Here is a 230,686-nt window from a genome sequence, read left to right as displayed (position 1 = left end):
TGAGCCTGGCGGCGGTAGTGGGGTTGGTGGGTTTTGTCGGCCGGCAATTGTGGGGCAGCAAGAGCTTTATCAACCTGCGGTTGTTGGCGCACTACAACTTTGGCGTCGCCAGCGTGGCGATGTTTATCTTCGGCGCCAGTACGTATGGCCTGGTATTCCTGGTGCCCAACTACCTGTCCCAGATGCAGGGCTACAACGCCAGCGAAATTGGCATCAGCCTGATTGCCTATGGTTTGGTGCAACTGGTGCTGGCGCCGTTCCTGCCGCGGCTGATGAAGTGGTTGAGCGCGAAAATCCTCGTGGCTTCGGGTTTTGCGATCATGGCGTTGGGCTGCTGGATGGGCGCGCATTTGTCGGCAGACAGCGCCAGTAACGTGATCATCCCCTCGATCGTGGTGCGCGGCATTGGCCAGCCGCTGATCATGGTGGCGCTGTCGGTGCTGGCCGTGCATGGGCTGGCCAAGGCGCAGTCCGGTTCGGCCTCGGCGGTGTTCTCGATGCTGCGCAACCTGGGCGGTGCGGTGGGCACGGCCTTGCTGGCGCAACTGGTGGTGGTGCGCGAGCAGGTGCATTCGGCGCGCATCGGTGAGTCGCTGAGCATTTTCGAACCTGCTTTGCAGCAACATTTGCCGGGCGGCGGCGTGTTGCAGGAGCAATGGCCGCAGCAGCAAGTGCTGGAGTTGCTCGACCAGAGCGTGCGGCACCAGGCATTTTTGATGGCTTACAGCGACGCGTTCTACCTGGCGTGTGTGGCGCTGACCTTGTGTGCGGTGGCGGCGTTGCTGCTTCGTCGCACTTGATGGCTGTCGCGGGTTGAGCAATTCAGCGATTGGGTTTCAGCCCCCGCAGCAGCAACTCCAAGCCTTGCAGCGCTTGCTCCAGGCGTTCATCCGGGCGTTCGGCATGGGCAATCCATTGCGCCGTATCCACCAGGCTGCCATTGATCAATCGGGCCAGCGCCAGGCTGGGAGCCTGTTCAACCAGCCCGGCGTGCATCAACCCCTCCAGCAGCCCGCGCAATGATTGGATGCATTGCTGCTGGGCTGCAGTGTTTTCGCCAAGTACTGCCGGTGCATCTTGCAGCACGATGCGCTGGATCTCGGGGTCCTGGGCCATGCGCAGATAGGCGCGACAGCGTTCGCAAAAACCAACCCAGGGGTTTGCGGCCTGGGCGCTGATCTGCTGTAGACGTTGATCCATTTCGCCGTCGAGTTGCGCGACTACCGCCGCCAATAAGCCTTTTTTGTCGCCAAAGTGATGGTACAACGCTCCACGGGTCAGGCCGGCGCGGGCGGTGAAATCATCCATCGAGGTATTGGCAAAGCCTTGGGCGGCAAAGGCCTGGCGGGCGCTGGCAAGCAGGCGGGCACGGGTTTGTTCGATCATCTCGGCGCGGGCTCGGCTCATGGGAAACGCTCGCTATTTGAGGGTGAGTGGTTGACATACGCTGCGTATGTTACTCATGATTTGCCACATACGCACCGTATATCTTTCATCGGATGGCCAGCTCCAGGGCTCCCAGCAAGAGGTCACGCACCATGGCAAACCCCTACGCCGAGCTGTTCAAGGCGCCAGGCTCCAGGGCTTTTGTATCGGCTGGCATGCTCGCCCGCATGCCGATTTCCATGACCGGTATCGGGTTGATCACCATGTTGTCGCAGCTTCGCGGCGGCTATGGGCTGGCGGGCGCGGTGGCGGCGACGTTTGCCCTGGCCACGGCCTTTTGCGCGCCGCAGGTTTCACGGCTGGTGGACCGTTACGGCCAGGGCCGTGTCTTGCCGGTGGCGGCGATGATTGGCGGGGGGGCGTTGCTGTTGCTATTGCTGTGCACCCGCTTGCAGGCGCCGGACTGGACCCTGTTTATCTTTGCCGCCCTGGCCGGGTGCATGCCCAACATGTCGGCCATGGTGCGGGCGCGCTGGACCGAGATCTATCGCGGCCAGCCGCGTTTGCAAACCGCCTTTGCCCTGGAATCGGTGCTCGACGAGGTGTGTTTTATCCTCGGCCCGCCGCTGTCGGTGGGGTTGTGTGTGCTGCTGTTTCCGGAAGCCGGGCCCCTGGTGGGGGCGGCCTTGCTGGCGGTCGGGGTGAGCACGTTCGTCCTGCAAAAACAGACGGAGCCTGCCGTCCATGCACAGCTTGAGCAGCATGGCCGCTGGCTGATTACCCAACCTTCGGTGCTGGTGTTGATGATCCTGCTGATGGCCATGGGCACCATTGTCGGGGTGGTGGATGTGGTCAGCGTGGCGTTTGCCGAGCATCAGGGCCAGCCGGCTGCCGCGAGCATCGTGCTGTCGGTGTATGCCATTGGCTCGTGCCTGGCGGGGTTGGCCTTTGGCGCGTTGAAACTGCACATGCCGTTGCCCCGGCAGTTCCTGCTGTGTGGCCTGGCCACGGCGTTGACCACCCTGCCGTTGTTGTGGGTGGGGGACATTCTCGGGCTGTCGCTGGCGGTGTTTGTCTCCGGGCTGTTTTTTGCGCCGACGCTGATTGTGTCCATGGCCCTGGTGGAACGGGTCGTGCCACCCAGCCGCCTGACCGAAGGCATGACCTGGCTGATCACGGGCTTGAGCATCGGCGTGGCCATCGGTGCTGCCAGTTCCGGCTGGATGATCGACCAATCTGGCGCCCCCAGCGGGTTCTGGGTGGCGCTGGTGGCCGGCGCGGTGGTGCTGGTGGCCGCGGTGTTGGGCTACCGCCGCCTCGGATGAGTCACCCCAGGGCGGGGTGACTGTCCGCACCGTGATGGCGCAGGAACTCGTGCAACGCCTGGCGCGTCAGGTCGTTGAGCGTGACCTTTTTCTGCGTCGCCGCCAGGGCCGCGGCCAGGTGCAGATCATGGCCGACCCGCACATTGAACGAGCCTTTGCAGGGCTTTTCCGGTGTCTGGCCCAGGGTCTGGCAAGTAGCCAGGTAATCCTCCACGGCCTCGCGAAAGGCCGCTTCCAACTGGGCCACGGTCTGGCCTTCGTAGCTGACCAGCGGGCGGATAAACAGCAGCTTGCCGAACAGGCAATTGTCCTCGACGCTGGCTTCTATGGAGCCGATGTAGCCTTTGTGTCTCAACTGGTTGCTCATTGAATCAAGCCTCCTGATTCCAACTGTTCAATGATCTGGCGCCGAATGTAGTACTTCAGCTCATTGCCAGGGTGGGGCTTGTGCAGGGTGATCATTGCACTCGGGTCGCCAATGTCGAACTTGACGCGGCTCCCAGCCCCTTCGATTTGTCGATAACCCAGCCAGCCCAGCAACGTGACGAGCTCAGGCCAGGTAAATGCCATCTGCAGGTTGAGCAGTTTGGCGAGCAGCTTTTCATTTTTGGACACGGCGTTCCCTGCGTGTAACTAAATGTAGTTGCAAGTGCGGTAATCCGTCAATGATAGGACGCCTTCGCGGGCCTCTGTCGGGTTTGATGTAACGCCCGATGACTGCACTCGCCTGCGCTAATTTTTCCTGTCTGGATTCGTTTTATAGGGACGACGTGCCTTTGTGCTTCCTGCCTATTGCTCCGGATCCCAAGAAATGAACGCTGAAGACTCCTTGAAACTTGCTCGCCGGTTTATCGGGTTGCCCCTGGAAAAACGCCAGATGTTCCTCCAGGCGCTGCAAAAGGAAGGGATCGATTTTTCGCGTTTTCCGATTCCGGCCCAGGTCGAGGCCGAGGACCGTCAGGCGTTGTCCTACGCCCAGCAGCGCATGTGGTTTCTCTGGCAACTGGATCCGGCCAGCGCCGCCTACAACCTGCCGGGAGCGGTGCGCCTCAAGGGCCGTTTGAGCCTGTCAGCCATCGAGCAGGCGTTTGCCAGCCTGGTCGCGCGCCATGAAACCCTGCGCACGGTGTTCCAGCGCCAGGCCGATGAGCGCCTGTTGCAAGTGCCCTGCAAACCGGCGCTGGCGATTGAGCCATTGGACCTTGGCAACTTGCCAGCGGCCGAGCGCGAACAGGCCGTGATGGCCGCCGCCACCGCACAATCGCTGCAGCCCTTTGACCTGGCCACGGGCCCACTGCTGCGTGTGCAATTGCTCAAGCTTGCCGAGCAGGAGCATGTGTTGCTGTTGACCCTGCATCACATCGTCTCGGACGGCTGGTCGATGAACGTGCTGATCGACGAGTTCATCCGCTGCTATGACGCCTTTGAGCGCAACCAGGCGCCGCAACTGCCGGCCCTGCCGATCCAGTACAGCGACTATGCCCTGTGGCAGCGCCGCTGGCTCGAAGCCGGGGAGCAGGCGCGGCAACTGGATTACTGGCGCGAGCAGTTGGGCGATGAGCACCCGGTACTGGAATTGCCCCTGGACTTTGCGCGCCCAGCCGTGGCCAGTCATCAGGGCCAACGCTATGAGTTCGCGGTGCCGGCGCCGCTGGCTGAGGGCGCGCGCTTGCTGGCGCGCCAGCAGAATGTGTCGTTGTTCACCGTGCTGCTGGCTGCATTCAAGATCCTGCTGTTTCGCTACACCGGCCAGACCGACCTGCGGGTGGGCGTGCCGATTGCCAACCGGCATCGCGGTGAAACCGAGGGTTTGATCGGCCTGTTCGTCAATACTCAAGTGATGGCTGCGCACGTCGATGGGCAGGCGCGGGCCAGTGACTTATTGCAAGTGCTCAAGGACGTGGTCAGCGGCGCCCAGGCCCATCAGGACCTGCCGTTCGAACGCCTGGTCGAAGCCCTCAAGCCGGAGCGCAGCCTGAGCCACACGCCGCTGTTCCAGGTGCTGTACAACCATCAGCCGCAGGTGGCTGATCTTGAGGCGCTGGTGCTGGAATCCGGCCTGTCCTTGAGCCTGGTGGAGTGGCAAAGCCGCACCACCCAATTCGACCTGAGCCTCGACACCTGGGAGCAGGGCGGCACCCTGCGGGCCGCACTGACCTTCGCCACCGACCTGTTCACGCCCGCCACCATCGAACGCATGGCCCGCCACTGGAGCAACTTGCTAGCTGGCATGGTCGACAACGTGCAGCAGCGCGTGGCCGAACTGCCGATGCTCGACGCTGCGCACTACCAGCAGCAGATCCATGACTGGAACGCCACAGCGTCTGAGTACCCGCAAGAGCGCAGCATCCATCGACTGATCGCCGAGCAGGTCGAGCGTCAACCGGATGCCCTGGCCCTGACCTACGGCGCCAAGACCCTGAGCTATCGCCAGCTGGACGGCCAGGCCAATCAACTGGCGCACCAGCTGATCGAGCTGGGCGTGGGCCCTGAAGTGCGGGTCGGCGTGGCCATGCAGCGTTCCGACGCGTTGATCGTCGCCTTGCTCGGGGTGCTCAAGGCCGGCGGCGCCTATGTGCCGCTGGACCCGGATTACCCCGCCGACCGCGTGGCCTACATGCTCGAAGACAGTCGCGCCCAGGTGCTGCTGACCGAGGCCGACTTGCTCGCCGACTTGCCCCAGACTCAGGCCCGGGTGCTACTGATGGATCAACTGGCCGGCTATCCGCTGACAGCACCGGTCACCGCCGTGGCGCCCAATAATCTGGCCTACGTGATCTACACCTCCGGCTCCACCGGCAAGCCCAAAGGCGTGGCGATTGCCCATGGCAACGTACTGGCGCTGATCCACTGGTCGCAGCAGGTCTACAGCCGCGAAGATATCCAGGGCGTGCTGGCCTCGACCTCAGTGTGTTTTGACCTGTCGGTGTGGGAAATCTTCGTCACCCTGGCCAACGGCGGCTCGCTGATCCTCGCGCGCAATGCCCTGGGACTGCCCGACCTGCCGGCCCGCGACCAGGTGCGCCTGATCAATACCGTGCCGTCGGCGATCAATGCCTTGCAGCGCGCCGGGCAGATCCCCGAGAGCGTGCGCATCATTAACTTGGCCGGCGAGCCGCTCAAGCAATCCCTGGTGGACCGCCTCTACCAGCAGCCGTCGATCAAGCAGGTCTATGACCTGTATGGCCCTTCCGAAGACACCACCTATTCCACCTGGACGCCACGCGAAGCCTTGGGCCAGCCGAGTATTGGCCGACCGTTGAGCAACACCCAGGCCTACCTCCTCGACGCCGACCTGCAGCCCGTACCTACCGGGGCCGCTGCCGAGCTGCACCTGGCCGGCGCCGGGATCACCCGTGGCTATCTGGGCAAGGCAGCCTTGACCGCCGAAAAGTACGTGCCCAATCCTTTTTCCACCACCGGCGAGCGCCTGTACCGTACCGGCGACCTGACCCGCTATCGCGCCGATGGGGTGATCGAGTACGTCGGGCGTATCGACCATCAGGTGAAGATCCGTGGCCTGCGCATTGAGCTGGGGGAAATCGAGGCCCGTCTGCTCAGCCACCCACAGGTCAAGGAAGCGCTGGTGATTGCCCAGGATGGCCGCTTGCTGGTGGCCTATGTGGTACCGGCGACGATGCCTAAAGACCAGGGTGCGTTTGAGCAGACCCTGCGCGCGCATCTGGCCGAAACCCTGCCGCAATACATGCTGCCCACGGTAACCATGGCCTTGGCGCAATTCCCCGTGACCCCCAACGGCAAGCTGGACCGCAAGGCCTTGCCACGGGCCGGCGAGGCCAAGGTACAGGGCTTCAGCGCACCACAGGAGCCTCGGCAATTGCTGCTGGCCGGGATCTGGCAGGACATTCTTGGCCAGCCGCAGATTGGCCTGGATGACAACTTTTTCGAGCTGGGCGGCGACTCCATCGTCTCGATCCAGGTGGTCAGCCGCGCCCGCCAGGCCGGCTTGCAACTGGCGCCCAGCGACCTGTTCCGCCACCAGACCCTGCGCAGCCTGGCCGCCGCCGCCCGTGAAGTGTCGACACTGGCCATCGAGCAAGGCCCGGCCCAAGGCCCGGTGCTGCTGACCCCGGTGCAGCGATGGTTCTTTGCCCAGGACATTCCCGCCCGCCAGCACTGGAACCAATCGCTGCTGCTCACCCCGCGCCAGCCGATACAGGTCGCCGCACTGACCGCTGCGTTGCAGGCGTTGGTGGTACAACACGATGCCTTGCGCCTGCGTTTCGTCGAGGGTGGGCAGGGCTGGGAGCAAGCGCATGCGCAATCCACGACGGTGGAGCTATGGCAGCGCCAGGCCGCCAGCGTCGAGGCATTGCGCGAGCAGTGTGATCTGGCCCAGGCCAGCCTGGACCTGCAACACGGCCCGTTGATGCGGGCCTTGCTGGTGGACATGGCCGATGGCAGTCAGCGCCTGTTGTTGGTGCTGCATCACTTGGTGGTGGATGGGGTGTCCTGGCGTGTGCTGCTGGAAGACTTGCAGCGCGACTACGCCCAGGGCCTGGCCGGCGCACCGCTGACCACGCCGCACAAGACCAGTGCCTACCAGCAGTGGGCCGCGCGCCTGGACGACTACAGCCGCAGCCCGGCGCTGCTGGCCGAGTTAGCGTACTGGCGCGGGCAGTTGCAGGGCGCTGCCAGCGACTTGCCACGGGATAATCCCCACGGCCGGCAGACCCAGGCGGTGGCTGAACACATCCGCCTGCGCCTGGACCGTAAACACACCCGGCAACTGCTGCAACAGGCGCCGGCGGCCTACCGCACCCAGGTCAACGACCTGCTGCTGGCCGCCCTGGCCCGCACGATCTGCCAATGGACCGGCCACCCCTCGGCGCTGATCCAGCTCGAAGGCCATGGTCGCGAAGAGCTGTTCGATGATATCGACCTGACCCGCACCCTCGGCTGGTTCACCAGCCTCTACCCGCTGCGCCTGACCCCTGGCAACGAGCCGGGCGCGACCCTCAAGGCGATCAAGGAGCAATTGCGCCAGGTGCCCCGCAAAGGCATTGGCTACGGCGTGCTGCGCTACGGTGCTGCGGCTCAAGAGCTGGCGGCGCTGGCCCAGCCACGGATCACCTTCAACTACCTGGGGCAGTTCGACCAGCAGTTTGGCGATGATGCGCTGTTCGTACCGGCCAGCGAAGGCGGCGGCCAGGCCCAGAGCCCGGAGGCGCCCCTGGCCAACTGGCTGAGCGTGGAAGGGCGGGTGTACGCCGGCGAGCTGGAACTGGACTGGAGTTTCAGTGGCGAAGTCTACCGTCGCGAGACCATCCAGGCCCTGGTGGATCATTGCGCCCGGACCTTGCACGAGCTGATCGCACACTGCCTCGACCCGCAGCAGGGTGGGGCCACGCCTTCGGACTTCCCGCTGGTCAGCCTCGACCAGGCACAACTGGAAGGCCTGGGCTTGCCCCTGACGCAGATCGAGGACCTCTATCCGCTGTCGCCCATGCAGCAGGGCATGCTGTTCCACAGTGCCTACGATGCCGGGGCTGGCGCCTATATCAACCAACTGCGCCTGACCATCGATGGCCTGGACGTGGAGCGGTTTGGCCAATGCTGGCAAGCGGTGCTGGAGCGCCACGAAGTACTGCGTGCGCGGTTTGTCTGGGAAGGCCAGGCGCAGGCGTTGCAAGCGATCCAGCGCTCGGTGCAACTGCCGCTGACGGTGCTCGACTGCGCCCCCGACGACCTTGACCAACTGGCCCTTGAACAGCGCGAACAAGGTTTCGATCTGCACCAGGCGCCGTTGTTGCGCCTGGTGTTGGTGCCACTGGCGGCTCAGCGCTATGAACTGATCTACACCAGCCATCACATCCTGATGGACGGCTGGAGCAACGCGCAGTTGCTGGGCGAAGTCCTACAACGTTACGCCGGGCAGGTGCCGGCGCCGGTCACCGGGCGCTATGCCGACTATGTGGGCTGGCTGCTGGCCCAGGACCCCCAGGCCAGCGAGCAATTCTGGAGCGCGCAACTGCAAGCACTGGCCGCGCCGACCCTGCTGGCCAACGCTCTGCCGACGCCGCGCGGGGGCAGCGGTCAGGCCAGTCACCAGTTGCTGCTGGACGCCAGCACCACCGCGCGGCTGGGGGAGTTCGCGCGGCACCACAAGGTCACTTTCAACACCCTGCTGCAAGCGGCATGGGCGATTTTGCTGCAACGGTATTGCGGCCAGCCGAGCGTGGCCTTTGGCGCCACGGTGGCCGGGCGTCCGGCCCATTTGCCGGGGATTGAGCAGCAGGTCGGGCTGTTTATCAATACGTTGCCGATTATTTGCAGCCCGGAGGCCACCCAGAGCGTCGCCAGTTGGTTGCAACAGGTGCAGGCGCACAGTGTGGTCCTGCGCGAGCACGAGCACACACCGCTGTACGACATCCAGCGCTGGGCCGGGCAGCCGGGCAGTGCACTGTTCGACACCTTGCTGGTGTTCGAAAACTACCCGGTGTCCCAGGCGCTGCAAGCCGGCGCACCGGCCGGCTTGAGCTTCAGCGGGCTGCACAACCACGAGCAGACCAGCTATCCGCTGACCCTGGGCATCGAGTTGGGTGAAACCCTGAGCCTGGACTTCAGCTATGCCCGGACCGCCTTCAGCCCGCAGCAAATACACACTATCGGCGCGAGCCTGTTGCAACTGCTTGAGCAGTTTGTCGAGGCGCACGGCCAGGTACTGGGCAACCTGAGCCTGCGCGCTCCGGCCCTGGAGCAGGCGGCGGTGCAGCCGGCCGTCGACCCGTTGCTGGCGCACCAGCGTATCGAGCGCCGCGCTACGGCGACCCCGGATGCCCTGGCCTTGATCAGCGGTGACGAGCGCTGGACCTATGCCGAGCTCAATCAGCGCGCCAACCGCCTGGCCCATCGCTTGCGCGAGCAGGGTGTAGTGCCCGGCCAGCGCGTCGGGCTGGCGGTGCGTCGCGGTGGGGCGATGATTGCCAGCCTGCTGGCGATCCTCAAGGCCGGCGCCGCCTATGTGCCGTTGGACCCTGATTACCCGGCCCAACGCCTGGCCTACATGATTGATGACAGCGCCATGGATCTGCTGCTGCGCCAGCCCGGCGTGCTCGACGACGCCCTGGCCGATGCACGCGTGCCGTGCCTGCTGCTCGACGGATCGGAGCGCGACTATCCGTGCACCAACCTCGCCAACCTGGCGCTGGCCGAGCACCTGGCCTACGTGATCTACACCTCCGGCTCCACCGGGCAGCCCAAGGGGGTGTCCATCGCCCATGGCGCGCTGCGCGAGTTCTGCACGATAGCCGCCGAGTACTCGCAACTCACCCCTCAGGAGCGGGTGCTGCAATTCGCCACATTCAGCTTCGACGGGTTTGTCGAGCAATGCTTCCCGCCGCTGTGCGAAGGCGCCTGCCTGGTGCTGCGCGGTGACGACACCTGGGACACCGTGACCCTGTACGAGCAGATCATCGAGCACGGCGTGACCCTGGCCGACTTGCCGGCGGCGTACTGGTTCCTGCTGGCCCAGGACTGGGCCGCCGACCCGCAGCGCAGTCGCGGGCAACTGCGCCAGGTGCATGTGGGGGGCGAGGCGATGTCGGTGGAAGGGCTCAAGCTCTGGCACGCCGCAGGCCTAGGCGGCGTGCGCTTGCTCAACACCTATGGCCCGACCGAAGCCACGGTGGTGTCCAGCACCCACCTGTGCCAACTGATGGATGCCGACGCGGCCAATGGTGTGCCGATTGGCCGTGCCTTGCCGGGTCGGGCGCTGTATGTGCTCGATCGCGACGCCAACCCACTGCCCGATGACGTGGTCGGTGAGTTGTGCATCGCCGCTTGCGAGGGCTTGGCCCAGGGTTATCACCAGCGTGCGGCACTGACTGCCGAGCGTTTCATTCCCGACCCATTCGCCGCCGTGGCCGGCAGCCGCGTGTACCGCAGTGGCGACCTGGCGCGACGCGACGCGGCGGGGGTGGTGCATTACTGTGGGCGGATCGACCACCAGGTGAAGATCCGTGGTTTCCGTATCGAACTCGGCGAAATCGAATCGCGCCTGTTGCAACAGCCCGGTGTACGTGACGCGGTAGTCCTGGCCCATCAGGGCGCGAGCGCGCAGCAACTGGTGGCCTATATCGTGCCGGCGCAGGCCGAGCCTGGGTTGCGCGAGCGCCTCAAGGCCAGTCTCAAGACGAACATGCCGGACTACATGGTGCCGACCTACTGGATGCTGCTCGACCACTTGCCGCTGACCCCCAACGGCAAGCTCGACCGCAAGGCCCTGCCCAAGCCGGACGCCAGCCTGTTGCAGCAGGACTATGTGGCGCCGGTCACCGCCGTGCAGCAGCAACTGGCGGCTATCTGGCAAGCAGTGTTGAACCTGCCGCGGGTGGGGCTTGGGGACAACTTCTTCGAGCTGGGCGGTGATTCGATCCTGTCCATGCAGGTGGTCAGTCGAGCCCGTCAGGCGGGGCTGCACTTCACTGCCAAGGCGTTGTTCGAGCAGCAGACCATTCAAGGCCTGGCCAGTGTCACCCGCAGTGGCGATGGCCTGCCGAGCATCGACCAGGGTCCGGTGGTCGGTGGCATGCCGTTGCTGGCGGTGCAGCAGGTGTTTTTTGACGAGGATATTCCCCAGCGCCAGCACTGGAACCAGTCGGTACTGTTGACGCCCCGCCAGCCCCTGGACGGGGCGCGACTTGCCCAGGCCTTGCAGGTGCTGGTCGCCCATCACGATGCGCTGCGCCTGAACTTCCAGCACGACGGTGCGCAGTGGCTCGCCAGCCACGGCGCGGCGTCAACCCAGGAGCTGCTCTGGCAGCTCCGGGTCAATCACGACGCCGAGCTTCAGGCGCTGGCCGACCAGGCCCAGGCCAGCCTGGACCTGCAACAAGGTCCGCTGCTGCGCGCGGTGTTGTTCGACAAGGCCGATGGCAGCCAGCGCCTGCTGGTGATCATTCATCACCTGGTGGTCGACGGCGTGTCCTGGCGCGTCCTCCTGCAAGACCTGCAGGACGCTTACCGCCAGCCCACCGTGAGCTTGCCGGCCAAGACCACTGCGTTCAAAACCTGGGCCGAGCAACTGCAAGGTCTTGCCCGCAGTCCCGCGCTACACACCGAGGTTGCGTTTTGGCAAGCACTGCACGGCACCGACAACCACCTGCCGGGCGCCAGGGTGGACGCCAGCCTGCGCGGCCGCGACGGCATTACGCTGGATACGCGCCTGGACGCCGACCTGACTCGGCGCCTGTTGCAGGAGGCACCAGCGGCCTATCGCACCCAGGTCAATGACCTGCTGCTGACGGCATTGGCGCGGGTCATCACGCGCTGGACCGGGCGCCGTGAAGTGTTGATCCAGCTCGAAGGCCATGGCCGTGAAGAGCTGTTCGACCACCTGGACCTGACCCGCACCGTGGGTTGGTTCACCAGCCTGTTCCCGGTACGCCTGGTACCCGCCGAGGCGCTGGACGATTCGATCAAGCAGGTCAAGGAGCAACTGCGCGCCATCCCCAATCGGGGCGTGGGTTTTGGCGCCTTGCGTTACCTGGGCGACGCATCGGTGCGGCACACCCTGGCGGCACTGCCGGTGCCGCGTATCACCTTCAACTACCTGGGCCAGTTCGACAGTAGCCTTGAAGGCGAGCACAGCGCACTGTTTGTACCCAGTGGCGAACGTGCCGGGCTTGAGCAGCACCCGGACGCGCCGCTGGGCAACTGGCTGGCCCTTAACGGGCAGGTGTTCGACGGCGAGTTGTGCCTGGGCTGGACCTTCAGCCAGCAGATGTTCGACGCCGCCACCATCCAGGCCCTGGCCGACGCCCTGGCCTTGGAGCTCAAGGCGCTGATTGAACACTGCACGAGCGCCGGCCATCACGGCGTGACCCCGTCGGACTTCCCGCTGGCGGCGTTGACCCAGGTGCAAGTGGATACCCTGGCCGGCGCCTGCGAAGCCATCGAGGATATTTATCCGCTGTCGGCCATGCAGCAGGGCATGTTGTTCCATAGTCTGCTGGAGCAAGGCGGCGGCGAGTATGTCAACCAGATGCAGGTCAGCATCGACGGCCTCGATCCCGAACGCTTCCGGGCGGCGTGGCAGGTGGTGGTCGATGCTCATCCTATCCTGCGCACCGCCTTTGCCTGGCAGGGTGGTTTGCCGCAACCGGTGCAGGTGGTGCACAAGCAGCTTGAAGTACCGTTCAGCGTGCTCGACTGGCGTGAACGCAGCGACCAGCCACAGGCGCTGCAAGCGCTGGCCGCTGCCGAGCTGGCCCAGGGTTTTGACCTGAACCAGCCCGGGTTGTTGCGCCTGGTGCTGGTGCGCCTGGACGCGCGTCGTTGCGAATTGTTGTACACCCACCACCACATCCTGATGGATGGCTGGAGCAACTCCCAGCTGTTGGGCGAGGTGCTGCAACGCTATGACGGCCAGGTGCCGACGCCGTCGGTGGGGCGCTATCGCGATTACATCGCCTGGCTGCAACGCCAGGATCAGCAGGCTGGCCAACAGTTCTGGCGCGCCAACCTGGCGGCACTGGAAGAGCCGACTCTGCTGGCCCAGGCGGTCAGCGACCCGGCGCAGGCGCTGGCCGGTGGTCATGGCGATCATTACCTGACGCTGGATGTGACGCAAACCCGCCGCCTGGGCGAGTTTGCCCGCCAGCAGAAAGTCACCCCCAACACCCTGGTGCAGGCCGCATGGCTGTTGCTGTTGCAGCGTTACACCGGGCAGGACAGCGTAGCCTTTGGCGCCACGGTCGCCGGTCGCCCGGCTGACCTGGCGGGTATCGAGCAGCAGGTTGGCCTGTTCATCAACACTTTGCCGGTGATTGCCAGCCCGCGTGCCGAGCACACGGTCAGCCAATGGCTGCACGCCGTACAGGAGCAAAACCTGGCCCTGCGCGAGCATGAGCACACGCCGTTGTTCGATATCCAACGCTGGGCCGGGCACAGTGGTGACGCGCTGTTCGACAGCCTGCTGGTATTTGAAAACTACCCGGTGGCCGCAACCCTCAAGCGTGGCGCACCCCAGGGGCTGGTGTTCGGTGAGGTGCGCAGTGTCGAGCAGACCAACTATCCGTTGAGCCTGCTGGTCAGCCTGGGGGAAACCCTGACCGTGCATGTGCGCTTCATCCACGCCCATTTCAGCGTGGGCACCATCGATGAACTCAGCGAGCATTTCAGCCGCCTGCTGTTGGGCATGCTCGATCAGCCCGAACTGGCGCTGGGTGACTTGTCGATGCAAGGTGCGGCCCGTCAACGACAGGTGGTTGCGCAATGGAATCCACCGGCGGTCGATTACCCGCGCGAGCAGTGCATTCATCAATTGTTCGAAGCCCAGGCCAAGCGGGCCCCCGAGGCCGTCGCGCTGGTGTTTGGCCAACAGTCGCTGACCTATGCCGAGCTTAATCAGCAGGCCAACCAACTGGCGCATCGGTTGCTGGCCGAAGGTGTCGGGCCGGATCGTCTGGTGGGGATTGCGGTGGAGCGCGGCTTGCCGATGATCATCAGCCTGCTGGCGATCCTCAAGGCCGGTGGCGCCTACGTGCCGCTGGACCCGGCTTACCCGGCCGATCGCCTGGCGTACATGATGCAAGACAGCGGCCTGAGGTTATTGATTACCCAGGCGCCGCTGCTTGGTTCGCTACCGATTCCGGGCGGCGTGCAGGCGCTGGTGCTGGAGGGCGAGGCGGGCTGGTTCGCCGGTTACCCGAGCCACAACCCACCGGCGTCGGCCGGGCCGGACAACCTGGCCTATGCGATCTACACCTCCGGTTCCACCGGCAAGCCCAAAGGCGTGATGGTGCCCCATGGCGCCCTCGGCAATTTCATTGCGAGCATGGCCCGCGAGCCGGGGCTTGCGGCGGGTGAACGGATCCTCTCGCTGACCACGTTCTCGTTCGATATCTTCGGCCTGGAGATCTACCTGCCGCTGACTGTCGGCGCCTGTGCGGTGCTGGTGGACAAAGACACCACCCTCGATCCGGACGCGATCCTCAGCACCGTCGCGAGCCAGCGCGTCAACACCCTGCAAGCCACGCCCTCGACCTGGCGCATGTTGCTCGACAGCCCGCAGGTGGCGGCGTTGCAGGGTTGTACCTTGCTCTGCGGTGGCGAAGCCCTGGCCGACGAACTGGCGGCACGCATGCTCGCCCTCGGCGGCGCGGTGTGGAACCTCTATGGCCCGACCGAGACCACCATCTGGTCGGCAGCCCACCGCCTCGACGGCCAGCCATGGCTGGGGCGGCCAATCGATAACACCGCGTTGTACATCCTCAGCCAGGACGGTGCGTTGGCCCCGGTCGGCGTGCCCGGCGAGTTGTTGATCGGCGGCGATGGCCTGGCGCGCGGCTACTTCCAGCGTCCAGGCCTGACTGCCGAGCGCTTCTTGCCCGACCCATTCGGTGCGCCCGGCCAGCGCCTGTATCGCACCGGCGACCTAGCGCGCTACCGCGCCGAAGGGGTGATCGAATACCTCGGGCGCCTGGACCACCAGGTGAAAATCCGTGGCTTTCGCATCGAACTGGGGGAAATCGAGGCGCGCATCCAGTCCCAGGACGCTGTGCGGGAAGCGGCGGTGCTGGCCCTGGACGGACCCAGCGGGCCACAACTGGTGGGCTATGTGGTACTCGCCGAACTTAGCGATAGCCCCGAACGGCACGCGGCGTTGCGCGAGTCGATCAAGGCCGGCCTCAAGCAGCACCTGGCCGACTACATGGTCCCGGCGCACCTGGTGTTTGTCACGCAGATGCCCCTGACCCCCAACGGCAAGCTGGACCGCAAGGCCCTGCCGGCGCCGGACGTCAGCCAAATGCAACGGGCCTATGTGGCACCGGCCTCGCCGCTCGAGCAGCAACTGGCCGAAATCTGGCAGCAAGTGCTCAAGGTCGAGCGTATCGGGCTTGGCGACAACTTCTTCGACCTGGGCGGGCACTCCCTGCAGGTGGTGGTGATGTTGTCCCGCGTGCGCGCGGTGCTTGGGGTGGACGTGGCGGTGAAGGACTTTTATGCCCAGGACAGCCTTGGGGCGTTGGCCAAAACCCTGGGCGACGCGGCCCAGGGCGATGGCCTGGCCGATGACTTTGACCTGATCTTCGATGCCCTCGATGAGCTGGAGCAGGAAAACCTGGAGGAAAGCAATGCTTAACAAAACTGCGGAACTGGTGGCGCGCATCAAGGACTTGAGCGCACCCAAGCGCGCGCAACTGTTCAGCAAGCTGGAACAACAGGGGGTCAATGTCGCGCGTTTCCCGATTGTGCCGGCCAGCGAGACCGGGCCCCAGGCCCTGTCGTATGCCCAGCAGCGGCAATGGTTCCTCTGGCAGTTCGACCCCCTGGGCAGTGCCTACAACATCTGCGCGGCCCTGCGTTTGAAGGGCGAGCTGGATGTCGAGGCGCTGCAATGCAGCTTGTCGCAGGTGCTGGCGCGTCATGAAGGGCTGCGCGCCGGGTTTGTGCAGGAGGATGAGCGGGTGCGGTGCATCATTCGGCCGATTGACGCGCTGGAACTTGCGGTACAGGACGCTGCGGCGGGCGACCCCGAGTCTGTCATCAAGGCGTTTGTCCAGGTGCAGAGCAGCCAGCCGTTCGATCTGGAACACGATCTGTTATTGCGTGCCGCAGTGTTGCGCCTGGCGGACGATGAGCATGTGCTGGTGCTGACGTTGCACCACATCGTCACCGATGGCTGGTCGATGCAGATCATGATCGATGAGCTACTGGCGCTGTACATCGCCCAGGTTACGGGCACGCCATGCGCGTTGCCGGCGCCGGTCATCCAGTACGCCGACTATGCCGCCTGGCAGTGGCAATGGCTGGAGGCCGGGGAAGGGCGCCGGCAGCTGGATTACTGGCGTGGCAGACTGGGCACAGAGCACGTCCTGCTTGAGCTGCCGGTGGATCGCCCGCGCCTGGGGCCGCCGGACCAGCAGGGTGCGACGCTGCCGCTGGCGTTGGACCGCGCCCTGAGCGATGGCCTCAAGGGCCTGGCGCAGCAGCAAGGGGTGAGCCCGTTCATGTTGCTGCTGGCGTCGTTCCAGGTGCTGTTGCACCGTTACAGCGGCCAGTCGGATATCCGCGTCGGCGTGCCCACCGCCAACCGCAACCGCGCCGAGACGGAGCGGGTCATCGGCTTTTTCGTCAACACCCAGGTGATGCAGGCCACGCTCGACAGCCAGCAGCCGTTTGCGGACTTTGTGCAGACCGTCAAGGCCGCCGCCCACGAGGCCCAGACCTGGCAGGACCTGCCGTTCGAGCAGTTGGTGGAGGCGCTGCAACCCGAGCGCAACAGCCTGCACACGCCGTTGTTCCAGGTCATGTTCAACCACCAGATGGAAGCTGGCCGGTTTGCCGATGGCCAGCCCCTGGGCGGGTTGCTGTGCACCCCGGTCGACTCGGAAAACCGCAGTGCGCCGTTTGACCTGACCCTCAATACCTTCGACGGGCCCGATGGCCTGTCGGCGGCGCTCACCTATGCCACCGACATCTTTGACGCCTCGACTGTCGAGCGCCTGGCGCGGCACTGGCAGGCCTTGTTGCAGGGCATGCTCGATGACCCCCGCCAGCGCATTGGCCAACTACCGATGCTTACCGCCGCCGAACAACGCCTGGCGCTGCAAAGCTGGAACAGCAGCACCGCCGACTACCCTCGCCACAGCGCCATCCACCAGTTGATCGAGGCCCAGGCCGCCCGTACTCCGGACGCTGTGGCGTTGGTGTTTGATACACAGTCGTTGACCTTTGCCCAGCTCAACCAGCAGGCCAACCGCCTGGCCCATCGTTTGATCGAAGCCGGCGTGGGCCCGGATGTGCTGGTGGGCATCGCGGTGCAGCGCAGCGTCGACCTGGTGGTCGGGCTATTGGCGATTCTCAAGGCTGGTGGCGCCTACATCCCGCTGGATCCGGCGTACCCCGAGGATCGCCTGGCCTACATGATGCAAGACAGCGGCCTGGCCCTGCTGCTGACCCAGGCACCGTTGCTCGCGCGTTTGCCGATCCCGGCCGGGGTCAGTGCGCTGGTCCTGGACCAGCCGGGTGCGTGGCTCGATGGCTACAGCTGCGAAAACCCACTGCCGCGCAGCAGCGCCGAACACCTGGCCTACGTGATCTACACCTCCGGCTCCACCGGCAAGCCCAAAGGCGTGATGGTGCGCCATGGTGCGCTGACCAACTTTGTGTGCAGCATGGCCCGCCAGCCGGGGTTGCACGCCCAGGACCGGTTGCTGTCGCTGACCACCTTCTCGTTCGATATTTTCGGCCTGGAAATCTACGGGCCACTGCTGGTCGGCGCGACCCTGGTGCTGACCGGGCAGGACATCAACCTCGACCCGCAAGCCTTGCTGGCCCTGGTCAAGCAGCAGCGCATCAGCGTGTTGCAGGCCACGCCTTCCACGTGGCGCATGCTGCTCGATCACCCCCAGGCCGACGCCCTCAAGGGCTGCAAACTATTGTGCGGCGGTGAGGCGCTGCCCCTGGAGCTGGCGACCCGACTTTTGGCGCTCTCGCCCCAGGTGTGGAACCTCTACGGGCCGACCGAAACCACCATCTGGTCGGCGCAGTACCCACTCACGCCGACCCAGCCACAGCCTTGGCTCGGCGGGCCGATTGCCAATACCAGCCTGTATATCCTCGACGATAACCTGGCGCCGGTGCCGGTCGGGGTCGCCGGCGAATTGTTGATTGGCGGCGACGGCCTGGCGCGAGGTTATTTCCAGCGGCCGGCACTTACCGCCGAGCGCTTCTTGCCTGACCCATTTGGTGCGCCCGGCGCGCGCCTGTATCGCACCGGCGACCTGGCGCGCTACCGCGCGGACGGGGTGATCGAGTACATCGGCCGCGTGGACCATCAGGTGAAAATCCGTGGGTTGCGGATCGAACTGGGGGAAATCGAAGCGCGGCTGTTGGAGCAACCGCCAGTGCGCGAAGCCGCCGTGGTGGTGCGGGACGTCGCTGGCCATCCGCAGTTGGTGGCGTACGTGGTTGCCGTGCAAGCGGTCAGCGATGAGCAGGCGCTGCGTGAGGCGTGCAAGCGTCAGCTCAAGGGCGACCTGCCGGAGTACATGGTGCCCAGCCATTGGGTCTTCCTCGACAGCCTGCCGCTGACTCCCAACGGCAAACTCGACCGCAAGGTGTTGCCCGCACCGGATGCCAGCGCCCTGCTGCAACACTACATCGCGCCGCGCAACGCCCTGGAGCAGCAGATCGCCGAGGTCTGGCAGCAGGTGCTGGGCCTGGCGCAAGTGGGGGTGAGCGACAACTTCTTCGAGCTCGGCGGGCACTCGCTGCTGGCCACCCAAGTGATCGCGCGACTCAAGCAAACCCTGGCCAGCAACCCAGGCTTGCGTGACCTGTTCAACGCTCCGGTGCTGGAAGATTTTGCCGCATTGCTGGCAAGCCGCTCGGTTGTGCAGCCGGCGCAAATCGCCTTGCACGCCCATGGCCCGCGCAGCACTGCGCCCCTGTCCCTGGCCCAGCGGCGCTTGTGGGTGGCCGAGCAGTTCTCGGCCGGCAACGGCGCGTATGGCATGCCCTTGGCGTTGCGCTTGCGTGGCGAAGTCTCGCTGGCGTTGTTGATCGCAAGCCTCAAGTGCGTGGTGCAACGCCATGAGGTGCTGCGTACCGCCTATGTCGCCGACGATGACGGCGATCCACTGGCGGTGATCGCGCCTGAAGTGAATGTGGACTTCGCCGTGGTCGACCTGTCGCACCTGGACCGTATCGAACAGGAAGCCCAGGTCGCCCAGGCCACACTGGACAATACCCGGCGCCCGATCAACCTGGCGCAGGCGCCGTTGTTCCGTGGGCAGATCCTGCGCCTGGGCGCCCATGAACATGTGCTGCTGTATTCGATGCACCACATCATCTCCGATGGCTGGTCGATGGCGGTGCTGGTGGGTGAACTGGTGCAGCACTACGCTGCGCTCAAGCAGGGGCGTGGCATCGATCTGCCGCCGCTGGCGGTGCAATACAGTGACTACGCCCAATGGCAGTTGGAGTTGGAACAGGCCGGGGTGTTGCAGCAACAGGCCGGCTACTGGAAGGACGCCCTGGCCGGTCACCCTGGGCACCTGCTGCTACCGACAGACTTTGCGCGGCCGCCGATGCCGTCCTTCGAGGGCTCCAGCGAGTCATTCAGCGTGCCGCCGGCGTTGGGCGAGGCACTGAAAAGCCTGTCCGCACGCCAGGGTGTCACGCCTTACACCACGTTGTTGGCCGCATTCCAGGTGTTGCTGCATCGCCTGGGCGCCAGCGACGACGTGCTGGTGGGCGCCGATGTGGCGGGGCGTCAGCATGCTGAGCTGGAAGGCCTGATTGGTTTCTTCGTCAACATCCTGCCCCTGCGCTCGCGCTTCGACGCCCGGGCGCGCTTCAGCGATTTCCTCGCCGCGGCCCGGGAAACCTCCCTGAGTGCCTTCGAACACCAGGACCTGCCCCTGGACATGATCGCCGAAGCCAGCAACGTGCCGCGCCACAAGGGTTTCAACCCCTTGGTGCAAGTGCTGTTCGTGATGAACAACCTGCCGGTGCACAGCGCGGGCCTGGCGGACATTGCGGTGGAAATGGTGCCCAGCCTGGGCGGTTATTCCAAGTTCGATATGGCGCTGTTTATCGACGAAGACCACGGCCAGTGGCAGGGCACCTGGCAGTACGCCAATGACTTATTCAAACAAGAGCGCATCACCGAACTTGTGAGCGCCTGGATGGGAATTCTTCAACAGATTGTCATGGATCCAGACATCCGATTAGGGGACATCATCATGCCGTCGAATACCGCTGTTGCTCCTGCCGCACCTGCCAGCCCGAAGGCCGACAAGCTGGGCAAGTTCCTCAAGAAACCATCTAGCCCGGTGGCCAGGGCCCCGCTGCCGGCGATGCGTGAATCGCTGTTGAACGCCGACCAGGTGTTCCCGTTGCTGATGGAACCCAACGACCCGGGGCTCGACCTGGTGACCTGGGTCCAGGCCAATCGCGCCCTGGTCGAAGAGAAACTCGCGCGGCATGCGGGGATCCTGTTCCGAGGCTTCGCCATGCGTGACATCCACGACTTCGAGGCCTTTGCCGAAGCCGTCCAGCCGGGCCTGTATGGCCAGTACGGCGACTTGCCGAAGAAAGAGGGCGGCAAGAACACCTATCGCTCCACGCCTTACCCGGAAAAGAAAATGATCCTGTTCCATAACGAGAGCTCGCACCAGGATCGTTGGCCGCGCAAGCAGCTGTTTTTCTGTGAGCAACCGTCGCCCGTGGGCGGGGCCACGCCGGTGGTCGATTGCCGGCAGATGTACCTGCGTTTGCCGCAAGCGTTGCGCGATACCTTCGAAAGCAAGGGCCTGCTGTATGTGCGCACCTTCGCCGACAAGCTCGACGTGTCCTGGCAGCATTTTTTCAAGACCGAAGACCGCGCCCAGGTCGAGCAGCGTTGCGCGCTGGCTGGCATCCAGTGGACCTGGCTGGACAACGACGAACTGCAGATCCGCACCCCGTGCCCGGCGATCATCACCCACCCGAGCACCGGCGAGAAAACCTTCTTCAACCAGGTGCAACTGCACCATATCTACTGCCTGGACCCCGATGTGCGCGACGACTTGCTGGGCCTGTTCGGCCCCGAGCGGATGCCGCGCCACGTGTACTACGGCGACGGCAGCCCGATTGAAGACGCGGTGATGCAGCAACTGGGCGAACTCTACGAGGCCTGTGCGGTGCGCTTTGACTGGCGCAAGGGCGATGTGATCCTGCTGGACAACATGCTCGCCGCCCACGCCCGCGACCCCTTTGAAGGCCCACGCAAAATCGTCGTGGCCATGGGCGAAATGATCGAACGGCGCGACCTGGAAACGGTAGTGCCCTCCACACGTATGCAAACTGAAGGGACTGACGCATGAGTACGCTTAACGATGCAGGCCTGGCGCTGCTCGCCGAACAGCAGCAGCGGGTGCTGGACGCCCAGGGCGGCGCGAGCTGGGGCGACATTGCGCACCTGCTGTCTATCCAGATCAGCGGCGCGCTCGATGTGCCACGGCTGCAAGCGGCGTTTAGTGGATTGCGCCAGCGTCACACAGCGCTCGCGGCGCGTTTGGCGACCGCGCCCGGTTACCGTGGCCTGCGGCAGTTCTTTGATGCCGGGGCGGCGAATGGGGCACTGGCGGTGGATGAGTCCAGTAACACCGCGCAGGTCCTGGCGCTGTGGTGTCAGCGCCCGGTGAGCTTGGCGTCCGGAGTGTTTTTTGAGGGCCTGTTGCAGCGTATCGACACGCAGCACTGGCAACTGACCCTGGGCCTGGCGGGTTTTATCGGCGACCAGGCCAGCCTGGAAATTCTCTATCAAGACCTGTGCACAGCCTATGAGCAGGGCAGTTGCAGCGTGGACGAGGAACTGGGGCAGTTTGCCCAGTACCTGGAATGGCACGCAGAAGTGGTGCTTGACGAAGACGCGGATACCGCCAAGGCCTATTGGCAAACCTACCTGGCGGGCGCTGGCGCGCTGGCGCCGGACTTGCCGGGCCGCTACGCCAATACCGTGCAGGGCAAGGCCGTTGGGCAGTCCCTGAGTACCGACCTTGACCCGCGCGTGTTGGCGCGCCTGGGCCAGTTGGCGACCCAGCACGGCACCCAGGTGACCACGCTCTTGCAAGCCGCCTGGTGGGTGCTGCTGGCGCGGATCAGCGGGCGCGAAGGGTTTGTCGCAGGCCTGCGGCATGACGCGCGCGCGGACTATGAGTTCTTCGCGCCGACCGTGGGCCTGTTGCAAAGAACCCTGGCGCTGCACCTCGACCTGGCGCCGACGGCCTCGTTCAGCAGCGTCCTGGCGCAGTTGGCGGGGGTGCTGGACAGCCATGGCACCTGGCAGGAATATGCGCCGCTCGACGCTGGCCTGCCGCTGACCCATGGCTTTGGCGTGCGCCGCCAGCCGGCAGCGCGCGCAGTGGGGGCATGCACTTGGAGTGGCGCCTACAGTGCTGATCTGCGGCCGCTGTTTGAACTGGCGCTGAATGTCGATGTGGAGGAGGGCGGCGCGGTTACCGGGCTGTCGCTGGACTATGCCGCCGCCGTGTACAGCCAGGCATCGATGCACACGTTGCTGGCGCAGTATCAAGTGCTGCTGGCCAGTGTGCTGGAGCAGCCGGACGCGGCCATCGTTACCCTGAGCCTGTTGGGGGAAGCGGAGCGCCAACGCCTGCTGGCATTCAATCCTGCGGCGCAAGTGCTGGAAGAGCGGGTGCTGTTGCCCGAGCATATTCTCAATTGGGCCGAAATCACCCCGGATGCGCTGGCGTTGGTGGCGGGTGGGCAATCGTTGAGCTATGCCGGGCTGGACGCTGGTGTGCGCCAACTGGCCGGCCGTCTGCGCCAGCACGGCGTTACTGCGGGCGGTATCGTCGCCCTGGCGTTGCCGCGCGGCGTGGCCCAGGTGCTGACCATTCTTGCCACCTGGCGCACAGGGGCCGCCTACCTGCCGCTGGACCCCAGCTGGCCCGCGGCCCGCCAGGCCCAACTGGTGGCGCAGGCCGGCGCGCAACTGCTGGTCACCCAGGGCGCGGCGCCGGATGGATTGGGCTGTGCGGTGCTGGATCTCGATCAACCGGTGCAGCAGCCGTTGCCGGAAGCGCCGAGCGCGAACCTGCAAGGCCAGGACGCGGCCTATGTGCTGTTTACCTCCGGCACCACCGGTGTACCCAAGGGCGTGGTGGTTGAGCATCGGCAATTGCTCAACTATGTCGCGGGTGTCAGCGGTGAGCTGGACCTGGCCGCCTGCCGGCACTTCGCTCAGGGCTCAACCGTCGCCGCAGACCTGGGCAATACCAGCCTGTTTGGCGCGTTGTACAACGGCGCCACCTTGCATATCGCTGATGAAGCCACGATGCAGGATCCGCAGGCGTTTGCAGCGTTTATCCAGACCCAGGGCATCGACTGTCTGAAAATCGTCCCGTCCCATCTTGCGGCCTTGCTCGAAGCACCGCAGCCGACAGTACCGGCGACCCTGATCCTCGGCGGCGAGGCCATCGGCCAGGGGTTGGTGGCGCGCATCTTCAACCTGCGCGCCGATTGCCGCCTGTTCAATCACTACGGCCCCACCGAAACCACCGTCGGCGTCGCCGTGCATGGGATCAGCCCGGACGACTTGCAGCAGATGGCGATTGCCCTGACTCGGGTGCTGCCAAACAACCAGTTGTACATCCTCAACGAGGACCAGCAACTGGTGGCCAGCGGTGAACTGGGTGAGCTGTATATCGGCGGTCAGCAATTGTGCCGAGGCTACCTGAATGACCCGGTGCAGACCGATGCCGCGTTTATCAGCAGTCCGTTCGCCCCTAGCGAGCGCCTGTACCGTAGCGGCGACCTGGCCCGTTACCTGCCCCAAGGCGGTATCGCCCTGTATGGCCGGCGCGACCACCAGGTGAAGGTGCGCGGGTTCCGTATCGAACTGGCAGAGATCGAACAACACCTGCTGCGTGCCCCAGGAGTGAGTGAAGCCGTGGTGCTGCTGGCGCAGGATGAGCCGGTAGCCTTTGTACTGCCGAGGCAGGACGCGCCAGCGCACTGGCTGCAAACCCTCAAGCAGCACATGGCCGAGCACTTGCCGGCGGTGATGGTGCCGCGTCAGTACCAAGTGGTGCAGCACATGCCCCGCCTGGGCAATGGCAAAGTCGATCGCCAGGCCTTGCAGCGCCTGGAGCCCATCGATGAAGACGACAACTTCGCCGAACCCCAGGACGCCCTCGAAGCCTTGCTGGCCAGCCGCATGGCCCAGTTGCTGGGTCGTGACCGCCTGGGCCGCGACCGCGACTTTTTTGCCGCCGGCGGCCATTCGCTGCTGGTGATCAAGCTGGTGGCGGGGATTCGCAAACTGTTGCACTGCGAAGTCCATCCCGGCATCGTGTTCGACCACCCAAGCCCCGGCGAGCTGGCCCAGGCCCTGCGCGCCCAGGAAGACAGCCCTGGCCAACTGGAAAAACTGGCCCAGGCACGTTTGCGCCTGGATGCATTGAGCCCAGAGGAGAAGGCCGCGTTGCTGGAGAAGGCGCGCCAACAGGCGGCAGTGCAGAGCTGAGACGGTTGCGGGCGCTGGCGGTCAGTCAGCGCCCGCACGTTTTATGCTGTTGCGAACGATTCTCATAAATTGTAGTCTAGCGCCCCCTATGTGTGCCCTGCACACGGATGCCCATGGAGTGTGCGTTGGATAATCTGGATCGGTTGTTTCGCCTCTATCATCGCGAACTGCAGCAGATTGCCTACCGTCGGCTGGGCGACCGGGAAATGGCGGCCGACCTCATGCAGGACGCGTTCGTGCGCTACGTCGGCCTGGACCGGCAGCAGCGCACCCATACCATCACCAATCCGCGGTTTTTCCTGATTCGCGTATTGCGCAACCTGATCATCGACCTGGGCCGCAGCCGCACACGGCGCGGGCCGATGGACTCGCTGGAGGATGTGCAACACGAGTTGCTCGACCCATGCCCGGGCCCTGCGGCACTGGTGGAAATGCGCCAGCAATTGCAGCTGTTGCAGCAGGCGTTGGGAGAATTGTCCGAGAACAGCCGCCAGGCCTTGCTGCTCAACCGCCTCGACGGCTTGGGCCATGCGGCGATTGCCAAGCAACTCGGGGTGTCTCCCAGTATGGTCAGCAAATACATCATGAGCGCGGTGCTGCATTGCGCCCGGCGTCTTGGGATGACCGAGTGACACTGGAAAAACCTTCACCATTGCTGACCGAGCAGGCGTTGCAGTGGCTGGTCGACCTGCATTCGGGCAGCCCCGAGGCACCGACCTGGGACGCCTACCTGCAGTGGTGCGAAACCTCGCCCGAACACCAGCGTGCCGCCCATGCGGCGGAACGACTGTGGGAGAGCCTGGGCAGCGCACTGGAGCGCCCACCTGGATCGTCACGCCGCTTGTTGCAACTGGGGCTGGTCGTCGCATTGAGCCTGGCGGGCGGCTTGTCCTGGCAGGCGGAGCAACACGGCTGGATGGCGGACCAGGTGACCGGCCTGGGCGAGCACCGCCGCGTCACACTGGACGACGGCTCACACCTGGAACTGGCGCCGCGCACCCGGGTGGATATCGACATGCAAGGTGGTCGCCGGGTGCTGCATCTGTATACCGGCGAACTGTTCGTCCAGGTCGCCCCCGATACCCAACGCCCCTTCGAAGTACGCGCCGGGCGCGGCAGCCTGCGCGCGCTGGGCACTGGCTTCGACGTGCGACGCGAGGGCGAGCAGGTGCGGATGGTCGTCACCGAACACACCGTGCGCGTGACATTGGACGGCGACCCGCAGACCACCGATGTCGAGGCCGGGCAGGCCGTGCAATACGGCCCGGACGGCCGCGCGCGCACCCAACCGGCCGACGTCGGCACCGCCACGGCCTGGCGCCGCGACAAACTGGTGTTCAACCGCCAACCCCTGGGCGAGGTGCTGGAGCAACTGGGTCGCTACCATCGCGGCGTGATCTGGGTCCGCGACAACAGCCTGCGCGACCTGCCCGTGACCGGCATCATCGCCACCGACGATACCGACGCCCAACTCAAACTGCTGCAACGCACCCTGCCACTGCGGGTGCGCCTGCTGCCGTGGCTGACCGTGATCGAGCGCGACGACTCGCCCCGACAGTAACCCCGTGCGCAAAAAATACGCTGGCCGCCGCTGTCGGGTTTCAGAAGGCTGACGTCTTTCCTGTTGAGATTGATTTTTATTTGGCTGATTTCAGCAGGGGGAGCGTTATGCAGCATCTGATCAGGCACACCGCCTTGAGCCTGGCACTAGCCACGGCCAGTGCCGTGGGAATAAGCCTGCCGGCACAGGCGGCGCAGCAGCAGAAGACCGACAACCGGGCCTACGATATCGAAGCCGGTCAACTTGACCAGGTACTGACGCGCTTTGCCGAGCAATCCGGGTTGCGGTTGATGGTCGTCAGCGAGTGGGTGGCGGGTCAGCAGTCGCAAGGGTTGAAGGGGAACTACCCGGTGCAGCAGGGGCTTGACCGGTTGTTGCTGAACAGCGGCCTGGTCGCCCGGCTCAGTGATGATGTGATCTTGATTGAAAAGGCCCCGGTGCAGGGCGGGGCGGTGGAGTTGGGGGCTACCACGATTCAGGGGCAGGGGATGGGGGAGATGACGGAGAATTCGGGGTCGTACACCACCGGCCTGACCAGTATCGGCTCGAAGACTCCGACCAGCCTGCGGCAGACGCCGCAGTCGGTGTCGGTGGTGACTGCGAAGGTTATTGAAGAAAAGCGCATGACCGACCTGGCCGAAGCGATGAAAACCACGCCAGGCATTACGGTCACCAACAATAACTTCCGGTTGTCAGACTTCTCCTCTCGAGGCTTCAACATCGAGAACATTCAAATCGACGGTGCCGCTCCCATGGCCCTGGGTACCACGTCGGGAAGTTTCTATTCCAACAAGAGCTACGACCTGGTGGAGTATGACCACGTTGAAGTCTTGCGGGGTGCGTCCGGGTTGTTCGGCGGTACAGGCGATCCAGGCGGCATGATCAACCTGGTACGCAAGCGCCCGTTGGATGCCTACCAGTTAAAGATCGATGTCTCGGCGGGGAGTTGGGACAACTACCGCACGCAGATGGATGTCACCGGACCTTTGGGGTTTGACGGCAAGCTTCGTGGGCGCATGGTGGCGGCCTACACGGATCGCCAATACATGGCTGATGATCGCGCCCTGGAAAAGCCGATTTTCTACGGGGTGTTGGAAGCGGATATCACGGATGACACACGACTGACCCTGGGTGGGCGTTCTGAACGCATCCACGAGACGGGTTCAGGTACGGGCTTGCCGCGTTACCTTGATGGCCGGGATCTAGGACTTTCGCGAAGCGCCAGCCTGACACAGAACTGGGCGTACCTGGATGGTCGATCCCAGGAAATCTTTGGCAAGATCGATCATGAGTTCAACGAGAACTGGAAGGGGAACGTTTCCTATACCCAGACCCTGGATTCAGGGTTTTCCAAAAGCGCGTTCTCATTTGGCGCGGTTGATCCTGCGACCATGACAGGGCCAAATACCGGGGGCTCTAATAACAAATATCGTAGCGATCAAAAGCTGTTTGATGTGAATCTCGCCGGCAAATTCGAGGCAATGGGGTTGCAGCACGAACTCCTTGTGGGGATGGATCACCAGAAGATCACCAGTTCATGGGCGGGGACTGCCCAGGCCACTGGGTCGGGTGTGCCAATCGATGTCTTTAACCCAGCACCATGGCCACAGCCCGACACCGACAAAGATTTTTTCCACCGTTTTAGCCCTAACACCCAAGTGCAGTACGGCCTGTATTCCACCCTGCGTTTGCAATTGGCCGCGCCGTTGCACCTGATTGTCGGTGCTCGTGCGCAACGTTATAAATTCGATCAACTCTATCGTTCCCGCGACAAGGGGGTCTGGGGTACTGATTCAGATGTTTCTGTTCGCGAACCCACGAAGGTGGTGCCTTACGGCGGCATCGTCTATGACCTCACGGATGAATGGTCGACATACGCCAGTTATTCCGAGATTTTCAAACCACAGCAAACCAAACTGATGGGGCCGTATCCAGGCAGCCCTATCGAGTCCATGACGGGCAAGACCTATGAAACGGGGGTCAAGGGAGAACTGTGGGGCGGGGCTGTCAATACGTCGTTTGCGCTTTACTACACCAGCCGTAAAAACGAGGCAGTACTTGATCCTCGCTACGAAGCGTCCAGTGTGCTGCACGGCGGTAACTGCTGCTACCTACCTCAAGGCGAGGTAACCAGCAAGGGTGTTGATATGGAGTTCACCGGCGAAGTATTGCCGGACTGGAACGTACTGGCCGGTTACACCTATAACCACAACCGCAATCGCACTCAAGCCAAAGTGTTCAGCAGTGTGACACCCAAGCATCAGGTCAAACTCTGGTCTACCTACCGTCTGCCAGGCGTATTCAATGACCTGAAGGTGGGTGGCGGCGTGAATCTACAGAGTGCTACGGATGTCAGCGGGACAACCTGGTTTGCCCCTCAAAAGCGGTATTACGATTTTAAATACAGCCAGTCCGGATACGCCGTCTGGGACGCCATGGCCGAGTATCAGTTGGATGAGAACTGGAGCGTGCTTTACAACATCAATAACCTGTTCGACAAGCATTACTACAGCAAACTGGGGACACCGTCCTCGGGCAACTGGTATGGCGATGAACGCAACCACATGCTGACCTTGCGCGGTACTTTCTGGTAAGCAAGGTTTGAAATGAAAAGGGACATCGTGAGATGTCCTTTTTTGTTTCTGTTACAAAGTGATTGAGAATCCTTCTAAATTATTTTTATCCCGAACGTTCATTAATGGCTCGATACCGATTCAAGTCAAAACCGTCCCTCTGCAACAGGGAGTGGGGTCTGGACGGTTTAACTAAATTCAGGTCATTCCGCCTCAAGAGTGGGAGGCCTTCGACATTAATGACATATCTGGGGCTAAACCAAACAATGAAACGCGAGAGTAAAAGGTTCAGGCAAAAACTCTTCAGTGCTCCCCTCTCTTCCTGCCGCAGTTGCGTGTCGGTGGCGGTCCTTGGGTTGGCTCTCAGTGTCTGCGGCGTGGCTTTCGCCCAGCCCATACAGGTGAATGTGCCAGCCCAGTCGCTGGACAAGGCGCTGACCGAACTGGGCAAGCAGACCGGCCTGCAAGTGCTTTTCGGGCCGGATATGGTCGCGGGCAAGAAGTCCACCGCCGTCAATGGCAGCCTGGAACCTGCAGCTGCGCTTGAAGCACTGCTCAAAGGTGCAGGCCTGACTTTCAGGATTGAAAACAACACGGTCATCCTCAGCCCTGAAAACGGCGCGAGTACAACACTGGAGTTGGGAACCACCACCATCCAGGGCCAGGGGATGGGAGAAATGACGGAAAACTCCGGTTCCTATACCAGCGGCCTTGTCAGTGCCGGTTCCAAAACGCCTACCAGCTTGAAGGATACGCCGCAGTCGGTGTCGATCATCACCCAGCAGCTTCTGGAAGACCGGCGCATTGTCGATCTGTCCGATGCGATGCGACGCACGCCGGGCATCACCGTTAAAAATGCCAACTACCGCCTGCCGCAGTTCATCTCTCGTGGTTTCCGCATCGATAACATTCAGATTGATGGTGCTTCGCCGATGGACATCGGCTCTGGTGTAGGGACGTTCTATGCCAACCAAACCTATGACATGGCCGAGTTTGACCATATCGAAGTGCTGAGGGGGTCGTCTGGTCTTTTTGGTGGTACTGGTGATCCGGGCGGTATTATCAACCTTGTGCGAAAACGTCCGCTGGACTACTTCCAACTCAAGTTCAATACCTCGGCGGGTTCCTGGGACAACTACCGTAGCGAAGTTGATGTAACGGGGCCGATGGCCTTTGACGGCAAGTTGCGAGGGCGTGTGGTGGTGGCCAATACCGACCGCCAATACTTCATGGATAAGCGTAGTACCGAGAAGCCTTTCATCTATGGGGTACTGGAGGCGGACGTGACTGACACCGCCAGAGTTACCGTCGGTGGCCGTTATGAGAAGACCCATGAAAATGGCACGGGGGATGGTTTGCCTCGATTCAGTACCGGCGAGGATTTGAAACTCAAGCGCAGTAGCTGGTACACGACCAATTGGGCATATGCGGATATCAGTACCCAGGAAATGTTCGCCAAATACGACCAGGATCTGGCGAACGACTGGAAACTCAACGTTTCTTTCACCAATACCCTCAACAAATCCGATACCAAAGGTGTGTTTCTATGGGGGGCTCCGGACCCGATCACCCTTGAAGGCGCTACTTGGGGAGGGAGTTTCGTCAGAAGTTGGAGCGAGCAGTCGTTGTTTGATACCAACGTGTCCGGGAAATTTACTGCGTTCAATCGTGAGCATGAGCTGTTGATTGGTGCGGATGCGCAGAAAGTGACCAGTCGCTGGCGCTCGACGTGGGGCATGGCTGGGTTCTATCCCATCGATGTCTACAACCCGGATGTACCGGCACTCCCGCCTTCCAGTATCGGTAGTGCCCTGGAGCGTGACTACAGCCCCAATACTCGTAAACAGTATGGTTTGTACTCGACCTTACGCTTGCAATTGACTGATCCGCTCAAACTGATTCTCGGTGCCAGAGTGCAACGCTACAAGTTCGAACAGACCTACAAGACCGTAAATGATAGTACGGGCGCCTGGGATGTTCAGTCCCAGAGTAATCATCGTGAACCCACCAAGTTGGTTCCCTTCGGTGGTTTGGTATATGCCCTTGATGACGAATGGTCGGCGTACGCCAGCTATTCGGAAATCTTCAAGCCCCAGGCCCAGCAACTGCAAGGCCCAAGTACTTCTGGAAAAGTCCTGGAACCCATGGTTGGCAAGACTTACGAAACCGGCATTAAGGGTGAACTCTACGGCGGAACGCTGAACGTTTCGGCTGCGCTGTTCTATACCAAGCGAGAGAAGGAGGCGATTCAAGATCCGCGGTACGCGGCGGAAGCAGTCTTGTATGGCGGCAGTTGCTGCTATCTCGCCCAAGGCGAGATCGTCAGCAAGGGGCTTGAGCTTGAAGCCAGTGGTGAGGTGTTACCTGGGTGGATGGTGATGGGCGGGTACACCTTGAACCTTACAGACAATGGTACCAAGGACACTTTCCTCACTACGGTTACACCCAAGCATTTGGCGAAGTTGTGGACCGCCTACACGTTGCCTGATCGCCTTTCTGACTGGAAAATCGGTGGTGGTGTCAACATCCAGAGCGCCAGCTATGCCAGCGGGACTGCCTACCGGGTCAGAAAAAATCCGACGGAGAATTACTACGATGTCTACGATGAGCGGCCTTTTGATATGGTTCAGGGCGGCTACGCCGTATGGGACGCCATGGTCGAGTACAAAGTCGATGAAAACTGGACTGTCGCCCTCAATGGCAACAACCTGTTTGACCGCAAGTACTTCGAGACCCTGAAGACTTCCGAGTACGGTAACTACTATGGCGAACCGCGCAACTACATGTTGACGGTACGCGGCACGTTCTAGGTTCCCATTAGGCGTCGCAAAAAAGCCACCTCGATCGAGGTGGTTTTTTTTGCCTGTTTTTACCTGGTTAAAGCTGGTCCAGCCAACTGTCTACCGCACTGTAAATCCCTGCAATGTCTCCAGTGATACCGGACATACGCAGAAAGTCATGGGTCAGGCCGTTTTGTGTCAGCAAGGTCACTTGGGTGCCCGTGTTCCTCAGAAGCTGCGCATACTCCAGACCTTCGTCATACAGAGGGTCATATTCGGCCAGGCTGATATAGGTCGGCGCCAAGGCAGTCAGTCCCTGGGTCAGCAATGGCGAGGTACGCCAGTCGCCACGTTGCTCGGCGTCAGGCGTGTAGTTTCGATAAAACCATTGCAGTGTCTCGCTCTCCAGCAGGAAGCCTTCGCCATAACGCTGGTGGGAGGGGCGGGTTCGCTGGGTATCAGCGACCGGGTAGAACAGCAACTGAGCCTGGGGCATAAGCATCATATTTTCAGGCTGTTGCACGGCGCTGATGGCCAGGACAGTTGCCAGGGTTGCACCGGCACTGTCGCCCGCGACGGTCACCTGAAGTGAGTCCAGATGCAGCTCGGCACCCTGACGTGCGAGCCAGTTTGCACTGTCTATAGCGTCATTCACTGCCGCAGGAAACGGATACTCAGGCGCCAGGCGATAGGCCGGCGCCAGTACTGCATGACGGCCGCTGGCAGCCAGGCGTCGGCAGATCGAGTCATGGGAGTCGAGACTGCCGACCACATAACCGCCTCCATGAAAATACAGGATCACCGGCAGCACGCTCTGCTCTGTACCGGTCTTGCGGTAGAGGCGGGCAGCCAGCTGTTGACCGTCGCGAGTGGGGATCTGTAACGAGTGGACACTGATCGCCCCGGGCGGGCTGGGGTCGAGAATCTTTGAGGTCAGGTCGAACTCGGTACGCGCAGCTTGTGGTGTGAGTTGGTGCATCGGTTGGCTTTTGCCGCTCAGGCGGCCCATCTCGGCCAGTTCCAGAAAACCTTCGAGGTCAGGGTCCAGAGGCATTGCGTGTTCCTTATCAGGTAGTGCCAAACAAAAAAACGCCCCGCACGACAGGTCCGGGGCAGTAGCAGGTTAACCGGTCACCGTTTCACGCTGCGTCAATTGCTGGAGCAGGCTGTGCAGCAGTTGGCTGTTGTTGAGCATCTGGTAATGCCCGGCGACGATCCGCTCGTCCAGCACACTGCCCGCTACCGGGTTGGCGAAGTCTGGGGTACTGGCGTCGCAGGCCCACCAGCAACTGGCTGCGGCACGTGTCTGGGGCAGCGCCGTCAGTCCCAGGGAAAGTGCCTTGAGCTTCATCGCGACCATAAATGTCTGGGCCAATTCCTCGACGCTGATATCACTGAACGCTGAAGGGCCGGTGACTTGTTGACGGATATCCGTGATCAAGCCCTCCAGCCTCGCATGAGGGCTGTCGGCGGGCAATTCCACTACAGGCAGGTGCTCGGTAGCTTGGCCGAAGATCACTGCGAGGAAACCACGCAAGTCTTCGCCCCAATCCAGATCGGCCGCAACCGGGGCGGCGCAAGGGATAAAACTGTCGACCAGTCCCAGGAACTCTACTTCCTGGCCCTGCTTTTCCAGTTCCTGAGCTACCAGTACGGCGAGGGTTCCCCCCAGTGACCAACCGACCAATTGATAAGGCCCCTGGGCCTGTTTCTGGCGGATGTACTGGGCGTAGTCGATAGCCATGGACGCCAGCGATTCGTCCTGCCAATCACGGTCGAGCAGCATCCGGCATTGCAGGCCATAGACGCTGCGCTTGCCCTCCAGGCGACGGGCGAGAGTGTCATAGTCGAACACTGTGCCAAAGCCAGCATGCAAGCAAAATAGCGGTTGGGCGTGGGAGACGCGGCTATTGAGCAGCAGCAAAGGATCCAGGTCGGTGGCCGGGGCAAAGCCCGACAATTCGGCAATGGTCGGTTTGCCGATCATGTCCCGCAATTTCAGTTCAAGCCCCAGCTCAGGCATGCTGCGCACTTTGGACAGCACCTTGAGGATCCGTAGTGAGTCGCCGCCTAGTTCGAAGAAGTTGTCGGTCACGCCTACAGTTTCCAGTTCCAGCACTTGCTGCCAGATGGTCGCCAGGGCGTGCTCAGTTGCATTGCGCGGAGCCACAAACTCACGGCCCTTGAAGTCCGGATCGGGTAGAGCCTTGCGGTCGATCTTACCGTTGGGGTTAAGCGGCAAAGCAACCAGGCGGATGATCTGCGCGGGCACCATATAGTCCGGTAAATCGGCCTGGAGCAAACCCCGCAACCGCTCTGCAGGTGCCTCATCTGCTGGCGTCACGACGTAGCCGATCAGTTGCTTGCTGGCCCCTGTCTCGCGAGCGACAACGACCGCATCCTGCACTCCAGGAATATCCCGTAGCCTGGATTCGATTTCGCCGAGTTCGATGCGAAATCCACGGATTTTCACCTGGTTGTCCAGGCGACCCAAATAGTCAACCACGCCGTCATGGCGTTGTCGTACCAGATCGCCGGTACGGTATAGACGTGAGCCGTCGGCAGCGAATGGGTCAATGACAAACCGTTCGGCCGTCAGCCCCGGACGCTGGTGGTAACCCCTGGCCACGCCCTCACCACCGATGTACAACTCACCGGCTGCTCCCTCGGGCAAAGGATTGAGGTGCTCGTCGAGGACATACAATGTGCGATTGCCAACACGTGTCCCAATCGGTGCGTACACCGCGCCGCAGGTCTCATTGGCGGCGGCTTTCCACAGCAGCGGCGTCACCACGGTTTCGGTAGGGCCATAGCCATTGGTCAAATACGCAGGTTTGAGGGACTGCTTGACCAGCTCAAAGTTGGCATCAGCCACCGCATCCCCGCCAAAGCAGTAAATGCGTACCGGCGGCGGCGCCTTGCCACAATCACGGGCGTACTCCGCCAGTTGTTGCAGATAGGCCGGTGGGAAGCAGGCAATGCTGATCTTATGGGCGTGCAAGGCGTGCCAGGTTTCCTCGGGAGTCCATAGGCGGTTTTCGCGAACCACCAACTGGCCGCCGTGGGTCAAAGTACTGAGCCAGCGCTCCTGGGCCCCGTCAAAGGCAAACGACATGAACAACAGCTCGCGGGTGGCACTATCCATTTCATAGCGTTGACCGATAGCTTGGCAGTGCATACGGATCTGCCCGTGACTGACCGCCACACCCTTGGGTTTGCCGGTAGAGCCGGAGGTGTAGATCAGGTAGGCGAGGTTGTCGGCATCGATCAGCGGTGCCGGGCAGCTATCGGGCTGTGTTGCCAGTGACAGGGTATCGAGCTCAATCAGTGTGGGCGCCCACGGCTGGTCGAAGCGTTCGCGCAGCGGGCTCTGGGTCAGCAGCACCCCCATGGTCGAGTCTTCGACAATCCACTTCACCCGATCTTCTGGGTAGTCGATATCCAGCGGGACGTAAGCGCCGCCAGTCTTCATCACGGCGTAGAAGGCGACAATTACGTCCACCGAGCGTTCCAGGGCAACGCCAACGAAGGTTTCCGGTCCCACCCCCTGGGCGATCAGGTGATGGGCCAGACGATTGGCGCGTTGCTCAAGTTGGCCGTAGGTCAGCCGGTTTTGTTCGCAGGCTACGGCCACGGCATCGGGATTGCTGTCGGCATGCCTGCAAATCTGTTGTGCCAGTAGTTGTTGGCCATGGGGCTCGGTCGTCAGTTGATTGCGTTGCCACAACGTCCGTTGCTCTTCGGCGCTCAACATGGACAGGCTGCCCAGGGTCGCCGCCGGGTTGCCCAGCATGGCCAGCAACAGGGTTTCAAAGCTACGGCGCAGTTGCTCCACGGCCTGGACGGTGAAGCGGTTGCGTAGGTACATGAACTCGACGGTCAGGCGACTGCCAAGGTTGACCGCCAGGTCCATGGCGAAGGTAGTGACGTCCTGGCTCTTGGTTTCACCGAACCTGAGATCATCTTGCTCGGCCTCTTGCAGGCGCTCGTCCACCGGGTAGTTCTCGAACACGATGATGCTGTCGAACAACGCCTGGCCACCTTGGCCGGACCAGCGTTGCACATCGGCCAGTGATGCGTGTTCGTGATCGCGTACTTCCAGATTGTAGCTTTGCAGCTCTAGTAACCAGTCGCCCACCGTCTGCTGCGGCTGCGGGGTCTGGATGATCGGCAAGGTGTTGATGAACAACCCCAGGATCTCGTCCGAGGCCGCAAGGCCTGGTGGCCGACCGGCGACGGTACTGCCAAAGCACACGCTGTCTTGCCCGGTGTAACGCTGTAGCAATAGTAGCCAAGTCGCCTGGATCAGGGTGTTGGGAGTTACGCGCAGACGCTGCGCCTGATCTTTCAAACGCAGGGTTTGTTGCGCATCCCAGTTGAGATAGAGCGCCTGATGACCGTCGTTTTCCTGGCCGGGACGCGGAGACAGGCTATTGGCAAGCACGGTAGGGCCATTCAGCCCTTGCAGCTTGTGCTTCCAGAACGTTTCCAGCGATGCCTGCGGTTGGGCTTGCAGCCAGGCAATGTAGTCGCGGTACTTGCCGCGTTTGTGGCTCTGGGACTTGCCGTTGTAGACCTCGAACACTTCTGCGAGCAGGCGTGAGCTGCTCCAGCCGTCTAGCAGAATGTGATGGTTAGTCCAAATCAGGTAGAGCTTTTCGGCCGCCAACTTGACCAGCGTCAGGCGCATCAGGGGCGCGCAGAGCAAGTCGAAGCCTTCACGACTGTCGGCTTCGACTTGTCCTTGCAGGTCTTGCGCCGAGACTTCCCGCTCCTGCCAGTCAAGAACCCGTAGGGGCAGGACGGCGGTTTTGAACACCAGTTGCAGCGGCTCATTCAGATGGCTGGCGGCCCAGAAGCCGGTACGCAGGATTTCATGGCGCTCGATGACGGTATTCCAGGCGCAGGTAAAACGCGCGATATCCAGGCCACTGACCGGTACTGCTGTCTGATTGATGTAAGCCGCAGCCTCCGACGCTTCGAGGGTGTGGAACATCATGCCTTGCTGCATCGGCGAGAGAGGGTATATGTCCTCGATCTGCCGGACCGGGATACTCAGCGTATCCAGTTGTGCCTGGCTCAACCCAGCTAGCGGGAAGTCAGACGGCGTAGCGCCTTGATGCCTGGTATCGCAGCAGTAGGCAATCAGTTGTTCCAGTGCTTGCAGGCAACTATTGGCGAGGGTCTGGATAACCTCGACAGGGAAAACGTCGAGACTGAAGATCCAGCCCATGCTCAGCTGATTGTTGTAGACCTGGCTGTTGACGGTCAGCCAGTTGTCTAGGGGGGCTTCATTGTCCTTTTCAGCCCCCTGTGCTTCGCCCGACGGGGAAAACAGCGCACCTTGGGTATTGTCGAAGCTGCCATCGAACTGGCCCAGGTAGTTGAAGGTAATGCGCGGCATCGGTAATGCACCCAGGCGTGCCTGAGCCTGAGTGTCGCCCAGGTAGCGTAAAACACCAAAACCAATGCCTTTTTCGGGAATGGCCCGTAGTTGTTCCTTGACCTGCTTGATGGCGTCGCCAAGGTCAGAGTGGGCGGTCAACTTGACTGGGTACAGGCTGGTGAACCAGCCCACGGTGCGGGTCAGGTCGATGTCATCGAACAATGCTTCGCGGCCATGGCTTTCCAGCTGTATCAGTACGTTTTCACGGGCGGTCCATTGGCTGACAGCACGGGTCAGGGCGGTCAGGAGCAGGTCGTTGATCTGCGTGCGGTAGGCGCCAGGAGCTACCTGCAGCAACTGTTGGGTCAAGGCTTTGCTCAGTTGGACATTGACGGTAGTCGCCTGGCTATGCCGCTGGCTGCCTTCAGGGTTGGCCTGAGGCAGGTCGTGACTGGTTGTGTCCAGTTGCTGTTCCCAGTAGGCCAGTTCCTGCTGCAGGACCTCATGCCGGCCGTAGGCCTGCAACTTCTCGCCCCAGGTTTTGTAGGCACTGGTCTTTTCTGGCAAAGCGATAGCCTGGCCCGTTTGCAATTGGCGGTAGGTGCTTTGCAGGTCATCGAAAAGGATGCGCCAGGACACGCCATCGATCACCAGGTGATGGATCGCCAGCAACAGGCGCTGGCTACCATCGCTCAGGCTAACCAGTACCGCTCGCAGCAGCGGCCCTTCTTGCAGGTTCAGGCTGCTTTGGGCTTCGTCACCCAAAGACTGCAATTGCGTGGTGTCGTCAATCCGGGTTTGCCATAGCACCGAGACCGTGCTCGGGCGGTATTCGGCGTGCCAGCCATGTTCAGCCTGTGTGAAACCCAGGCGTAGGGCATCGTGGTGCTGGATCAGGGCGTCTAGGGCCTGCTCCAGCAATTGTGGGTCCAGGGGTGTGGCAGGTTTGAGCAAGACCGACTGGTTCCAGTGGTGACGCTGGGGGATGTCGGTGTCGAAGAACAGGTGCTGGATGGGCAGCAACGGTGCCAAGCCTGTGACCGGGCCCTGATCGATCGCGAGGTCCTGTCCATGGGTTTTCGCCACGCTGGCCAGGCCCTGGATGGTCTGGTGCTGGAACAGTTCCTTGGGGGTGAAGTGGATGCCGGCCTGACGCGCGCGGCTGACCACTTGGATAGATATGATCGAGTCGCCGCCCAGTTCGAAGAAGTTGTCGTTCAGACCGATTTTTTCCAGCTTGAGCACTTCCTGCCAGATATCGGCGATGCGCTGTTGCAGATCGTTTTGCGGCGCCACATACGTGTGCAGGGCCTGGCTGACATCTGGCGTGGGCAGGGCCTTGCGGTCGAGTTTGCCGTTGGGCGTCAGAGGCAGGTTGGCCAGGAACACCCAGTGGCTGGGCACCATGTACTCAGGCAGGCTTTCCTTGAGTTGGCGTTTGAGGGTGTCACGCAGTTGCGCCTGTGCTGCCCCGTCGCCAAGGGGGCCTGCGGTGGTGGCATAAGCGACCAGTTGCAGGTTTTCGGTGACTGTCAGGGCTAGGACGACGGCTTCGCGGATGCTTTCTTGCGCCAATAAGCGAGCTTCGATTTCACCCAGCTCGATACGCAATCCACGGATCTTAACTTGGTGGTCGATGCGCCCGACGTATTCTATGACGCCATCGGCACCATAACGGGTCAGGTCGCCGGTGCGGTACAGCCGTTCACCCGTAGTGGAAAACGGGTTAGGTACATATTTCTCCGCCGTCATTGCCGCCCGGCCGAGATAGCCTCGGGTAATCCCTGCACCGGCCAAGTGCAGTTCAGCAGCCACCCCGGTGGGCACCGGTTGCAGGTCGGCGTCGAGCAGATAGCTTTGGGTGTTATGCAAAGGCCGGCCAATGTTGGCCTGGCCGCCGGCCTCGCGGCGAGTCCAGGTGGAGTAGGTGGTGTCTTCGGACGGGCCGTAAAGATCGAAGACGTGCTTGATCGTGGTTTGTTGGTAGAGGCTATCCACCAGCGACTGTTTCAGTGGTTCGCCGGCCAGATTGATGATGTGCACGCTGTCAGGAATTTGTCCGGCTCGCTGCAGGGCATTGATCGCCGATGGCACGGTGTTTATCAGGCGGACCTGGTCGCGGGCCGGCAAGTCCGGTAGTTCCAGGGCATTGCGGGCAAGGACGATCGAGCCGCCATTGGCCAGGGTGACAAAGATTTCCCAGACAGACAGGTCGAAGCACACCGAAGTGGAGGCCAGTACGCCCTGGATATCCTCGCGACTATAAACTTGCTGCGACCAATGGATCAGCGCCAGCACATTGCGATGAGCAATTGCCACGCCCTTTGGTTTGCCGGTGGAGCCTGAGGTGTAGATCACGTAGGCCAAATTGTCTGCGGTGACCTGGGTGATCGGTACGGTCTTCGGGTATTCAGCCAGTTGATCCATCAGTAACACTCGCGCGCCGGTGTCGGGCAGGTCGGCGAGTAGCTCGGCTTCGGTCAGTAGGACTTGGGCGCGACTGTCTTCCAGCATGTAGGCAACGCGATCGGCAGGGTACTCGGGATCCAGCGGTACGTAGGCACCGCCGGCCTTGAACACACCGAGCAAGGCGACGATCAGCGCATCGGAACGTTGCATGGCTACGCCAACCCGAACTTCGGGGCCAACGCCGAGTTCAATCAACTTGTGGGCCAGTTGGTTGGCCCGGGCGTCCAACTCGCGATAGCTCAGGGTTGTAAGGCCATGGGTCACGGCCACGGCTTCAGGGTTACGCTCCACTTGTTGCTCGATCCACTGGTGAGTACAACACTCACCCGAGTGGAAGGAGGTGGTGTTATTCCAATCGTGCAAGATCTGCTGCTGTTCAGCCCCGCTGAGCAACGACAGGCTGGCGATAGGTTGGTGTGGCGCGGCGATGCAGCGTTCGAGCAGGTTCAGCCAATGCTGCCCGAGGCGTTCAATGGTGTTCGCTTCAAACAGGTCGCTGGCATAGTTCAGGGTCGCCGAAAGCCCTTGCGTCGACTCGAAGGTATTGAGTGTCAGATCAAATTGCGCGGTGCGACTGCCCCAAGTCATCTCTTCGATGTGCAACGAGGACGGCGAAAAATCTCCAGTGGCTGCACTACCCTGATGCTCACTGAGGTGGTTGTACATCACCTGGAACAGCGGGTTAACGCTCAGGTTACGCTCCGGTTGCAGGGCCTCGACCAGTTGCTCGAAGGGCAAGTCCTGATGGGCCTGGGCATCCAGTGCGGTTTGCTTGACCTGGGCCAGTAGCTCGCTGAAGGACAGCGGTTCATCGAAGCGCGCCCTGAGCACTTGAGTGTTGACGAAAAAACCCAGTAAACGCTCGGTTTCCACTCGGTTGCGGTTGGCTACGGGTACACCCACACGAATGTCGGCCTGGCGACTGTAGCGATGTAGCAGCGCCTGGAACGAAGCGAGCAACAACATGAATAAGGTCACGCTGTGTTGCTGGGCAAGCTGCTTGAGCTGCTGCTCCAGTGCTGCCGGAAGCGTGACCTTGATGTTCGCTCCCCGGAAACTCTGCACAGCGGGTCTTGGATGATCGGTGGGCAACTCCAGGACGGGTTGCTCGCGGCCCAATTGGTCTTTCCAATAGTTCAGTTGGCGCTCACTTTCCCCGGCCTCCATCCAGTGACGCTGCCAGATGGCGTAGTCGGCGTACTGGATTGCCAGCTCAGGTAATGCACTTGCCAGGCCCTGCTGGAAGGCGGAATACAGAGTGATCAACTCGTTGACCATTACCTGCATCGACCAGTCATCGGAGACGATATGGTGCTGGGTCAGTACCAACACATGATCGTGGTCACCCAATTGCAGTAGAGCGACACGCAGCAGTGGGCCTTCCTGCAAATCAAACGGTTGGTAGGCCTGGGCCTGGATAAACGCTTTGATCGCTGTTTCATCGAATGTCTTGGCGGTGCTCTGTTGAATCTGCAGCGGCATTTCCAGATGAATGACTTGCAGTGGCCGTTCTTCGCCAGTGGCAAACGTAGTACGTAGCGTCTGGTGGCGGGCGATCAAGGCATTGAAGCTTTGTTCCAGTACAGCAACGTCCAGCGGGCCGTTGAGGCGCAGGGCCGTGGGAATGTTATAGGCACAGCTGTCAGGGTCCAGTTGCCAGAGCACCCACTGGCGCTCCTGGGCAAAAGACAGGGGGACTGACTCGAAGGCCGACTGCACTTCTGGGATTGGGAGATTGGCGGGTGAAACCCCTTCAGCCAACATTTTCTCCAGGTACAGCTTGCGCTTTTCCAGGGGCAGGGTGATGAAGCGCCGGGCAATGCGGGCGGCGACAGCCTTATCCATCAGAACTCCTCCATTTCATCGAGCAAGGCTTCAAGCTTGTCCAGCTTCTGCGCGCTGACAGGCCCGGCCTGCTGCTCAAGCTGTGCGGCAAACGCGCCCAGGGTCGGATGTTGGAACATCAACTGCGGCGTCAATTGCATGCCCAGTTCCAGTTGCAAGCGCGAAACCACACTTACGACCAGCAGCGAATGTCCGCCCAGTTCAAAGAAGTGATCTTCAAGACCGATAGGTTCGACTTTCAACACGTCCTGCCAGATCTGGGCTATTTGCTGTTGCAAAGGGCTATTGGGCGCGACGTAGGTTTTTTGTACCTGGCTGGCGTCAGGTTTTGGCAGTGCCTTGCGCTCCAGTTTGCCGTTCGGACTCAAAGGCAATTGATCGAGGAAAAGCCAGTGTGCCGGCACCATGTACTCCGGCAGATGCGCCTTGAGACGAGCCTTGAGTATGTCGCGCAGGGCTGTGGCGTCGCTGTCCGAAGCGGGAACGATGTACCCGACCAGTTGCAAGCCGATGGCGGTCTCAACGGCCAGCACGGCCGCTTCATGCACTTCGTTTTGCGCCAGCAACTGTGCCTCGATTTCACCCAGCTCGATGCGCAAGCCACGAATTTTCACTTGATGGTCGATACGCCCGACGTATTCGATAACCCCATCGGGACGCTGGCGCGCCAGGTCGCCGGTGCGGTAAAGGCGTTCGCCTTTGGCATAGGGGCTTGCGACAAAGCGCTCGGCAGTCAGCGCCGGTCGTTGGTGGTAACCCCGGGCAAGGCCTTCGCCACCGAGGTACAGCTCGCCGATTACGCCAGGAGGGACAAGCGCCAGCTCTGCATTGAGGACCCACGTACTGAGGTTAGCGATAGGCCGGCCTATCGGTACGCTGCTGCTAGCCTCTTGATGACAAGTCCAATGGGTCACGTCGATGGCGGCCTCGGTCGGGCCATAGAGGTTATACAGGCTCGCGTTCGGCAATTTGGTGAACACCTGTCGCTGGGCATCGACTGACAGTGCTTCGCCGCTGCACACGATACGTTGCAAACCGCTGCACCGGGACACCTGCGTATCGGCCAGGAACACTTGAAGCATCGACGGCACGAAATGCAGAGTGGTGACGTGATGCTGATTGATCAACTCGATCAGTCGGGCCGGATCACGATGGTCTCCAGGGTTAGCAATCGCCAGGCGAGCGCCAGTCATCAGCGGCCAGAAAAACTCCCACACTGACACGTCAAAGCTGAATGGGGTTTTCTGCAGCACCGTGTCGTCCGCAGTGAGGCCATACGCCTGTTGCATCCAGCACAAGCGGTTGACCAGTGCGCAATGCCGGTTAGCTGCACCTTTGGGCATGCCGGTCGAGCCGGAGGTGTAGATCACATACGCCAGGTTTTGCGGGTCAAGGCAGACCGTGGGATTGGTGCTGGCGTAAGTGTTCGCAGCCGGTTCGTCTAGGCACAGTGTGAGAACGTTTGCAGGGACTGGCAGGGTATCGAGCACGGACTGTTGGCTGAGCAATAAGGTAATGCCGCTGTCCTGCATCATGTAGGCCAGGCGGTCGCTCGGATACTCAGGATCCAGTGGCACATAGGCGCCGCCGGCCTTGAGGATGGCCAGCAGGCCAACGACCATTTCCAGGCTGCGGTCGAGCGCAATGCCCACCATCGCGTCGGGACCTACGCCATGCTCGATCAGGCGGTGGGCCAACGTGTTGGCCTGCTGATTGAGTTGGGCGTAAGTCAGTCGCTGCTTGTCAAAAATCAGCGCTGTCGCGTCGGGAGTACGCTCGACTTGCTGTTCGATCCAATGGTGAATACAACGCTCAAGGGGATAGGCCGTAGCGGTATGGTTCCAGCCAAATAGACTCTGCTGCTGCGCGTCGCTGAGTAACGAAAAGGTGTTGATAGGCTGCTGCGGCGCTGCAATGCAGCGTTCCAGCAAGTTCAGCCAATGTTTCCCAAAGCGCTCAATGGTGCTGGCGTCAAACAGGTCGGTGGCGTAGTTCAGCGTTGCAGACAGACCCTGTGCCGATTCAAAGGTGTTGAGGGTCAGGTCGAATTGCGCGGTCTGGTGCTCCCTGCTCAGGCTCTCGACGTGCAAGGTGGAAGGTGATGACGGCCCACCGGCGGCAGCGCCCTGATGTTCGCTGAGGTGGTTGAACATTACCTGGAACAAAGGGTTGAGGCTCAGGTTACGTTCCGGTTGCAGGGCTTCGACTAGTTGCTCGAAGGGCAGGTCTTGGTGGGCTTGGGCCTCAAGCGCAGTTTGCTTGACCTGGGCCAACAGCTCGCTGAAGGATAGCGGTTCATCGAAGCGCGCCCTGAGCACTTGGGTGTTAACAAAAAAGCCCAGCAAGCGCTCGGTTTCAACCCGGTTGCGATTGGCCACGGGCACGCCGACACGAATGTCGGCCTGGCGGCTGTAATGGTGCAAAAGTGCCTGGAAGGAGGCGAGCAGCAGCATGAACAGCGTCACATTGCTCTGCTGGGCAAGCTGCTTGAGTTGTTGTGCCAGCGCCGTGGGAACCGTGACTGTGATGTTCGCCCCGCGATAGCTCTGCACGGCGGGTCGCGAGCGATCAGTAGGCAACTCCAGGACCGGTTGTTCGCCGCCCAGTTGGCCCTTCCAGTAAGCCAGTTGGCGTTCACTTTCCCCAGCCTCCATCCAGCGGCGCTGCCAGATCGAGTAGTCGGTGTACTGAATCGGCAGTGCTTCCAGCTCGACGGACAGGCCCTGGGAATAGCCACCGTATAGCTGCACCAACTCCTGGACCATCAGGTGCATCGACCAGTCATCCGAGACGATATGGTGTTGGACCAATAGCAATACATGATCATCGTCGGCCAGGCGCAGCAACTTCACCCGCAGCAACTGATCGTTGCGCAAATCGAAGGGTTGACGACTCCGGTGCTCGACGAAGTCCTTGATCAAGCTATCCGTGGCGCTATGTTCGCTCGTGACTTCCAGGACCATTGCGCTGCGCGGCTCGATCACCTGCATCACGCCCTGCGGCTCTTCGATAAACCGGGTGCGCAGGCTCTGGTGCCGCTCGATCAGGGTATCGAAGCTGCGTTGTAGCGCATCGATGTCCAGCGGGCCACGTAGGCGTAATGCCGTCGGCAGGTTATAGGCAGCGCTGGCAGGGTCCAGCAGCCAGAGAAACCACTGGCGCTCCTGGGCAAACGACAAAGGTATTTGCGCGAAGGCATGCCGGGTTTGTGGGATCGGCAGGCGCGACAAACTCATACCCTTTGCGTTCATTTGTTCATAAAGGGTCTTGCGCTGGGTAACTGGCAACTTGATAAAACGGTCAATCAAGTCGTTCAGGGCATTGGCTTGCATTTATTGGGTCTCCAGCACATCGAGCAGATCGAACAGATCATTCAATGAGTCATCAGGGGTTTGTCCGCCAGCGGGTTCGATACGGGATGCATAGTCTTGCAGCGAGGCACTTTCGAAAATCGTCGCCAGTGGCGCCTCGATCCCCAGGTTCAGGTGCACTCGGGATGTCACCTGAGTGGCCAGCAACGAGTTGCCGCCCAGGGCAAAGAAGTTGTCATCCAGGCCAATACGCTGGGTTTTCAGCACGGCTCGCCAGATATCGGCAATGTCGCTCTGCAACCCGCTTTGCGGTTCACGGTGTTCCTGGGCTTCGCTTTGCACGTCTACGCAGGCCAGAGCCTTGCGGTCGAGCTTGCCGTTGGGGTTGCGTGGCATCTGCTCCAGCACATGCACCTGGGCAGGAATCATGTAGGCCGGCAGGCGGGCCTTGAGGAAGGCCCGCAGCGCATCGATGCCTGAGTGAGTGTCACCTTCTTCCAGGGTCAGATAGGCAATCAACTGCTTGCCCAGCGGGTTCTCGCCGACCAGTACGGCCGCTTCGCGAACCCCGGGGAACAGCGCGATTTGCGCCTCGATCTCTCCCAGTTCGATACGGAATCCGTGGATTTTTACCTGCTGGTCCACACGCCCCAGGTACTCCAGGGCGCCGTCTTCCTTGCGTCGGCGCGCCAGGTCACCGCTTTTGTACAGGCGCTCCCCCGGCACTAGGGCAAAGGGGTTGGGCACAAAGCTGGTGGCGGTGCGTACCGGGTCGCCACAGTAGCCGCGCCCTACGCCGACGCCGGCAATGCAGATTTCACCCGTTGCCCCGGTGGGGATCGGCGACAGGTCGTCGTCCAGCACATACAGGCGATTGTTGTCGGTTGGGTAACCGATCGGGATGTAGGTGCGTTGAGTCGAGGCCGGGTCAATGTCGTAGAACGCCACATCATCAGAGCATTCAGCCGGGCCGTAGGCGTTGATCAGCTTGATCGCTGGGTAACGTGCCAGCCAGTCGGCAGCGGTTTCTGCTGGCAGCGCTTCGCCCGTCGGCAGTAGCCAGCGCAGGTCGGGAAGGTCGCTGTGTTGTTCGGTCAGCAGCGCCTGGATCAGCGCCGGGACAATTTCCAGTACGGTGATGCGTTGCTCTTTAACCTGTGTGAGCAGTGCCTGTGGGTTCTTCGAAATATCGTCGGCAAAAATACACACCTGGGCGCCGCACAGCAGTGCGGTGAGGAACTGCCAGACAGAAATATCGAATGACTGGGAAGCAGTCTGGGCAACGATGTCCTGGTCGGTCAGTTGCAGGTACGGCACTTTGCTCAACTGGTTATTGAGCATGCCGGCCTGTTCCACCATGACCCCTTTTGGTTGCCCGGTGGAGCCCGAGGTAAAAATCACATAGGCCAGGTTGTTCGGGCCGCTGTAGCGCCCAGGACGTTGCTGGTTGGCGTGCTTGGGTGGCAGATCTTCCCAGACCAGCAGGCCCACGGTATGACCGGGAGCGCTGGCGGCCAGTTCGGCAAGCAGCGTCTGGGCGTGCTCACGGTACTTGGCCGTGCAGACCAGCAGCGGTGTCTTGCTCAGGCGCAGGATGTTCTTGATCCGCTCGGCAGGATGGCTCGGATCCAGCGGCAGGTAGCCGGCACCGGCCTTGAAGGTGCCGACAATCATCGCCAGTAGTTCCAGGTCACGATCTGCCAGCAATGCCACGGGTTGGTCCAGGCCCACGCCGCGCTCAATCAAACGGTGGCCGAGGCTGTTGGCGTGGTGGTCAAGTTGCTCGTAGGTCCAGCTGCGGTCCCGGCACATGGCCGCTACACGCTGTGGGCTGGCATCGACATGGTGCTCGAACTGTTCGACGAACGAGCGCTGCAGGTCGTGGGGTACCTGCGATTGGTTGTGTTCAAGGACCCAGTCGCCCAGGCGCGTGGGATCAAGCAGCGTGATCTGGGCTAACGGCTGATGCAAGTGATGACGCAGGGCGACCAGCCATTGCTTGAACTCCTCCAACAGGCTGTCCATGGTCGAGCGTTCAAAGAAACGGGTGTCGTAGGACAGGTGCAGGCCCACCTTGTCGCTCGGGTAGACCACCACGGTCACCGGGTAGTTGGTGTGAGTCCGTGAGGATTCGGAGATCACCCCCATGTCCTGGGCGTCCTGGCCGACGGAGTCTTCCATCGGCGCGTTCTCGTAGACGAACAGGCTGTTGAACAGCGGCTGGCCTTTGAGGATCTCGCTGCACTCCTGGATGTTGACCAGGGGCAGGTAGTCATATTCACGCAGCGACACGTTCTTGTGCAGGATGCTTTGCAGCCAGGCGAGGGTGCTGAGTTGACTGTCCGGGGTAGGGATAGCGACCCGCAACGGTACGCTGTTGATAAACAGCCCCACGGTATTTTGCATCTCGGGAATATGCGCTGGGCGGCCGGAGACCGTGACACCGAACACCACGTCCCGCGAGCGGCTGTGGTTATGCAGGGTCAAGGCCCAGGCCGCCTGGACGAAGGTGTTGAGGGTGAGGTGGTAGCGTGTCGCGGCCTCTTGCAGCGCAGTACTGTCTTGCTGGCTGAGCCAGGTGTAATTGTCGCCAATCACCGACACCGAGTGCGCAGCCACTTGCGGATGATCCACCGGGAGTGACGTGGTGTGTTCCAAGCCTGCCAGTTGGTCTTGCCAGAACGTCGTGGCGGCCGTGCGATCCTGGTGTTGCAACCATTGGATAAAGTCGCGGAAGCGGTAGGGCGTGGCCAGCTCACAGGGCTTGCCTGCCAACCTGGCATGGTAGATCTCGAAGAAGTCCGACATCAACAACGAGCGGCACCAGGCATCCAGCAGGATATGGTGGTTGCTCATGACAAACCGGTGGGACTGGTCGGCCAGCAGGATCAGCTTGAAGCGGATCGGAGGCTGCAAGGCGAGATCGAAGCCGGTTTCCCGCTCTACCTTGAGCAGGTGTTCGATTTGCGCCTGCACCCGATCCATTGGCACATGGCTCAAGTCCACGCGTTCGACCTGCACGCTGCTGTTTTTGTGGATGACTTGCAAAAGCGTACCGCCGGTATTCCACAGGAATGACGCCCGAATCGCTTCATAGCGTTGCACCACCTGCTGCCAGGCCGCCTCGAAGTGTGGATAGTCCAGCGTTTCCTTGATGGTGTAGCACTCTTGCATGAAGTAAATGCCGGAGTTTTTTTCCAGCAGCGTGTGCACCAGCAAGCCTTCCTGCATGGGCGACAACGGGTAGATGTCTTCGATCTGCTGGACTGGAATGCTCAGAGTGTCCAGTTGTGCCTGGCTCAACCCGGCCAATGGAAAGTCCGAGGGGGTTGCACCTTGATGATTGGTATCGCAGCAATACGTGATCAACTGCTCGAGCGCGAGCAGGCAGTTGTTGGCGAGGTTCTGGATAGCCTCGACAGGGAAGACTTCATGGCTGAAGGTCCAGCCCATGCTCAATTGGTTGTCATAGACCTGGCTATTGATGGTCAGCCAGTTACCCAAAGGCGTTTCGGCGCTTTTTTCGGCACCACGTTCCTCGCCAGTGGGAACAAACAGCGCGCCGTCGGCACTGTCGAAACTACCGTCGAACTGGCCCAGGTAATTAAAGGTAATGCGCGGCACGGGCAATGCGCCGAGGCGTTCCCGAGTCTGGGCGTCGCCCAGGTAGCGAAGAACGCCAAACCCAATGCCTTTGTCAGGAATGGCCCGCAGTTGCTCCTTGACCTGTTTGATTGCTTCGCCCAAGTCCTGATGGGCGGTCAACTTGACCGGGTACAGGCTGGTGAACCAGCCGACGGTGCGAGTCAGGTCGATATCATCGAACAGGGCTTCGCGGCCGTGGCTTTCCAGTTGGATCAGGACGTTGTCGCGCGCGGTCCATTGGCTGACCGCACGGGTCAGGGCAGTCAGCAGTAGATCATTGATTTGCGTGCGGTAGGCCGCGGGCGCGACTTGCAGCAGTTGTTGGGTCAGGGTTCTGCTCAGTTGAATATCGACAGTCGTCGCCTGGCTGTGCCGTTGCTTGCCTTCAGGATTGGCTTGCGGCAGGTCGTGGCTGGCAGTCTCCAGTTGCCGTTCCCAGTAGGCCAGTTCGGGTTGCAACTGCGCACTCAACCCATACCCCCGCAACTTCTCCCCCCACGCCTTATAAGCGCTGGTCTTCTCCGGCAATTCAATCGCCTTACCCGCCTCTACCTGCCGGTACACGGTCTGCAAATCATCAAACAAAATCCGCCACGACACGCCGTCCACCACCAGGTGATGAATAGCCAGCAGCAAACGCTGGCTACCGTCCCCCAGGCTGACCAGCACCGCTCTAAGCAACGGCCCGTCTTGCAGGTTGAGGCTGCGTTGGGCTTCGTCGCCCACCGAGTGCAACTGTGTGGTGTCGTCGATGCGGGTTTGCCATAGCACCGAGGTTGTGCTCGGGCGGTATTCGGCGTGCCAGCCGTGTTCAGCCTGGGTGAAATTCAGGCGCAGGGCGTCGTGGTGGTGGATCAGGGCGTTGAGGGTCTGTTCCAGCAGGTGCGGGTCCAGCGGGGTGGCGGGTTTGAGCAGGACCGATTGGTTCCAGTGGTGACGCTCGGGGATGTCGGTGTCGAAGAACAGGTGTTGGATCGGCAGCAGCGGGGCTGGGCCTGTGACCGGGCCCTGATCGATTGCGAGGCCCTGGCCGTGGTTTTTTGCCACGCTGGCTAGGCCCTGGATGGTCTGGTGCTGGAACAGGTCCTTGGGGGTGAAGTGGATACCGGCCTGGCGCGCGCGGCTGACGACCTGGATGGAGATGATCGAGTCGCCGCCCAGTTCGAAGAAGTTGTCGTTCAGGCCGATTTTTTCCAGCTTGAGTACGTCTTGCCAGATGCTGGCGATACGCTGTTGCACTTCGTTCTGCGGGGCTACGTAGGCGTGCAGGGCCTGGCTCGCGTTGGGGGCGGGCAGGGCCTTGCGGTCGAGTTTGCCGTTGGGGGTCAAGGGCAGTTGCGCGAGGATCAGCAGGTGGCCGGGGACCATGTAGTCCGGCAGGTGTTCGCCGAGGTGGGCCTTGAGGGCCTCGCGCAAGGCGTCCTGGCGGGCAGTGTCCGTTGCCAGCGCTGTCGGCACCACGTAGCCCACTAACTGCGCGCCGCCCAGGGTTGGGTGGGCGATGACCACGGCTTCGCGCACCGCCTCGTGTTGCAGCAGTTGCGCTTCAATTTCCCCCAGTTCGATACGCAGGCCGCGGATTTTGACCTGATGGTCGATGCGCCCGATGTAGTCGATGACCCCATCGGCGCGGTAGCGGGCCAGGTCGCCGCTGCGATACAGGCGCGCGCCGTTGCCTGCGAACGGATCGGGAATAAAGCGTTCGGCGGTCAGCCCCGGGCGCTGGTGGTAGCCCTGCGCCAGGGAGTCGCCGCCGATCAGCAGTTCGGCGCTGGTGCCCATGGGGCACAGTTGCAGGTCGTGGTCCAGCAGGTAGGTGCGCACGTTGGCGATGGGGCGGCCGATAGGGGCAATGGCGCCCTCGGGCAAACTCTCGACATCAAAGAAGGTGCTGTCGATGGTGGCTTCGGTTGGGCCGTAAAGGTTGCACAGGCGGCCGTTCCAGCGTTCGCGCAATTGTGCGACCAGCGGGGTGCCGAGGGCTTCGCCGCCGAGCAGCAGCAGGCGCAGGGATTGCATCTGTGCGCCCTGCTCATCGGCGAGCAAGGCTTGCAGCAGGGAAGGCGCCATTTGCAGCACGCTGATGCGCTGGGCGGCTACTTGCGACCACAGCACTGACAGGTCTTCGGCCAGCTCGCTGGAAGCCAGGACCAACTGCGCACCGTTGAGCAATGGCAGCCAGAACTCCCACACCGAGGCGTCGAAGCTAAAGGCGGTTTTTTGCAAGACCCGGTCCGCAGCGCTCAGGCCCAGTTCGCCCTGCATCCACAGCATATGGTTGGTCAGGGCGCCATGACGCACTTGCACGCCCTTGGGCTGCCCGGTGGAACCGGAGGTGTAGATCATGTAGGCCAGGTTGTCGGCGCTGACCGTTACCTGGGGGTTGGCGCTGTCATAGCCTTCCAGCCAGTCGCTGTCCTGGTCCAGGCTCAGGGACGGCAGGCTGTCAGGGGCGGGCAATGCCAGGCTGCTTTGGCTCAGCAGCAGGCCGATGCCGCTGTCGTTGATCATGTAGGCCAGGCGTTCGGCGGGGTAGGCCGGGTCCAGCGGCACATAGGCGCCGCCGGCCTTGAGCACGGCCAGCAGGGCGATGACCATCTCCAGGCTGCGTTCAAGGCCAAGGCCCACGCAGACGTTGGGGCCGACGCCCAGTTCCAGCAGTTTGTGGGCCAGTTGGTTGGCGCGGCGATTGAGCTGGTCCAGGGTCAGTTGCTGGTCGCCGAACACCACGGCGACAGCCTGTGGCTGGCGTTCGGCTTGCTTGGCGACCAACACGTGCACAGGCGCTGCGTCGGGGTAGTCGACGGCCGTGGCATTGCACTGCGCCAATTGCTGCCCGCGCTCTTGGTCGCTGAGCATCGGCAGTTCGCCGATCAGGGCTTGGGGCTGCTCGATCATGCCCTGCAACAGGTTCTGCCAGTGCCCGGCCAGGGTGGCGACGGTCGCCGGACGCAAGCAAGCGGCGTCGTATTCAAAATGCGCGGTGATCTGCTGCTGGCTGTATTCCACGTCCAGCGACAGGTCGAACTTGGCCTGCAGCGGGTGGCTGTCCATAAACCTCAGCTCCAGCGGGCCCAGGTGCAGGGCCTCCTCCTGCGCGGCGCCGACGCGCCAGTTGAACAGGGTCTGGAACAGCGGGTTGGCCTGGGGGCTGCGTTGCAGGTGCAGGTCTTCGAGGATCAGCTCGATGGGGTAGTCGGCATGTTCCAGGGCGGCCAGGGACTGCTGGCGCAGGCCCTGGAGGAACGCGCTGCAGGTTTGCTCGGGCGCCAGCCGCGCGCGATACACCTGGCTGCTGACAAAAAAGCCCACCAGGTCCTGGATCTGCGCCTGGTTACGGGTGGCGTTGGGCACGCCGACGGTGAAATCGACCTGGCCGCTGTAGCGCCCCAACAGCAACTGCCAGGCACCCAGGAGCACCACGAAAGGCGTCAGGCCCTGTTGCTGGCAAAAGGTCTGGAGGCGCTCGCTCAGGTGGGCGGGCAACGCGTGCCGATGATGGCCGGCACCGGCGGGCTTTTCCAGGCGCTCGCGAGGCAGCTCCAGGGTGGGGATTTCGTCGCCCAGGCAGGCTTTCCAATACTGCGCGGCTGCGCTGTGTTGCGGCGTCTGCGGGTAGTCCTGGCGCTGCCATTGGGCGTAGTCGGCGTACTGGATGGCCGGGCGCGGCAGGGCCTGGCCCGGTTGGCCGAGGGCGCTGGCCAGGTCGTGGATCAGGATCGGGTTGGACCAGGCGTCCGAGACAATGTGGTGCATGTTGAGCAGCAGCACGTAGTCCTGCTCGGCCCGTTTGAGCAGGCTGCTGCGAATCAGCGGCGCCTGGCGCAGGTCGAAGGGTTGGGTGGCGTGCTGGCGGATACGCTGTTGCAGCAGCAGGTCGCGCTGCTGGCTGTCCAGGGCGCTCAGGTCCTCTTCCAGCAGGGTCAGCCGCGCATCATGCTCGATGACTTGCAGCGGCGTGCCGTCGGTGTCGCGAAAGGCGGTGCGCAGGATATCGTGGCGGTCGATCACCCGGTTCAGCGCTGCTTCCAGGGCGCGCGCGTCTACCGGGCCCTTGAGGGCAATCGCCCGTGGCAGGTTGTAAGCATGGCTCTGGGGATCGAACTGTTGCAGGAACCACAGGCGCTGCTGGGCGAACGACAGCGGTACCGGGTCATGCCCGGCGAGGCTCTGGATGGACTGCCCGGCGCCGGCTTCATCGGCCAGCAACAGGGCCAGCAGGTCGTCGTCGGGAAGTTGGTTCAATTGGTTCATGATCGATCTCGTCGCCGTCGGCAGAGGAAATAAGCTGTGTCAGGAAGACGAAGTTCGATCGATCAGATTTAGGCGCAATAGCCGGCGGGAGGCGTTGTAGGAGCCGGCTTGCCGGCGATGAGGCTCGTGGCTTCATCGCATGCCTTGAGGCAGCCATCGCCGGCACGCCGGCTCCTGGGGGAGGGAGGTCAGGCGCAGGCTTTTTCGCTGATGACGCGACCGGCCTGCATGCGTACCAACTGGTCGGCGACGTCGAAGTAACGGTCGTCGTGGGAGATGACGATGATGGTCTTGCCCAGGCGCTTGAGGTCCGGCAGCAGCTCGGTGTAGAAAATCCGTCGGAAGGTCGGGTCCTGGTCGGCCGCCCACTCGTCAAATACCAGCACCGGACGCTCATCGAGCCAGGCGTTGACCAGGGCCAGGCGCTTGCGTTGCCCGGTGGACAGGTCGGTGGTGGTGAACGCGCCATCGCGCACGCTGACCTTGTGCGCGATCTCCAGGCGCTCCAGGTATTGGGTGGCGTCGTCGGGCAGGGCCTTGTCGTTCTGCACCAGGTCGTCGAACAGGAAGTAGTCGGCAAAGATCGTGGTGAACATCTGGCGGTAGTCGTCCAGGCCCAGGGCGTCCACGGGCAGGCCGTTGAGGCGGATTTCGCCTTGGTGCGGGGTGTACAGGCCCAGCAGCAGCTTGATCAGGGTGGTCTTGCCGCAGCCGTTTTCGCCGACGATAAACAGGATTTCCCCAGGCTCGATGCTCAGGTTGACCGGCCCCAGCTTGAATGGCTCGCTGCCTTCCACGGGCGGGAAGGCGTACTGCACGTTGCGCAGTTCCAGGTGCTTCATCACCGGCACGCTTTTGTCGGCGTCATCGAGCAGCAGGTGCGGTTCCGGCGAGGAGAAGCGCTCCGACAGGTCGGCAATGCGCCGGAAGGCGATTTGTGCGCGGCTGATGATCGGCAGGTTGCCGATCAGGTTTTCCAGCGGGCCTTTCATGTACAGCAGCACCAGGACAAAGCCGCTCATCACCGCCGGGTCCGAGCTGGGCCAGAACTGTTGCAGGGTCAGCGCCAGGCCGATGACCACGAAAAACAGCATCGAGCCCAGGCTCTTGGCGATCACAAAAATATTGATCGAGCGGATATGGGTGTCGCAGATATGGTCGGCGGTGCCCTGGATATTGCGGGTGTGCATGGCGTGCCGGCGTGGGCGATGGATGCGCAGTTCCTTGGCGCCCTCGGCAATTGCCGAGTAGTGTTTTTGCAGGTTGTCTTCGGCGTCACGGGCCGCGTAGAAGCCCTTGATGCCTTTGCTCTGGGCCACGAACTGCACCGCCGAACCAATGCCGATGGCCAGCAGGGTCATGAGGAAGATCGGCCAGGACAGCACCGCCAGGTAGCCCAGGCAGCCCAGGATCACCGTGGTCGAAATCGCCAGCGGGGCAAAGGCGAAGGCAAAGTCGCTGATGGTGTCCACGTCATGGGTCAGCACCGGGATCAGGCGGTGGGTGCGATAGCGCTCGATCTGCTCGATGGGCGCGGCGAGCACCTTGGCGCCGAGGTCCTTGCGCAGTTTGGCAATCACCTTCTGCCCAACGAAGTTGGTGCCGATATCGGCGCCGATGCTGCTGAGCAACGCCAGCAGGCACAGCCCGGCGAAGGCCAGGACCACGCCGGTGCCCATGCCGTCGGCGCTGTGCAGGCCGCGGTTGACCGTGGCCAGCAGCGCGGTGACGCTGAGGCCGCCGACGATGCCCAGGGTGATGGAAGAAATGACAATCCGTCGATAGGGCTTGAGCAGGCTCAAGAGTTCGCGAATGGCGCTGCGCGGTGCTGCGGTCATGAAACTACCTCGATCGCGACGTGGCTACGTGCTGTGGGCAAGTGAAGGCCTGCGCGCGAAGGTTTACCGCTGGCAGGCCGATAGTAGGAGGACGAGTCGGGCCGGGCGCGATTTAGCCGCGTCCCGAGTTGCACAGGCTCAGAGCTCCCGTGCCACGCGAAAGCCCAGCCAGTCGCCGCGCACGTTGGGGTAGAGGTTGTTGCGGTTGCCGGAGCGGGAAAACACCGGCGCCTCGCCCCAGTCGTTGCCGCGAATCTGCCGCACCTCGCATTGCCCGGTCAGCCAGGCACTGCCATCGCTGGGCGCTCCCACGTAGCTGTCGTTTTCACAGTCTTCGACCCATTCGTAGACGTTGCCATGCATGTCATACACGCCGAACGCATTGGGCGCATAGCTGCCGGCCGGCGCGGTGTAGCTGTAGCCATCGGCCGGCCCGTAGGTGTTGGCGTGCTTGGCGATGCTGTATTCCTTGCCCTCGTCGAACGGGAACGGGAAGGGCCCGGAGGTGCCGCCACGGGCGGCGTACTCGCGCAGGGATTCGCTGACCATGCGGTACTGCTTGCCGGTTTTCTTCGACAGCCAAGCGACATAGGCGCGGGCTTCGGCAAAGTCCATGCACACGGCCGGATGTTTGGCGCTTATCTTATAGGTGGGCTTGCCAGCCGTGCATTTGCGGCCGGGGCGGTCGTCGCCGTCGGGCATTTTGTAGCCGGTTTCTTGCAGGTAGCTGTCCCATTCGCCGGCCAACACCTGGAAGCGGCTGATGGCCACGGGTTTGGCGAAGGTCACGTCATGGATCGGGCCTTCATCGGGCTGGCGGCCGACTTCATCGTCCGGGGTGCCCATCTTGAAGGTTCCGGTGGGCAGCACCACCATTTCCGGGCAGTTCTTGCAGTCCTTGAACACGGTGCCGGGCTTGGGCGGCGTGGCGGCCTGGGCGGAGGGTGCCAGGCAGGCGATCAATGCCGTCAGCGCCAGGGACTTGAGCAGCGTTGGGGTGAGCGGTTCATCGTTCATGAGTCGTCTCGTGGGCAAGAAAAAAGGGGATCAGAGGGCTTTGTCGAGCAGGGCCAGGAAGCGGTCGACCTCATCTTCGGTATTGAGCAGGCCCGGCGCGGTACGCACCACCGGGCCGACGTCGCGGTTCACCGCGTCGCTGACCACGCGGTTACGCATCAGGTAGGCGGCCACCTTGTCGCTGTCCTGGCCCTTGACCCGGAAGAAGCTGAAACCGGCCGACAGCTGCGGGTTGGCCGGGGTGACCAGCTCGATGTTCGGTCGCGCCTGCAAGCGCTCCTTGAGGTAGGAGTTGAGGCTGTGGATGCGCTGCTGAACCTCGGCCTTGCCCAATTGCAGGTGCAGCTTGAAGGCCTCGTCCAGCGCCCAGCGATGCTCAAAGGCGTGATAGCCGCCGGGGGAGAAGGTGGTGGCGAAATCGGTGTCTTCGGAAAACGTCGGCATGCTCGGGGTGAGGGTGGTCACTTGCTCCGATGCGGCGCACACCAGGCCAGTGCCCCGTGGGCCGAACATCCATTTATGGGTGCCGGCGATAAAGAAGTCGCAGTGCATGTCCGGGAAGGCCAGGTCTTCGACGCCAAAGCCATGCACGCCATCGACCACGTAGAGAATCCGATCCTTTTCTTCGCGCCCCTGGTTGTGGCGCTTGACCAGTTGCCCGATTTCAGCGATCGGCAGCTTCACGCCGCTGCCCGACTGCACCCAGGTCATGCCCAGTACTCGGGTGTTGGGGCGAATGTTGCGCTCGATGGCCGTCAGCACTTCATCGACCGACACGTGGTGGGGGTTGGCGAACAGCTTGATCTTGCGCACCTGGGTGCCGTCACGCTGGGTGCGCAATGCGAGGATGCTGTCGGTGGAAAAGTGCTCGTGCTCGGTGGTGAGGATTTCCTGGTCGGGGCGCACGTGGATGCCGCCGTAGATCATCGCCAGGCCCTCGGTGGTGCTGCCGGTGAGGGCGATCTGGCTGGGTTTGGCTTGCAGGTAGCGGCCGGCCCATTCACGCACCTGGCCTTCGCGTTTCCAGGGTTCCTGCAGGTCCCAGTCCATGGTCAGGCCGGGGTTGCGGTCAAGGGCGGCGCGGTGGCGCTCGATGGCTTCGCGCACGGGCCTTGGGTGCGAGGTGATCAGGAAATTGGAGAAATGGATGTAGTTTGGATCCTGGTCGAACAGTTGGCGCAGGCCGGCCCATTTATCGGCGGGGGCCTTGGTGCTAGCCGCCTGCACGTGCAGGCTGGTCCCCAGCGGCAGGCTGGCGGCGAGGATGCCGGCCTGTTTGAGAAAGGTGCGACGGTCGGTCATGGCGTTTGCTCGCTTGGCAGCACACCAGGCTTGGCAGACTTTTGCACCTGCTCCCACACCCGCAGGAAATTGCCGCCCCACAACTTGGCGATATCGGCTTCGGAGTAGCCGCGGGTGATCAGCTCGGCGGTCACGTTGCGCACTTCACTGACATCGTTCCAGCCCTTGACGCCGCCGCCTTCGTTGAAGTCCGAGGCAATGCCGACGTGGTCGATACCGATCTTGCGCACGGTGTAGTCAATGGCGTCTCCCAGGTCCTTGAGGCTGGCCTTGGGTTCTTCTTCGAGAATGGCGTAGAGCTCGCTGGCGTACTCGCCGAACTTCTGCTCCGGCCAGGCAGCGATGATCGGGTCGCCGGGCATCAGGGCCATCGCCAGGTTGGGCAGGGGTGGCAGGTCGAAACGCGCGCGCAGGGTGTTGAGCTTGTCCTGGATCGGCTGGCTCAACGGGCGCAGATACCCGCCGAAGGCCACCACTTGCACCACGCCGCCACTGTTCTTGATCAGTTGCAGTTCTTTGTCGCTGAGGTTGCGCGGGATATCCACCGAGGCCCTAGGCGCGGAGTGGGAGGCGACCATGGGGGTGCGACTAAGCTGGGCGACTTGCTCAAGGGCGGTGGTCGACATTTGCGAGACGTCGATGATCACGCCCAGGTCGTTCAGGCGCTGCACTGCTTGCTTGCCGATGGCCGAGAGGCCGCCGAGGGCATCCGGCGAATCATTGAAAAACGGCAGCGGGCGCGAGGAGTCGGCCCAGCTGTTGTTGCCGATGTAGCTGAAGCCGAACATGCGCATGCCGCGCGCCGTCCACATGTCCAGCAGGTTCAGATCATTGCCCAGGGGGTAGGCGTTGAGCATGCTGATAAAAATCGCAAACTTGCCCTCGCCATGCAGGCGGCGCAAATCGGCCGGGGTGTAGGCGATGCCCACCTGGTTGGGGAAGTCGCGGACCATGCCGGCGATGATCTTGTAGCGCACCTCTTGCTGGTGCCGGGCTTCGTCGACAAAACCTGCGGTGGGTTTGTGTGGTGCATTGGGGCCATTCCACAGCTCGGGCCAGCCGAAAATCGTCAGCGCCGCCCCCGACAGGCGCCCGCGACTGGCCTTGGCCAGGTCGAACTGGCCGCTGCCGTCCTTGTCTGCTTCATGGCCGGCGGTGCCGAAGTCCAGGGGCACGGTGATATGGCTGTCGAACGACAGCAGGCGGTCCTGCAATTCATTGGCCTGCTTGATCACTTCCAGGGGGTAGCCGGCATTGCCGCCAAACCAGTGATCCCAGGCCAGGCCTGCGCCGGCAGCAATGGCCAGGGCCAAGGGCAGGCCGATGTATAGAGCCTTTTTCGAACGTGGTTTTGTCATTGCCATCTCAGTCGGTTCGCCTTTGAGGTGCAGGCGCAAGGGGCCTTTGCTATCTGGGGAGAACGAGCGCAGGGCCGGGAAATTTAAGCGCGGCCCCTACAGTAAATTTGCCGCCCGGCTAAACGTTCTAGCTTGGATAAAGCCTGCTCCAGGGCTGACACAGGTAGGAACATGACGATTTCTCGACGAGGGTTTATCGCAGGCCTGGCGCTGACCGGCGCCGCCGTACCTGCTGCCTTTTATGCCCATCGCGAGTTGACGCGTGAGGAATTTCCCATCACTCCCGAGGAAGCCACGGTGGACCTGGCGGACACCGCCGGCCAGCAGTTGGCGAACAGCCTGCGCGGGATCTGGAGCCTGCGCCTGGAAGGGCGTGACGCCGGGCTGCAAGGCTTGCCCCTCGACGGTCTGGAACTGTTTCTTGATATTGCACCGCGCGGCCGTGGCGTGCGTGGCTACCTGGACACCGCTGGCCAACTGCGTGGGCAGGGCGAGCCGCGCTATCAGGTGCTGGGTGACCTGGCGCCGGGCGACGCGGCGCTGTTGTACTGGCGCCTGATCGACCGCGACGCGCCGGACGGCATGCCGGCCTATGAATTGACGATGCGCCTGGATGAAGTCTGGGGCAGCTTCGGCAATGCCGGCAGCGGCACCCTCAGCGGGCAGATTCTCAATCTCGACCGGCCCCTGGCGCTGCTGGAGCTGGATAACCGATTTGTCGCCACCAAACAGCTGTTCCCCGAAGCCCGCGAACGCATCGGCCTCAACCCAGCACTGCTGGCATGGTTGATTGCCCCCGAACACCGCCTGTTCCACCAGCTCTGGCACGCCACGCGGGACCAGTGGCACAAGCTCCCCGAGGACAAGCGCAACGCCCTGCGCGGCATCGGTTGGCAGCCCGGGCCACGGGACCAAGAGCGCGACGCCCGTGGCCCGCGCAAGGACCGCAATGGCTCGGGTATCGACTTTTTCTTTATGCATCGGCATATGCTCGGTACGGCGCGCTCCCTGCAGGACTTGCCGTCCTGGCCGCGCTTCCCGCCGCCGCAGCCCGAGCTTGAGCGTGATCGCCAGGGCTTCGCGCGCTACTTTGACAATCACGATGGCTTCGCACTGCCGCCGACCTGGATGGCCAGTGGCGATGAGCAGTACAGCCAGTGGGTCAGTGATATCAAGGCTTGCGAGACCTATCACAGCAACTTCCAGGTGTGGGAGTCGCAGTACCGCGACCCGCGTTACCTGGCCAGGTTGACCCTGGGCCAGTTCGGCTCGGAGGTTGAGCTGGGGCTGCACGATTGGCTGCACATGCGCTGGGCGTCGGTGCCGCGCGACCCTTCCAACGGCGCACCGGTGCCCTTTGCGCGCGATCCAGCGGATTTTTCGGCGCGGTGGTATGAGCCTGAAAATGACTTTTTGGGCGACCCGTTTTCCTCCCATGTGAACCCGGTGTTCTGGCATTTCCACGGTTGGATCGATGACCGGCTGGAGGACTGGTTCCGCGCCCATCAGCGCTTTAATCCGGGTGAGCTGAGCCGCCTGGAGGTCAACGGTGTGCCATGGTTTGCGCCAGGGCGCTGGGTCGAGGTGGGTGATCCATGGCTGGGGCCGGATACCCACGGTTGCAGCACCACCCCGGGATTGCAGATGGGGCGCACGGTGGAGATGGATCCGGAAACCATGAAGCTGGCGTTGCGCATCACCTTCGGCGCTGATGATGACAAGTTGCAGGACTTGTTCCGCAAGGTGCCGAAGCGGCCGTGGTATGCGCGGCATTTGAAGGTCAGGGAGCGGACGGTTTGACCTGTCCGATCAACGTCAAACGGTAGGCGCTGGCTTGCCGGCGATGGCAATGGCGATGGGGCAGGCAACATCGCCGGCAAGCCAGTTCCCACATTAGATCCTCATCGTTAAAGACCAGACGCCTGCCACCCCCCTCCCAGTGCCTTGTACAGCGCAATACTCGCCCCCAGCCGTGCCTGGCGCAGTTGCACGTTCAAATCCTGGGCGGCATACAGCGTGCGCTGGGTTTCCAGTACGGTAAGCAAGTCCTCCGCGCCAGCCTCATAGCGGCTCTGGGCGATACGGAAGGCTGTCTGTGCCTGGTCCAGTTCTTCATGCTGCCACTGGCGCTGTTCGTCCAGTCGGCGAATGCTGCTCAGGGCCTTTTCTACATCGGCAAAGCCATTGATGATCGCGCCGCGATAGGTTTGCAGCAGCTCATCCTGGCGTGCCGTGGCCTTGTCGCGTTCGGCGCTGAGGCGGCCGTTGTTGAAAATCGGTGCGATCAGCCCGCCCGTGAGGTTGTAGAACGGGTTGCGCAGCATATCGCCAGCACGGTTGGCGCCCGAGCCCAGGTTGGCGCTGAGGGTCACGCTGGGCAGCATGGCGGCGCGGGCGACGATGATGTCGGCCTGGGCGGCCGCCAGTTGCGCTTCGGCGCTGGCAATGTCCGGGCGGCGGCTGAGCAGGTCGCTGGGTACGCCGGCGGCGATGCTTGGCCAGCGCAGTTGCTCAAAGGCTTGGGGCGTCAGTTGCAGCGTCTGCACCGGTTGGCCGAGCAGGGCGGCCAGGCTGATCCGTGCGGCTTCGGTCCGCTGGCGTACCTCGGGCAGTTGGCGTTGCTGCGCGGCGACCAGGCTCTTTTGCTGGGCCAGTTCCAGTTGGGTGGCAGAGCCCGCGTCATGCCGGGTCTGTACCAGCTTGAGCACGTTCTGCGCATTGGCCAGGTTGAGCTCGGCGATGCGTTGTTGTTCGTGCAGGGCCAGGAGCTGGGTGTAGGTGGTGGCCACGCCGCTGAGCAGGGTCAATTCCACCGTGGCGCGCTCGAATTCGCTGGCGCGCACCGCCAGTTCAGCACTGTCGCGAGCGGCGCGCTTGCCGCCCCAGAAGTCGATTTCGTAGGTGGCAGTCAGGCTGGCATTGAAATAATCCACCGCGTCATTGTTGTTGTCGGCATCCAGTTCGCTGTAGCCGTTGCCGCGCAGCAGTTTCCGGCGGTTGGCGTTGAGCCCGCCCTTGAGTTCGGGCAGCAGCGGCGCGCCGGCCACCACGGCGCCGGCCTGGGCCTGGCGCACCCGGGCCATGGCGCTGGCCAGGTCGTAGCTGCCGGTGCGGGCCTGTTCGATCAGTTGGTCGAGCTGCGGGCTGGCAAAGGCCTTCCACCATTGCTGGTTGACGTGCAGAGCGTTGGCCTGGCTTGCCGTGTCCCAGGCCGGCGGCGGCTGCAGGCCGCTGGCCGGGCGCTGCGCCGGGCTGCTGCACGCGGCCAGCAGCAGGCTGGCGGCAACGAGGGTCAAGTGCGCTTTCATAGGGCGATCATTCACTGGTAAGGGCCGTGACCGGGTCGAGCCGGGCTGCTTTGCGGGCCGGCATAAAGCCGAAGATGACGCCGGTGACCAGCGCGCAGGCGAAGGCGCCCAGGGCTGCGGGCAGCGAGAAGGCGACGGCCACGCTGCTGAGGATCAGCGCGCCACCGACCAGCAGGGCCAGGCCGATCCCGGCCACCCCGCCGACCACCGTGAGCATCACCGCTTCGGTGAGGAACTGGCGCAGGATGTCGCGCTGCCGGGCGCCAGTGGCCATGCGGATGCCGATTTCCCGGGTGCGTTCGCGCACGGTCATCAGCATGATGTTCATCACGCCGATGCCGCCCACCAGCAGCGAGATGGCGGCAATCGAGCCGAGCATCAGCGACAGAGTGTTTTGGGTCCGGGCCTCGGCCTGGATCATCGCGGCGTTGTTGGTCAGTTCAAAATCCCGCTTGCCGTTGTGCAGGCGCAGCAGCAACTGGTCGATGGCTTTTTCGGCCTCATGCACCTTGCGCGCGTCGGCGGCGGCAATCACCACGTATTCAGGGTTATAGGTGCCGAACAGGCGAATACTCGCGGCAGAGTAGGGGATGGCGATACGGTCGTCGCTGTCCTTGTCGCCGGAGCTGGCGCCTTTTTCGGCAAGCACGCCGATCACCTGGAACGGCACGTTTTCGATCAGGATGTATTGGCCGATAGGGCTGGGCAGGTCCTTGAACAGCTTGTCGCGCACCCGTTTGCCGATCACCGCGACGGTAGCGGCGGCGCGTTCGTCAGCCTCGGTGAAGTAGCTGCCCTCGACCACTGGCCAGTTGAAGATCGTCGGGAAGTTGGTGTCGTTGCCGCCGACATAGGCCATGTGGTCGACATTGCCGAAACGCACCCCGGCCTCCGCGCCATTGACCGGCATGATTCGTTTGACCTGGGGCAGGGCGGCCATGGCGGCGACGTCGTTCATGGTGATAATGCCGGGCGGCGTACGTGGGTTGGGCGCCGAGCCGCTGACATACAGGATGTTGGAGCCAAAGGCGCCCATCTGCGCCATGACCTGGCGTTTGCTGCCTTCGCCCACGGCCAGCATCACCACCACCGAGGCCACGCCGATAATGATCCCCAGCAGGGTCAGGGCCGTGCGGAAGCGGTTGATCCACATGACCCGCCAGGCCGCCTGCACCGCGTCCACCAGTTCAGCCTTCCAGGCGCCGTTGTGCTCGGCGCCGTCGGCCAGGCGTTGGCGCAGGTCCACCGCTTGCAGGGCCTTGGGGTTGGCTTCAGTGGCGGGCTGGTTGTGGGTGTTGGGGGTGTCGCTGATGATCAGGCCGTCGCGGATCTCAATGATGCGCTTGGCCCGCGCCGCCACTTCGCGGTCGTGGGTGATCAGGATCACCACGTGGCCCTGGCTCGCCAGTTCGTCGAGCAGGGTCATGACCTCGGCGCCGCTATGGCTGTCGAGGGCGCCGGTAGGTTCGTCGGCGAGGATGATATGCCCGCCGTTCATCAAGGCCCGGGCAATCGACACCCGTTGCTGCTGGCCGCCGGACAACTGGTGCGGGCGGTTGCCGGTGCGCCCGGCCAGCCCCAGGCGGGTCAGTAGGGCGGCGGCGCGGGTGTGGCGTTCGGCGGCCGGTGTGCCGGCATAGATCGCCGGCATCTCGACGTTTTCCTGGGCCGAGCCGGACGGGATCAGGTGGTAGCCCTGGAACACAAAGCCAAAGGCCTCGCGGCGCAGCCAGGCCAGTTCGTCGGTGTCCAGTTGGGCGACGTTTTCCCCGGCGAACAGGTATTGGCCGACGGTGGGGCGGTCGAGGCAGCCGAGGATATTCATCAGGGTCGACTTGCCTGAGCCGGAGGCCCCGACAATCGCCACGAATTCCCCGGCATGGATCGACAGGTCGATCCCGCGCAGCACATCGACCTGGGGCGCATCACCGCCCCCGTAGGATTTGCGGATGTCCCGAAGTTCGATCAGCGGCGTCAACATTCAGCCTCCGCTGCTGTCGGCGGGGCCGATCAGCAGATGATCGCCTTCGTTCAGGCCGTCGAGGATCTGGATGCGCAGGCGATCGCTGATACCCACCCGCACCTCACGGTCTTCGATGCTGCCGTCCTTGGCCACCACGCGGGCCAGTTGCATGTCGGGGCGGGTGCTGCCCTGCAGGGCAGCGACGGGCGCGGTCAGCGCATCGGTGACGCGGCTGGCGACGAAAAACACCTGGGCGGTCATTTCCGCCATCAGTGCGTTGTCGGCGTTGTCCACATCCAGCAGCACGGTGTACAGCACCACCCGGCCGCTGCCGCTCTTGCTCGAACTGCTGGGGCTGCCGCCGCCCTGGCTGGTTTCGTTGAGGGGCTTGGGCGGCACCGGCAGGATCTGGCGCACGGTGCTGGTCCAGCGCCGGTTGCCACCGCTCAGGGTGGTGAAATAGGCCTGCATGCCCGGTTTGACATGGCCGATATCGGCTTCCGAGACTTCCGCCCACACGGTCATCGGCGACAGGTTGGCAATGCGCAGGATCAGCGGCGTCTGCTGCTGGCTGTTGAGGGTCTGGCCTTCGCGGGCATCCACGGCCACCACGGTGCCGGAGATCGGCGCATAGATGCGCGTGTAGCCCAACTCAGCCTGATCAACCCGCAGCGTGGCCTGGGCCTGGCTGATCTGCGCCTTGAACATATTGATGCGCGCCTGGGTAGCATCCAGTTCAGCCTGGGCGGTTTGCACGTCTTCATCGCGGGTGGCGCCACCGGCGGCCAGGCGTTGCTGGCGCTGGTACTTCTGCTGCGCCAGGCGGTGTTGCGCGTGCTGTTCCTGCAGTTGGGCCTGCAAGTTGGCGATGGAGTAGCGGGTGGCGTCGAGCTTGGCTTGTTGGGTGGCGGGGTCGATCTCTACCAGCAGGTCGCCTTCCTTGACCTGGGCGCCGGCTTCGACGTGAATCTTGCGGATCTGCCCGGAGGCCTGGGCGCCGACATCCACGTAACGCCGCGGTTGCAGGGTGCCGAGGGCGGTCACACTGCTTTCGATATCGCCCCGGTGTACTTGCAGGGTGGCAAATTTATCCCGGCCGGGCGGGATCAGTTGCCAGGCGGCGAACGCGGCCACGGGGATCAGGCAAAGTGCTGCCAGCAGAGCGCGCCGGGTGTGTCGGGGACGGTTCATGCACGGGTTCCAGCCAGGAAAGTTCGGACCGCAGCTCAATCGCCCACAAGGGCAGAGACAGGCGCGGCAAGCTGTCAGGTAAACGAGGTATTTGCCCTGAAATTTAAGTGCTTACACACGCCGTTACAGCTGGGCGAAACGCCAGTATTGGACGTTGTGTGTAGGACTTTTCAAATCTATATGAGAATTACTATAAATTAGACGGCCTCAAACTGCCATCACCGCATTGCCCGCGCCGGCGGCTCCGCGCCTGCCAGGGTGAATCCGGTGCGGGGCTTAAATTTTTTTTCATGGTCCTCGTTTCCTATCAACACATGGCCTGTTGTTCAGCAGGTCGCCCAGGCTTTCCGCCCCATCGCCACGGGGCTTATCCAGAGGACACTGGAATGACACAGGCAATTGCATCGCCCGCGGTTCACGACCTGATCGGTATTGGTTTCGGTCCCTCGAACCTGGCGCTGGCCATCGCCCTGCAAGAGCGCGAGAAAGCCCAGGGTAAGCTCGATGTGCTGTTTCTCGACAAGCAGGCCGACTACCGCTGGCACGGCAATACCCTGGTGAGCCAGAGCGAGCTGCAGATTTCCTTCCTCAAGGACCTGGTGACCCTGCGCAACCCCACCAGCCCGTACTCTTTCGTCAATTACCTCAAGGCCCACGGGCGCCTGGTGGACTTTATCAACCTGGGCACCTTCTACCCGTGCCGCATGGAGTACAACGACTACCTGCGCTGGGTCGCCGGGCAATTTACCGAGCAAAGCCGCTATGGCGAGGAAGTGCTGGCCATCGAGCCGATCCTGCATCAGCAGCAGGTCGAGGCGCTGCGGGTGATCTCCCGCGATGCCCATGGCGAGCAACTGGTGCGCACCGCACGTTCTGTGGTGGTCAGCGCCGGTGGCACGCCACGGATTCCCGAGGCGTTCAAGGCGCTCAAGGATGACGGGCGGGTGTTCCACCATTCCCAGTACCTGGCGCGCATGGCCCAGCAGCCGTGTGTCGAGGGCAAGCCGATGCGCATTGCAATCATCGGCGGTGGGCAGAGCGCGGCCGAAGCGTTTATCGACCTGAACGACAGCTTCCCCTCGGTGCAGGTGGACATCATCCTGCGCGGCTCGGCCCTCAAGCCTGCCGATGACAGCCCGTTCGTCAACGAAGTGTTCTCCCCGGAGTTCACCGACCTGGTGTTCCAGCAGCCCAGCAGCGAGCGCGAACGCCTGGTCAACGAGTACCACAACACCAACTATTCGGTGGTGGACCTGGACCTGATCGAGCGCATCTACGGGATTTTCTACCGGCAGAAAGTCTCCGGCATCGCCCGCCACGCATTCCGCACCCTGACCACCGTGGAAAAAGCCAGCGCCGGGCCCTTGGGCATCGAGTTGCTGGTACGTCACAACGCCACCGGTGAGACCGTGATCAACCACTACGATGCGGTGGTCCTGGCCACAGGTTATGAACGGCAGATGCATCGCCAGTTGCTGGCGCCGCTGGAGGCCTATATGGGTGACTTTGAAGTCAGCCGCGATTACCGCGTGGTCACCGACGAGCGCTGCAAGGCGGGCATCTACATGCAGGGTTTTAGCCAGGCCAGCCATGGCTTGAGCGATACGTTGCTGTCGATCCTGCCGATTCGCGCCGATGAGATTGCTGCCTCGCTGCACGAGCATGACCGACGCCTGGGCCAGGCGCGCTCGGTGCGTGATGTGCTGCTGGCCACCGCGAGCTGACAGCGTTGCAGATCGCTCCCGCGCCCGCGGGAGCGATGCCTGGCTGAACCCTGGCTGAAGAACCCGGCGATTCGCCGCACTGTCACTTTCCTCCCGCAGACTGCGGGCGTAAGCTGCGCCGGTTTTCAACCATAGCGCAGACCTTCGTGAACAGACTTTCGAGTGACAGTTGTCGACCAGGCTTGGCCAGCTGACGCGCATCCCCGTGCCGTTGCCTCGCCGATCAAGCGAGAAGCGGTCTTTGGGTAGCGAACCGTCCTGGTTCCTGCCTGATCCCCCTTTTTTCGACGCTGATTCTGCGGGCAATCAAAGGGAGATTCATCATGCAAGCCCTCAACAATATCAATCTGGATTCCCTGATCGACACCGTGGTCAGCCTCAGCGCGGCTTTCATCCTGGGTGGGCTGATCGGCTTTGAGCGCCAGTTCCGCCAGCGCACGGCGGGGCTGCGCACCAACGTGCTGGTGGCGGTGGGGGCGGCGATCTTTGTCGACATGGCCAACCGCCTGGCCGGGGCCGAAGGGGCGGTGCGGGTGGTGGCGTATGTGGTGTCCGGGATTGGCTTTCTCGGCGCCGGGGTGATCATGCGCGAGGAGGGCAACGTACGCGGGCTCAATACGGCGGCCACGCTGTGGACTTCCGCCGCCGTGGGCGCCTGCGCCGGCGCCGACCTGATCCTCGAGGCGTTCCTGGGTACCTGTTTTGTGCTGGCGGCCAACACCTTGCTGCGGCCGATCGTCAATAACATCAACCGCCAGCCTTTGGATGTGGTGTCGGCGGAGGTCACCAATATCCTCTACGTGATCGCCCGGCGCGCCCAGCAGCAGGCGGTGATGGCCTTGCTCGAATCGGAACTGGCGCGCTGCAACTACCCGGCCAGTGATGTCGACGTACGGCCATTTGGCACTGAGGAGGTGGAAATCGAGGCGACGCTGGCGGCCAACTCGGTCGACGGTGACGAACTGGACGCCCTGGTGGCGCGGATCTCACAGTCGAACCTTGTGGTGCAGGCCTTCTGGAGCCCCAGCACCACCGACTGAAGCAAACCCTGCGTCCCCCAAAAAGCCGCCTCCTGTCATAGGGGGCGGCTTTTTTTATTGAATTTGACTACGCTTTTGGAAGGATTAATCCTACAAGTGCGCCGGATTTTCCCTTCGGGCGAAACATCATTCCGTTGTTAATGTTGCGCCGTTGCACCTAACCAAATTCCGTTGAAACGTTCTGTGTAGACAGTGCCGCTGGTCGGAACTGGTATTTCTCACAGGTACAGGGGTTTCGTGTGATGTGTAAGGGTGTTGGCGCCCCTGAAATGAGTGGTCGCCAATGAAGCAACTAAACAATCGTGGTGTCTTCCCAGGGAGCCGCATGAGCAAAGCGCTAATCGTGGATGATCATCCGTTCATTCGTTCTACCGTCAAATACCTGTTGCGCCAGGAGGGCTTCGAGAAGATTTTCGAAGCTGCCAACGGTGCCGACGCCTTACAGATTGCCAGGGAGGAGCGACCGGACCTGGTCATCCTCGACCTGGCCATGCCCAAGTTGGGCGGGCTGGAGGTCATCAGCCGGATCAAGGCATTGGGCCTGCCCTGTAAAATCCTGGTGCTGACCTCCTATCTGGCAGTGTTCTTTTCCACTCGTTGCATGCGCGCCGGGGCGATGGGCTTTGTCGCGAAAACCGGTGAACTCGATGAGCTGCAAAAAGCCATCAAGGCCGTCATGTCCAACTACAGCTGCTTCCCCAGCCTGCCCACCAGTTCGGTGCGCAAAGACGACTTGCAAACCACTGAACAGCAACTGGTAGAGGCACTTTCCGACCGCGAACTGATGGTGCTGCAAAAGCTCGCCCTGGGCCTGGGGAACAATGAAATCGCCAAGGACATGCTGTTGAGTCACAAGACCATCAGCACCTATAAAACCCGGTTGAAGGAGAAACTGCGCATGTCTTCGGTGGTGCATTTATCCAAGTTCGCCCAGCGCAATCATCTGATCTGAAATGTCGACCTCTCTGGGCAAGTGGCTCGCCGTACTCTGGCTGGCGGGCCTGTCACTCACCGTCAACGTGGCTCTGGGCGAGCCACAGGCTTTGCATCTGTTGGGGCATTCGAGCCTGGAAGCGCCACAGGTGAACCTCAATGAGGCGGACTGGCGCTGGTTGCGCCAGCGCCGCACGTTGGTGATGGGGGTTTCCGCTCCCGACTACGCGCCCTTTGATCTGACGAACAACAACGACGAACTGGAGGGGATTACCGCCGATTATGCGGCGTTGATCGCCCTGGCTCTCAACGTCAAGGTCCAGGTGCAGCGCTATGAGCACCGCGACGAAGCCATCGCCGCCCTCAAGCACGCGGAGGTGGACTTTGTAGGCACGGCCAACGGCTACGAGGCGGCGGACGGCCAGTTGAAGCTGTCGCGCTCCTACGCCAATGACCAGCCGATCCTGGTGACGCGGGTGGGCGATAGCCAGTCGCTGACGGCCGACCTGGACGGCAAGCGCCTGTCCATGCTTTATCACTACATGCAGCCCGGTGCAGTCGCGGCCTTCTACCCCAATGCTTCATTGCATATCTATCCATCGGCCTTCGAGGCGATTGGCGCAGTGGCCTTCGGCCAGGCGGACGTCTACCTGGGCGATGCAATCAGCACCAACTATCTGATCAATAAAAATCATCTCAATAACGTGCGCATGGCGGACTTTTCCAGCCTGGAGGTCAACCCCTTTGCGTTCGCGCTCGCCGGCGACAATGAGCGGCTGCTGCGTATTGTCAATGCGGTGCTGGAGGTGATCCCCGCCAATGAGCAGATGGAGATCCTGCGCCGCTGGAGCGCCGGTAACCTGGGGGTGGTCGGCCGCGAACGCCTGCGCCTGAGCGCCAGTGAGCAGCGCTGGCTGGACAAGCACCCACGGGTCAAGGTTACGGCGCTCGACAAATTCCTGCCGCTGTCATTTTTCAACGACCGTGGGCAGTTCCAGGGCTTGAGTGCCGAGGTACTGGCGCAGGTCAGCTTGCGCACCGGCTTGAAGTTCGACGTGATACGCGGCGGTTCGCTGCCGCGCCAAGTCGAGCAGGTCAGCGAGGGCGACGCGGACATGATCGCGCTGATTACCCCAAGCATGTCCCGGGAGGACAAGATCCGCTTTACCCGGCCTTACCTGAGCAACCCGTTCGTGCTGGTCACCCGCGATGATGAGCGCAGCCCGATCACCATGGAAGATATGACAGGTAAGCGCCTGGCGGTGATTCGCAGCAGCGTACAGCGGGAAATCATCAGCCGGGAATACCCCCAAATCATCCTGGTAGACGTCGACGGCCCCGCCGAGGCCATGGCCCTGGTGGCCAGTGCCGGGGTCGATGCGTCGGTCAATGCGCTGATGATTGCGCGCTACATGATTGCCCATAAATACCGTGATCGCCTGCGTATCACCAGTACCGTGGGCGCGCAGCCAGCGCGTATCGCCTTTGGCGTGGGGCGCGGCCAGTTGGAGCTGTATTCGATCCTGGAAAAGGCACTGCTGAGCATCTCTCCCCAGGAAATGGACGAGTTGACCAACCACTGGCGCAGCGAAGTGGTGATCGACGACAGTTACTGGCTGCGCCACCGCGACACGATTATCCAGGGGTTTGCGCTGGCCGCGCTGCTGTTGGCGCTCACCCTGGGTTGGGCCATTTACCTGCGTAGCCTGATACGCAAGCGCGGCCAGGCCGAGCGCGCGCTGAGCGACCAGATGCGCTTTATGAGCGTGCTGATCGACGGCACGCCGCACCCGATCTATGTGCGCGACCGCATGGGGCGGTTGATGGCGTGCAACAGCGCCTACCTGAATGTATTCGGCTTTTGCCTTGAAGATGTGATCGGCAAGACCGTGGTCGAGACCGACACCGGCAACCAGCCCCAGTCCCAGTCCTACCATGAAGACTACTTGCGCCTGATGGAGCGCGGCGAGCCGCAGATTCACGACCGTGTCCTCAAGGTGCCTGGGGGCGCGACCCTGACCATTTACCACTGGATGCTGCCGTACCGCGACGGTGACGAGAAGGTCGTGGGCATGATTGCCGGCTGGGTCGATGTCAGTGAACGCCAGCGCTTGCTGGGGCAATTGCAGGAGGCCAAGGAGGGTGCCGACGCTGCCAACCGGGCCAAGACCACGTTCCTGGCGACCATGAGCCATGAAATCCGCACGCCGATGAACGCGGTGATCGGCATGATCGAGCTGGCGTTGAAAAATGCCGAGCAGGGGCGGATCGACCATGATGCCCTGGCCGTGGCCTCCGACGCTTCGCGGGGCATGCTGGAATTGATCGGCGATATTCTCGACATTGCGCGCATCGAGTCCGGCCATCTGTCCCTGGCCCTGGAGCCATCGAACCTGCGTGAGTTGCTGGCCTCGGTGGCGCGCATCTTCGAAGGGCTGGCGCGGACCAAGGGCCTGGTGTTGCAGGTGGCACTGGACCCGCTGCTTGACCGGCATGTACTGATCGATCCGTTGCGCTTCAAGCAGGTGGTTTCCAACCTGTTGAGCAACGCCATCAAGTTCACCGCCCAGGGCCATGTGCGCTTGAGCTGCAGTGGCTCGCCTGCGGTTGCCAATGGTTATCTGAGCCTGCGGCTGGTGGTGGAAGACACGGGGGTAGGCATCAGCGTCGAGGACCAGATGCGCCTGTTCAACCCGTTTGTCCAGGGGCGCAATACCGACCAGTCGGCGCGCAGTGGCTCTGGCCTGGGGCTGGTGATCAGCCGCAGCCTGTGTGAAATGATGGGTGGCCAACTGAAGTTGAGCAGTGTGCTGGGGCAGGGCACTCGCGTGGAGGTCACGTTGGCCCTGGCCGTGGCGTCTGCTGCCGCGGCCCATCACGAGCCGGCCGCTCTGGATGCTCCGCCGGCCCATAGGTTGAATATCCTGGTGGTGGATGACTACCCGGCCAATCGCCAATTGCTGACCCGCCAACTGAGCTTCCTGGGGCACCGCATCACTACGGCCGAAGATGGCGTGCAGGGCCTGGAGTACTGGCGGGCCGAGCGCTTCGATGGAGTGATCACCGATTGTAATATGCCACTGAAAAACGGCTATGACCTGGCGCGGGAAATTCGTGCCGACGAGCGTGCCCGTGGCCTGGCGCCTTGCTTGTTGCTGGGGTTTACCGCCAATGCCCAGCCCGAGGAAACCGAGCGTTGCCTGGCGGCGGGGATGGACGGTTGCCTGTTCAAGCCGACTGGCCTCGACGACCTGCATGCGGCGCTGGCTTCGCGTACGGCCCTGCCTTCGGTCAACGAGCCGCAGGCGGCCGAGGCGATCCAGACGATCGATCTGGGCCGCTTGCTGAAGTTGACCGGTGGCGATATAGACGCGATCAGGGAACTGTTGGAGCCGCTGCTCGACAGCCTCGCCGAAGACCGCATGCAACTGCCGGCCTTGCTGCAACAAAACCACTACGCACAGTTGCATGACCTGGCCCACCGGACCAAGGGCGGGGCGCGCCTGGTTGAGGCGCAGGCGTTGGTGAGCGCCTGTGAGGCCCTGGAAGCCGCCTGTGAACAGCGTGATCGGGAGGCGTTGGCCTTGGCGGTGGCTGGCGTGCAAGCAGCCATTGATCAGTTGCATCAGGCCCTGGCGGACTATTGCAACCGGGCATAAGAGTAGGAAGTGCGAGAGTGTTTAGGAGAACTCCTACGTGCAGAGGGAACTACGCTGATTTTGCTATCGAAATATGTCTGAAAAAGTAGGCCGCTCCTTCAAACCACGAGCGCTGCCTGCTCAGGGACCTGCCATGCCCACCAAAGCACTGACCATCCTGATCGCTGATGAACAGCACCTGCAACGCTTGCACCTCGAGAAAATGCTCAACCAACTGGGTTACTACCGGATCGTCCCGGTGCAGACCTTCGATGAAGTGCTGATCCTGACCGATATTCCAGCCGAGCCATTCGATGTGCTGATTATCCATGCGGGCCTGGCCGCCAGCGCGGGTGACGCACTGGCGTTCCAGCAGGTGCGCCATGTGCTGGTCTATGACGACCAGCACAGCGGGGCGCCAGCCTCCCAGGCGATGATGCGTTTGCCGGGGTCGCCCGACAGCCTCACCCTGGAGCACTTCATGGGCATCATCGACCCGCCGTCACCGGCCAGCGGCTTGCGGGTCTTGCCGTGGCTGCGGGAGTTGGCGCGCAGCCCGGCGGTTTAGCTCAGTCCCACTGCGGCGCAATGCCCTTGGGGCTGGTCAGGCGCTGACCGCGCTCAAGGCCTGCGATCTGCGCCATATCGGCTTCGCTCAAGGTCAGTTGCACGGCCTTGAGGTTGCTCTGCAGGTTGGCGCGTTGGGTCGAGGACGGAATCACCGCGTACCCCAGTTGCATGGCCCAGGCCAGGGCCACCTGTGCCGGTGTGGCCTGGTTACGCTCGGCAATCGCCTGGATCACCGGGTCTTTGAGCACCTCGCCGTAGGCCAGGGTCATGTACGAGGTAATCTGGATGCCGTGGCGCGTGGCGAAATCCACCACCTTGCGGTTTTGCAGGTATGGGTGCAGCTCGATCTGGTTGGTGGCGATATTCTCGGCGCCGACGGCGGCGATGGCTTGTTCCATCAGTGCCACGGTGAAGTTGGAAATGCCGATCTGCCGGGTCAGGCCCTGGCGCTTGGCTTCGAGCAACTGCCCCATGAACTGGGCGACGGGCACCTGGTTTTCCGGCGACGGCCAATGGATCAGGGTCAGGTCCAGGTAGTCGGTCTTGAGCTTGCGCAGGCTTTCCTTGAGGCTGGGGATCAACTGGCCTTCGGCAAAATTGGCGATCCAGATCTTGCTGGTGATGAACAGCTCATCGCGGGGGATACCGCTGTCAGCGATAGCCTGGCCGACCTCGGCTTCGTTCTCGTAGATCTGCGCGGTATCGATGACCCGGTAGCCCAAGCCCAGGCCAGTGCTGACGGAATCGATGACCACCTGGCCTTGCAGGCGGAAAGTGCCAAGGCCGAATGCGGGAATAGACATGAGTGACTCCTGTGATGGCGTGAACAATGGCCTCGAGTATCTGCCCGGGGCCCCCGGGGAAACACCCACGATTGTTCAAATGACTCTTGACCACAAGTCACGAGTCGCCGGCAAGCCCGCTCCTACAGGGTGTTGAGCTGGCGCGCCAGGTCCAGCACCACTTTGCCGCTGCCGACAGTGGGCACCAGGTGGGTAAACGGGATATCGATCATGCGGTTTTCCCGCACCGCCCGCAGGCGCGACAGCACCGGGTCGCGGGTCAGCAACTGGCGTTTACGGCTGGCCGGGGACCATACGGCATCGGCCAGCAGGATCACATCCGGGTCGCTCATCAATAACGTCTCACTGCTGACCGTGACCCGGTATTGATTGATCCCGGCCAACAGGTTGCGCGCGCCGGCGGCGGCCAGCAGGGCAGTGACGAAACCTTGCTGTCCTTCGCTGTCCAGGCCGTTGACTTCACTGTCGAGGTAAAACACCGACAAGGGTGTTGCCGGCTTGGCCAGTGCCCGGGCGCTGGCCAGGTCGGCGTCCAGGGCGGCAATCAGCTCGCGGGCGCGCTGCGGCTTATGCAGCAGCTTGCCCAGGGTTTGCAGGTCTGTGCGGATATGCCCGAAATAATCCAGGGAGTGCCCGGCACAGGCCGATTCCAGCAGATACGAAGCCACGCCATTGCCCGCCAGCCCGGTGCGCGAGGTGATGCCGTCGCCAAAAGCCGTGGCAAACCCGCCCACCACCAGGTCCGGCCTCTGCCCATACAGCACCTCGCTGGCCGGGTAGCGCGGGGCAATCACCGGCACCCCCAAATACTTGCCCTGCTTATGCGCGACGCCGTTGTCATCCAGGTACGCCACACCCACCAGCGCCGGGCCGGCGTCCAGGGCCAGCAGCATATCGGCAGCGTGTTGGTTGAGGGCGACAATCCGCGCCGGCGGTGCATGGGGCAGTTGCCAATCCTGCTGGCAGTTGCGGTAGTCGTGCGCAATGGCCGAGGCACTGCACAACAGGGCGATGGCAACGCCTGCCAAACGTTTCATGGATGCTCCCGGATCAACAGTTCCTCGACCACCTCGCCGCCCACCAGGTGCACATCCACCAGGCGCACGGCATCGGCCTTGCTGTGCACCCCATACCAGCAGCGCTGCGGGTACACCGTGAGCACTGGCCCCAGGTTGCAGGGGAACTGGCAATGGGTGCGCGTCAGCAGCACACCGCCAGGCACTTCGATGTGCTGGTGCTCCAAAAGGCGCCGGCGCAGGGTTTTCCACAGTTGCAGGGCGCCACGCTGGGTGCAGCGCGGGCCGGTGCACAGCAGCACATGGTGGGCATGCTCGGGGATACGGGACCAGTCGGGGTGGGTGTCCACCCCGTCGATTTGCGTGATTTCAGTCATCAGAAGCGATACGTGTAACGCACCTCCGTGGTGAACGGCCGGCCCAGGTTGTCGACATTGCTGGAGCGGCTGGTGACGTAGTCGCGGTCGAACAGGTTTTCTACCAGCAGGCTCACGCGGTGTTGATGGGCAGGGTCGAGGTAGCGATAGGCGTCGGCGTCCACCACCGAATAGTGGCCGTATTCGACTCTTTTCGAGCTGATCACATCGTGGATATAGCGGATCGCCGCGCCGGCGCCCCACAGGCGGTTCTGCGACTCGAAACCCACCCGCGAGCGGGCAAAGAAGCTCGGCACGTCATTGAGGGTGACCCCGGCGCGCGATTCGGTCAGGTTGCGGGTCATGTCCGCCTGCAAGCTCCACTGGTCGTTGAGCGCCAGCTTGGCGTCGGCCTCGAAACCGCGCACCTGGATCTGCCCCTGGCCGTTGACCCAGTGGCTATCGTCGAGGGTGATCAGGTCGGTGATCTTGCGCTTGAACAGGGTCACGCTGGCACTGAATTCACGGTCGGCCAGCAGGCCCTTGTAGTCCAGGCCCAGCTCGGCGTTACGGCTTCTTTCCGGCTTGAGGTTGCGGTTGCCCAACTCGTCGCCGGGTTCATTGACGAACAATTGCTCGGCATTCGGCAGCTTGTAGGCCGTGCCGTACTGGCCGCGCAGGGCCCAGTTGGGGTTGAGGTCATAGAGCGAGGTGAGCATGCCGACGGTGGCACTGTCGCCGCCGCTCATGGTTTCGTGGCGCACGCCGATGCTCGGATGCCAGTCGGGCAGGGCGTCGATCTGCGGGCGCAGCTGGGTGTACAGGGCGTGGGCCTGGGCCTTGTTGTTGTCGATCACCAGCACGTCGTCCTGGCCCTTGAACCACTGGTTATCCGAGCCGAACACCAGCACATGGCCGCCCGTAAGCTCAGCCTTGCCTTCGGCCTGCACGCCCCAGTCGGTAAAGCCCCAGTAGTCATTGTGGTTGCGCACCACGGTGCCGCCGTCGGCGGTGTTGTTGACCCGTGAGTAGCGAGTGTCCCAGTCGTTGATATGGCCCTTGACGAAGTAACTCAGCCGCTCGTTGATGTTTTGCTCGAAGGTCGCCGTGGCAATCTGCTGCACACGGTCGTTGGTGGTCTTGCGGTTGTTGGTGGCGCCGGCAAAGTCCAGGTTGGCATCGGAGTACTGGTAGAACAGTTCCAGGCGCGAGTCATCGCTAAAAGACTGGATGGCCTTGGCGCCGAGGGTGGTGACTTCGTAGGAGCGTTTCTTGTCGGTGACGTTGCTCATGTCGCGGTTGCGAAAGGGCTGGTAGCCCTCGGACACGTTATGGCTGACATAGGCCAGCAGGCCCAGGTCGCCCAGGCCATTGGTGAAAATCCGCTCGGCCCGGGCATCACCCGTGGTGCCGCCAAAGGTATCGACGCCCAGGTTGGTTTCGCCGGACACCTCACGGGTCTGCGGGCTGCGCGTGACGATATTGATCACGCCCGCCACGGCCTGGGTGCCGAACAACAGGCTCTGGCCACCCTTGAGCACTTCGATGCGCTCCACGGCGTTGGCCGGCAGGGTGTCCAGGTACAGGCCCCCGTACAGGCGGTTGTTCAGGCGTACGCCGTCGAGCAGGATCAGCGTGTCGTCGTTGCGCCCGCCCAGCAGGGAATAGGTGCCGTAGTCGAACGGGCCGTTTTTCGGCGCGACGTAGAAACCGGGGATAAACATCTGCATCGCCCGCGTGATATCGGCGCTGGGGCCGGCGCGTTCGATCTGGGCGCGGGTGACGATCTCGACCTTGCTGCCGTATTGGGCCATGTCGGCCACGGTGGTGGACTCCACCGACGGTGCCAGAATGGTCTGCGGCTTGAGTTCCAGGGCGCTGTTGTCAGCCAGTAGCAGGGGGCTGAACAGGCAACCCAACAGCAGGGTTGGGCCAGAAGTGACGTAACGTTGAAAAATCATAGTCTTCTCGAAAGTATCTTCGCAGAAGCACGCAGGAGAAAGTATCGAGCACACGCCAATACCGGCCCATGCCCGCCCACCGCAGGATTTTGCCAAACACACATTCCAGGCCGGTCTCCGGGCTCTCGCGTATCGAACCCTTCACCTTCCCATGGCGCTCTGGCCACAGTGGTGTGTCGAAGGGGTCACGCGAATACCGTTGCGGGGGCAGCACCGGACTTGCTCGAACGAGCGTACCGGTTTCCCGTTTCACCTCATGCACGGCGGCATGCGGCACCTGAAACAGGGCCGCATCTGAACATTCGCCGGACCGTTCGTCAATGTGCCGAACCGATTGCGCAGCGCCGCGTGCTTGCCTGGGCTCAGCGATTGGCCGCTCGAGGCGGGTAGTGGACGGGGTAGTAGGAGAACAGCAGGTACTCCAGCGGGTTACGGATCATGGAGATGTCCGTACGATCCTTGACGGTTTCCACGCTGTCGTACTGCGCATAGGTGTCACTCACCAGTTTGGGCCCGTCGTGCGGCCCGTGCATCTGGATGCCGGTCTTGAACTCGGCAGTCACCAGTTCGGGGCTGGGAGTTACGGTCACCGTGCCGACAAAGGCCTTTACCGGCTTGTTGATCAAGCGCTGGAACTGGGCGGCAAAGGAGTTTTCGGCGCCATTGCCGGAGTAGCACACCAGCAGGCGCACGTTGTCGAACTGGCTGGGGTCGATGCCTTTGGCCAGCAGGTGGGCGTGCAGTTGTTCGGGGGTGTGTTCGGCGCCGTCATAGAGGATGGTTGAGCTGGCGCCGGTCAGGCGCTCGGTGACGCTCAGGTCGCGGCCATGGGCGTTGATATTGAGCCGGGGTTTGCCTTTGTATTGGTCTTCAAAGGTAAAGAGGTTGCCTTTGACCAGTTGCATCTTTTCCATCGTGCCCTTCATGACCTGCAGGCGCCGGACCTTCTGGCCATTGGGGGCCTCGACAATGCTGTTGCGGCTGGCGCTCACGGGGGCGCCGACTCGCCTGGCCGCAGGCCGCGCGGGCGTCTGGAGTAACAGCATTGCCAGGTTGACCAACAAGTCGGCCATGGCCGGGGCTTTGTTGCCGGTATCGTCATCGGCCAGGGTCTGTAGGTCACTGAGAATGCCCTGGAACTGCAACGCCACGCCGATGGCCGCGCCCGGCCCGCGCAGTGCGGGCAGCACGGCGTTGAGCAGCAGATAACCGCCCTCTTTGAGCGTGGCCCAGCGGCTTTCGTCATCGGAGACCGACTGTTGTTCGGCAATGCTGGTCAGGCCCAAGGCATTGGCGTCGTACAGGTGGTTCATCAGTTGCCCGGTTTGCAGCTTCTCTTTGAGTGTATTGGCCGCCTCGTAACCGCCGGCGGCCAGCTTGGGCTCGGCAGGCACGGTCTCACCGTCGCCCACGCCAAAAATGCTGGTGGTCTGGAGGCTGGGCTCCTTGAAACTCCAGGCCTTGTAGTACGCCCGGGTCGCGTCATCGGGCAACCAGGCCAGGATGTCTTTTTGCAGGCGGCCTGGTTGCTGGATGGCTTGGAGCAATGCCTGGCGCGTCGGAAATTGCATCAGCGGCGCATCGGCGATCAGCGGGCGGTAGAGGATATGCGGGCCCTTGGCACTGTCCTCGGGTTCGATCAGGTACATATTGTCGACCACATCGGGGCTCTTGCCGGGGCCCGGCACGAATGCCAGTGGGCGGATTACGATCTCCTGGCCGTCGACGCGCTTGGTGCCGGGGTCGAGGATGGCCTGGATGTAGCTCAAGCCAGTGGTATCGACACCGGATTGTTTGTTGACGGCCAACTCCAGGGCCTTTATTTGCAGCTCTACTGGCACTTGCTCGGCAAACAGGGCCAGGCGTTCGGCCTTTTTGGTGCGCTCGTCTTGCAGTTCACGTTTGAGCAACAGCGGGTACTTCTTGCCGACGTCGGCGTCCTCGATCAGCTTCTGCAGGACACCATCCTTTTCAAGTTCGGTGACGCGGGTGTTGCCCGGCTTGAGGTAGACCTCCACGTCTCGACTGGGCAGGCCCGAGAGGTTGCGCAGCAGGGCGTCGGTGAGGCTCATGGACTCGCGATGAATGCCGCCGCTGATCACACCACCGGGCGAGGTGCCGCCCACCGCAACCTTGAACACCACCTGCAGATCCTTGGCGGGATGGTTCACCGCCTTGAGGTTATCGAAAGTCTGTTCGGCAAAGGGGCGGATATCGGGAATGTCGCTGTTGTAGGTGCGGCCCTTGTTGCGCTGGTGGATGCTTGCCAACTGCAGGCTCAGGTCATGCAACACAAAACGTTCGGCCTCGCTGGCGTTGTTGACCCAGCCCGGCATTTTGCGTGTGGGCCGCTCGCCCGCCACCGCGCCGTAGGCCGGGCTGCTGCTGAGCACGTCACCCAGGCCCTGTTCGATGAGGGTCTGTGCCTGGGCGACGAACGGATCTGCGTCGATTTTCTTCAAGGTGTTCAGGCGCCCCGTGCCTGGGGCTTGTTGGCTGAGGTGTTGCGCCCGGGCGGCGTCGAACGCGGCGTAGGAGTCATAGGGGGTGACGGTGCCGTTTGGCGCGCACAGCAACAGGATCAAACGCTCGCCGATATGGCGTTGCACCAGTAGGTTGGGGGAGGCGGTTTCGCTGGCGTCCGGGTGTTGCCGTGTAACGCTGCCAAGGGCAAATACGGTGATGTCACTGTTGGCGGCGGGAGGTGGGCGTGTCACCAGTTGGTCCAGGGTTTCGCGTTGCGCGTCATCCAGCCCCGGCTGTTTGAGCCCGGCCAGGCGCAGATTGTTGCGCAACAACTCACTGACCAGCGCCTGCCGATCGCCGGCGAATGGCCCGGCCGCGGTGCTGAACGCCGGTTGTGCCCAGTAGCTGCGCAGGTCGCTGGCCATGGCCTCGCTCAACTGCGTGGGCAGCGCGTGCAGGGCGGCTTCAACGGCTTTCAGATTGATCGGCAGGGGCGTGTCGGGGGTGTTGCCCGTATGGGCGAGCAGGTCCGGGCGGGTGTCGACCAACTTGCTGTTGTCGGGAAAGCTCGGCGCGTCCTCGCCGCTCAGGTAGTTCAAGGCCACGGCCGTGAGGGAGCTGCGCCGGAAGTGCCCCGGGTTGGCCGGGTCGGGCTCGGCGTAAGCGATCTGGTTGATATCGAAGTCCAGGCCGGGAGAGACCTTCTTAATGGCCTCGGTGAGCAGTCGTTGCACAACCGAACGCACATCGGGTTGGCCGTCAAATTGGCGGCGAACGGTCTCGGTTGTCGGGTTGAGGGCCTTGGCAGGCCCGGCCGCAGTGGCACTGGTTGCCTGGTCGAGGCGTTCAATCGCAAGGCGCCGTTTTTGCTGGAGGGCGCGTGTGGGGGCAGTGTCCGTGGGGCTACTTGCGCTTAACGCCGGGAAACCACTGCGGTTGAGTACCGCGCAGCGCTTGAGGGTTTCCAGCAATGTGCCGTCTGCGGGTGTTTCACCATAGAAGTTCAAGATGTCCTGGAAACGGACCGCGTTGTAGTGCGGGTGACGGACCCTGTCTGTCGACCCTGCGGCCAGGTTCCGGGCCTGCGCGACGATGTCGGCCGCGACGGCTGACCAGCCGGAGTCGTCGCTCAGGGTGAAGCGTTTTTCGAGCATCACCCCATTGGGATCGGTGACCTGGCAGACCAGATCGCCGGTTTGCGGGGCAATGCTGACACTGGGCAGGTCAAGTTTGTGCTGTTGCGCAAAGCGCAAAAAAGCCTCGGCGTTCAACGCCTGTTCGAACGCCTGGCGGGTTTGGCCCATCGTCGAGAACGTTGGCAGCCGGCCTATGCTCCCCCCGGATGTTCCGTGCCCAGGCAGCCGGGTTTCGGGGTGCCCGGAGCTCAGGTCGCTGCTGCACAGCCTGGCCAGAAACAGATCGCCTGCGCTGATTTTTTCCAATGAGCTCTGCTGGGGCAACGACGGGCTCTGATCGCGGGCCGCAACGGAGTCGATCGCATCCCGCTGCAGTTGCTTGGCGTGTTGGTGCTCGGTGCGGTTGTAGCGCGGCTGCTCAGAGCCTGGGTAAACCAGGGCGGCAAAGCCATGTTCGGTCTGTAGGCGGCCAATATAGGTGAGGGTGTCGGCCTTGGTATTGGCGAAGGAGTCCCCGTAGAAGTCGCTTACCACGTTGGATGACGCGCTGTGTTCACCGGCGTATTCAAACGACTGTGCAAGTGTCGGGGCCAGCACCCGCGCAGCCGCTAAAACGTCGGCGGATGCCTGGTCCCAGCCGCTGTCGTACGAGGTAAACGTGGCCGGTTTGTCGTTGACGGTGCAGTCCAGCCACCCCGACCTGGGGTTGAACGTAAAGCGTGAGGTGTCGATATGGTGTTCTTTGGCAAATGTCGCAAATGGCTCGCTATTCACGGCTTGAGTGAGGCGCGACCAGGCCTGGCCGAAGGTCGAGTCGGCGGGAATAGCGTCCACCTGCCTGGCGCTGGGGCTGTCTTGCCCGCCAGGCTCAAGGGAAATGACCCGGCTCATCAAGGTGGCGGCCAACAGGCACGCCAGGTCGCTATCGGCTTGCCTGACCAATGACCGGGCTTGTTGCTGGGCGTCGAGGCTGATAAACGGCACCCTTCCTAGGGGTGTCGCATCGCTGGGTTGCGCGGGTGCCGGTTGCACGCTTGGGTAGGTGCCCGCAGGGGCGAGGGCGGGGCGGGAGTCGGTCAGTCTCATGGGCATTCCTTGGACAATAGGGGAGGCTTTTTGGGTGGCGGTCGGTTGCCCGCGGTTCCGCCCGGAGCGCCAACCCATGCGATAGATAATGTGTCGCACCAACCGCTGTACTATGGTGAGGCCGCTTCGGCGGTCGACCCTTCCACTACCTTCAACCTCGCGGGATTCTGAATGCAGGCCACTCGCTTGACCCTGATCGCCCACGCCCCTACGTGCGCCCGTAAACCGGCACGTTTTGCCCTGGACGAGTCATTGCAAATGGACTGGCAGCAGGCACGCCTGTCCCAGGCGCAGCGCTTCAAGCGGGCACCGCGCCTGCTGTGTGGACCGGAGGCGCGAACCCGGCAAACTGCGGGGTTGTTCGGCGAGTCCGCGCAGGTTGAACAGGCGTTACGTGACTGTGATCTGGGGCGGTGGCAAGGCATGGCCATCGATGCGATTCAACACGCTGAACCCGAGGCCTTGCAGGCCTGGCTCACGGACAGCACGGCAGCGCCCCATGGCGGCGAGTCCGTGGCCCAGTTGTGCGAGCGAGTGGCGCAGTGGCTAGGCACCCTGGAACAGGCGCCGGGCCATGTGCTGGCGGTGACTCACCCCTTTGTGATCCGTGCTGCGTTGCTGCATGCGCTGCAATGCCCCCCGGCTATGTTCAACCGGATCGATGTGGAACCGCTCTCTAGCACTGAGCTGCGTTTCAATGGCATCTGGCGCCTGCGCCTGCAAACGCGCGAGACCTGAGCGGCGCGAACATGGCAAAATCCCCGCCCCGCACTGAGAACCCCGTCATGAAAAAAATCCTGATCATCGGCATTGGCGCCGGCAACCCCGACTACATCACGATGCAGGCGGTGAAGGCGCTTAACCGCACCGACGTGTTTTTCCTGATGGACAAGGGCCAGAGCAAGGACAAGCTGATCGACCTGCGACGGGAAATCTGCCAGACCTACATCGACGCCGGGCACGTCTACCGCTTTGTCGAAGCCGACTGCCCCGAGCGCGTGCGTGGCGAGATTGACTACACCACGGCCGTGCAGGATCTGAACCGCGACAAGCAACAGACGTTCGAGCGCATGATCAACCAGGAAATGGCCGACGGCGAAGTGGGCGCTTTCCTGGCCTGGGGCGATCCGGCGTTGTACGACAGCACCATCCGCATCCTGCAGGCGATCCTGGCCAGTGGCAGCAGTGAGTTTGAATTCGAGGTCATTCCCGGGATTACCAGCGTCCAGGCCTTGGCGGCCCAGCATAAGGTGGCGTTGAACCGCATCGGCCGTTCCATCGAGATCACCACCGGGCGCCGGCTCGCGGCGGGGCAGGCCAGCGATGCCGATACGTTGGTGGTGATGCTTGACGCCGAGGACTCCTACCGTAGCGTCGCGGACCAGGAGATGGACATTTATTGGGGCGCGTACCTGGGCACCCCGGATGAAATCCTGATCAGCGGCAAGGTGGCCGAGGTGGCCGACGAAATCGAGCGCGTGCGCAAGGCGGCGCGCCAGGCCAATGGCTGGATCATGGATACCTACCTGCTGCGCAAGCCGTAGGGGGGAATGCAATAAACAAAGTGGGAGCGGGCTTGCCCGCGATGGCGGGGTGTCAGTCAGCCTATGTATTGGCTGATACACCGCGATCGCGGGCAAGCCCGCTCCCACATTGGATGTGTGGTGCTTAGGGGAATGTCACTTGCCGCTGGTAATCTGCCTGACCAGCAGGCCATGCCCCGCTACATCCTCGGCCCGGGAAATCGCCTGGATCACCAGCAATCGGTTGCCGGAGCCGGCAAGGAAGGTCGAGTTCAAGGTCTTGCCGCCGCCCATGCTGGCGGTGCCATCAATCTGGCGCAGGCCCACGCCCTTGATCAGCAGTTTCTTCTGCGCCAGTTTCTTGTAGTCCGGCAGGCTGGTGCCTACGTCCTTGAGGAAACCTTCAGCTGCGCTATCGAGAAACAGCGGTTCGTCGTCCTTCAGGTCGATACCGTCGTTGCGCAAGGTCTGGGCCACCACCACCACGCTTTTTGACGCCTGGTTGATGTACATCGTGCCATTGGCGCCCGCGGTGCCCTGGGCTTGTGCGCCGGCGGGCAGGGCGTCGGCCACGTAGCCCTTGGGCAGGGTGAAGGTGAACTTGCCGTCCAGGGTCGAGACGATCTGGAAGTCGTCCGGCGGCGCGGCGGCCGGCTTGGCAGCCGCGAACAGCGGGCTGGCGCCCAGGCTGACAGTCAGCGCCAGGGCCAGGCGGGCGGCGGTTTTGCTGAGGGTGAGCATGAGGTCTTCCAATGGATGAACGAAATTGCGCTGTATTCTGTCAGAAAATTCGCAATATCGTTCAGATCCATCCTCAGACCTTTCCGGACTCTTCTTCGAGGCGGTCCATTTCAAACAACCGCGCCAGTTCCGCACGGGCTTCCTGGGCCGACTGCATCACCTTGGCCGCATCGTCGTACACCGCGTGCTGCGCTGTCAGCAGTTGCAGGTCGTGATGCTTGAAACGGTTGATCCGCGCATCGGCCTGGGCCTCGCTCAGGCCCAGGCCGACCAGGGTGCGGCGGCTCATTTCCAGGCTGGAATAGAACGTTTCGCGCACCGGTGACGCGTCCAGGTCCACCAGGCGATGCACGTGCTGGCGGTTACGGGCGCGGGCGATGATTTTCATGTGCGGGTAGAGGTTGCGCACCAGTTCGGCGGTCTTGATGTTGATCTCTGGATCATCCATGGCGATCACGAAATATTCGGCCTGGTCGACCTTCGCCGCATGCAGGATTTCGGGTCGCTGGGGGTCGCCGTAGAACACCGGCATACCGCCGAAACTGCGGGTCAGCTCGATGGTTTCGACCGAGGTGTCGAGGGCGATAAACGAGATGTTCTGCGCCCGCAGGATCCGCGCCACGATCTGCCCCATGCGGCCCATGCCGGCGATCACCACCCGTGGCGCATCGCTCTCGATGGCGCGGTATTCTTCCGGCACTTCCACCGGCTTGGCCTTGGGCCGAAACAGCTTCGGGCACAGCAGTAACAGCAGCGGAGTGAGGGCCATCGACAGGGTGATAGTCAACACCAGCACGTCGTACAGCTGCGGGGCGAACAGGCCCTGGTCGCGGCCGATCTTGAACACCACAAAGGCAAATTCACCGCCGGCCGCCAGCACTACGCCCAGGCGTACTGCGCTCTCGCGGTTGAGTTCGCCGACCATCTGCCCGACCGCGTACAGCAGCGGCAACTTGATGGCGATCAGCAGCAGGGTCAGCCCCAGCACCACAAAGGGCGTGCTGAACAACAGGCCGATATTGGCGCCCATGCCCACGCTGATAAAGAACAGCCCCAGCAACAGGCCCTTGAACGGCTCGATCTGCGATTCCAGCTCGTGGCGGTATTCCGAGTCGGCCAACAGCAGGCCGGCGAGGAACGCGCCCAGGGCCATGGACACGCCCACCAGTTCCATCAGCCAGGCGGTGCCAATCACCACCAGCAGCGCGGTGGCGGTGGACACTTCGCGCAGGCCGGTCTTGGCGACGATCCGAAACACCGGCCGCAACAGGTAGCGACCGCCGATGATCACCACGGCGATGCTGCCCAATACCTGCAAACCGTGGTTCAGGTCCTGGGCGGCGGTGGTGGTGTGGTCGCTGCCGGCCAGCAGCGGCACCATGGCGATCAGCGGGATCGCCGCGATGTCCTGGAACAACAGGATGGCAAACGCCAGGCGCCCGTGGGGGCTGTTCAGTTCCTTGCGTTCGGCCAGGCTTTGCAGACCGAAGGCGGTGGAAGACAGCGCCAGGCCCAGGCCCAGCACAATCGCGCTGTTCCACGACTGGCCAAACGCCCAGAGCGCCACGGCGCCCATCACCATGGCAGTCAACAGCACTTGTGCCAGGCCCACGCCAAACACGGCCTTGCGCATCACCCACAGGCGTTTGGGCGACAGCTCCAGGCCGATGATGAACAGCAACAACACCACCCCAAGCTCAGAGAACTGCGCGACGCTTTGCGGGTTGCCCACCAACCCCAGCACCGAGGGGCCGATGATCACACCGGCGAACAGATAGCCCAGCACCGCGCCCAGTTTCAGGTGCTTGGCCAGGGGTACGGTGAGCACCGCCGCTAGCAGGAACACCACGGCCGCTTGTAACAGGTTGCCTTCATGGGGCATCGCTTACTCCAGGATCTTTGAGGCGAATCGACAGGGCGCTATTAGAGCGCGCTTTTATGCGGTTGAATCTGAATTTTTGCCGAGGTAGGGCGCTGCACGCCGGCGCCTGTTGGATGTCGTCCAAATCCTACAAGGCACTTACGAAAGTATTAATACCATTTATTTCAATGACTTTAACGCGCGTCAGCTACGGTTCTGACAACAGGATTGTTGTCATCACGGTCAGGTAATTCGCTTTCGATGCGTGTTGGATCTGTTGCATGGGGCTTCTACGCATTCACGGACGAAAGGCTTGGACCACGAAGGAGTTGTTGCCCGTGGAAAGAAGAATTGTTGCTGGCGCCAAAACCCATGTTTCTCCTCTCTCTCTTGCGATTCGTCTGGGTGTCCTCGGGCTGGTGGCAGGCCTGGCGAGCCCCGAGGCGTTGGCGGCGTGCTCGCCGGCGAACCCGGGCGTAAACGCGGTGGTTAGCTGTACCGGGGCGCCAAGCCTGCCCCTGACGCCGGTCAACAACTTTTCCAGTTCGACCAATGGCCTGCAGGTCACCGTCGATGCCGCAGCGCGGATGAACACTGTGCTGGGCACGGTATTGAGCTTGACGGGTAGCGGTATAACGCTGACTAACCTGGGGGTGATTGATCCGGCGTTCCTGTTGCCCCTCAGCGCCTTGACCAGTGGCGTGGTGATTGGCAACGCTTCAACCTCAGGCAACGTATCGGTGACCAACAGCGGCACGATCAGAGGCACCATCCCATTGCTGGATGTGGCCTCGCTGCTGGGCGGCGCGGCGCTCAATATCACCAATGGCGCAAACTTCACCACCAGCATCTACAACAGCGGCACTATCGGCGCTTCGAGCATTGGCGTATCGGTGCTGCAACCTGACGAAGCCCCTGTGGTGGTGGTGCAGGGCGGCTCCCGGGTCAATATGACCAACAGCGGCACGGTCACCGGCCGGATAGGCTTTGAAGCCTCGGGTGCCGCCGGCGGGGTTGGCAACTCGTTTATCAACGCAGGCACGCTCAATGGTGGGGTGTCCCTGGGCGCCGGGCGTGGGGGCAATACATTTACCGCGGTCACCGGGTCTGTGGTGAATGCCGGTACCGGGATCAGCCTGGGTGGACTGGTCAACGTCAATCTGTCGTTCGCGCCCTCCGGCAAGGTCGATGGCGGCGTGGGGGGGACCAACAATACCCTGGTCCTGGATAACCAACTGGCCGGGGTGAATGCTGTTATCCAGACCGGCACCGCATCCAGCAGTCAATACATCAACTTCAACAAACTGCTGATCAATGGCGGGACCTGGACCCTGCAAGGGGCGCTGGTCAACGGGTCGACGATACTCAATAGCGCCCTTGTGCAATTTGACAATAGCGCCGCGTTCGGCAGCGGCGTGCTGAACGTCAATGGCGGGACCCTGGCGGCCAGCACCGGTAACCTGAACGTGGCCAACAACGTGGTGATCGGTGCCGGTGGGCTCACGGTGCAGGGCACCAACGCTTTTGCCTTTGGCGGCAACCTTAGCGGCACGGGGGCCTTGCGCAAAAACGGTACGGCGGACCTGACCCTCAACACCACCAATACCTACAGCGGTGGCACCCAGTTGAACGCCGGCACTCTGGTGCTTGGGGCCACGGACGCGCTGGGCTCGGGCATCCTGACCGCCAGCGCCGGGACCAACCTGAGCACCGGCCCGCTGCTGGGCGCGGCGATTGCCCTGGCCAATGGCATCGACCTGCTGGGCAACCTGACCGTGATTGGCAGCAATGCGCTGACCCTGGGCGGGGTGATCGGTGGCAGCGGCGGCCTGGTCAAGGAAGGCAGCGGCGACCTGATTATCAGCGGCACCAACAGCTATCAGGGCAACACGGTGCTGAACCTCGGCAAATTGGTGGTGGGTGCCGACGGTGCACTGGGCGCCGGAGCGTTGAGCGCCGCCGCCGGCACCACTCTGGATGCCAATGCCACGGCGAGCCTGACCAACCAGGTCAGTCTCAACGGCGCGGTGACCGTGGGCGGGACCGCAGACTTGACGCTCACCGGGCCGATTATCGGGGGTGGCAGCCTGACCAAGAATGGCGGCGCCACCCTGAACCTCTCCGGCAATAACCTTTTCCTCGGTGGCCTGAACCTCAACGCTGGTACGTTGAAAGTGGGCAGCAATACAGCGCTGGGGTCGGGCAATTTGACCGTGAGTGGCGCCTCGAGCCTGGACAGCAGTGCCGCGGTGGCCCTGGTCAATAACATTGTGCTCAACGCCGGCTTGACCGTGGCGGGCAGCAACGCCCTGACCCTGGACGGTGCGCTCAGCGGCACCGGCACGCTGACCAAAGCGGGCACGGCCAACCTGACCCTCAATGGGATCAACACGTTCCAGGCGGGCACGCTGCTCAATGGCGGCCGCCTGACCCTGGGGAATGCCGCAGCCCTGGGCGGCGGTGCGTTGACCGTGGGTGGCGCGGCGAGCCTGGACAACAGCGCGGCGTTTACCTTGGGCAATAACATCACCCTCAATGCCGACCTGGCCCTGGCCGGCACCAATAACCTGACCCTGGGCGGGGTGATCAGTGGCGCCGGTGGCCTGACCAAAAATGGCACGGCCGACCTGACCTTAAGCGGCAACAACACCTTTACCGGCGCACTGAACATCCTTGGCGGTAGCGTGTTCGCCAGCAGCGCCGCGGCCCTCGGTGGCAACAGCGGGCTGAACATCGGCGCCGGCGCCAGCCTCAACCTGGCCGGCAATGGCGTGCTCGGCGGCTTGAGCGGCGCTGGCGTTATCGACGTGGGCTTGAACAACAGCCTCACCGTAGGCGGTGCCAATACCAGCAGCACATTTGGCGGCAGCCTCACAGGCAGCGGCAGTTTGATCAAAGTCGGCGGCGGCCAGCTCGAGCTGACCGGCATCAACAGCCTCAGCGGCAATACCCAGGTCAACGCCGGCATCTTGAAGGTGAGCAATACCCTGGGCAGCGCCATTGTCGACGTGAATGCCGGGGGCACCCTGACCGGCGGCGGATCGCTGCTGGGAGCGCTGAACATCAACAGCGGCGGCCACTTGGCCTTGAACAGCGCGGATACGCTGTCTACCGGCTCGCTAGTGGTGGGCAGCGGTGCCAACCTCGACGTCAGCCTTGGTGCGCCGTCCCCGACGCCGCTGCTCAGCGTCAATGGCAGTGTGAGCCTGGATGGCAACCTGAATGTCAGCAATGGCGGGGCCTTTGGTGCCGGTATCTACCGTTTGATCAACTACACCGGCAGCCTGGCCGGGCAGGGCCTGACAGTGACGGGCGTGCCCCAGGGCTTCAACCTGGGCGATGTGCTGGTAGATATCGCCACGGCCAATCAGGTGAACGTGGTGGTGTCGGTGGCCAACATGCTGTTCTGGGACGGCAGCCAGACCACCGGCAACGGCACGGTCGAAGGTGGCAATGGCACCTGGAGCGTTGGCGCCAGCAACTGGACCGCCATCGGCGGCACGCCCAACTCGGCCTGGGCCGGCGGCTTTGCAGTGTTCACAGGGACTGCGGGGACGGTCAGCGTGGACGGCACGCAGCAGTTCACCGGCCTGCAATTTGCCAGCGACGGCTACAACGTCGTGGGCGGTGCTGCGGGGCAACTGACGGCGGTCAACGGCAGCGCCGGCAATACAGCGATCCGTGTCGATCCAACCCTCACCGCGACCCTGGGCGTGAATATCGACGGCGCCGGCAAACTGGCCAAGCTCGACAGTGGCACCCTGGTGCTCAATGGCAACAACAGCTACACCGGCGGCACTGCCCTTGAGCGTGGGGCGCTGGTGGTGGGCAGTAACACCGCGCTGGGCGTCGGCCTGCTGAGCACGGCCGCGGGCACCACACTCTCCAGCAATAAAACCGTGGCCCTGGGCAATGACCTGGCCCTGGCTGGCAACCTCAACGTCACTGGCAGCAATGCCCTGGCCTTGAATGGCGTGATCAGTGGCGCCGGCGGCCTGGTCAAGAGCGGCACCTCGCAGCTCACGTTGGGCGCTGTGAACACCTACCTCGGGCCCACCGCGCTGAACGCCGGTGGCCTGATCCTGGCGAGCAGTGGCGCCTTGGGCAATGGTGCGTTGAATGCGGCGGGCGGCACGACCCTGGACAGCAGCACCGCGGTCAGTGTCGGCAATGCCCTTAACCTGGGAGGCAACCTGAGCATTGGCGGTAGCGCCGACTTGACCCTGGGCGGGGTGATCAGTGGCAGCGGCAGCCTGACCAAGGAGGGCGCGGCCAACCTGACCCTCAATGGCCTCAACAACTACCAGGGCGGCCTCACCCTCAATGCGGGCACCCTGACCCTGGGCACTGCGGCGGCACTGGGTACGGGTGGGCTGACCGTGACGGGCAATTCGACCCTGGCCAGCAGCACGCCACTGGTCTTGGCCAACGACTTGACCGTCAACGCCGGCCTGAGCGTGGGCGCCAGCAATAACCTGACGCTGGCCGGTGTGCTGGCGGGCAATGGCAGCCTGATCAAGACCGGTACTTCAGACCTGACGCTGGCGGGCAACAACACCTTCAGCGGCCTGCTGGATATCCAGGCGGGCAGCCTCACCACCGTCGGCAACGGTGCGCTGGGTAACAACAGCGCGATCAACCTGGCGACCGGCACTGCCTTGAACCTGGGCAGCTCCGCCAGCCTGGGCAACCTCACCGGCGCCGGTACTGCGCTGGTCGGCCTCGGCAATACCTTGAGCCTGGGCGCCAACAATGGGAACGGCACTTTTGGTGGGGTTCTTGCCGGCTTGGGCAACGTCGACAAACTTGGCAGCGGCACGCTCACCCTGGCCGGGGTCAGTACGCTGGCAGGCAATACCCAGGTCAGCGCGGGCACCTTGAACGTCAACGGCCAACTGGCCAGCGCCGGGGTCAATGTGAACAGCGGCGCGACCCTCGGCGGCAGCGGGACCTTGCTGGGCACGGTGAATGTTGCCGATGGCGGCCACCTGGCCGTGAAGTCCGGCAGCGTACTGACCACCGGCGCCCTGGTGCTGGGGGCCAACGCCAACCTGGATGCCGGCCTCGGCGCGCCGTCCACGGGCGGCACCGAGCTGCTGCGGGTGTTGGGCAACCTGACCCTGGATGGCACCCTCAACATCAGTGATACCGGTGGCTTTGGCGCCGGGATCTATCGCCTGATCAACTACACCGGCGTGTTGACCAACAATGGCCTGCTCCTGGGCAGCCTGCCCGGTGGCGTCCTGCCTGGCAGCCTCGACCTGCAAACGGCGATTGGCAACCAGATCAACCTGCTGGTCAATGGCAACACCAACGTGCAGTTCTGGGATGGCAGCCAACTGGTGGGCAACGGCACCATCGAAGGCGGCAACGGCACCTGGAACGCGGCGTCGAGCAATTGGACCGAGCTCAACGGTAGCTTCAACCTGGGCTGGGCACCCAACAGCCTGGCGGTGTTCCAGGGCACGGCGGGCACCGTCACCGTGGACGGCGCGCAGGCGGTCACGGGCCTGCAATTTGTCACCGATGGCTACAACCTGGTGGGCGGTACGGCAGGCGGCCTGACCCTGTTCAATGGCGCCGGCGGCAACACCGCAGTGCGGGTCGACCCCACTGTCACCGCGACCCTGGATGTGAACCTCAGCGGCGGCGGCACCCTGGCCAAGCTGGACAGCGGCACCCTGGTGCTCAATGGCAGCAACACCTTCACCGGCGGCACGGCGCTGAACGGCGGCAGCCTGGTGGTGGGCAACAACAATGCCTTGGGCAGCGGCGTATTGACTGCCGCCAACGGCACCACCCTGGACAGCAACACAGCGCTCGCGCTGACCAATGACGTGGTTCTCAATGGCAGCCTGGCCATTGGCGGCAGCAATGCCCTGATCCTGGCGGGCACTGTCAGCGGCGCCGGCAGCCTGATCAAAAACGGCATCGCCAGCCTGACCTTGAGTGGCAGTAATACCTACCAGGGGCCTACCACCCTGAATGCCGGCGGTTTGATCCTGGCCTCCAGCAGCGCCCTGGGCGCAGGCGCGTTGAACAGCAGCGCCGGGACCACCCTCGACACCACCGCTGCAGTGACCCTCGCCAATGCTCTGAACCTGAGCGGCAACCTGGGTATCCTCGGCACGTCGGACCTGACCCTCAATGGCCCGGTCAACGGTGCCGGCGGGCTGATCAAAAGCGGTAGCGGCAACCTGACCCTCGCCGGCGGCAACGGCTATGTCGGCGGTACCCAACTCAACGCCGGCAGCCTGACCGTCGCTACGGGCAGCGCCCTGGGCGCAGGCGCCTTGCTGGTCAACGGCCCGGCGACCCTGGACAGCAGCGCGAATGTGACCCTGGGCAATGCGCTGACCCTCAATGGCACGCTGACAGTGGCCGGCAGCAACGGCCTGACCCTCGGCGGGATCGTCGACGGCGCCGCGCAGTTGATCAAGAACGGCGGGGCCAACCTCAGCCTCAATGGGGCCAACAGCTACGGCGGCGGTACGATGCTCAACGCCGGTACGCTCACCCTCGGCAGCAACACTGCGCTGGGCAGCGGTACCCTGAGCGTGGGCGGTGCGGCCACCCTGGATAACAGCGCACCGCTGGTGCTGGCCAATGCCATTGACCTCAATGCCGACCTCACCGTCGCCGGTAGCCACGACCTGAACCTGGCCGGCGTAGTGGCCGGCAATGGCGCACTGATCAAAAACGGCACGGCGGGCCTGACCCTCAGCGGCAATAACCTGCTGAGCGGCCCGTTGGCGGTGCTGGGGGGCAGCCTGACCACCGTCGGCTCCGGCGCCTTGGGCAACACCTCCGGGGTCACCGTGGGCAGCGGCGCCACCCTCAACCTGGGCAGCAGCGCCACACTCAGCACCCTGGCCGGCAACGGTGCACTGCAAGTGGCGGCGGGCAATACGCTGACCCTCGGCGGCACTAACACCTTCGGCGGTAGCCTGGGCGGCAGCGGTGCCCTGGATAAAGTCGGCACCGGCACCCTCAACCTCACCGGCAACAGCGGCCTGACCGGCGCTACCAGCGTCACGGGCGGCACGCTCAACGTGGCGGGCAGCCTGGCCAGCAGCAGCGTGACGGTCAACAACGGCGCGACCTTGAGCGGCGGCGGCAGCTTGGCCGGTGCGGTGACGGTGGCCGATGGCGGCCACCTGGGCCTGAGCAGCGCCAGTGCGCTGACCGTGGGTTCGCTGGTGCTGGGGGGCAATGCCAACCTGGATGTCGGCCTTGGCGTACCGGTAGGCGGTGGCGGCAGCGGGCTGCTGAATGTCGGCGGCGACCTGGTCCTGGATGGCAACCTCAATGTCAGTGATCTCGGCGGTTTCGGCACTGGGGTCTACAACCTCATCAACTACGCCGGGGCCCTGACCAATAACGGCCTGACCCTCGGGACTCTGCCCTCAAGCGTGACTGCCGATGACCTGCAACTGCAAACCGCGATCAGCAACAAGGTCAACCTGGTGGTCATCGCGCCCAACACCACCGTGCAGTTCTGGGACGGCGGCCAATTGATCGGCAACGGCGCCATCGACGGCGGCAACGGCACCTGGGGCAACGGCACCAATTGGGCGAATGTCGACGGCAGCCTCAACCAGAGCTGGAACGACAAGTTTGCGGTGTTCCAGGGCGCGGCTGGCACGGTCACGGTGGACGGCAGCCAAAGCCTGACGGGCATGCAGTTCGTCAGCGACGGCTACAACCTGGTGGCCGGTACCGCTGGCCAGTTGAACCTGGTGAACGGCGGCACTGGCAACACCGCCGTGCGGGTCGACCCCAACGTCACTGCGACCCTCGGTGTAAGCCTCAATGGCAGTGGCACCCTGGCCAAGCTGGACAGCGGCACCCTGGTGCTCAACGCCGCCAATGGCTACACCGGGGGTACCGCTCTGAACGGCGGCACCCTGGTGGTGGGCAACAACAATGCCCTGGGCAGCGGCGTATTGACCGCCGCCAACGGCACCACCCTGGCCAGCAACAGTGCTGTGACCCTGGGCAATAACGCGCTGCTCAACGGTGCGATGACCGTGGGCGGGGCCAATGCCTTGACCCTGGATGGCGTGGTCAGCGGCAATGGCAGCCTGGTGAAAACCGGCGCATCCAGCCTGACCCTCAATGGCGTCAACACCTACAGCGGCGGCACCAGCCTCAATGCCGGGCAACTGACGCTGGGCAACAATGCGGCACTGGGCAGTGGCGCCCTGAGCGTGGGCGGCGCGGCGCAGTTGGATGGCAGCAACGCCCTGCAACTGGCCAATGCCATTGCCCTGGGTGGTCAGTTGACGCTGTTGGGCAGCCATGACCTGACCTTGAGTGGCGCGCTCAGCGGCACCGCCAGCCTGGTGAAAAACGGCAACGGTGCGCTGTTGCTCACCGGCAGCAACAGCTATGGCGGCGGGACAACTCTCAATGGCGGCAGCACCACCGGTAGCACCAGCAGCCTACAAGGGGCGATAGCCAATAACGCGGCGCTGACCTTCGAGCAAAATGCCGATGGCACCTACACCGGCAACCTCACTGGTAGCGGCTCGCTGACCAAGACCGGCAGCGGTGATCTGCTGCTGACCGGCAACAACAGCTTCACCGGTAGCACCAACGTCACGGCCGGTGGCCTGCTGGTCAACGGCACCTTGAACAGTGCCGCCGTCCAGGTCGCCAGCGGCGCCTCCCTGGGCGGTAGCGGGCAATTGGCGGGGGCGGTGAGCATGGCTGACGGCTCGACCCTCGCGGCCGCAACTGCGACGCCGCTGTCCGTGGGTGCCCTGGCCTTGTCAGCGGGGACCAGCCTGGACTTCGCCCTCGGCGCACCGGGCGCATCGACCACGGTGGTCAACGTGGCCGGCAACCTGACCCTGGATGGCACCCTTAACATCAGCGACGCAGGAGGGTTCGGCGTTGGCGTCTACCAACTGTTCCGCTACGGCGGCAGCCTGACCGATAACGGCCTGCTGCTGGGCAACTTGCCAGGCGCGATTGTGCCGGGCGCGCTGAGCCTGCAAACGGCGCTGGCCAACCAGCTCAACCTGCTGGTGCAAACCGCGCCTGGGCAAATCCAGTTCTGGAACGGCACCACCACCAGCCCTGACGGCACGGTACATGGCGGTAGCGGCACCTGGGGCCCCGGCACCAACTGGACCGACCCGACCGGCACCCAAGGCCAGGCCTCGAACAACCAGTTTGCCGTGTTCGGCGGGCAGGGCGGGACCGTCACCGTGGCGGGCAATCAGAGCTTCACCGGCCTGCAAGTGTTGGACAGTGGCTACACGCTGGTCGCCGGCACGGGCGGCAGCCTCAGCCCCACCAATGCCGCAGACGGCAGCCTGGCGACGGTGCGTATCAATGCCGGCGTGACCACCGAGGTCTCGGCGCCCCTGGTGGGTAGCGGTGGGATCAACAAAACCGACGCGGGCACCTTGTTGCTGACCGGCGCCAACACCTACAGCGGCGGGACCACCGTCAGCGGGGGGACGCTGGCCGGGAACACCGGCAGCCTGCAAGGGGCAATCACCAACAACGCCAACCTGCTGTTCCAGCAAGACAGCAATGGCCAGTTCAACGGCACGCTGACCGGTACCGGCACTGTGGTCAAACAGGGCAACGGCAGCCTGTTGCTGACCGGCAACCAGCCGTTGAGCGGTGCAGTGGCCGTCAACCAGGGCCTGCTGCAAGTGGGCAATGCCAGCAACCCGGGGACTGTGCTCGGCGGCCAGGTGACTGTGGCCAATGGCGCGGGCCTGAGTGGCAACGGCAGTGTCGGCTCGCTGGTCAACCATGGCGTGGTCACTCCCGACAGCGGCAAACTCAGCGTCGCCGGGAACTTCACCAACGCTGCCGACGGCACTCTCAACCTGGTGATCACCCCATCGGTGGCCAGTTCCCTGGCGGTCGGCGGCAGCGCGAACCTGGCGGGCAGCCTGAATGTGCTCAACCTGGTGCCCTACACCGGGCCCACCACCTACACCCTGTTGACGGCTGGCGGTGGCGTGACCGGCACCTTTACCAACACCAACCTGCAGAACCTGGCGTTCCTCGATACGGCCCTCAACTACAGCCCGAACCAGGTAGCGTTGGCCGTGGGCCGCAACACCACCAGCTTCGCCAGCGTGGCGGCCACCGGCAACCAGCGGGCCGTGGCCACGGCCTTGGGCAGCGGCGTGGCAGTGGGCGGCAGTGCCGTACAAAACGCCTTGCTCACCGGCGATGCAGCCAATGCCCGCGCAGCGTTCGACAGCCTGTCGGGGGAAATCCACGCCAGCACCGCCAGCGCCTTGCTCGAGGATTCGCGCTACGTGCGTGACGCGGTCAACGAGCGCATGCGCCAACCGGGCTGCTACCGCCAGGACGATCCACGCAACAGCCTGGCACCCAGCGAAAACCGCCTGAGCAGCGCCGGGTGCCACGGCGAAATGGTCGGCTGGATGCGCGTCCTCGGCACCTGGGGCCACCTGGGCGGCGACAGCAACACCGCGCGCCTGGATCGCAACCTCAGCGGCTTCCTGCTGGGCACCGACAAGCAACTGGACGACGCCTGGCGCGCCGGTATCGCTGCTGGCTATACCCGCAGTGACCTGGACGCCAAGCGCCGCAACGCCAGTGCCGACGTCGACAGCTACCACCTGATGGCCTACACCGCGTATCAGCAGGAGGCCTTCGCCGCACGCATGGGCGTGGGTTACACCTGGCACGACATCGAAAGCAAACGTGACGTGGCCGTGGGCACCGAGGGTCAGCGCCTGAAAGCCGACTACAAGGCGCGCAGTGCGCAAGTGTTCGGTGAAGTCGGGTACACCGTGGAGGCCGGCGGCCTGGCCGTGGAACCGTTCGCGGGCCTGGCCTACGTCAACTACGCAAGCGACACCCTCAAGGAAAAAGGCGGTTCGGCCGCCCTCAAAGGGGATGCCGACCAGGACATCACGTTCTCCACCCTTGGCGTGCGCCTGGGTAAAACCATCGCCCTGGGCAACGGTTCGAGCATCACCCCACGGGGCAGCATCGGTTGGCGCCATGCCTTTGGTGACACCCAGCCGGATGCCGACCTGAGCTTTATCAATGGCGGCGCGTCCTTCAGCACTCAAGGCGTGCCGATTGCCAAGGACAGCGCGGTGGTGGAGGCGGGCGTCGATTACCAGATCAGCCCTAACGGCAAACTGGGACTGGGCTACTCGGGCCAGTTGTCACGCAACGACAAGGACCATGGGATGACCATCAGTTTCTCCCTCGGCTTCTGATCAAGGCCGGGTTCTTCAAGCCGCCCGCGAGGGCGGTTTTTTTTGCATTAAAGCTGGGTGTGTGCCCATGACCCCCGCGGCCTCGCGCCGATTCTTGCTACTATCGCGCTGCGTTTTCACCAGGAGCCAGCGCCTCATGCAACACCAGTGGGACCAAATGCACCGTACCCGCAAGCCTTCGTTCGTACTGTGCGGCGCGCCCCAGGGGCCGGTGCTCAATCTCTATGTCCATGGTTATTCCGCGTTTTTCAACCCGCAACAACTGGCCAATTTCCAGGCGCAACTGGCGGGGATCGAAGGTTCGACCAACGTGATGCTGTTCTGGCCGGCCGGGCACTTCCTGGAAAACCTGTTCGCCCCCTTCAAGGACATCATCGCCTCGATGCTCGGCGGCGGGACCCTGGGCGCGGCGACCGTGGGCCTGGGCAAGGCGGTGGGCTATTTTCTCGATCACTACAAAAGTGTCGAGGCGCGGGTGGACGAAGTGGCCAGGACGCTGTTGGCGGAACTGGCCAACTACCTGCATGCCGAGTCGATCGAGGTGCGCCAGATCAACCTGATCGGCCATTCCCTGGGCGCTCGCCTGCTGGTCAAGAGCCTGCTGGCCAGCCCGGAGCTGGCCCGGGAGCTGCCGCTCAATCACCTGTTGTTGATGGGCGGCGCGATTTGCACGTCCAGCCCCTGGGAGCAGGTGTCGGCACCGCTCAAGGGGCGGGTGATCAACTGCCATTCCAGCAAGGACTGGGCCCTGGCGCTCAAGCCGGATACCGAACGCTGCATCGGCCGCTATGCCATTCCCCTGACCCCATCGCTCAAGGGCAAGGTGACCAACGTGCATCTGGTCACCTTCGACCACGCCGCCTACTGGCCGCAGTTGCAGACCGTGGTGCAGTACACCGACTTGCTGCACGAGCGCCGGGGCATGATCCGTGCGGACCAGCGCAGTGCCCAGGTGCGCTTTGCCGAGGAGGATGTGGACCTGTTCCCGGTGCTGCTCCAGGCACGGGCGCCGGAGTTGCAGTTCCTCGCCGAGTTGATGGCCGCCAAGCGCAGTGCGACCATCGCTGCGGATGTACGTGACCCATTGCAGTTGGCCATCGAGTTGCAGCGCATGGGTGGTGACAGCTTCATGAACCTGGCCCGTGGGCACGGTGTGAGTTATCGCCAATTGGCCCAGGACGTGGCCCTGCGCGTCGGCATCAAGTTTGACCAGCCCCTCGACAGCGTGGCCCTGGTGAGCCTGGAAGAACGGGTCGCCGAGACCCTGATCGAGCAGTACAAGGACAAACTCAGCCAGGCCGACCGCCAGGTGTTCGAGGCTGAGCTGCGGGCGGCGGCGCAAAAGGAGCAGGGGTTTTTCCACCGTTTCGATGTCGGCCGTTCGGCCACCACCGCCTTGAGCGGTACAGCGCTGGCCGGGTTGACCGGGTTTATCGTGCGGCGCGGCGCGGCCACGGCGATTCCGGTGGTGGGGCAGGCGTTGGCGGCGGCGATGCTGCTGGTGAGCGGGGTACGTGCGTTTTCCGGGCCGGCGTATTCCATCACGACCCTGGCGGTGCTGGTGCTGGGGGTGATTCGCCAGCGCATGGAACGCGAGGCGCTGAATCAGGAAATGGACCTGGTGGTGCAGGTGGTCGAGGCGTTCGATCTGCCCCGTGAAACGCTGATGCGCACGGTCTCGCCTGACTGCTAAGCTGCGGGCTTGTCCTGTGTGTCTGCCTGGTACCCCGCGTGAAATTCAGCCTGCCGAAAATTGCTACCGCGCCGTTCTGCCCACCGGAAGTGGCGGGCACCATCCCCGTCGATCCCCGCGCATCGTTCTTCAAACGGGTCGTGCAGTTTGCCGGCCCCGGCCTGCTGATTTCCATCGGCTACATGGACCCCGGCAACTGGGCCACGGCCATCGAGGCCGGGTCGCGCTATGGCTATAGCCTGTTGTTTGTGGTGTTGCTCGCCAGCCTGGCGGGGATGGCGGTGCAGTGCCTGTGTTCGCGCCTGGGCATCGCCACTGGCAAGGACCTGGCGCAGTTGTGCCGCGAACGCTACAGCCGGCGTTCAGCGCGCACGCAATGGGTGCTGGCGGAAATCTCGATCATTGCCACCGACCTCGCCGAAGTCCTCGGCTGCGCCCTGGCGTTCCATCTGCTGCTGGGGGTATCGCTGACCACCGGGATTGTCATCACCGCGTTTGACACGCTGCTGATCCTGGCCCTGCAAAACCGCGGCTTCCGGCGCCTGGAAGCGATCATGCTGGCGCTGGTGGCGACCATCGGGGTGTGTTTTTTTGTCGAGCTGGTGTTGATCAAACCGTATTGGCCAGACGTCTTGCGCGGTTTCACGCCGTCGCTCTCGGCGATCAGCGATGCCGCGCCGCTGTACCTGGCCATCGGCATCCTCGGGGCCACCGTGATGCCGCATAACCTGTACCTGCACACGTCCATCGTGCAGACCCGCTTGTTCGGCAAGGACCTGGCCAGCCGCCAGGACGCGGTCAAGCTGGCGCGTATCGACACCATCGGCTCCCTGGCCCTGGCCTTGCTGGTCAACGCCGCGATCCTGGTGCTGGCCGCCGCGGCCTTCCACCAGAGCGGTCATACCGAGGTCGTGGAAATCCAGGACGCCTACCACCTGCTGGACCCGCTGGTGGGCGGTGCCTTCGCCAGTATCCTGTTCGGCATTGCCTTGCTGGCGTCCGGGCAAAGCTCGACCTTCACCGGCACCATCGCCGGCCAGGTGATCATGGAGGGTTACCTCAACCTGCGCATTCCCTGCTGGCAACGCCGCCTGATCACCCGTGGCCTGGCGCTGATCCCGGCGTTCCTCGGGGTGTGGTTGATGGGCGACCAGGCCATTGGCAAGTTGCTGATCCTCAGCCAGGTGGTGCTCAGCCTGCAACTGCCGTTTGCCCTGTACCCGCTGATCCGCATGACCGGCGACCGGCAATTGATGGGGCCGTTCGTCAATCGCCTGTCCACCAGGATCCTGGCCTGGAGCCTGTTCACCGTGATCAGCGGCGCCAACGCCTGGCTGATCGGCCAGTGGCTGTTCTGAGTCAGCGGTCCCAGTAGGGCACGCTGCCAAAACGCTCGACAAAAAAGTCGATGACCGTGCGCACCTTCACCGACAACCGCCGGCTGCCGGGCCACAGCGCGGCAATCTGCTGCGGCTCCAGGGTGGTCGCCACTTCGTAATCGCTCAGTACCGCCTGTAAGCGCCCGGCGCGCAGGCTGTCGCCGATCAGCCAGGAGGGGAACACCACGAACCCCAGGCCTTGTTCGGCGGCGCGTGCCAGGGTGTCGGCGTGGTTGCCGGTGATCGGGCCCTTGACTGTATAGGGCGTCCAGTCGTCCTGGGCGCGGCGGAAGAACCAACGCTGCTGGCCGTTCACGCCCTTGTACGCCAGGCACTGATGATTGCGCAGCTCATCGGGATGGCGCGGCGTGCCATAGCGCGCCAGGTACTCGGGGCTGGCGGCGATGCGGTAGCGCTGGGGCGCGAAAATGCGCGCCTGCATTCCCGAATCGTTGAGCACACCGATCCGGAACAGCAGGTCGGCGCCTTCCTGCAAGGGGTCGACGTAGGTGTCGGTCTGCTGGATGTCCAGTTGCAGCTTGGGATATCGCTGGCACAACTCCGCCAGCCAGGGCGACAGGTGCCGTTGGCCGAACACCATGGGCGCATTGATGCGCACCAGGCCGCTGGGTTCGCTTTCCTGTTCTTGCAGGGCCTGCCCGGCCTCTTCCAGTTGTTGCAGCATCAGGCGCGCATGATGCCCGAGCAGGCGCCCGGCTTCCGTGGGGCTGACGGCGCGGGTGTGCCGATACAGCAATTGCTGGCTCAGGGCCTGTTCCATCAATTGGATCTGCCGGGAGATGGAAGAGGGCGCCAGGCCTTCGCGGCGTGCGACCTCGGAGAAACTGCCGTGGTCCAGCACCGCCACGAACAGGCGCAGCGCCTTGAAACTCAACTCATTGAAGCCCTGCATGGGCCCTCCGTGCTGTGCGATTTACGCAAAGGTGTTGTCTGCATGCTCCCATTTATCGCACAGATGGGCCAGCGGATAATGCGCGTCATTGTTTAATCTGACGTGTAGGTGGTGTATGCAAACTTCTTCTCTCGAGGCCGCGGCCCAGGCCCGGCCTAAAAACCGTCTGGGGCTGCTGCTGTTGCCGCTGGTGATCCTGGCAGGCATGGGCCTGTCGGTGGAGGCGGGCTTGTTGGGGCCGCTGGGCGCCCAGGTGGGGCACTTATGGGCGACCTTGAGCATCTTCGCGGTGGGCACGGCAATCTTGCTGCTGCTCCTGCTGTTCAGCGGCCCGCAAAAAGGTCCGGCCCTCAATGAACTGCCGCGCTGGCAGTTGATCGGGGGTTTCCTGGGGCCGATGTATGTGGTGGTGCTGACCCTGGCCACGCCCCATATCGGCATTGCCATGACCATGATCGCGATCCTCTGCGGCCAGGTCGGCAAGAGCGTGCTGATCGACCACTTCGGTTGGTTCGGCACCGCCCGCAAGCGGGTCAATGGCGAACGCTGGGTTGCCCTGCTGTTGATTGTGATAGCCCTTGTTTTGATTGCGCGAGGTTAAGGCGATGAATCTGATTGCATTGTTGGTGCTGGTGGTTGCCGCCGGCGCGGTGTTGAGTGTGCAGGCGGCGATCAATGGGCGCCTGGGGCAAACCGTCGGCGTGCTGCGCAGCAGCCTGGTGACGTTCTCGGTGGGCACGCTGGTGACCGGCCTGCTGATCCTGTTTTTTGAGCCGGCCCAGGCCGTCAGCCTGCTCGAGGTGCCCAAGTGGCAGCTGACCGGGGCGTTGTTCGGTGTGGTGTACATGATGGTGATGGTCGGCGCGGTGCCGATCGTGGGCACGGCGGTGGCGACGGTGGCGGTGATCGTCGGCCAATTGGCCATGGGCATGTTGATCGACAACTTCGGCTGGATGGGCAACACGGCCATCGAACTGTCCGGCAGCCGGGTGCTGGCGATGCTGTGCCTGGTGCTGGCCCTGGTGTTCATGTATCGCAGCAGCACGCGCCAGGCTGATTAACGGCGCTGAACCAAGGGCAGCGGCCCGCAGTCACTGCTAAAGGTGCCGGCATTCGCTGCACCGGGACGACCAAAAAAAAGGAGTCTGATCATGCCAGATCCAACCTGTGCCTGCCCGCATTGCAAATGTGTACTGGGGCAGAACGCTGTGACCAAAGACGGCAAGGGCTATTGCTGCCAGGGTTGTGCCGATCACCATGCCCATGGTGAACCGTGCGAGTCGGCCACCGGCTGCGAGTGTGCCAAGTCGGCACACGGCTGAGCGGCCAATAGCGCCAACACCGCCAGGCAGCGTAAGCTGCCTGACTTTTTCCCAGTCGTGGAGTTATATCGTGGCCAAAGCTGCTGCTGTCATTGAAATCCCGGTGTCGGCCGATCAAGTCTGGCAACTGGTCGGTGGGTTCAACTCGTTGCCCGATTGGCTGCCGCTGATTGCCAAGAGCGAACCGGGCGAAGGCGGGCGCGTGCGGCACCTGCAAACCGTGGATGGCGCGGTGGTGGTCGAGCACTTGCAGACCTTCGATAACGTTGCGCGCACCTACAGCTACACCCTCAGCGAATCGCCGTTTCCGGTCAGTGCCTATCTGGCGACATTGCAGGTTGAAGCGCTGGGTGAGCACTCGGCCAAGGTCACCTGGTCGGGTGTGTTCACTCCGGTTGCGGGCGTGACGGATGCTGAGGTTGAAGAGCTGTTCAGCGGCGTCTACACCGGCGGCGTCGAGGCGCTGCGCAAGAACTTCCCGGCCTGATCGGCCACTATCGCCGGCCAGCCGGCGCCTACAGTGGCGTGTGTGTGCGGCAGTCCAGGGTCAGTCGCGCGCCCCCACGCTCGCTGCTGCCAACTTCCAGACGGAAGCCATGCAGGTTGATGATCGCCGCCACAATCGACAGGCCCAGGCCAAAGCTGCCCTGTTGGTTAGCCTCATCGACCCGGTAGAAACGCTGGAACACCGCCGCCCGTTCCGCTTCGGGAATCCCGGGGCCGCTGTCCAGGACTTCGATGCGCGTGCTGCCAGCAACGTCGATCCCGCGCAGAATCACCTCGCCGCCCGGCGGGGTGAACTTGATCGAATTACTCAGCAGGTTGGCCAGGGCCTCGAACAGCAGTGCCCGGTCACCGGTAATCGGTGGCAATGCTTCGGGGACTTGCAGCAGCAGTTCCAACTGACCTTCTTCCGCCAGGGGCAGGTAGAAGTCATGGAGTTCCTGGAGCAACGGCAGGGGATCGAAGACCAGGAAGCCGGAGCGTCGTTGACGGTCCTCCAGCTCGGAAATACGCAGCAAACCGCGAAAACGCGCCATCAGCGTGTCGGTCTCGCTGATCACTGCATCGAGCTGCAGGGCCAGGGGGGACTCCTCGCTGGCCTGTTGCTTGATCCGGTACAACTGCGCGCGCAAGCGGGTCAGTGGGGTGCGCAGGTCGTGGGCAATGTTGTCGCACACGCCCTTGACCTCGTTCATCAGTTTTTCAATGCGCTCAAGCATGGCGTTGACGATGGCGGCGAGCATGTCCAGTTCGTCGCGGCGGTTGGACAGCGGCAGGCGGTGGGTCAGGTCGCCGGCGACGATGGCTTCGGCGCTGGCCTGGATCCCGCGAATCCGCCGCAACGGGCGCCGGCGTAGCAGATGCCAGCCGGCGACGCCGGGGATGATGGTCAGGGAGATTGCCCAGAGCAGGGCCTGCAGGATGATCCTTGTCACGCCCAGCAATGAACCGTTATCGCGCACCAGCACCAGCCAGCGGCCATCCTGGGTATGGGTCGCCACCGCGTCGCAACTGCCCCGGGGCAGTTTCGGGTCATCCGATTCGATGCAGTTGGCCAAGGCATGGATGCGCCCGTCCAGGGGCAGGCCTGGGGGGATTTGCTGGAGCGGGCCGCTGAGGGGGCGCTGTTGGCCATCGAACAAGCCATAGGCGTCAATGCCCTTCATATCGAAGGTCATGCTGGTGGCCAGGGCTTCATCCAGTTGCGCGCCTTCGAAGCGCTGGAACAGATGCTGGCGCTGCATCAGCGAATGGCGCGACAGGTCGCCCAGGTAACCCGAGACTTCGTAGTACAGCACCCCCATGAGGATGCAGCTCCAGGCCACGAACAGCGAACTGTACAGGGCCAGCAGGCGGCTGCTGGACGAGCGCCAGCCGTTAGACGGGTTCAGCAATGACATAGCCCGAACCTCGTACCGTGCGGATCAGTGGCGTCAGGCCCGGCGGGTCGATTTTCTTGCGCAGGCGGCCAATGTGCACGTCGATCAGGTTGGTGCCCGGGTCGAAGTGATAACCCCAGACTTCCTCGAAGATCATCATCCGCGAGAGGATTTGCCCGGTGTTGCGCATCAGGAATTCCAGCAGCTTGTACTCGGTGGGCAGCAGGCTCAGGGGTTGGTCGGCGCGACTGGCTTCGCGACTGATCAGGTTCAGTTCCAGGTCGGCCACGCGCAGCGCGGTTTGCGCGGCCTTGAGCGCATTGTTACGGCGCAGCAACACCTCGACCCGCGCGGCCATCTCGTCGGAGGCAAAGGGTTTGGTCAAGTAATCATCGCCACCGGCCCGCAGGCCGCGCACCCGTTCATCCACGTCGGAGAGGGCGCTGATCATTAGGATCGGCGTCGACACGCCGAGGGTGCGCAAGGTGGTGACGATGGCCAGGCCATCGAGCTCCGGGAGCATACGGTCGAGGGTGATCAGGTCGTAGTCGCCACTGACTGCCCGCGTCAGGCCTTCGCGGCCGTTGTCGACCCAGTCCACGTCCAGTCCATGACTGCTCAGCTCGGCGACGATCTCGCGAGCCGTCACGGCGTCGTCTTCGATGGTCAAAATGCGGGTCATAAGGGTTACCTGGTCACACGGGAGTGGGGGGCATTTTGCCAAGAAATGATAGCGAGGTTTCTAAAAGAAAATTCATGTAGGCCTCGGTCAATGTGGGAGCGGGCTTGCCCTAAGCCAGTCAGTTAAACGCAGATCCCCTGTGGGAGCGGGCTTGCTCGCGAAAGCGGCAGGTCATTCAACATCAATGTTTGCTGGGCCGACGTCTTCGCGGCGATGCGCCGATCCGACAAGCCCGCTCCCACAAGGTTGGCGGATGGCCCGGGAATGCATAACGCCCGCCACTTAACCTGCGTTCTTGCAAGTTGCATGATCCTAGGAAGTTCAACTTACTTATCTCATTGAAATTAATAGGTTTTTATTTTAACGGCGACTGGCACGCCGCCTGCACTGTCCTTTCCGACAGATGTAACACCATTTTTCAATGCCTGGAGCACCACAACAATGATGACATCCTCATCCACTTTGCAAGAGTCGAGCACGCTCTCCGGGGTTTCCTGGGGGGCGATCTTTGCCGGGGCCGCAGCTGCCGCTGCGTTATCCCTGGTCCTGGTGTTGCTGGGCTTCGGCCTGGGGTTTTCGGCGGTGTCGCCGTGGGCCGACAGCGGCATCAGCGCCAAGGGCCTGGGCATTTCCACGATTGTCTGGCTGGCCTTTACCCAGATTGTCGCGGCGGGGCTGGGCGGATATATCGCCGGCCGGCTGCGGGTCAAATGGGCCAATATGCATGGCGATGAGGTGTACTTTCGCGACACCGCCCACGGCTTTCTGTCCTGGGCCGTGGCCACGCTGGTGACCGCGACCCTGGTGGTCGGCTCGGTCAGCAGCATTGTCGGCGGCGGTGTGCAGGCCGGTGCGAGCGTGGTTTCGGGTGCCGCCAGCGGCTTGACCCAGGCTGCCAGCAACGCGGCCAATGGCGATGACTTCGGCTACTACGTCGACAGCCTGTTCCGCGATGATCGCCCGGCCGCTGCCAGTGACGATGCGGTGCATGGCGTGGTGGCGCGGATCTTCGCCCGCACCTTGGGCAACGACGGCCAACTGGCGCCGCAAGACCGTACTTACCTGGCGCAGTTGATCAGCCAGCGCACCAACCTCAGCCAGGCCGATGCCGAGCGGCGTGTCGACCAGGTCTACGGTGATGCCCGCAAAGCCCTGGAAGATGCCAAGTTGAAGGCCAAACAGGCCGCCGATACCGCCAGCAAGATCGCCGCGGTGACCTCGCTGTGGACCTTCGTCGCGCTGTTGCTCGGTGCCTTCTTCGCCAGTTTCGCCGCGACCTTCGGCGGTCGCCGCCGGGATGCCGTGGTGTATCTGGAAACCATTCGTTAATTCAAGGAGAACGTCATGCGCTCATTACTGCTGTGGTTCCTCGGTGTGCCGATCCCGGTCATTATCCTGATCGCGATCTTCATGCACTAACCCGCGTACCCGCTTGATCAAGGCCGCTCCTGCATGGCAGGGGCGGCCTTTTTATTAGTCGTCAAACCCCACCTGTTCGTGAATCTCATCGACCTTCAACTCCAGCCGGTACGCCACCGCAATAAACAGCGCCTGGCACAGGCACAGCGTGGCACTGAGCGAGCGGAACGCAAACGAGGAACCTTCATTGACCAGCAACACCGTGTTGGCGCGCTTGGCCAGCGGTGACAGGTTGCTGTCGGTGATGATCAGCGTCTTGGCCTGGTGATGCTGGGCGATACGCAGGCAGTGTTGGGTTTCCTTGCCGTAGGGCGTGAAGCTGATGGCGATCACCAGGTCATTGGCGCGCACGCTGCGCATCTGCTCGCGATAGCTGCCACCCAGGCCCGAGACCAGGTGGATGCGCTTGTTGGTGTGCTGCAGGTTGTAGACCAGGTAGTCGGCCACCGCAAAAGAGCGGCGCACCCCGACCACGTAGATATTGTCGGCGTTGACCACCAGGTCCACGGCTTTCTCGAAGGCTGCATCGTCCAGTTCCAGGCCCAGGCGCTCGATGCCGGACAGTGTGGCATTCACGCATTCACGGGCGAGGTCGCCAGCGCTGGCTTTCTGCGACTTGTTGGCGATCATGCTGCGGATGCGCTGCTGGTAGTTCTGCACCGGCGTGGTCTTGTGGGTATACGCCTCGCGAAACAGCGCCTGCATCTCACTGAACCCGCTGAAACCAAAGCGCTGGGAAAACCGTACGATGGCCGAAGGATGGACTTCGCATTCCCGGGCGATGTCGCTGATGCGGTCGACCATGATCCGATCGCTCTGCTGGCTCATGTAGCTGGCGATGCGCTTGAGCTGGCGGGGCAGGCTTTCGTATTCATCGGTGATCAGCTGCAACAGACGCTCGGCATTGATCGGAGGGCTGGCGAGCATCTCGGCGGGAGCCTGCTGATCGGAGCGGGACATAGGCAATCCTTCTGGCTTGTTCTTACAGGGCAGGTGAGGCGCACCTCGCCCATGACAATAGGTCGATGGGCGCAAGTCTACAGGGAAGGCGGCAAAAAATATCTTAATGGAAAATATATTCCACATAAAATATTTATAGAATAAATATTGATTGCTGGCGCCGGACGTCCTAGTCTGCATCCACCAAGAGCGTCGCCGTCACGACGGCAGGCGCGGGCTGATAAAAATAACAGGAGCCAGCATGGGCCAGACTCGTTTTGCCAGTGGGCGTCAATTGGATCTGATTTGTCTTGGGCGCCTGGGCGTCGATCTCTATGCGCAGCAAGTCGGGGCGCGCCTGGAAGATGTCGCCAGTTTTGCCAAGTACCTGGGCGGCTCCTCCGCCAACATCGCCTTCGGCACTGCGCGGTTGGGGCTCAAGTCGGCGATGTTGAGCCGGGTCGGCGACGATCACATGGGGCGCTTTCTGGTGGAGTCGCTGGTGCGCGAGGGCTGTGATGTCAGTGGCATCACCGTCGACCCACAGCGCCTGACCGCCATGGTGCTGCTGGGCCTCAAGGACCGCGAAACCTTCCCCCTGGTGTTCTACCGCGAAAACTGCGCCGATATGGCCCTGTGTGCCGCCGATATCAGCGAAGCCTTTATTGCCAGCAGCAAGGCGTTGCTGATCACCGGCACTCACTTTTCCACCGACGGCGTGTACCAGGCCAGCCTCCAGGCCCTGGATTACGCCGAGCAACACGGGGTCAAGCGCGTGCTCGATATTGACTACCGCCCGGTGCTCTGGGGCCTGGCGGGCAAGGCTGACGGCGAGACCCGTTTTGTCGCCGACCAGAGCGTCAGCCAGCATCTGCAAGGGATCCTGCCGCGCTTTGACCTGATTGTCGGCACCGAGGAAGAGTTCCTGATTGCCGGCGCCAGCCACGATCTGCAAAGCGCCTTACGCACGGTGCGCCAACTGACGGCGGCGACCCTGGTGGTCAAGCTCGGCCCGCAGGGTTGCACGGTGATTCACGGGGCGATCCCGGCGCGCCTGGAAGACGGCGCGATCTATCCCGGGGTGCGGGTCGAGGTGCTTAACGTGCTGGGGGCCGGCGATGCGTTTATGGCCGGCTTTCTCAGTGGTTGGCTGAACGAGGCCGATGACACGCGCTGCTGCCAGCTGGCCAATGCCTGCGGCGGGTTGGTGGTGTCGCGCCATGCCTGCGCCCCGGCAATGCCGACCCCGGCGGAGCTTGAGTATCTGTTCAACAGCCCGGTGCCTATCACCCGGCCGGATCAGGATTTGGTACTGCAGCGTTTGCATCAGGTCAGTGTGCCGCGCAAAACCTGGAAGCAGCTGTTTGTGTTTGCCTTCGACCATCGCTGGCAACTGCTGGAGCTGGCGCAAAAAGGCGGCCAGGACCCGGCGCGGATCAGTGCGATCAAGCAACTGTTTATCCAGGCGGTAGAACGCGTCGAAGGCAAACTGCACGAGCAGGGTGTGGAGGCCGATGTGGGTATTTTGGCCGACCAGCGCTTTGGCCAGGACGCGCTGAACGCCGCCACCGGCCGTGGCTGGTGGGTCGCGCGCCCGGTAGAGGTCCAGGGTTCGCGGCCGCTGGCGTTCGAACACGGGCGCTCGATCGGCAGTAACCTGATCGGCTGGCCCCAGGAGCAGATCATCAAGTGCCTGGTGCAGTTTCACCCCGACGACGAGCCGCTGCTGCGCCTGGAACAGGAAGCGCAGCTCAAGGGCCTGTATCAAGCCGCGCAAGCCAGCGGCCACGAACTGCTGCTGGAAGTGGTGCCGCCCAAGGATCACCCTTCGACCTACCCGGATGTGCTCTATCGCAGCCTCAAGCGCCTGTACAACCTGGGTATCTACCCGGCGTGGTGGAAGATTGAGGCGCAGTCGGCCGAGCAGTGGCACCAGCTCGATGAACTGATCGAGGAACGCGACCCCTACTGCCGGGGCGTGGTATTGCTGGGCCTGAATGCGCCGGCGCACTCTTTGGCCGAGGGCTTCCAGCAGGCCAGCCAGAGCCGGACCTGCCGCGGGTTTGCCGTGGGCCGCACGATCTTCCAGGACCCGAGCAGGGCGTGGATGGCAGGGGAAATCGACGACGAAACGCTGATCCAGCAGGTACAGCAGACCTTCGAACAACTGATCCAGGCCTGGCGCAGCTCGAGAGTTTAAACACGCTCAAATGTGGGCGCCGGCAAGCCAGCTCCCACACAAGCAGATTTCAGCAGCCTCAAGGTTAAAACAATAAAAGGTGCAGCCATGCCCGCAATCCGTATTGGCATCAACCCCATCTCCTGGAGTAACGACGACCTGCCGGCCCTGGGCGGCGAGACGCCGTTGAGCACCGCGCTCAGCGAAGGCAAGGCCATCGGCTACGAAGGTTTCGAACTCAACGGCAAATTCCCCAAGGACGCCAAGGGCGTGGGTGATGTGTTGCGCCCCTACGACCTGGCGCTGGTCTCCGGCTGGTACTCCAGCCGCCTGGCCCGGCGCTCGGTGGCCGAGGAAATCGACGCCATCGCCAGCCATGTGCAACTGCTGCGCGAGAACGGCGCCACGGTATTGGTCTACGGTGAAGTGGCCGACTCGATCCAGGGCTCGCCGATCCGTCTGATCGAGCGCCCGCGCTTTCACAGCGAACAGGCATGGCAGGCCTACGCCGACAAGCTCACTGAGCTTGCGCGTTTTACCCTGTCCCAGGGCGTGCGCCTGGCCTACCACCATCATATGGGCGCGTACGTCGAGTCCCCGGAGGACATCGACACCCTGATGCGCCTCACTGGCCCGGAGGTCGGCCTGTTGTTCGATTCGGGGCACTGTTACATGGGCGGTGGCGAGCCGGTCGAGGTGCTGCGCAAGCATCTGGACCGTATCTGCCATGTGCACTTCAAGGATGTGCGCAAACCGGTGGTGCAACTGGCGCGCAACCAGCTGTGGAGCTTTCCCGACTGTATCGTCAACGGCACCTTCACGGTGCCGGGCGATGGCGATATCGACTTCGCCCAGTTGCTGGACGTGTTGCTGGGCGCTGGCTACAGCGGCTGGTTGGTGGTGGAGGCTGAGCAGGACCCGGCCGTGGCCCCCAGCTATATCTATGCAAAAAAAGGCTTTGATACCTTGCGCGCGCTGCTGGATGCGAGGGCTGCACAATGAGCCTGCTGGTCAAAAGCACCCCGCGCGGGCCAACCATGGTCGCGCTGCCAGAGGGGCGCCTGGAATATGTAGGGTTTGCCGCTTACCGCCTGAGCCTGGGGCAAACACTGCCGGTCAGCGCCAACGACGACGAGCTGTGCCTGGTGCTGCTCAGCGGCCGGGTGAGCATCGAAGGCGAGGGCTTCAGCTGGCAAAACCTCGGTGATCGCCAGTCGGTGTTCGAGGATAAGTCGCCCTTCGCAGCTTATCTGCCGCCCAGCACGCGGGCCCAGGTGACAGCCCTGAGCGATGTGCAGATCGCCGTCTGCGCCGCGCCCGGCGCCCTTGCCGCCGGTCTCGCGCCCCGGCTGATCCGCCCCGAGCAGTGCCGGCGCAGTGTGCGCGGCAAGGGCGCCAACACCCGCTACGTCTGCGACATCCTGCCCGACAGCGAGCCGGCCCATTCGCTGCTGGTGGTGGAGGTGCGTACGCCGTCCGGGCACTCATCTAGCTACCCGCCGCACAAGCACGATACCGATGATCTGCCGCACCAGAGCTTTCTTGAAGAGACCTATTACCACCAGATCAACCCCTCCCAGGGCTTTGTGTTCCAGCGGGTGTACACCGACGACCGCAGCATCGACCAGGCCATGGCCGTGGAAAACCACGACCTGGTGGTGGTGCCCAAGGGTTATCACCCGGTCAGCGTGCCCTATGGCTACGAATCGTATTACCTGAACGTGATGGCCGGCCCCAAGCGCGCCTGGCACTTTCACAATGACCCGCAGCACAGTTGGTTGCTGGATCTTTAACCCGTAGGCGCCGAGGGGGCCAAACATGAGCACAACCCGATTGACCATGGCCCAGGCCCTGGTGAAGTTCCTGGATAACCAGTACATCGAAGTCGATGGCGTGCAGAGCAAGTTTGTCGCCGGCGTGTTCACCATCTTTGGCCACGGCAATGTGCTGGGCCTGGGCCAGGCCCTGGAGCAAGACGGTGGCGAGCTCGTGGTGCATCAGGGCCGCAACGAGCAGGGCATGGCCCATGCCGCGATTGGGTTTGCCAAGCAGCACCTGCGGCGCAAGGTCTACGCCTGCAGCGCTTCGGTCGGCCCCGGCGCGGCGAATATGCTGACCGCCGCGGCAACCGCCACCGCCAACCGCATCCCGCTGTTGCTGCTGCCCGGCGATGTGTATGCCTGTCGCCAGCCCGACCCGGTGTTGCAGCAGATCGAGCAATTCCATGACCTGAGCATCAGCACCAACGATGCGTTTCGCGCCGTGAGCAAATACTGGGATCGCATCAACCGCCCTGAACAGTTGATGAGTGCGGCGATCCACGCCATGCGCGTACTGACCGACCCGGCCGAAACCGGCGCCGTGACCCTGGCCTTGCCCCAGGACGTGCAGGCCGAGGCCTGGGATTACCCCGATTACTTCCTGCAAAAACGCGTGCACCGCCTGGACCGACGCCCGGCCACCGAAGCGATGCTGCGCGACGCTGCCGCGCTGCTCAAGTCCAAGCGCAAGCCGCTGATTATCTGCGGGGGCGGGGTCAAGTACTCCGGCGCGAATGCCGCGCTGCAGGCGTTTGCCGAGCGCTTTCAGATCCCCTTTGCCGAGACCCAGGCCGGCAAGAGCGCCATCGTCTCCAGCCACCCGCTGAATGTCGGCGGCATCGGTGAAACCGGCTGCCTGGCCGCCAACCTGCTGGCCCGGGATGCCGACCTGATCATCGGCATCGGCACGCGCTACAGCGACTTCACCACCTCGTCGAAATCCCTGTTCCAACATCCCGAGGTGCAGTTTCTCAACCTCAATATCAGCCCTGGCGATGTGCTGAAGCTCGACGGTGTCCAGGTGCTGGCAGATGCCAGGGTCGGGCTGCTGGCATTGGCCGACGCGCTGGGCGATTACGCCACGCAATGGGGCGAGCAGCCCCGCCAGGCCCGTGCGCAGGGGGATGCCGAAGTGGACCGGGTCTATCAGGCGCGCTACACCGACGCCGACTTCAGCCCCGAGATCCACGACCACATGGATGCGGCGGTGCTACGCGAATTCATCGAGCTGACCGGCTCCTGCCTGACCCAGAGCCAGGTACTGGGTGTGCTTAACGCGACCCTGGCCGACGACGCGGTGATTGTGGCCGCCGCCGGCAGCCTGCCGGGGGATTTGCAGCGCAGTTGGCGCAGCAAGGGGGTCAACACCTACCACGTCGAGTACGGTTATTCGTGCATGGGCTACGAGATCAACGCAGCCCTGGGGGTGAAGCTGGCCGAGCCGGCGCGCGAGGTCTACGCCCTGGTGGGCGATGGCTCCTACATGATGCTGCATTCGGAGCTGGCCACCTCGATCCAGGAGCGGCGCAAAATCAACGTGGTGCTGCTGGACAACATGGCCTTCGGTTGCATCAACAACCTGCAGATGGGCAATGGCATGGACAGCTTCGGCACCGAGTTCCGCTTCCGCAACCCCGACAGCGGCAAGCTCGATGGCGGCCTGGTGCCGGTGGATTTCGCCATGAGCGCGGCGGCCTATGGTTGCAAGACCTACAAGGTCACGACGGTTGCGCAGCTGCACGCCGCGCTGGCTGATGCACGCGCGCAGAGCGTGTCGACGCTGATCGATATCAAGGTGCTGCCCAAGACCATGATCCACGGCTACCTGTCGTGGTGGCGGGTTGGCGTGGCGCAGGTGTCCACCAGCGAACGCACCAATGCCTGCGCCAAACAACTCAATGAACGCCTGGCCAAGGCCCGGCAGTACTGACCATAAGAGGAGCGTTGCCATGTCTTTGAAGCTGGGTGTGATCGGTACGGGCGCCATCGGCCGGGACCATATCCGCCGGTGCAGCCAGACCTTGCTCAACAGCCAGGTGGTGGCGGTCACCGATATCAACCTTGAGCAGGCGGCCCAGGTGGTGGCTGACCTGCAACTGAACGCCGAGGTGTACGCCGACGGTCATGCGCTGATCCATTCGGCGCAGGTCGAGGCGGTGCTGGTCACCTCCTGGGGCCCCAGCCATGAGGAATTTGTGCTGGCGGCTATCGCAGCTGGCAAACCGGTGTTCTGTGAAAAACCCCTGGCTGTCACTGCCCAAGGCTGTCGCAAGATCGTCGAGGCGGAAGTGGCCCACGGCAAGCGCCTGGTCCAGGTCGGTTTCATGCGCCCGTATGACCAGGGCTACCAGGCGCTCAAGGCGGTGATCGACAGCGGCCAGATCGGCGAGCCGTTGATGCTGCACTGCGCCCACCGCAACCCGACGGTGGGGGAAAACTACAACACCGGCATGGCCATCACCGACACCTTGATCCACGAGCTGGACGTGCTGCGCTGGCTGCTGGCCGATGACTATGTGTCAGTGCAGGTGGTGTTCCCGCGTAAAACCAGCAAGGCCCTGAGCCATTTGCGCGACCCGCAGATCGTGCTGCTGGAAACCGCCAGGGGGACGCGGATCGATGTGGAAGTGTTTGTGAACTGCCAGTACGGCTACGACATCCAGTGTGAAGTGGTGGGGGAGACGGGCATTGCCAAATTGCCAGAGCCGTCCCAGGTGCAACTGCGCAGCGGCGCCAAGCTATCGAATGCAATTCTGATGGATTGGAAAGACCGTTTTATTGGCGCTTATGACGTCGAGTTGCAGGCCTTTATCGATGGCGTGCGCGCCGGCCAGGTGGGGGGACCTTCGGCCTGGGATGGTTTTGCGGCGGCGGTGGCGGCGGATGCGTGTATCGAGGCCCAGGGCAGTGGGCAGATCGTTGCGGTCAGCTTGCCGCAGCGCCCGGCATTCTACGGCTAGCGCGGTCAATGTAGGAGCTGGCTTGCCTGCGACGGCGGTGGATCAGGTTAGAAATACTTGACTGATCTACCGCCGTCGCAGGCAAGCCAGCTCCTACATTTTGATTGGGTTTGCAGATCACGAGAGGAGTTGGTTCATGCGAATCGGACTGGTTGGATACGGCCACGGTGGCCGTTTTTTTCATGCCCCGCTGATCGCCACATTGCCCGGGGCAATCTTCGTTGGCGTGGTGACCCGCGCCCCCGAGCGCCGCCAGCAACTGGCGACGGAGCATCCCGGGGTGCCGGCATTCGACAGCATCGCGCAGATCGTCGAAGCCGGGGTGGAGGTGCTGGTGATCTCCACCACCCTCAAGGGCCGCCCGGCCCTGGTGCTGGAGGCCATTGAATATGGTGTGGCGGTGGTCAGCGACAAACCCTTCGCCGCCAATGCCGAGCAGGCGCGGGCGCTGATTAGCGCCGCCGAACGTGAAGGGGTAAAACTCAGCGTCTACCAGAACCGGCGCTGGGATTCGGACTACCTGACCCTGCGCAAGCTGATCGAGGCTGGCGCCCTGGGCACTATCACCCGCTTTGAATCCAGGGTAGAGCGCTACAGCCCGCAAGCGGTGGGCAACGCCAGCGGCGGCGGGTTCCTGCGGGATCTGGGCAGCCATCTGGTGGACCAGGCCTTGCAGCTGTTCGGTCCGGTAGAGCTGGTGTATGCGCAATTGCAGTACAGCGCCGAGCATCCCACGGTCGATCATGGCTTCTTTGTCTGCCTGACCCACGCCAACGGGGTGATTTCCCACCTGTGGGGCAGCGCCCTGCAAAACAGCCAGGCCCCGCGTTTTCGAGTGAACGGCACGGCGGGCTGCTACACCGTCGAAGGCCTGGATGGCCAGGAGCAGGCGCTGCTGGCCGGCAAGAATCCGAAGACCGAAGGTGAACATTGGGGCGCCGAAGATCATCGCCGCTGGGGCTGGTTCGAACAAGGCGCGGAACGCGAGCGGATCCCTTCGCAAAAGGGCGCCTGGAACCAGTTCTATCGCCAATTGCAAAGCGCAGTCCAGGGCCAGGGCGAACTGCCGGTGCAGGCCAGGGATGCCTGGGAAGCCACCTGCGTGCTGGATGCCGCCAGGCTCAGCGCCGAGCGCCGGCAAGTGGTGGAGATGGCCACGCTGGAAGGGGTAGAGTGGAAATAGAATAAAATTCTAAAATGAGTTGATATGGAAATTATTTTCCAATAAAGTCATTTCCAGGTTGCTGAAAGTCTGTCCCGGCCTTCCTTTATAAAGGACGCGGTGGGCTCAACAAAAACAAGATAAAAAAACAACCAGGTACCGTCAGATGAAAATCTTCAACGCTGTACTGCGAGTGTTACGTACTGCCTTCCCGCCCCGCGCACGGCCCTTCTATTTCTCTTTTCTCAATGTCCTTTGCATCGAAAGCAAGGGCGCCCTGGTGTGCTGCATTCCGGGGGCGCCCGTGGTACGGCTGCCTGCTGCCAACTCATCGCTCTGATAAACGCTACGTCCAGAAAACCAACAAGAAAGTGGAGACAGACCGTTCATGAAGACCCAGATCCGTTTCGCCTCGCTGGCCTTGTCGATGCTGCTTGCCAGCGGCGTGGCCGCGGCCGCCGATATCAAGATTGGCGTCAGCATGTCGCAGTTCGACGACACCTTCCTCACCTACCTGCGTGAGGATATGGACAAGCAAGCCAAGTCCTACCCCAAGGGCGACGGCGTGCAACTGCAGTTCGAAGATGCTCGCGCCGACGTGGTCAAGCAACTGAGCCAGGTCGAGAACTTTATCAGCCAGAAAGTCGATGCCATGGTGGTCAACCCGGTGGACACCGCCTCCACCGCACGCATTACCAAGGCCGCGGTGGCAGCCGGTATCCCGCTGGTCTACGTCAACCGCCGCCCGGATCAGACCGACCTGCCCAAAGGGGTGGTGACGGTGACGTCCAATGACGTCGAGGCCGGCAAACTGCAAATGCAGTACCTGGCCGAGAAACTGGGCGGCAAAGGCAAAATCGTGATTCTGCTGGGCGACCTGGCCAACAACTCGACGACCAATCGCACCAAGGGCGTCAAGGAGGTCCTCGGCAAATACCCGGACATCAAGATTGAACAGGAGCAGACCGGGATCTGGCTGCGGGACAAGGGCATGACCCTGGTGAACGATTGGCTGACCCAGGGCCGCGAGTTCAATGCGGTCGTGGCCAACAATGACGAAATGGCGATTGGCGCGGCCATGGCCTTGAAAACCGCGGGCGTCAAACCGGGCAGCGTGTTGATTGGCGGCGTCGATGGCACGCCCGACGGCTTGAATGCGATTACCAAGGGCGAGATGGCGCTCTCGGTGTTCCAGGATGCCAAGGGGCAGGCGGTCGGTTCGGTGGAGGCGGCGGTGAAAATGGCCAGGGGCGAGGCGGTCGAGCAAAACGTCGTGGTGCCGTTCCAGTTGATCACCCCGGACAATGTCGCGTCGTTCAAGTAGCGTTCAATAACAACAATAAGCCCGCAGGGCGTTCGCAATCGCCCTGCCGATGGAGCCCCGATATGCTCGCTCAAGCGACTGCTTTGCAGCCCGCAGGTCTAGAAGAGCCTTACCTGCTGGAAATCGCCCATATCAGCAAAGGTTTTCCCGGCGTCGTGGCCCTGGACGATGTGCAACTGCGGGTGCGCCCCGGCTCGGTCCTGGCGCTGATGGGAGAAAACGGTGCCGGCAAGTCGACGCTGATGAAAATCATCGCCGGCATCTACCAGCCCGACGCCGGCCAAATCCGCCTACGGGGCAAGCCGGTGGTGTTTGATACACCCCTGGCCGCCTTGCAGTCGGGCATCGCGATGATCCACCAGGAACTCAACCTGATGCCCCATATGAGCATCGCCGAGAACATCTGGATCGGCCGCGAGCAGCTCAATGGCCTGCGCCTGGTCAATCACCGGGCCATGCACCGTTGCACTGCGCAGTTGCTGGCGCGGCTGCGGATCAACCTTGACCCCGAGGAGCAGGTTGGCAACTTGAGCATTGCCGAGCGGCAGATGGTGGAGATTGCCAAGGCGGTGTCCTACGACTCCGACATCCTGATCATGGATGAGCCGACGTCGGCGATTACCGACAAGGAAGTGGCCCACCTGTTTTCGATCATTGCCGACCTCAAGGCCCAGGGCAAAGGCATCATCTATATCACCCATAAAATGAATGAAGTGTTTGCCATTGCCGATGAGGTGGCGGTGTTTCGCGATGGCGCCTATATCGGCCTGCAGCGAGCCGACAGCATGGACAGCGACAGCCTGATCTCGATGATGGTCGGGCGCGAATTGAGCCAACTGTTCCCGGTGCGCGACAAACCCATCGGCGAGTTGCTGCTGTCGGTGCGCGACCTGCGCCTGGACGGCGTGTTCCAGGGCGTGTCCTTTGACCTGCATGCCGGCGAGATCCTCGGCATTGCCGGGCTGATGGGCTCGGGCCGCACCAATGTGGCGGAAACGATTTTCGGCATTACCCCAAGCGACGGCGGCGAGATCCGCCTCGACGGCCAGGTGCTGCGCATCAGCGACCCGCACATGGCGATCAAGCAGGGATTTGCGCTGTTGACCGAGGACCGCAAGCTCAGTGGCCTGTTCCCGTGCCTGTCAGTCCTGGAAAACATGGAAATGGCCGTGCTGCCCCATTACTCGGGCAAGGGCTTTATCCAGCAAAAAGCCCTGCGGGCCTTGTGCGAGGACATGTGCAAGAAGCTGCGGGTAAAAACCCCCTCCCTTGAGCAGTGCATCGACACCCTGTCGGGCGGCAATCAGCAAAAGGCCCTGTTGGCCCGTTGGTTGATGACCCAGCCACGGCTGTTGATCCTCGATGAGCCGACCCGTGGCATCGATGTCGGGGCCAAGGCCGAGATCTATCGCCTGATTGCCTTTCTGGCCAGCGAGGGCATGGCGGTGATCATGATCTCTTCGGAACTGCCGGAAGTGCTGGGCATGAGTGACCGGGTGATGGTGATGCACGAAGGCGAGTTGATGGGCACCCTGGACCGGGCCGAGGCCACCCAGGAAAAAGTCATGCAGTTGGCTTCCGGTATGACGGCAGTCCACTAACGAATAAAAAAGGTGACGGGTAATGAACGCAATACTGGAAAGCAAACCCGAGGAAAAAAAGCCCGCTGCGGCACCGGTCAAGAGCCGGCGGCGGTTTCCTACCGAGCTGAGCATTTTCCTGGTGCTGATCGGTATCGGCCTGGTGTTCGAAGTGTTTGGCTGGATCGTGCGTGACCAGAGCTTTTTGATGAACTCCCAGCGCCTGGTGCTGATGATCCTGCAGGTGTCGATCATCGGCTTGCTGGCGATTGGCGTGACCCAGGTGATCATTACCACGGGGATCGACCTGTCGTCGGGCTCGGTGCTGGCGTTGTCGGCAATGATTGCCGCGAGCCTGGCGCAAACCTCGGACTTTTCCCGCGCGGTGTTTCCATCGCTGACGGACTTGCCGGTGTGGATCCCGGTGGTGGCCGGCCTGGGCGTGGGCCTGCTGGCGGGGGCGATCAACGGCAGCATCATCGCCATTACCGGCATCCCGCCGTTTATTGCGACCCTCGGCATGATGGTCTCGGCCCGTGGCCTGGCGCGTTATTACACCGAAGGCCAGCCGGTGAGCATGCTCTCGGATTCCTACACGGCCATCGGCCATGGCGCGATGCCGGTGATCATCTTTCTGGTGGTGGCGGTGATCTTCCACATTGCCCTGCGCTACACCAAGTACGGCAAGTACACCTACGCCATCGGCGGCAATATGCAGGCGGCGCGCACTTCGGGGATCAACGTCAAGCGGCACCTGATCATCGTCTACAGCATTGCCGGGCTGCTGGCCGGGTTGGCGGGTGTGGTCGCCTCGGCTCGGGCGGCTACCGGGCAGGCGGGGATGGGCATGTCTTATGAGCTGGACGCGATTGCCGCTGCGGTGATCGGCGGCACCAGCCTGGCGGGCGGGGTAGGGCGCATCACCGGCACGGTGATTGGCGCGCTGATCCTCGGGGTGATGGCCAGCGGGTTTACCTTCGTGGGGGTGGATGCGTACATCCAGGACATCATCAAGGGCCTGATCATCGTGGTGGCGGTGGTGATCGACCAGTATCGCAATAAACGCAAGCTCAAGCGCTGAGCGAGAGTTGAATCAAAAAGTGGAGCTTGTTTGTGTGGGAGCGGGCTTGCCCGCGATAGCGATGGGTCAGTCAAATATCTATCAACTGACCCACCGCTATCGCGGGCAAGCCCGCTCCTACATTTGTGCACCGCCAACCGTTTGTCTTCTATATAGCTCCACAACACTGAATTTCTTGCTATAAACGCACTCCGATAACCACCTGCCGAGCCCGTCCTGGTGCCTTTTGGGGGAATGTCGGACAAATTGCCTGTCATTTCAGTTGCTGCGCCCTCAAGTCAGCCGTAGACTGCCGCCCCTCGTAAATTGAGTGCCGGGTGGCGCTTGGAATGGACGGCGTCTTTCCCCGACCTGCAGAGGTTGGCCGGAACGCTCCCTTATTCGCCTTAATGCACGTATTTTTTATAGAGAAATCAATGACAAAGGAAAAGTTGCTGGCCATGCCGGCGGATGACTACATGAATGCCGAGCAGCACGCTTTTTTCGAGCAGTTGTTGCAAGACATGAAAGTCGAGCACCACGAGCGCATTGAGCAGAACCGCATCGCCATTGAAAGCCTGGACACCCCGGCTGACCCTGCTGACGCTGCTTCGGTAGAAGAAGAGCGCACCTGGCTGGTCAACGCCATCGACCGCGACCAGCGCATGCTGCCGCAACTTGAACAGGCCCTGGGCCGTATCAAGGAAGATTCCTTTGGCTGGTGTGATGACAGCGGCGAGCCTATCGGCCTCAAGCGCCTGCTGATCAGCCCGACCACCAAGTACTGCATCGAAGCGCAAGAGCGCCACGAGCAAATCGACAAGCATCAGCGCCAAGCCTGATCTGTTTGATTGTGTAGGGAGCTGGCTTGGCGAAGGCGGTCGATCAACACCGCTATCGCCAGCAAGCTGGCTCCTGCAGTGATCCTGCGCGTGTCATCCCCCCGTCTATTGATCTGCTGCAAGCCCTAACACCAATGGCCCATAGATAATGGCCAATTAGTGGCGTTTAATGCAGAGACAATAATGACAAGCAGTGGGGTAACAAGCATGGCTGGGGATGGATCTCTGATGGGCGCCGCCGTGGTGCCGCACGCGGTGAGCCGCCAACTGCCTGGCTGGGTCACACCGTTCCTGCAAAGCATCGCCCTGGTGCTGGTATTGTCGGGCCTGGCGTTTGCCGACCTGTCGATGTACCTCTGCGTGCCCGTGGCCCTGTTGCTGGTCTGGCTACCGCTGCTGAAAAAGCCGGCCCGCAGCCTTGCGCCGGCTGTCGTCGAGGATGCCATTGGCGCGTTGACCCGCGACCTGTCCTACACCACCAGCCATAACGCGCTGTCAGCCGCCGGCGTGGCCTATTCGGTCAAGCAACTGGCGGCCCGCCTGCAATCGCAATTGGGCGCCGCCCAGCAAATCGTCAGCAGTGCCGAAGTGATGATTGGCACTGAGCAACTGACGTCCCAGCTCAGTCGTGAAGCCCTCGGCGCGGCGGGCCAGGCCCATCAGCGCAGCACCGAGGGGCGCGCGGTGCTCGGGGAGTCCATCAGCCGCATGCATCAACTCAGCCAGCGCGCCAGCGACAGCCGGCAATTGATCGAGGCCCTGAGCCAGCGCAGCGAAGAGATCCAGCGCGTGACCCTGGTGATTCAGTCGATTGCCAGCCAGACCAACCTGCTGGCCTTGAATGCCGCCATTGAAGCCGCCCGGGCCGGTGAGCATGGGCGCGGGTTCGCCGTGGTGGCCGATGAGGTGCGCGGCCTGGCGGGCCGTACGGCGACTGCCACCGACGAAGTCGGGGTGATGGTGGCGGACATCCAGCAGCGTACCGCCCAGGTGGTGGAGCAAATCCGCCAGTTGTCCGTGGATCTGCAGGCCGGCGTCGAGCAAGTGGAGCACGCCGGCGAGCAACTGGAGAGCATTGCCACGTTGGCGGCGGGGGTGGAAGGCCAGGTCAACGCGATTGCCCAGGGCACCGAGACCAATCGGGTGCAGCTCGACAGTCTGTTCCATGCGGTGGAGCAGATGCGCAGCGACCTGACCGTCAGCGACCAGCAGACCCAGCAGTTGGCCGAGGCCGCCATACAAATGGAAGGGCAGGCCGAAACGATCAGCGAGCGCCTGGCCGAAGTCGGCCTGGACGATTATCACCAGCGCATCTACGACCTCGCCCGCGAAGGCGCGAGCCGCATCGCCGCGCAGTTCGAGGCGGATGTCCAGCAGAACCGCATCAGCCTCGATGACTTGTTCAATCGCAGCTACACACCGATTGCCAACAGCCAGCCGACCAAGTACCACAGCCGTTTCGACGGCTACACCGACCAGGTATTGCCCGCTATCCAGGAAGCCTTGCTGCCCCGGCACGAAGGCCTGGTGTTCGCGATTGCCTGCACGCCACAGGGCTATGTGCCGACGCACAACAAGGTGTTTTCCCAGGCGCTTACCGGCGATGTTCAGGTGGACGCGGTGAACAATCGCACCAAGCGCAAGTTTGAAGACCGCACCGGCATCCGCTGCGGCAGCCACCAGCAGGCTGTGCTGTTGCAGACCTATACCCGTGATACCGGCGAGTTGATGCACGATCTGTCCGTGCCGATCATGGTCAGCGGCCGGCATTGGGGCGGCTTGCGCCTGGGCTATAAGCCTGAGGGGCAGGCTGGCGCGCACTAGGCCCAGGCACGGATTGTTGCGTGTTATGCAAGGAAGCTTTTACGCCGATAGCTTTTTCCGGCGTGAGGAACAGCTTAAGATGCTGCACATTGTTAGCTAGCTAACTAATCCTGCGGAGAACTTTCATGCAAAGCAAAGTCGATGTAGCGGTGATGATTGGCAGCGGTGTGCCACAGACCCTGCGTGCGCTGGGCCTGAGGGCCTGCTGGGTGGTGTTGCTCAACGGTGAACAGCGCGGCACGGCCTTCGCCAGTCGCGACGAAGCCCAGGAATGCCGCGCGGCCTGGCAGGCGCTGCTGGACCTGGAGCGCTCAGACCGCCTGCACTGACTGCAGGTTATACGCTCTGGTGCAGGCGCTGGTTCAGCTCATCCACGGCAATCGCCCAGTCCGCGTCTTCGCGCAGTTCTTCCTTGAGGAACTGCGCCTGTTGCGGGGTCCAGAAGGGCGCGTCGATCAGCTTCACAGTCTCTGCCAGGGGATGTTCACCGATAAACGTGTCGATGGCAGCAGGCGAGGCCTCCAACCCCAACTGTTCGAACAGGTCTTGCAAGGTATGCGTTGGCGCGTCCATGTCATTCTCCACGATAGTTAAGTCTCTACTCCCATGGGAGGCGTGCCAGCGCGCATAGTTCGATTTTGCTTGAGTCACGTGTCAACGGGCATTGATGCAGAGGAGGGCTTCCAACTCCTTGGCCAGGGCGCAGGCCTTGTTATGGTCACTGCGAAAGCCCTTGATCCGACCGCTGGGCACTTCCAGGATATGGAAAAAATTCTTGCCCGCCGGGACGACCCGATACAGGGCGAAATCCGGGCACGCGTTGTGGGCATACACGCTGTAGAATAGCGCGCTATCCTTGCGCGATAAGGTGTCGCGAGTCAGTGTCGGTTCGCGATGAAGTCTTTGCATGGCGAGCTCCTGTTGATCTGTTGACCTGCTTGCAGCATTTCGGGTGGTTTTAAGCCGCGTTGCTGTTCTAATATTGTTGTCGGCAGCCCGCGTTCGGTTCCATCCAACGTTTTTCCTTGGTTTTTGGCTGTCGGAAAACCACCCTTTCAAATGGGGTATTCTCTGAAGTGGGGCGTCCAGTATTCTCTGGCCGATAAACCTGTGATTTCCTGCACCGCCTGACGACCTTGTACAAGGGCTGTCAGGCACGGCTGTACGAGTCTGGCGGGAATCAACTTCAGTTTTTTAATGTACCGTGCCGTATCGGCCTTTTTTGTGCTGTCTGCCCTTGGCGGGCGGCGCTTTTTTAGATGTGGGGGCGTTTCCTTGGCAGTTAGTAATCTGGATATGCACGCATTGTTCGTGCTGGGTGATTTGCGCGCGAAGTTGGTTAAGCAGTTTCAGTCGCGGTTTGTTTACATCACGGAACAAACCCCCGAAGGCATTTACATTGCTGAAATCGATACCGAAACAGCGTTGGTGGTCGATGACAAACCTCGCCTGGAGCTCAAGGTCGGCGATCACTTTCGCGCCGCAGTCCTGCCCAGCCGTGAAGGTGGCAAGTTCGAGCTGAAGTTTCGCGATATCAAGTTGACGGTCTATGGCCTGGGTGACTACGCGTTTGTTTCCACGGCACAGGGCGAGGGCATTGTGTTCAAGGAAGGTCACAGCGTGATGCTGGTGTTCGCCGCCAATGAACAACTGCAAGAAGGCCTGAGCAAGACCCTCAAGGCCGTGACCGGCAAGGCCGCCAAGTGGCGCAAGGGTGAACTGGTGACTTTCAAGGCCAGCGAGTAATAAGCGAGCGCACCGGCAATCGGTTGAACCTCTACTACAGTTGGGTGGACTTAATTATTCAGGGCTTTCGCATGACAGCAAAGCCATCCGCCATGGCTGTGTAAACGCGAGGTTCAAAGGCATGAAAGCAATACGAGCGCTGTTGGCAGCATCCCTTACCACCTTGGGCCTGTCGATGGCGGCCGCACCGGTAGCGGCTGCCCAGGCGCCCATTCATTTTGCCGACCTGAATTGGGAAAGTGGCAGCCTGATCACCGAAGTACTGCGCTTTATTGTCGAGAAGGGCTACGACCTGCCCACCGATACCCTGCCCGGTACCACCATCACCCTGGAAACCGCCCTGGCCAAGAATGATATCCAGGTGATCGGCGAGGAATGGGCGGGCCGCAGCCCGGTGTGGGTCAAGGCTGAGGCTGAAGGCAAGGTGGTTGGCCTGGGCGATACCGTCAAGGGCGCGACCGAAGGCTGGTGGGTCCCGGAATACGTGATCAAGGGCGACCCGGACAAAGGGATCAAGCCACTGGCCCCTGAGCTGCGCAGCGTACAGGACCTGGCGCGCTATAAAGATGTGTTCAAGGACCCGGAGGCCCCCGGCAAGGGACGGTTCCTCAACAGCCCTATCGGCTGGACCTCAGAGGTGGTCAATAAGCAGAAGCTCAAGGCTTATGGCCTGGACGACAGCTACGTCAACTTTCGTAGCGGTTCGGGCGCGGCGCTGGATGCCGAGATAGCCTCGTCGATCCGCCGTGGCAGGCCAATCCTGTTTTACTACTGGTCGCCGACCCCCCTGATGGGGCGCTACAAGTTGATCCAGTTGGAGGAACCTGCCTTCGACGCCGAGGCGTGGAAGACCCTGACGGATGCCGACAACCCCAACCCCAAGCCGACGCGTTCGTTGGCGTCCAAACTGAGCATTGGCGTGTCTACGCCGTTCCAGAAGGAATATCCGCAGATTGCCGGGTTCTTCGAAAAGGTCGAGTTTCCAATTGGACCGTTGAACAAAGCCCTGGCAACCATGAGCGAAAAGCACACCCCGCCGCGCGAAGTGGCACAGGCGTTTCTCAAAGAGCATCCGCAAGTGTGGAAGGCCTGGTTGACGGAGGATGTGGCTACAAAGGTCCAAGCCAGCCTGAAATAGCCACGCCGTCACTGCAAACGACGATCCAAACGTGGGAGCGCTCCCCTTAAAACTTGGTTTGCACCGCCAATTCAAAGGTACGCGGCGACCCCAGGTAATACGCCGGCGACACATGGGCAAACTGCGCATATACCTCGTTGGTCAGGTTACGCACCCGGCCCGTGACCGAGGTGTGTTGATCGACCTTGTAGGTCAGGAACGTGCCAAACAAGGTGTACGCCGGCACGGTCAGGGTGTTGGCGTTATCGGCGTACACCTGCGCCACATACCGCGCATCCACGCCACCTTGCCAGGCCGGGGCGATGTCATAAGTCAGCCACAGGTTGCCTACGCGCTTGGGCACGTTGGTCGGCGTGTTGCCCTTGCGCGATACCACTGCGCCGCTGGCGATTTTTTCATTGAAATCATCGTATTGCGCATCGACCCAGGCGAAATTGCCTTCGGCCAACAGCCTGGGGGTAATGCGCAACGAGCTGGCCAGTTCGATGCCCTTGGACGACTGCGCACCCACCGCAATACTGCGGGTGGGGTCTTGTGGGTCGGTCACGGCAAAGTCCTTGCGCTCGATGTGGTAGGCGGCCACGGTGGCTGAACCGCGCCCGTCCAGGTAATCGAACTTGCTGCCCACTTCCCATTGCTTGCCGGTGGAGACATCAAACACCTGGGTGGTGCTGGTGGGCTGTTCGGCTGCGGTGCTGTATTGCACATAGACATTGGCCGCCGGGATGAACTGATAGGTCAGGCCCACGCGTCCGGTCACCGGCTCCCAACGGCGCTTGACGTTACCCAGGTTGTCGCGGTGGCTGGTCACGTCCAGGTCGATGGCGTCATAACGCAGGCCGCTCAGCAGCGACAGCTTGTCGGTCAGGCCCAGGCGGTTCTCGACAAACAGCGCCTTGGTCGTCACTTCGGTAGTCTTGTCCTTGATAAAGCCCGGTTTGGTGCCTGGCAGGTCGTAGAAATGCCCCGGATCGAAGTGGTTGGGGTCCACAGCGTTCTTGGCCGACACGTTCAGCGGGCTGGCGGTGGTGCTGTTGACCTTGTATTCGAAACCGCCGGACCAGGTGCTGGCCAGGCCGAACACGCTGCTGTCATGGCGCAGCTCGAACTGGTTGCCGTCCTGCTCGCCCTGATGGCGCACCTGATAGGCCGTCGAACGGTTCACCAGGCTGTTATCGGCGTTGTACTGGTAGGTCTCCAGGTTGCGGTAGTCGCGCTGGCTGTCCAGGTGATAGAGGGTGTTGCGCAGGGTGGTGCTGTCGTTGATCCGGTAATCGATGATCGACCGGGCCCATATCGTGCGTTGTTCGTAGCGGCCATCGGCGACGTTGTAGTTGTTGAAGCGGTTGTGCCTGTCGATTTTCAGCTCGCCGGCCTTGGGATTGAGCACCGGGGTGCCCCAGTATGGGCTGTCCTCGTGTTCGTCCTGGTACTCCAGGGCCAGGGTGTGGGACAGGTTGGGCGTGAGGTCGCTGAGCAGGGAAAAGGCCACGCTCCAGGCATCGCGTTGCTGGCGGTCGATATGGGTATGGTTGGTGTTGCGGCTGACATCCAGGCGCGCGTAGTGCTGGACCTCGGCACCGGGCTCGGTCAGGGCGTGGTTGAGGCCCAGGGCGATGCCGGTGGTGTCGTAGCTGCCGTAGTTGATCTGGCCTTCGACGGCCTGCTCCTCGCGGGTGGCCAGCTTGGTCACGTAGTTCAGCGAGCCGCCCACGGAGCCGGCGCCGTTGATCAACGAGGAGGGACCGCCCACCAGCTCCACCCGGTCATAAATCCATGCGTCCACGGGCCGTGCCAGGCCACCGGCGACGTTGATGCCATTGAACATCTGGGTGATCTGGCTGCTGGTAAAGCCCCGATAGGAAATAAACCCGCCAAACCCCGGCGGCGCACTGGCGTTGACCCCAGGCAGGGTGTTGGCCGCATCCTGGAAGGTCTTGGCGCCACGGCGCTCGATATCGTTGCGGTCGGCGATGCTGACCGAGGCCGGGGTTTCCCGCACGCTCAGGCCCAGGCGCGAGGCCATGCCGCTGGATTGGTCCAGAGCCAGGCCCGGCTCGTTGGCGGCGGCGCCGTCGATGGTGGTGGGGGCCAGCTCAAGGGCCCAGGCGCAAAAAGGCAGGCAGCCGAACAGGCCCGCCAATAGAGGTAAATGTTTCATCGATAAATCCTGAAAAGCAGGGCTTGAAAGCAGCGCACAGCCGCCCGCGCTTCCCTGGGGAAGCCGCGCGGTGTGCGGATCAAAAAGCGCAGGTATCAGGCGTAGGCAGGCGGGGCGCGCGGATTAGCCGCAGGCCAGGTGAAGCGGGTGGGAATATCAGCGGTGAGTACCACCGCCGGCGGTGGCGCGTGAGGCTGGGGCAGTACCGCAACGTTAAGGCTGGAGTTGAGCGCCGGGCCCATGCCGCCGGTGGAACACAGCGGGCAACCGAAGGCCTTGGACAGCGTGGGTAGCGACTGATCGCCCGTGTTTACGGGGGCTGGCGCCTGGGTGCGGGGGTCTACGGTACAGAACTGGCCGCCAATGCCGTTGAGCTGCATGCCGACCATTTGCCCATGGCCAATACTGCAGGCGAACACGTTGAACAGGACGCAGCCATAGAGCATCCAGGCAATCAACGAGCGGTCGGCACGGGCGAGTTTCATGGGGCGGCACTTTATCACCAGACGACTAAATGCCTGCAAAAAATCTGAAAAGGACTATCCTCTTTCGCACTTTTCCAGGGGTATCCAACCATGAGCTTTGTCATTGCGAGGTGGGTCGTCGGGGTATTTGCGTTTATCAGCATGATCCATGTGTACTGGGCCGCAGGCGGCAAGCTGGGCAGCAGCGTAGCGATCCCGCAACTGCCCGGCGAATTCGCCAGCGGGCCACGGCCGGCGTTCAAGGCGTCGGCGCTGGGTACGTTCCTGGTGGCCGTGGGGCTGGTGCTGATTGCCGTGTTGGTGTGCCTGCGGGCGGGGCTGTTCTTCCAGCCAGTGGGGCATCAGGCCCTGCAATGGGGGATCAGCGCGATTGCCCTGATCATGTTTGGGCGGGCGATTGGTGATTCGGAGCTGGTGGGGTTTTTCAAGAAAGTCGGCGGGTCACGGTTCGCGCGGTTGGATACGTTTTTCTATTCGCCATTGTGCCTGGTGTTGGGGACGGGGTTGCTGGTCGTCGCCTGGACCTGACTGACGGTATGCAGGGCCAAATGTGGGAGCGGGCTTGTCGGATCGCCGCGAAGACGTCGGCCCAGCAAACATTGATGTTGACTGACCCACGGCCTTCGCGAGCAAGCCCGCTCCCACATTGTTTACCGCGTACATTCAGAGGGATCAGCTACCGCTGTCAGCCCTGCGGCTGCTGACCTCGGCCGGTACATTTTCCCCCGCCATGCGCTTGCGAAACAACGACGTGCGCGCCAGCAACAGGGTGGTTACCGGCACGGTGATCGACAGCAAAATCGGGATCAACCAGCCATGCAGCACCGGCCCGGACTTGAGGGTCGAGAAGTAGATAATCGACGCCAGCGCCACGCACCATGCGCCGAGGGTCGAAGCCAGCGCCGGTGGGTGCATGCGCTGGAAAAAATCCTTCATCCGCAACAGCCCGAGCGCACCAATCAACGCAAACAGGCTGCTGAGCAGCAGCAGGATCGCCACGATAATTTCCACCCACAGTGGCAGTTCACTGACATTGATCATTCGATCACCTCACCACGCAGCAGGAATTTGGCCAAGGCAAACGAGCCGACAAAGCCGAACAGCGCAATCAGCAGCGCCGCCTCGAAGTAGGTATCACTGGCATAGCGAATGCCCAGCACCAGCATCATCAGCATCGCCAGGATATACAGGTAGTCCAGGGCCAGGACCCGGTCCTGGGCCGAGGGGCCCTTGAACAGGCGCACCAGGGTCAGGACCATGGCCAGGGAAAACAGGAACAGGCTCAACAGGATCGCATTGGCGAGCAGGGCACTCATTCGAAGATCTCCATCAGGGGCCGTTCGTAGGCCTGCTTGAAGTGCTCGATAAACTGCACTTCGTCATCCAGGTCGAACACGTGCAGCAACAGGATGCTGCGGTCCAGGGCCAGTTCCGACCACACGGTGCCGGGGGTCACGCTGGTGATCATCGACAGCACCGCCAGGCCGTTGGCGTCACGCAGGTCCAGGGGGATTTTGACAAAGCGCGAGCGCGGCGGCCGTGTACCGCAGGTCAAGACGCCCCACGCCACGTGCAGGTTGGAGATGATCACATCGCGCCCGACCAGGAAAAACAGGCCAATGATCACCCCTGGGCGGCGGATACGCACCGGCAGTGGGCGCAGCGGCGCCATCATCAGCGGCGCGAGCAGGCCCAGGAGCGCCCCCAGCAGCAGGTTGCCGGGGCTGATCGACAGGTTCAGCACCAGCCACAGCACCCACAACGCCAATGACAGTAACGGGGCAGGGAACAGGCGCTTCATGGCTGCACCTCCACGGCGGCGGCCTGGGCTTGCGGGCTGAGCACCGGGCGCGTGGCCATGACGGCCATGACGTAGTGCTCGGGGTTGTTCAGGCTGGCGGCAGTGTCCTGGGTAAAGCGCATGAGCATTTCTGCCTTGAAGGTCAGGCCAATCGCCAGGCCAAGCAAGACGAAGATCGGGATGCACTCAAAGCGGCGCAGCAGCGGCGAGGGCCGCTCTTCTGGGGTCCAGAAGCGCTGGATGCCCAGGCGCGCAAAAGCGATCAGCGAGGCCAGGCCCGAGAATATCAACAACGCCACCAGGCCCCAGGCTGCCGGGCGAATCGGCGCATCCACGGCCTGGCCCAGGCCCAGCGGGTTGATCAGCGCGCTGAGCAGGCTGAGCTTGCCGATAAACCCCGACAGCGGCGGCATGCCGATGATCAGCAGGGCGCAGGCAATAAAGCTCAGGCCCAGGAACGCCATGGTCCACGGGATGACCTGGCCGACCACGGCCTTTTGCTCATCGTCCAGGTTGGTGCCCTTGGGCGGGTGCAGGGATTCGACTGGCCGTGGCAACACTTCGATTTCATCGTCCAGGGGCAGCTCGTTGGCCGAGCGCGAGCGTTCGACCAGTTCGGCCAGCAGGAACAGCGCGCTCAACGCCAGGGTCGAGCTGACCAGGTAGAACAGCGCGCCGGCCGTCAGGCTGGGCTGGGCGAAGCCTACCGCCGACAGCAGGATGCCCGCCGAGACCAGGATGCTCAGGCTGGCCATGCGCTCCAGGCGCTGGGCGGCGAGCATCGCCAGGGCGGCGCAGAGGATGGTGGCCATGCCGCCGTACACCAGCCAGTCGCCGCCAAACAGCGCCGAGGCGCCGGCTTGCCCGGAAAACAGTAGGGTCCACAGGCGCAACACGGTGTACACGCCGACCTTGGTCATGATCGCAAACATCGCCGCTACCGGCGCGCTGGCCGAGGAGTAGGCCGGCGCCAGCCAGAAGTTCAAAGGCCACATGCCGGCCTTGGCCAGGAACGCGGTGGCGAGGATCGCCGCGCCGGCATGCAGCAGGCCGCGATCGGCTTGCGGGACCAGCGGGATCTTGAGCGCCAGGTCAGCGAAATTCAGGGTGCCGGTGACCCCGTAGATCAGCGCCGCACCAATCAGGAACAGCGACGAAGCCAGCAGGTTGATCGAGATGTAATGCAGCCCCGACGACACCCGCGCCCGGCCCGAACCGTGCAGCATCAGGCCGTAGGACGCGGCCAGCAGCACCTCGAAGAATACGAACAGGTTGAACAGGTCGGCGGTGAGGAAGGCACCGTAGAGGCCCATTAACTGGATCTGGAACAGCGCATGGAAACTGGTGCCGGCGCGGTCCCAGCGGGCCATGGCGAACAGCAGGGCGCTGACGCCGATGATCCCGGTGAGCACCAGCATCAGGGCCGACAGTTGATCCACCACCAGCACGATGCCGAACGGCACCTGCCAGTTGCCCGGCAGGTAGACGCCGATGGAGGCGGGGCCGCCTTGCTGCGTCCAGTACAGCATCAACATCGCGATGCCCAGGCCGGTCATGCTCGACAGCAGGTTGATCTTGGCCTTGAGCGGGCGGTGTTTCTCGCCCAGCATCATCATCAGCGCAGCGGTCAGCAACGGCAGCAGGATCGGCGCGATGATCAGTTGGTTCATCCAGCTCATTCCTTGGGCTCCCGGCCGTCCACATGGTCAGTGCCGGTCAGGCCCCGGGACGCCAGCAGCACCACCAGGAACAGCGCGGTCATGGCGAAGCTGATCACAATCGCCGTCAGCACCAGGGCCTGGGGCAGGGGATCGGTGTAATTGAGCAGGTCCTGGGGCACGCCGTCCTTGATGATCGGTTCCTTGCCGATAAACAGGCTGCCCATGCTGAAGATGAACAGGTTGACCCCATAGGACAACAGGCACAGGCCCATCACCACCTGGAACGTCCGTGGCCGCAGCACCAGCCAGACGCCGGAGGCCGCCAGGACCCCAATGGCAATTGCGATGACTTCTTCCATCAGGCAGCAGCTCCTTGTGGTGGCGTGGCGGCGGCTTTCGCCTGGTTGCCGGGTTTATGGGCCCGCACCGATTGGTGGCCGAGGGCGGTGAGCATCAGCAGGGTCGAGCCGACCACCATGGCGTACACACCCACGTCAAAAAACAGCGCGCTGGCGATATGGATGTCGCCCAGCACCGGCAAGCTGAGGTGCAGGGTGCTGGTGGTGAGGAACGGGTAGCCGAAGAACAGCGCGCCAAGCCCGGTCAAGGTTGCCGACAACAGGCCGAAGCCCATCCAGCGCATCGGCCGCAGGTTCATCTGCGCCTCGACCCACTGGGTACCGGCGACCATGTATTGCAGGATAAACGCCACCGACATCACCAGCCCGGCGACAAAACCGCCGCCCGGCTGGTTGTGGCCGCGCATGAACAGGTAGAACGACACCACCAGGGCAATCGGCAGCAGCAGGCGCACCAGCACCGCGGGCACCATCATAAAGCCCAGGGCGGTGTCGCTGGCCTGGCGTGGGTTGACCAGGTCGGTGTCCACGTCCGGCGCCAACAGCCGCTGTTGCGCGGGCAGTTGCTCGCTTTCCTTGGGCGGGCGGAAGCGCCGTAGCAGCGCATACACCGTCAAGGCCACGGCGCCTAGCACGGTGATTTCGCCCAAAGTATCGAAGCCCCGGAAGTCCACGAGCATCACATTCACCACATTGCTGCCGCCGCCTTCAGGCAGGGCGCGGCTGAGGTAGAACGAGGAAATGTCGTTGGGGGTCTGGCGGGTGAGCATCGCATAGGACAACAGCGCCATGCCGCCACCGACCACGGTCGACAGCAGCAAGTCGCGCAAGCGGCGAATGCGCGCCTTGCGCAACGAACTGGGGAGTGGCGAGACCTCTTCGATCCGCCGTGGCAGCCAGCGCAGGCCCAGCAGGATCAATACCGTCGTCACCACCTCGACCACCAGTTGCGTCAGCGCCAGGTCTGGCGCGGAGAACCAGACAAAAGTCACGCAGGTCATCAGGCCGCACACGCTGACCATGGTCAGGGCCGCCAGCCGGTGGTACTTGGCTTGCCAGGCGGCGCCCAGGGCGCAGGCAATCGCCAGCAGCCACAGGGTGACGAACACGATGGAGCCAGGGATCTTCGGCCGGTCGCCCCAGCTCAGGCTGCTGCCCAGCATGGGGATCATCCCGGCGATCACCGCCACCAGCACCAGCAGGAACAATTGGGTCTGCAGGCGCTTGGTGCTGATGCGTTTCTCGACCTTGCGCACGCCACGCATCATCACCACCAGGCAGCGCTCGAACATGCGCTTGCCGTTGAAGTAGCTGATGATCGGCGGGTACTTGAAGCGCCCGCGCTTGAGTTGCTTGCGCAGCAGCAGGTACAGGACCACGCCGCCGGTCATGGCCACCAGGCTCATGATCATCGGGGCGTTCCAGCCGTGCCAGATCGCCAGGCTGTACTGGGGCAACACGCCGCCGACCACCGGCAGGGCGGCAGCGGCGAGGATCGCACCGACCACCTGGGCCGGGAAGATCCCCACCAGCAGGCAGGTAAACACCAGCAACTCGACCGGTGCGCGCATCCAGCGTGGCGGTTCGTGGGGCGTGTGCGGCAGGTCGGTGGCGGCCGGGCCGAAGAACACATCCACGGTGAAGCGCAAGGCATAGGCCACGCTGAAGGTGCCGGCGATGGTCGCGATCACCGGCAGGGCGATTTCCACCCACTGGGTCGAGGAGATGAATACCGTCTCGGCGAAGAACATCTCTTTGGACAGGAAGCCGTTGAGCAACGGCACCCCGGCCATGGAGGCGCTGGCGACCATGGCCAGGGTCGCGGTAAACGGGATCAGGCGCACCAGGCCGCTGAGCTTGCGGATATCGCGGGTGCCGCTTTCGTGGTCGATGATGCCCGCGGCCATGAACAGCGAGGCCTTGAACGTAGCGTGGTTGAGGATATGGAACACGGCGGCGACGGCGGCCAGCGGGCTGTTGAGGCCCAGCAGCAGGGTGATCAGGCCCAGGTGACTGATAGTGGAGTAGGCCAGCAGGCCCTTGAGATCGTTCTGGAACATCGCGCAATACGCGCCGAGCAACAGGGTCAGGGCGCCGGCACCGCCGACCATCCAGAACCACTCTTCGCTGCCCGACAACGAGGGCCACAGGCGGGCCAGCAGGAACACGCCGGCCTTCACCATCGTGGCCGAGTGCAGGTAGGCCGACACGGGTGTCGGTGCGGCCATGGCGTGGGGGAGCCAGAAGTGGAAGGGGAATTGCGCGCTTTTGCTCAGGGCACCGATCAGGATCAGCGTCAGCAGGATGGGGTAGAGGGAGTGGGCACGGATCTGGTCACCGGCGGCGAGCACCTGGTCCAGATCGTAACTGCCGACGACATGGCCGAGCAGCATGACCCCCGCCAGCAGGCACAACCCGCCTGCACCGGTGACCATCAGCGCCATATAGGCCCCCCGGCGCGCATCGGAGCGGTGGTGCCAATAGCCGATCAACAGGAACGAGAACAGGCTGGTCAGTTCCCAGAAAAACACGATCTGGATCAGGTTGCCGGAGATCACCAACCCGAGCATCGCGCCCATGAACGCCAGAAAAAACGCGAAGAAACGCGGCACCGGATCATCCGGCGACATGTAATAGCGGGCGTACAAAGACACCAGGCTACCGATGCCCAGTACCAGCATCGAGAACAGCCAGGCGAAGCCATCCATGCGCAACACAAAGTTCAGGCCCAGGCTGGGCAGCCAGGAAAATTCTTCGCGGATCACGCCACCGTCGGCGATCTGGGGGTAGAGCAGGGCGACTTGTACGGTACCGACCAGAGCCACAAGGCCGGCCAGCAGGGATTCAGTATTACGTGCGTTATGCGGCAGCAAGGCCGCCAGACAGCTGCCGATGAAAGGCAGAAGCAGTAGAACTATCAGGGACATAGGCTTCTAATCTGCGGTGGTTTGGGATGCATCATACGTGCCGGAAACCGGATTACCAAACGGCAACCTGTGGCAGGATCCTACAAGATGGACCGAAAACCCCTATCTGTCGCGCTGTAGGAGCCGGCTCCTATAGGGAAACGGGCTTTTGCTCCCGCGTCTTTATCTCGCTGACAATCACCGCCGCCACAATCAACACCGCGCCGAGCATGGCAATCGGCGGGAAACGCTCGCCGGCAATCCGCCCGATTATCCCGGCCCACACCGGTTCACCGGCATAGATCAGGGTGGCGCGGGTGGGCGAGACGCTTTTCTGCGCCCAGTTCATCGCCAGTTGAATCACCGCGCTGGTCAGGCCCAGGCCCACGGCGCTGAACAGCAGTACCCAGGAAAAGTCCGGCAATGCCTCGCCCGTGGGCACTACCAGCAGGAACGACAGCAACGAGGCGGTGGCCAGTTGCACCACGGTCACCCGGCGCACATCCACCTGGCCGGCATAGGCGCTGATCAGGATGATTTCGGCGGCAATTGCGATAGCACCGATCAAAGTGGCGATTTCGCCGGGGCTGAAATTCAACGATGCGCCGGCCGGTCCGGTCAAAAGCATCAGGCCGGTGAAGGCCAGCATGATGCCAATGCTCGGCATCAACCCCGGGCGCCGTCCCAGCACCAGCCATTGCAGCAGCGGTACAAAGGGCACGTAGAGCGCGGTGATAAACGCCGACTGGCTGCTGAGGATGGTCTGCAGGCCAATGGTTTGCAGGCCGTAGCCAAACATGATCGCGGTGCCGATAAACACGCCGGCCTTGAGCTCAAAACGTGTCAGGCCACGCAGGTTGCGCAGGGAAAACAAGCCGACCACCAGTGCCGCCGCGGCAAAGCGCAAGCCGACGAAGAACATCGGCCCGCTGACGGTCATGGCATGTTGCACCAGGATAAACGTGCCGCCCCAGATCATGGTGATCAGCACCAGCACGCATTCGGCTTTGCTGAAGCGGGAAAACAATGGGGAGGCGGTCGAGGTGGTCATGGCGGCTCTGGTCTTGCACAGGAAGGGCGCGGAACGCACAATGCGCCGCAGCTGGGCAGTATACTGCGCAACCCCACCGAGTGAGCAATATAGTGCACAAAGAAAATCCGCAACGGGCCTCGGTCCTGCAGCACGTCAGCCAGAACGTTCGACGCCTGCGCCACGCCGCCGAACTGAGCCAGACAGCCCTGGCAGAAAAGTCCGGGGTCAGCCGGCGCATGCTGGTGGCCATCGAGGCGGGTGAAAAGAACGTCAGCCTGTCCACCCTCGACCGCGTGGCCGAAGCCCTGGACGTGGCCTTCAGCGACCTGATCCAGGCCCCCGACGCCCGTGACCACAGCCGCATCAACGAACTGGCCTGGGCCGGTGAGATCGATGGCAGCAAGGCCGTATTGCTGGCCAAGGCCACCGCCCGGCGTGAGGTGGAGCTATGGGAATGGCGCCTGGAACCGGGCGATCGCTATTGCCCGGACCCAGACCTGGAAGGCTGGAGCGAGCAGTTGTTCGTGTTCGAGGGCAGCCTGACCCTGGTAGTGGATGACGTCGAAACCACCATCGCCGCCGGCGAGTTCTTTATGTTTCCCAGCCACCAGCCCCATGCCTATCGCAATGAGGGCCCTGTGGCGGTGCGCTTTATCCGCAACGTGGTGATCTAGATCCACACATCATTCTGCTGGGTCCGCTCGCCGCCCTGGTTGCCGGTGTTCAACACGCCGCAGGGTTCGACCAGCAGCAACTTCACCTCGCCTTCGGCATACGGTTTGTGCTCGACGCCCCTGGGCACCACAAACATCTCGCCGGTGCCGATCTGTACCGCGCCATCGCGAAAATCAATGCGCAGCGCGCCTTCGAGGACGATAAAGGTCTCGTCGGTGTCCGCGTGGCTGTGCCAGATAAAATCCCCCTCGATCTTCACTACCTTGAATTGGTAGTCGTTCATCTGCGCGATGACCTTGGGTGTCCATTGCTCGCTGAACAGGCTGTATTTGTGCGCAAAGTTGATGGCGGTGTAGGAGGGCATGGCAGTCATCTCAGGTGATCGAAGCCTGACATTAAGTGCCACGTGAGAACGGGTATTGAATGATCGTGCGATTGTCAGGTTAAAAGAAACGTTATATTGTATCTCTTGAGATCGATTCTCAAGTGTTGCCGGGCTTGAGGTCGATACGTTTATTTTCGGCTCAAGGGATTGCAGATGAACCAGTTGCACGGGGTAGCTCCAGGGTTTTCGACGTTGTTGGCAGTAGGCCTGATGTCCTCGCTCACCGGCTTGCCCGCCGTCGCGGCGCAGGAACGTGAAGAGTCGGTCACCGAGCTTGAAGCCACGCGGGTCAGTGCGCCGCTGAACAAGGCCCTGGAAGTCAACGCCGGTGGCTTCGGCGCCAAGGATGCCATGGAGATCCCCCTGGCCATCCAGAGCTACTCCAGCAAGACCATCGCCGACAGCTCCGCGCGCACCGCCGTGGATGTGCTGAGCCTCGACCCTTCGGTGCTCAGTTCGTCGGGCGGCAGCGGCTTTGACAACTTCCGCCTGCGCGGCTTTGCCATGGACAACTTCAACACCATCCGCCGCGATGGCCTGACCCTGGCCCCGCACCACGACGTGCCCCTGGAAAACGTCGAGCGCATCGACGTGCTCAAGGGCCCGTCGGGTTTCCTCTACGGCTTCAACTCGCCGGGCGGCACCATCAACTACATCCTCAAGCGCCCGACCCTGGAGCCGCTGCTCAATGTCAGCGTGCAAGGCTCCTCGTTGCTCGGCCGCTACGTGGCGATTGATACCAGCGATTCGTTCAACGATGGCGCCTTTGGCTATCGCCTGAATGCCGGCTACGAGAAAAACGGCGACTTCGATCATGCCCGCGACATGGAGCGCAAGTTTATCGGCCTGGCCACCGACTTGCGTCTGAGCGACCGCGCGCTGTTGCAACTGAATGCCGACTGGTCGCGCAAGTCCACGGTCTCCGACCCGTTGCTGCGTGCTGACCAGAGTGGTCGCGCCAACCCGCTGGACCCGTCCAGCTATGTGCTGCCGCCCAAGGTCAATCGCCGCGATCTGTTGACCGGCTCCTGGTTCCGCCACCAGACCGAAGGCGCCAACCTCGACGCCAAGTTCGAGTACGAACTGGACGACAACTGGACCTCCGTGACCCAGGGCAACTACTCGCGGGTCGAGCGCCACGGCGGCTATAACGACCTGTTCGGGATCAAGCCCAACGGCGATATCGGCTCGGCCGACTTTTACGTGTCCCGTGGCGAAGTGTTCAGCACCTGGTCGCTGCAGTCGTACCTGGCCGGCAAATTCGCCACCGGCAACATCTATCACGACGTGTTCTTCGGCACCGGCTACAAGCAGTTCAAGGACGTCAGCCCGTTCTGGGATTCGGTGGACAGCGGCACTCCCGGCATCGGTATCGGCGATGTATCGGTGGGCAATATCCGCCATCCGATCAATCCGCCCAAGTGGCATTTCGGCCCGGAACGGCCCACCGATTTTGTGTCTTCCATCAAGGAAACCTCGGTCTTTGCCAGCGACCTGATTTCCCTCACCGAGCAATTCCAGGTGATGCTCGGCGGGCGTTATATCTGGTACCGCGCGGATCAACTCTCGGCCATCGCGCCTTCGCAAAGCCATGACGTATTCGTGCCCAGCGCTGCGCTGATCTACCGGCCCTGGGACAGCGTGATGACTTACGTCAGCTACTCCAAAGGCTTTGAAAAAGGCGACTACGCCCCCTATAACGCGACCAACGCCAACCAGCCCACCGACGCCATCGAGTCCCAGCAATACGAGGTGGGCCTGAAGCTGGACCTCAATGATCGCCTGAACCTGGGCCTGGCGGTGTTCGATATCCGGCGCAAGGCCAGTTACCTGAACACCAGCAACACTTATGTGAGTAACGGTGAATTCCACCACCGTGGCGCCGAGCTGACCCTGTCCAATCGCGTCACCGACGCCCTGACCCTCAGCGCCAACGCCGCCTACCTGGCCACGCGCATGGAAGATGTGGATGACGTCACCGTGGACGGCAAACGCACCGAAAGCGTGCCCAAGTGGAAAGGCGCGGTCGGTGCCTTGTACACCGTGGCCGCTGTGCCCGGCCTGTCGTTGGACAGCACCGTCAGCTACGTCGGCAGCCGCCCGGTGGATGCGCAGAACAGCGGCTACATCCCCAGCTACACCTTGCTCGACGCCGGTATCAGCTACCGCTCGAAACTGGCGGATACCCCGGTGACCTACCGCCTGCACGGCAAGAACCTGACCAACAAGTACTACTACGCCAGTGCCTATTACCAGGGCGGGCTGGATGTGGGGCGCGAGCGCGAAGTGTTCCTGTCGGCCAAGTTCGAGTTCTAGAACCATGATGTATTCCAGCTCATTGCCCGGCCTGCGCCACCTGTGGGTCGAGCGCCTGCTTGAGCGGCACGCGGGTACCTTGACCGAGTTGGTCGATGGTCTTGGCTCGCCGCTGCACTTGCTGTGCCCGCAGGTATTTCACGCCAATGTCGAAGCCTTCCAGCACAGCTTTACCCAGGCCCAGGTGCGCGGCAGCCTGCTGTTTGCCAAAAAGGCCAACAAGGCCAACTGCTTTACCCAGGCCTGCGCGCAATGTGCGATTGGCTTGGATGTGGCCAGCGTCGGCGAGCTGCAAAAGGCCCTGGCGGGCGGGGTGGCCGGCCGTGAGATCGGCGTGTCCGGGCCGCGTAAAAGCGATCAATTACTTGGGTTGAGTTTGAGTCACCAGTGCCTGCTGGCGGTGGATTCGCTGGAGGAGTTGCTGCGTATCCAGCAATTGGCGTTATCCCTGCGCCAACGGGCGCGCCTGTTGTTGCGCTATTGCCCTGCCAGCCAGCCCCACAGCCGCTTCGGCCTCAATCCACGGGAGTGTGACCAGGCCCTGGTGTTTTGCCGCAAGCATGTGGCGAACCTGGATCTGCAAGGCTTTTCCTTTCACCTTGGTGGCTATGACACCGCGCAGCGTGCGCACGTCGCCAGCCACTTGGTCGACCTGTGCCAGGCCAGTGAGCTGGACGACTGCCGCACGGTCAACCTGGGCGGTGGCTTTGCCGTGCGCTATGTCGACCCGGCGCAGTGGCAGGCGTTTATGGCCGAGGACTGCGCCGAGCGCTACCACAGCGACAAGGGCTTCGCCGGCTTCTATCCCTATGGTGCGCCACGCGCCGGCGCCGAGGCCCTTGACGATGTCCTCGCCACGCCCGTGGGCCCCGGCCTGAGCCTGGCGCAAAAGGTCATCGAACAGGGCGTGCGGCTGATCATCGAACCCGGCCGCGCCTTGCTCGACCAGGCCGGTATCAGCGTGTTCCGCGTGCAGGGCGTCAAGGACCGCACGGCCTGCGACGGCTATGCCCAGGTCACCGTGCAGGGCAGCAGCTTCAACCTCTCCGAGCAGTGGTTCAACAGCGAATTCTTGCCCGACCCGCTGCTGGTGCCGGCCTCGCCACGGTCGCGGTCGCCTTTTGTCGCGTGTATTGGCGGGTCCACCTGCCTGGAGTCGGACATGCTGACCTGGCGCAAAGTCGCCTTCGACTACCCGATCCAGGCGGGTGACTTGCTTATCTACCTCAATACCGCCGGCTATCAGATGGATTCCAACGAGTCGCCGTTTCACGAAGCGCCATTGCCACACAAAGTGGTGCTGGAGCTGCGTAACCCCTACCTGCGCTGGAAGCTGGACAGCCTGGCTTGAGCGCATTCAACAAGGAGCCCCGAGTGAACAGTTTGAATAAACCCGCAGCCCCCGCCGACCTATGGGTGCTGCCCCAGGCTGCGCTCGAAGACCTGGGGGTGAGTTACCGTGAAGTGCTGCAGGTGGTCGAGCAGGCGTACAAGGCCTTGCGCAGCGGCGACTCGCAGAACCCGCTCAAGACCATTGTCGAACCTGCGGACCGCCACTCCATCAGCTACTCGATGGTCGGCCGCGATGGCGCCAGCCACACCGTGGGCTTCAAGGTGGTCTACGAGCATGACCCGCAGCGCGCTCGCGACGCCTATCAGTTCCACTCGTTTATCTTCCTGTGTGATGACCGCACCGGCCGCCCGATTGCCTTGATGGACGTGGTCAAGCTCGGCCCGCTGCGCACCTCGGCCACCTCGGCGCTGATGGCCCGGGCCGCCTGCCCGGATGCCCGCAGTGCCCTGGTGGTCGGTACCGGCGTGCAGGGCCAGGTGGCGTTGCCCATGTTGCTCGCGGCCATGCCGGACCTGGAGCGTTTGTATGTCTACGGGCACTACGCCGAGGGCCTGCGCGCGGTGCAGGACAACCTGCGCAAACACTACCCGCTGCGCGACGTGATCGTGGTCGATGACCTGCCGGCGGCGGCGGGCGAGGCCGATATCATCCTTGGCGTGGCCGGGCTTTCGGCACGCCAGCAAGTGCAGCGGGCGTGGCTCAAGCCGGGCGCCGTGGCGGTGCTGGTCGGCTATGGCATCGACGCCGACGTGCTGCACGGCGCCGATTACCTAATCGCCACCGACACCGCGCAGATGCAAGTCACCAGCGCCGACCTGGCCGCCGCCGACGGCAGCCTGCCCGAGGTAGACGCCGAACTGCCGGACATTCTCCTGGGCCTGGCGCCCGCACGTCGCGATCCAAGCGATGTGGTGTTCGCCTACAACAGCGGCATGGTGGTGACTGACGTCGCCCTCGGCCGCCTGATGGCCGACCGCGCCCTGGCGCAGAACCGTGGGCAGAGGGTCCAACTATGGTCGGCCTGACTGCCGCACAACCCGGCGCGTGGCGCGCCGACAGCCGGGCCCTGCTGTTGCTGGCGTTGCCGCTGATCCTGACCAACCTGGCCTACGTGGCCCTGACCACCATCGACATCGTGGTGCTCGGCATGCTGGGTGCCAAGGAGCTGGCCGCCGGCGGCCTGGCCATCGCGCTGTTCAACCAGTTGCGCACCACCGGCACCGGCCTGGTCACCGGCGTCAGCAACCTGGTGGCCCAGGCCAATGCCCAGGGCGATGAAGCCCAGGTGCGGGCGCTGTTGGTGGCGGGGCTGTTCTGGGCGACCGTCAGTGGCCTGGTGTTTATGGGGGTGTTGCTGGGGTTGCGCCAGCCGCTGACCTGGCTGGGCCAGGATGCCAGCGTGGTAGCCAATGCCATGGATTTCCTGCTGATCATTGCTCCCGGCCTGCTGCCTTGCCTGTGGTTTCAGGCGCTGCGCCACTTTACCGTGGGCCTGAAATTCCCCGGGCCGTTGCTGGCGATCACCCTGGTGTCGATCTTCCTCACGGCGGCGCTGAACTACGTGCTGGTGTTCGGCAAGTTCGGCGTCCCGGCCTACGGGCTGGCGGGGGTGGCGATCACCAGCGCCGTGGTGTTCCTGCTGTCGTTCCTGATGTTCTTCGCGGTGGTACTGACCCATCGGCGCCTGGCCGGTTACTTCAAGCTTTCGCACCTGAGTTTTTCGCCGGCGGCGATCAAGGCGGTGTGGAAGCTCGGGCTGCCGATTGCCGGGACCTATGCCAGCGAGGCCGGGTTCTTCAGTGTGCTGACCCTGCTGATCGGCACCCTGGGCATGGAAGCGCTGGCGGCGCAGACCGTGCTCAACCAGATCATCTACATCGTGTTCATGTTTTCGGCGGGTATCTCCCATGCCGCCTCGATCCACATCAGCGAGGCCTGCGGCACCGGGCAGTATCAGCGCGCGCGGCAACTGGGGCGCCTGGGCCTGGGGCTGGGGCTGCTAGTCATGCTGCTGTTTGCCATTCCCTACGCACTGCTGCCCGAACAGGTGATCGGCCTGTTTATCAGCACCGAACACGCCAACAACCTGGATGCGGTGCGCCTGGCGACCACCGGTTTGTTGATCGCCATCGTCCTGCAGGTGTTCGACGCCAGCCAGAACATCGGCAACGGCATCCTGCGCGGCATCGGCGATACGGCGGGGCCACTGCGCATTTCCCTGTTCGGCTACTGGCTGGTGGGGCTGCCCGCCGCCTGGTTGCTGGGCATTGTCAGCCCCTACGGGATCTTTGGCGTGTGGGCCGGTTTGGCGATAGGCCTGGCGGCCACGGCGTTGCTGCTGATTGTTTCGTTTGAACGCCAACTCAACGCGCTGGACCGCGCGGGCGCTATCGCACTGTCATGACCAGGAGGTGTTCCATGCATCAAGACAACCCCGCACAGCGCATCGAGGCGCTGGTGCGGCCCAGTGTGCGGCGCTTGCCCCTGTATGACGCGGGCGCCGACCCACGCCAGATGGGTACGCCAATGGTGACGAAGCTGTCCAACTGCGAAAACCCGCTGGGCATGTCGCCGGCTGCCGCGGCCATGCTCGCACGCCAGGGCGGGGCAGGGCTGGAGCGCTACCCCGACCCCACTGGCCGGGCATTGCGCCACTTGATCGGCGGCCAGTTGGATGTGGATCCGGCCAGGATCATCCTCGGCAATGGCTCGGAAAATATCCTCGAGCTGTTGTGCCTGGCACTGCTCGATCCCCAGGACCGGGTGGTCACCCAGCAACCCTGCTTCAGCTTGCATGAAAGCCTGCCGTTGATGATGGGCGCGATGCTGGACAAGGTGCCGCTCAACCCGGATTTCAGCTTCAACCTGCACGCCTGGGCCACGGCCCTCAAGGAACCGGCGAAGCTGTTGATGCTGAGCACCCCCTGCAACCCGGTGGGCACCGCGCTGTCCAGCGCTGAGCTGACGGCACTGATCGCCGCCGCTCACCCCGACACCTTGTTGGTGATCGACGAGGCGTACTTCGAATTCGTCGAGCAGGGCGCCGATGCCCTGGCGATCCTCGGCGCGCAGTCGCGGCCGTGGATCGTCCTGCGCACATTCTCCAAGGCGTATGGGCTGGCGGGGCTGCGGATCGGCTATGGCATTGCCTCGCACCCAAGCCTGATCGATGCGCTGCACCGGGTGCGCACGCCATACAACGTCAATCAACCGGCCCAGGAGGTCGCCAAGGCTGCCTGGCTCGATCAGGAACACGTGGCGCGCAGTCGTGAATTTGTCGCCATCGAGCGCCAACGGCTGACCGAGGGGTTGCAGGCGGCGGGGTTTCGCGTGGCGCCGTCCCAGGCCAATTTCCTGTTTATCGACACCGCCTGCAACGCCCTGGAAGTGGTCGACGAACTGCTCAAGGACGGGATCATCGTCAAGGCCTGGCGCGAGCCGGGGTACACCGGTTTTATCCGCGTGTCCCTGGGCCTGGCCCAACAAAACCAGGCGTTTCTCGCCAGCCTGCAACGCGCCGTCGCGGCCCTGGCCGGGTAAGCGCCGAGCCGGTTTTTCATACTGCCCAGAGGTTGTCATGATCAAGAGTTGCCTGTCCGAGCTGATCGGCGATACGCCGCTGCTCAAATTGTGCGTCACCGAAAACGGCAGTTGCGTGCTGCTCAAGCTGGAACAATTCAACCCCACCGGTACCGCCAAGATCCGCATGGCCCGGCAAATGCTCGACGAGGCGCAGGCCAGCGGGCAGCTCAAGCCGGGTGGGCGGATTGTCGAGTCGACCTCAGGCAACACCGGGTTGGGCCTGGCGCTGCTGGCCGCCGAGCGCGGCTATCGCTTCACCGCCGTGGTCGACGAACACGCCAGCCCCGACAAACTGCGGGCGATGCAAGCCTTTGGTGCGCAACTGGTGCGGGTCGGCGACCCCGGTGGCGGGCTGGCCACCGCCGACCGCGATGCCACCGCCGAGCGTATCGCCACGGAGCAGGGCGCCTACTGGACCCGCCAGCATCACAACCCGGCCAATGCCAACGGCTACACGCAACTGGCCGCAGAACTGCGTGCGGTGCTCGGCGCTGAAATCCACTACCTGGTGGGCGCCGTGGGCACCGGCGGCTCGCTGTGCGGCACCGCGCGTGCGTTGAAACGCCATGCCCACGGCCTGCAAGTGATCGGTGTCGAGCCCTGCGGCTCGGTGATCTTCGGCGGCCCCGGGGCGCCGTATCACCAGTCCGGCACCGGCACCCCGGAGGGCGCGGAAATCGGTGCCGTGGTCGACTACGAACTGATTGATAAAGGCCTCACCGTCAGTGATGCCCAGGCCTTTGAGACCGCGCGCTACCTGGCACGGCACTACGGCCTGCTGCTTGGTGGCTCGGCAGGTGGAGTGGTCTACCAGGCCCTGCGCGAGGCGCGGCACGCCCCGGCCCAGAGCGTGATCGTGGCACTGGTGTGCGATGGCGGCGAAAAGTACCTCGACACCGTGTTCAACGACCAATGGATGGCCGACCGGCAACTGCTGGCGCCGCAGGTGCATCGCGAACTGGAACAGTGGTTGGGCACGCAGCCCTTGCTCAAGCAGCAGGCCTAGCGGCTTGCCTGGGGCGCCACCCTTCGCTACTGTGGCGCCCCGCCCGCGTGAGCCCCGCCATGAGTGACACCACTGTCGAACTGATCCAGACCGGCCCTGAACAGGCCGAACTGATCTGCAATCTCTACCAGTTCTATGCCTATGAATCCTCGGATTGGGAGCAAGAGGACGTCGAACAGGACGGCCGCTTCTACATCCATGAAGAACACCTGTCGCGCTACTGGCAAGACCCGCAATGGAGCGCCAATCTATTGCTGGTGGATGGTTACATCGCCGGATTCCTGCTGATCGAGCGCAGCGAACTGCCGGGGATCAACGCCCTGGAACTGGCTGACCTGTTTATCTTGAAACGCTATCGGCGCAAGGGTATAGGCCGAGCACTGGCCACCCAGGTATTGACCAGCGGCGAGGCCGACTGGCTGGTGCGCTTTTATGACCAGGACGAGGTGTCCCAGGCGTTCTGGCGCAGCGTACTGGATAACCTGCCGCGCCCGGTGCAGGCCATTGAGCTGGATGACGAGCCGCAACTGCTGAGCTTTTTGGTGACCCGGGCGATGGTTCACTGACCGTGGCCTTGTGTGTGGGCTTGTGTGGGAGCGGGCTTGCTCGCGAAAGCGGTGGGTCAGTCAACATCAGTGTTTGCTGGGCCGACGTCTTCGCGGCGATGCGGCGATCCGACAAGCCCGCTCCCACAGAGGGTCTGTGTTTGTTTGAAGTACCGCTGATTTACTTCGGTTGAACGCTTGGGCGGCTATGCTGGTCAACTGACCTTCAATGTCGACGCAAAGAGGTGACCGCAATGGCCAAGACTTACAGCTACGCCGCCCGTGACGCCAAGGATGCCCTCAAGCCCTATACCTTCGAGCGCCGCGCCCCCGGGGCCGACGATGTACAGATCGATATCCTCTATTGCGGGGTCTGCCACTCCGACCTGCACACCGTACGCAATGAGTGGCACAACACGCTCTATCCGTCGGTGCCGGGCCATGAAATCGTCGGCCGGGTGACGGCGGTGGGAGCCAATGTCAGCCGCTTCAAGGTCGGCGACCTGGCCGGCGTCGGCTGCATGGTCGACAGCTGCCAGCACTGTGAATCCTGCGCCGAAGGCGAGGAGCAGTACTGCGAGAACGGTTTTACCGGCACTTACAACGGTCCGGTGTTTGGCGGCGAAAACACCTTTGGCGGCTATTCGGACAACATCGTGGTCAAGGAGCAGTTCGTCCTGCGCATCTCCCACGACGAGGCGCAATTGGCGGCCGTGGCACCGCTGTTGTGTGCCGGCATCACCACCTATTCGCCGCTGCACCACTGGAAGGTCGGCCCTGGGCAGAAAGTCGGCGTGGTCGGCCTTGGCGGCCTGGGCCATATGGCGGTGAAGATCGCCCATGCCATGGGCGCCCATGTGGTGTTGTTCACCACCTCGCCCAACAAACGCGAAGACGGCCTGCGCCTGGGGGCCGACGAAGTGGTGGTGTCGAAGAACCCCGACGAAATGGCCAAGGTCGCCAATAGCCTGGACTTCATCCTCAACACCGTGGCCGCGCCCCACGACCTGGATGTGTTCCTCAACCTGCTCAAGCGCGACGGCACCATGACCCTGGTGGGCGCGCCGGACAGCCCGCACCCATCGCCCTCGGTGTTCAACCTGATCTTCAAGCGCCGCAGCCTGGCGGGGTCATTGATTGGCGGCATCCAGGAGACCCAGGACATGCTGGACTTCTGCGCCCGGCACGGGATCGTTTCGCAGATTGAGATGATTGATATCCAGGCCATCAACGAATCTTATGAGCGCATGCTCAAGGGTGATGTGAAGTATCGCTTTGTGATCGACATGGATAGCCTCAAGCGCGAGATCCAGGCGGTCTGATGTGGGGGCTGGGTTTGGGTACATATCCGTTGCTGCGGTCATGGCGGCTATTGGTTCCGCCCTTACGGCGGGTCACTTTTGGAAAAGAGCCCGGAGTGCCGGCCCAGCCAAAAGTAACCAAAAGGGCTCTTGCCCCACCACTCGGCACCTCGCCTAGGCTCGGTGTGCCCGTCATCCGACATTGATTTGGGGGGCCGCCGCGATGGGCCATCCCTGGCCCAGCGCGGCTAACCCGGCGTCCTGCCGGGTTACCCCCCCCAAATCAATATCGGATGACGGCCAGCGTGGTTTAACGGGGCGCCTTCACAAGCTAAGCGAGGCGGCCTGACAGCCGACCTGATCATCGAAGCGTACGCGTACCCCTGTAGGAGCTGGCTTGCCCGCGATGGTCGTTAACGATGACGAATGAATACCAGATACTCTGATGTGTTCTTTCGGGCGTCATCGCAGGCAAGCCAGCTCCTACAGGGGAATGCAGCTTCGCGCTCTGGCTCTGCTGTTGCCCTGGTTTTGATCTGGCTTTTGATCTTGGGTGCCCCGTCAAACCACGATGGCCGCAGGCAGGTATTGCGCAGTGGGCACCCCGGCAGGATGCCGGGGTAGCCGCGACACGGCCATGGATGGCCGATCGCGGCGGGCCCACGGAGCAATGCCTGACTGCGGGCATGCCGAGCCTAGGCGAGGCACCGAGTGGTGGGGCAAGAGCGCTTTGGTTACTTTCGCGCTTTTCGAAAGTGACCCGCCGTAAGGGCGGAACCCTAAGTGGCCATGACCGCAGCAACGGATATGTACACAAACCCACCCCCCACAAGTTTTTTTGGGTAATCAACGGGTGCTATACGGCAACAGAAACACCACGCCAAGCCCAGCCAGCGACATCAAGCCGAACCACGCCACCGGCCCCATGGCCCAGCCCCAACCCAGTACGCTGACGGCAAGACTCGCCGCCAGCATCCCCCAGCCCAGCACTCGCAGGCCACGTCGCAGCATCGGCGAGGGCAGGCGCCGCATGAGTTGCTGGTAATGGCGCTCCAACCCAAGGCACAACCCCACCATCCCCGCGCAGGCCAGTAATAACGCGACTATCAACACCATCTCAATTGACCTGCGCCACGGCGTGCTTGGCCACGCGCCGTGCGCTGCGTTCCTTGGGCGCCTGGTACAGCTTCCAGCACGGCCAGGCCAGCAGCAGGCCGAGGCCCACGGTGGTCAATTCCAGGTAGACGTAATCACCCAGGTTTTGCCCCAGCAGATTCAGGGCCGGCAGAGTGATACACAGGGCGGCGGCCAGGCCCAGTTGCTCGCGCCAGGCACTGCGCCAGGGGCGGACAATCGCGTGGCCCAGACTCAGCAGCCACACCAGGAAAAACACCCGCACCTCCCAGCCACCGCGTTGGGCCAGTTCCACCGGCAGCAAGCGGTTGGCCCACAGGAAGGCCACGCACGCCACCATCAGCCCGGCCACCACCGCCACATTCAGCCGCTCGGCGATGTGGTAGAGGAGGGCGCCGACCGCGCCTTCGCCATCGTGGCGCCGGCGGCGCTTGACGGTAAACAGCACCACGCCGGTCGCCAGCATCGCGCAACTGGCCAGGCCGCAGACAAAGTACAACCAGCGCATGGAATAGCCGCCAAACTGCGCAAAGTGCAGGCCGGCCATGACCTTTTGGGTCAGCAGGCTGGGCCGACTGACCGCCGGTTGGCGCAGGACTTCACCGCTGACCCCGTCAAACAGCATGCTCTGGCCCTTGGTCAGCTCGATGCGGTTGCCCAGCACCGGGCGCGCCTCGATCCGTGCGTCGCTGCGTCCGGGATTGTGGATCGACAAGCTGGACACCGGCCCCATGGCGCGCTCGGCCTCGGCCAGCACCGGGCCAAGCGCTGTCAGTTCGGCGGCCTCGCTGTGCTTGGGGCGTTCGCCGCGTACCTGTTGCTCGGCGGGCGCGCCACGCAAGGCGCGGAAGAGGTTGTCGCGGTCGCCGTCAAACAGCGCGTCCACCGCCGCCGGCATGTAGATCAGGTAGAAAATCACCAGCCCGGTGTAGGTAATCATCAAGTGAAAGGGCAACACCAGCACTGCGGTGGCGTTGTGCGCATCCAGCCATGAACGCTGGCCCTTGGCCGGGCGGAAGGTGAAGAATTCCTTGAAGAATTTCTTGTGGATCACAATTCCACTGAGCAATGCCACCAGCATCGCGATTGCAGCCAGGCCGACCGTCCAGATCCCCAGGTCGCGCGGCAGGTTGAGGGTGAAGTGGAAGCGGAAGAAGAACCCGCCCCCAGCGGTTTCGCGCACGGCCAGCGGCTCGCCGGTGTGCGGGTCGAGCGCGGTGCCGCCGCCACGGCGTTGTTCGCCGGCCGATACGGTCAGGGTGTCGGAGCGTTCGCCGGGCAGGCCGATGTTCCAGGTGCGCGCCTCGGGATGCTGGCGCGCCAGATAGCCGAGGGCCTGTTGCGCAGCAGCGCTTTGCGACAGGGTGGAGGTGGGGATTTCCGGGCGCATCCAGCCGTCGATTTCCTTGTCGAACACCGCCAGGGTGCCGGTGAGGAAGATCGCAAACAGCAGCCAGCCGAACACCAGCCCGCTCCAGGTATGCAGCCAGGCCATGGCCTGGGTCAGGGTCTTGTGTTTCATCCCAGTACCTCACGCCATTGGGGCCAGAAGCCGATGGCGGCCAAGGGCAGTGCCAGGGCCATGCCGGCCCACGCGCGCCAGGCGTTGCGGCAGGCGAAGGCCCAGAGGATCGCCAGGGTGTAGATCAGGAACGAGGGCAGGCTGGCGACCACCAGGGCATCCACCTTGTCCATGGGCAACAGGCGCGCCAGGGCGGCGGTAAACGCATAGGTAAACAGGTAGCCGCCGATCAGCGCGGCGACCATCCGCGAGAGTGTCGGCCAGGCAGGGGATTTGCTTTTCATGGGGACTCATCAGAATCAGGTCAGCAACGAATATCCCCTGTAGGAGCCGGCTTGCCGGCGATCAGGCCTTTGAGCCTTGTGCTGACTTATCAGCCGCCATCGCCGGCAAGCCGGCTCCTACAGAGGGCGACCATGCATAGGGTTGACTCGAATGCTAGTGATTCTCATATGAGAGTAAACGCAATTTACAACTTATACACTTTGAGTCGCAGATGCAGGCACAGCCCGGGCGTGGTGTTCTGTGCCCACAGCTGGCCACCTTGCAACTGCACGATGCTGCGGGCAATCGACAAGCCCAGGCCATAACCGTCACCACCCGGGCGGGCGGCATTGAGGCGGGTGAAGGGCAGGAAGATCTGTTCCAGCTTGTCGGGCTCGATCCCCGGGCCCTGGTCCTGGATGCACAGGTGCCAGAAATCGCCCTCAAGCACACCGGTCAAGCGCACCACACCGTGTTCGGGGGAATGGCGGATGGCATTGCGCAGGATATTTTCCAGGGCCTGGGCCAGGCCATTGAGGTTGCCCAGCACCCAGACGCCTGCGGGCAGTTCGCAGGGCAGGCGTTCGCTGGGCCAGCCGCTTTCAAAGCAGGCGTCTTCGCGCAGCAGGTCCCACAAAGGCTCCATCTCGACCGCTTCCACGGGCATGGATGGGCGTTCGGTATCCAGCCAGACCAGCTCCAGGGTGCTGCCGATCAAGCGTTCCATACCTTGCACTTCGCGCTCCAGGCGCTGGCGCAGGGCGCCTGGATCAGGCTCGCGCTCACCGGCCACCCGCAGCCGGCTCAAGGGCGTGCGCAGTTCGTGGGACAAGTCCCGCAGCAAGCGCCGTTGCAGCACCACCGTGCTTTCCAGGCGCTCGGCCATATGGTCGAAGGCCCGGGCCAACTCACCCAATTCATCGCGGCGCCGCGTCACCTGCGGCCCGACCCGCGAGGCCAGGTCACCGGCGCTCAGGGCATTGGCCTGGCGCCGCAGGATCACCAGCGGTGAAATCAGCACCCGGTACAACAGCACGCCAAACAACAACGCCAGGCCTGTCGGCAGCACCTGGCGCAGCAAAATGTCCCATAGGCCACGGCCCTGGCGCGGGTCCAGGTGCAGCGGCAACTCCATGACCAGGCGGGCTGCGCCGTCGCTGAACGGCATGTAAAACGTTGGCCGGCCACCAGGGCGGCCCACGGGCCAGTCGATCTGGCGCACAAAGTCCAGCTTGCGCCGTTCGATCGTGGTCAAGGCCTGGGAGGACAGCGAATGGTGGTCGTCCACCACCACCGCCCACACCTGCTCCTGGGCACGCAGGCTTTTGAGGAACTCATCGACCCCTGCCGCACCGCGCTCGCGCCAGGCCATTTCGGCCTGGCGCGCGTATTCGCCGAGGATGTAGCGGGTGGGAGCGGGCAGTCGCGCGGTGGCTTCATAGATACGCTGGCTCACATCCACTTGCAGGCTGACCACCAACAGGCACAGTACCGCCAGCAAACCGATCAGTTTCCACAACAGCGAATGGCGGTTGGGCAGCCTCATGCTTGCAGCCGGGTCAGCATGTAGCCGGTGCTCCTGACCGTCTCCACGCGCCCGGCGGTGTAGCCGATGGCCTGCAACTTGCGCCGGATGCGGCTGACATGCATGTCCAGGCTGCGATCATGCCTGGAATAGGCACGATGCATGACATGTTGGTACAGAAACGCCTTGGTCAGCACCTCATCGACATGGGCCACCAGGGTTTCCAGCACCCGATACTCGGTGGTGGTCAGGTCGGCCCACTGCTCATTGAGGCTGACATCGGTGCGTTGTTCGTCGAATGTCAGTTGCGGGTCCTCATTGCGCGCCGTGCCGGGCACCTCATGTTCATAGGCCACCCGGCGCAGGATCGCGTCGATGCGCACATCCATCTCCAGCATGCTGAACGGCTTGGGCAGGTAATCGTCGGCGCCCTGGCTGAACCCGGTGATGCGGTCCTGCTCGGCACCGAGGGCCGACATCAGGATCACCGGCACCCGTTGATGCCGGCGCAGTTGCGCGAGCACCTCCAGGCCGCTGCTGCCCGGCAGCATGATATCCATCAGGATCAGGTCGAAAGGTTGGGCGCGCACCAACTCGACGATCTCGCCACCGTCCTGGCGCAACGTGACATCGAAGCCACGTTGGCCCAGGTGGCTGTCCAGGTGGGCGGCGAGCACCGGGTCATCCTCGACGGCGAGGATGCGACGCGCAGCGGGGAGCGAAGGGTGGGCGTGCATGGGAATTTCCTGCGAATGCGAATGTTTCTAAGTCGCGCATTCTGGCAAATCTCCCGCCACATTCCTATCGATTGCGGATTATTGCTGCATTTGGAGAAAACGGCCGTATGCAGGTCAATGGCGCCGCCTAACGCTGACAAGGGTCTGTCTTGTTCAACAGATTGCCCGTCGAATACCACACGCGCTGCGCTGCCGGTCCCAGATCCAGGGCCACCGGCGCATCCGCACGCCCCTCCAGCAACGTTGGGTAAACCCCGGGCTTGAGCGGCGACTGGCATACGATCGGCAACGATTGCACGGTGGTGAAATTCAAATCCACCGTAGACACCAACTGCGCCGCCGAAAACGGTGCTGGTGGCCCAGGCAGGGTAATGATTTCCTGGAAGTCCGGATCCTGGGCGATGTAGTGCGTCAAGTGCGCCTCATTGCCCCGGCCAAACAAGGTGTAGACCAGCTGTTTGGGGCGGTCGATGCCCAGGTTGAACGGCCGGTAGATCACCACCGCTTCGACCGTCACCGGCACGTTGTCAAACAACACCGGCCCCGGTGTACCGCCGCCATCATTGGAGTAGCCGTCAAAGATCGTTGCCTTGAACGTGGTCACCTCACCGGCCTTGAGCTGGGGCAGGGTGAAGGTGTCGTTATCGACATTGATCAGGTTATACGGCTTGCTCGGGTTGGCCGCGCGCAGCGCCTGGTATTTGGCCATCACGTCGGCGGGCAGGCTGGCCTGCAGGACGATCTGGTACATGTGCTTTTCCGTGGTGAACATCGGCATGTGCACCAAAAACAGGGTCTGCGAGCCGACCATGAACATGCCGTGGTTGCCCGGTGCATCGGCATCGGCGCCGTTGCTGACTGCATGCAGTTCATGGGGCGAATGGGCCAGGGCCAGGGGGGCCAGGGCCATCGATAATGCGAGCAGGAGAGTGGCGAGGGAGCGTTTCATGGTTGACCGTCCTTGAGGGTTTCGAAGGCATGCACGCGCTTGATCAGGCTTTTTTGCTTGGCCGAATCGGCGTTGTTGAACAGGAACGAAAAGTCCGAGGCCAGGCTCGGGTCGCCGGCAATCGTTGCCTTTTGATGGCAGTCATTGCAGTTCAGGCCCTGGACGTAGGTCTCCATGGTGGTATTGGCCACCGGTACGTTGCTATCGCTGATAAAGGGTCCATAGGACAGGGGCACCTTTGCGCCGGCGCCCGGCTCGGGGTCCGGCGGTGTCGGGGCGGTGATCCACAGCACATTGACCAGCTTGTAGTACTGGAACACCGACTGGCCGCTGGTCTGCTGGGCGAAGCTGGCCTGCACCGCGCCGTTGAGCGCTTGCATGTCCGAAGGCAAGGGGTGTTCGCGGGTGGTCTGCACCGGTTGGTTGCGGGGATAGGGCTCGGTGCATTCGCGATCAGGGTGGTGCTGCTTGCACTGGATACGGGCTACGTTCGGCGTGCACACGTCAGGGCCACCGCTGCAATCGGGGTTGTAGAAGGTATAGCCGTCGGGCGGTGTCTGTTGCGCCGGGTTTTGCCCCGGTTCCTGTACGTTGTCCACTTGCTCGAAGGTGGTCCAGATGAAGTTCGGTGAACTCTGGGTCTTGTTGATGATATGCAGGCCCACCAGGCCTACCACCTGTTGGGTGCATTGCAGGGTGGCGGGGTTCTTGAGCCAGGCCACGGTGGTCAGGTAGCGCCCGTAGAGCTGGGGCTTGCCGGTGAGGATGCGCCAGGCGGCCTTGAGTTCCAGGGCGCCCAATTGTTCCTGGGGCAGCGGCTTGGCCGGCATCGAACGCATCAGCTCGCCGGCCGGCAGCGACAGGCCGGCAGGGTGCTTGCCATCGCTGTTCTGTGCCACGGCCAGTTGATTGGCCGCATCGTACAACCCGTTGTCGACGATGTAGTCAAACTCGGCCTTGCCCACCTTGCGTTCGAAATACACCAGGTTGCCGGTCTGGTCCGTCAGCCAGCCACCGGCGGCCTCCATGATCGGGTCGGGAATCGACGCCAGGGTGCCGCTGGACAAGTGGAAGCGATGCTTGGCGTTGGTCGCGCTTTCCGAGGTGGCGTTCATGAATTTGCGCGCGCCTACCGACAGCGCTTTGAGGCTGCCCTCGCTGCTGCAATTGGACGGCACCAATGTCTGCACGCCCCAGCCTGTGGGCGGTCGGGCGCCGGGCAGGAATATATCGTTAGCGTCTTTAAAGCTTGCCCACACCGGCGCGGTGGTCATGGGTTGCCCGGCGACCTGGGGCACGCCAAATTGCGCCATGCTGATCTTGCGGTTCGGCTCGCCCGCGAGGGCTGCATTGGCTGGCCATCCGGGATCCACGGGCCAGTTCAGGGCAATAAACAGCTGCCAGCCAAAACAGTTCATGAAGCTCTGGCCAGTGGTGTTGAAATTGTTGACGGGTAGAAAACCGCCGCTGTTGGGGTCGAACACCAACTGCTGCTGGACGCAGGTATCGGCATCCGATGCCTGGGCCGTGGGCAGGAGAAACAGCGACAGCAGCGTGCTGACCAGCAGCAGACCACGTAAGCGAAATCTGTACATCATCGCGCTCCTTGCATGAAGGTGAAGCTTCTAGCCGTTCTGTAGGAGCCGGCTTGCCGGCGAAAAACCTGAGAGCACCACTGGGCATCAGATACCCCGCGTTATCGTTGAGGATTCTCGCTGGCAAGCCAGCTCCCACAGGGGGGGGTGTTTGCCCTTAAAGGGATGGCACCAGCGCCAGCCCGGATTCCCATGGGTGGTCCGCCACGCTGACGTTATCCGCTTCGCCCGGGTTGAGCGCGCGGACCGTCACCAGCCCCGGCGCCGCGTTTTTCGCGACGCTGATGGTCATGATGTAACCCTGGGTACCGCCCGCATTGGTCTGGCCGGGAATGGCCGAGGCATCGGGCAAAAACTTCGTGACCTGCGCGGTCACCCCGGGGTTGCTGAACTGGATCCGTGCAGTGGCGGCGGTGGTCTTGAGGTCGGCGCCTTGCACCACCAGCGCGAACTGCCCGCTGCTGCCTGGGGCCAGCCAGGCCGGCAGGTCGGTGGGCGACTGGCCGTAGAACAGGTCCAGCGGCAACAGCTGCACCGGCCAGGGTTGCAGGCCATTGACCCGGTCCTGCACGCAAGGGGACGGCGGCGCCGTGGTGCTTGGGGTGGCGGTCACACTCAGGCCCACCAGCAGTTGCTGGGCAATCACCCACACATAGTCCACGGCCTGGCCGTTGATGGTGATGTCATTGATCGAGAACCCCGCGCTTTGCGGGACCTCGAACACCGCCTGGAGGATCTGGTCGGAGCCGTTGATCGCCGATTTGGCGGTACCACGGGTGATGCGCCAGTACTGGCTCACATCCTGCCCCTGCGGGCCTTTCCAGGCACTGAAGTTGGTGGGTTGTTGCAGGTACAGGGCGATGGGGTTGGTCAGGGAAATACGGCTGCTGATGGCCGCCTCATTGGCCGCAAAGCCGATATGCGGGTCGGAGTTGCGATAGTTCTGCCCATACTGCGCGCAGCAGATCAGTGACTGGGGGTTCTGGCTGCTTTTCAGGGGCCGCATGATCGTGGCCGCTGCCGCCAGGTACACCTCGGCGCTGAGGGTGTTGGGGCCGGAGGTCAGGTGCATTGCGCCGCCGAACTGGCCGGGGGTACAGGCGGTGCCGGCGTTCCATTTGTTGACGGTGTCGTAGGCCGGCAGGCCCGTGGTCGGGTCGATCACCGGGTCACCGGCATTGCCGGTCGGGCAGTTGGCGGTGTAGCGCAGGTACAGGTCTTGCAGTTGCACGTTCGGGTCGATGTAGTCGCGATACAGCCCCAGCACTGCATTCGGATCGATGCGCCACATGGCCAGGAAGTACGCCGGGTTTTCGCTGGTGAAGGTGATCTTGCGCATCTTGCCGTTGGTATCGCGCACAATCGACCACTCGCAGTATTCGTCCAGCCAGCCCCGTGGGCCGGAGGGCGAGAAATCCTTGTACTTGCCGTTCCAGTCGATACTCGGGCAACGGGTCACCGGCAGTTGTAGCAGGGTGCCTTTCTTGTCCGGGTCGTACAGGGTGTAGAGGGTGTTGTTGAGGGTGATCTGGCCGTTGTCGGTCAGTTCCATGACCTGTTGCAGGGTCATGGCCTTGCCGCCCAGTTGCGGAATCACGGCCGTGCCGTTGTTGTAGAAAAACGTCCACAGCCGGTTAGGGAAGGGTTGCCAGGTGATTGCCGGCGGGGTGACGTCGCCATAGCCCTCGACCAGCGGGTTGTAATAGCCCGAGCGCGGCGCGTCGTTGAGGCCCGACCACGGGTTGCCGATGATCGCCGCTTCGGTCCAGCCGGTGACGTCGTTGTTCCAGTCGGTTTCAAATTGCGGCAACTGGTTTTCCAGGCCCAGCTTGTTGTAGTCCTTTGGTGCTTGCCCAGCGGGGGAGGTGAATTGCTTGAACGGCGTGCTCATGACAGATCTCCATGGGGTGTGGGGGTAGAAGCTGCGCAGCAACCGGCACTCGGGGGAGGGTCGGCAACGGTCTGGCGCGGGTCGTCCCACACCAGTTGGGCGATAAAGCCAGGCAGCGGCGCGTACTCTTGCGGCGCCAATACCCGGCCACTATCGAGATGGGTGACCAGCAGGCTCAACTGCACGGCGTCCGTGGGGCCCAGGTGCAACGCCGTGGCACTGCGCGCCGCATTCAGTGCGCGGCAGACGCCGTGGGTGATGCAGCGCCCCTTGTCATCCACCAGCCCCATGCCGATGCGGCTGAAGCGCCCGACGTAGTGCGGGTTATCCGCGTTGACCTGCTGGGGCGTGGCGTCGGGCTGGTTGAGGAACACGTCGATCAAATAGGTGTCATGGGTGCAGCGCACATGGTCGAACACCACCCATGGGCCGCTGGCCTGGGCCTGCTCCTGGACCGGCGCGGCACTGTGGGGGCAGCACGCACTGGCGCTGGCGCGGCGGGCGCCGAACGGCGGCGCCACCGGGGTGGCGTAGTCGTAGCCGATGTGCCGGCTGTCCTGGGCCATATCGCCCAGGGTGGTGTAGCGCCAGGCATCGGCACTGGTGAACGTGACCGCGTCGGCCTGGCTGCCGGCAAACGGCTGGAGCAGGCATTGGGTGGTGTATTGCGCCGCCGGGTTGGCGCGGATCCAGATCTCCAGCACGCGGTCGATATTGGCGTGATAGGAGCAGAACAGCGGGTCAAACGCGGTGTAGGCGTTGTCGGCCATATCGCCGCCGATCCAGCCGTGATAGTTGTCGTGGGGCTGTTCGTACAGGCCATCGAAATTCAGCGTGCGGTTGGGGTACAGCGCGTCCTTTTGCGGTGGATCAAACACGGTGATATTGGCCCAGGGATACCCCGGCACGCCCTGGGGCTGGCTGAAGGTCTTGAATTTCAAGGCGTCCACCACCTGCTGCTGGAAAATCCGGCTCATGCCGTACAGCTGGGTACGTTTGAACCGCTGTTGGTCGCCCTGGGTGTAGAACAGCGGGTTGCGTTGCACGAAGCCGCAGTCCACCCTCTCGACATTGCCCGAGGCGCAGACTTTCGAGCGGCCATCCTTGGCCGCCGCATACCGCAACGGGTTGCGCCGCACCTCGCCGCTGTGCGGGTGCACATAGGTCTCATCGAGAAAGGCCTGGGGCAGGCCGGCCTGGGGGCTGCCGTCGACACTGGCGTCCTCGGCCATCCAGTCCCAGTAGGGGATCGGATAGTCAATCAAGGCTTCCAGGTACAGCAGGTAAGCGCGATGCCACAGGGCAAAGGCTTCCTGGTAATGCAGGCACCAGTTGGTGTGGATATAGGCATAGCGCTGCCAGGGTGAGCCACTGTCCGGATTGCCGATCTGCATCACGTCGTCGAGCCGTGCGCGGTACAGGTCCAGTTGCTCCTGGCTCAATGCGCGGATGTCCTGGCGCACGCGCTTGACCGGGTGCGGCAGGTCTGGAGGGGGGATGCGCTCGGCGATGTCGAACGGCGAAAAGCTGTTCAGGCGCCAGCCCTGGTTGACCCACAACCGGAAGGTTTCCAGGGCGTCGATAGGCCAGAACTGCCGGTCATCCAGGGTCAGCGGCATATTGCGCGACGCCAGGTGCTGGTAGATGGTTTCGGACCAGGTCTTGACCGAATCGGGGTCTTGCAGGAACACATCGTAGGCATTCATGCAGCGCATCCACGAGCCTGCGACGTTGGCGCGATCTGCCGCCGGGATCCAGTAAGGCGCGGTGAAAAGCCCTTGGATATCAGCGGTCCATGTCGGTTTCGCGACTATCATAAGATCCCTCTCATGCAGCCCCCATGCTGGATCTGCCGGGGCTGCTAAGCTGGATTTGATAGTAACGGGCCACTGTGCAGAGAATTGTGCAAATTGGCCCGCTTTTACGGCGGATTCATTGCAGTTTTCTCAAGGAAGAAGTGGAAATAATGACAGACGCCATGGATTTGAAAATTCTCGGCAAGTTGCAGAAAGACTGCACCCAAAGCCTGGACCTGCTCAGCGACAGCGTGGGGCTGTCCTCGACCAGTTGTTACCGGCGCATCCGGCGCCTGGAGAGCGTGGGCATCATCAAGGCGAAAGTCGCGGTGCTGGATGAAAAAAAGCTGGGGATCCAGGTCACTGCGTTCTTTTTGATCAAACTCGACAAAGACAGCAACGACATTGATCGCAAGATGCAGCACATCCTCGCCAATCACCCGGAGATCCAAGACTGCTACCTGATGACCGGAGAGTTTGATTTTGTGATGGTGGCCAAGTTTCGCGATGCCACGGAGTACACCGAATACATCTATCGGTTTCTCGACACTTACCGGGATATTCCGATTCGTACGTATTCTTCGACGTTGGTGGTGCGCACCGTGAAGAAGTCTTATGAGTTGCCGTTGCAGGGCGTGCAACATCTGTAGACGCCCATGAGACGCATCACCCTGTGGGAGCGGGCTTGCTCCCACAGGGTGATGCGTTCGCTGTAATGATTCGGTTGTCTATCAGGCCGCCACAGCCTGAAGCTGCAACCCACCCTCGACATCCTTGACCAACCCACTGGCCAGCAACAGCGGCAGCAAGCGCTTGTGCAACTGCGGCTCGACGAACTCCTTGACCGTTTCCAGTGCCAAGTCGCCACTGCCAGGCAGCTCGGCCTTGGTGTACGACAGCCAGGCCTTTTTTAGCATCTGCAGCACATCGCTGCCAGCGGTCAACGCAAAGCGCCGGTGGGCCACCTGGCCCAGGAAGTTGAAGCTGTGCTGATACTCGTAACCTTTCTCGTCACCCGCACTGGCAACACAGCGCACACAGGTGCAAGGGCCATCGCCGAAGGCCGCCTGCAGGTAGCTATTGAAATCCACCACAGGCTTGAGCGACAGGCGCTTGTCTACTTCGAACAGGTCGCCGGTCATTTTTGCGTCGTTACTCAAGGTGCGTTTCCTCGCAGGTCTACAGCTGGTTCTTCAAAGCGCGGCATCATACCCCATCTGTAGGAGCCGGCTTGCCGGCGAAAACCCTGAGAGGGCACGCCGCGGCATCGTTAACCACTGTTCCTACACGGGGCTGTGGCCCAGGCGGCCCTTGATCCAGTCGTACAGGTTGTTGCCTTCGCTCGACAGCTCGCTGTTGGCCCGGCGGCACAGGTAGTACTGGCGCCCGTCATCTGCCTGCACGTCAAACAGTTGCACCAGTTCCCCCCTGGCCACCAGCGGCGCCACCAACGGCGCACGCAACAGCGAGCAGCCCAGGCCGGTGAGGGTGGCGACCAGGGTCAACTGGCCGTCCTCCAGCAGCAGGCCATTGTGCGAGTGGGTGTGCGGCACCTGGGCCGCGTCGAACCATTGGCCCCAGGTACCACGCTCTTCGTCGTGCAGCAGTGGCAGTTCGCTGAGGGCTTGCGGCGTGGCGATGGGGCCGTGGCGCTGGAGGAACTCGCGGCTGCAGAACGGCGTGACCGCGCCGCTGATCAGTGGCTCGCTGTGATACCCCGGCCAGTGCCCGGTGCCGAAGCGGATCGACAGGTCGGCGGCATCGCTGGGGTAGCTGCGGTGGTTGGCGTAGGTGATGTTGATATCCAGCGCCGGGTTGGCGCTCAAAAACTGCGGCAGGCGCGGGATGAACAGGTGGGTCGCGAACATCGGGATCAGGCTGATGGTGACCTGGCGCGTCGCGCTTTTTTCCCGCACGTGCTCGGTGGCACTGCGCAGCACCGCGAATGCCGAGCGAATCGCCCGGTAGTACTCGCGGCCTTCGTCGGTCAACCCCAGGTTGCGGCCCTGGCGCAGGGTCAGGGGTTGTTGCAGGAAGCTTTCGAGCAAGTGCAACTGATGGCTGACAGCCGAGGGCGACACCCCCAGTTCGCGGGCGGCGGCATTCACCCCACCATGGCGGGCAAAGGCTTCGAACGTGCGCACGGCACGCAAGGGTGGATCGTTGGCTAACTGTTCTAAATTATTCATGTGTTGAATTAAATACCAAGTAAAAAGATAAATAAAGCGGCATCAGTGGGGAAAATGTGCCGCATATAGGGCGTTTGGTATTGGGTATAAACATATTCCTTTCAGATATTTGATAAAAACAGAATAAATAACTAGTGTTCCGCGCTCGGACTTTTAGTCGGTGCGCCCTGGCACCGATGTTTTCTGTGTATGGAGTTGATGGTTCTCATGGATGCGTTTATCCAGCAACTGCTCAACGGCTTGCTGTCGGGCAGTCTCTACGCCTTAGTGGCCTTGGGTTACACCATGGTCTACGGCATTTTGCGGATCATCAACTTCGCCCACGGCGATGTGTTGATGATCGGCGCGCTGGTGGGCCTGTCGGTGATCCGGGTGTTGCAGGCGGCTTGGCCGGATATGCCGCCGGTGCTGTTGCTGCTGGTGGCGGCAATGATCGCCATGGCCTTCTGTGCGGTGCTGGCGGTGGTGATCGAGCGCGTGGCCTACCGGCGCTTGCGTAACGCCCCGCGCCTGGCGCCATTGATCAGTGGTATCGGCGTGTCGCTGTTGTTGCAGACCGTGGCGATGCTGGTCTGGACCCGTAACCCGCAGATGTTCCCGCAATTGCTGCCCCTGGAGCCCATCGAAGTGCTGGCCGGCGATGCCACCCACGCCGCCGTGACCAATGCCACCGCCCTGACCACCATTGGCGTGGCCTTGAGCCTGATGGTCGGGCTGTTGCTGCTGGTCGAGCGCACGCGTTTTGGCCGGGCCATGCGCGCCGTGGCCGAGAACCCGCAAGTGGCGAGCCTGATGGGCATCAACCCCAACCGCATCATCGTCATGACCTTCGCCATCGGCGGCGCCCTGGCCGCGCTGGCGGGCATCATGATGGCCAGCAACTATGGCAGCGCGCATTTCTATATGGGCTTTTTGCCCGGCATCAAGGCGTTTACCGCGGCGGTGCTGGGCGGCATCGGCAACCTCAAGGGCGCGATGCTCGGCGGCCTGCTGCTGGGGCTGATCGAAGCCCTCGGCACCGGGTACCTGGGGGCCGCCACCAACGGCGTGTTCGGCAGCAACTACCAGGACGTGTTCGCCTTCATCGTGTTGATCGCGGTGCTGGTGTTCCGGCCCCAGGGGTTGTTGGGCGAACGACTGGCGACCCGCGCATGAGCCTGGCAACCGCTGTGAGCCCTTCGAGCAAACGCGCCAGCCTTGGGCTGTTGCTGTTCGCCCTGGCCCTGGTATTGGCCCCGTGGATTGTCGGGCATGCCGGCGGCAATACCTGGGTGCGCACCCTGGACTTTGCCCTGCTGTACATCATGTTGGCCCTGGGCCTGAACATCGTGGTGGGCTATGCCGGCCTGCTGGACATGGGCTTTATCGCGTTCTACGCGGTGGGCGCCTACCTGGCGGCCTTGCTGTCATCGCCCCATTTGTTGCAACAGTTCCCGGCCTTGCTGGCGCTGATGCCGCAGGGCATGCACACCTCGATCTGGCTGATTTTGCCGCTGGCGGCGCTGCTGGCGGCGGGGTTCGGGGTGGTTCTGGGGGCGCCGACCCTGCGCCTGCGCGGCGATTACCTGGCCATCGTCACCCTGGGCTTTGGCGAAATCATCCGCATCCTGCTGCGCAACCTCGACCGCCCGGTGAACCTCACCAACGGCCCCAAGGGCATCGCCCAGGTCGATCCGGTGACGCTGCTGGGGGTCAACCTGGGGCGTACCCAGGAACTGTTCGGCCTGCGCTTGCCCTCGGTCTACCTCTATTACTACCTGTTCGCCGCACTGGTGGTGCTGATCCTGTTTGCCTGCATCCGCCTTCAGCGCTCGCGTATCGGCCGCGCCTGGATGGCGATCCGCGAGGACGAAGAGGCGGCCCAGGCCATGGGCCTGAACACCCTGCGCCTGAAGCTGCTGGCATTTGCCATCGGCGCGGCGTTCGGCGGGATCAGCGGGGCGCTGTTTGCCTCATTCCAGGGCTTTGTTTCACCCGAATCCTTCACCCTCAATGAGTCCATCGCCGTGCTGGCCATGGTGGTGCTCGGCGGCATGGGGCATATCCCCGGGGTGATTCTGGGCTGCGTGTTGCTCGCCGCCCTGCCCGAAGCGTTGCGCGCCAGTATGGGCCCCTTGCAGCAGGCGCTGTTTGGCCAAGTGCTGGTGGACCCGGAGATTATCCGCCAGCTGTTCTACGGCCTGGCGCTGATTCTGGCGATGCTGTATCGACCCGCCGGCCTCTGGCCGAGCCGCACAGGAGGTGCACCTTGAACCATCCGTTATTGCAGATCGAGAAGGTCAATAAACAGTTTGGCGGCGTGGCTGCGCTCGATGACGTGAGCTTGAGTATCGAGGCCGGGGAAATCTACGGCCTGATCGGGCCCAATGGCGCCGGCAAGACCACCTTCTTCAATGTGATGACGGGGCTGTACACCCCGGATTCCGGGCGCTTCCAGCTCGACGGCGAGGAGTACCAGCCCACGGCGGTGCACCAGGTGGCCCGTGCCGGCATTGCGCGCACGTTCCAGAATATTCGCCTGTTCAACGCCATGAGCGCCCTGGAAAACGTCATGGTCGGGCGCCACGTGCGCACCCATAACGGCGTGTGGGCGGCCTTGAGCGGGCACTCGCGCGGGCGCGAGGAAGAAGCGCAGACCCGCGCCCACGCCCACCGCCTGCTGGCCTATGTCGGCCTCGCCGGGTTTGCCCACTACCGCGCCGACAGCCTGTCCTACGGCCACCAGCGGCGCCTGGAAATTGCCCGCGCCCTGGCCACCGAACCGCGCCTGCTGGCCCTCGATGAGCCGGCCGCCGGGATGAATGCCAGCGAGAAAGTGCAACTGCGCAGCCTGCTGGAAAAGATCCGCGATGACGGCCACACGCTGTTGCTGATCGAACACGACGTGAAGCTGGTGATGGGCGTGTGCGACCGCATCAGCGTGCTGGACTACGGCCGCGTGATCGCCGTGGGCGCGCCGGCCGAAGTGCGCCGCCACCCGCAAGTGATCCAGGCCTACCTGGGAGCCGGCGCCCATGTCTGAAGCGTTGTTGCAGATTGACGGCCTGAAGGTGCGCTACGGCGCCATCGAGGCGGTCAAGTCCCTGGACCTGCATATTAATGAAGGCGAACGGGTGACGTTGATCGGCGCCAATGGCGCCGGCAAGAGCTCCAGCCTCAAGGCCCTGACCGGGTTGCTGCCGGCCGCTGCGGGGCAGATCCGCTTTGCCGGCCGCTCGATCCTCAGCCTGGCGCCCCATGAGCGCCTGACCCTGGGCATCGCCATGGTGCCCGAAGGGCGCGGCATTTTTGCGCGCATGAGCGTGCTGGAAAACCTCCAGGCCGGGGCGTTCCTGCGCCGCGACCCGCACCAGGTGAGCCTGGAAATCCGCCAGTTGTTCGAGCACTTCCCACGCCTGGAAGAACGCTTGCAGCAATCGGCCGGCCTGCTCTCCGGCGGCGAGCAGCAGATGCTCGCCCTGGCCCGTGCGCTGCTGTCCAAGCCGCGGTTGCTGGTGCTTGATGAGCCCTCCATGGGCCTGGCGCCGATCATGGTCGAAAAGCTGTTCCAGGTGATTGATGATGTGTGCCGCCAGGGCATGACCCTGCTGCTGGTGGAGCAGAATGCGCGCCTTGCGCTGCAAGTGACTGACCGCGCCTACGTGATGGACACCGGGCGCATCAGCCTCAGCGGCGCCAGCGCGCAATTGCTCGACCACCCCGAGGTGCGCAGTGCCTACCTCGGTGAATAACCCATGACAAACGCCACCGGACGCCCGGCGTGTTTCGCCCACCCCACAGGCCATGAGGGCCTGATGAGAAACAGGAAAAACTGATGAACAAGACTGCCCCCTTCAAACGCGTACTGTTGTTGAGCCTGGCCCTGAGCGGTGTGGCCCAGGCCGACCAGACGGTCCTGATCGGCCTGGCCGGGCCCCTGACCGGCCCGTCGGCGCGGATCGGCAAAGACCTGGAAAACGGTGCGCAATTGGCCATTGACCAGGCCAACGCCAAGCACCTGAAAATCAACGGCCAGGCCGTGACGTTCAAGCTGGTTTCCGAGGATGACCAGTCCGACCCACGCACCGCCGTCACCGTGGCCCAGCGCCTGGTGGACGAAGGCGTGGTCGGCGTGGTCGGCCACTGGAACACCGGCACCAGCATCCCGGCCGCGCGGGTCTACCATGACGCCGGGATTGCGCAGGTCGCACCGGTCGCCACCGGTCACGCCTACACCCAGCAAGGTTTCGACACCAGCTTCCGGATCATGGGCCATGACGATGACGGCGGCCAGGTCGCCGGCGACTACGCGCTCAAGACCCTCAAGGCGCAGCGCATCGCCGTGATCGACGACCGCACCGCGTTCGGCCAGGGCCTGGCGGACCAGTTCGTCAAATCCATCGAGGCCGGTGGCGCTAAGGTGGTTGCCCGTGAATACGTGGACGACAAGACTATCGATTTCAGTGCGGTGCTGACCAATATTCGCGGGCAGAACCCGGACCTGATCTTCTTCGGCGGCGTCGACTCCCAGGCTGCACCGCTGGCCCGACGCATCAAGCAGTTGGGGATCAAGGCGCCGTTGATGGGCGCGGGCGGCTTTGTCAGCCAGACCTTCCTGCAACTGGCACAGAACGAAGGCGAGGGCGTGATCGCCCTGGAGCCGGGCCTGGCCGTGGCGCAGATGCCGGGTGGCAAGGCCTTCGAAGAGGCCTACAAGGCGCGCTTCAAGAGCAACATCGAGCTGCACGCACCCTTCGCCTATGACGGCGTGGGCGTGCTGATCGCCGCTATCGAGCAGGCCAACTCCACCGATCCGCAGAAGTACCTGCCCGTGCTGCGCGCCATCAGCTATCCAGGCGTGACCGGGACCATAGCGTTCGATGCCCAGGGCAATCTACAGAACCCGTCGTTCACCGTTTACCAGGTCAAGGCCAATCAATGGCAACCGGTGAGCGTGGCTGGCGGTAAAAAGTAACGCGTCAGCTCCCCATGTAGGAGCTGGCTTGCCAGCGATGCGGTGCACTCGGTGTTTCAGGTCTACCGAGGCGATACCATCGCTGGCAAGCCAGCTCCTACGGGGGGCTTCGCAGCCATTTGAATGAGGCACGCAATGAGCAAACTCGAAGGTGAACTGGGCATCCTGGCCCGCCGGCGTATCGAAGCCGAGATCATCAAGCCGATCTACGAAATCCTCGTGCGCGAGCAGGGCAAGGCCTTTGCCGCCGCGGTGATTGGCGAGGCGGTGGGCAATGCCGCGATCCAGGCCGGCAAGCATTTTGCTGCCCAGGAAGAGCAGGGCGCCGACCTCAAGAGCTTCGTTGAGCTGCAAGTGCTGTGGGAAAAAGACGACGCGCTGAAAGTCGAGATCATCGCCAGCGACGCCGAGCATTACGACTACGACGTCAAGCGTTGCCGCTACGCCGAGATGTACCACGAGATGGGCCTGGGCGAGATCGGCCACCTGTTGTCGTGCAACCGCGACGAACTGTTTATCGTCGGCTACAACCCCAATATTGAATTGACGCGCACCCAGACCATCATGGGCGGCGCGCCAAGCTGTGACTTCCGCTACCACGCCAAGCCCCGGGAGCCGCGCTCGTGAGCGCCCTGGCGCGGGTCAACGGCGAGCGTCTGTGGGACTCGCTGATGGAAATGGCGCAGATCGGCGGCACGCCCAAGGGCGGCGTGTCGCGCCTGGCCCTGACCGACGAAGACCGGCGCGGGCGTGACCTGTTCGTGGCCTGGTGCACGGCGGCCGGGTGCAGCATCCGCGTGGACGCCATGGGCAACATCTTCGCCCGCCGCGCCGGCCGCCATGACCACCTGGCCCCGGTGCTGACCGGCTCCCACGGTGACTCGCAGCCAGCGGGCGGCAAGTTCGATGGCATCTACGGCGTACTCGCCGGCCTGGAAGTGCTGCGCACCTTGAACGACCTGGGCATCGAGACCGACCGGCCGATCGAGGTGGTCAACTGGACCAACGAAGAAGGCTCGCGTTTTGCCCCGGCGATGATTTCCTCGGGGGTGTATGCCGGGGTGTTCGACCTGGAATACGGCTTGTCCCGCGAAGACAAGGCCGGCGTGACCATTGGCCAGGCGCTGCAACAGATCGGCTACGCCGGCCCGCATCCGGTGGGTGGCCAGGCGGTGCATGCGGCGTATGAGCTGCATATCGAACAGGGTCCGATCCTTGAGGCCCAGGACCTGACCATCGGCGTCGTCACCGGCGCCCAGGGCCAGCGCTGGTATGAAGTCGAGCTTTGCGGGCGCAGCGCCCATGCCGGCACCACGCCCATGGATCACCGCCTGGATGCACTGCTGGGCTTTGCCCGGGTGGTGGAGGCGGTCAACCAGATCGGCCTGGCCCAAGGCGCCGAAGGGCGGGCGACGGTGGGCATGGCCAATATCTTCCCCAACTCGCGCAATGTGGTGCCGGGGCGGGTGTTTTTCAGCGTCGAGTTCCGCCATCCCGATGAAGCGGTGCTGGCCGTGCAGGACCAGCAACTGCACGAAGCGGTGGCACGGATCGCCGAGGGCATTGGCTTGCAGGCCAGCGTCAAGCAGATCTTCCAGTACGCGCCGATTGCCTTCGACAAAGACTGCGTGGACGTGGTGCAGGCTGCGGCGCAGGCCCTGGGTTATAGCCATCGGCGCATGATTTCCGGGGCAGGGCATGATGCCTGCTACCTGAACCAGATCGCGCCGACGGCGATGATCTTTGTGCCGTGCGTGGATGGCTTGAGCCATAACGAGGCGGAAGAAATCCACCCGCACTGGTCCACAGCGGGGGCGGATGTGTTGTTGCAGGCGATTCTGGCTTCGTCGCGTGAGTGATGGGTGGGAGCGGGCTTGCCCGCGAAAGCGGTAGTTCAGTCACCACCTGTAATCGGCACAAACAGCTGGCTCATCACCTGCAACAAGTGATCATCCGCGCCAGCCGCGCCTATCACTTGCAACCCCACCGGCATGCCCCTCACGTGCCCCACCGGCAGGCTGATCGCGGGGAGGCCGGTGAGGTTCCAGGCACTGGTATGGCTGAGCACGGCGGCGCGTACGTCAATCTCCTGTTCGCCCACCCGCACTTCGCGCGCATTCACCTCGGTGGCGGTAATCGGCACGCTGGGCGACACCAGCAAGTCATAGTGTTCGAACAAACGCGCCATCGCCGCTTGGTACTGCGCTTGGCTTGCCTGTGCGCGAATGTATTGCCAGCCTTTGACGTCCCTCGACACCTCGAGGCGCTCGCGTACCTCCTGGTCAAACTTGTGCGGCGCATCCTGCATGCGCTCGGCATGTACCGCAAAGGCCTCGGCACGTTGCAGGGTCAGCAGGGTGTCCTTCATGCCCGGCGCCATTTTTTGCAGCGCGTCGGTGTGCTCAAGCGTGTCGCCAAACAGCTGCTGCGCCGCCTGATACACCTGCTGATTCACGTCGGCATCCACCGGGCCGAAGCTGCCACAGGTGAGCCAGCCAACCCGCAGCGGCTGCGCAGTGGCCGCAGGCGCACACGGGCGGGCGGCGAGCACCTCGAACAGCAGGCGCGCATCTTCGACGTGATTGGCGATGGGGCCGACATGGTCGAGGCTTGAGGCCAGCGGGAACACGCCGTCCACCGGCACGCAGGCAAACGAAGGCTTGAAGCCGACCGCGCCGCACAAGGCCGAAGGGATGCGGATCGAGCCGCCGGTGTCCGTCCCCAGCGCCAGCGGTACCATGCCGCTGGCTACCGCCGCCGCACTGCCTGCGCTGGAGCCGCCCGTGATGCAACGGGCATCCCACGGGTTGCGTGCGGCGCCCTGCAACGAGCGATCGCCGGTCGGGCCATAGGCGAATTCGTGGGTCAAAGTCTTGCCGACAATCACCGCCCCGGCCTCGCGCACACGTTGCACGCACAGCGCATCGTGCTCCGGCAGGCAACCGTCGAAATGCGCGGAGCCGTAGGTGGTGATGTAGTCAAACGTGTCGATGTTGTCTTTGACCGCTACCGGTATGCCGTGCAGCGGGCCCAGGTCCAGGCCCTGGGCCAACAGCGCGTCGGCCTTGCGCGCTTGGGCCAGGGCGACGCAGGCATCGACTTGCACGAACGCATTCAATAGCGGATTCAAACGCTCGATGCTGTCCAGGGCCGCTTGCGTCAACTCGACACTGGTCACGCTGCCGGCACGCAGGCGCGCGGCCAGCGTGACGATCGACAGGCCAAAGAAATATCCAGCGTGGGCAGGCTTCACCAGGCTCATGTAAACAACTCCATCAAACAGCGGCGGGTATAGAGGGTGCGGCGACCTGGCGGCCACCTGGGCGCACCATCAGCATGGCGCTCATGCCCAGCGCCGTGGCCACTGCGGCAGCCACGAACATCGACGAGTAGCCGTAACGAACGGTCAGGTAGCCGGTGAGCATCGGGGCGATGAACGACGCGGTGTTGGCAATAAAGTGCGTCATGCCGCTGTAGGCACCCACCCGATTGGACGGCGCAGTGTCGATCACCACGGCCCAGTACACGGAGTTGGGCAGGGCGTTGAGCGCGTTGGCCAGCGTCATCAGGGCTATCACGCCCCACACGGTCTGGGCCTGGGACACCATGATGAAGCACAAGGTGGTCAGCAGCAGGCAGGTTGCTGCCAGCCAACTGCGGGCGACTTTCAGGTTGCCGGTGCGGCGCAGCAGCAGGTCCGATATTTTGCCGCCCAGCAGTACGGTGAAGCAGGCGCCGGTCCACGGGATCATGCCCATGTACCACAGCGACGACAGGTTGTAGTGGAACTCATCCTGCAGGTACTTGGGGGTCCAGGTCAGCAGCAGGAAGGTCACGTACACAAACGAGAAGTAACCGACGGCGTTGAGCAACAGGTCCTTGTTCTTGAAGAAGTGCCAGACCGGCGCAACGCTGGTGGTGGGGGTCGATGCGTTAGCGGCTTCGGCGCGCTCTTTACGCAAAAAGTCGAGTTCGGCCTTGGACACGCGCGGGTTTTCATCCGGGGTGTTGGTGAAGCGGGTCATGAAATAGATCAGCAGCGCCAGGCTGGCCACGCCCAGCACCACGAACATGCTGCGCCAGCTGCCGGTCAGGGTTTGCAGGCCCACGGCCACTGGTGCGGTCAGCAGTGCACCCAGTGGGGTGCTCAGCAGGCCCACCGACACCACAAAACCGCGCTCCTTGGGCGTGGCCCAGTTGGCCACGCTCTTGTTGATCACGGAGTACGCCGGACCTTCGGCAAACCCGAACATCACACGGATGGTGGCGAAGCCGGCCATGGCCGAGCCACCGAGGAACGCCAGTCCGAAATCGCCGGCAAATGCCGTGGCAATCTCGAAGATCGACCACGTGGCACCGGCGATCAGCCAGATGCGCCTGGCACCAAAACGGTCGGCCAGAATGCCGCCGACCAGTGCCCCCAGGATGTAGCCGTAACCGAAGTAACCCAGCACGTTGCCCCAGTCGGCCTTGTCGAAACCGTACTCGGGAAGAATGCTCGCCGAGGCATAGGCAATCGCGCCTCGGTCGATGTAGTTGAGCAATGCCATCAGCATGATCAGGAAGAAAATCTGGTAGCGGAAAGACGGGATAGCGGGGCTATTCATAGGGATCTGACTCTTCAAAATGATGGCAGAAGTCAAAAAGTCGGCCGCGTCCGGCGTATTTTTATTGTTTGCCCAAACGTTTGGGTTGGCGAAATGTAAGGCGCGGAAAATTTTTAGTCAAACGTTTGGGTAAAGATTTATCTGCGGCTGCGACACGCCCGTTCGGGTAGACTCTGCGCGCTAAATATCAGACAGTCGGAAGCCCCACCACCATGCCGAGCCCCTCTCGCCCAGCCACCTTGAAGTCCATGGCGACTGCACTTGGCGTGCATGTTTCCACGGTGTCCCGGGTACTCAATGGCGACCCGGCCGGGGTCGAGCGAGCGGCGTCGGCCGAAGTGGTGGCGCGCATTCGTGCATTGGCCAAAGAACTCGATTACCGGCCAAACACCCAGGCATCGAGCCTGAAGCTGCGCAAAAGCCAGGAAATCTGTGTGCTCATGCCAAGGCTCACTGACCTGGTGATGGCGACCATTTATGACAGCATCGACAGTGCCGCCGAACAGGCCGGCTACCTGACGTTCGTTTCCAATACCGACGACCAGCAACCTCGGCAGATGGCACGGGCCGAGCACGCCCTGCGCCGCTCGGTGGCGGGACTGATCGTCGGCGACTCCCATGTGGGCGAAAGCCAGCCGCTGCTCGACCTGTTGACGCGCAAGCACATCCCCTACGTGCTGGTCAGCCGGCAGATTGCCGGGCATCTGGCGGCGTGCAGCGACGATGAACGGGGTGGTTGGTTGGCGGCGGAGCACTTGTACCAGTTGGGCTGTCGCGATGTGGCGATCCTGGCGGGTGAACGGCATGCCTCCACCGGTGCGGATCGCACCCGTGGGTTTACCCGTTACTACCGTGAGCAGGGCATCATCCTGCGCCCGGAGTGGACGCTCAATGGTCCTTTTGACAGCCTCACCGGGCACCGCCAGGGCGAATACCTGTTGGGGCTCAACCCACGGCCCCAGGCGTTTTTCGCGGTCAATGACTTCCTGGCCATCGGCCTGATGGGCGCCGCACGGGACAAGGGCCTGATGCCGGGCAAGGACATTGCGGTGGTGGGCTTCAACGACATACCGCTGGCCAATGAGTTGATGGTCCCCCTGACCAGCGTGCGCCTGCCGCTGGCAGAGATGGGCCGCCATGCGGTTGAGCTGTTGCTCAAACGCATCGAGGGCGAGGCTGTCGAGTCGATCATGGTGGCGCCGCAACTGCAGGTGCGGGCGAGTTCGTCTTTGTTGCGCTGACTGAGGGCGGGTCAGTGGCGGTCGAACATGTGGGAGCTGGCTTGCCCGCGATCGCGGCATAGGTATCTACACGACTCTCGTCTGGGGTTGTGTACATATCCGTTGCTGCGGTAATGGCCACTTAGGGTTCCGCCCTTACGGCGGGTCACTTTCGAAAAGCGCGAAAGTAACCAAAGCGCTTTTGCCCCACCACTCGGTGCCTCGCCTAGGCTCGGCATGCCCGCAGTCAGGCATTGCTCCGTGGGCCCGCCGCGATCGGCCATCCATGGCCGTGTCGCGGCTACCCCGGCATCCATGCCGGGGTGCCCACTGCGCAATACCTGCCTGCGGCCATCGTGGTTTAACGGGGCGCCTAAGATCAAAAGCCAGATCAAAAGCAGAGCAACAGCAGAACCAGAGCGCGAAGCTGCATTCCCCTGTAGGAGCTGGCTTGCCTGCGATGACGCCCGAAAGAACACATCAGAGTATCTGGTATTCATTCGTCATCGTTAACGACCATCGCGGGCAAGCCCGCTCCTACAAGGGTACGCGTACGCCTTGACGATCAGGTCGGCTGTCAGGCCGCCTCGCTTTGTTTGTGATTTTGATCTTAGGCGCCCCGTTAAACCACGCTGGCCGTCATCCGATATTGATTTGGGGGGTAAACCGGCAGGACGCCGGTTTAGCCGCGCTGGGCCATGGATGGCCCATCGCGGCGGCCCCCCAAATCAATGTCGGATGACGGGCACACCGAGCCTGGGCGAGGTGCCGAGTGGTGGGGCAGGAGCCCTTTTGGTTACTTTTGGCTGGGCCGGCACTCCGGGCTCTTTTCCAAAAGTGACCCGCCGTAAGGGCGGAACCAATAGCCGCCGTGACCGCAGCAACGGATATGTACACAACCCCAGACGAGAGTCGTGTAGATACCTATGCCGCAATTGCGGGGTGTCAGTCACGGGATTTATCGCCTGACACACCGCTATCGCGGGCAAGCCCGCTCCCACAGGGCCGGGTCAATCCAGTCAGCGAAAAAACTCCCCCGGCGTCGTATCAAACTGCTGGCGAAACGCTGCGATAAACGCCGAAACCGACTCATAGCCACAGCCCAGCGCTACATCCGTCACCCGTTCCCCGCGTTCCAGGTCGGGCAGGGCGCCGAGCAGTCGCAGCCGCTGGCGCCAGGCGCGGTAGGTCAGGCCGGTATCGCTCAAGAACAACCGGCTCAAGGTTTTTTCACTGACCCCCAGTTTCTGGCTCCACTGCCCCAGCGTGGTCGCCTGTTCCGGGTGCAGGCGCAAGCTGCGGTAGATCTGCCGCAGACGGCTGTCCACCGGCAGCGGCAGCATCAGGTCGACCTGGGGCGCGGCGGCCAATTGGTCGAGCAGCACCTGGGCCAGGCGCCCATCCGGGCCATCTTCGGCATATTCCACCGGCAGTTCGCTGAAACGGCGGATCAACTCGCGCAACAGGTCGCTAACCGCCAGTACCTGGCAGTGTCCCGGCGCCCAAGTCGTTACGCTGCAGTCCAGGTACAGGCTACGCATTTCGGTGTGTGGCGAACTGAACACCCGATGAGGCATTCCCGCCGGGATCCATACCGCCCGTTGCGGCGGCGCGACGAAGCGTCCGGCGCTGGTCTGGATCTCCAGCACCCCGCAAATCGCATACGACAACTGCACCCATGGATGGCTATGGCGGCGGGTCAGGGCGCGGTTGGGCAGGGATTCGGTGCGGCCATACACCGGGCGCGGCAGGCTGGCGAGCCCGGGGATGCTGCGGCGAACAGCCTTTTCATGTCCTTTAGGCGGCATTTACTGGCTCATTGGCGTTAGTCGGTAACCGGTTGTTACGTTAGAGTCGCCACGACGCCCTGGCAACCCCTGGAAGAACAGCTGATGAAACGCCCACGGTTTTTACCCGACAACTTCACCCTGATCCTGATTGCCACGGTGGCCCTTGCCTCCTTGCTCCCCGTCAGCGGCCAGGCCGCCGTGGCCTTTGGCTGGGTGACCAACCTGGCCATCGCGCTCTTGTTTTTCCTGCATGGCGCCAAGCTGTCGCGCCAGGCCATCGTCGCCGGTGCCGGGCACTGGCGCTTGCACCTGCTGGTGTTCAGCCTGACCTTCGTGCTGTTCCCGCTGCTGGGCCTGGCGCTCAAGCCGCTGCTGTCGCCGATGATCGGCAAAGACCTGTACATGGGCATGCTCTACCTGTGCGCGTTGCCGGCCACGGTGCAGTCGGCGATTGCCTTTACCTCCCTGGCGCGGGGCAATATCCCGGCGGCGATTTGCAGCGCGGCGGCGTCCAGCCTGTTCGGCATCTTCCTCACGCCGTTGCTGGTGACCTTGTTGCTCAATGTGCATGGTGACGGCGGCTCGACTGTGGATGCGATCCTCAAGATCAGCGTGCAGTTGCTGCTGCCGTTCATTGCCGGGCAGATCGCCCGGCGCTGGATTGGCGCGTGGGTGGGGCGCAATAAAAACTGGCTGAAATTCGTCGATCAGGGGTCGATCCTGCTGGTGGTCTATGGCGCCTTCAGTGAGGCCGTCAACGAAGGCATCTGGCACCAGATCCCCCTGTGGGAGTTGGGCGGCCTGGTGGTGGCCTGTTGCATCCTGCTGGCGCTGGTGCTGGTGGCTTCCGCGCTCTTGGGCAAGGCGTTCGGCTTCAACCAGGAAGATCGCATTACCATCCTGTTCTGCGGCTCGAAGAAAAGCCTGGCCACCGGCGTGCCCATGGCCCAGGTGTTGTTCGCCGGCAGCACCATGGGCGTGTTGATCCTGCCGTTGATGTTGTTCCACCAGATCCAGTTGATGGTCTGCGCGGTACTGGCCCAGCGCTATGCCAAGCGCCCGGAGTCGATTCCCGAGATCATGGCGCAGGTCGATCCCTGAACCATCGTGTTACTATTTTTGCGCGCCGCTCCAGGGCAGGCATCGGGCCGTCAGGATCGGCGCGCAACCGAGTAAAACGACCTGTCGATGAGTACTTCCACCGCAACCCCCGCCGCCAATTGGCAACCGGTCATCGCCCTGGCGCTGGCCGCCTTTGTGTTCAACACCACCGAATTTGTCCCGGTCGGCCTGCTCAGTGCCATCGGCGCCAGCTTCGACATGCCAATCGCCCAGGTCGGCCTGATGCTCACCATCTACGCCTGGGTGGTGTCATTGACCTCGCTGCCGGTGATGTTGCTGACCCGTAACGTCGAGCGGCGCAAGTTGCTGATTGTGTTGTTCGCCATGTTTATCGCCAGCCATATCCTCTCCAGCGTGGCCAACAGTTTTGGCCTGTTGATGGTCAGTCGTATCGGCATTGCCTTGTCCCACGCGCTGTTCTGGTCGATCACTGCCTCCCTGGCGGTACGGCTGGCGCCGCCGGGCAAGCAGGTGCAGGCGCTGGGCTTGCTGGCCACTGGCACTTCGCTGGCGATGGTCTTGGGCATTCCCCTCGGGCGCCTGCTGGGTGAAGCCATGGGCTGGCGCACCACGTTTATCGTGATCGCCGGGTTTGCCGCCGCACTGGTGTTCTGGCTGGCGCGCACCTTGCCGTTGTTGCCGAGCCAGAACTCCGGCTCGCTGCGCAGCCTGCCGATGCTGTTCAAGCGCCCGGCGCTGGTGGCGCTGTATGTGTTGACGGCCATGGTGGTCACCGCCCAGTTCACGGCCTACAGCTATATCGAACCTTTTGTCGAACGCGTCGCGGGCCTGGGTGGCAATGCGGTAACCCTGGTGCTGCTGGTGTTTGGCGGGGCGGGGATCATCGGTTCGTTGCTGTTCAGCCTGTTGCACCGTTTCAGTCCCTATCGCTTTTTGCTGGTGGCCGTGTCGGTGCTGGCGCTGTGCCTGGGGCTGCTGTTGCCCCTGAGTGGTGACGTGTCGTACCTGGTGGTGCTGAGCGTGTTCTGGGGCATGGCGATCATGGCCTTTGGCTTGGCATTGCAATCCAAGGTCCTGGTCCTGGCACCGGACGCAACGGATGTGGCGATGGCGATGTTTTCCGGGATCTACAACATCGGCATCGGCGGCGGCGCGCTGCTGGGCAGTTGGGTCGGCGGGCACTTTGGCTTCGCCTGGATTGGCGCGGCGGGGGGCTTGCTGGCGGTGGCGGCGCTGGGGTTGTATTGCCTGTCGATTTATCGGTTTGGCCAGGGTTAAGTCGCAAACCTCCCGTTATAAACCGCTTTGTGCGGGTGCGTAAGCTGTCAGATCTGACAGTTGTCTAATCGGTCTTCCAGGCTTTTACTCCTTCTCAGACGCAGCGCCCAGCCGGTGGTTAGGCGCTGAACTTGAAGGCGCAAACTTCCAGGGACGGACTGATCATGCAGACCCTATCCAAATACGTGATTCTCGGCGGCGCATTGCTTTTGGGCTATGGCGCCACAGCGACGGCGGCGACCTTTGTCGATCTGGGCAATGCGGCGGGCAAGCAATGTGTCGCAGTCTCGGTCAATGACAGCGGCCAGATCGTGGGCAGTTGCAGCACCGCGACCCCCAGCGCCAATGACAACCCCTGGTATGCGGCCTCTAGCGCGGGGCCCCAGCAAGTGTTGCCGCCGCTGGTGGCCAACCAACCCTGCTCAGTGGGGAGCATTGGCAATAGCGGGGTGATGGTGGGGCGTTGTACGGATGCGAGCAATTTCAATTTTGCTGTGACCTGGAGCGCCGCTGCACCGGCGGCGGCCCCGATCAAGCTCACCCCCCTTCCGGCGACTTTGTTGTTTCCCTTGTTGCGTCCCGCCGATGTCCATACATATGCGACCGCCCAGAACCAGCAAGGAGCGGTGCTCGGCTTGAGTCTCAGTGGCAGTGGCAAATCTACCGTTGTGTTGTATCGGCCAGGCATGACAGCGCCCGAGCGCATCTCTGACTGGGACAGCATGTGTCTCGGTACGGTGGTGAACAATACCCTGATCAGCGGATACCCCAGCATCCTGATGAACTGCCCGGTCAACGGCAAGATTGTGGCAAGGGTTGTCCGGCGCTCAGGGGGTGGCTATACCACCACTGACTTGCCTGTGCCAGCCGGGGCAAGTTACTGCATAGCGGTGGATATGAACGATCAGAACCAGGCGGTGGGCAGTTGCCTATACCCCCACTCTGCCACCAACAGCAGCAAAACCGCATTCTGGCCCACCCCCACCAGCGCACCGTTGCTGCTCACATTGCCGTTGAATGCCATGAACTCGGGGGTTGCGGTGAACAATGCCGGGCATGTGCTGGCGCGAGGCACTGCGCCTTCGGGCTTTACCACGGATTTCTACTGGGCGGACACCAGCTCCAGCTTCGGCGTGCAGCCCATCCCGTTTTTGCCGGGCAGCGTCAGTACCAAGGCGTTTGGCCTGACTGAAAATGGCACGGTCGCGATGGACTGCACCGACAGCGCCGAGTACGCCACCGCCTGCACCTGGGATCCGGACAATGGAACCCAGGCCATTGCCCCCATTGGCGGTGGGCACCAGAGCATGCTCAACAGCATTTCGTTTAGTGGCACCTTCATTGCGGGCGCGTCCACTGACACGTCGCAAGACGTCAGTGCCGTGGTGGCGCCCTTGCCCTGAGAGGTTGGACGTCCCCCTGTAGCGTTGGATCCAGGATTGAGGAGGTGGGTATGAAAAGGACAGAAGCATTGCTGGCAGCGGGGATGATCCTTCAGTTACTGGCGGGTGCACCGAGTTACGCAGGGGGGCTTAAATCCGGGGTGCACTTCCCACCAGAGCAACTGCATCAAATGAGCTTTTTGCCGATCTTGCCATTTGATCTCACAGCCGATGCGTTTACGCCCCCCAGTCCGGTCATCAAGGCCCCGGATGTAAGCCCGATAGGCGGCAACCAATCCAATGCGCCCAGTTGGTTTGTGTGCACAAGCAAAGGCATCAAGCTGGTGCGGGACGGCTCGATAGTGAAAACCCATTATTGTGATTGAGTAGACGGTACCCAGACTTTTAATCCCTGGAGCGGTCGATGGGGGGGTGTTGGATCTACGGTTGAGGAGGTGTGTATGAAAAGGACGACGGCATTGCTGGCAATAGGGACAACCCTTGTGTTTTTAGTGTCTGCACCGACTTATGCGGGGGGGCATAAAGATGAGGTGTACTACCCTGGTGGAGGTCCCATCATTGATGCGACACACCAGATCGTCACGCGAGTCTTTGGTATTATCCAGTCATTTATTCCATCCGCCCCAGTCATCAAGGCCCCGACTGTAAGCCCGATCGGCGTCAACCAATCCAATGCGCCCAATTCGTTTGTGTGCACAAGCAAAGGCATCAAGCTGGTGCGGGATGGCTCGATAGTGAAAACCCATTACTGTGATTGAAGCGCCGGCATGCCGCTGCAGGCACCGGCATGCCGGCCCCACAGCGGCCTAGCTCAGAACTGCGGCGTGTACTTCACACTGAACATTACATTGCGCGGGTCACCGTAGAAGTTGTTGCCATTCAACTGGTTGTACCCGGAGGCGTAATAGGTCTTGTCAAACAGGTTGTTGGCATTGACCGCCAACCCCACTTCCGGCGTCAGTTGATACGCCACCCGCGCATTCCACACGGTGTAGCCCGCCACGTCGTAGTTGTACTCATACCCCAGGGTATGGCTCTGGGTGGTAAAGCCCAACCCGGTGCTGACCTTGCTCCAGTCGCCACTGAACTGGTAGTCGCCCCACACCCGCAACATATGCTTGGGTGTCCACTGGCTGAATACCCGGCCCTTGTTATCCCGGTCCTCAAGGTATTTGGTGGTGTTGTAGGTATAGCCGGCAAACAGTTGCAGGCCGCTCAACACTTCACCGCTGATCTCGGCTTCCAGGCCCTGGCTGCGCACTTTGCCCGAGCCTGTGGCGCAGTAGGTGCCGCCGCAGATTTCACCCAGGGAGTAGTCGGTGATCGCACGGTTTTCCTGGTCGTAGCGGAACAGCGCCAGGGAGGTATTGACCCGCCCGTCGAGCAATTCGCCCTTGAGGCCGACTTCGTAGTTGCTGCCAATCACCGGCTTGACCACCGCCCCGCTGAGGTCGCGCTGGGTCTGGGGCTCGAACACGTCGGTGTAGCTGGCATACACCGCCCACTCGCGGCTCAGGTCGTAGACGATCCCGGCGTAGGGCGTGACTTCGCCGGTTTCGTTGGTGGTGCTGGGCTTGTTGACGGTGGTGGCGTGGGTCACCGCCGTGATGCCCGAGGAGGTATAGCTGTAGTCATACCAACTGACACGGGCGCCGAGTACCAGGGTCAACGGGTCGATGGGCTTGACGCGCCAGCTGCCATACAGGCCTTTTTGGCGGATGTCGTATTTGCTCGGTGTTGCACGGCCGCCGGGGGTGTTCATCAGACCCTCGTAGCTGATTTCGGGGCGGTGGTTATCGATGTCGAAGATGTTGTCGGTGCTTTGGTTAAAGGTCCGGGCAATGACGTCGTTGGTGGTGTATTTGGAATAGTTGCCGCCCAGGGTGATTTCCTGGGCCATCGACAGCGCCTCGAAACGCCCGGTGAGGTGGCTGTCCAGGCCGATCTTGGTGCCGTCGAAATCGGTGTACCAATCGGCATAGGTCAACCCGCTGCCGTCGGCGTTAATGCCTTCGCCGGTACTCTGCACGCGTTGGTGGGTGGAGGTGTTTTCTTCGCGCATGCGCACCGCGCCGAGCTTGAACTTCCAGTCATCGTTGAAGCGGTGTTCCAGGTCGGCATACAGGGTGGTGACGTCGATCTGCGAGTGGTTCCAGCGCGAGCCGCTGAAGGTGGAGCGGGGCAGGTCAATCGGCTTGCCCGTGCTGTAGCGCGGCAGGCCCCGCAGCATCGGCCGGGACTCGGCATTGGTGCGGCTGACGGCCAGGCCCAGGGTGGTGTCTTCCTGTAGGTCGAAGTCCAGGGCGCCGTACAGCGAGTGGGTCTTGCTCCATTCATAGTCGATGAACGAATCGCTCTGGTCTTCATCCGCCACCATCCGCCCACGGATCGTGCCGCTCTGGTTCAGCGGGCCGCCGGCGTCCAGTTGCAGGCCGTAGTGGTCCCAACTGCCGGCCTTGGCGGTAAGGGCCACGGTGGGGGCCGTCTGCCCGCGCTTGCGCACCAGGTTGATTGCGCCACCGGGGCTGCCGGTGCCCTGCAGCAGGCCGGAGGCGCCGCGCAGTACTTCCAGGCGGTCGAAGAAAATCATGTCCTGGGTGGCCCAGTTGCCCAGGGCATAGGTATTGCGCGGGATCGGCACGCCGTCGTACTGCCAGTCATCGATCTGGAAGCCGCGGGAGGTGATGATCATGCCTTTGCCCACGCCTTGCACGCCCACCAGGCCGGTGGTGTGGTTGACGGCGTCCTTGAGGTCGACCAGGTCCTGGTCGTCCATTTGCTTGCGGGTCATCACCGTGATCGACTGGGGGATTTCCTTGAGGGTGTGGGTGCCCTTGCCGATCGTCACCGCCCGTGCGGCGTAGGAACCGCTGCCTTCGGTGGTGGTGGGGTCGATGCTGCGCTCGACAATCGAGGTCACGCCCAATTGCAGCGCGCTGCCCGTGTCGGTGGCAGGCTCGACGCTGAAATTACCTTGCTCGGTGATACGCAACTGCAAGCCGCTGCCCGACAACGCACGGTCCATAGCCTGTTCGGCCGGCATCTGGCCGATCACCGCCTGGGCCTGTTTACCCTGCACCAACACCGGGTCCAGGGACACAATGCGCCCGCTCTGGCTGGCAATGGCGTTCAGCGTGTGTGCCAGCGGGCCGGCTGGCAGGTTGAAAGACAGGCTTTGCGCCTGTACCAAGGCAGGGCTCGCCAGGGTTGCCAGGGCAACGGCGACAGAAAGGGCGTGGGGCCAAGGGTTGAGCACAGCATTCTCCTGAAGGTGTGGACGTGTCAGGAGATAGGTGGGCCGAGAATTGAAAACCGGACACAAATAAGAGTGATTTGCATAAAAAAGTCTGGCACGGGTTATTTGGTGCCAATCACGGTCAGCCACGGGCTGTAGTGATCCACCCGGATCGGCAGGGTTTCGGCCAGGGCCGCGAAGGCGCGGCGGGGGTCGTTGAGGGGGAATACGCCTTGCACGCGCAAGTTGCGCACCTGCGGGTCGACGCGTACAAATCCCCGGCTGTACGGGCGCAGGGCGTTGACCACCTGCTCCAGGGAATCGTCCAGCACGCTGAGGTGGCCGGCGAGCCAGTCGGCCCGGTAGCCCTGGTTACCGGCCAACGCTTCGATGCGCTCGGCATGCAGCATCACCGATTGGCCTTGCAGCACCGTGTGCTGGATGCCGTTGTGCAGCGTCGCCTGGACCGAATGCTCCAGCACCACCACCCGCGTGGCGTCTGGCTCCTGGGACACGAGGAAGCGCGTGCCCAACGCTTGCACACTGCCCTGGGCGCTGCGCACACGCAGTGGCCGCTGGGGGTCGGCCGCCACCTGAATCACCAGTTCACCGTGGCGCAGGATGATCAAGCGCTGGTGCTGATCGAACTGCACATCCACCGCGCTCTGTGCATTGAGGCTCAGGCGGCTGCCATCGGCCAGGGTGAAGGTCTGGCGTTGGCCGCGCCCGGTGTGCAGGTCGGCCAGCAGGTCGTCGCCCAGCGGGCTGCGCGCTGCCAACCACAGGCCGCCACCCAGCAGGCCCAGGCCGCCGATGGCGCGCAGTATGTCCCGGCGCGAACCTTGGGGCTGCAACAGCACTTGCCGCGCTTCGCCGGGCAGGCGTTTGTCGAGGGTGCGCAGGGTGTTCCACGAGCCGCCCAGGCGTTCCTGCAAACGGGACCAGGCTTGGACGTGGGCCGGGTCGAGGGCCAGCCAGGCATTGAAGCGCTCCTGCAACCGCGCATCCGGTGTGCCGGCGCGCAGGCGCACCATCCAGTCGATGGCCTGCTCGCTGACCGGGTCCAGCCGGGCCTTGCTCACGGGGCCAGCTCGGCCAGGTAGCACTGGCGCAGGGCCTGTTTCATATAGCGGCTGACGGTGCGCTCGGACAACTGCAACTTGCGCGCAATCGCCACGTAGCTCATGCCGTCCAACTGGCTATAAAGGAACGTGGCCTTGACGATCAGCGGCAAGCCATCGAGGGCGCGGTCAATGGCGACCAGGGCCTGGATCAGTTGCAGTTGGTCTTCAGGGGAGGGCGCCAAGGCTTCGGGGGTGGCGGCCAGGCGTTCCAGGTAGGCGGTTTCCAGGCGACTGCGCCGGTAGCGATCAAAGATCAGCCGGCGGGCAATGGTCGAGAGATAAGCCCGGGGTTGCTCGATGCTGTCGGGGTCGACCCGGGCGGCGAGCATCTGGCAGAAGGTATCGGCGGCGGTGTCTTCGGCATCGGCATGGTTACGCACGCGATGCTGGATATGTTGCAGCAGCCAACGGTGATGGTCATTGAAAAAGAAGCCCAGCTTGCGGATTGGAGGTGACTGCACGGGTCGACTTTCTCAAGGGTGGTATTGTGAATCGTTCTCAATACTACCTTTTGTGCGAGGGGGGGTGCAATAACCGGTAGTTGCAGGAGCAACCTCGCGCCTACATAAAACGGCATTCCAGCGTTATAGGACCGGTTGTACGCAGCCATCCTGCGCCTGGTCTTGCGAGGCATTGACCAAAATAGTGTGCTCGCTCCAGAGCCCCAGCGTTCAAAGACGCAGATCCCGCAAACACCGACAAACCCTGTAGGAGTTGTCGAGCTTTAGCGAGGCTGCGATAGCGGCGGTTCAGCCAACATCAATACCAGCAATCCCGCCGCCATCGCAGCCTCGCTGGGGCTCGACAGCTCCTACATTGTTTGTGCCCGCTCCAGAGCCCCAGCGTTCAAAGACGCAGATCCCGCAAACACCGACAAACCCTGTAGGAGTTGTCGAGCTTTAGCGAGGCTACGATAGCGGTGGTTCAGCCAACATCAATGCCAGCAATCCCGCCGCCATCGCAGCCTCGCTGGGGCTCGACAGCTCCTACATTGTTTGTGCCCGCTCCAGAGCCCCAGCGTTCACAAACGCAGATCCCGCAAACACCAATAAACCCTGTAGGAGTTGTCGAGCTTTAGCGAGGCTACGATAGCGGTGGTTCAGCCAACATCAATACCAGCAATCCCGCCGCCATCGCAGCCTCGCTGGGGCTCGACAGCTCCTACATTGTTTGTGCCCGCTCCAGAGCCCCGGCGTTCAGAGACGCAGATCCCGCAAACACCAATAAACCCTGGTAGGAGTTGTCGAGCTTTAGCGAGGCTACGATAGCGGCGGTTCAGCCAACATCAATGCCAGCAATCCCGCCGCCATCGCAGCCTCGCTGGGGCTCGACAGCTCCTACATTGTTTGTGCCCGCTCCAGAGCCCCGGCGTTCAGAGACGCAGATCCCGCAAACACCAATAAACCCTGGTAGGAGTTGTCGAGCTTTAGCGAGGCTGCGATAGCGGTGGTTCAGCCAACATCAATGCCAGCAATCCCGCCGCCATCGCAGCCTCGCTGGGGCTCGACAGCTCCTACAATGTTTGTGCCCGCTCCAGAGCCCCAGTGTTCAAAGACGCAGATCCCGCAAACACCGACAAACCCTGTAGGAGTTGTCGAGCTTTAGCGAGGCTACGATAGCGGTGGTTCAGCCAACATCAATGCCAGCAGTACCGCCGTCATCGCAGCCTCGCTGGGGCTCGACAGCTCCTACATTGTTTTGGGGCGGCTTTAATATTGTGCTCGCGCCAGAGCCCCGGCGTTCAAAGACGCAGGTCCCGCAAACACCGACAGCTCCTACCTCGATTTTCATTGTTTGGGGGATTGCATTTGAGATGCAGTAGACGCGTGCAACAGGGAATTCAGACCCCTGAATCTCCAAGGTGGGAGCTGTAGGCACTGGCAACATTGATATCCGCCCTCGCAACGATCCGGGCAATGTTTTTGATCGCTCCCACAGGACGTGGGAGCGATCCGTCAATCAAGACGCTATCAGGCGATAGCATCCCAGGCGCGGTCGCCTTTTTCGTCCTTGATGCGGGTCGGCAGGCCCATTACGTCCAGCGCCTTGAGGAACGGCTCGGCTGGCAGTTCTTCAACGTTGGCCATGCGTTGCACGTCCCACTCGCCACGGGCGACCAGCAGCGCAGCGGCTACCGGTGGAACGCCTGCGGTGTAGGAGATGCCCTGGCTGTCGGTCTCGGCATAGGCTTCTTCGTGGCAGGCCACGTTGTAGATGAACAGCTCGCGTGGCTGGCCATCCTTGGTGCCCTTGACCAGGTCGCCGATGCAGGTCTTGCCGGTGTAGCCCGGTGCCAGGGAAGACGGGTCAGGCAGCACGGCCTTGACCAGTTTCAATGGCACCACTTGCAAGCCTTCGGCGGTGGTGACCGGTTTCTCGGAGAGCAGGCCGAGGTTGTTCAGCACGGTGAACACATTGATGTAGTGTTCGCCGAAGCTCATCCAGAACCGCACGTTGGGCACGTCGAGGTTTTTCGACAACGAGTGCACTTCATCGTGGCCGGTCAGGTACAGGTTCTGTGAACCCACTACCGGCAGGTCGTCGGTACGTTTTACTTCGAACATGGTGTTGCTGGTCCACTGGCTGTCCTGCCAGCTCCACACCTGTCCGGTGAATTCGCGGAAGTTGATTTCCGGGTCGAAATTGGTGGCGAAATATTTGCCGTGGCTGCCGGCATTGACGTCGAGAATGTCGATCGAATCAATGCGGTCAAAATGCTGTTGTTGCGCCAGCGCCGCATAGGCGTTGACCACACCTGGGTCAAAACCCACACCGAGGATCGCAGTGATGTTCTTCTGCTTGCATTCCTCCAGGTGGTTCCACTCGTAGTTGCCGTACCACGGCGGGGTCTCGCAGACCTTGCCCGGCTCTTCGTGGATGGCGGTGTCGAGGTAAGCCACGCCCGTGTCGATGCAGGCACGCAGTACCGACATGTTGAGGAAGGCGGAGCCGACGTTGATGACGATCTGCGATTGGGTTTCGCGGATCAGTGCCTTGGTCGCTTCCACGTCCAGGGCGTCCAGTGCAAAGGCCTGGATCTGGGCGGGTACCTTGAGGCTACCCTTGGCCTTGACGCTGTCGATGATGGCCTGGCATTTGGAGATGTTGCGCGACGCGATAGCAATACGACCGAGTTCGTCGTTGTGCTGCGCGCACTTGTGGGCCACCACCTTGGCGACACCTCCTGCACCAATGATAAGAACGTTCTTTTTCAATTGCTTTATCTCTCCTTTATCTGTCCGCTTTACGAAAGGCTGGACAGGTAGTCGTCGTAACCAAATTCACGAACCACTTCGACTGTACCGTCGAGTTGTTTCACTACGATGGACGGCATTTTCAGGCCGTTGAACCAGTTTTTCTTGACCATGGTGTAGCCTGCCGTGTCGATGAACGACAGTCGATCGCCGATGGCCAGCGGCTGATCAAATTGGTATTCGCCGAAGATGTCCCCGGCCAGGCACGACTTGCCGCACACCATGTAGGTGTGTTCGCCGGTGCTCGGCGCCAGCTTGGCGTTGAGGCGATAGATCAGCAGGTCCAGCAAATGGGCTTCGATGGAGCTGTCGACCACGGCGAGGTTTTTGCCGTTGTACAGGGTGTCGAGCACGGTCACTTCCAGGGAGGCGCTGTTGGTGATCGCCGCTTCGCCGGGTTCCAGGTACACCTGCACGTCGTACTTTTGCGAGAACGCCTTGAGGCGCTGGCAGAACGCGTCGATGGCGTAGCCTTCACCGGTAAAGTGGATGCCGCCGCCGAGGCTGACCCAGTTGACCTTGTGCAGCAGCGAGCCGAAGCGTTCTTCGATGGTGCCGAGCATCTTGTCGAACAGCTCGAAATCACCGTTCTCACAGTTGTTGTGGAACATGAAGCCGGAGATTTGCTCGATCACGCCTTCGATCTTCACCGGGTCCCACTCGCCCAGGCGGCTGAACGGGCGCGCCGGGTCGGCCAACAGGTAGTCGGAGCTGCTCACTTGCGGGTTGACGCGCAGGCCGCGAGTCTTGCCTTCGCTGCGCTCGGCAAAGCGCTGCAGTTGGCTGATGGAGTTGAAGATGATCTTGTCGCAGTTGTCGAGCATCTCCTCGATTTCATCGTCGGCCCAGGCCACGCTGTAGGCGTGGGCCTCGCCTTCGAACTTCTGGCGACCGAGCTTGAGCTCATACAGCGACGAGGACGTGGTGCCGTCCATGTATTCCTGCATCAGGTCGAACACCGACCAGGTGGCAAAGCACTTGAGCGCCAGCAGCGCCTTGGCGCCGGACTGTTCGCGCACGTAGGCGATCTTCTGCATGTTGACCAGAAGCTTCTGTTTGTCGATGAGGTAATACGGGGTTTTGATCATTTTTCAGAGCCTGCGGCGGAGCCTGCCAAAAAAGGACAGGCATTGTGCCCGCACTTGCTCAGGATCGAAAGGTTAGTCAGCGGAATTTGCAGGCTTTGGTCTGCGCGATACTCAGGTATTGGTCTTTAACTTGGTCCACAACCGTGTGGCCAGGCGGGCGATGGCCGGTGGCAGGTCTTCGACGGTGAACAGGCTGTCCAGCACAGCCCCGGAGGGGTAGATCGCCGGATCTTGCTTGACCTCGGGATCTACGAACGGATCCGCCGCACGGTTGGGGTTGGCGTAGTGAATATGGTTGCTGATGTTGGCAATCACTTTGGGCTCCAACAGGTAGTTCATGTAGGCATAGGCATTCGCCTCATGGGGCGCGGCCTTGGGCATCACCACCATGTCGAGCCACAGGGTGGAGCCTTCCTTGGGGATCGAGTAGCCAATCTCGATGCCGTTCTTCGCCTCCCTGGCACTCGCTGCCGCCTGCACCACGTCGCCGTTGAAGCCGATGACCGCGCAGATATTACCGTTGGCCAGGTCGCTGATGTACTTGGAGGCATGGAAGTACTGCACGTAGGGCCGGATCTTCAGCAGCGCCTGCTCGGCCTTTTTGTAGTCCTCGGGGGCGTGGCTGTGGTGCGGCAGGCCCAGGTAGTTGAGGGTGATCGGCAGCACCTGCGTCGGGTTGTCGATAATCGCCACGCCACACGCGCTGAGCTTCCTGATGTTGTCTTCAGCAAAGAACAGGCTCCAGGAGCGGGTGACGTCGGTGGTGCCGAAGATCGCCTTGATCTTTGCGACGTTGTAGCCGATTCCCGCCGAACCCCACATATAGGGAAAGCCGTACTGATTGCCGGGGTCGTTGACTTCGAGCTTTTTCAGCAGCGCCGGATCGAGGTTGTGCCAGTTGGGCAGGCGGCTCTGGTCCAGCTTCTGGATGGCCCCGGCCTTGATCAGGCGCGAGAGGAAGTGGTTGGACGGGCTGACCACGTCATACCCGGTGTTGCCGGTCATCAGCTTGGACTCCAGGACCTCGTTGCTGTCATGGATGTCGTAGGTGGCCTGGATGCCGGTTGCCTGGGTGAAGGCGGGCAGGGTGTCGTCGGCGATGTAGCCGTTCCAGTTGGAGATGTTGACGGTTTCACCCGCCAGCGCGGCGGATGAACACAGCGCGAGCAAGGTGGCCATGGAGCGTTTGTGAATAAGCATGATCAAGCACCTGTGTGACGGTTTGTTGTTCTTGTGTGATCAGATTTCGCTGCGCGCCCGTACCGCTTCCACGCGCATGCGCAGCAGGGCCCCGAGGTCGAACAGCGGGCGCGGCGGTAGCCAGCCGGGCTGGGCGCGCTGGATGACCGATTGCAGCAGCGGCGAGGTGTGCCCCGAGGCCCACTCCGCCAGCAGGCGCCCCCACAGGCTGCCCCGGGCCACGCCGGCACCGTTGCAGCCTGCGACCGCAAACAGGCCATCGCGCACCTTGGCGAAGTACGGCTGCCCGGAGCGCGTGGCGCTCAAATGGCCAGTCCAGGAGTAGTGGATGTCTTGCTCGTCCAGCCACGGAAAGCGCCGTTGCAAACCCTGTACATGGTGCCGGCGGCGCTGCAGCAGTTCGCGGTTGGACAGGTCGCGGGTGCGGTATTCGGCGGTGTTGCGGATCATCACCCGGCGATCCGGAGTCAGGCGCACCGTAGCCCCCAGCGGGCGGGTGGAGAGCACGCCCCAGGGGTCGACCGTGCCCATCTGGCGGTATTCTTCGTCGGTGAGCGGGCGGGTCAGGCTGGCACTGAGCTCCATGGGGAAGCTGGCGCTGTGGTCCAGGCCAACCCGGGGAATAAAGGCGTTCAGGCACACCAGCACCTGGCGGGCCTCGACGCTGCCATTGACGGCGTTGGCGCGGATGGCGCCATGGGCCATGGGCTCCAGGCCCGTCACGGGGCTGTTCTCAAAGAGCGTTACGTTGGCGGGCAAGGCCTGCAGCAGGCCGGTGACGTACTTGGCCGGTTGCAGCAAGGCGTTGCCGTTGCCGCACCAGATCGCGGCCTGGTAATGGGCGGTGCCGAACGTGTGGCGCAGGGCTTCGCCTTGCACGAAATGGGCAGCGGCACCCGCCGCGTGCAAGGTCTCCAGCCTGGCTTCGACCTGCTCCAGTTTGTCGCGGTCGTGGACGGCAAAGTAATAGCCGCTGTCGCGAAAGTCGCAGTCGATGTGATGGGTGGCGACGCGCTTTCGCACTTCCTGGGTGGCGGCCTGGGAAATAGTGCAGTCCACCTCATATCCGGCGAACCCGCCACGCCCCATCAACTCGTCGGGGCCGGGATACTCATGGGCCACCACAAATCCTGAATTGCGTGCCGAGGCGCCCTGGGCCGCCCGTTGTCGATCCAGCAGCACAATGCGCGCCTGCGGATGCAGTTGCGCCAGGCTATGGGCGGCACACAAGCCGGTGATGCCGGCGCCGATCACCAGCCAGTCGGCTTGGTGCGTGCCACTTAAGGGCGCACGGGCGGGCAGGCTTTGGGTTTGGGCAATCCAGCCACAGCTATTTTCCACAGGGCACCTCGGTTGAATGCATCACCGGCATGGGTGAGTCGCGCAGGATTTATTGTCAGCTGGAATCTATAGGGGCTTGGGTGATACAACCAACGTTATAAAATCATTCATCTATTCGGAAAGCGCATGGATAACCGCCATCACCTGCCTTCGCTGCAAGCCCTGCAAGCCTTGGTCGAGGTTGCCGAGCGTGGCAGCTTCACTGCCGCGGCGGGGCGCTTGTGCCTGACCCAAAGTGCGGTCAGCCGCCAGATCCAGCAATTGGAAGGCCACTACGGTGTGCCGCTGCTGGTGCGCAACAGCCGCAACCTGCGGCTGACCCTTGAGGGCGAATGGGTGCTCGACAGCGCGCGTAGCGTGCTGGCGCAGTTGCAGCGCCTGGAGGATCGGCTGTCGCCGCACCAGCGGCCGTTCCGGATCCGCATGCATGTGTCATTGGCGGTGCGCTGGCTGCTGCCCAAGTTGAGTGATTTCTACCGCAGCCACCCGGATATCTCACTGGCCATCGAGACCGTGGCCACCGAGGTGGTCGAACCGGCCAGCGACAGTGACGCCTACATCCTCTACCTGCCCAAGCCCACCCACGATGGGGATTGCCTGGTGCTGTTCGAGGAAGCGCTGGTGCCGGTCTGCGCCCCTGGGCTTGGGCCGTTGGCGTCGGCGCAGGACCTGGCGCGCTTTGCCTTGCTGCACCGCTCGGCCGACCGCCAGGACTGGGCCACCTGGCTGGCGGCGCATGGCGGGCGGTCGCTGGCGGACTATCGCCATATTCCCTTCAACCTCGATGAACTGGCGCTGGATGCCGCTGCGCGCGGGCTTGGGGTGGCGATGACTGACCGCACACTGGCGGCCGAATCGGTGGAGCGCGGTGTGCTGGTAGTGCCCTTTGGCCAGGCCCTGGCCACGGGCGGGTGCTATGCGTTGTGCCTGCAACCGTCGGCCGCTGCCCATCCGGCGTTGGGGGTGGTGAGGCAGTGGTTTGGTAGCCAGGCGCACAATTCGTAAACTCTTGTCATGGCCCCAGTGGAACCTACAGCGGCGCAATGCGACGCAATAGGAAATTACATCGCTGCGGGGATACAACGTTGACTGTCAATCTGAACGCTCACTTAACTGCCCATACACCGAACCCGTCGCTGCTTGATAGCGCCGAGGTCGCGGCCCCATCCAGACCAAAGCGCGGGGTGGCGACAACTTCGGCGTTATGGCCACAACAGTCGGTCATAAAAATTTCCCTGCTGGGCATGACCCCCGAGCAAGAGGAGTTTACAAAAACCAACATCAATAAATGGGCACCCCACGTCAACCTGACTTTTGAGTTTACGGATGACTCCGACGGGGATATCCGGATTGCCGCAGACAATGATCTGTCGGGTGGGCATTCGTACCTGGGGATCCGATCGCTCAATGTACCGGCCTACAAGCCTACGACGGTCATTGGCTTCCAGGGAGGGCTCAATGCGTATAACGCCGGTACGATCCAGCATGAGTTCGGTCATGTTTTGGGGCTGCAACATGAACACCAGCACGAACACAATAATCTAGATATTAATTGGTCCGTAGTTAATAAAGCCTACATAGGTAAAGGTGGGGCGAAAGAGGTAAAGCACAACTTCAAGCCATTGGTTTCCAATGTGGTTTCGTCTGAGTACGATCGCAAATCCATCATGCATTATGGTTTTGCTTCATCCTGGCTCAATGATGGAAAAGCCATCAAGGACAACAACGAGCTATCTGAAGGCGACATCAACTTTGTCCGCTCGCTCTACCCACCTGTGGTCAAGAAAAAAACCGCCACGTCCAGTTGGTGGGACTATCGGCACCTGCACAAGGGTGCTTGAGAAGGCCCGGGGTGTTTTGATCATGAGTAGATTTCGTGATTGCCTAGAATAAAATGAGTTTGTCTCACTATTACGCGCTGCCGACAATGGCTCCCATACCAACACATTGGAGTTTATTGTCATGGCAGTCGCTCATTCCCTTGGATTTCCGCGCATTGGACGCGATCGTGAACTGAAAAAAGCGCAGGAAGCGTTTTGGAAGGGCGAACTGGACGAAGCCGGCCTGCGTGCGGTCGGCCGTGAGTTGCGCAAGACCCACTGGGATTTGCAGAAACAGGCTGGCATCGAGCTGTTGCCGGCGGGGGATTTTGCCTGGTACGACCAGGTGCTGACCCACTCGCTGATGTTCGGCGTGATCCCCGAGCGGTTCCGCCCGGCCGACGGCAAAGCCACGTTGCAGACCCTGTTCGGCATGGCCCGTGGTGTCAGCGACAGCTGCTGCGGCGGCGCCCACGCCCAGGAAATGACCAAGTGGTTCGACACCAACTACCACTACCTGGTGCCAGAATTGAGCGCTGACCAGCAGTTCCACCTGGGCTGGGATCAGTTGTTCGAAGAAGTCCAGGAAGCCTGCGACCTGGGGCACACCGTCAAGCCGGTGGTGATCGGGCCGTTGACTTACCTGTGGCTGGGCAAGGCCAAGGGCAGCGATTTCGACAAGCTTGATCTGCTCGACCGTCTGCTGCCGCTGTACGGCCAGATCTTCCAGCGCCTGGCGGACCTGGGCGTTGAATGGGTGCAGATCGACGAGCCGATCCTGGTACTGGATTTGCCCCAGGACTGGAAAAACGCGTTTGAGCGCGCCTACAACCTGATCCAGCGTGACCCCCTGAAAAAACTGGTGGCCACCTATTTTGGCGGCCTGGAAGAAAACCTCGGCCTGGCGGCCAACTTGCCGGTTGATGGCCTGCACATTGACCTGGTGCGTGCGCCGGAACAGTACCCGACCATTCTCGACCGCCTGCCGGCCTATAAAGTGTTGTCGTTAGGGGTGGTCAATGGGCGCAACGTCTGGCGCTGCGACCTGGAAAATGCCCTGGCCACCTTGCAGCACGCCCATGAACGCCTGGGTGAGCGCTTGTGGGTTGCGCCGTCTTGCTCGCTGCTGCACAGCCCGGTGGATCTGAGGCGTGAAGACAAGCTCGACGCCGAATTGAAAAACTGGCTGGCTTTCGCCGTGCAAAAATGTGCAGAAGTGGCCGTGCTGACCCAGGCCATCAACCAGCCAGAAGCGGCGAAGGTGGTTGCGGCCCTGGCCGAAAGCCGTGCCGTGCAGGCCGCCCGGGCGGCCTCGCCGAGGATCCACAAGCCGGCGGTCCAGGCCCGTGTTGCGGCCATCACTGCCAAGGACAGCCAGCGCCAGTCGCTGTTTACCCAGCGCATCGCCAAGCAGCGCGCCGGCCTCGACCTGCCGCTATTGCCGACCACCACCATTGGCTCGTTCCCGCAGACCGCGTCGATCCGCCTGGCGCGCCAGTCGTTCAAGGCCGGCAAGTTGAGCGAAGCCGAATACGTCGAGGCGATGCACAGCGAGATCAAGCACGCCGTAGAAGTGCAGGAGAACCTTGGCCTGGACGTGCTGGTGCACGGTGAGGCCGAGCGTAACGACATGGTCGAGTACTTTGCCGAACAGTTGGATGGCTATGTGTTCACCCGCTTTGGCTGGGTGCAGAGCTACGGTTCGCGCTGCGTGAAACCTGCGGTGATCTTCGGCGACCTGAGCCGCCCGAAAGCCATGACGGTGGAGTGGATCCGCTACGCCCAAGGCCTGACCGACAAGGTCATGAAGGGCATGCTGACCGGCCCGGTGACCATGTTGATGTGGTCCTTCCCCCGCGAAGACGTGAGCCGCGAAGTGCAGGCTCGGCAACTGGCCCTGGCGATCCGCGATGAAGTGCTGGACCTGGAAGCGGCGGGCATCAAGATCGTGCAGATCGATGAAGCGGCCTTTCGCGAAGGCTTGCCCCTGCGCCGGGCCCAGTGGCAACACTACCTGGACTGGGCCACCGAAGCCTTCCGCCTGTGTGCCTGCGGCGTGCGTGACGAAACCCAGATCCATACCCATATGTGCTACAGCGAATTCAACGATGTGATCGAGTCCATCGCGGCGATGGATGCCGATGTGATCACCATCGAGACCTCGCGTTCGGATATGGAACTGCTGGACGCGTTCGAAGCCTTCGCCTACCCCAATGATATCGGCCCGGGCGTCTATGACATCCACTCGCCACGGGTGCCCGACGCCTCGGAAATGGCCAACCTGCTGCGCAAGGCCGCCCGGCGCATCCCGGCCGAACGGCTGTGGGTCAACCCCGACTGCGGCCTGAAGACCCGCGGCTGGCCGGAAACTGAAGCGGCGTTGATCCACATGGTGGCGGCCGCCCGGCAATTGCGGGCTGAACTGGCGTAACTGCTGCTGACACAAATCCCATTGTGCAAGCGGGCTTATGTGGCGCGGCGCCGATCTTGTGCCCAGCCAACATCCCCTGTAGGAGCGGGCTTGCCCGCGATAGCGCCAGCCCAGCCAACATTTCTGACGGCTGATACACCGCCATCGCCGGCAAGCCAGCTCCCACCTTTGTTTTGTGCCCAGCCAACATCCCCTGTAGGAGCAGGCTTGCCCGCGATAGCGCCAGCCCAGCCAGCACTGCTGACAGCTGATACACCGCCATCGCCGGCAAGCCAGCTCCCACCTTTGTTTTGTGCCCAGCCAATATCCCCTGTAGGAGCGGGCTTGCCCGCGATAGCGCCAGCCCAGCCAACATTGCTGACAGCTGATACACCGCCATCGCCAGCAAGCCAGCCCCCACCTTTGTTTTGTGCCCAGCCAATATCCCCTGTAGGAGCGGGCTTGCCCGCGATAGCGCCAGCCCAGCCAACATTGCTGACAGCTGATACACCGCCATCGCCAGCAAGCCAGCCCCCACCTTTGTTTTGTGCCCAGCCAATATCCCCTGTAGGCGCGGGCTTGCCCGCGATAGTGCCAGCCCAGCCAACATTTCTGACAGCTGATACACCGCCATCGCCGGCAAGCCAGCTCCCACCTTTGTTTTGTGCCCAGCCAACATCCCCTGTAGGAGCGGGCTTGCCCGCGATAGCGCCAGCCCAGCCAACATTGCTGGCGGCTGACACACCGCCATCGCCGGCAAGCCAGCTCCCACCTTTGGTTTGTGCCCAGCCAACATCCCCTGTAGGAGCGGGCTTGCCCGCGATAGCGCCAGCCCAGTCAGCATTGCTGGCGGCTGACACACCGCCATCGCCGGCAAGCCAGCTCCCACCTTTGTTTTGTGCCCAGCCAACATCCCCTGTAGGAGCGGGCTTGCCCGCGATAGCGCCAGCCCAGTCCGCATTACTGGCGGCTGACACACCGCCATCGCCAGCAACCCCGCGCCCACGTGATCAGAGGTATTTAAGCCAGGCAATATCCCGCCGCCGCGCCTTCAGCCGGGCAAACCAGCGCACTGGCAGGTACAACGCCAGCGGCAGCAGCAACGCCACCAGCCACACCGGCCCCACGCTGTCGAACCCCAAATGCATGCCCTGGTTCAAGCCAAACAGCACCACGCCCAGCACGTACATCACCTTCAACACATACAAATGCAGCAAATAAAAGAACATCGGCGCCGCGCCGAACACCGACAGGGTGGCGATCCAGCGCCGTTGCCCGGCGCGTTCGAACGCCAGCAGCAACAGCAGCCCCACCCCCAATGTGAGCGCGAGGAATAGCAGGGAAGGCGGATATTTGGTGATGTTGAAGAAACTCATCAGCGTCTGCACGTGGCTGTCGTACACCTGCCAAGGCGCCTCACCGTAGCCATTGAGCGTGCGCAACGCCACAAAGCCCACCAGCGCGGCCACGCCTGTCAGTAACAGGTACCGCTGACGCCGCGCCGCTGTCATCGAGCCGGCAAACCACGGGCCGATGCCGTAACCCAGGGCAATCACCCCGATCCACGGCAACACCGGGTACGTCGTGCGCAGGCGCAGGGAGTCGCCGACCTCGATCCAACTGCGCTCATGCAGGATCGTCCAGGGAACGTGCCACGCCGACCCCGCTGCGACGTGCAGGCCATCGAGCAGGTTATGCCCGCCGATGATCAGCAGCGCCAGGCCGATCAGCAGCGGGCGCGGCAGCCACACCAGTGCGGCGAGGGCGATCATGCTCACGCCGATAGCCCAGATCACCTGCATGTAGATCACGCTGGGCGGCAGTTGGAAGGTCCAGGCGAAGTTCACCAGGGTAAATTCCAGCACCACCAGGAACAGCCCGCGCTTGAACAGAAACGCCGAGACATCGCCACGGCCCTGGTATTTCTCGCCGTACAGGAACGCCGACAAGCCCGTTAGCAACACAAACACCGGCGCGCACAAGTGGGCCAGGGTGCGGCTGAAAAACAGCGCAGGTTCCGTGCTGTCGATGTTCATCGGGTCGCTGACCTGGCGGTGCAGCAGGAACGTCTCGCGCACGTGGTCGAGCAACATGAACAGGATCACCAGGCCGCGCAGGGCGTCGATGGACAGCAGGCGTTGGCGTGAGCGAGGAACAGCGTCAGTCATGGGGCGAGGTCGTCAGCAGAAGAGGAGGGTGGTTATCTTATAACATTGGGCGGCAAGCGTGGATTTCCGAGTCGGAATCGGCTCATTCAGATGCTAGGGTAGGCCACAGACCTAACGACCCTGGAGTCACTTATGAGCGCCCCGATTGATTTCAAAACCGTCGTGCAATTCTGGACGGCGGCGGGCCCATCACGCTGGTTCAAGAAAGATCCACAGTTCGATGCCGAATTCGGTGCACGCTTCCATGAGGCCCACTTCCAGGCGGCCAGGGGTGAGCTGGAACACTGGCTGAGCGAAGCCGAAGGCGCGCTGGCGCTGCTGATCCTGCTCGATCAATACCCGCGCAATACCTTTCGCGGCACTGCCCATATGTTCGCTACCGATCCACTGGCCAGGGCCTACGCCGGGCATATGGTCGACGCGGGACTGGACCGCCAGATCGACCCGGCATTGCGCGCGTTCTGCTACTTGCCCTTTGAGCATTCCGAGCTACCCGAGGACCAGCAGCGCTCCCTGGCGCTGAACAAACAATTGGATGCCGACACCTATCACTGGGCCAAGGAGCATGCCGAGATCATCCAGCGATTCGGCCGCTTTCCCCATCGCAATGGGGCGTTGGGCCGGGTGACGACCGAGGAGGAGCAGGCGTTCCTTACGGGCGGTGGGTTTTCCGGCTAGGTGGTGGGAGCCTGCCGTATTCCGTCGAGGAATGCCCCTATAAAAAGGCTGCATTGTATTTATCGCCACACATCTCGTAGCGTGGCTGCTCACCCAAGGAGATGCCGCCGTGACGAACCTGCCGATGCGCTTGTATGTCGATGCCCAGTTCACCAGCCCGTATGCGATGTCGGTGTTTGTAACCCTGCGGGAAAAAGGCCTGCCGTTTGAGGTGCGCACCCTCGACCTGGACGCGTTGGAGCAGCAGGCGCCGGTGTTTGCCGGGCTGTCCGTGACGCAGCGTGTGCCGACCCTGGAGCAGGGCGGGTTTGCGTTGTCCGAGTCGTCGGCGATTACCGAGTACCTGGAGGATGTATTTGCACAGGTGCCGGTGTATCCGAGGGAACCGCGCCAACGCGCGCGGGCGCGGCAGATCCAGGCGTGGTTGCGCAGTGACTTGCTGCCGATCCGCCAGGAGCGCTCCACGCTGGTGGTGTTTTGCGCGGTCAAATATGGCCCGTTATCAACCCAGGCCCAGGTGGCGGCCGACAAACTGATTGCGGCGGCGCAGCAGTGGTTGGCCGAGGGCGATGACTATCTGTTTGGCCAATGGTCGATTGCCGATGTGGACCTGGCCGTGATGCTCAACCGGCTGATCCTCAACGGCGACCCGGTGCCCGCGCGGCTGGTGGCGTATGCCCAGCGGCAGTGGCAGCGGCCATCGGTGCAGGCCTGGGTCAACCAGGCACGTCCGTCGTTGTAGCGCCCAGCGGCCACTCCTGCGCGACCCGGCGGTCGAGGTCTTCCCAGTCCTCCATGCCAAGCACCCGGGTGGTGTTCAGGCCGCGCAGGTAACCGCGTAGTTGCTGGGCGGCGGCGCAGGCTTGGTCGGTAGCGGCAGCGGGGTCCTGCAGGACGTTTTCGTACTCGACCAAATAGTCGGCGACGCGCTCGCGAAACTCCGGCAGCACGGCGTTGCGGATGCGATCAAAAGTCTTCTGGTGGGGTTTCATGAATAGGTCCTTCTTATAGATTTTATTGGTGTCTGTGTCGCAACCGTCAGTTTGGCATGGCTTCGCGGCTGAAAGCCTCGACCGCAGCTACTAGCCCCTTGGCAGCCAAGGCCACCAGTTCGCCGCCTTTCTCCGGGGTTGCCAGGGCCGGGTCGGAACCCATCCGGCCATCCGGGTGGCGGGCGCGGAAGTCCTGGGCCTCGCGGATCGGGCCGGAGGACGCGATCTGCGGTGAATAGTCGGCGGTCTTGATTGAGTCCGGATAAGCCCACTGGGTAATCGCGATCTCGGAAGGGGTGGCATGGGTGCCATGCCCCGTCGGGAATTGCGCGCGCGCCAGTTCGCCAACGCCTTCCAGGTCCCACCAGTTGCACAGCTTCAAGGCGAAGCCGGCGGGGCGACGGGCGAAGCTGGCCTCGGCGTACAACTCGGAAAAGGCCGCTTCAATGGTGGCGATATTGCCGCCATGGCCATTGAGAAACAGGATCTTCTCAAAGCCATGGGCCGCCAGGGAACGGGTCCAGTCGCCAATCGCGGCGATAAACGTCGATGGGCGCAGGGAGATGGTGCCGGGGAACCCGAGGTGATGCTGGGCCATGCCGATATTGAAGGTCGGACCGACCAGGATATCAGCGTCTTTTTGCGCCTGATGGGCAATGATTTCCGGGCACATCCAATCGGTGCCCAACAGGCCGGTGGGGCCATGTTGTTCGTTGGAACCGATGGGAATCACCACGGTACGGCTGCGGTCGAGAAATTGGCCAATCTCGATCCACGTTGACTGGTGCAAAAGCATTTGAGGTTCTCTCTCTGGTCAGGCTCGGCCCTCCAGATACTACCTCAACCGGCGCTGGCGATCTGGCGCGGCTTGCAATTGAGGTAGGCCGAGGATTTCAACCAGCGCTGGTCGGGATACCAGGAGAACATGAACTGCCCATCCTTGAGCTTGTCCACCACCTGGCGCGCCACTTGCGGGCGCACGGCGGGGCAGCCCTGGCTGCGGCCGATGCGGCCTTCACGCTTGCTCCACAGGGGGCTGACGTAGTCGGCGGCATGGATCACGATCGCGCGGTCGCGGGCCTGGTCGTTGAAGCCGGGTTCCAGGCCATCCATGCGCAACGAATAGCCGTGGGTGCCCTGGTAGCTTTCCTGGGTACGGAACAGGCCCAGGCTGGATTGATGGCTGCCTTCGCTGTTGGAGAACTGGGTGGCGAAGTTTTCCCCGGATTTTTGCCCATGGGCCACCAGGTCGCGCAGCACCAGCTTTTTTTGCCGCAGATCGAAAATCCACAGGCGACGGGCGGTCGAAGGCTGCGAATAGTCAATCACGGCCAGGCGTTCGGAGCGTTCCTGGCCATTGTTGACAGCACACTGCATGGCGCTGAGGGCGCTTTTGAGGACTGCGGGATTGAGTTCTGGAGCCGAGCGCGCCAGGCTGCTATACAAGGTATGAGGTTTGGCATTCTCTGCGAAGGCACCCGTACAGAACGCGGCCAGGGCGACGGCGATCAGGCCGAGTCGGCAGTCAATATTGAGCATGTATATCGCATCCCCGCCGTAGATTGGAGCTAAGCCATTGTTCAAAAAACACGCATGTTACTTGAGCCTTTGCTTGCTCGTAGCACCATTGGTCGCCACGGCTGATGAAGTGCTGGTCGAGCCGTCAAACCCAGTACAGCTGGCACTTGGGCAGTTGTCGAGCGTTTGCCCCGGTTTGGCTGCGCAACTGGATGCACCTGCCGAGGCGCGGTTGCAGGCTTTTTACCAACAACAAGGCAATGTCGCCCTCTGGCCGGAGGACGGACGCCGAAAGGCGTTGCAGGATCAATTACTGTCGCTGGCCGACGACGGCCTCGACCCGGCGCACTACCGGCTGGCCGACGTGGCGGCCACCAGCAACGTATTGTGCAGCGACTTCGAAACCAGCCAGCACTACCTACAAGCCTTGCATGACTTGCACTATGGCCGTTTGCAGCAGGCCCATTACGAGCCGTTGTGGCATTCCCAGCCGCCGAGCGAAGACCCGGCCGTCGCCGTGCTGGCCCTGGCCACCGCCGGGCTCACCGACATGCCAGCCGCCTTCGACCAGGCCAGGCCCAGCGCAAAGCTGTACCGCAGCCTGCGCACGGCCTACGCCACACAGCGCCTGCAACCCTTGGCGCAATGGGGTGTGATTGCCGACGGCCCATTGCTGCGTCCCGGCGGCGAAGACTCACGGGTGCCGGCCCTCGCCCGACGCCTGGTCAGTGGCGGCCAGTTGGCGAGCGTGCCCAAGGGCAATCAATACGGCAATGAACTGGTGGAGGCGGTGAAGCGCTTCCAGGCCAGCCACTCGCTGCAAGCCGACGGGGTAATCGGCCCGGGCACGGTGGCCGAGCTCAACGTCAGCCCGGCGCTGCGCCGCGAGCAGTTGCGGGTCAATCTCGAACGCTTTCGCTGGCTGGCCCAGGACCTGGAACCGGACGGCATCCTGGTCAACGTCGCAGCCGCACAGTTGAGCGTCTACCAGGGCGGCGTGCCCGTGTGGCAGACCCGCTTGCAGGTCGGCCGCGCCGAGCGGCAAACGCCGTTGCTCAAGTCACGCATCACGCGCCTGACCCTCAACCCCACCTGGACGATCCCGCCGACCATCATGCGCGAGGACAAGTTGCCGGCAATTCGCCTGAACCCGGAGTACTTGCGCCAACAGAACCTCAAGGTGCTCGACAGTGAAGGCCGCGCGTTGTCGCCGGAGCAGGTGGACTGGTCGCACCCTGGCAACATCCTCCTGCGCCAGGACGCCGGCCCGCGCAACCCGCTGGGCAAGATCGTCATGCGCTTCCCCAACCCGTTCTCGGTGTACCTGCACGACACGCCCAGCCAGCCGCTGTTCAGCAAGGGACCACGGGCGTTCAGCTCGGGGTGTGTGCGGGTAGAGCAGCCGATGTTGCTGCGTGATTTGTTGGTGAACCCGGCGGAAAAGGCGCGGACCGAAGAGTTGCTGGCAACCGGGCTGACCCATGAGTTCCGCCTGGCGACGCCGGTGCCGGTGTTGCTGGGTTATTGGACAGTGCAGGTGGATAGCCAGGGCGCGTTGCTGTACGCGCCGGATATTTATGGCCGTGATGGCGTGCTGTTGAAGGCGTTGGGTGCTGTCCTGTAGGCGCTCCCACCTGAACGGGGATCTGTTCAATATGAGACCCCGTTGGCATCCTTGAAAAAATAACCATCAGGTAGTTCTTAAACCCTCAAGAAACTGACCAGACTTGCCGACGTGATGGGTATATACCCAGGAGCGTTCAATATGAGCAGTCAACGTTTGGCAGTCGGTATCAGCCTGTTTTTCGCGCTCGTCAGCGCCAGTGGCCAAGCAGCAACCACCGTGGCCCATGGCGTTATCCAGTTTCGCGGCAGTATCGTGGAGGCCACCTGCACCGCAGGGAGCGGGGCAGGGTCGACGTTGGCGCTGCGCGGTTGCCCGATGTTTGCACCCGGGGGCGACATCAGCGCCTCTGGCGTCGAGCCGGTGCGCACGGTCAGTGCGCTGGACCACTCAACCGTCAAGGTCAAGCTGGTGACCGAAACCAGCGGCGATGGTCGTTACTTCGATCGGCAATACAGCCTGAACGATGGGGCGGGCAAGCCGTTGCGCTCAGGGGCTTACCTGGTGACGCTGAATTACCCCTGACAGCACCTTCACAGGTGGGTCAGCGGCAAGCAAACGGTGAACGTGGTACCGCTGCCCACCTGTGAGCTGACGCCCACATCCCCACCATGGGCCTTGGCGATTTCCCGCACGATAAACAACCCCAGCCCCACGCTGCGTATGTCGCAGTCCTGGTCGGTGCCTCGGGTCATGGGCTCAAACAGCACCTGCATCAGCGCGTCGGCAATCACCGGCCCATGGTTGTGCACCGAGAGGCTGGCCCCGTCGTGGCCCAGTCGCGAGGTAATAGTGATCGGTTGTTGCAGGTCGCCATAGGCCACGCTGTTGGCCACCAGGTTGCCGATGATTTGCTGCACACGGTCGCCATCCAGGCAGGTATCGGCAGCGCCCACGGTGTGATGCACCAGGCACGCGCGGGGGAAGGCCACCCGCAGCTCATCCACTGCGCGCCGGGTCACGTCGTGCAGGTCCAGCGGGTTGGGGCTTACGCCGATGCCAACGCCGACCCGGGCCTGAGTGAAGTCCAACAGGTCGGCGATCATCCGCTGGGCGCGTTCCGATGACTGGCCGATATGGCCAATCAACTGGGTTTCCTTGGCGGTGCGCTCGCCCCGGGCGAGGAAGTCGGATGCCATCTTGATCGCGGTTAGCGGGTTTTTCAGGTCATGGCTGACGATGGCGACCATTTGCTCGGCAAACAGCGCCCGCCGCTGCGCCTTGATATAGGCCTGGTTGAGCTCGGCCTGGGCGTGCTGGAGGGCGGTTTCGGCAGCAGTCTTCTCCAGCAGCAGGGCTTCGGCCAACTTGCGGGCGTTGAGCAGCTCGCGTTCGTACTTGTCGCGGTCGGTGGTACCGAACAGCGCCAGTTCATGCTGCACACCGTTGGCGTATTCGCGCTTGATGGCGTTGAGCAAAATGGTCACGGTGTGGCCATCGCGATGGCGCAGGTCCAGTTTTACCTCGGTGATGCGGCCTTCCACCTGCATAAGCGGGGCAAGGTGGGTCTGGTAAAAAATCCGCCCGCCCATGGTCAGCAGGTCCTGGAAACGCCGGCCCTGCAGCTCGGTCGCCGGCATGCCCAGCCAGTCGCTGAAACACTGGTTTACCCGCAGCAGCGTGCCGTCTTCTGCGGTGACCGCCAGTGCACAGGCCGCACCGTCGAACAGCGCCTGGGGATCGGGCAACTGTTCACTCGCCATGGGCAACGGTCCATGGCAGCAGGAAGTGCTCCATCGCCGCCGCGCAAGCCGGTGCCGCGCTCATATGCGGGCAATGGCCCACATTGTCGATCAGGCGATAGGTGCTGTGGGGCAATACGCGGTGCAGGTACTCGCCCACGCAGACCGGGGCGATCAGGTCATCGCTCGATTGCAGGATCAATGTGGGGGTGGTGAGGCCGCCGATATCGGCGCGGTTGTCCGACAGGAACGTCACCCGCGCAAACTGCTTGGCAATCTCGGGCTCGGTGCGGCAAAAGCTGTTGGTCAGCTCTTCACTGAGTGCCGGTTGCCCCGGCGCGCCCATGATCACCGGGGCCATGGCGCTGGACCAACCCAGGTAGTTGCTGTCGAGGGTGTCAAGCAGCGACTGGATGTCTTCGGGCTTGAACCCGCCCACGTAGTCGTCGGTGTCGATATAGCAGGGCGAGGGGCCGATCATCACATGGGCGGCAATGCGCCCGGGCGCTGCGCGGTCGGCCAGGGTACCGATCATTGCGCTGACCGAATGGCCAACCAGAATCACCGGGCCACTGGCGAACGCATCGATAATCTCGTTCAGATCTGCGGCGTAACCGTCCAGGGCCGCATATTTTTCCTTGTGGTAGGCCGCCGGGTCAGACAGGCCGGCCCCTACCAGGTCATACACCACCACGCGAAAACGCTCGACGAAATGGGGCAGCAGGTAATTCCACATGGCTTGGTTGCAGCCAAAACCATGGGAAAACACCAGCGTCGAGGAACCATTGCCCATTATGTTGACGTTGTTGCGATGGCGAAGGTCCATGGGCGTGCTCGTAGTGGCGTGTTGCTATGAGGTTTTCGCGTCAGTTTAGAGAGTCCACCGCATGGGGTCACTAGATATAGCGCTGATAGGGTAAAGTCGGCGCTTTCAGGACGAAACGTCAGGTAACAAAGTATGGGGCGGTTTTTACGGCAATCGGCCTGGGGCCTGGTGCTCCTGCTGTTCAGCGCACTGGCCTTGGCGCAAACGGTGCCGCCGGCCTTGGTGAATGTGGCGCTGAACCAGCGCGTGATCGATCTGACCCACACCCTCGATACCGCGACGCAGCAGCGCCTGACCGCGCAGCTTGCTGATCTCGAACAGCGCAAGGGTGCGCAGATCGCCGTGATGCTGCTGCCCAGTACGGGCGACGTCGATATCCAGACGTTCAGCACCCAACTGTTGCGCGCCTGGAAATTGGGACGCAAGGGTATCGACGACGGCATCTTGCTGCTGGTGGCCAAGGACGATCGCAAGGCGCGGATCGAGGTCGGTTACGGCCTGGAAGGGCTGGTCACAGACCTGTTGAGCCATCGGATTATCGAGGAGCAACTGACCCCGGCGTTTCGCCAGGGCGATTACGCTGGCGGTGTGCAGCGCGCCGTGGACGCCCTGAGCGTGCTGGTCGAGGGCGGCGACTTGCCGGCAGTGGACCAGACCCTTGAAACAGTGGATGAAACTGCGGTGTTGCTGGCGCTGATTCTGGGGGCCATCGGCGGGGTGCTGCTGGCCTCGGGCAAGCTGCATTGGCGCCGTGGCCTGATTGCTGGCCTGGTGCTGACCGTGCTGCTGACGGCACTGGCCGCGATCAATGGCAAGGCCTGGCCGATCTATGTGCTGGCGCTGCCGTTTTGCATGTCGATCAGCGCAGCGATATTCGGCGCGTTGTGGCAGGCCAAGGCGGTGTTTTATTGCGTGTTGGCGCTGATGGCCTACAGCGTCGGCCTGGGGTTGGTGGATCACTACCTGACTGAAGTGTCCTTTATGAACTGGCTGGCATGGCCGCTGGCCGCGCTGGTGGTGCTGGGCCTGTACCTGGTCCTGCTAGCAGTGATGAGAGCCGCCTGGAACCACAGCCGCCTGGGGTTTTGCGTGCAGACGCTGATGGTGCTGGGGGTGTATGGCGCGGCGGGGTACTTGCTGGAGATTGGCCTTGATGGCTGGTTGTTCGCCTTGCCCATCAGCTCGTTCGCGGCGCTGTTCATTTACGGTCAGGGCACGGGCGGGTCGAGCTCCGGTTCCAGCGACCGTTCAAGCTCCAGCTCCAGTTCCAGTTCCAGCTCCGGTGGCGGGTTTTCCGGTGGCGGCGGCTCCAGCGGCGGCGGCGGGGCCTCGGGGAGTTGGTGAAGCCCGCTGCCGGGTCAGAGCGTCATCACCATCTCATGCCAGGCCATCCCGCCGTGGTCTGACGCCGAGGGCTGCACATACTGGTAACCCATGCGCGTGTACAACGGCACATGCTGCTCCTTGCACATCAGGTGGATGGTCTGCTTGCCCATCCCGCGCATGCGCTGCACAAAGGCCTGCATCAGCTGCGTGGAATACCCCTTGCCCTGGTGCGCCGGGTCGATCACCACCGACATGATCACGACATTCGGCGCATCCGCCGAGTGCCCCACCAACTCCTTGAAGGCCTCATCCGACATCACCACATCATAGGCGCACCCGCCGTTGATAAAGCCCACTACTTGACCGTCCACTTCCAGAGTGAGGAAGCCCTGCGGGTACAGGGCGATACGCGTGGCGATCTTCTCCAGGGTCGCGGCTTCATCACCTTCGTAGGCGCCGATTTCGATCTCGTAGCAGCGGGCGGCGTCTGCCGGGGTGGCGTTGCGTAGGGTGAGGGCGGGCATGGCGGTTCCTGGGTTGGGCGAAGGGCTGCATGATAGCGGGGTCGGTGCGCTGGCGAAAATCCCACTGGCAGGGTTATTCCCGGAGCTTCTCCATCCGAATATCCCCCTGTGGCAATTGCTCCACCACGACCCACCCCAGGCGCTGGTAAAACCCGTTGGCGCGGCTCGCTTCGGCGGTTTCCAGCCAGATCTGTTGATGGTGCTGGAACAACAAGGCTTCGGCCTGCTCCATCAACCTGCGGCCCAGTCCGTGGCCTTCGAATTCGGGGCGGATGAAGGCGGCAAATACGCAGCCTTCTTCTATATCGGCCATGGAAAAACCGGCCGCCACACCCTCCACCTCGGCGATCCATACGCAGGGCGCTAGTTGCATGGCTTGCTGGATGGCGTGCGGGGTGATGCCCATTTGCGCCAATTGGTCATGGGACAGGTGGTTTTCCCTGACGCTGGTGCGAATGTCGAAGATGACGTTGATGTCTGCCGGGGTGGCGACTCTGATCTGACTGTTCATACAGTTCTCGCGGTTTTCCATGAATTCAACCTCGTAGATCCCCCGTGCCGCCAGGGCGCTAAAGGGGCGTGCGAGCGGCCGTACGTCAGTCAGTTCCCAGGCGAACCAGCCTTCTTCGAAATAGCTGGCGCAGGCTGCTGGCACGTCCTCTGGGGCAAACGCACGCACTGCCTTTACGCGTACGATGGCGACGGCCACACCGGCTTCGTCTTCATCGCCATCGGTATGCAGGAAGCGCCCGTTCTCGACAATCAGCAGGTCCTGGGACGGCTCCAGCTGGGGCTGCCAGCGGCGGATTTCCAAAGTTTTTTCGCCTGCGGCGATCCGGCTGCCGCTGGGGCGCACGATGGAGAGGGCTTTGATGGTGCTGCTCCTACAGGGGTGGGCTGTATTTAACGGCTGCCGCTGCCCGCGATGGCACGTTCAGGCTTCTCAACAACCCCGACACATGGATGCGCACAGTAAACGGCGAAATATCCAGGGCCTTGGCGATTTCCTTGTTGGTCTTGCCTTGGGCGATCAGCCGCAATACCTCCTGCTGGCGTGCAGTCAGGGTGTTGGTGTCCAGGGGCAACAGCCCGGAGGGGGCGAATTTGACCAGCACCTCGCCCTGGCGGATGGCGAGCAGGGCCTGGCCGATTTCTTCGGGGGCGATGTTTTTGCCGATAAAACCGTCGGCCCCCAGCGCCATCACCTGTTCGATCAACAACGGGTCATCGACCATCGACACCACGATCAATGTGGTGCGCCGCAGTTGCTGGCGCAGTTCGCCCAACTGGCTGATGCAGGTCAGGCCGGGGAAGCGCAAATCAAGGATCAGGGTGTCGACTTCGCTGCCGCTCTTGAGCATCTGCAGCACGGTGTCCAGGTCGCCGGCCTGTTCCACGCAGGCCTCGGGCAGCAGGCGTTGCACGGTGCGCAGCATGCCTTCGCGAAACATTGGATGGTCGTCGGCGATGATGATCCGGCATGTCATGGGGTGCTCCTCCCTGGGGCCAGGTTGTCCTGTGGCGTGCTACTTTACCACTCTGTTCACCGCCTGCCTGCCGGGTACACAGATAAGACGATGACCGTACAAGGACGTTGCCCATGAAGTTCGTGAAAGACGCCGAACTGGACCAAGCCAACCTGCGTATTGTGGTGGCCGCCTGCGCCATTGTGTACATCGGCCTGCTGGGCTTTTTGCCGGGGCAGTCGATGGAGCGCTATGTGCCGGTGATTATCTACATCTGCGGGTTCCTGCTGGTCTCGATTGCGCTGCGCCAGGTGATTGCACGCTGGCCCGGGCATTATCCGGCGCGGCGGGTCTTCGGGATGATCCACGACTACACCGGCACCTCGTTCGGCCTGGTGGTGGGCGGTGAGGCGGCGTTGCCGCTGTATGCGGTGATGGTCTGGGTCAACCTCGGCAACGGCATGCGCTACGGTTCGCGCTACCTGGCGATTGCCACGGGCCTGGCGTTGCTGGCGCTGCTGATTGTGTATCGGCTGACCCCGCTGTGGCAGGCGCAGCCCTTTATGGTGCTGATGCTGATGATCACCAGCACGGTGATCCCGGTCTACGCCCACCTGCTGCTGGAGCGCACGCGCAAGGCGTCCGAAGAAGCCATCGCCGCCAACCTGGAAAAATCGCGCTTCCTCGCCCAGGCCAGCCATGATCTGCGCCAGCCCATCCACTCCATCGGCCTGTTTACCGCCTGCCTGCGTGAAGCGCGCTTGGGCGATGAAGAACGGCGGCTGGTGGACAATATCGACCGTTCGCTGCTGAACGTGTCGCAATTGTTCCGCTCCATTCTCGACCTCTACACCTTGGACAACGGCCGGCTGCTGCCCAAATACCAGGTGGTGCACCTCGGTGAGTGGCTGGCCGACCTGCTGCGGCAAAACGCTGAAGCCGCCCGCTGGGCCGGGGTAGAACTGCGCCTGCGCCCCTGCGCCCACTGGGTGCGGGTGGATCCTGCGCTGTTGGCAACCATGGTGCAGAACGTGCTCTCCAACTGTTTCAAATACGGCGGCCAGCGCCCGGTGCTGATCGGCGTGCGCCAGCGTGGCGGCGAGGTGATGGTGGAAATTCACGACCAGGGGCGGGGGATTGCCGAGGAACATCTGCCCCGGGTGTTCGAGGAGTTCTATCGTGTGCGCCAGTTGCGCGACAAAGACGTTGAAGGCGTCGGCCTGGGCTTGTCCATCGTCAAGCGCCTGGGGCTGTTGATGGGCATGGACGTGGCGCTGCGCTCACGGGTGGGCCGGGGCACTTCGGTCAGCTTGCGCGGCTTGCCCCTGGCGACCGCGACCCATCAACCGGTGGTGCGTGACGATGCGCGCCAGGCAGGGCTGCTGACCGGTTTGAAGGTGTGCCTGGTGGAAGATGACCACAACGTGCTGCTGGCCACCCAGGCGTTGCTGGAGCGTTGGGGCTGTGAGGTGCAGGCCGAATCGAGCGGGCATAACCTGGTCAGCGATTGCGACATCATCGTCGCCGACTATGACCTGGGCAACCACGCCACCGGCATCGAGTGCATCGACCACCTGCGCGCACAGCGCGGGGTGGCGGTGCCGGCGTTGATTCTGACCGGGCATGACGTGGAGAAGATCCAGGCGGCGCTGCACGACCGGCAGATCGCCATTTTGTCCAAGCCAGTGCGCCCCGCTGAACTACGGGGCACCCTGCGCGACCTCAGCCAGGGTTAGTTAAACGGCGTCAACGCGTTACCCCGGGCACCCTTGGGTTGGCAGTAGGCAGCGGGTTTCATCAGGCCGAAGCTGGCCACGGCAAACATCCCGCCGCTGGCACCGCTGGGCACGGAGCAGTTGTAGTCACCGGAAGCGGTGCTGGCGATGTAATAGGTGGTCATGGAGTCGCTGCGTACGTTGGAAACACGCTTGACCGGCTCGCCGAGGTTGGTTTCCGAGAGGGTCTTGAGATGATCTTCGGTGGGTTTGATATTGCTGCAACCGGCAACACCGATCATCAGGGCACCCAGCAGCGCCAGGCGGGTAACAGGGGAGTGCAGTTTCATGGTGTGTCTTCCTTGGGGTTGTTTTGGTGTTTTCAACGCACAACGATCCCTTGCACGGCGGGTTCGACGTGCTGGCGGGGAGCGTTGGGGGTGCCGGCGAATATAGCGCCGGGTGCCTGCGGGGTCGATTAGCACAAGTGTGCTAATGGCACCTTGAGGTCACGGCAAACACAGTTAATTCAGGGAGATTCGAATGCTGCAAATCAGACGCGCCACCCACGACGACGGCCCCATCGCCTTCGACATCCGCCTGCAGGCGATCCGCAGCCAATGCATCGGCGCCTACACCGCCGAACAGATGCTGACCTGGACCCGTGGCGCCGCCGAGGACGGTTACACCGCGCTGATGGCCAAGCCGTTCTACCTGGGTTGCGTCGATGGCGAGCCGGTCGCCACCGGCATGCTCGACCCGGATCATCGAGAAGTCGGTGCGCTGTTTGTGCTGCCAGGTTTTATCGGGCGCGGGTTTGGCGGGCAGATGCTCGAGCACCTGGAGCAGCTGGCGCTGGAGCTGGGGATTGAGGAGGTGGTGCTGGACGCGACGTTGAATGCTGCTGATTTCTATCGTGGCCGCGGTTACGAAGGCTGCGAGCAGTCGATCTATCATTCGCCTACGGGGCTGGAGCTGGCGTGTGTGCCGATGGTCAAGCGTCTGACTGTTTGAACGCGGCGCGCAGGCGCTCGATCACGCCCGGCACCGTGAGCCCGGCCGTCGCGGGTGGCGTCGGGTTCTCACCGAACTCGCGCCAGATAAACAGGGTGAGTTCGGCCCCATCCGTCGCCGCTTGCCCGTTGCTGCCAGCGCCGAAGTCTTGCAGCACCCGGTAGCGCTCATCCTCCCAGAACAGCGTTTCGACCCAGTCATAGACAGGGATCAAATGAAAGTGCAGCGGGAAGCCGGGCATATGCCCAAAGCGGCTGATGTATAGCCACTTGGGTTGGAGCTGTACTTCCATCACCCGCTGGGTTTTCGCCAGTAGGCCACCCATTTGCGCCAGGGCCGCGTCGGGTAGGTCAGCCAACGAGCTGATTGGCGTCTTGGCCCCCAGCATCAAATAACCGGGCAGGGCCGAGGCCAGGTGATGGTTGAGCAGCCAGTGTTCGGTTTCGTGGAGGATATGGGACGGAGCAATGTGCATGGCCGGGCACCTAGGTCGGGCCGGCAGGATACCAAAGGCAACTCCCTGTATGGTGGAATACAGCCCTGGCTACCTGGCTGACCACGGGTGTTGGCGCGGGCATGTGTTGTTGTGCCTGGAGGGGGAGTTGCAGACCGAACTGGAGGATGGCCGCCAGTTCACCCTGACGGCGGGGATGAGTTATCAGGTGGGCAATGACAGGGACGGGCACCGGTCGAGCACAGCAACCGGGGCCAGGCTGTTTATTGTGGATTGATTTGTCGTCCATCGGCCGAGACGGATCCATCGTGGGGTTTTCAGAGTTCGGTGCCCCAGCAAAACTCCCGCATTTGATGGGCGGTGTGGCACAAAACTCTGCACCCGACAAAGATCCCCTGTGGGAGTTGGATTGCTCGCGGTGGCCATAGGTATCCTCATCTGGGTATGTGTACATATCCATTGCTGCGGTCACGGCCACTTAGGGTTCCGCCCTTACGGCGGGTCACTTTCGAAGAGCGCGAAAGTAACCAAAGCGCTTTTGCCCCACCACTCGGTGCCTCGCCTAGGCTCGGCATGCCCGCAGTCAGGCATTGCTCCGTGGGCCCGCCGCGATCGGCCATCCATGGCCGTGTCGCGGCTACCCCGGCATCCATGCCGGGGTGCCCACTGCGCAATACCTGCCTGCGGCCATCGTGGTTTAACGGGGCGCCTAAGATCAAAAGCAGAGCAACAGCAACAGCAGAACAAGAGCGCGAAGCTGCATTCCCCTGTAGGAGCTGGCTTGCCTGCGATGACGCCCGAAAGAACACATCAGAGTATCTGGTATTCATTCGTCATCGTTAACGACCATCGCGGGCAAGCCCGCTCCTACAAGGGTACGCGTACGCTTCGATGATCAGGTCGGCTGTCAGGCCGCCTCGCTTTGCTTGTGATTTTGATCTTAGGCGCCCCGTTAAACCACGCTGGCCTTCATCCGATATTGATTTGGGGGGTAAACCGGCAGGACGCCGGTTTAGCCGCGCTGGGCCATGGATGGCCCATCGCGGCGGCCCCCCAAATCAATGTCGGATGACGGGCACACCGAGCCTGGGCGAGGTGCCGAGTGGTGGGGCAAGAGCCCTTTTGGTTACTTTTGGCTGGGCCGGCACTCCGGGCTCTTTTCCAAAAGTGACCCGCCGTAAGGGCGGAACCCTAAGTGGCCGTGACCGCAGCAATGGATATGTACACAACCCCAAGAACCACGAAAGAGATGTGTAAATACCTATGGCCACCGCGAGCAAGCCAGTTCCCACCCTCAGGATCAATGGTTCATATGATGACCGTCAGCACTGCCCAGGCTGCGGGCCGGCGCCTGGATTTCGAGGGTCTGCTTGTCACCCTTGGCATCTTCCACCGTCAGGGTCAGCGGCACTTGGTCGCCTTCCTTGATCTGGCCCGTCAGGCCCATCAGCATCACGTGATAGCCCTCGGGATCGAGCTTCACCGCCTGGCCGGCCGGGAGTGCCACGGCGTCCACCGGGCCCATGCGCATGACGTCGTCTTTCATGCTCATCTCATGAATCTGCACATCCTTGGCCACCGGCGACTTGACGCTCAGTAGTTTGCTGTCGCTGTCGGCGGTGAGGGTCATGAAGGCCCCGCTCGAATGCTGCCCCGGCACGGTGGCGCGGGCCCAGGCGTCGCTGACCTGCACCTGGGCGCTGGCGTGGGCGGCCAGACCCAGCAGGGAAAGACCGAGGGCGATGCGCTTGAGGGTATGGACAGCAGTCATTAGCAGACCTCCATGACGGTGAGCAGGTCTTCTGCGCACTCTTTGGCGTTAAGGGATGCCGACAGGCCCAGGCGCAGGTTGCCGCGGGTGTCGAACACAAAACTGGTGGCGGTGTGGGACAGGGTGTAGGTGTCGCCGGCGGGGATCTTTTCATAAAAGATCCCGAATTCCTTGGCGGCCACGGCGATTTCTTCCGGCGTGCCGTAGAGCGCTTCGAAGCTGGGGTCGAAGGCCTTGACGTAGGCGTCGAGCACCTGGGGCGTGTCGCGTTCCGGGTCCAGGGTGATAAAGATCACCTGCATGATTTCGCCGTCGCGGCCCATCATCTTCTTGGCCTGGGCCATGCGCGCAAGCGTGGTGGGGCACACGGCCGGGCACTGGGTGAAACCGAAGAACACCACCGGCATCAGGCCGCGGAACGAACTCAGGGTGACGGTCTCGCCGTCGGTGTTCTTGAGCTTGAACGTGCGGCCCATGATCTTGTCGCTCAGGTCCTTGCCGTACTTGAAGTTCAGCTTGGGGCCGGTGTCACAGCCGCTCAACAGGCCCAGGCCCAGCAGGCCCATACCGGTGAGGACCTTGCGACGGGTGAATAACGTACTCATGAAATGGGCGTCCCGTGAAGCGCCTGACGGCTGCGCATAACAGGTCAGTCAGGCTTTGAAAAGCGGTGAACAATAAGGCTGGGTAGTCTACCGGCCTTGATCACGCTTGATAATCTGCGACGTTCTGCCACAGGGGCGGTGGCCACCTTACCAGCCAGGGCGCTGATTGAGTCTGTGGCACACTGTCGCAGAGACCGCCAAAGGCCCGCCGCACAAGGCGTTGGGCAAATGTTTCAACGATTATCAGGGCCCTTGACCGGCATCAAGGCGCCGCTCGTCCGCACTGGGGCACAGTCACGGTACAAGGACCGGCCACCGTGAGGCTCTGATGCTCTATCTCCTGTTCCTGCTGGCCCACCTGTTCGCGGCGCTGATGTTTATCGGCACGGTGTTCTTTGAAGTGTTGATCCTTGCCAGTGTGCACAAGCAACTGCCGGCCCGCGTGATGTTGCTGGTGGAGCAGGGCATCGGCCGCCGCGCCAGGGCCTTGATGCCGTGGGTGCTGCTGGTGTTGTTTGGCGCCGGGATCGGCATGGTCTGGTTGCGCTATCTGCCAGTGTTGGCGGCGCCATCGAGCTCGGCATTCGGTGCCTTGCTGACCCTCAAGCTGATCCTCGCCGCCAGCGTGCTGATGCATTTTTTGCTGACGGTGTGGTTGATGCGCCGTGGGCGGGTCAGCGCGGCCTATTTGCGCTTCGTCCATCTGAGCCTGTTCTGCCATATGGTTGCCATTGTGTTGCTGGCCAAGAGCATGTTCTACATCACCTGGTAAACGTCGGCGCTTGATGCATATCAAGGTGCGCTGCCCGGTCGCACCGCACAATGACCCACCTTAGCCAGACCCGGAGGCCGTCATGCTCACTGTCATTCATCCCGCCCGCGAGTGGCACCTGCGCCGTGACCAAAGCGTGTTGGACCAGGGCCAGGTCGACATCGGCAAATTCCATCCGGGCATCGGCTCCCTCGACCTGCTGCGCGCCTTGCGCAGCAGCCGTCAGCGCCAACGCCCGCTGGCGCTGAACCTGCAGTGGCCGGCAGGCCTGGTGGCGGATGACTACCTGGGCGCGCTGGAGCAGGAAATCCACCTGGTCGGTTGCCACGTGGGCGGCCGGCAACCGGTGGACCAATTCCATCTGGGCGGCGCCACCCCGGCGATCGCCGACCTGCAACGCTTGATGGCGCACCTGCGCAGCCGCCTGCATTTTCTTGAGCATGACCAGGGTGACTACAGCCTCGACCTCGACCCGCTGCACACCGACTGGGCAACCATGGGCCTGTTGCGCGACCTGGGGTTCAACCACATCAATATCGGCGTGCCGGATGCCAGTGCCGAGGCCACGCCGTCGGTGGCCGGCTATCAGGACCCGGCCCCGATCCAGTCGCTGATCGACGCGGCGCGCACCTTCGGCTTTCGTTCGGTGAATGTCGACCTCGGCTACGGCCACGCCTGGCAGACCTGCGACAGCTTTGCCGCCAAGCTGGCCAGCCTGATCGCCCTGGAGCCGGACCGCCTGCAAGTGTTCGACTATGCCCAGGCGCCACGGCGTTACCAGCAGCAGCCACGGCGTGCGCTTTCATCGAATGTCGACAAGTGTGGCATGCGCCGCATCGCCTTCCAGCGCCTGGAGGCCGCCGGTTATCACTACATCGGGCTGGGCCAGTTCGTACGCCCCGACGACGACCTGGCACTGGCCCAGGAGCGTGGGCACCTGAGCCGCAATTGCCAGGGTTTTACCCGGCACGGCTACTGCGACCATATCGGCTTTGGCCTGGGCGCCATCAGCCAGCTCGACACCCTGTATGCGCAAAACACCGAAGACCTGGCGCGCTATCGCCAGCAACTGGACAGCGACCTGCTGCCCACCGCCCGCGGCTGGCGCTGCGAGGCCGGCGACCAGATCCGCCAGCATGTGATGGAGCGCCTGGCCTGTGACCTGGAGTTGGATATCCAGGCCCTGGAACGCCGCTATGGGGTGATTTTTTCCCGCTATTTCTCGGCGATCTGGCCGCTGCTGGAGCATCTGCACCAGGATGGCCTGATCGACCTGTCCGAGCGCTTCCTCTGTGTGCTGCCAGCGGGCCGGCAGCGGGTCGAAGCTCTATGCGCACTGTTTGACCGGGCAGGCAGCGCGGTTCCCCCTTGCTCCAACGATGAGACCATCGATCATGAAAGCGTTTGAGTTCAACCGCGCCCTGGTGCAGAAATACGACCGCCCGGGGCCGCGCTACACCTCGTACCCGACCGCGCCGCAGTTTCACTCAGTCTTTGCCCTGGACGATTACCAGCAGGCGGTAGCGGCCAGCAACCAGGCGTTGGCACCCAAGGCGCTGTCGGTGTACATCCATATCCCGTTCTGCCAGAGCCTTTGCTACTACTGCGGTTGCCACAAGATCATCACGCGCAAGACCCATCGCGCCGTGGAGTACCTGGGCTACCTCAAGCGCGAAATCCAGATGCAGGCCGCGCTGTTCGACCGCGCGCGGCCCCTGACCCAATTGCACCTGGGAGGCGGTACGCCGACCTACCTCGACGATGCACAACTGGCCGAATTGATGGACTGCCTGGCGCAGGGCTTCAGCCTGGATACCAGTGACAATCATGAGTTTTCCATTGAAGTGGACCCGCGCACCATCAGCGTCGAACGGATCCACAACCTGCGCGGGCTGGGCTTCAATCGCCTGAGTTTTGGCGTGCAGGACTTTGATGCCGATGTGCAGGCGGCGGTCAATCGCGTGCAGAGCGAAGAGCAGATTGTGCAATTGGTCTTGGCAGCCCGTGAGGCAAGGTTCAAGTCGATCAGTGTGGATTTGATCTACGGCTTGCCGTTGCAGACCGTGGCCAGCTTCGACGTGACCCTGGGCAAGCTGATTGCCCTGCGCCCGGACCGCGTGGCGGCCTACAGCTACGCGCATTTGCCCACGCAAATCCGCGCCCAGCGCATGATCCGCCCCGAAGACATGCCCCCGCCGGAGCGCAAGCTGGAACTGCTTGAATTGACCATTCGCCGGCTGACCGAGGCGGGCTATGTGTATATCGGCATGGACCACTTTGCCTTGCCCGACGACGAACTGGCCCTGGCCCGGGCCAATGGCACCTTGCAGCGCAACTTCCAGGGCTACTCGACCCATGCCGATTGCGATCTGATCGGCCTGGGCGTGTCGGCCATCGGCAAGGTGGGCGACAGCTACAGCCAGAGCGTCAAGGAGTTGTCCCAGTACTACGCGCGGATCGACGCCGGGCTGTTGCCGGTGCAGCGCGGCTACCGCCTGAACGCCGATGACGTGCTGCGCCGCGACGTGATCAACGGCCTGATGTGCCACGGGCGCATCGACTTTGCCGGGGTCGAGGCCGGGCATGCGATCCGTTTTACCGAATACTTTGCCCACGCGTTGTCGCGGTTGGATGAGCAAGTGGCGGATGGCTTGCTGCACATCGAGGACGATGCCGTGCAGCTGTTGCCCCAGGGGCAATTGATGGTGCGCAGCGTGGCGATGGCCTTTGATGCGTACCTGGGCGGGCAGCAAAAGGGCCAGTTTTCGCGCACGGTCTGAGCCTTGGCGTGCTGCAGGAGCCGGCCAGCCGGCTCCTGCAAGGCTACGTTCCGGCAACCGAGTTGGTGCGCTCCACCTCTTCCACCAGCTTATCGATCCCTTCCAGTCGCACCCGATTGTCGTGATCCCACGGATGAAACCCCGGCTTGAAGTAATGCAGCCACGGCCGCGCCATGCGCGGGAACACGCCCTTGGGGCCGTAGAGAAACTTCAGCATCCGCCAGAACCCCTTCAGATGCCCGCCCGCGCGGCGGTCGGCGATCAACAGGCGCAGGTGGAAATCAAACACCACCAGCCAGAAAAACACCGTGGTGAACAGCATGGTCCCGGTGCGCAGCAAGTAACGCTTGGGCCCCGGCTTGATCACGCTGTTCCACACATCGAAGGCCACGGCCTTGTGCTCGGTTTCTTCAAGGGCGTGCCAGTACCACATTTGCTGGTAGCCCTTGAGCGAATCACCAAAACGGGTGGGGTCGCTGAGCAGGATCTCCGCGAGCATCGCCGTGTAGTGTTCCAGGGCGATGGTCACCGCCAGGTTGAAGGACGGCGGCAAGTGCTTCTTTTGCAGGTCGAGCATAAATTTCAAGCGCCGGTCCAGCAGATGGGCCGGCAGCCCGGCGGCTTGCAGCAGATCGTTGTAGGCCATGTGTTCGCGGCTGTGCATGGCCTCCTGGCCGATAAAGCCCTGGATCTCCTTTTTCAACGCCGGGTCGTCGATGCGCTGGCGATAGTGGCGCACGCTGTCCATGAAGAACAGTTCGCCCTGGGGAAACAGCAACGACAGGGCATTGAAAAAGTGCGTGATGAACGGGCCTTGTTCATGCCAGTCCTTGATACGCTCGGCGGGCAGGACGAAATGCAGGTCGCGGCGAATGGGCAGCATCATGGCGACTCCTGTTCAGTGATGGGGTTGGGCAGCGGTGGCTTGCGCTTTTTCGGTGCCATGCGCCGGCTGGCAAACACCACCAGTGCCTGGTAGGCCGCTGGCAGGCAGCGCGCGAGCAGGTCCAGGGCGTAGGCGTCGCGGCCGATCAGCACACGGCGTTTGTTCTTGCGCACGCCTTGCAGGATCACCTTGGCGGCCTGGTCGGCGTCGGTGATAAACAGTTTTTCGAAGTCGGCGCGGGCCTGTTGTTCGCTGTGGATCAGGAACCCGGTCATGTTCGCGTCGATCCGGCTGCTGCGGCAGATGTCGGTACGGATCCCGCCGGGATGCACGCAGGTGGCCGAGACGCCGCTGCGTTGCAAATCCAGCTCCTGGCGCAGGGCTTCGGTGAAGCCGCGCACCGCGAACTTGGTGGCGTTGTAGCCGCTCATGCCGGGCTGGGCGAACAGGCCGAACACGCTGGAGGTGTTGACCACATGCCCGTCGCCACTGGCCTTGAGGTACGGCAGGAAGGCCTTGGTGCCGTACACCACACCCCAGAAGTTAATGCCGACGATCCACTCCAGGTCGGCGTAGTCCACACCTTCCACGGTGCTCGACAGGGCCACCCCGGCATTGTTGAAAATCAAATTGACCTGGCCGTGTTCTGCCGCGCAACTGGCGGCCCAATCCTCCATGGCCTGGCGGTCGGCAACATCCACCTCCCGCGAGGTCACGCGGATCGGCGCCAGGGTGCTGCGCTGGATCAGCTCCACGGTTTGTTGCAGCCCGGCCTGGTTCTTGTCTGCCAGGGCCAGGTGGCAACCCTCGCGCGCCAGGGCCAGGGCCAAGGCGCGGCCCATGCCGGACGCGGCACCGGTGATGGCCGCCACACGGCCATTGAATGACTTCATGACAGGCTTCCTTCTGCGGTGGCATGGGATGGCGCGACGGGGCGCGACGGGGCGCCGGTCACTAATGGCGTGACTTGATAATCGCGCAGGGCGAACTGGCGGGTGACCTGCTTGAAACGCCAGGTCGAACCGGGCCACAACGTCGTATTTTTGCCGGTGCGCGGGTCGAGGTACCAACTGCGGCAGCCGCCCGTGTTCCAGATGGTGCGCTGCAGCTTTGCCTGGATTTGCTGGTTGTAGGCGCTTTCTACCGCCGGCTTGACCTCGATCGTGGCAATTTGCTGGCGGCGCATCTGTTGCAGGGCATCGAGGATGTAGGTGACTTGCGCCTCGATCATCAGAATCATCGAGTTGTGGCCCAGCCCGGTGTTGGGCCCGACGATCAGGAACAGGTTCGGATAGCCCGGCACGGTGGTGCCCTTGTACGCATGGGCGCCATCGCGCCAGGCCTCCATCAGGTCGACGCCACCGCGCCCGATGATGCAGTCGCGGGGCAGGGGATCGGTGGCCTGGAACCCGGTGCCGAAGATCAGGCAGTCAGCCGGGTGCTTGATGCCATCGGCGGTGATGACCCCGTCGGCTTCGATCCGCAGCACCGTCTCGGTGACCACTTCGACATTGCTGCGTGACAGCGCCGGGTAGTAGTCGTTGGAGATCAGCACGCGCTTGCAGCCGATGGTGTAGTCCGGCCGCAGGACCTTGCGCAGGGAAGGGCGCGCCACCTGTTTGTGCAGGTGACGCAGGGCGATTTTCTGCACCACTTTCATCAGGCGCGGGTGCAGCGCAAACCCCACCACCCGACCTTCCAGGGCCCAGTAGAAGGCCCCGCGCACCAGGCGCTGGGTGAACGGCAGATGCTTGAACAGCCAGCGCTCAAAGCGTGAGATGGGGCGGTCCGGCTTGGGCATGATCCACGGCGCGGTGCGCTGGAACAGGTCCAGGTGCGCCACTTGCGGGGCAATACGCGGCACGAACTGGATGGCACTGGCGCCGGTGCCAATCACTGCCACGCGCTTGCCCTTGAGTGAATAGTCGTGGTCCCAGTGCTGGGAGTGAAAGCGTTTGCCCTTGAAGCTGTCCAACCCCGCAATATCCGGCAGCGCCGGGCGGGACAGGCCGCCCATGCCCGACACCAGCACCCGCGCACTGACACGGCGGCCATTGCTGAACTGCAGTTGCCAGCGTTGCAACTGCTCATCGAACACCGCCCGTTGCAGGCCCATGCCAAAACGCAGGTACGGTGCCAGTTCAAAGCGCTGCGCGCAGTGCTCCAGGTAGGCACGGATTTCCGCCTGGGGGGCAAACTGCCGGGTCCAGTCGGGGTTGGGCGCAAAGGAAAACGAATAGACGTGGGATTGCACGTCACAGGCGCAGCCCGGGTAGTGGTTGTCGCGCCAGGTGCCGCCCAGGGAGTCGGCCTGTTCGGCAATGAAGAAGTCGTCGAGCCCGGCTTGCTTGAGTTTGATCGCCATGCACAGGCCGGCAAAGCCTGAGCCAATGATGGCGATATCAACGCAATCTGCCGGGCCGCTCGGCGGGGTAGAGGCATTCATAGGGTGTCCCTCGTGGGCTGTGGGCGCCTTACGGGTTTTGACATCGGATGTGCTCCTTTTTTGTTTTTGGCTTTTTAGATAGAACACCATTGCAAAGAAAAATTGTATTTATTATTTTAAAAAAGATTTTAAATAATCTGCCTGAAAATATCGCCTACGCTACAACCTTGTCCTTTATGTGCGATTTGTCCGACGGACGAACCTTTACGCACGCAGTTGAAGTCCAGGGTGTGGACGATGGCTGAGGTCTTGACCAATACCGGTCGGATCGCCAGCAGCAGGGAAGCAGAGGACCGAGCTATGGCTGTCGAATGGGTTGTCGCTGCGGGTGTGTTTATGGCTGCCAGTGCGGCGTTATGGGGCTTGAGTGCCTGGATGACGCGCCGTATCGAAGCGGCTGTTCCAAGCAACGGGCGCTTTGTGGAGATCGATGGCGAGCGCTTTCATTATGTAGACGAGGGCAAGGGCCCGCCGCTGGTGATGATCCACGGCCTGATGGGCAGCAGTCGCAACCTGACCTATGCCTTGTCCGCGCAATTGCGCGAGCACTTTCGGGTGATCACCCTGGACCGCCCCGGCTCAGGCTATTCCACCCGGCACAAAGGCACCGGCGCCGACCTGCCAAGCCAGGCCCGGCAAGTGGCGACCTTTATCCAGACCCTGGACCTGGGCCAGCCCCTGGTGCTGGGGCATTCCTTGGGCGGGGCGATTTCCCTGGCCCTGGCCTTGGACCATCCCCATGCGGTGTCCGGGCTGGTGCTGGTGGCCCCGCTGACCCATCCCCAGCGCATGATCCCCCTGGTATTTCTATCGCTGGCGGTGCGCCCGGGCTGGCTGCGGCGCTGGGTGTCGCGCACGCTGACCGTGCCCATCGGCATGCTCACCAGTGGCGCGGTGGTCAAGGGCGTATTCGCTCCCGACCCGGCACCGGCCGACTTCGCCACCCGTGGCGGCGGCCTGCTGGGGATGCGTCCCGATAACTTCTATGCCGCCTCCACCGAAATCGGCCTGGTCAACGATTACCTGCCCGATATGGTCAAGCGCTACGCCCAGTTGCGCCTGCCCATCGGCCTGATCTATGGCTCGCGGGACAAGGTGCTGGACTTTCGCATGCACGGCCAGGCCCTGGCGGACAAGGTGCCAGGGCTCAAGCTGCAGCTGGTCGAAGGCCGTGGCCATATGTTGCCCATCACCGCTACCGAGCGGGTGGCAGCATTGGTCGAGCAGGTGGCCAAGCGCAGCAGGCCGCTGGAAACAGCCACAGTCCTGCACCCGCCCTTTGCGTTGGCGAGCAAATAATCATGAACCCCACGGTGCGGTCGAAAGTCGCTAACGCTTGCCCTAGACACCTGACCGAACGGCTGAAAAAGAGACTGCCCGGTCACGTAAAAAAGGCCTCGAAAAAGTAGTTGACGACCTATCGGTTCCGCGCTATTTATTTAAAAAAATATTTCAATATTTATTTTGAAATGATTTTTGAAATGCCTAAGAGCGAATAAAATAATGAAAAAAACGCCTTTTATCGCATGGTTGATTTCAAGTGGCCTTCAGTGCCGCCTGAACCTGTTTCCTGTCTCTTTTGCTTCGCTCTCCCTCCCTGCCGCGCAGTGCGTCCGGAGGTTGCCATGAATCAGACCCTGGCTGCCCCGCACGTTTGGACCGACGGCAAGCGCCACCTGTGGTGGCTGGGCATCATGCCTCTGGCGACCCCGCTGCTGTCGGGCGCCCTGGCTATTACTACGGGTGTACAAGAGCTGTGGTGGGTCGGTGTGCTGGTGATTTTCGGGCTGATCCCGTTGATCGACGGCCTGCTTGGGGAAGACGTCAGCAACCCGCCAGAATCCGCTGTCAGCGGCCTTGAGTCGCAGAAGTACTACCGCTGGATCGTCTACACCGGGGTGTTGTTGGTTATTTCATCCCTGGTGATGACCGGTTGGCTGGCGGTTAGCGGCATCGACTGGATGATCAACGGCGGCCTGCTGCAACTCACGGCGTCCATGGACCCATCGAGCTGGATGGCGCAAACCGCCAGCTTCCTGACCGCCCGGGTGCAACTGCATGGCGAGGTGAGTTGGTTCACCTACCTGGGCATGGCCATGTCCACCGGCGCCGCCACTGGCATCGCGATCAACACCGCCCATGAACTGGGGCACAAGCCGCGCCTGCTGGAGATTGTGCTGGCGAAGATCACCCTGGCGCCGACCTTCTACGGGCACTTCTACACCGAACACAACCGTGGCCATCACGTGCGCGTCGCCACTCCGGAAGATCCGGCCAGCTCGCGGCTGGGGGAGAGCTTCTGGGCCTTCCTGCCGCGCTCGGTGTGGTTCAGTGCGCGCTCGGCCTGGAACCTGGAACGCGAACGCCTGCGCAAGCTCGGCTTGCCAGCCTGGCACTGGAAGAACGGCGTACTCAGCGCCTGGATGTACAGCGTGGTGTTGTGGGGCGCGATGATCGCCTGGCTGGGTGCGGCGGTGATTCCCTTCCTGTTGATCCAGGGCATCTACGGCTTCTCGTTGCTGGAAGTAGTGAACTATGTCGAGCACTACGGGCTTAAACGCCAGAAGTTGCCCAATGGCCGTTATGAGCGGTGTTCGCCGCGCCACTCGTGGAACAGTAACCGTATTGTCACCAATATCTTTCTGTTCCAGTTGCAGCGCCACTCCGATCATCACGCCAACCCGACTCGCAGTTATCAGTCGTTGCGCCACTTTGATGAATCGCCGCAACTGCCGTATGGCTACGCCAGCATGATTGTCTGGGCGTATATCCCTTACTTGTGGCGCCGGCGTATGGATCGCCGGGTACTACGGCATTATTCGGGGGATGTCACCCTGGCCAATATCCAGCCATCCAAACGCTTGAAGATACTGGAGAAGTACGGCAAGACCAGCACCTTCTAATGTGAATCAACTGTTGTAGGGCGCACTCGGGGTCTGTGTATCGCGCAGGTTTTCATCGCCCACGGTTTGCCGGATTCGAGTGCTGCTTAAGTTGCAAGAAAGTTGTTTGACCCTAACAAAAATAAAATCAAGGGAAGGACGTACACCATGCAAACACCTGCCAAGTTCACCACCCATATCGTGCTCGCTGCGCTGGGCCTTATCGCCTATCACCAGGCCCAGGCCGCACGCATCGAACCTGCCGGCAGCGCCTTCACTGCCCAGGGCCCCATCAGCTTTTCCAAGGGCGCGCTGATCAGCGCCGACTGCACCATCAAGGTGGCCGGCAAGGTCGCGGCCGATGGTTCGCAAGTCAATGTCGACAAGGTCGAGTTCGACGGTGGCCTCAAGTGCAGCCGCGTCGAAGCCATCAACCTGCCGTGGATTTTAGTGGCCAAGGATGCCAAGAGCGGCTCCATGTCGAAGATCAGCGTCGATGTGCACGCCTTTGGCCTGGGCGGCAAGTGCGGCCCATCCACTGCCGAAGGCACCTGGGATAACGCCACCGGCAAGTTGGAGGCGGCCAATGTGCCGATTGGCGAAGACTGCAAGATCAAGACGGTGTCGATCAAGATGCCGCCGACGTTCAAAGTCGTCGAGTAAACCCCCGAATTTGTAGCGGTAAATGAATTGAAATTTGGCTGGAAAGGGAAGTTCTGCTGTTTCTCCGTGACCTCTCGATCATGGCCATTACCCCGGCGAAATGACTCGCCATACATGTGAGGAAAAATAATGAAAAGTTTGAAAACCCTCGTTTGTGTAAGTTCGTTTGCTCTGTGCTTTGGCGCGGCTTCGATGGCCAGTGCGGCGTCTATTGTTCGACCAGGTGGTCCAGGGACATTTGAAACCCCAACCGCGACTATCACCATCAAGACGCCGTCTTCGTTCAACCAACCCATCCAGTGCAACATGAACTTCAAGGGCACCGTCAACGCCGACGGTACCGCTACCATCACGAGCATGGAAAAGCGTGCAGGCGGTAATGCGCTGTGTGGTGCACCGAAGATGAAGGGGACCTGGACATTGACCGCCGATTCCGTCTCGACAGGCACCATTACGGGTGTCGGTTTCACAGTGGCATCCCTTCCGGCGACAGATTGCGGGCCTAGCCCGGTGCCTGGCCTTTGGAGCAATTCGACGAATACTCTGACGCTTGCCACCACCACTGCGCTGAGTGGCGGTTGCACTATCACGTCCATGTCGATCACGCCTGACCCTTTGTTGACCGTTACTCCTTGACCGAACGCCGGTCAGTAAAGGGTTGATCACCCGTAAAAGACAGGTGCCTCGTCAGGGGCACCTGTTGGGATAAGCCGGATCGGCAAGGCCGAGTTTGGTAGATAAAAATAATAAGGAGTGGAGCATGAATAATAAGAAACAGCAGGTCCAGGCGTTCCTTGGCCTGGCATTGTTGGGGGGGCTGATGGCCGCGGCCGGTCCGGTCCAGGCGGGCGGTTTCATGACTCCGACCTCCAACACCGCTGGCTGGGGCCGGGCGTTTGGTGGTGGTTCGATGTTCAAGAACGACCCGTCATCGGCCTACAACAACCCTGCTGCAATGGCCTTCATTGACAAGACCATCTCTCAATTCACCATCAACTACGCAAACATCGACATCAAATACAAAGGATCGGCCTACGATTATTCTGGTCGTCCTATGTCTGAAACGACGCTCGACGAAAACTACAACCCGATTTACAACGATCGTACCGGTAATGGTGGTCAGGGTGGCTTCGAAGCGTGGGTACCCACTGGCTTCATGGTGATCCCTATCAACGACCGTTTTGCCTTTGGTTTAAGCCAAGTGGTGCCCATGGGCGCGCGCACAACCTGGGATGAGGATTGGAAAGGTCGCGACTTTGCGGTGGACACCCGCATCGAAACCGTAGGCCTGACCGGCTCGCTGTCGTTCAAGGTCAATGATGAGTTTTCCATCGGCGGTGGTGCGATTCTCCAGCACACCAAAGGCTTTGTAAGCCAGAACGTCGACCTGTATGCCGCCGCCGCGCAGTCGCCGGATTTCGGTTTCGTTCCGTTTCCCGCCGGCCAGGGCTTCGCCTTGATGCGGGTTAAAGTCGACAATAACTCCCTGGGCTGGTTTGCGGGGATGACCTGGAAACCCACGGCGCAGGACACCCTGGGCTTGAATTATCACGCCAAGATCAAGAACAAGCTGGAAGGCAAGTACAACATGTACGCCGATCCGGGCTCGGAAGCACTGATGACCACCCCGGTGGTCGACGGTAAAACCCTGGTCGAGTTGGCTTACCCTGGGCTGAAACTGTATCCGGGGGGTGCCAATGCCTCCACGCAACTGGATATCCCTGCCAACGCCTCCCTGGACTGGGTACACGACTTCTCTGACCGCCTGACCCTGGGCGCCAGTGTGACCTGGACCCAATGGTCCTCCTTCGAGGCGCTGACCTTGAAGTCCAATGGCAGCACCATCGTGTCGATCCCGTACAAGTACAAGAACACCTGGATGTATTCGTTCGGTGGCGACTACAAACTCACGGATGACTTTACCGTGCGTGCCGGTGTGGCCTTCGACCAGACCCCAACCCGCAACTCCACCCGTGACCCACGTATCCCGGATGGTGACCGCACTTTTGCCTCCCTGGGCTTTGGCTACAACATCCGCGCCATTCCTGGCCTGAGCATCGACGGCGCGTATTCCCGCCAGTTCGTGGAGACCGTCAAGCTCAAGACCAAGAACGTTGACCGTCTTGGCGCAGGTTCGCTGGATGGCAAGTCCGAGGCCAAGGGCGAAGTGGTCAGCCTCTCGGCTACCTACGCCTTTTGACCTGAGGTTGGATCTGCGTAGTGCCTGGGTAAACGCGTAGTCAGCGCATCTTTCTACTGCGTTTACCCGGTGCTGCACCCATGGGTCGCCCACGCGACCCTTGGTGATTTCCTTCTCCCTTCAACACTTCGGCTGACACGTTCGGCCGAGAATTATTTCGTAAACAGATTAAATAAAAATTTCAAAACAAAATTTGAATTTGTCTTTTCAAGTTTGTAGTGTGGTGATCGGTCGCAGGCCATACCGACCTGCTGACATGCGTGCCGTGCCCTGAATAGTTGCCCTGATCAAGTAGAGGTATCTCCATGGTTATCTGGTTATTGGCGGGACTCGCTGCGGCGACTGCCCTGGCGTATCGACAAGCGGCAGCCACCCTGTGGCTGGGGGCTGGCCTGGTCTGGCTGGCGGGCGGCTACCTGTTCAATGTGGTCGCTGGGTTTGGCCTGAGCGTTGCGGCGTTGCTGGTGGTGGTACCGGCGCTGCTGCTGAGCATCAAGCCGCTGCGCCGCGCACTGTTGACCAGCAAGGCCCTGAGCCTGTTTCGTACGATCATGCCGGCCATGTCCGACACTGAGCGCGCGGCTATCGAGTCCGGCACCGTGTGGTGGGACGCCGAGTTGTTCAGCGGCAAACCCAATTGGCAGCGCTTGCTGCAAGCCGCTCCGGCACGCTTGAGCGCCGAAGAGCAGGCGTTCCTCGACAACGAAGTGGAAACCCTCTGCGACATGGCCAATGACTGGGAAACCACCCAGGTCTGGCAGGACCTGTCGCCCGAAGGCTGGCAGTACACCAAGGACGCCGGCTTCCTCGGCATGATCATTCCCAAGCAATATGGCGGCAAGGGCTTCTCCCACTATGCCCATTCGCAAGTGGTGATGAAGCTGTCGACCCGTTGCTCGGCGGCGGCGATTTCGGTGATGGTCCCCAACTCCCTGGGGCCTGCCGAACTGCTGCTGCATTACGGCACCGACGCCCAGCGCAATTACTACCTGCCGCGCCTGGCCCGGGGCGAAGACATCCCGTGCTTTGCCCTGACCAGCCCCTATGCCGGCTCCGACGCCGGGGCGATTCCCGACCTGGGCATCGTCTGCAAGGGCATGCATGAAGGCCAGCAAGTGCTGGGTTTCAGCGTGACCTGGGACAAACGCTATATCACCCTCGGCCCCATCGCCACGGTGCTGGGCCTGGCCTTTCGCGCCGAAGACCCGGACGGCCTGCTGGGCCAGCCTGGTTCGCTGGGCATCACCTGCGCGTTGATCCCCACGTCCCATCCCGGGGTGAACAGTGGTCGCCGTCATTGGCCCCTCAATGCGGTGTTCCAGAACGGCCCGACCACCGGCAAGGACGTGTTTATCCCCCTGGAGTGGGTGATCGGCGGCCGCGAGCAAGTGGGCAACGGCTGGCGCATGTTGATGGAATGCCTGGCCGCCGGGCGCGCGATTTCCCTGCCGTCGGCCAACGTTGGCCTGGGCAAGGTGGCGGTACGCGGTACCACGGCCTATGCGGCGATGCGCAAGCAGTTCGGCCTGCCGATTGGCAAGTTTGAAGGGGTGCAGGCGCCGTTGGCGCGCATGGCCGGGCACCTGTATGCCTGCGATGCGGTGCGCAAGGTGTCGGTGGCGTCGTTGGATGCCGGTGAGAAACCCTCGGTTATCTCGGCAATTGCCAAATACCACGTCACCGAGCGTGCGCGGATCATCGTCAACGATGGCATGGACATCGTCGCCGGCAAGGGCATCTGCATGGGGCCCAACAACTTCCTGGCCCGTGCCTATCAACAAAGCCCCATCGCGATCACGGTGGAAGGCGCGAACATCATGACCCGCTGCCTGATCATCTACGGCCAGGGCCTGATCCGGTGCCATCCTTATGTGTTTCGCGAGATGGAAGCGGCGCGCAACACCGATAGTCGCAAGGCGCTGCTGGCGTTCGACAGTGCCATGTTCGGTCACCTGAGCTTTGTGCTGGCCAACACCGTACGTGCGGCGGTGCATTCTCTTACCGGCGGGCGGCTGATTGCCGTGCCGGCCAAGACCGACCCTTCGCTTGCGTCCTACTACCGCCAGGCCAATCGGCTGTCGGTGGTGCTGGCATTGATTTCCGATATTTCCATGGGCGTGCTGGGCGGGGCGCTCAAGCGCAAGGAAAGCATCACCGGGCGCCTGGGCGATATGCTGTCCCAGCTCTACATCTTGTCCTGCGTGCTCAAGCGTTTTGAAGACGATGGCCGGCCCCAGGCGGATCTGCCGCTGGTGCATTGGTCGGCCCAGGACGCCCTGTTGCGGGCCCATGAAGCCCTGGCCGAGGTGCTCGACAATTATCCTTCGAAGCCGGCTGCGGCAGTGATTCGTGGCTTGAGCTTCCCGTTCGGCATTCCCCAGCGCAAGCCGTCAGACCGCTTGCTGGCCCAGGTGGCCGAACTGGTGCAGACCCCGGGCGAAAGCCGCGACCGTTTGCTGGCCAACTCCTACATCCCGCGTCCGGAAGTTGACAAGTTGGCCTACGGCGAGTTGGCGTTCCGCCTGCTGCCCCAGGTGGAGTTGATCGAAGGGCGACTCAAGGCGGCCGTCAAGCAAGGCACCCTCGACCCGATGCCGATCAGCAGCACGGCGTTTACCGCCTGGCGCATCAAGGCCCGGGCCCTGGATTTGATCAGCGCCGACGAAGATACCCTGCTGGCGCGCTACGTGGAGTACGCCGACCACGGTATCCAGGTGGACGACTTCCCGCAGGACTTCGGGTTGCTGGAGGCACTGCAAAAGCGTCAACAGGCGTTGGAGCAAGTGGCCAAACCCAGCAGCAAAAAACGTGAAAACGCCCCGGTGAACTAAACACCAACACGCGCCCTGTAGGAGCTGGCTTGCCTGCGATAGCGGTGTGTCTGTGCCAAAGATGCAATCTGACACACCGCCATCGCAGGCAAGCCAGCTCCCACAGGAGATTGGGTTTGCAGGTCAGGAAAACGGATCGATTTATGAGCGACAGCTATCTCTCTTTTGTGAACTCTGCCTGGGGCCGTCGCCTGGCCCAGACTATCGGCTTGCCACAACCCTTGCCCCTGCAACGTCATCGCAGCGGCCAGCAAGGCTTGGCCAACCCGGTGATCATCGCCGGGGCAGGGCGCCTGGCGGACGAGGTGCGGCGCATCTTCAAGGCCACCGACACCGTGCCGGCCCAGGCCGCCACGCTCAAGGCGCCGTCTACGGTCAAGGTCCAGGGCGCGGTGTTCGATGCCAGTGCCGTGCTCGACCTCAAGCAACTGGACGAACTCTACGAATTCTTCCACGCCAACGCCCGGCGTCTGGGGCAGCACGCGCGCGTGGTGGTGTTGGGCACCGCGCCCGAACACTGCCAGGACTTGCCCCAGGCCATCGCCCAGCGTGCCCTGGAAGGCCTGGTGCGGTCCCTGGCCAAGGAGCTGCGGCGGGCGATCACGGTGCAACTGATCTATGTCGCGCCGGGTGCCGAGCAGGCCCTGGAAAGCAGCCTGCGCTTTTTCCTGTCGCGGCGTTCGGCCTATGTCTCGGGGCAGGTGGTGCGCCTGGAACAACCGGTCGATGCCGCCCCCGCCATCAACTGGGACAAGCCCTTAAGCGGCCGCCGCGCCTTGGTCACCGGCGCCTCCCGTGGCATTGGCCTGGCTATCGCCCAGGTCCTGGCCCGTGACGGCGCGCACGTGGTGTGCGTGGATGTGCCGCAAGCGTTGCCCTCCCTGGAACAGGCGGCCAGCAGCGTCGGCGGCCACGCCTGGGCGCTGGACATCACCGCCGCCGATGCGGTGCAGCAGTTGCAGGCTTATGTGGCCGAGCACGGCGCGTTTGATGTGGTGGTGCATAACGCCGGGATCACGCGCGACAAGACCATCGCGAAAATGACCGAAACCGCCTGGCGCAGTGTGCTGGCGGTCAACCTCGAAGCGCCGTTGCACTTGAGTCAAGCCTTGCTGCAGGGGCAGGGGCTCAATGCCGGTGGGCGGGTGGTCTGTGTGTCGTCGATCTCCGGGATCGCCGGCAACCTGGGGCAGAGCAACTACGCCACCTCCAAGGCCGGGGTGATTGGCCTGGTGCAGGGCCTGGCGCCCGTGGCGGCGGCGCGGCAGGTCACGGTCAATGGCGTGGCGCCGGGGTTTATCGAGACCCAGATGACCGCGAAAATCCCGCTGATGATTCGCGAAGCGGGGCGGCGCATGAACTCCCTGTCCCAGGGCGGGCAACCCATCGACGTCGCCGAAACCATCGCCTGGCTGGCGCATCCGGCCTCGGGCGGGGTCAACGGCCAGGTGGTGCGCGTGTGCGGCCAAAGCCTGTTGGGAGCCTGAGCATGGACTACGTGACGCAGATTATCGATCCGCCGCCATCGCGCAATCGCCTGTTGCTCGATGGCCTGTTGGCGCTGCGCAAACCCAAGCTTGAGGGGGCGCCGGCCTTGCCCAGGGAGCGCCTGGTGCGCTCGGCGGTGGAGTTGAGTGCCAGGGATATTGCCGCCTATGGCCGGGCCTGTGGTTTCCGGCGTGAGCAAGGGGTGCCGCTGTCCTATCCCCATGTGCTGGCGTTCCCTTTGCACTTGATGCTGCTGACGCGCCCGAGTTTTCCGTACCCGGCCAGTGGCATGGTGCATCTGGCCAATCGCATCCGCCAGCATCGGCGCCTGCAGGAAGGCCAGGCCCTGCGCCTGGAAGTGTTTGCCGAGCGCTGGGTGGCCCATGCCAGGGGCCAGGCCTTGAGCATCGCCACCCATGCCTACAGCGCCGGCGAGTTGGTGTGGCAGAGCGAAAGCCTGTACCTGCGCCGGGATGTCGCCAACCCGCTGGGCGAACCCTGGGGGCACAGCCTGCAATTACCCGAAGGGGACCTGCGGCGGACCCAGCGCTGGGTGCTGCCGGCGGATCTGGGGCGGCGTTTTGCCAAGGTGTCGGGGGATTTCAACCCGATCCATACCTCGCTGATCGGCGCGCGCCTGTTCGGTTTTCGCCGGGCCATTGCCCATGGCATGTGGACCCTGGGCCGCGCCCTGGCCGCCCAGCAACCCCCGGGCGGGCTGGATGTGGCCGAGGCCCATTGCGAGTTCAAGTTGCCGATCTTCCTGCCCGGCCAGGTCGCCCTGTGGAATGCCCCGGCAGACGGCCCGCACCGCGCGTTCGAGGTGCGCAACCCGGCCGGCGACAAACCCCATATGCGCGGCCTGTTTATCTGGCACCCACGTTTTGATGAGAGTCGTCCATGAGTGACTACAGCTTCAACCCCGCCCCGACGCGCCGTGTGGCGATTGTCGGTGGCAACCGCATTCCGTTTGCCCGCTCCAACACGGTGTACGCCCACGACAGCAACCAGGATTTGCTGGTGGCTGCGCTGCAAGGCCTGGTGGACCGCTACAACCTCCACGGCCTGCGCCTGGGCGAGTTTGCCGCTGGCGCAGTGATCAAGCATTCGCGGGATTTCAACCTGGCCCGAGAATCGTTGCTGTCCACCACCCTGTCCCCCGAAACCCCCGCCTACGACCTGCAACAAGCCTGCGGCACGGGCCTTGAGGCGGCGTTGCTGGTGGCCAATAAAATCGCGCTTGGGCAGATTGAAGTGGGGATTGCCGGGGGCGCCGATACCACCTCCGACGCGCCCATCGGCATCAACGAGTCCCTGCGCCGCACACTGCTGGCGGCCAACCGCGCCAAGGGCGCCGGCAACAAGTTGCGCAGCCTGTTGCAGGTGCGTCCCTCGATGTTTTTCAAGCCTTTGCTGCCACGCAATGGCGAGCCGCGTACCGGCTTGTCCATGGGCGAACACTGCGAAGAAATGGCCAAGCGCTGGCAGATCAAGCGCCTGGCCCAGGACGAACTGACCCTGACCAGCCACCAGCGCCTCGACGCGGCCTATAACAACGGCTTCTTCGACGACCTGATCAGCCCCTATCGCGGCCTGTCCCGCGACAACAACCTGCGCGCCGACGCCAGCCTGGAGAAGCTCGCCAGCCTGTCCCCGGCCTACGACCGGCAGAACGGCACCCTCACGGCCGGCAACTCCACGCCCCTGACCGACGGCGCTTCGGTGGTGCTGCTGGCCAGCGAGGAATGGGCCGCCGCCCGCGGCCTGCCGGTGCTGGCCTACCTACGTACCGGCGAGACCGCGGCGGTGAACTTCGTCGATGGCAGTGAGGGCCTGCTGATGGCACCGGCCTACGCCGTGCCACGCATGCTTGCGCGCGAAGGCCTGGGTTTTGCCGACTTTGATTTGTTCGAGATCCACGAAGCCTTTGCCGCCCAGGTGCTGTGCACCCTCAAGGCCTGGGAAGACGCCGATTACTGCCGTGAGCGCCTGGGGCTGGAGGCGCCGCTGGGGCCTATCGACCGCGCCAAGATGAACGTCAACGGCGGCTCGCTCGGTTGCGGTCATCCCTTTGCCGCCACCGGTGGCCGTCAGTTGGCGGCGCTGGCCAAGGCCATCCACCAGCGTGGTGGCGGGCGCGGCTTGATTTCCATCTGTGCCGCCGGCGGCCTGGGCATTACCGCCATCGTTGAAAAGTAGCCCTACAACAACAATAAGGAGACTGCGATGAATGCTGTAAGCCTGGACCAAACCGAACGTATCTGGCTGAACGCCTACCTGCCCGGCGTGCCCAGCGACATCGATGCCGGCATCGAGGACTACCCGTCGTTGCGCGAGGTGTTTCTCGAGCATTTGCACAAATACCGCGACCGTGTGGCCTACGTCAGCATCGGCACCGAAATGACCTACGCCACTTGGCAGGCCCAGGGCATCGCCTTTGCCGCCTGGCTGCAAGCCCAGGGCGTGCGCAAGGGCGATCGCGTGGCATTGATGATGCCCAACTGCCTGCAGTACCCGATCTGCCTGCTGGGCACCATCCTCGCCGGTGCGGTGGTGGTCAACGTCAACCCGTTGTACACCTCCCACGAACTCAAGCACCTGCTCAAGGACAGCGGCGCCGAGACTGTGGTGATCTTCGAGAACTTCGCGCACACCCTGGAAAAAGTCGTGGCCGGCAGCACGATCAAACGCGTGGTCATCGCGGCCATTGGCGACCTGCTCGGCACCTTCAAGGGCGCGGCGATGAACTTCATCCTGCGCCGTGTGCAAAAACAGGTGCCCGCTTTCAATCTGCCGGGTGCGCTGCGTTTCAACCAGACGCTCAAACAGGGCCGGGGCCTGACCCACACCCCGGTGCCGCTGGCGCGTGAAGAACTGGCGTTCCTGCAATACACCGGAGGCACCACCGGCGATGCCAAGGGCGTGATGCTCAGCCACCGCAATATCATCGCCAACCTGTTGCAGGCCAAGGCCTGGGTGGGCGATCAACTGGACCAGAACCAGCAGGAAACCAACGTCACCCTGTTGCCGCTTTATCACATCTTTTCCCTGACCGTGAATTGCCTGATGTTCATGTGCCTGGGCGGGCGCAATATCCTGATCGCCAACCCACGGGACGTGAAGCGGGTGCAGATGATCCTGCGCAAGGAGCGTTTCAACGGCATTGCCGGGGTCAACACGTTGTTCAACGGCTTGCTGGAGAACGCAGAGTTCCGCGCCCGGGACTTTTCCGACCTGCGCCTGGTCATCGCTGGCGGCATGGCCACGCACACCGCGGTGGCCAAGCGCTGGAAAGAAGTCACCGGGCTGCCGATCATCGAGGGTTACGGCCTGACGGAGTGCTCGCCGGTGGTGAGCATCAGCCCCATCGATATCTCACGCATGCGCGACATGGAATTTACCGGCAGCATCGGCGTGCCATTGCCGTCGACCTGGGTGCGCTTCATCCGCGAGGACGGTGAAGTGGCTGACATCGGCGAGCAGGGCGAATTGCAGGTACGCGGCCCACAGGTAATGCAGGGCTACTGGCAGCGCCCCAAGGAAACCGCCGAGGTACTGGACGCCGAGGGCTGGCTGTCGACCGGGGATATCGGGGTGATGAACGAACAGGGCTTCATCCGCCTGGTGGATCGCAAGAAGGACATGATCCTGGTGTCGGGTTTCAACGTGTACCCCAATGAAATTGAAGACGTGGTGGCGTTGCATCCAGGCGTTGCGGAAGTGGCGGCGATTGGCGTGGAGGATGGGGTGACCGGGGAGAAGGTAAAGATTGTCGTGGTGCGCCGCGACCCCAGCCTGACTCAGGAGCAGCTGTTGGCCCATTGCCGGGAATATCTGACGGGTTACAAGGTGCCCAAGTTTGTCGAGTTCCGCGTCGAAGAGTTGCCCAAGACCACGGTGGGCAAGGTCCTGCGCCGCGCATTGCGCT

Annotated in this window: 159 protein-coding genes, 4 pseudogenes and 1 riboswitch (2 of these 164 only partly in view); of the genes and pseudogenes, 87 read left to right on the top strand and 76 right to left on the bottom strand. The window is 62.7% G+C overall.

Annotated features, from left to right (window positions below; genetic code table 11):
- Positions 1–800 carry the 3' portion of an MDR family MFS transporter gene (locus tag ACSSVH_RS16115; RefSeq protein ID WP_170043707.1) on the top strand. The gene continues 718 nt to the left of window position 1, outside the view, so only the last 800 of its 1,518 coding nucleotides appear in the window; its start codon lies off the left edge, out of view; the stop codon is at positions 798–800.
- A 22-nt stretch (positions 801–822) separates the two neighbouring features.
- Here the strand turns inward: ACSSVH_RS16115 and ACSSVH_RS16110 are convergent, their stop codons facing one another.
- Positions 823–1,407: a TetR/AcrR family transcriptional regulator gene (locus ACSSVH_RS16110; RefSeq protein WP_492633465.1), complete on the bottom strand. Its 585-nt coding sequence runs from the start codon at positions 1,405–1,407 to the stop codon at positions 823–825.
- A 131-nt stretch (positions 1,408–1,538) separates the two neighbouring features.
- On the opposite strand from ACSSVH_RS16110, the gene ACSSVH_RS16105 reads away from it, so the two are divergent.
- Entirely contained in the window at positions 1,539–2,711 is a 1,173-nt protein-coding gene (locus tag ACSSVH_RS16105) for an MFS transporter (RefSeq protein ID WP_169954780.1), read from the top strand.
- 1 nt (position 2,712) lies between these two features.
- Here ACSSVH_RS16105 and ACSSVH_RS16100 read toward each other — a convergent pair whose 3' ends face one another.
- Together ACSSVH_RS16100 and ACSSVH_RS16095 are read right to left on the bottom strand one after the other, a co-directional pair.
- The gene (locus ACSSVH_RS16100; protein WP_169954779.1) at positions 2,713–3,078 is read right to left on the bottom strand and encodes a type II toxin-antitoxin system HicB family antitoxin; all 366 of its coding nucleotides are present in this window, start codon (positions 3,076–3,078) and stop codon (positions 2,713–2,715) included.
- Positions 3,075–3,326: a type II toxin-antitoxin system HicA family toxin gene (locus ACSSVH_RS16095; protein WP_057439099.1), complete on the bottom strand. Its 252-nt coding sequence runs from the start codon at positions 3,324–3,326 to the stop codon at positions 3,075–3,077. The genes ACSSVH_RS16100 and ACSSVH_RS16095 overlap by 4 nt, the downstream gene beginning before the upstream one ends.
- Before the next feature lie 196 nt (positions 3,327–3,522).
- Between ACSSVH_RS16095 and ACSSVH_RS16090 the strand changes: the two genes are divergently transcribed.
- The 7 genes from ACSSVH_RS16090 (at position 3,523) to ACSSVH_RS16060 (ending at position 31,661) form a co-directional block, all read left to right on the top strand.
- Positions 3,523–15,819 carry a non-ribosomal peptide synthase/polyketide synthase gene (locus ACSSVH_RS16090; RefSeq protein ID WP_492633464.1) on the top strand — a complete coding sequence of 4,099 codons (12,297 nt, stop codon included), beginning with the start codon at positions 3,523–3,525 and terminating at the stop codon, positions 15,817–15,819.
- A complete protein-coding gene (locus ACSSVH_RS16085; protein WP_492633463.1) occupies positions 15,812–21,550 on the top strand; it encodes an amino acid adenylation domain-containing protein in 5,739 nt (1,912 codons plus the stop codon). The genes ACSSVH_RS16090 and ACSSVH_RS16085 overlap by 8 nt, the downstream gene beginning before the upstream one ends.
- Complete coding sequence (locus tag ACSSVH_RS16080) at positions 21,547–24,717, top strand: non-ribosomal peptide synthetase (protein ID WP_492633462.1); 3,171 nt, start codon at positions 21,547–21,549, stop codon at positions 24,715–24,717. The genes ACSSVH_RS16085 and ACSSVH_RS16080 overlap by 4 nt, the downstream gene beginning before the upstream one ends.
- Positions 24,718–24,842: 125 nt before the next feature.
- A complete protein-coding gene (locus tag ACSSVH_RS16075; RefSeq protein ID WP_262377088.1) occupies positions 24,843–25,349 on the top strand; it encodes an RNA polymerase sigma factor in 507 nt (168 codons plus the stop codon).
- Complete coding sequence (locus ACSSVH_RS16070; RefSeq protein WP_492633461.1) at positions 25,346–26,278, top strand: FecR family protein; 933 nt, start codon at positions 25,346–25,348, stop codon at positions 26,276–26,278. Before ACSSVH_RS16075 ends, ACSSVH_RS16070 begins: the two co-directional genes overlap by 4 nt.
- Before the next feature lie 107 nt (positions 26,279–26,385).
- The gene (locus tag ACSSVH_RS16065; RefSeq protein ID WP_169954772.1) at positions 26,386–28,872 is read left to right on the top strand and encodes a TonB-dependent siderophore receptor; all 2,487 of its coding nucleotides are present in this window, start codon (positions 26,386–26,388) and stop codon (positions 28,870–28,872) included.
- Between the two features lie 245 nt (positions 28,873–29,117).
- Positions 29,118–31,661, top strand: a complete 2,544-nt coding sequence (locus ACSSVH_RS16060; protein WP_492634722.1) for a TonB-dependent siderophore receptor — start codon at positions 29,118–29,120, stop codon at positions 31,659–31,661.
- Positions 31,662–31,728: 67 nt separating this feature from the next.
- Here the strand turns inward: ACSSVH_RS16060 and ACSSVH_RS16055 are convergent, their stop codons facing one another.
- From ACSSVH_RS16055 to pvdM, 9 genes and pseudogenes are all read right to left on the bottom strand, one after another.
- Positions 31,729–32,685 carry an alpha/beta hydrolase gene (locus ACSSVH_RS16055; protein WP_492633460.1) on the bottom strand — a complete coding sequence of 319 codons (957 nt, stop codon included), beginning with the start codon at positions 32,683–32,685 and terminating at the stop codon, positions 31,729–31,731.
- A 69-nt stretch (positions 32,686–32,754) separates the two neighbouring features.
- A complete protein-coding gene (locus ACSSVH_RS16050; protein ID WP_492633459.1) occupies positions 32,755–41,331 on the bottom strand; it encodes an amino acid adenylation domain-containing protein in 8,577 nt (2,858 codons plus the stop codon).
- The gene (locus ACSSVH_RS16045) at positions 41,331–44,663 is read right to left on the bottom strand and encodes an amino acid adenylation domain-containing protein (RefSeq protein WP_492633458.1); all 3,333 of its coding nucleotides are present in this window, start codon (positions 44,661–44,663) and stop codon (positions 41,331–41,333) included. Before ACSSVH_RS16045 ends, ACSSVH_RS16050 begins: the two co-directional genes overlap by 1 nt.
- 75 nt (positions 44,664–44,738) lie before the next feature.
- Positions 44,739–47,945, bottom strand: a pseudogene (locus ACSSVH_RS16040) (amino acid adenylation domain-containing protein); the annotation flags it as partial.
- Positions 47,931–52,541, bottom strand: a pseudogene (locus ACSSVH_RS16035) (amino acid adenylation domain-containing protein); the annotation flags it as partial. The pseudogenes ACSSVH_RS16035 and ACSSVH_RS16040, both read right to left, overlap by 15 nt.
- Positions 52,542–52,729: 188 nt before the next feature.
- Positions 52,730–54,379 carry a cyclic peptide export ABC transporter gene (locus ACSSVH_RS16030; protein ID WP_492633457.1) on the bottom strand — a complete coding sequence of 550 codons (1,650 nt, stop codon included), beginning with the start codon at positions 54,377–54,379 and terminating at the stop codon, positions 52,730–52,732.
- 138 nt (positions 54,380–54,517) lie between these two features.
- The gene (gene pvdO, locus ACSSVH_RS16025) at positions 54,518–55,396 is read right to left on the bottom strand and encodes a dihydropyoverdine dehydrogenase (RefSeq protein ID WP_169954765.1); all 879 of its coding nucleotides are present in this window, start codon (positions 55,394–55,396) and stop codon (positions 54,518–54,520) included.
- Positions 55,397–55,426: 30 nt separating this feature from the next.
- Positions 55,427–56,698, bottom strand: a complete 1,272-nt coding sequence (pvdN, locus tag ACSSVH_RS16020; protein WP_170043717.1) for a pyoverdine-tailoring periplasmic protein PvdN — start codon at positions 56,696–56,698, stop codon at positions 55,427–55,429.
- A complete protein-coding gene (pvdM, locus tag ACSSVH_RS16015) occupies positions 56,695–58,056 on the bottom strand; it encodes a pyoverdine-tailoring dipeptidase-like protein PvdM (RefSeq protein ID WP_169954763.1) in 1,362 nt (453 codons plus the stop codon). Before pvdM ends, pvdN begins: the two co-directional genes overlap by 4 nt.
- Positions 58,057–58,227: 171 nt before the next feature.
- On the opposite strand from pvdM, the gene pvdP reads away from it, so the two are divergent.
- Positions 58,228–59,856: a pyoverdine maturation tyrosinase PvdP gene (gene pvdP, locus ACSSVH_RS16010; RefSeq protein WP_492633456.1), complete on the top strand. Its 1,629-nt coding sequence runs from the start codon at positions 58,228–58,230 to the stop codon at positions 59,854–59,856.
- Between the two features lie 107 nt (positions 59,857–59,963).
- Here pvdP and ACSSVH_RS16005 read toward each other — a convergent pair whose 3' ends face one another.
- Genes ACSSVH_RS16005 through ACSSVH_RS15995 form a run of 3 tightly spaced genes read right to left on the bottom strand, consistent with a single transcriptional unit; the run spans position 59,964 to position 64,518 of the window.
- On the bottom strand, positions 59,964–61,364 hold the full coding sequence (locus tag ACSSVH_RS16005; protein ID WP_169954761.1) for an efflux transporter outer membrane subunit: 1,401 nt from the start codon (positions 61,362–61,364) through the stop codon (positions 59,964–59,966).
- A gap of 7 nt (positions 61,365–61,371) precedes the next feature.
- Complete coding sequence (locus tag ACSSVH_RS16000) at positions 61,372–63,345, bottom strand: MacB family efflux pump subunit (RefSeq protein WP_492633455.1); 1,974 nt, start codon at positions 63,343–63,345, stop codon at positions 61,372–61,374.
- The gene (locus ACSSVH_RS15995) at positions 63,346–64,518 is read right to left on the bottom strand and encodes an efflux RND transporter periplasmic adaptor subunit (protein ID WP_432754366.1); all 1,173 of its coding nucleotides are present in this window, start codon (positions 64,516–64,518) and stop codon (positions 63,346–63,348) included.
- Between the two features lie 386 nt (positions 64,519–64,904).
- On the opposite strand from ACSSVH_RS15995, the gene ACSSVH_RS15990 reads away from it, so the two are divergent.
- The 5 genes from ACSSVH_RS15990 to ACSSVH_RS15970 all read left to right on the top strand — a co-directional run bounded on the left by ACSSVH_RS15990 (position 64,905) and on the right by ACSSVH_RS15970 (position 72,421).
- On the top strand, positions 64,905–66,242 hold the full coding sequence (locus tag ACSSVH_RS15990) for a lysine N(6)-hydroxylase/L-ornithine N(5)-oxygenase family protein (protein ID WP_492633454.1): 1,338 nt from the start codon (positions 64,905–64,907) through the stop codon (positions 66,240–66,242).
- 323 nt (positions 66,243–66,565) lie between these two features.
- Entirely contained in the window at positions 66,566–67,282 is a 717-nt protein-coding gene (locus ACSSVH_RS15985; protein ID WP_169954757.1) for an MgtC/SapB family protein, read from the top strand.
- Between the two features lie 325 nt (positions 67,283–67,607).
- Positions 67,608–68,234 carry a response regulator transcription factor gene (locus ACSSVH_RS15980; protein ID WP_169954756.1) on the top strand — a complete coding sequence of 209 codons (627 nt, stop codon included), beginning with the start codon at positions 67,608–67,610 and terminating at the stop codon, positions 68,232–68,234.
- A 1-nt stretch (position 68,235) separates the two neighbouring features.
- Positions 68,236–71,874, top strand: coding sequence for a transporter substrate-binding domain-containing protein (locus ACSSVH_RS15975; protein ID WP_492633453.1), 3,639 nt, complete (start codon positions 68,236–68,238; stop codon positions 71,872–71,874).
- Positions 71,875–72,007: 133 nt separating this feature from the next.
- On the top strand, positions 72,008–72,421 hold the full coding sequence (locus tag ACSSVH_RS15970; RefSeq protein ID WP_169954754.1) for an ANTAR domain-containing protein: 414 nt from the start codon (positions 72,008–72,010) through the stop codon (positions 72,419–72,421).
- A gap of 1 nt (position 72,422) precedes the next feature.
- On the opposite strand, the gene dkgB is transcribed toward ACSSVH_RS15970, so the two are convergent.
- The 5 genes from dkgB to ACSSVH_RS15945 all read right to left on the bottom strand — a co-directional run bounded on the left by dkgB (position 72,423) and on the right by ACSSVH_RS15945 (position 81,247).
- Positions 72,423–73,226 (bottom strand): 2,5-didehydrogluconate reductase DkgB, encoded by an 804-nt coding sequence (gene dkgB / locus ACSSVH_RS15965; RefSeq protein ID WP_170058417.1) that lies wholly within the window; start codon positions 73,224–73,226, stop codon positions 72,423–72,425.
- 122 nt (positions 73,227–73,348) lie between these two features.
- A complete protein-coding gene (locus tag ACSSVH_RS15960) occupies positions 73,349–74,263 on the bottom strand; it encodes an ABC transporter substrate-binding protein (RefSeq protein ID WP_492633452.1) in 915 nt (304 codons plus the stop codon).
- On the bottom strand, positions 74,260–74,619 hold the full coding sequence (locus ACSSVH_RS15955; RefSeq protein WP_169954751.1) for a (2Fe-2S) ferredoxin domain-containing protein: 360 nt from the start codon (positions 74,617–74,619) through the stop codon (positions 74,260–74,262). The genes ACSSVH_RS15960 and ACSSVH_RS15955 overlap by 4 nt, the downstream gene beginning before the upstream one ends.
- The gene (locus tag ACSSVH_RS15950) at positions 74,619–76,559 is read right to left on the bottom strand and encodes a TonB-dependent receptor plug domain-containing protein (protein ID WP_492633451.1); all 1,941 of its coding nucleotides are present in this window, start codon (positions 76,557–76,559) and stop codon (positions 74,619–74,621) included. The genes ACSSVH_RS15955 and ACSSVH_RS15950 overlap by 1 nt, the downstream gene beginning before the upstream one ends.
- A 91-nt stretch (positions 76,560–76,650) precedes the next feature.
- Positions 76,651–76,855: riboswitch (cobalamin riboswitch) on the bottom strand.
- Positions 76,856–76,921: 66 nt separating this feature from the next.
- Positions 76,922–81,247, bottom strand: a complete 4,326-nt coding sequence (locus ACSSVH_RS15945) for a dermonecrotic toxin domain-containing protein (protein WP_492633450.1) — start codon at positions 81,245–81,247, stop codon at positions 76,922–76,924.
- A 171-nt stretch (positions 81,248–81,418) separates the two neighbouring features.
- Here ACSSVH_RS15945 and ACSSVH_RS15940 point away from each other — a divergent pair, with 171 nt between their 5' ends.
- The gene (locus ACSSVH_RS15940; RefSeq protein WP_169954748.1) at positions 81,419–81,985 is read left to right on the top strand and encodes a histidine phosphatase family protein; all 567 of its coding nucleotides are present in this window, start codon (positions 81,419–81,421) and stop codon (positions 81,983–81,985) included.
- A gap of 47 nt (positions 81,986–82,032) precedes the next feature.
- Entirely contained in the window at positions 82,033–82,791 is a 759-nt protein-coding gene (cobF, locus tag ACSSVH_RS15935) for a precorrin-6A synthase (deacetylating) (RefSeq protein WP_169954747.1), read from the top strand.
- 135 nt (positions 82,792–82,926) lie between these two features.
- Here the strand turns inward: cobF and ACSSVH_RS15930 are convergent, their stop codons facing one another.
- Both ACSSVH_RS15930 and ACSSVH_RS15925 read right to left on the bottom strand, forming a co-directional pair.
- The gene (locus tag ACSSVH_RS15930; RefSeq protein WP_169954746.1) at positions 82,927–83,511 is read right to left on the bottom strand and encodes a DcrB/PsbP domain-containing protein; all 585 of its coding nucleotides are present in this window, start codon (positions 83,509–83,511) and stop codon (positions 82,927–82,929) included.
- Between the two features lie 73 nt (positions 83,512–83,584).
- Positions 83,585–85,393 (bottom strand): monovalent cation:proton antiporter-2 (CPA2) family protein, encoded by a 1,809-nt coding sequence (locus ACSSVH_RS15925; protein WP_169954745.1) that lies wholly within the window; start codon positions 85,391–85,393, stop codon positions 83,585–83,587.
- Between the two features lie 317 nt (positions 85,394–85,710).
- Here ACSSVH_RS15925 and ACSSVH_RS15920 point away from each other — a divergent pair, with 317 nt between their 5' ends.
- From ACSSVH_RS15920 to ACSSVH_RS15910, 3 genes are all read left to right on the top strand, one after another.
- On the top strand, positions 85,711–96,603 hold the full coding sequence (locus ACSSVH_RS15920) for an autotransporter-associated beta strand repeat-containing protein (protein ID WP_492633449.1): 10,893 nt from the start codon (positions 85,711–85,713) through the stop codon (positions 96,601–96,603).
- 136 nt (positions 96,604–96,739) lie between these two features.
- Positions 96,740–98,296 carry a DUF726 domain-containing protein gene (locus tag ACSSVH_RS15915; RefSeq protein ID WP_492633448.1) on the top strand — a complete coding sequence of 519 codons (1,557 nt, stop codon included), beginning with the start codon at positions 96,740–96,742 and terminating at the stop codon, positions 98,294–98,296.
- Positions 98,297–98,334: 38 nt separating this feature from the next.
- Positions 98,335–99,654 (top strand): Nramp family divalent metal transporter, encoded by a 1,320-nt coding sequence (locus ACSSVH_RS15910; protein ID WP_492633447.1) that lies wholly within the window; start codon positions 98,335–98,337, stop codon positions 99,652–99,654.
- A 1-nt stretch (position 99,655) separates the two neighbouring features.
- On the opposite strand, the gene ACSSVH_RS15905 is transcribed toward ACSSVH_RS15910, so the two are convergent.
- On the bottom strand, positions 99,656–100,588 hold the full coding sequence (locus ACSSVH_RS15905) for a LysR family transcriptional regulator (protein ID WP_169954741.1): 933 nt from the start codon (positions 100,586–100,588) through the stop codon (positions 99,656–99,658).
- Between the two features lie 115 nt (positions 100,589–100,703).
- On the opposite strand from ACSSVH_RS15905, the gene ACSSVH_RS15900 reads away from it, so the two are divergent.
- The 4 genes from ACSSVH_RS15900 to ACSSVH_RS15885 all read left to right on the top strand — a co-directional run bounded on the left by ACSSVH_RS15900 (position 100,704) and on the right by ACSSVH_RS15885 (position 102,397).
- Positions 100,704–101,189 carry a DMT family transporter gene (locus ACSSVH_RS15900; protein WP_169954740.1) on the top strand — a complete coding sequence of 162 codons (486 nt, stop codon included), beginning with the start codon at positions 100,704–100,706 and terminating at the stop codon, positions 101,187–101,189.
- Positions 101,190–101,193: 4 nt separating this feature from the next.
- On the top strand, positions 101,194–101,649 hold the full coding sequence (locus ACSSVH_RS15895; RefSeq protein ID WP_169954739.1) for a DMT family transporter: 456 nt from the start codon (positions 101,194–101,196) through the stop codon (positions 101,647–101,649).
- Positions 101,650–101,739: 90 nt separating this feature from the next.
- Positions 101,740–101,910 carry a metallothionein gene (locus ACSSVH_RS15890; RefSeq protein ID WP_169954738.1) on the top strand — a complete coding sequence of 57 codons (171 nt, stop codon included), beginning with the start codon at positions 101,740–101,742 and terminating at the stop codon, positions 101,908–101,910.
- A 70-nt stretch (positions 101,911–101,980) separates the two neighbouring features.
- Positions 101,981–102,397, top strand: coding sequence for an SRPBCC family protein (locus tag ACSSVH_RS15885; protein WP_169954737.1), 417 nt, complete (start codon positions 101,981–101,983; stop codon positions 102,395–102,397).
- A gap of 28 nt (positions 102,398–102,425) precedes the next feature.
- Here ACSSVH_RS15885 and ACSSVH_RS15880 read toward each other — a convergent pair whose 3' ends face one another.
- Together ACSSVH_RS15880 and ACSSVH_RS15875 are read right to left on the bottom strand one after the other, a co-directional pair.
- The gene (locus tag ACSSVH_RS15880; RefSeq protein WP_492633446.1) at positions 102,426–103,814 is read right to left on the bottom strand and encodes a sensor histidine kinase; all 1,389 of its coding nucleotides are present in this window, start codon (positions 103,812–103,814) and stop codon (positions 102,426–102,428) included.
- A complete protein-coding gene (locus ACSSVH_RS15875; RefSeq protein WP_169954735.1) occupies positions 103,792–104,475 on the bottom strand; it encodes a response regulator transcription factor in 684 nt (227 codons plus the stop codon). Before ACSSVH_RS15875 ends, ACSSVH_RS15880 begins: the two co-directional genes overlap by 23 nt.
- A gap of 441 nt (positions 104,476–104,916) precedes the next feature.
- Here ACSSVH_RS15875 and ACSSVH_RS15870 point away from each other — a divergent pair, with 441 nt between their 5' ends.
- Positions 104,917–105,804, top strand: coding sequence for a hypothetical protein (locus tag ACSSVH_RS15870; RefSeq protein WP_492633445.1), 888 nt, complete (start codon positions 104,917–104,919; stop codon positions 105,802–105,804).
- Between the two features lie 144 nt (positions 105,805–105,948).
- Here ACSSVH_RS15870 and ACSSVH_RS15865 read toward each other — a convergent pair whose 3' ends face one another.
- Positions 105,949–106,854 carry a MurR/RpiR family transcriptional regulator gene (locus tag ACSSVH_RS15865; protein WP_169954733.1) on the bottom strand — a complete coding sequence of 302 codons (906 nt, stop codon included), beginning with the start codon at positions 106,852–106,854 and terminating at the stop codon, positions 105,949–105,951.
- Positions 106,855–107,095: 241 nt separating this feature from the next.
- Between ACSSVH_RS15865 and ACSSVH_RS15860 the strand changes: the two genes are divergently transcribed.
- From ACSSVH_RS15860 to ACSSVH_RS15805, 12 genes are all read left to right on the top strand, one after another.
- A complete protein-coding gene (locus ACSSVH_RS15860; RefSeq protein ID WP_492633444.1) occupies positions 107,096–109,033 on the top strand; it encodes a bifunctional 5-dehydro-2-deoxygluconokinase/5-dehydro-2-deoxyphosphogluconate aldolase in 1,938 nt (645 codons plus the stop codon).
- 87 nt (positions 109,034–109,120) lie between these two features.
- Positions 109,121–110,014 (top strand): myo-inosose-2 dehydratase, encoded by an 894-nt coding sequence (gene iolE, locus ACSSVH_RS15855; protein WP_169954731.1) that lies wholly within the window; start codon positions 109,121–109,123, stop codon positions 110,012–110,014.
- Entirely contained in the window at positions 110,011–110,805 is a 795-nt protein-coding gene (gene iolB, locus ACSSVH_RS15850; protein ID WP_170058423.1) for a 5-deoxy-glucuronate isomerase, read from the top strand. Before iolE ends, iolB begins: the two co-directional genes overlap by 4 nt.
- 25 nt (positions 110,806–110,830) lie before the next feature.
- Positions 110,831–112,762, top strand: a complete 1,932-nt coding sequence (iolD, locus tag ACSSVH_RS15845; RefSeq protein ID WP_432754355.1) for a 3D-(3,5/4)-trihydroxycyclohexane-1,2-dione acylhydrolase (decyclizing) — start codon at positions 110,831–110,833, stop codon at positions 112,760–112,762.
- A 19-nt stretch (positions 112,763–112,781) separates the two neighbouring features.
- Positions 112,782–113,792 carry a bifunctional inositol 2-dehydrogenase/D-chiro-inositol 1-dehydrogenase gene (gene iolG, locus ACSSVH_RS15840; RefSeq protein ID WP_169954728.1) on the top strand — a complete coding sequence of 337 codons (1,011 nt, stop codon included), beginning with the start codon at positions 112,782–112,784 and terminating at the stop codon, positions 113,790–113,792.
- 136 nt (positions 113,793–113,928) lie between these two features.
- Positions 113,929–114,975 carry a Gfo/Idh/MocA family protein gene (locus tag ACSSVH_RS15835; protein WP_172314512.1) on the top strand — a complete coding sequence of 349 codons (1,047 nt, stop codon included), beginning with the start codon at positions 113,929–113,931 and terminating at the stop codon, positions 114,973–114,975.
- Positions 114,976–115,342: 367 nt separating this feature from the next.
- Positions 115,343–116,278: a sugar ABC transporter substrate-binding protein gene (locus ACSSVH_RS15830; protein ID WP_169954726.1), complete on the top strand. Its 936-nt coding sequence runs from the start codon at positions 115,343–115,345 to the stop codon at positions 116,276–116,278.
- Positions 116,279–116,340: 62 nt separating this feature from the next.
- Entirely contained in the window at positions 116,341–117,879 is a 1,539-nt protein-coding gene (locus ACSSVH_RS15825; protein WP_169954725.1) for a sugar ABC transporter ATP-binding protein, read from the top strand.
- Positions 117,880–117,901: 22 nt separating this feature from the next.
- Entirely contained in the window at positions 117,902–118,939 is a 1,038-nt protein-coding gene (locus tag ACSSVH_RS15820) for an ABC transporter permease (protein ID WP_169954724.1), read from the top strand.
- Positions 118,940–119,355: 416 nt separating this feature from the next.
- A complete protein-coding gene (locus tag ACSSVH_RS15815; protein ID WP_010173153.1) occupies positions 119,356–119,760 on the top strand; it encodes a TraR/DksA family transcriptional regulator in 405 nt (134 codons plus the stop codon).
- 183 nt (positions 119,761–119,943) lie between these two features.
- Positions 119,944–121,584, top strand: coding sequence for a methyl-accepting chemotaxis protein (locus ACSSVH_RS15810; RefSeq protein ID WP_492633443.1), 1,641 nt, complete (start codon positions 119,944–119,946; stop codon positions 121,582–121,584).
- A gap of 125 nt (positions 121,585–121,709) precedes the next feature.
- A complete protein-coding gene (locus tag ACSSVH_RS15805; RefSeq protein WP_032861075.1) occupies positions 121,710–121,913 on the top strand; it encodes a hypothetical protein in 204 nt (67 codons plus the stop codon).
- A 7-nt stretch (positions 121,914–121,920) separates the two neighbouring features.
- On the opposite strand, the gene ACSSVH_RS15800 is transcribed toward ACSSVH_RS15805, so the two are convergent.
- Together ACSSVH_RS15800 and ACSSVH_RS15795 are read right to left on the bottom strand one after the other, a co-directional pair.
- Positions 121,921–122,157, bottom strand: coding sequence for a DUF2789 domain-containing protein (locus ACSSVH_RS15800; RefSeq protein WP_169954722.1), 237 nt, complete (start codon positions 122,155–122,157; stop codon positions 121,921–121,923).
- Between the two features lie 81 nt (positions 122,158–122,238).
- Positions 122,239–122,493: a hypothetical protein gene (locus ACSSVH_RS15795; RefSeq protein ID WP_169954704.1), complete on the bottom strand. Its 255-nt coding sequence runs from the start codon at positions 122,491–122,493 to the stop codon at positions 122,239–122,241.
- A 366-nt stretch (positions 122,494–122,859) separates the two neighbouring features.
- On the opposite strand from ACSSVH_RS15795, the gene ACSSVH_RS15790 reads away from it, so the two are divergent.
- The gene (locus ACSSVH_RS15790; protein ID WP_076964285.1) at positions 122,860–123,330 is read left to right on the top strand and encodes a hypothetical protein; all 471 of its coding nucleotides are present in this window, start codon (positions 122,860–122,862) and stop codon (positions 123,328–123,330) included.
- A gap of 121 nt (positions 123,331–123,451) precedes the next feature.
- Complete coding sequence (locus tag ACSSVH_RS15785) at positions 123,452–124,468, top strand: ABC transporter substrate-binding protein (protein ID WP_492633442.1); 1,017 nt, start codon at positions 123,452–123,454, stop codon at positions 124,466–124,468.
- Positions 124,469–124,514: 46 nt separating this feature from the next.
- Here the strand turns inward: ACSSVH_RS15785 and ACSSVH_RS15780 are convergent, their stop codons facing one another.
- Complete coding sequence (locus ACSSVH_RS15780; protein ID WP_492633441.1) at positions 124,515–126,629, bottom strand: TonB-dependent receptor; 2,115 nt, start codon at positions 126,627–126,629, stop codon at positions 124,515–124,517.
- 95 nt (positions 126,630–126,724) lie between these two features.
- Complete coding sequence (locus ACSSVH_RS15775; RefSeq protein WP_169954719.1) at positions 126,725–127,114, bottom strand: DUF2946 family protein; 390 nt, start codon at positions 127,112–127,114, stop codon at positions 126,725–126,727.
- 90 nt (positions 127,115–127,204) lie between these two features.
- Here ACSSVH_RS15775 and ACSSVH_RS15770 point away from each other — a divergent pair, with 90 nt between their 5' ends.
- Complete coding sequence (locus tag ACSSVH_RS15770) at positions 127,205–127,642, top strand: DUF3995 domain-containing protein (protein ID WP_169954718.1); 438 nt, start codon at positions 127,205–127,207, stop codon at positions 127,640–127,642.
- A gap of 144 nt (positions 127,643–127,786) precedes the next feature.
- On the opposite strand, the gene ACSSVH_RS15765 is transcribed toward ACSSVH_RS15770, so the two are convergent.
- The 7 genes from ACSSVH_RS15765 to ACSSVH_RS15735 form a co-directional block, all read right to left on the bottom strand.
- Positions 127,787–128,155 (bottom strand): Na+/H+ antiporter subunit G, encoded by a 369-nt coding sequence (locus ACSSVH_RS15765; RefSeq protein ID WP_169954717.1) that lies wholly within the window; start codon positions 128,153–128,155, stop codon positions 127,787–127,789.
- On the bottom strand, positions 128,152–128,430 hold the full coding sequence (locus tag ACSSVH_RS15760) for a K+/H+ antiporter subunit F (protein WP_038440496.1): 279 nt from the start codon (positions 128,428–128,430) through the stop codon (positions 128,152–128,154). The genes ACSSVH_RS15765 and ACSSVH_RS15760 overlap by 4 nt, the downstream gene beginning before the upstream one ends.
- Positions 128,427–128,915 carry a Na+/H+ antiporter subunit E gene (locus tag ACSSVH_RS15755; RefSeq protein WP_169954716.1) on the bottom strand — a complete coding sequence of 163 codons (489 nt, stop codon included), beginning with the start codon at positions 128,913–128,915 and terminating at the stop codon, positions 128,427–128,429. The genes ACSSVH_RS15760 and ACSSVH_RS15755 overlap by 4 nt, the downstream gene beginning before the upstream one ends.
- Positions 128,912–130,594, bottom strand: coding sequence for a monovalent cation/H+ antiporter subunit D (locus ACSSVH_RS15750; RefSeq protein WP_169954715.1), 1,683 nt, complete (start codon positions 130,592–130,594; stop codon positions 128,912–128,914). The genes ACSSVH_RS15755 and ACSSVH_RS15750 overlap by 4 nt, the downstream gene beginning before the upstream one ends.
- Complete coding sequence (locus ACSSVH_RS15745; RefSeq protein WP_005789164.1) at positions 130,591–130,935, bottom strand: Na+/H+ antiporter subunit C; 345 nt, start codon at positions 130,933–130,935, stop codon at positions 130,591–130,593. The genes ACSSVH_RS15750 and ACSSVH_RS15745 overlap by 4 nt, the downstream gene beginning before the upstream one ends.
- Positions 130,935–133,862, bottom strand: coding sequence for a monovalent cation/H+ antiporter subunit A (locus ACSSVH_RS15740; protein WP_492633440.1), 2,928 nt, complete (start codon positions 133,860–133,862; stop codon positions 130,935–130,937). The genes ACSSVH_RS15745 and ACSSVH_RS15740 overlap by 1 nt, the downstream gene beginning before the upstream one ends.
- A 130-nt stretch (positions 133,863–133,992) precedes the next feature.
- A complete protein-coding gene (locus tag ACSSVH_RS15735; RefSeq protein ID WP_492633439.1) occupies positions 133,993–134,892 on the bottom strand; it encodes a DMT family transporter in 900 nt (299 codons plus the stop codon).
- A 92-nt stretch (positions 134,893–134,984) separates the two neighbouring features.
- Between ACSSVH_RS15735 and ACSSVH_RS15730 the strand changes: the two genes are divergently transcribed.
- The gene (locus tag ACSSVH_RS15730) at positions 134,985–135,548 is read left to right on the top strand and encodes a cupin domain-containing protein (protein ID WP_169954712.1); all 564 of its coding nucleotides are present in this window, start codon (positions 134,985–134,987) and stop codon (positions 135,546–135,548) included.
- Here ACSSVH_RS15730 and ACSSVH_RS15725 read toward each other — a convergent pair.
- Positions 135,545–135,913, bottom strand: coding sequence for a cupin domain-containing protein (locus ACSSVH_RS15725; protein ID WP_492634721.1), 369 nt, complete (start codon positions 135,911–135,913; stop codon positions 135,545–135,547). The two genes, ACSSVH_RS15730 and ACSSVH_RS15725, sit on opposite strands and share 4 nt — an antisense overlap.
- Before the next feature lie 174 nt (positions 135,914–136,087).
- On the opposite strand from ACSSVH_RS15725, the gene ACSSVH_RS15720 reads away from it, so the two are divergent.
- The 8 genes from ACSSVH_RS15720 (at position 136,088) to ACSSVH_RS15685 (ending at position 146,059) form a co-directional block, all read left to right on the top strand.
- Entirely contained in the window at positions 136,088–138,250 is a 2,163-nt protein-coding gene (locus ACSSVH_RS15720) for a TonB-dependent siderophore receptor (RefSeq protein WP_492633438.1), read from the top strand.
- 4 nt (positions 138,251–138,254) lie between these two features.
- The gene (locus ACSSVH_RS15715) at positions 138,255–139,601 is read left to right on the top strand and encodes an alanine racemase (protein ID WP_492633437.1); all 1,347 of its coding nucleotides are present in this window, start codon (positions 138,255–138,257) and stop codon (positions 139,599–139,601) included.
- Positions 139,602–139,624: 23 nt separating this feature from the next.
- Positions 139,625–140,629, top strand: a complete 1,005-nt coding sequence (locus tag ACSSVH_RS15710; protein ID WP_222931753.1) for a hypothetical protein — start codon at positions 139,625–139,627, stop codon at positions 140,627–140,629.
- Positions 140,617–142,008 carry an MATE family efflux transporter gene (locus ACSSVH_RS15705; protein WP_492633436.1) on the top strand — a complete coding sequence of 464 codons (1,392 nt, stop codon included), beginning with the start codon at positions 140,617–140,619 and terminating at the stop codon, positions 142,006–142,008. Before ACSSVH_RS15710 ends, ACSSVH_RS15705 begins: the two co-directional genes overlap by 13 nt.
- Positions 142,009–142,022: 14 nt before the next feature.
- Complete coding sequence (gene hisC / locus ACSSVH_RS15700) at positions 142,023–143,144, top strand: histidinol-phosphate transaminase (protein WP_492633435.1); 1,122 nt, start codon at positions 142,023–142,025, stop codon at positions 143,142–143,144.
- Between the two features lie 37 nt (positions 143,145–143,181).
- Complete coding sequence (locus ACSSVH_RS15695) at positions 143,182–144,192, top strand: PLP-dependent cysteine synthase family protein (RefSeq protein ID WP_492633434.1); 1,011 nt, start codon at positions 143,182–143,184, stop codon at positions 144,190–144,192.
- Between the two features lie 59 nt (positions 144,193–144,251).
- Positions 144,252–144,758 carry a GNAT family N-acetyltransferase gene (locus tag ACSSVH_RS15690; RefSeq protein WP_169954706.1) on the top strand — a complete coding sequence of 169 codons (507 nt, stop codon included), beginning with the start codon at positions 144,252–144,254 and terminating at the stop codon, positions 144,756–144,758.
- Between the two features lie 233 nt (positions 144,759–144,991).
- Positions 144,992–146,059 (top strand): NAD(P)-dependent alcohol dehydrogenase, encoded by a 1,068-nt coding sequence (locus ACSSVH_RS15685; RefSeq protein WP_169954705.1) that lies wholly within the window; start codon positions 144,992–144,994, stop codon positions 146,057–146,059.
- A gap of 825 nt (positions 146,060–146,884) precedes the next feature.
- On the opposite strand, the gene ACSSVH_RS15680 is transcribed toward ACSSVH_RS15685, so the two are convergent.
- From ACSSVH_RS15680 to ACSSVH_RS15640, 9 genes are all read right to left on the bottom strand, one after another.
- Positions 146,885–147,154 (bottom strand): DUF3325 domain-containing protein, encoded by a 270-nt coding sequence (locus tag ACSSVH_RS15680; protein ID WP_169957351.1) that lies wholly within the window; start codon positions 147,152–147,154, stop codon positions 146,885–146,887.
- A 1-nt stretch (position 147,155) separates the two neighbouring features.
- A complete protein-coding gene (locus tag ACSSVH_RS15675) occupies positions 147,156–148,694 on the bottom strand; it encodes a PepSY-associated TM helix domain-containing protein (protein WP_492633433.1) in 1,539 nt (512 codons plus the stop codon).
- The gene (locus tag ACSSVH_RS15670; RefSeq protein WP_169957354.1) at positions 148,691–148,978 is read right to left on the bottom strand and encodes a DUF3649 domain-containing protein; all 288 of its coding nucleotides are present in this window, start codon (positions 148,976–148,978) and stop codon (positions 148,691–148,693) included. The genes ACSSVH_RS15675 and ACSSVH_RS15670 overlap by 4 nt, the downstream gene beginning before the upstream one ends.
- A 185-nt stretch (positions 148,979–149,163) precedes the next feature.
- Positions 149,164–150,504 (bottom strand): histidine kinase sensor domain-containing protein, encoded by a 1,341-nt coding sequence (locus tag ACSSVH_RS15665; RefSeq protein WP_492633432.1) that lies wholly within the window; start codon positions 150,502–150,504, stop codon positions 149,164–149,166.
- On the bottom strand, positions 150,501–151,220 hold the full coding sequence (locus ACSSVH_RS15660; protein WP_492633431.1) for a response regulator transcription factor: 720 nt from the start codon (positions 151,218–151,220) through the stop codon (positions 150,501–150,503). The genes ACSSVH_RS15665 and ACSSVH_RS15660 overlap by 4 nt, the downstream gene beginning before the upstream one ends.
- Before the next feature lie 127 nt (positions 151,221–151,347).
- On the bottom strand, positions 151,348–152,169 hold the full coding sequence (locus ACSSVH_RS15655) for a hypothetical protein (protein ID WP_169957359.1): 822 nt from the start codon (positions 152,167–152,169) through the stop codon (positions 151,348–151,350).
- On the bottom strand, positions 152,166–153,764 hold the full coding sequence (locus tag ACSSVH_RS15650; protein ID WP_170041010.1) for a hypothetical protein: 1,599 nt from the start codon (positions 153,762–153,764) through the stop codon (positions 152,166–152,168). The genes ACSSVH_RS15655 and ACSSVH_RS15650 overlap by 4 nt, the downstream gene beginning before the upstream one ends.
- A 157-nt stretch (positions 153,765–153,921) precedes the next feature.
- The gene (locus tag ACSSVH_RS15645; protein ID WP_492633430.1) at positions 153,922–155,655 is read right to left on the bottom strand and encodes a DUF8225 domain-containing protein; all 1,734 of its coding nucleotides are present in this window, start codon (positions 155,653–155,655) and stop codon (positions 153,922–153,924) included.
- Positions 155,652–157,472 carry a tyrosinase family protein gene (locus tag ACSSVH_RS15640; RefSeq protein WP_172311823.1) on the bottom strand — a complete coding sequence of 607 codons (1,821 nt, stop codon included), beginning with the start codon at positions 157,470–157,472 and terminating at the stop codon, positions 155,652–155,654. The genes ACSSVH_RS15645 and ACSSVH_RS15640 overlap by 4 nt, the downstream gene beginning before the upstream one ends.
- A gap of 161 nt (positions 157,473–157,633) precedes the next feature.
- Between ACSSVH_RS15640 and ACSSVH_RS15635 the strand changes: the two genes are divergently transcribed.
- A complete protein-coding gene (locus tag ACSSVH_RS15635) occupies positions 157,634–158,101 on the top strand; it encodes an Lrp/AsnC ligand binding domain-containing protein (protein WP_169957257.1) in 468 nt (155 codons plus the stop codon).
- A gap of 81 nt (positions 158,102–158,182) precedes the next feature.
- Here the strand turns inward: ACSSVH_RS15635 and ACSSVH_RS15630 are convergent, their stop codons facing one another.
- Positions 158,183–158,611, bottom strand: a complete 429-nt coding sequence (locus ACSSVH_RS15630; RefSeq protein ID WP_170058441.1) for a hypothetical protein — start codon at positions 158,609–158,611, stop codon at positions 158,183–158,185.
- Positions 158,612–158,734: 123 nt separating this feature from the next.
- On the bottom strand, positions 158,735–159,640 hold the full coding sequence (locus ACSSVH_RS15625; protein WP_169957245.1) for a LysR substrate-binding domain-containing protein: 906 nt from the start codon (positions 159,638–159,640) through the stop codon (positions 158,735–158,737).
- A gap of 207 nt (positions 159,641–159,847) precedes the next feature.
- On the opposite strand from ACSSVH_RS15625, the gene ACSSVH_RS15620 reads away from it, so the two are divergent.
- The 7 genes from ACSSVH_RS15620 (at position 159,848) to ACSSVH_RS15590 (ending at position 166,453) form a co-directional block, all read left to right on the top strand.
- The gene (locus tag ACSSVH_RS15620) at positions 159,848–160,795 is read left to right on the top strand and encodes a branched-chain amino acid ABC transporter permease (protein ID WP_170041592.1); all 948 of its coding nucleotides are present in this window, start codon (positions 159,848–159,850) and stop codon (positions 160,793–160,795) included.
- Entirely contained in the window at positions 160,792–161,892 is a 1,101-nt protein-coding gene (locus ACSSVH_RS15615) for an ABC transporter permease subunit (protein ID WP_492633429.1), read from the top strand. Before ACSSVH_RS15620 ends, ACSSVH_RS15615 begins: the two co-directional genes overlap by 4 nt.
- The gene (locus tag ACSSVH_RS15610) at positions 161,889–162,662 is read left to right on the top strand and encodes an ABC transporter ATP-binding protein (protein WP_099168260.1); all 774 of its coding nucleotides are present in this window, start codon (positions 161,889–161,891) and stop codon (positions 162,660–162,662) included. The genes ACSSVH_RS15615 and ACSSVH_RS15610 overlap by 4 nt, the downstream gene beginning before the upstream one ends.
- Complete coding sequence (locus ACSSVH_RS15605; RefSeq protein WP_169957249.1) at positions 162,655–163,371, top strand: ABC transporter ATP-binding protein; 717 nt, start codon at positions 162,655–162,657, stop codon at positions 163,369–163,371. Before ACSSVH_RS15610 ends, ACSSVH_RS15605 begins: the two co-directional genes overlap by 8 nt.
- A gap of 83 nt (positions 163,372–163,454) precedes the next feature.
- Positions 163,455–164,594 carry a branched-chain amino acid ABC transporter substrate-binding protein gene (locus ACSSVH_RS15600; RefSeq protein ID WP_169957250.1) on the top strand — a complete coding sequence of 380 codons (1,140 nt, stop codon included), beginning with the start codon at positions 163,455–163,457 and terminating at the stop codon, positions 164,592–164,594.
- Positions 164,595–164,729: 135 nt separating this feature from the next.
- The gene (locus ACSSVH_RS15595; RefSeq protein ID WP_057438692.1) at positions 164,730–165,221 is read left to right on the top strand and encodes an L-2-amino-thiazoline-4-carboxylic acid hydrolase; all 492 of its coding nucleotides are present in this window, start codon (positions 164,730–164,732) and stop codon (positions 165,219–165,221) included.
- Complete coding sequence (locus ACSSVH_RS15590) at positions 165,218–166,453, top strand: Zn-dependent hydrolase (RefSeq protein ID WP_492633428.1); 1,236 nt, start codon at positions 165,218–165,220, stop codon at positions 166,451–166,453. The genes ACSSVH_RS15595 and ACSSVH_RS15590 overlap by 4 nt, the downstream gene beginning before the upstream one ends.
- A 35-nt stretch (positions 166,454–166,488) precedes the next feature.
- Here ACSSVH_RS15590 and ACSSVH_RS15585 read toward each other — a convergent pair whose 3' ends face one another.
- Complete coding sequence (locus tag ACSSVH_RS15585; RefSeq protein ID WP_492633427.1) at positions 166,489–167,856, bottom strand: amidase; 1,368 nt, start codon at positions 167,854–167,856, stop codon at positions 166,489–166,491.
- Positions 167,857–167,869: 13 nt separating this feature from the next.
- The gene (locus tag ACSSVH_RS15580; RefSeq protein WP_169957254.1) at positions 167,870–169,201 is read right to left on the bottom strand and encodes an MFS transporter; all 1,332 of its coding nucleotides are present in this window, start codon (positions 169,199–169,201) and stop codon (positions 167,870–167,872) included.
- 212 nt (positions 169,202–169,413) lie between these two features.
- Here ACSSVH_RS15580 and ACSSVH_RS15575 point away from each other — a divergent pair, with 212 nt between their 5' ends.
- Complete coding sequence (locus ACSSVH_RS15575) at positions 169,414–170,442, top strand: LacI family DNA-binding transcriptional regulator (protein WP_492633426.1); 1,029 nt, start codon at positions 169,414–169,416, stop codon at positions 170,440–170,442.
- A 998-nt stretch (positions 170,443–171,440) separates the two neighbouring features.
- Here ACSSVH_RS15575 and ACSSVH_RS15570 read toward each other — a convergent pair.
- On the bottom strand, positions 171,441–172,229 hold the full coding sequence (locus tag ACSSVH_RS15570; protein WP_169957360.1) for an AraC family transcriptional regulator: 789 nt from the start codon (positions 172,227–172,229) through the stop codon (positions 171,441–171,443).
- 84 nt (positions 172,230–172,313) lie between these two features.
- On the opposite strand from ACSSVH_RS15570, the gene ACSSVH_RS15565 reads away from it, so the two are divergent.
- The 5 genes from ACSSVH_RS15565 (at position 172,314) to ACSSVH_RS15545 (ending at position 176,733) form a co-directional block, all read left to right on the top strand.
- Complete coding sequence (locus ACSSVH_RS15565; protein ID WP_170058672.1) at positions 172,314–173,312, top strand: bile acid:sodium symporter family protein; 999 nt, start codon at positions 172,314–172,316, stop codon at positions 173,310–173,312.
- An 87-nt stretch (positions 173,313–173,399) separates the two neighbouring features.
- Positions 173,400–174,572 (top strand): sugar transporter, encoded by a 1,173-nt coding sequence (locus ACSSVH_RS15560; protein WP_172311817.1) that lies wholly within the window; start codon positions 173,400–173,402, stop codon positions 174,570–174,572.
- A 164-nt stretch (positions 174,573–174,736) separates the two neighbouring features.
- The gene (locus ACSSVH_RS15555) at positions 174,737–175,975 is read left to right on the top strand and encodes a hypothetical protein (RefSeq protein ID WP_492633425.1); all 1,239 of its coding nucleotides are present in this window, start codon (positions 174,737–174,739) and stop codon (positions 175,973–175,975) included.
- A gap of 50 nt (positions 175,976–176,025) precedes the next feature.
- Positions 176,026–176,340: a hypothetical protein gene (locus ACSSVH_RS15550; protein ID WP_492633424.1), complete on the top strand. Its 315-nt coding sequence runs from the start codon at positions 176,026–176,028 to the stop codon at positions 176,338–176,340.
- A 75-nt stretch (positions 176,341–176,415) separates the two neighbouring features.
- Positions 176,416–176,733 carry a hypothetical protein gene (locus ACSSVH_RS15545; protein WP_170041019.1) on the top strand — a complete coding sequence of 106 codons (318 nt, stop codon included), beginning with the start codon at positions 176,416–176,418 and terminating at the stop codon, positions 176,731–176,733.
- Between the two features lie 53 nt (positions 176,734–176,786).
- Here ACSSVH_RS15545 and ACSSVH_RS15540 read toward each other — a convergent pair whose 3' ends face one another.
- The 7 genes from ACSSVH_RS15540 to ACSSVH_RS15510 form a co-directional block, all read right to left on the bottom strand.
- Positions 176,787–179,231 (bottom strand): TonB-dependent siderophore receptor, encoded by a 2,445-nt coding sequence (locus ACSSVH_RS15540; RefSeq protein ID WP_492633423.1) that lies wholly within the window; start codon positions 179,229–179,231, stop codon positions 176,787–176,789.
- A 101-nt stretch (positions 179,232–179,332) separates the two neighbouring features.
- Complete coding sequence (locus tag ACSSVH_RS15535; protein WP_492633422.1) at positions 179,333–180,292, bottom strand: FecR domain-containing protein; 960 nt, start codon at positions 180,290–180,292, stop codon at positions 179,333–179,335.
- Positions 180,289–180,795: a sigma-70 family RNA polymerase sigma factor gene (locus tag ACSSVH_RS15530; RefSeq protein ID WP_104912118.1), complete on the bottom strand. Its 507-nt coding sequence runs from the start codon at positions 180,793–180,795 to the stop codon at positions 180,289–180,291. The genes ACSSVH_RS15535 and ACSSVH_RS15530 overlap by 4 nt, the downstream gene beginning before the upstream one ends.
- Before the next feature lie 1,509 nt (positions 180,796–182,304).
- Positions 182,305–183,549, bottom strand: coding sequence for a saccharopine dehydrogenase family protein (locus ACSSVH_RS15525; protein WP_169957090.1), 1,245 nt, complete (start codon positions 183,547–183,549; stop codon positions 182,305–182,307).
- 29 nt (positions 183,550–183,578) lie between these two features.
- Positions 183,579–184,676 carry a carboxynorspermidine decarboxylase gene (locus ACSSVH_RS15520; protein ID WP_172311807.1) on the bottom strand — a complete coding sequence of 366 codons (1,098 nt, stop codon included), beginning with the start codon at positions 184,674–184,676 and terminating at the stop codon, positions 183,579–183,581.
- A gap of 111 nt (positions 184,677–184,787) precedes the next feature.
- Positions 184,788–185,876, bottom strand: coding sequence for a polyamine ABC transporter substrate-binding protein (locus ACSSVH_RS15515; protein ID WP_172311805.1), 1,089 nt, complete (start codon positions 185,874–185,876; stop codon positions 184,788–184,790).
- A 39-nt stretch (positions 185,877–185,915) separates the two neighbouring features.
- Positions 185,916–187,217, bottom strand: coding sequence for an FAD-dependent oxidoreductase (locus ACSSVH_RS15510; protein ID WP_172311803.1), 1,302 nt, complete (start codon positions 187,215–187,217; stop codon positions 185,916–185,918).
- A 126-nt stretch (positions 187,218–187,343) separates the two neighbouring features.
- Between ACSSVH_RS15510 and ACSSVH_RS15505 the strand changes: the two genes are divergently transcribed.
- The 3 genes from ACSSVH_RS15505 (at position 187,344) to metE (ending at position 191,468) form a co-directional block, all read left to right on the top strand.
- Positions 187,344–188,222 carry a LysR substrate-binding domain-containing protein gene (locus tag ACSSVH_RS15505; protein ID WP_169957096.1) on the top strand — a complete coding sequence of 293 codons (879 nt, stop codon included), beginning with the start codon at positions 187,344–187,346 and terminating at the stop codon, positions 188,220–188,222.
- An 80-nt stretch (positions 188,223–188,302) separates the two neighbouring features.
- Positions 188,303–189,058 (top strand): M12 family metallopeptidase, encoded by a 756-nt coding sequence (locus ACSSVH_RS15500; protein WP_492633421.1) that lies wholly within the window; start codon positions 188,303–188,305, stop codon positions 189,056–189,058.
- A 121-nt stretch (positions 189,059–189,179) separates the two neighbouring features.
- A complete protein-coding gene (gene metE, locus ACSSVH_RS15495; RefSeq protein WP_492633420.1) occupies positions 189,180–191,468 on the top strand; it encodes a 5-methyltetrahydropteroyltriglutamate--homocysteine S-methyltransferase in 2,289 nt (762 codons plus the stop codon).
- A 989-nt stretch (positions 191,469–192,457) separates the two neighbouring features.
- Here the strand turns inward: metE and ACSSVH_RS15490 are convergent.
- Positions 192,458–193,615, bottom strand: a complete 1,158-nt coding sequence (locus tag ACSSVH_RS15490) for an acetyltransferase domain-containing protein (protein WP_492633419.1) — start codon at positions 193,613–193,615, stop codon at positions 192,458–192,460.
- Between the two features lie 132 nt (positions 193,616–193,747).
- On the opposite strand from ACSSVH_RS15490, the gene ACSSVH_RS15485 reads away from it, so the two are divergent.
- On the top strand, positions 193,748–194,293 hold the full coding sequence (locus ACSSVH_RS15485; RefSeq protein WP_492633418.1) for a DUF924 family protein: 546 nt from the start codon (positions 193,748–193,750) through the stop codon (positions 194,291–194,293).
- A gap of 124 nt (positions 194,294–194,417) precedes the next feature.
- Positions 194,418–195,035, top strand: coding sequence for a glutathione transferase (gene yfcF / locus ACSSVH_RS15480; protein WP_178123881.1), 618 nt, complete (start codon positions 194,418–194,420; stop codon positions 195,033–195,035).
- On the opposite strand, the gene ACSSVH_RS15475 is transcribed toward yfcF, so the two are convergent.
- Genes ACSSVH_RS15475 through ACSSVH_RS15465 form a run of 3 tightly spaced genes read right to left on the bottom strand, consistent with a single transcriptional unit; the run spans position 195,010 to position 196,824 of the window.
- The gene (locus ACSSVH_RS15475; RefSeq protein WP_172311797.1) at positions 195,010–195,285 is read right to left on the bottom strand and encodes a hypothetical protein; all 276 of its coding nucleotides are present in this window, start codon (positions 195,283–195,285) and stop codon (positions 195,010–195,012) included. The genes yfcF and ACSSVH_RS15475 overlap by 26 nt on opposite strands.
- Before the next feature lie 46 nt (positions 195,286–195,331).
- Complete coding sequence (locus ACSSVH_RS15470) at positions 195,332–196,081, bottom strand: creatininase family protein (protein WP_492633417.1); 750 nt, start codon at positions 196,079–196,081, stop codon at positions 195,332–195,334.
- A 44-nt stretch (positions 196,082–196,125) separates the two neighbouring features.
- The gene (locus ACSSVH_RS15465; protein WP_169957108.1) at positions 196,126–196,824 is read right to left on the bottom strand and encodes a murein L,D-transpeptidase catalytic domain family protein; all 699 of its coding nucleotides are present in this window, start codon (positions 196,822–196,824) and stop codon (positions 196,126–196,128) included.
- 37 nt (positions 196,825–196,861) lie between these two features.
- On the opposite strand from ACSSVH_RS15465, the gene ACSSVH_RS15460 reads away from it, so the two are divergent.
- Positions 196,862–198,427, top strand: coding sequence for a L,D-transpeptidase family protein (locus tag ACSSVH_RS15460; protein ID WP_492633416.1), 1,566 nt, complete (start codon positions 196,862–196,864; stop codon positions 198,425–198,427).
- Positions 198,428–198,568: 141 nt separating this feature from the next.
- Positions 198,569–198,952, top strand: a complete 384-nt coding sequence (locus ACSSVH_RS15455) for a type 1 fimbrial protein (protein WP_169957110.1) — start codon at positions 198,569–198,571, stop codon at positions 198,950–198,952.
- An 8-nt stretch (positions 198,953–198,960) separates the two neighbouring features.
- Here ACSSVH_RS15455 and ACSSVH_RS15450 read toward each other — a convergent pair whose 3' ends face one another.
- Positions 198,961–200,130 carry a PAS domain-containing sensor histidine kinase gene (locus ACSSVH_RS15450; protein WP_169957112.1) on the bottom strand — a complete coding sequence of 390 codons (1,170 nt, stop codon included), beginning with the start codon at positions 200,128–200,130 and terminating at the stop codon, positions 198,961–198,963.
- Complete coding sequence (locus ACSSVH_RS15445; protein ID WP_169957113.1) at positions 200,120–200,935, bottom strand: alpha/beta fold hydrolase; 816 nt, start codon at positions 200,933–200,935, stop codon at positions 200,120–200,122. The genes ACSSVH_RS15450 and ACSSVH_RS15445 overlap by 11 nt, the downstream gene beginning before the upstream one ends.
- Before the next feature lie 132 nt (positions 200,936–201,067).
- Here ACSSVH_RS15445 and ACSSVH_RS15440 point away from each other — a divergent pair, with 132 nt between their 5' ends.
- Positions 201,068–202,279 (top strand): TPM domain-containing protein, encoded by a 1,212-nt coding sequence (locus tag ACSSVH_RS15440; protein WP_492633415.1) that lies wholly within the window; start codon positions 201,068–201,070, stop codon positions 202,277–202,279.
- A 14-nt stretch (positions 202,280–202,293) separates the two neighbouring features.
- Here the strand turns inward: ACSSVH_RS15440 and ACSSVH_RS15435 are convergent, their stop codons facing one another.
- The 4 genes and pseudogenes from ACSSVH_RS15435 to ACSSVH_RS15420 form a co-directional block, all read right to left on the bottom strand.
- Positions 202,294–202,785 carry a GNAT family N-acetyltransferase gene (locus ACSSVH_RS15435; protein WP_169957116.1) on the bottom strand — a complete coding sequence of 164 codons (492 nt, stop codon included), beginning with the start codon at positions 202,783–202,785 and terminating at the stop codon, positions 202,294–202,296.
- A 73-nt stretch (positions 202,786–202,858) separates the two neighbouring features.
- On the bottom strand, positions 202,859–203,296 hold the full coding sequence (locus ACSSVH_RS15430) for a GNAT family N-acetyltransferase (RefSeq protein WP_492634720.1): 438 nt from the start codon (positions 203,294–203,296) through the stop codon (positions 202,859–202,861).
- A gap of 75 nt (positions 203,297–203,371) precedes the next feature.
- Positions 203,372–203,641, bottom strand: a pseudogene (locus ACSSVH_RS15425) (ASCH domain-containing protein); the annotation flags it as partial.
- A gap of 28 nt (positions 203,642–203,669) precedes the next feature.
- A complete protein-coding gene (locus ACSSVH_RS15420) occupies positions 203,670–204,272 on the bottom strand; it encodes a LuxR C-terminal-related transcriptional regulator (protein WP_169957117.1) in 603 nt (200 codons plus the stop codon).
- Positions 204,273–204,385: 113 nt separating this feature from the next.
- Between ACSSVH_RS15420 and ACSSVH_RS15415 the strand changes: the two genes are divergently transcribed.
- On the top strand, positions 204,386–205,987 hold the full coding sequence (locus ACSSVH_RS15415) for an ATP-binding response regulator (protein WP_492633414.1): 1,602 nt from the start codon (positions 204,386–204,388) through the stop codon (positions 205,985–205,987).
- On the opposite strand, the gene ACSSVH_RS15410 is transcribed toward ACSSVH_RS15415, so the two are convergent.
- Positions 205,984–206,316 carry a hypothetical protein gene (locus tag ACSSVH_RS15410; protein WP_169957120.1) on the bottom strand — a complete coding sequence of 111 codons (333 nt, stop codon included), beginning with the start codon at positions 206,314–206,316 and terminating at the stop codon, positions 205,984–205,986. The genes ACSSVH_RS15415 and ACSSVH_RS15410 overlap by 4 nt on opposite strands.
- 193 nt (positions 206,317–206,509) lie before the next feature.
- Between ACSSVH_RS15410 and ACSSVH_RS15405 the strand changes: the two genes are divergently transcribed.
- Positions 206,510–206,980, top strand: coding sequence for a GNAT family N-acetyltransferase (locus tag ACSSVH_RS15405; RefSeq protein WP_492633413.1), 471 nt, complete (start codon positions 206,510–206,512; stop codon positions 206,978–206,980).
- Here the strand turns inward: ACSSVH_RS15405 and ACSSVH_RS15400 are convergent.
- Complete coding sequence (locus tag ACSSVH_RS15400; RefSeq protein ID WP_432754330.1) at positions 206,961–207,455, bottom strand: HIT family protein; 495 nt, start codon at positions 207,453–207,455, stop codon at positions 206,961–206,963. The two genes, ACSSVH_RS15405 and ACSSVH_RS15400, sit on opposite strands and share 20 nt — an antisense overlap.
- A gap of 49 nt (positions 207,456–207,504) precedes the next feature.
- Here ACSSVH_RS15400 and ACSSVH_RS15395 point away from each other — a divergent pair.
- Positions 207,505–207,711: pseudogene (locus tag ACSSVH_RS15395) on the top strand (DHCW motif cupin fold protein); the annotation flags it as partial.
- 1,023 nt (positions 207,712–208,734) lie between these two features.
- Here the strand turns inward: ACSSVH_RS15395 and ACSSVH_RS15390 are convergent.
- A complete protein-coding gene (locus ACSSVH_RS15390) occupies positions 208,735–209,205 on the bottom strand; it encodes a copper chaperone PCu(A)C (protein WP_169955791.1) in 471 nt (156 codons plus the stop codon).
- Positions 209,205–209,810 (bottom strand): SCO family protein, encoded by a 606-nt coding sequence (locus tag ACSSVH_RS15385; protein WP_169955790.1) that lies wholly within the window; start codon positions 209,808–209,810, stop codon positions 209,205–209,207. Before ACSSVH_RS15385 ends, ACSSVH_RS15390 begins: the two co-directional genes overlap by 1 nt.
- Positions 209,811–210,138: 328 nt before the next feature.
- Here ACSSVH_RS15385 and ACSSVH_RS15380 point away from each other — a divergent pair, with 328 nt between their 5' ends.
- The 3 genes from ACSSVH_RS15380 to hemN all read left to right on the top strand — a co-directional run bounded on the left by ACSSVH_RS15380 (position 210,139) and on the right by hemN (position 213,362).
- On the top strand, positions 210,139–210,582 hold the full coding sequence (locus ACSSVH_RS15380; RefSeq protein WP_169955789.1) for a CopD family copper resistance protein: 444 nt from the start codon (positions 210,139–210,141) through the stop codon (positions 210,580–210,582).
- Between the two features lie 82 nt (positions 210,583–210,664).
- Complete coding sequence (locus tag ACSSVH_RS15375; protein WP_492633412.1) at positions 210,665–211,990, top strand: oxygen-independent coproporphyrinogen III oxidase; 1,326 nt, start codon at positions 210,665–210,667, stop codon at positions 211,988–211,990.
- On the top strand, positions 211,977–213,362 hold the full coding sequence (gene hemN / locus ACSSVH_RS15370) for an oxygen-independent coproporphyrinogen III oxidase (RefSeq protein WP_492633411.1): 1,386 nt from the start codon (positions 211,977–211,979) through the stop codon (positions 213,360–213,362). The genes ACSSVH_RS15375 and hemN overlap by 14 nt, the downstream gene beginning before the upstream one ends.
- Positions 213,363–213,405: 43 nt before the next feature.
- Here hemN and ACSSVH_RS15365 read toward each other — a convergent pair whose 3' ends face one another.
- Genes ACSSVH_RS15365 through ACSSVH_RS15355 form a run of 3 tightly spaced genes read right to left on the bottom strand, consistent with a single transcriptional unit; the run spans position 213,406 to position 216,694 of the window.
- Positions 213,406–214,245, bottom strand: a complete 840-nt coding sequence (locus ACSSVH_RS15365; RefSeq protein WP_492634719.1) for a metal-dependent hydrolase — start codon at positions 214,243–214,245, stop codon at positions 213,406–213,408.
- Positions 214,245–215,141 (bottom strand): SDR family NAD(P)-dependent oxidoreductase, encoded by an 897-nt coding sequence (locus ACSSVH_RS15360; protein ID WP_169955786.1) that lies wholly within the window; start codon positions 215,139–215,141, stop codon positions 214,245–214,247. The genes ACSSVH_RS15365 and ACSSVH_RS15360 overlap by 1 nt, the downstream gene beginning before the upstream one ends.
- The gene (locus tag ACSSVH_RS15355) at positions 215,138–216,694 is read right to left on the bottom strand and encodes a flavin-containing monooxygenase (RefSeq protein WP_492633410.1); all 1,557 of its coding nucleotides are present in this window, start codon (positions 216,692–216,694) and stop codon (positions 215,138–215,140) included. Before ACSSVH_RS15355 ends, ACSSVH_RS15360 begins: the two co-directional genes overlap by 4 nt.
- Positions 216,695–216,994: 300 nt before the next feature.
- Here ACSSVH_RS15355 and ACSSVH_RS15350 point away from each other — a divergent pair, with 300 nt between their 5' ends.
- The 10 genes from ACSSVH_RS15350 to ACSSVH_RS15305 all read left to right on the top strand — a co-directional run.
- On the top strand, positions 216,995–217,993 hold the full coding sequence (locus ACSSVH_RS15350; protein WP_262376859.1) for an alpha/beta fold hydrolase: 999 nt from the start codon (positions 216,995–216,997) through the stop codon (positions 217,991–217,993).
- A gap of 326 nt (positions 217,994–218,319) precedes the next feature.
- On the top strand, positions 218,320–219,597 hold the full coding sequence (locus tag ACSSVH_RS15345) for an alkane 1-monooxygenase (RefSeq protein WP_492633409.1): 1,278 nt from the start codon (positions 218,320–218,322) through the stop codon (positions 219,595–219,597).
- A 147-nt stretch (positions 219,598–219,744) separates the two neighbouring features.
- The gene (praA, locus tag ACSSVH_RS15340; RefSeq protein WP_170041041.1) at positions 219,745–220,239 is read left to right on the top strand and encodes an alkane oxidation protein activator PraA; all 495 of its coding nucleotides are present in this window, start codon (positions 219,745–219,747) and stop codon (positions 220,237–220,239) included.
- Positions 220,240–220,368: 129 nt separating this feature from the next.
- Positions 220,369–220,875 (top strand): alkane oxidation protein activator PraB, encoded by a 507-nt coding sequence (praB, locus tag ACSSVH_RS15335; protein WP_172311771.1) that lies wholly within the window; start codon positions 220,369–220,371, stop codon positions 220,873–220,875.
- Between the two features lie 124 nt (positions 220,876–220,999).
- Complete coding sequence (locus ACSSVH_RS15330; protein WP_172311769.1) at positions 221,000–222,439, top strand: outer membrane protein transport protein; 1,440 nt, start codon at positions 221,000–221,002, stop codon at positions 222,437–222,439.
- Between the two features lie 305 nt (positions 222,440–222,744).
- The gene (locus tag ACSSVH_RS15325; protein WP_492633408.1) at positions 222,745–225,270 is read left to right on the top strand and encodes an acyl-CoA dehydrogenase; all 2,526 of its coding nucleotides are present in this window, start codon (positions 222,745–222,747) and stop codon (positions 225,268–225,270) included.
- Between the two features lie 143 nt (positions 225,271–225,413).
- Complete coding sequence (locus ACSSVH_RS15320; protein ID WP_170041045.1) at positions 225,414–226,757, top strand: 3-oxoacyl-ACP reductase; 1,344 nt, start codon at positions 225,414–225,416, stop codon at positions 226,755–226,757.
- Positions 226,758–226,759: 2 nt separating this feature from the next.
- Positions 226,760–227,662 carry a MaoC family dehydratase gene (locus ACSSVH_RS15315; protein WP_492633407.1) on the top strand — a complete coding sequence of 301 codons (903 nt, stop codon included), beginning with the start codon at positions 226,760–226,762 and terminating at the stop codon, positions 227,660–227,662.
- The gene (locus ACSSVH_RS15310) at positions 227,659–228,957 is read left to right on the top strand and encodes an acetyl-CoA C-acetyltransferase (protein ID WP_492633406.1); all 1,299 of its coding nucleotides are present in this window, start codon (positions 227,659–227,661) and stop codon (positions 228,955–228,957) included. Before ACSSVH_RS15315 ends, ACSSVH_RS15310 begins: the two co-directional genes overlap by 4 nt.
- 27 nt (positions 228,958–228,984) lie before the next feature.
- Positions 228,985–230,686 carry the 5' portion of an AMP-binding protein gene (locus ACSSVH_RS15305; protein WP_169955775.1) on the top strand. 2 nt of this gene lie beyond the right edge of the window, so the window shows 1,702 of its 1,704 coding nt (coding positions 1–1,702); its start codon is at positions 228,985–228,987; its stop codon straddles the right edge of the window (only 1 of its three bases is visible, at position 230,686).

The organism is Pseudomonas sp. HC1(2025), from assembly GCF_058742075.1.
This window is presented reverse-complemented; position numbering and strand designations above follow the sequence as displayed.

Coding starts and splice junctions, on each gene's coding strand:
- metE (WP_492633420.1), top strand. CDS start 189,180: ATGGCAGTCGCTCATTCCCTTGGATTTCCGCGCATTGGACGCGATCGT.
- ACSSVH_RS15690 (WP_169954706.1), top strand. CDS start 144,252: ATGAGTGACACCACTGTCGAACTGATCCAGACCGGCCCTGAACAGGCC.
- ACSSVH_RS15640 (WP_172311823.1), bottom strand. CDS start 157,472: ATGATAGTCGCGAAACCGACATGGACCGCTGATATCCAAGGGCTTTTC.
- ACSSVH_RS15900 (WP_169954740.1), top strand. CDS start 100,704: ATGCAAACTTCTTCTCTCGAGGCCGCGGCCCAGGCCCGGCCTAAAAAC.
- ACSSVH_RS15390 (WP_169955791.1), bottom strand. CDS start 209,205: ATGACTGCTGTCCATACCCTCAAGCGCATCGCCCTCGGTCTTTCCCTG.
- ACSSVH_RS15805 (WP_032861075.1), top strand. CDS start 121,710: ATGCAAAGCAAAGTCGATGTAGCGGTGATGATTGGCAGCGGTGTGCCA.
- ACSSVH_RS15995 (WP_432754366.1), bottom strand. CDS start 64,518: ATGAACCGTCCCCGACACACCCGGCGCGCTCTGCTGGCAGCACTTTGC.
- pvdO (WP_169954765.1), bottom strand. CDS start 55,396: ATGAACGATGAACCGCTCACCCCAACGCTGCTCAAGTCCCTGGCGCTG.
- ACSSVH_RS15715 (WP_492633437.1), top strand. CDS start 138,255: ATGATGTATTCCAGCTCATTGCCCGGCCTGCGCCACCTGTGGGTCGAG.
- ACSSVH_RS15960 (WP_492633452.1), bottom strand. CDS start 74,263: ATGAAACGTTTGGCAGGCGTTGCCATCGCCCTGTTGTGCAGTGCCTCG.
- ACSSVH_RS15990 (WP_492633454.1), top strand. CDS start 64,905: ATGACACAGGCAATTGCATCGCCCGCGGTTCACGACCTGATCGGTATT.
- ACSSVH_RS15720 (WP_492633438.1), top strand. CDS start 136,088: ATGAACCAGTTGCACGGGGTAGCTCCAGGGTTTTCGACGTTGTTGGCA.
- ACSSVH_RS15760 (WP_038440496.1), bottom strand. CDS start 128,430: ATGAGTGCCCTGCTCGCCAATGCGATCCTGTTGAGCCTGTTCCTGTTT.
- ACSSVH_RS15455 (WP_169957110.1), top strand. CDS start 198,569: ATGAGCAGTCAACGTTTGGCAGTCGGTATCAGCCTGTTTTTCGCGCTC.
- ACSSVH_RS15975 (WP_492633453.1), top strand. CDS start 68,236: ATGTCGACCTCTCTGGGCAAGTGGCTCGCCGTACTCTGGCTGGCGGGC.
- ACSSVH_RS15615 (WP_492633429.1), top strand. CDS start 160,792: ATGAGCCTGGCAACCGCTGTGAGCCCTTCGAGCAAACGCGCCAGCCTT.
- ACSSVH_RS15635 (WP_169957257.1), top strand. CDS start 157,634: ATGGATTTGAAAATTCTCGGCAAGTTGCAGAAAGACTGCACCCAAAGC.
- ACSSVH_RS16090 (WP_492633464.1), top strand. CDS start 3,523: ATGAACGCTGAAGACTCCTTGAAACTTGCTCGCCGGTTTATCGGGTTG.
- ACSSVH_RS15880 (WP_492633446.1), bottom strand. CDS start 103,814: ATGTCATTGCTGAACCCGTCTAACGGCTGGCGCTCGTCCAGCAGCCGC.
- pvdP (WP_492633456.1), top strand. CDS start 58,228: ATGACGATTTCTCGACGAGGGTTTATCGCAGGCCTGGCGCTGACCGGC.
- hisC (WP_492633435.1), top strand. CDS start 142,023: ATGCATCAAGACAACCCCGCACAGCGCATCGAGGCGCTGGTGCGGCCC.
- ACSSVH_RS15985 (WP_169954757.1), top strand. CDS start 66,566: ATGCAAGCCCTCAACAATATCAATCTGGATTCCCTGATCGACACCGTG.
- iolE (WP_169954731.1), top strand. CDS start 109,121: ATGCCCGCAATCCGTATTGGCATCAACCCCATCTCCTGGAGTAACGAC.
- ACSSVH_RS15785 (WP_492633442.1), top strand. CDS start 123,452: ATGAAAGCAATACGAGCGCTGTTGGCAGCATCCCTTACCACCTTGGGC.
- ACSSVH_RS15665 (WP_492633432.1), bottom strand. CDS start 150,504: ATGAGGCTGCCCAACCGCCATTCGCTGTTGTGGAAACTGATCGGTTTG.
- ACSSVH_RS15350 (WP_262376859.1), top strand. CDS start 216,995: ATGGCTGTCGAATGGGTTGTCGCTGCGGGTGTGTTTATGGCTGCCAGT.
- ACSSVH_RS15745 (WP_005789164.1), bottom strand. CDS start 130,935: ATGGAAGAAGTCATCGCAATTGCCATTGGGGTCCTGGCGGCCTCCGGC.
- ACSSVH_RS15405 (WP_492633413.1), top strand. CDS start 206,510: ATGCTGCAAATCAGACGCGCCACCCACGACGACGGCCCCATCGCCTTC.
- ACSSVH_RS15445 (WP_169957113.1), bottom strand. CDS start 200,935: ATGGACCTTCGCCATCGCAACAACGTCAACATAATGGGCAATGGTTCC.
- ACSSVH_RS15555 (WP_492633425.1), top strand. CDS start 174,737: ATGCAGACCCTATCCAAATACGTGATTCTCGGCGGCGCATTGCTTTTG.
- ACSSVH_RS15325 (WP_492633408.1), top strand. CDS start 222,745: ATGGTTATCTGGTTATTGGCGGGACTCGCTGCGGCGACTGCCCTGGCG.
- pvdM (WP_169954763.1), bottom strand. CDS start 58,056: ATGACAAAACCACGTTCGAAAAAGGCTCTATACATCGGCCTGCCCTTG.
- ACSSVH_RS15655 (WP_169957359.1), bottom strand. CDS start 152,169: ATGAAACGCTCCCTCGCCACTCTCCTGCTCGCATTATCGATGGCCCTG.
- ACSSVH_RS15930 (WP_169954746.1), bottom strand. CDS start 83,511: ATGCTCACCCTCAGCAAAACCGCCGCCCGCCTGGCCCTGGCGCTGACT.
- ACSSVH_RS15890 (WP_169954738.1), top strand. CDS start 101,740: ATGCCAGATCCAACCTGTGCCTGCCCGCATTGCAAATGTGTACTGGGG.
- ACSSVH_RS15580 (WP_169957254.1), bottom strand. CDS start 169,201: ATGAATAGCCCCGCTATCCCGTCTTTCCGCTACCAGATTTTCTTCCTG.
- ACSSVH_RS15775 (WP_169954719.1), bottom strand. CDS start 127,114: ATGAAACTCGCCCGTGCCGACCGCTCGTTGATTGCCTGGATGCTCTAT.
- ACSSVH_RS15815 (WP_010173153.1), top strand. CDS start 119,356: ATGACAAAGGAAAAGTTGCTGGCCATGCCGGCGGATGACTACATGAAT.
- ACSSVH_RS15810 (WP_492633443.1), top strand. CDS start 119,944: ATGACAAGCAGTGGGGTAACAAGCATGGCTGGGGATGGATCTCTGATG.
- ACSSVH_RS15770 (WP_169954718.1), top strand. CDS start 127,205: ATGAGCTTTGTCATTGCGAGGTGGGTCGTCGGGGTATTTGCGTTTATC.
- ACSSVH_RS15945 (WP_492633450.1), bottom strand. CDS start 81,247: ATGAGACTGACCGACTCCCGCCCCGCCCTCGCCCCTGCGGGCACCTAC.
- ACSSVH_RS16005 (WP_169954761.1), bottom strand. CDS start 61,364: ATGAAAGCGCACTTGACCCTCGTTGCCGCCAGCCTGCTGCTGGCCGCG.
- ACSSVH_RS15645 (WP_492633430.1), bottom strand. CDS start 155,655: ATGAGCACGCCGTTCAAGCAATTCACCTCCCCCGCTGGGCAAGCACCA.
- yfcF (WP_178123881.1), top strand. CDS start 194,418: ATGCGCTTGTATGTCGATGCCCAGTTCACCAGCCCGTATGCGATGTCG.
- ACSSVH_RS15820 (WP_169954724.1), top strand. CDS start 117,902: ATGAACGCAATACTGGAAAGCAAACCCGAGGAAAAAAAGCCCGCTGCG.
- ACSSVH_RS15440 (WP_492633415.1), top strand. CDS start 201,068: ATGGGGCGGTTTTTACGGCAATCGGCCTGGGGCCTGGTGCTCCTGCTG.
- ACSSVH_RS15560 (WP_172311817.1), top strand. CDS start 173,400: ATGAGTACTTCCACCGCAACCCCCGCCGCCAATTGGCAACCGGTCATC.
- ACSSVH_RS15830 (WP_169954726.1), top strand. CDS start 115,343: ATGAAGACCCAGATCCGTTTCGCCTCGCTGGCCTTGTCGATGCTGCTT.
- ACSSVH_RS15450 (WP_169957112.1), bottom strand. CDS start 200,130: ATGGCGAGTGAACAGTTGCCCGATCCCCAGGCGCTGTTCGACGGTGCG.
- ACSSVH_RS16055 (WP_492633460.1), bottom strand. CDS start 32,685: ATGCCTCTGGACCCTGACCTCGAAGGTTTTCTGGAACTGGCCGAGATG.
- ACSSVH_RS15925 (WP_169954745.1), bottom strand. CDS start 85,393: ATGCCCCATGAAGGCAACCTGTTACAAGCGGCCGTGGTGTTCCTGCTA.
- ACSSVH_RS15490 (WP_492633419.1), bottom strand. CDS start 193,615: ATGACTGACGCTGTTCCTCGCTCACGCCAACGCCTGCTGTCCATCGAC.
- ACSSVH_RS15860 (WP_492633444.1), top strand. CDS start 107,096: ATGGGCCAGACTCGTTTTGCCAGTGGGCGTCAATTGGATCTGATTTGT.
- ACSSVH_RS15435 (WP_169957116.1), bottom strand. CDS start 202,785: ATGCCCGCCCTCACCCTACGCAACGCCACCCCGGCAGACGCCGCCCGC.
- ACSSVH_RS15575 (WP_492633426.1), top strand. CDS start 169,414: ATGCCGAGCCCCTCTCGCCCAGCCACCTTGAAGTCCATGGCGACTGCA.
- ACSSVH_RS15795 (WP_169954704.1), bottom strand. CDS start 122,493: ATGCAAAGACTTCATCGCGAACCGACACTGACTCGCGACACCTTATCG.
- ACSSVH_RS15680 (WP_169957351.1), bottom strand. CDS start 147,154: ATGGTGTTGATAGTCGCGTTATTACTGGCCTGCGCGGGGATGGTGGGG.
- iolD (WP_432754355.1), top strand. CDS start 110,831: ATGAGCACAACCCGATTGACCATGGCCCAGGCCCTGGTGAAGTTCCTG.
- ACSSVH_RS15360 (WP_169955786.1), bottom strand. CDS start 215,141: ATGAAGTCATTCAATGGCCGTGTGGCGGCCATCACCGGTGCCGCGTCC.
- ACSSVH_RS15705 (WP_492633436.1), top strand. CDS start 140,617: ATGGTCGGCCTGACTGCCGCACAACCCGGCGCGTGGCGCGCCGACAGC.
- ACSSVH_RS15740 (WP_492633440.1), bottom strand. CDS start 133,862: ATGTCCCTGATAGTTCTACTGCTTCTGCCTTTCATCGGCAGCTGTCTG.
- ACSSVH_RS16030 (WP_492633457.1), bottom strand. CDS start 54,379: ATGACCGCAGCACCGCGCAGCGCCATTCGCGAACTCTTGAGCCTGCTC.
- ACSSVH_RS15605 (WP_169957249.1), top strand. CDS start 162,655: ATGTCTGAAGCGTTGTTGCAGATTGACGGCCTGAAGGTGCGCTACGGC.
- ACSSVH_RS15875 (WP_169954735.1), bottom strand. CDS start 104,475: ATGACCCGCATTTTGACCATCGAAGACGACGCCGTGACGGCTCGCGAG.
- ACSSVH_RS15915 (WP_492633448.1), top strand. CDS start 96,740: ATGCAACACCAGTGGGACCAAATGCACCGTACCCGCAAGCCTTCGTTC.
- praB (WP_172311771.1), top strand. CDS start 220,369: ATGAAAAGTTTGAAAACCCTCGTTTGTGTAAGTTCGTTTGCTCTGTGC.
- ACSSVH_RS15620 (WP_170041592.1), top strand. CDS start 159,848: ATGGATGCGTTTATCCAGCAACTGCTCAACGGCTTGCTGTCGGGCAGT.
- ACSSVH_RS16045 (WP_492633458.1), bottom strand. CDS start 44,663: ATGCAAGCCAATGCCCTGAACGACTTGATTGACCGTTTTATCAAGTTG.
- ACSSVH_RS15735 (WP_492633439.1), bottom strand. CDS start 134,892: ATGACCACCTCGACCGCCTCCCCATTGTTTTCCCGCTTCAGCAAAGCC.
- ACSSVH_RS15585 (WP_492633427.1), bottom strand. CDS start 167,856: ATGAGCCTGGTGAAGCCTGCCCACGCTGGATATTTCTTTGGCCTGTCG.
- ACSSVH_RS15410 (WP_169957120.1), bottom strand. CDS start 206,316: ATGAAACTGCACTCCCCTGTTACCCGCCTGGCGCTGCTGGGTGCCCTG.
- ACSSVH_RS15545 (WP_170041019.1), top strand. CDS start 176,416: ATGAAAAGGACGACGGCATTGCTGGCAATAGGGACAACCCTTGTGTTT.
- ACSSVH_RS15650 (WP_170041010.1), bottom strand. CDS start 153,764: ATGTACAGATTTCGCTTACGTGGTCTGCTGCTGGTCAGCACGCTGCTG.
- ACSSVH_RS16080 (WP_492633462.1), top strand. CDS start 21,547: ATGAGTACGCTTAACGATGCAGGCCTGGCGCTGCTCGCCGAACAGCAG.
- ACSSVH_RS15675 (WP_492633433.1), bottom strand. CDS start 148,694: ATGAAACACAAGACCCTGACCCAGGCCATGGCCTGGCTGCATACCTGG.
- ACSSVH_RS15835 (WP_172314512.1), top strand. CDS start 113,929: ATGCGAATCGGACTGGTTGGATACGGCCACGGTGGCCGTTTTTTTCAT.
- ACSSVH_RS15725 (WP_492634721.1), bottom strand. CDS start 135,913: ATGCCCTCCTACACCGCCATCAACTTTGCGCACAAATACAGCCTGTTC.
- ACSSVH_RS15505 (WP_169957096.1), top strand. CDS start 187,344: ATGGATAACCGCCATCACCTGCCTTCGCTGCAAGCCCTGCAAGCCTTG.
- ACSSVH_RS16050 (WP_492633459.1), bottom strand. CDS start 41,331: ATGGATAAGGCTGTCGCCGCCCGCATTGCCCGGCGCTTCATCACCCTG.
- ACSSVH_RS15465 (WP_169957108.1), bottom strand. CDS start 196,824: ATGCTCAATATTGACTGCCGACTCGGCCTGATCGCCGTCGCCCTGGCC.
- ACSSVH_RS15310 (WP_492633406.1), top strand. CDS start 227,659: ATGAGTGACTACAGCTTCAACCCCGCCCCGACGCGCCGTGTGGCGATT.
- ACSSVH_RS15365 (WP_492634719.1), bottom strand. CDS start 214,245: ATGCTGCCCATTCGCCGCGACCTGCATTTCGTCCTGCCCGCCGAGCGT.
- iolG (WP_169954728.1), top strand. CDS start 112,782: ATGTCTTTGAAGCTGGGTGTGATCGGTACGGGCGCCATCGGCCGGGAC.
- ACSSVH_RS15570 (WP_169957360.1), bottom strand. CDS start 172,229: ATGCCGCCTAAAGGACATGAAAAGGCTGTTCGCCGCAGCATCCCCGGG.
- ACSSVH_RS15380 (WP_169955789.1), top strand. CDS start 210,139: ATGCTCTATCTCCTGTTCCTGCTGGCCCACCTGTTCGCGGCGCTGATG.
- hemN (WP_492633411.1), top strand. CDS start 211,977: ATGAAAGCGTTTGAGTTCAACCGCGCCCTGGTGCAGAAATACGACCGC.
- ACSSVH_RS15955 (WP_169954751.1), bottom strand. CDS start 74,619: ATGACTGAAATCACGCAAATCGACGGGGTGGACACCCACCCCGACTGG.
- ACSSVH_RS15520 (WP_172311807.1), bottom strand. CDS start 184,676: ATGATCAAAACCCCGTATTACCTCATCGACAAACAGAAGCTTCTGGTC.
- ACSSVH_RS15355 (WP_492633410.1), bottom strand. CDS start 216,694: ATGAATGCCTCTACCCCGCCGAGCGGCCCGGCAGATTGCGTTGATATC.
- ACSSVH_RS15970 (WP_169954754.1), top strand. CDS start 72,008: ATGCCCACCAAAGCACTGACCATCCTGATCGCTGATGAACAGCACCTG.
- ACSSVH_RS15685 (WP_169954705.1), top strand. CDS start 144,992: ATGGCCAAGACTTACAGCTACGCCGCCCGTGACGCCAAGGATGCCCTC.
- ACSSVH_RS15345 (WP_492633409.1), top strand. CDS start 218,320: ATGAATCAGACCCTGGCTGCCCCGCACGTTTGGACCGACGGCAAGCGC.
- ACSSVH_RS15320 (WP_170041045.1), top strand. CDS start 225,414: ATGAGCGACAGCTATCTCTCTTTTGTGAACTCTGCCTGGGGCCGTCGC.
- ACSSVH_RS16000 (WP_492633455.1), bottom strand. CDS start 63,345: ATGTTGACGCCGCTGATCGAACTTCGGGACATCCGCAAATCCTACGGG.
- ACSSVH_RS15485 (WP_492633418.1), top strand. CDS start 193,748: ATGAGCGCCCCGATTGATTTCAAAACCGTCGTGCAATTCTGGACGGCG.
- ACSSVH_RS15375 (WP_492633412.1), top strand. CDS start 210,665: ATGCTCACTGTCATTCATCCCGCCCGCGAGTGGCACCTGCGCCGTGAC.
- ACSSVH_RS15600 (WP_169957250.1), top strand. CDS start 163,455: ATGAACAAGACTGCCCCCTTCAAACGCGTACTGTTGTTGAGCCTGGCC.
- ACSSVH_RS15430 (WP_492634720.1), bottom strand. CDS start 203,296: ATGAACAGTCAGATCAGAGTCGCCACCCCGGCAGACATCAACGTCATC.
- cobF (WP_169954747.1), top strand. CDS start 82,033: ATGAAAAAAATCCTGATCATCGGCATTGGCGCCGGCAACCCCGACTAC.
- ACSSVH_RS15765 (WP_169954717.1), bottom strand. CDS start 128,155: ATGATCAATGTCAGTGAACTGCCACTGTGGGTGGAAATTATCGTGGCG.
- pvdN (WP_170043717.1), bottom strand. CDS start 56,698: ATGACCGACCGTCGCACCTTTCTCAAACAGGCCGGCATCCTCGCCGCC.
- ACSSVH_RS15895 (WP_169954739.1), top strand. CDS start 101,194: ATGAATCTGATTGCATTGTTGGTGCTGGTGGTTGCCGCCGGCGCGGTG.
- ACSSVH_RS15420 (WP_169957117.1), bottom strand. CDS start 204,272: ATGACATGCCGGATCATCATCGCCGACGACCATCCAATGTTTCGCGAA.
- ACSSVH_RS16060 (WP_492634722.1), top strand. CDS start 29,118: ATGAAACGCGAGAGTAAAAGGTTCAGGCAAAAACTCTTCAGTGCTCCC.
- ACSSVH_RS15670 (WP_169957354.1), bottom strand. CDS start 148,978: ATGAAAAGCAAATCCCCTGCCTGGCCGACACTCTCGCGGATGGTCGCC.
- ACSSVH_RS15385 (WP_169955790.1), bottom strand. CDS start 209,810: ATGAGTACGTTATTCACCCGTCGCAAGGTCCTCACCGGTATGGGCCTG.
- ACSSVH_RS15940 (WP_169954748.1), top strand. CDS start 81,419: ATGCAGGCCACTCGCTTGACCCTGATCGCCCACGCCCCTACGTGCGCC.
- ACSSVH_RS15870 (WP_492633445.1), top strand. CDS start 104,917: ATGATGACATCCTCATCCACTTTGCAAGAGTCGAGCACGCTCTCCGGG.
- praA (WP_170041041.1), top strand. CDS start 219,745: ATGCAAACACCTGCCAAGTTCACCACCCATATCGTGCTCGCTGCGCTG.
- ACSSVH_RS15400 (WP_432754330.1), bottom strand. CDS start 207,455: ATGCACATTGCTCCGTCCCATATCCTCCACGAAACCGAACACTGGCTG.
- ACSSVH_RS15515 (WP_172311805.1), bottom strand. CDS start 185,876: ATGCTTATTCACAAACGCTCCATGGCCACCTTGCTCGCGCTGTGTTCA.
- ACSSVH_RS15315 (WP_492633407.1), top strand. CDS start 226,760: ATGGACTACGTGACGCAGATTATCGATCCGCCGCCATCGCGCAATCGC.
- iolB (WP_170058423.1), top strand. CDS start 110,011: ATGAGCCTGCTGGTCAAAAGCACCCCGCGCGGGCCAACCATGGTCGCG.
- ACSSVH_RS16105 (WP_169954780.1), top strand. CDS start 1,539: ATGGCAAACCCCTACGCCGAGCTGTTCAAGGCGCCAGGCTCCAGGGCT.
- dkgB (WP_170058417.1), bottom strand. CDS start 73,226: ATGTCTATTCCCGCATTCGGCCTTGGCACTTTCCGCCTGCAAGGCCAG.
- ACSSVH_RS15330 (WP_172311769.1), top strand. CDS start 221,000: ATGAATAATAAGAAACAGCAGGTCCAGGCGTTCCTTGGCCTGGCATTG.
- ACSSVH_RS15755 (WP_169954716.1), bottom strand. CDS start 128,915: ATGAAGCGCCTGTTCCCTGCCCCGTTACTGTCATTGGCGTTGTGGGTG.
- ACSSVH_RS15865 (WP_169954733.1), bottom strand. CDS start 106,854: ATGTCCCGCTCCGATCAGCAGGCTCCCGCCGAGATGCTCGCCAGCCCT.
- ACSSVH_RS15550 (WP_492633424.1), top strand. CDS start 176,026: ATGAAAAGGACAGAAGCATTGCTGGCAGCGGGGATGATCCTTCAGTTA.
- ACSSVH_RS15980 (WP_169954756.1), top strand. CDS start 67,608: ATGAGCAAAGCGCTAATCGTGGATGATCATCCGTTCATTCGTTCTACC.
- ACSSVH_RS15470 (WP_492633417.1), bottom strand. CDS start 196,081: ATGCTTTTGCACCAGTCAACGTGGATCGAGATTGGCCAATTTCTCGAC.
- ACSSVH_RS15475 (WP_172311797.1), bottom strand. CDS start 195,285: ATGAAACCCCACCAGAAGACTTTTGATCGCATCCGCAACGCCGTGCTG.
- ACSSVH_RS15695 (WP_492633434.1), top strand. CDS start 143,182: ATGATCAAGAGTTGCCTGTCCGAGCTGATCGGCGATACGCCGCTGCTC.
- ACSSVH_RS15415 (WP_492633414.1), top strand. CDS start 204,386: ATGAAGTTCGTGAAAGACGCCGAACTGGACCAAGCCAACCTGCGTATT.
- ACSSVH_RS15625 (WP_169957245.1), bottom strand. CDS start 159,640: ATGAATAATTTAGAACAGTTAGCCAACGATCCACCCTTGCGTGCCGTG.
- ACSSVH_RS16065 (WP_169954772.1), top strand. CDS start 26,386: ATGCAGCATCTGATCAGGCACACCGCCTTGAGCCTGGCACTAGCCACG.
- ACSSVH_RS16110 (WP_492633465.1), bottom strand. CDS start 1,407: ATGAGCCGAGCCCGCGCCGAGATGATCGAACAAACCCGTGCCCGCCTG.
- ACSSVH_RS15950 (WP_492633451.1), bottom strand. CDS start 76,559: ATGATTTTTCAACGTTACGTCACTTCTGGCCCAACCCTGCTGTTGGGT.
- ACSSVH_RS15660 (WP_492633431.1), bottom strand. CDS start 151,220: ATGCACGCCCACCCTTCGCTCCCCGCTGCGCGTCGCATCCTCGCCGTC.
- ACSSVH_RS15825 (WP_169954725.1), top strand. CDS start 116,341: ATGCTCGCTCAAGCGACTGCTTTGCAGCCCGCAGGTCTAGAAGAGCCT.
- ACSSVH_RS15800 (WP_169954722.1), bottom strand. CDS start 122,157: ATGGACGCGCCAACGCATACCTTGCAAGACCTGTTCGAACAGTTGGGG.
- ACSSVH_RS15780 (WP_492633441.1), bottom strand. CDS start 126,629: ATGAAACATTTACCTCTATTGGCGGGCCTGTTCGGCTGCCTGCCTTTT.
- ACSSVH_RS15565 (WP_170058672.1), top strand. CDS start 172,314: ATGAAACGCCCACGGTTTTTACCCGACAACTTCACCCTGATCCTGATT.
- ACSSVH_RS15905 (WP_169954741.1), bottom strand. CDS start 100,588: ATGCAGGGCTTCAATGAGTTGAGTTTCAAGGCGCTGCGCCTGTTCGTG.
- ACSSVH_RS16085 (WP_492633463.1), top strand. CDS start 15,812: ATGCTTAACAAAACTGCGGAACTGGTGGCGCGCATCAAGGACTTGAGC.
- ACSSVH_RS16100 (WP_169954779.1), bottom strand. CDS start 3,078: ATGAGCAACCAGTTGAGACACAAAGGCTACATCGGCTCCATAGAAGCC.
- ACSSVH_RS15595 (WP_057438692.1), top strand. CDS start 164,730: ATGAGCAAACTCGAAGGTGAACTGGGCATCCTGGCCCGCCGGCGTATC.
- ACSSVH_RS15750 (WP_169954715.1), bottom strand. CDS start 130,594: ATGAGCTGGATGAACCAACTGATCATCGCGCCGATCCTGCTGCCGTTG.